Here is a 227,924-nt window from a genome sequence, read left to right on the forward strand (position 1 = left end):
ATGCCGAGATCGCCTTCACGCAGGAACTTTACCCCTGGGCGCGCGATTACACGGACGTTTATGAGCACTACGGTCTGCTGGGCGCGAAGAGCCTGTTCGGCCACTGCATCCATCTTGGCGAACGTGAGGCGGACGCGCTGTCGGACTCAGGTTCGGTGGCTGTGTTCTGCCCGACCTCGAACCTTTTCCTTGGCTCCGGCCTGTTCGACTACCAGCGCTTCCGGCGCCGGGACAAGCCGCTCAGGATCGCCGCTGCGACCGATGTCGGCGGCGGCACCAGTTACTCCATGCTGCGCACCATGGACGAAGGCTACAAGGTGATCGCGCTCAACGGCGAGAAGCTCAACCCGTTCCAGTCCTTCTGGCAGATCACGCGCGGCAACGCCGAGGCGCTGTCCGTGGTCGACAAGGTCGGTACGCTGGACGAGGGCACGGACGCCGACATCGTCGTGCTCGATGCCGGGGCGACGCCATCCATGCGGCTGAGGGCGGAAACGGTGCAGACGCTGGCTCAGGAGCTTTTCCTGCTGCAGACGCTCGGCGACGATCGTGCCGTGCGCGAGGTCTATGTGGCGGGGCGGGCGGCCAAGAGCGATATGGCGGCTTAGACCCCAATATACCTACGCGCCTGAGCCTACGAAGTCGCACAGACGCTTGACCCGGCGGCAGCCATCCGTCAAAGCGTGCGGCGAGTTGACAGGGGAACGACATGGCCGTTGCTGACGACATCGCCCGCATCAAGAGACAGGAAGAGCTTCTTGTCTTTGCCGCCTTCGACGAGGCCGTCGCCTTCAAGGTCGGCTCCGCCATCCGCGACCGTGCAATCGCCGAAAATCTGCCCGTCATCGTCGATATCAGGCTTTGGGACCGGCCGCTTTTCTACGCCGCCATGCCGGGGTCTAACGCGTCCAATCCCGATTGGGCCCGCCGCAAGATCAACGTGGTCAGGCGCTACCTCAGAAGCACCTACCGCCTGGTGCTGGAGCAGCAGCGCCCCGACCGCACCTTCAAGGTCGGCGAGGGGCTCGACATCGCCGACTATGTTCTTGCCGGCGGCGGCTTTCCCGTCACGGTGAAGGGCGCCGGCGTGATCGGCGTGATCGCGGTGTCCGGCTTGCCGGAACGCGAGGATCACGGCGTCGTCGTCGACGCGCTCTGCGACCACCTGGGCATCGACAAGCGCGGCCTGGCACTGGCTCCAGAAGAAAAATCGTGACGCAGGTGCCGCCCCTCATCCGCCTGCCGGCACCTTCTCCCCGTATAGTGACGGGGAGAAGGGATGCGCTCCAACGCCGGTGCCCCCCTCTACCCGTCTCTATACGGGGAGAGGGTAAGGGTGAGGGGCAGCGCCAACTTTTCAGAAGTTCGCAAACCGCACATGGCGGCCAGATATGATCGATCCCAAGCTCTTCCTTATATCGATCTTCAACGCCGCCGTTGCTGCGGCAGATCCGGAACGCACGATCCGTGATCATTTGCCGGCAAAGCCCAAGGGCCGCACCATCGTCATTGGCGCGGGCAAAGGCTCGGCGCAAATGGCGGCGGCTTTCGAGAAGGTCTGGGATGGTCCGATCGAGGGTCTGGTCGTAACGCGCTACGGCTACGGCGCCAAATGCGAGCGCGTCGAGATCATCGAGGCAGCGCATCCGGTGCCGGATGCGGCCGGCCTCGAAGCCTCGCGGCGCCTGCTGGCAAAGGTCCAGGGGCTGACTACGGACGACCTTGTCGTGGCGCTGATTTCCGGCGGCGGCTCGGCGCTGCTGCCGTCACCGGCCGGCGGTCTGACGCTCGCCGACGAGATCGCCGTCAACGAGGCGCTGCTTGCTTCCGGCGCGCCGATCGCGGCCATGAACACCATCCGCAAACATGTCTCCACCATCAAGGGCGGCCGGCTGGCCGCCGCCGCCTGGCCGGCCAAGGTCGTGTCGCTGGTGGTCTCCGACATTCCCGGCGACAATCCAGCCCTTGTCGCCTCCGGGCCGACCGTTCCCGACACCGGAAGCCGCGAGGATGCCCTGGCGTCTGTTGCGGCCTACGGCATGAAGCTGCCCGACGCGGTGATGGCGCATCTCAATTCGCCGGCGGCCGATGCGCCAAGTCCCGCTGACCAACGCTTTGCCCGCAACGAAGTGCATCTGATTGCCTCGGCCGGTGTGTCTCTGGAAGCAGCGGCAGCGGAAGCGAAACGGCAGGGCATCGACGCCGTCATCCTTTCGGACTCGATCGAGGGGGAAGCGCGTGAAGTCGGCGGCGTTCACGCGGCGATCGCGCGCGAAGTGGCGACGCGCAACCGGCCGTTTCCGAAACCTGTTCTGGTCCTGTCCGGCGGTGAAACAACCGTAACGCTGCGTGCCAAGGGCAAGGGCGGCCGCAACTCGGAATTCCTGCTCGCCTTCGCCGTCGGCATCAACGGCGTGGAGGGCATTCATGCGCTGGCCGCCGACACCGATGGCATCGACGGCTCGGAAAGCAATGCCGGCGCCTTCGCCGACGGCTCGACCGTGTCGCGCATGCGGGCAGTGGGCGTGGATGCCAAGGCGATGCTGGCCGGCAACAACGCCTGGACGGCTTTCAATGCGGTCGGCGATCTGTTTGTGCCGGGTCCTACGGGCACGAATGTGAATGATTTGAGGGCGATCCTGGTTCGATAGAGCGCGCCACACTGCCCTCTTCACAAGCGTAAGCGCTGCCCCTCATCCGCCTGCCGGCACCTTCTCTCCGTATAGTGACGGGGAGAAGGGAGATAGACGCGCCTTCGCAACCTTCTTGCGACGTGGACGATTGGCGAAAGCGCTGAAGACGGCGTCTTTCTCCCCGTCACTTATACGGGGAGAAATGTCCGGCAGGACAATGAGGGGCGGCGCTGACATATGCCGGATTAAGCTGCCATCAGCCGCCTCACCTCCCGCATGTCCCGCAAAAACCGCTCGCGTTCTGCTTCCTTCTCCACCGGCTCTTGGATGCGCAGGATGAAGGACGGGTGGATGGTGATGAACACGCGCAATCCATCCTCGCGCTCGATCACCTGTCCACGCATCTTCGTCACGGGGATCGCCTTGCCCAGCAGCGACAATGCCGCCGTCGCTCCAAGCGCTACAGCCAATTCCGGCTTGATCAGGGCAAACTCCTGGTCGATCCACCAGCGGCAGGCCTGAACCTCCCCTGCATTGGGCTTTGAATGGATGCGGCGCTTGCCGCGCGGCTCGAACTTGAAATGCTTGACCGCGTTGGTGACATAGACCTTCTGGCGATCGACACCCGCCTCGTCGAGAATGCCGTCGAAAACCTTGCCCGCGGGTCCCACGAAAGGTTTGCCGGCAATGTCTTCCTGATCGCCGGGCTGTTCGCCGACGAAGATCACCTTGGCACCAGCAGGCCCCTCGCCGAACACGGTCTGCGTCGCGTCGCGCCACAACGGGCAGCGCCGGCAACCTTTGGCCGCCTCGCGCAATTCCGGGATGGTGTTCGCCGCCTTGTCGTCACCAGCTTCGGGCAACTCACGTTTCAGCCAATGCTTTGCCTGGACCTTGGCGTGGTGCGGCGCTGGCGTTGTCGGCATCCGGGCAATCATGGCTATAGCGGCCTTGTCCGCTCCTGCGATCAAGTCAGGAATGAGCGAGGCCTCGGGAAGGTTCCGCCAGTATTTCTTCGGCATTTCCTTCTGCATGGCCTTCACCTTCAGCCGCGCCGGGTTGAAGATGTTTTCGAAATAGGTGCGCCACAGCGTCTCGGTGTCATCCTCTGCTGGTGCATCTTCCTTGTTGGCGCCCGGCCCGATGGCGAGCCTTTCGCCGTCCCAATCGGCCGAAGCGTGCGGTGTGAGAATCGTCCAGCGCATGCCGGTGAAGCGCCTGACGAAGAAATCGGCGTTGCGCTCGACGATGAAATGATCCGGCTCGAACCAGGCGACATAGCGCTCGTCCGCGCCATCGCCGATCTTTCGGAAGCGGACGAAGGCGTGCATCTTGTGGCTGTCGCGCCTCACCGCCTTTTCCATGGTTTCGAGCCGCCTTGTGTCGGCGTCCGATGCGATCGCCAGCAGCTTGGGCTCGGCGCGCAGCCGCCACAACATCCGGTAGAGGAAGGCGAAGCGTCCCGGGTCGCGATGGCAGAAGGCGGTTTCGGCCCGCCCGATAAATTCGCGCGGCACCACAAGTTGCGCCCCGTGCGGCCCATCAGGCAAAATATCGCGCGGCGGATCGGACCCGTCCGCGACGCGCCAGCCGATGTCCTCGGGGCGGATTTCGTTCAACGCCAGCCGCCGTGCGGCGTCGCGCCAGCCGGCGAAATCCGTCTCGCTTTCGAGCCACACAGTGTGGCGTGCCAGATCGAGTTCGGCCGGACGCATGATCAAAACAGCGCCAGTTGTTCGCAGGATTGCACGATCTTGCTGCGCAGGCCGGCCTTGTCGGTGAGCGTGCCGGGAGACCAGCCTTCGGCGACGATGAACGGCCGCAGCTTGGCGATCGAATGGCAGAGCCGGCCGACATCCTCGAGCCGCAGTCTCCGATGGCGGCGCGTTTCCAGGATCTTCGCCACCACCTTGGTTCCGAGCCCCGGCACGCGCAACAGCGCCTCCCTGTCGGCCCGGTTGATATCAACGGGAAAGCGTCCGCGGTTGCGCAGCGCCCAGGCGAGCTTCGGGTCGATGGCGAGATCGAGCATGCCATCGCTGCTGCCGGCCAGGATTTCCGGTTGCGAAAATCCATAGAAACGCATCAGCCAATCGGCTTGGTAAAGCCGGTGCTCACGCATCAGCGGCGGCTTCTGGAGTGGCAGTGACGACGACGAATCCGGAATGGGGCTGAAGGCCGAATAATAGACGCGCCGCAGATGGTAGCTGCCGTAAAGCCGGGCGCTGCTGTGCAGAATGCCGTCATCGGACGTCTTGTCGGCGCCGATGATCATCTGCGTCGACTGCCCGCCCGGAGCGAAACGTTCGCGCTTCTTCGTCCGCAATGTGGGCTCGGCCTTCTCCTCGATTTTTCGACGCAGGCCCGCCATCGAAAGCCGGATTGTTTCCGGTCGCTTTTCGGGGGCGAGCTTCTTCACGCCCTCGTCGGTGGGCAGTTCGACATTGATCGACAGTCGGTCGGCATAGAGCCCGGCCTTCTCGATCAGCTCGGCCGATGCCTCGGGGATGGTCTTGAGATGGATGTAGCCGCCGAACTTTTCCTCTAGGCGCAGCCGTCGCGCAACCTCGACCATCTCGCCCATGGTTTCGTCGGGTGAGCGTATGACGCCCGATGACAGGAACAACCCTTCGATGTAATTGCGCCGGTAGAAATCCATCGTCAGCTTCACCACCTCCTCGATGGTGAAGCGCGCGCGCCGCACATTCGAGGACGAGCGGTTGATGCAATAGCTGCAGTCGTAGATGCAGAAATTGGTGAGCAGGATTTTCAGCAGCGAAATGCAGCGGCCATCCGGAGCGTAGGAATGGCAGATGCCCATTCCCTCCGTCGAGCCGATGCCGCCGGATTTCAGCGAGTCGCGCTTGGCAGAGCCCGACGAGGCGCAGGACGCGTCGTATTTTGCGGCATCCGACAGGACCGCCAGTTTTTCGCGAACGGAGAGAGCAGACATATGTTCATGATATGTTCTTGATGCAGTCTGCGCTACCTTTTTTGATGGAGCCGGTCAAAAAGTGATGCGGGAGCGTTTTTCCGGCCCGCTCAAACCTCGTGCAGATAAAGGTGATAGTCCAGTTCGCTGACCGTGCGTGCGACGCGCAGGTATTCGGACTGCTTGATCGCCACGAAGGTGCGGTGCAGATCCTCGCCGAGCGCTCCCTTCAGGAAGCTTGACGCCCTGGCCGCTTCGATGGCGGCGCGCCAGTCGGCGGGCATGGCCGTTTTCGAGGGAGCCGACTCATAGCCATTGCCGGTTGTTTCCGCGCCCGGATCCAGCTTTTCATCAAGACCCTTGACGATCCCGGCGAGCACTGTCGCCGCGATCAGATAGGGGTTGGCATCGACGCCGGATGGACGGTGTTCGATGCGCCTGTTCCTGGCATCGCCAGCCGGCACGCGCAGCGCCACCGAGCGATTGTTGACGCCCCAGGTCGGCGCCACCGGCGCATAGGATTGCGAGACGAAGCGCCGCCAGGAATTGGCGTGCGGCGCAAACACCAGCATCGATTCGGCCATCGTTTGCAGCAGGCCGCCAAGGCCATGCAGGAGGGGGCCCGACCAGCCTTCGCCGTCGGTCTCCGAAAAGACGTTGCGGCCGTCCTTGTCCTGCAGCGAGACATGGAAATGCATGCCCGAGCCGGCATATCTCTCGATCGGCTTGGCCATGAAGCAGGCGGTGACGCCATGTCGGCGCGCCTGGGCCCGTACCAGCCGCTTCAGCATGACCAGATCGTCGGCCGCTCGCATCACGTCCTTGCGGTAGTTCAGCGTCAACTCGTACTGGCCGGGCGCGTATTCGGAGATGACCGTTTCAGCCGGGATGCCCTGTGCCTTCGCGGCGGCATAGATGTCGGAAAACAGCGGCTCCATGCCATGCAGATGATCGACGGAATAGACTTCCGTCTTGCCAGAGACACGGCCATCCAGCACCGCGCGCGCCGGCTGCACCTTGCCGTCGGCATCGCGCTCATTGGCCAGCAGGAAGAATTCCAGTTCGAAGGCGCCCGCGGGGTAGAGCCCCTTGGCCGCCAGGATCTCGACCTGCCGCGCCAGCGCCAACCGGGGATCCGACGACATTGGCTGTCCGTCGAGATGGTACATCGCCATCAGCACCTGGCCTCGTGCCGGGCTGGTGCCATGCAGCGGTACCAGCGTGCCGGGGATCGGCCAGGCCCTCAGGTCGCCGTCGCCGCTGTCCCAGATGAGGCCGGTTTCGTGCACGTCCTCGCCGGTGATGTCGAGGCCGAGGATCGAGATCGGCATGTGCCGGCCACCCTCGAAGATGCTCTTCAGCTCGTGCCGGCGCACGATCTTGCCGCGGCCCACGCCGTTGGCGTCGGTCAGCACGATATCGAACGCCTCGATCTCGGGATGGGCGTCGAGGAAGGCCTGCGCCTCGGTGGGCGTCGAGCCCGAAGGTGAAGTCATGATGGAACCCGGATTAGGCTTGCGCTGTCTGTCTGGCGGCTACCGGCGGCTTGTCTCATGCCGCAAGCTTTGCCGCAACCGCGCTGAAAGCGCTGACCAGCCGGTTGACCTGCGCGCCCGTGGTCGCGGGCGAGATCAGCATCATGTTGTGGAAGGGCGCGATCAGCACGCCGCGATTGACCAGCGCGACATGGATGGCGGCTTCCAGTTCCGGAGCATGCGCGCCCTCCGCTTCCGCGCCATTGCGCAACGGACCTGGCGCGCAGATGAATTCGACTCGGGCGCCGACACGCGCGACATGCCAGGGCAGGCCGCGCCGCTTGATCGCGCGGGTCAGCCCGGCGTCGAGGCGTCGCGCCAGCTCGTCCATGCGGTCATAATTTTCCTGCGTCATCACCTCTTCGAGCGTGGCGCGCATCGTCGCGAACTGCAGCGGATTGGCAGACAGCGTCGTGCCCATGCCCGAATAGCCCGGCTCCTTGGTCCTGTTGTAGTCGGCGTAGCGCGAGGCGACTTCCTCGCTCATGCCCCACACACTTGCCGGCACGCCGCCGGCGATCGGCTTGCCCAGCACGAAGAAATCCGGGTCCAGCCCGTATTTTCTGGTGTAGCCGCCTGGACCGGTCGAGATCGTGTGCGTCTCGTCGATCAGAAGCAGCGTGCCGGTTTCGCGCGTCAGCTTGCGCAGCGCGTCATGGAAGCCCGGATCGGCCAGCACCATGCAGGAGTTGGTCAGCACCGGTTCGGCGATGACACAGGCGACATCGCGGTCCTTCAGCGCTGCCTCGAGCGCCGCGACATCGTTGAATTCGATGACCTTGGTGGTGCGCGTCAGGTCGCGAAACTCGCCCGCCAGTCCAGGCCGGTTGACGGGCTTGCCATCGATCAGCCGCACCATCGTCTCGTCGACCGAGCCGTGATAGCAGCCGTTGAAGACGAGGATCTTCTCGCGTCCGGTGACGGCGCGCGCCACGCGCAGCGCGAAACGGTTGGCGTCGGTGGCCGTCGTCGCGATCTGCCAGAACGGCAGCCCGAAGCGCTGCTGAAGCAGCGGCCCGATCGCGAGCGCATCTTCCGAAGGCAGCATGTAGGTCAGGCCGCGCCCGGCCTGCCGGCGAATGGCGCGCGCCACCGGGGGCGGCGAGTGGCCGAACATCGAGCCGGTATCGCCGAGGCAGAAATCATCCAGCCTGTTTCCGTCAATGTCGGTGATGCTGGCGCCCTTGGCGCTGTCGACCAGGATCGGAAACGGCGTCGGCCAGTCCTTCATCCAGTGCATCGGCACGCCGCCGAAGAAGCCGGGCAAACCGTTGCCGGTCTTGGCCTGCGATTTCGGGCGTGCGGCACGGAAGTCCGCGCCTTCGCTCTCGCGCAATTGCGCGATGCGCTCACGGCTGATGCCACCGATGGTCGTTGAACTGTCGCTGCTGTGCATGGAAACCCCTCTGATGGTTCCTCTTAAACAATGAACCTGCGCGACCGCAATTGGCCGCGCGTCTGCCCTGCATTGGCTCAGCGTCTGGCAACGTCGCTTGACCGTGCCGCCGAAGTCGGCCCCAATATCCCGGGGATTGGGGTGGGAAGCAAAATGCGGACGATCATCTGCGGGACGATGCTGTTCCTGTCGGCCGGCCCGGCTCTTGCCACCGGTGGCATCTGGTGCTCCGTCGACGATGCGGCAGTGAAATTCCAGGTCGATGCGGGCGTCACCACCGGTCTTGGCAGTCCGACCTTCAACTTTCGCGGTGACATCGAAATCAAGGCGAGGCCGGTCGACGATCAGTTGCGAAAGACGACGTTCGAAAATTCCAACCTGACCCAGTACTGGCTCGACGCCAAGGAATTGCGGTTGAACATCTACCACGAGCAGCAGTCGGCCAAGAGGTTCGGTTCGGTGGAACTGACGATCCTGACCAGGGCCAGCGACGAGGGCATCTACGACGGAGACTACAAGCTTGCCGTGTATGACAGCGCGGCCGACATGGAGGGTGACGGCAAGACCGCCGATCTGAGCGGCAAAGTCTCGTGCGGCGCCGAGTGAAGAGGGTCGCAAGACAGAAAGATAGACAACTACGCCGTGATGTCGATGACGCCGCAGTCGCCGGCAGCGCTGCCGAAGGCGATCCGGCGCTCCTCCTTGTCCCACATCATCGAGGTGATGGCGCCCTTGCCTTGCCGCCGCAACAGAACTTCCTTGGCATCGGCGAAACGCACGGCGATCACCATACCGTCCTCATAGCCTATCGCGGCCACCTCCTGGCTCGGGTGGCAGGCAACGCAGGTCACCATCGTGTTGCCGCGCGTGCCGAGTTCCAGCGGCGCCTTGCCCATCGGGCCGTCCTTTGCCTGGAAAGGCCAGACGATCGCCGCCGGCGCGCCGGAACTTGCCAGCCATTTGCCTTTGACGCTCCAGGACAGGCTCTTGACCTTGCCCGGATAGCCGCTCATGCGCATGTGCTTGCCGTCGGCGAGCTTCCAGCCATGCAATGCGTTCTCCTGCATGGTGGTGACGAGGAAGGCACCGTCCGGCGAGAAGGTGATGCCGGTATGCGCGCCGGCCCATTCGAGTTCCACCGGCTTGCCCTCGGCGGCCGGGAAATGCAGCGTCGCGCCGTTGTAGCGTGCAACGCCGAAGCGCATGCCCTTGGGCGAGAATGCAAGCCCCTCGACCGAGCGCGGATGGGCAAATTCCTTGGTCTTGCCGTCGGCGAAGCGCACGAAGGCGCTCTTGCCGGAGGCGTAGGCGATGGCGCCTTGCGGTCCGGCGGCAACGGATGTGACCCACTTCTTGCCGGAACTTGCCACTTCGGCCACATCGCCGCCCGGCTTCACGGCAAACACCTTGCCATCTTCGCCGCCCGTGATCAGCCGGTCGTTGGCCGCATCGTGGAAGGCAGCCAGCAGCCCGTCATTGGCCTGCATCGTCTTGTGGCCGTTGTCGAGCCGATGGACGGCGCCATCTGCCAGCGCGAAATGCGGCACGTCGCCAAGGAAGACGGCGGCGACGCAATGGCCTTCGAGATCAAGCGGGGCGACGGTCGGCATGTCGGGTCTCAACGGTCATTCGTTCGTTCCAGCGCAGGATGACGGTTTCGGCGATCGGAACCGGGCCGCCTTGATAGGTGAAGACGAACCATTTGTCCCAGTTTTCGATCAGCCACGCCTTCGAAAGCCCAGCTTTTTTCTCGAACCGGCTTTCCAAGGGCAGCACGGCGAAGACGAGCCCGGATTTATAGCCCGACACCACGACAAGGCCCATCCCGGCGTTGTCGTCACGAGGATCGAATACCAGCAGGTCAACCGGCCCGGTACCTGGTCCAGTATCGTAATTGTCGGAAAGCCGAACAATGTCGCCGACGGCAATCAAGTCATCGGCGAGATCGAGCAGACGCGGCATCTTCCGGGTCAGGCGGCCTGGCAGGCCTCGAAACTCTTCTTCAGCCGCTCGGCATCGAGGTCGCGGCCGATGAAGACCAGCCGGCTCTCGTGCTTTTCGCCATCCTTCCAGGCGCGCTGGTGGTCCCCTTCGATGATCATGTGCACGCCCTGGATGACATAGCGCTCGTCGTCACCTTTGAGCGCGATGATGCCTTTCAGGCGCAGAATGTTCGGTCCTTCCGCCTGGGTGATCTTCTCGATCCAGGGGAAGAATTTTTTCGGGTCCATCTCGGCGCCGCGCAGCGAGACCGACTTGACTGTCACGTCATGGATATCGGAGGCGTGCGCGTGATCGTGGTGGTGATGATGGTCATGCCCGTCATGATGATGAAGGTCGTGATCGCAATCCGGGCCGCATTCGTGATCGTGGTCGTGATCATGCGCCTCGAGGAAATGCGGGTCGTTCTCCAGCGCGCGCGACAGGTCGAAGGCGCCGCGGTCCAGCACTTCGCTCAGCGCCACGCCGGAGCGCTGGGTGCGGTGAATTTTGGCCGCCGGGTTTATGGCGCGGATCGTCGCCTCGACCTTGGCGAGTTCTTCCGGCGTGACAAGGTCGGTCTTGTTGAGCACGACGACATCGGCGAAGGCGATCTGGTCCTCGGCTTCCTTGGAATCCTTCAGGCGCAGCGGCAGGTGCTTGGCGTCGACCAGCGCCACCACCGCGTCGAGCTTCGTCTTGGAGCGCACGTCGTCATCCATGAAGAAGGTCTGCGCCACCGGCACCGGATCGGCCAGGCCGGTGGTCTCGACGACGATGGCGTCGAAACGGCCGGGCCGGCGCATCAGGCCTTCGACAACGCGGATCAGGTCGCCGCGCACCGTGCAGCAGACGCAGCCATTGTTCATCTCGTAGATTTCCTCGTCGGATTCCACGATCAGGTCGTTGTCGATGCCGATTTCGCCGAATTCGTTGACGATGACGGCGTAGCGCCTGCCATGGTTCTCCGACAGGATACGGTTGAGCAGCGTCGTCTTGCCGGCACCGAGATAGCCGGTGAGAACGGTTACGGGAATTTGCGTCTGCGCTTCGCTCATGGCTTGCCTCGAAGTCCTGGGCCCGGAAAAGGCCCCGATGAAGGGGATTGTCGGTTCCATATAGGGTGTGCGCCGGGCTTTTGCACGAGGCAAACCTGTGGGCCAAGCTGGCGGGCGGGGATTGTCCCAGGGAGCGTTGAGGGCGCTGGGGTTCACCGGATCGGCGGTGAGGCTTTTGGTGATCACCAGGCAGGCTTGTCGTCGGCGTCCCCGACCGCCACATCGCGCCCCGCCTTGTGGCTGGTGTGAATCCCCTGCGCCGGAAACTCGTTTGTCATCTAACTGAAATAAACATCTGGCATCACCACGGCGGACACCGCAATGCTTGCCGGCAAAGCTGTTTCGAGCGCCGGAATCTTTTCGATCGTCGATTGCCAACCGGCCGGCTGCGTCTATGCTATGCGCACCGGTACGGCCGAAGAGGGATGACCATGGCCAAGGCGGACAAGACTGCAACGATGAGCCGGCTGCATTCGGCGGCACGGCTGGCAAGGACCGCGCTGGCGGCCCGGCTCCTGGCGCATGGCTTCTATGCCGGCCAGGACCAGATCATGCTGGCGCTCGACCGCGAGGACGGCCAGACGCCGGGTAATCTCGCCGGCCGCCTGGGCGTGCGACCGCCCACCATCACCAAGACCATCAACCGGCTGCAGGCCCAGGGGTTCCTGGAAAAGCGCGCGTCGGAAGCCGATGCCCGCCAGGCGCATATCTTCCTGACCGACAGCGGCCGCGAAACCATCCGCGCCATCGAAAAGTCGGTGAAGAAGACCGAAAAGCAGGCGCTGAAGGGCCTCGACAAGAAGGATCAGAAGGCCCTTTTCAAGCTGCTTGCCCGCATCGAGGCCAACCTCTCCAACGAGGAATTGGTGCTGGTCGACGACGACGCCGAGTCGGACGACTGACAGCAGCGGTCAGGCCGCGGCCTGCGCCTGATTGCGGATCAGCGAAGCCCAGCGTCCCGGCGTCATGCCGAACGCCTTCTTGAACTGCCTGTTGAAATGGCTCTGGTCGGTGAAGCCGGCGTCGACCGCGATCTGCGCCAGCGGCTCGCCAGCCGCGATCAGCCGCCGCGCCCGCTGAAGCCGGCGCATTACCAGGAAACGATGCGGGCTGGTCGAGAACGCCGCGCGGAAGTGCCGTGACAGCGCATAACGGTCGAGCCCCGTGATCGCTTCCAATTCGTCCGAGCGCACCGGGCGAACGGCATTTTCCGTGAGATAGTCCCGCGCCAGCATCGCCGCACGCCATGCCGTGCCGGCCATCCGCTTTGCCGGTTGGCCGGCATGCCGCGTCACGCTTTGCATCAACTCGGCCAGGAAATCGTCGACGAACAGCTCGTCCAGTTCCTGCTCCAGCGGCCCGAGCGCCGAAAGCAGCGTGGCGCAGAAGGCGTCGTCCGTCACGACACCCTCCTTCACGAAGGGCAGCGAGGCGCCGTCCAGGCATCTGAGCATCAATGATGGCTCGAGATAGAGCATCCTGTAGCGCAGGCCTTCCTCGGTGCCGGCGCCGCCATCATGCAATTCGTCCGGATGCAGGACGATGATCTGGCCCGGCAGGCTCACCCGCGTCGCGCCGCGATAGCGGAAGGTCTGCACGCCCTGAAGCGTCACGCCGATCGCGTAGGTGTCGTGGCGATGCGGATCGAAGGCGCTTCCGTGGAACCGCGCCTCGATGCGCTCCATGCCGGCGGGATCGGAAGCGGAGATGATGCAGTTCTCCGCCGCATCCGCGCACAAACGTCCAAGACCCTCGAAGGCCTGGCGGTCTAGTTCGAACGACATCGTCTCCTTCAGCCTCGAAATCGGGGCTTCATCTCGAATGGTCCATTTTCTCATGTTCGACACGAAATTTGCAATCGTCCTGCGTGAAGACCTGCCCATCTGGCAGAAACTCAACGTTACCGCCTTCCTGACCAGCGGCATCGTCGCGCAGTTTCCGGGCATCATCGGGGAACCCTACCGCGATCGCGCCGGCAATCTCTACAACCCCCTTTCGGTCCAACCCGTGATCGTGCTCTCGGCCGACCAGGATACGCTCGCCGCGATCCATCGGCGCACGCTGGAGCGCGGCGTGACAGTCTCTCTCTATGTCGAGGAGATGTTTTCCACGGGCCTCGACGCCGCCAACCGCGCCGTCTTCGCCCAGTTCGCGCCCGAGGACGCCAAGGTGGTCGGCATCGCGCTGCGCGCCGAGAAGAAGGTGGTCGACAAGATCACCAAGGGCGCCCGCATGCATGCATAGCAGCCTGGCTGGAGCTAAGCCTGACGGCGACTGTTGTTGTGCCAACTGGCCGCGGCGCGGCGGCGGTAGGACAATTGGCTTGCCCGAAGGCTTCAATTCCCGCAAAGGTGGGCTCCAGCCCAGCTTTTACCCCGGCCTGCACGTGAATCCTTCCCAAAGATATGTCGAAAGCGCAACGCCGCCGGTGGCGATCCTGTGCATGCTCACCACCTACGTCTTCTTCACCTTCCTCGACACATCGAGCAAATATCTCGTCCTTGCCGGCGTTTCCGTGCTGGTCGTCGCCTGGGTGCGCTTCGCCGTCCATGTGGTGCTGGTCGGGGCATTGCTGCGCGGCTGGCGCGAGCCGGCGCGGTTTCGCCCCGCCAACCTGCCGGCGCATGTGCTGCGCGGCGCGTTCCTGTTCGGCTCGACCATCTTCAACGTGCTCGCCCTGCGCTCGCTGCAACTGGCCGAGACCACGTCGATCTATTTCTTCGGACCGATGGTGATCACCGCTCTCGCCGGCCCGCTGCTTGGCGAATGGGCCGGCTGGCGGCGCTGGCTGGCCATCCTGACTGCCTTCGCCGGTGTTCTGATCATCACCAGGCCGGGCGTCGGCGTCTTCGGCGTAGGCCACCTCTTCGCACTGGGTTCGATGCTGTCGAACAGCTTCTATGTCATCATGACGCGGCGCATGTCGGCGACCGAGACGCCGGAAAGCCTGATCCTGTTCTCGGCGCTGGCGCCCGCCGTGCTGCTCTTGCCGATGCTGCCGTTCTCCTTCTCGCTGCCGCATGATGGCTGGCACTGGTTCGTGCTGCTGATGCTCGGCGTTTTCGGCGGTGTCGGGCATTGGTTGCTGGTGCAGGCCTACCGGCGGGCGACCACCACGGCGCTCGCTCCCTATCCCTATTCGCAGATGGTGTGGATGATCATTTCTGGCTGGATCGTCTTCAACCAGTTTCCTGATCGCTGGACGCTCCTCGGTGCCGCCATCATCGTCGCCAGCGGCCTCTACATCGTCCACCGCGAGCACCGGCTTCGGCTGCGCAGCCGGGCTGTCTCCGATGTCGAGGCCGAGGCGCTGGCAAAAAAACTTTGACTTGCCCCTGATCAATGGCATAACGCCGCGTTTAAAAAGTTTAAAAACCCGGGGAGCGAAGGCTGGCACAGAAGATCAAGCTGTCGACGATCGCGGATGCGCTCGGCGTGTCCACGGCCACGGTTTCGCTGGCGCTGCGCGACAGCCCGCTGGTTGCCGGCTCGACACGCGACCGCATCAAGGAACATGCGCGCGCCATCGGCTATATCTACAACCGCCGCGCCGCAAGCCTGCGTACCTCGCGCTCGGGCATTGTCGGCGTGGTCGTGCACGACATCATGAACCCGTTCTTCGCCGAGATATTGCGCTCGATCGAAAGCGAGCTCGACCGCAGCCGGCAGACCTTCATCCTCTCCAATCACTACGACCAGCTGGAAAAGCAGCGCACCTTCATCGACACGTTGCTGCAGCTCGGCGCCGATGGCGTCATCATGTCTCCGGCCATCGGCACGCCTGCCTCCGACATATTGATGGCACAGGAGAACGGCCTGCCGGCGGTGCTGATCGCGCGCACGGTCGAAGGCGCCGACGTGCCGGTTTTTCGTGGCGACGATGCCTATGGAACGGGGCTCGCCACCAATCACCTGATCTCGCTCGGCCACAAGCGCATCGCCATGATCGGCGGCACCGACCAGACCTCGACCGGCCGCGACCGCTACCAGGGCTATGTCAACGCCATGGAGGCGGCTGGGCTTGAGGTCAGGCCGTCCTGGCGCATATCAGGCCCGCGCACCAAGCAGGCCGGCTTCGAGGCAGCCGGGCAGTTCCTGGCGCTGAAGGACAGGCCGACGGCGGCATGCTGCTGGAACGACCTCGTCGCCATCGGCTTGATGAACGGCATAGCCCGGGCCGGGCTGGTGCCCGGGATCGACATTTCCGTCACCGGCTATGACGATCTCGAAGAGGCGGCGATCGCCACGCCGGCGCTGACCACAGTCTGGAACGGCCAGCGCGAGGTTGGCCGCCGCGCCGCCAGCGCGTTGCTCGACAAGCTCAACGGGCAGACGGTGCGGCCCTCGCAGGAACTGATCAAGCCGGAGCTGCATGTGCGCCAGTCGACCGGCAAACCGGTGGAGCGTGCATGACCGGGGCTGAAGAATTGAAAGCCGTCGCCATTCTGGTGCCGGCGGACTTCACCGGCCATGCTGCCGATCGCATCGAGGGGACGTTCAGGCGTATCGGCATCGAGCGTGCCGATGCGGCGCTGGTTACAGACGAGATGCGCCGCACGGTGCGCGGCATTGCCTCGTTTGCGGGCATCAACGCGGCGATGATGGATGCGCTGCCCAACCTCGAACTCGTCGCCTCCTTCGGCGTAGGCTATGATTCGGTCGATGTCGGCCATGCCCAGGCGAAGAACATCATGGTCACCAACACGCCCGACGTGCTGACCGAGGAAGTCGCCGACACCGCCGTCGGGCTGCTGATCAACACCGTCCGCGACCTGCCGCGAGCCGAGACGTGGCTGCGTGACGGCAGCTGGGCGTGCAAGGGCAACTATCCGCTGAGCCGGCTGACCTTGCGCACGCGCCGCGTCGGCATTTTCGGCATGGGCCGCATCGGGCAGGCCATCGCGCGGCGGCTGGAGGCGTTCGGACTGCCGGTCTCCTATCACAACCGCCGCTGTGTCGAAGGTCTTTCCTACCCCTACCACGCAACGCTCAAAGGTCTCGCCGAAGCGGTCGACACGCTGATTTCAGTGGCCCCTGGCGGCGCTTCGACCCAAAAGGCGGTCAATGCCGAAATCCTGTCGGCCCTTGGCGCGAAGGGCGTCTTCATCAACATCGGTCGCGGCAGCACGGTCGATGAGGCGGCGCTGGCGGCGGCCCTTGCCGAAGGCACGATCGCAGCCGCCGGGCTCGATGTCTTCGCCAGCGAACCGAACGTGCCGCAAGCGCTGCTCGATGCGCCCAATGCCAGCCTGTTGCCGCATGTCGGCTCCGCGTCGGAACATACGCGGCGCGCCATGGCGGATCTGTGCGTCGACAATCTCATATCGTGGTTCACCGAACGGCGGCCGCTGACGCCGGTGCCCGAGACGGCGCATGTAAAGGCACAAGGCTGAGACCTGGCCCCGCCACATTTATTAACGTCGGCTTAACCCTTTGAAATCATTCTTCATCCAGTGTTCGCGCTTGGGTGAAGGCCAGAATGAAAATCCTCTCCGCATTGATCGCCGCCACCGCCCTGTTTGGCGGCGTGCAGCTCTTTAACGGCGGCGGCGGGGAAAGCACCGCCGATGAGGTCGCGCCGGCCAATACCTACAGGCTCATTGCCAACGGCGACGAAGGGGTCTGCTCGGTCACGCGCGGCGCCTCGGTTTCGCAGGATTTGTCGCTGCTGACGGTTGCACAGAATTGCCGCCGGCTCCTGCCAGGAATCGAACGGGCGAAGTTCTGGCGCGAAGCGCAGGACGGAAGCGTTGCCTTCAGCGCCGACGGCATCGATCCGATCGTCACCTTCGCTGTTGCCGATGGCGATGGCTATGAATCCTACGCTCCGGCCATGCCGCTGCTGTCACTCGCGGCCGCCGGCAACTGACTACTCCGCCGCCGCCCGCGCGCCCGCTCTGGCGGCCGCATGCAGGCGCACCGCGTCACCGAAGGCCCGGAAGATCTTGACCGATATGCTGTCGGACTTGACCCAGTATTCCGGATGCCACTGAACGCCGACGGCGAAGGCGCGGGCGCCCTTGACCGACACCGCTTCGACCGTGCCATCGGTGGCGACGGCCTCGATCTCCAGCTTCGACCCAAGTCGGTCGATCGCCTGGCGGTGCAACGAATTGACCTTGATGTCGCCGGGGCCGAAAACGCCGGCAAGGCAGCTGCCCGGCTTGATCGAAACGGTCTGGTGGATGGCGAAGCGTTCGTCCTGGATATCGCTCACCGGCGCGCGATGGTCGAGCGAGCCCTCGCGTTCCTGGATTTCGGTGCCAAGCGTGCCGCCAAGCGCCACGTTCAACTCCTGGATGCCGCGGCAAATGGCAAGCAGCGGCACGCCGCGCTCGATCGCCTTGCGGATCAGCGGCAGCGTGGTGGAGTCGCGCGCGGGGTCATAGGGACCATTCGCCTCGCTGGCATCGCCGCCATAGAGCGAGGGATCGACATTGGATTTCGAGCCGGTGAGCATGACCCCGTCGACGGAAGCCAGAAGTTCGTCGAAGTCGAGCCGGCCGCCGAAGGAAGGCACGAGCAGGGGGAAGACACCGGCTCCCGTGATCGCCGCTTCCAGATATTGCTGCGGGGCGGCATGCCAGGTGTAGTTATCGAACTGACGGACGTCGGTCGATATGGCGACGAGCGGCTGATGCATTTTGGATCGGGTTTCCAGCTGGACACGGGTATATCGCCTGCAAAATAGGCGATCTCAAGGCATTTTTCCATGCCAAGTTACGGCGTGTCGAATGGGCCACGAAACCATCCGTTAGACTATAGTTGCAAGTTCGCACGGGCTGATCGCCAAATCCGGCCGCTGTGCTGGACTACATATCTCGCCTGTGTATTGTTTCGGCCGACCGATGCGGGAGCCGAGGAATTCTCGAACGTCGGTCTGTTGATCCAAAAGGGAGGAACTTCATGGATCGTCGTTCATTCATCCGCAAGGCAGGCGTCACAGGCGTCGGCGCCGCCGCGGCGGCGGCCACGCTCGCCGCGCCCGCCATCGCCCAATCCAATCCCAAGGTGACATGGCGGCTGGCGTCGTCCTTCCCGAAGTCGCTCGACACCATCTATGGCGGCGCGGAGGTCTTCTCCAAGATGCTGTCGGAAGCCACCGACGGCAATTTCCAGATCCAGGTCTTTGCCGCGGGCGAACTGGTGCCCGGCCTGCAAGCCGCCGACGCCACCACGGCCGGCACGGTCGAGGCCTGCCACACGGTGGCATATTACTATTGGGGCAAGGACCCCACCTGGGCGCTGGGCGCCGCGGTCCCCTTCTCGCTCAACGCGCGCGGCATGAACGCCTGGCACTACCATGGCGGCGGCATCGACCTGTTCAACGAATTCCTGGCCACGCAAGGCCTGTTCGGCCTGCCCGGCGGCAACACCGGCGTGCAGATGGGCGGCTGGTTCCGCAAGGAGATCAACACGGTCGCCGATCTCTCCGGCCTCAAGATGCGCATCGGCGGTTTCGCCGGCAAGGTGGTGCAGAAGCTCGGCGTCGTGCCGCAGCAGATCGCCGGCGGTGACATCTATCCGGCGCTGGAAAAGGGCACCATCGACGCCGCTGAATGGGTCGGCCCCTATGACGACGAGAAGCTCGGCTTCTACAAGGTCGCGCCCTATTACTACTATCCCGGCTGGTGGGAAGGCGGCCCGACCGTCCATCTGATGTTCAACAAGGCGAAATATGAAGAGCTTTCGCCGACTTACAAATCGCTGCTGCGCACGGCCGCGCAGGCCACCGACGCCGACATGCTGCAGAAATACGATTATGTAAATCCGCCGGCGGTGAAGCGGCTGGTGGCGGGCGGCGCCAAACTGCGTCCCTTCAGCCAGGACATCATGGCCGCCTGCTTCGAAAAGGCCAATGAGGTCTATACCGAAATGGAAGCGTCCAACGCGCCCTTCAAGAAGATCTGGGAATCGATCAAGGGCTTCCGCAAGGAGCATTATCTCTGGGCGCAGGTGGCCGAGTACAATTACGACACCTTCATGATGGTGCAGCAGCGCAACGGCAAGCTGTAGCGCGGGGGGGAAGCCCCGATCTCGTGCCTGTCTGTCGGGCATTGGCGCTGCCCCTCACCTGCCTGCCGGCATCCTCTCCCCGTATGGTGACGGGGAGAGGGGAGCCGTCATCGGCGGGTTCGCCAATCGCTAACGTTGCAATGCACCTCAGACCCGCGCCGGCACCACCAGCACCTTGACCTCGCCGGGCGCCGGCGGGTTGGCGATGACGGCCGGAGCTTCTTCCAGCGGCACCTGTCTGGAGATCAGCCGGTCGATCTCGATCGCGCCGGATGCGATCAGCTCCGCCGCGCGGCGGTGCGTGTGTGGATTGAGGAAGGAGCCCAGCACCTTCAGCTCGCGAAACAACAGGTCGAACGGCTCGAACTCAGCTTTCATGCCTTGCGGCGTCACGCCGACAATAACGACCGTGCCGCCGGCCCTGGACAGCCGCATCGACTGTTCGACGGTCTCCCGCACGCCGGCGCACTCGAACACGACATCGACCCCGCCCGGGATCAAGCCTGCCGGCCCGCAGATCATATCCACGACATCGCCGGCTGAAGGGTCGACCGTCGACGTCGCGCCGAGTTCTTCGGCAAGCGCGCGCCGTGAGGCCTGTCTGGTCGACAGGATGATGGTCGAGGCGCCGGCCAGCCGCGCCAGCTGCACGGTGAGCAGGCCGATGACGCCCCCGCCAAGCACCACCACCGAGCCGCCCGGCCTGATCCCGGCAAGATCGAGGCCATGCAGGCAGCAGCCGAGCGGCTCGCAGAACGCGCCATGGGTCGGCGGCAAGCCGGCGGGGAGCAGGAAGGCCTGTTTCTGCGGCAGCACGACATAATCGGCGAAGCCGCCGTCGCGGTGGATGCCGATGGCGTTGAGATTGCGGCACAGATTGATCCGGCCGGCATGGCAATGGTCGCAGCGCCCGCAGGCGATGTTGGGATCGCCGGTGACACGGTCGCCGATCGAAAATCCCGACACGCCGGCTCCGACGGCCTCGATGATGCCGGAGAATTCGTGTCCGGGCGTCACCGGAGGCCGGCAGGGAAACTCGCCATGGAACAGATGCCGGTCTGTGCCGCAGACGCCGCAGGCCTCGATCCGCACCAGGAGATCGTCCGGTCCGGGGACAGGCTTGGCGATGTCGCGCAGCGTGATGCTGCCAACCGCTTCGAGCCTTACGGCTTTCATGGCTGTGCCTCCATCAGTTGAAGTTCGGCGGTTGCGACAGGTCGGGCGCCGGCGTTGCCGGCTTGGCCGGCGGCGCGTCGCCGAAACTTGGAGGCTGCGACAGATCAGGGCTTCCTGGGGCTGCCGGTGCCGCGCCGCCATTGGCGGGTGGCGCGCCGAGCGGTGACAGGCCGGGCACCTCGGGCACCTTGTAGTCGATCGTGCCAGGGTCGACCGTGTCGCCCTTGTAGCGCATCACCATTTGCGGGAAGGCGATGGTCAGGCCGATCATCACCACCTGGATGCAGACGAACGGCACCGCGCCCCAATAGATCTGGCCCGTGGTGACCGGTGCGATCTGCTTGCCGGTGATCCTGTCGAGATAGGGCACCCGCGCCGCCACCGAACGCAAATAGAACAGCGCGAAGCCGAACGGCGGATGCATGAAGGAGGTCTGCATGTTGACGCCGAGCAGCACGCCGAACCAGATCAGGTCGATGCCGAGCTTGTCGGCGGCGGGCGCCAGCAGCGGCACGATGATGAAGGCCAGTTCGAAGAAATCGAGGAAGAAGGCCAGGAAGAAGACGAGAATGTTGACGCCGATAAGGAAGCCGACTTCGCCGCCCGGCAGCGAGGTCAAGAGATGTTCGACCCAGATCTGGCCATTGACCCCGTAGAAGGTGAGCGAGAACACGCGCGCGCCGATCAGGATGAACAGCACGAAGGATGACAGCCTCGTCGTCGAGGCCAGCGCCTGCTTGATCACCTCCAGCGACAGCCGGCCCTTGGCGGCGGCCATGGCCAGTGCGCCGACGGCGCCCATGGCGCCGCCTTCGGTCGGCGTGGCGATGCCGAGGAAGATGGTGCCCAGCACCAGGAAGATCAGCGCCAGCGGCGGGATCAGCACGATGACGACCTGCTGTGCCAGCCGCGACATCATGTTGATGTTGAGCCGCCTGTCGGCGATCGCGACGATATAGATCAGGATCACGCCGACGCAGGCGCCAAGGATGTCGGCATCGTCGCCATGGGTCGGCGCCAGGTAACGGTAGGCGGCGTAGGAGACGGCCACCGCCACCGCCAGCGCCACCAGCAGCGACGTCACGCCATGGCCGAGCGTGCGCGCCTCGAGTGGCAGCGCCGGTACCATTTTCGGCCGGAAGACCGACATGAACAGGATGTAGAGCGCGTAAAGCCCGGTCAGGACGAGGCCGGGGATCAGCGCGCCCGCATACATGTCGCCCACCGAACGGCCGAGCTGGTCGGCGAGCACGATCAGCACCAGCGAGGGCGGGATGATCTGGGCGAGCGTGCCCGACGCGGCGATCACGCCCGATGCCAGCCTGCGGTCGTAGCCGTAGCGCAGCATGATCGGCAGCGAGATCAGGCCCATGGCGATGACGGAGGCCGCCACCACGCCGGTGGTTGCCGCCAGCAGCGCGCCGACGAAGATCACGGCATAGGAGAGACCGCCGCGGATCGGCCCGAACAATTGGCCGATCGTGTCGAGCAGATCCTCGGCCATGCCCGATCGCTCGAGCACGATGCCCATGAAGGTGAAGAACGGAATGGCCAGCAGCGTGTCGTTCGACATCACGCGGCTGCCGTAGAAATTGTCCGGCAAGGCGTAGAGAAGCGGCCAGGCAAGGTTGATCGCGCCGCCCGAATAGGGCGTCAGAACCACGCCGATGACGAAGAACAGCAGCCCGTTGGCGGCGAGCGAGAAGGCCACGGGGTAGCCGATCAGCATGAACAGGATCAGCGAGGCGAACATGATGGGCGCCATGTTCAAGGCGATGAACTCCATCACGAGCGCACCTCCTCGGCCAGCGCCTTGGCTTCGAGTTCGGCCTGCTCATGCGCCGAGATGAATGGGTTGGGATCATCCATGATGCCGCGCATGATGGCGATCTTCTTGATGATCTCGGAAATGCCTTGCAGCGCCAGCAGGAAGAAGCCGACCAGCAGGATGGCCTTGGCCGGCCACACGATCAGCCCGCCGGCATTGGTCGACATCTCGCCGCTGTGGAAGGACAGCCTGACATAGGGCACGAAGTAGAACACCATCAGCGTCACGAACGGCATCAGGAACAGGAGGTGGCCGAGCAGGTCGATCCAGTGCTGCACGCGCCGCGGAAACAGCCCGTAGATGATATCGATGCGGATATGCTCGTTCTGCTTCAGCGTGTAGGCGGCGGCGAGCATGAAGGCCGCGCCGAACAGGTACCACTGCAGTTCCAGCCATGCGTTCGAGGATGTGTCGAAGACCTTGCGGATGACGGCGTTGCCGGCGCTGACCAGGATTGCCAGCAGGATCAGCCAGGATACCGATTTGCCGATGAATTCATTGAGGCGGTCGATGCCCCGCGACAGAGCGAGCGGCCCTTCCATGCAGTCCCTCCCTTTTGTCGCTGCGTGCCGGTTTCCCCTCTGTCGTCACGCCGCGTGGCCCAACGGTATGCCGTGCGTGGCCGGACGGGTCAACCAGCATGGAAGCGGCGAAACGGCATGGGACGGAAGGCGGTGCCGGGCGGCTGCGGTTTGCCCCGGCGTCATGCAACCAAAGTCTGATGCGGTCAGGCGATTTTGGCCTGGTCGCGGCCGGCGCCGATCAGGATCAGCATGGCGACCAGGAACAGGTACATCCAGGCGTCGCGCCATTCGATCGGGAAGTAACCGGCCCACAAGGATTCGGCCATGCCGAAGGCGGCCGCGCCCAACGCTGCCCTGGGCGGCGACAGATAACCGCCGACCGACGTCACGAACAGGATTTTCAACCCGTAGACGAGGCCGGAGCCGAAGCTGACATTGCCGTAGTAGAGGCTGGCCATGATGCCGGCCAGCGCGGCGCAGAAGCCGGCGAACAGCACGGCGTGCCGGAACACGCGCCGGACATCGACGCCGCATAGGGCGGCGGCCCTGGGGTCGTCGGAAACGGCGCGCCAGGCCCGGCCGAAATTCGAATGGGCGAACGCCCATGTGGCAAGGGCGACCGCTGCCAGGACGAATGCGCAGTCGAGCACCTGGATCAGCGTCAACGTCGCTTTGAAGCCGGCGCCTTGCGCGAAGACGATGGGCTGCGCCAGCATGGGCGGCAGCCACAGGTCATGCGTATCGGCAGCGATGCGGCTCGCCTCCGACAGGACGATCAGGATGCCGAGCGTCGTCACGACGATGGCATTGGGCGTGCGGTCGGCCAGCGGCTCGAAGACGCTGCGCGATAGGACATGGCTCAGCAGCGCGGCATAGAGGAATGCCGCCACGACGCCGAGCAGCACCGATGCCAGCACCGTCAGCCACAGCACCTGATAGCCGAAGGCGACGGTCAGGATCATCGTCTGGCCGCAAAAGGCGAACAGCGCGCCATAGGCAAGGTTGGTGCGGTGCAGGATGCCGTTGGTCAGCACGTAGCCGAAGGCGAGCAGCGCATAGAGCGCGCCCGAATGCAGCCCGTTCAGCACCTGCTGGAAGAAGTAGAGCATGCACAACCTCGAAGCATGTTGCCCGAAATGCCCGGCGCTGGGGATAACGGCACACCCAAGGCGCCGGCAAGCATATCACGCGTGAAGGTGAGGTTTGCATCGCCGAATCTAACTTGTCAAATGCGATTTATTGGTTAGATTTCAGGAATGACAGTTGCCTGGACCCCGCATCGCTTCACCGGCGGCCTGCTCGCGCTCGATACGGCGAACACCGTCGTGTTGCGCGGCGATCCGCAACGCACCTTCGATCGCTTCGACGATCGGGCCGAAATCGCCCGCTTCGCCGAGGCCGCCAGCGGTTTTCGCGCCGCCGAGCTCGGCGACCGGCGGCTGGCCGTACGCTCGCCTGAGGCCATCGCGCCTGTCGTGCTGTCGATCCGCGAGGCGACCGACCGGCTGTTTCGCGGCGCGGTGTCGAACGGCGCGGTTTCCACGACGGACTTGCCCGGATTTCTGCGCGCCTGTGCCGATGGTCTCGCCGGCAGCCAGACAGGGATCGGCGGGGCGGGAAGGCCGTTCGGCGATCCGGCGACGCCGATAGCCTTCGAGGCCGCGCTGGCGGTTTCGGCGCTTTCGCTGTTGCGCGACGACACGGTCGCGCGGCTCAGGATCTGCCCCAACTGCACATGGTTGTTCGTCGACAGAAGCCGCAATTCCAGCCGTCTCTGGTGCGACATGGCGGTGTGCGGCAACAGGCAGAAGGCGAGCCGTCACTATCGCCGCCGCAGGATGGCGGCCCATGAGGTCAAGGATGCCTAGAGGTCTTGCGCGTTCGCTCGCTGCCGCCATGCTGGTCGCGGCCATGGCACTCGGCGCCTGCCGCGACACCGGCGGGGAGGGCAAGCTGTTCGAGGTCTCGGGCAAGATATTCATCTTCAACTACCGCCTCGCAAGGGCGACCTATGTGGTGACGCTGCGGCCATTGCAGCCGATGGGCGAGGGCCAGGTGGTGGTAGCCAGCTTCCAGAACCCTGCCGGAGGCGACCCGATCGTGGTCGAGCAGAAGGTGTGGCCGAAGCTCGACAAGGTGAGCCTGGAGAGCCCGGCATTGACCTGCATCGTCAAGAACAAACCCTATGCGATCGCAATCAGCATCAAGGGCGCGGACGGCACGGTGCTGCAGAAGATCGACACCACGCTGATGTCGACGGAAGATCAGTCGATCCTGCCCGACCGGCCGCTGGTCATCGACCAGCTTTATACGGCCAATCCCGATCTCGCCGGCCACCCCGATGGCAAGCTGCCGGGCGAGCCGAAGCCGGATTGTTCGAAAGCCGGCTGACGCCGGCATGGCTCCTGTCGGAATTTTCGTGCGCGGCCGCCCTGTCGGAGTCCCCTTTCCTGCGTGATCAGCCACCCGCGTGAACCGTTTGTTGCGCGTTCACTGGTCTCTCCGATTTTGTTTGACCTGCCTTGCAAGGGGAGAAAGGATGCGTCATCCGATCCCGACGTTGGCTGCCGTCCGTGCAGCCTTCGCAGAGGAAATGCCTGATGACGCTGCATGATGTCGCCCTTGACGACAAGTTCGATCTTGGAAAGGAGCGCATCTTCCTGTCCGGCGCGCAGGCGGTCATCCGCATGCTCCTCATGCAGCGCGAGCGCGACCGCCGCGCCGGTCTGAACACCGCCGGCTTCGTCTCCGGCTATCGCGGCTCGCCGCTCGGTGGCCTCGACATGCAGCTGTGGAAGGCCAAGAAACAGCTTGCCCAGGCCGACATCGTCTTCCAGCCGGGCCTCAACGAGGAACTGGCCGCCACCGCCTGCTGGGGCTCGCAGCAGACGGAACTGCTGGGCGAAGGCACCCATGACGGCGTCTTCTCGGTCTGGTACGGCAAGGGTCCGGGCGTCGACCGCTCCGGCGACGTGTTCCGCCACGCCAATCTTGCCGGTTCGTCCAGACATGGCGGTGTGCTCGCCTTGATGGGCGACGACCATATGGCCGAATCCTCGACCAACGCGCACGCCACCGAGTTCCTCTTCGTCGACACCATGGTGCCGATCCTCAACCCGGCGGGGGTGCAGGAGATCATCGACTACGGGCTTTACGGCTTTGCCATGTCGCGTTTCGCCGGCACCTGGGCGGCGATCAAATGCGTCAAGGACAACATCGAATCGACGGCCTCGGTCGATGCTTCGCTCGAGCGGCTGAACATCGTCATTCCTGAATTCGACATGCCGCCCGGCGGCCTCAACATCCGCCATGAGATCAACATGCTCGGCCAGGAGGAGCGGCTGCACGAACATAAGCGTGCCGCGGCGTCCGCCTTCATCCATGCCAACGGTCTCAACCGCATCGTCTATGCGGGCGGTAGAAATCCGAAACTCGGTATCATCACGCTGGGCAAGAGCTATCTCGATGTCCGGCAGGCGCTGGAGGATATCGGCATCGACGAAGCGGCTGCCAACCGCATCGGCATCAGGCTGTTCAAGGTCGGCTGTCCCTGGCCGCTCGACCTGCAGCACATCGCCGACTTTGCCCGCGGCCTCGACACCATCGTCGTCGTCGAGGAAAAGCGCTCGCTGATCGAGGTGCAGTTGCGCGAAAGCCTTTATGGCACCGCCTCGCAGCCGGTCATCGTCGGCAAGAAGGACGAGCGCGGCGACTGGTTGTTCCCGGCCAAGGGCGCGCTCGATCCAAACGAGATCGCCATCGCGCTCGGCGAAAGGATCGTCAAGACGATCGGTCCCTCCGACGAGATATCGGCGCGTGTGGCGAAGCTGCGCCAGTTCCAGGCGATGCTGGCGGACGCCACTGACATCGGTTCGCGCACGCCTTTCTTCTGCTCCGGCTGCCCGCACAATTCCTCGACCAAGGTGCCCGACGGCTCGATCGCCGCCGCCGGCATAGGCTGCCATTTCATGGCGCTCTGGATGGACCGCAACACGCTCGGCTTCACCGCCATGGGCGGCGAGGGCGCGCAATGGGTCGGCCAGGCGCCGTTCTCGAAGCGCGACCATATCTTCCAGAATCTCGGCGACGGCACCTACAACCACTCCGGCACATTGGCGATCCGCTTCGCGCTGTCGAGCGAGGCCAACATCACCTACAAGATCCTCTACAACGATGCTGTCGCCATGACCGGCGGCCAGCCGCATGAAGGCGGCCTGACCGTGGATATGATCGCCAGGCAGGTGCGGGCCGAAGGTGTCGATCGCATCGCCATCGTGACCGACGAGCCTGACAAATATGCGGGCAAGGCCGCGTTTCCGGACGGCGCCACCATCCATCACCGCGACGATCTCGATCTGGTCCAGCGCGAACTTCGCGACGTCAAGGGCGTGTCGATCCTGATCTACGATCAGACCTGCGCGGCCGAAAAGCGCCGCCGCCGCAAGCGCGGCACCTTTCCCGATCCCGACAAGCGCGTCTTCATCAACGAACTGGTCTGCGAAGGCTGCGGCGATTGCGGCGTGCAGTCGAATTGCGTCTCGATCCAGCCGCTGGAGACCGAATTCGGGCGCAAGCGCAAAATTGACCAGTCGAGCTGCAACAAGGATTTCTCCTGCGTCAACGGCTTCTGCCCGTCCTTCGTCACAGTGCACGGCGCCAAGATCCGCAAGGCGGAGGGCCTGGCCGGCAGGACCGATCCGCTCGACGGCGTGCCGGTGCCGGCGCAGTTTCCGCTGGGCGAGCAGGGCTGGGCGGCGATCATCGACGGGGTCGGCGGCACCGGCGTGGTGACCGTCGGCGCCGTGCTCGGCATGGCGGCGCATCTCGAGGACAAGGGCTGCGGCATGATCGACATGGCCGGCCTTGCCCAGAAGGGCGGCTCGGTGTTCACCCATGTCCGCATCGCCCGCACGCCGGACGACATCCACGCCATCCGCGTCTCTGCTGGAAAGGCCGACCTCGTGCTTGGCTGCGATCTCGTCGTCTCCGGTGCCAAGAAGGTGCTGAGCGCGGTGCGCGAAGGCCATACGATCTTCCTTGCCAACACCGCCGAGATCATGCCCGGCGAGTTTGCCCGCTCGGCCGATTTCTCCTTGCCGGTCGAGCGTCTGAAGAAGGCGATCCGCACTGCGGCCGGCGACGACAAGGCGCATTTCTTCGACGCCACCCGCACGGCCACTGCCCTTTTCGGCAATTCGCTCGGCGCCAACATGTTCATGCTCGGCTTCGCCTTCCAGCATGGCGGCCTGCCACTGTCGGCCGAAGCCGTCGAAAAGGCGATCGAGCTCAACGGCGAAGCGGTGGCCATGAACATCGCCGCCTTCCGCTGGGGCCGTCGTGCCGCCCACCAGCCCGATTTCGTACGCGGCCTCGTCGCCCAGCCGGGCAAGGGCGGACAGGCCGCGCCGCTCGCGCAGACGCTGGACGAAATCATCGCCCGTCGGACCGCGTTTCTGACCGCCTACCAGAACGCCGCCTACGGCAAGCGCTATGCCGACAGCATCAACGCCTTGCGCGTGGCCGAGGCCAGGGCGGTGCCCGGTTCGACGGCGGTCACGGAAGCGGCGGCCAGAAACCTGTTCAAGCTGATGGCGATCAAGGACGAATACGAGGTGGCGCGGCTCTATACCGACGGCTCTTTCGCCGTCGAACTCGGCAAGCAGTTCCAGAGCTACGAGAAACTCGAATTCCATCTCGCCCCGCCGATCCTGGGACGCCGCGGCAATGACGGAAGCCCGCGGAAATCGAGCTTTGGCCCCTGGATGATGAAGGGTTTTCGCCTGTTGGCGGCCGCAAAAGGCCTGCGCGGCACCATTTTCGACCTGTTCGGCTACACCGCCGAGCGGCGCATGGAGCGGCAATTGCTCAAGCAATACGAGGCCGATCTGCAGCTTGTCGCCGGCGCGCTGGCGCCCGGCAGGACCGACGCAGCCGTCGCCCTGGTTTCGGTGCCGGCACTGATCCGCGGCTACGGGCATGTCCGGCAGGCCAGCGCCGAAAAGGCGGCCGGCGAACGCCAGCGGCTCATCGAGCGCCTGGCAACGGCACCGGCAACGTCGGAACTGCAGGCCGCCGAGTGATCGAAAAAGCGCCTGAAATCAGGCGTTTCAGCCCAAGCTAAAGGTTTTTTAATGGGACTATGCCAAGGCTGGGGCTCATTGGGCGCCAGTAATGGGCAGAACAAAAACCGATAACATCCCTGTGGATGTTTATATCCAGTTTGTGCGCTCGTTGTTCGACAACGCGCACATGCTGATCATCGGCGCGCTTTGCCACGCTACCATCAGCCTGATGGTCTACTGGCGTAACGGCCAGCCGATCTTCCTGGTTCTGGCCGCCGCCTTGCTCGGCATAGGCGTCTGGCGCTACTTCGGCCTGCGGCGTTTCCACCGCTCGGGCAGCGAGATGCGCGATGCCGCCGATGCGACCAAATGGGAGCGTGAATACATCCTGAAGGGCAGCTTGCAAGGCTTGCTGCTCGGATTCTTCTGCTTCATTTCCATCTATGTCTACTCGGACTCCTATGCCGAGATCGGCGCGCTGTCGGTAACGATGGCTTCGCTGGTGACCGTGGTTGGCCGAAATTACGGCTCGCCGCGCATGGTGATGATCTTCGCGGTCACCTTCGTGGGGCCGATCGCGGCGGCCCTCATACTGCGGTTCGACATCCCCCATGTCGTGCTCGGCCTGCTGATCATCCCCTTCATGTTCATCATCAAGGGCAGCGCCGACCACGTCCGCAACGTGCTGTTTTCGGCCGTTGTCGGACACAAGCAGGCACGCCAGATCGCACAGCGCTTCAACCGCGCCCTCAACACCATGTCGCATGGCCTGGTGATGCTTGGCCCCGACGGCAAGGTGGTCGTCGGCAATGCCGAGGCCGCCCGCCTGATGTCGCTGAGGTCGCCCGACCAACTGCTCGGGCGCTCGATCCATTCGCTGCTGCTGCGCGGCGTCGCCGGCGGCATGCTGGCGCCGAAGGACTGCCGCTATGTCGAGGCGCAATTGACGCGCGCCTTGCGCGAGGGCCGCGACCGCAAGGTGCTGGTCTCCTTTTCCAACGGCCAGCATTACGAATTCTCCGCCCGCGAGGGCAACCAGGAGCTGGGCGTCATCACCTTCGAGGATGTCACCGCGCGCGTCGAGGCGGAGGAAAAGATCCGCTTCATGGCACGCTACGACAATCTGACCGGGCTGCCGAACCGCGCCTATTTCCATGAGCTGGTCGGCGAACTGATGGCTTCCGGCGAGCGCGATCGCCTGTGCGGTCTGGCCGTGGTCGATCTCGATGATTTCAAGAGCGTCAACGACACGCTCGGCCACCCCGTTGGCGACGGCCTGATCTATGCCGTCGCCGAGCGGCTGGCGGCCATCGCCGGGCAAGGCATCACCGTCAGCCGCTTTGGCGGCGACGAATTCATGCTGTTCTTCGACCGCGTCGAGGATGAGAGCCATCTGGCCGGCCTGCTCGACCAGATCTTCGCCGATCTGCAGGGCGAGGTCGACGTCGCGGGCCACGGCTTGCGCATCCAGGCCAGCGCCGGCGCGGTGCTGTCCAAGGTCGGGGAAACCGATGTCGACGCCATGATCGTCAAGGCCGACCTTGCGCTCTACAAGGCCAAGGAGCTCGGCAAGAACGGCTGGCGCCTGTTCGAGGCGGCCATGGACGCCGCGTTCCGCAACCGTCAGCTGATGAAGGCGGATCTGCGCAGCGCCGTGGAGAGCAAGGGACTGCGTGTCGTCTATCAGCCGATCGTGGCGATGAACACCATGCGCATCGCCAGCTGCGAGGCGCTGTGCCGCTGGGATCATCCCGATCTCGGACCGATTTCGCCCGGCATCTTCATTCCGCTGGCCGAGGAGATGGGTATCATTTCCGAGATCAGCTCGTTTGTGCTCCATGCGGCCTGCGTCGAATGCGCCAAATGGCCGGACCAGACCAGCGTCTCGGTCAATCTGTCCGCCCGGGATTTCCGCAATGGCGATGTCATCCGCAAGGTCCGCGACGCGCTCGACGCATCAGGGCTTGCCGCCAGCCGCCTCGAGATCGAAGTCACCGAAACCGCGCTGCTCGACGACAAGTCACAGACGCGCCAATACATCGAGGAACTGAAGCAGCTCGGCGTGCGCATCGCCCTCGATGATTTCGGTACCGGCTATTCGAGCCTGAGCTATCTTCACAAGCTGCCTCTCGACAAGATCAAGATCGACCGCTCCTTCGTGATGGATGTCACCCAGAACCCGCGCTCGCTGGAATTGCTGAAGGGCGTCGTCGATCTTACCCGCATCCTCGGCCTCACCGTCACCATCGAGGGCGTCGAGACATTCGAGCAGCTCAAGATCCTGCTCCATTCGGTGAAGCCGGATCTGGTCCAGGGCTTCCTCTTCGGCGCGGCGCTCAGCGCCTCCGGCATCGAAACCATGTCCAACGTGACATGGCCCTTCGCCGCCGAATTGCAGCCGGTTGCAAAGCGCGTCGCCACCTGAAAACCAGCCGTCCTTCGCCCGAGGCGCTCAACGCCGGCAGTTTACCATTTGTTAACGTTAATTTAGGGTAAACGCAAAAGCTCGCAATTTTGCTTCTGGTTCCTCCGGCCCTTCGCTATTGTCGTCGTGTGGCCGTGCGAGGACCAAAATGGAAAACAAGTTGTTGGGTACGCCCCTGGCGGCTGCGGCCAGGGACAAGAGCCGTCCGTCCGTGTTTTCAGATCACATCATGGATGTTCTGGAGCATGTGGAGTATCGCCTGTGTGATGGCGCCGAGGATCTCGAGGCGATCTACAGGCTTCGCTACAACTCCTATCTTCACGCCGGCATGGTCAAGCCGATGGCGTCGCGCATGGTGAAGGACAGCTTCGACGATCTGCCGAATTCCTACCGCTTCGGCGTCTTCTTCGACGGCGTTCTCGTCAGCACCATCAGGATTCACTACGCCAGCGCGAGATATCCTGTTTCGCCCAGCACCGATGTCTTCGGCGACGTGCTGTCGCGGCGTCTGGCAGCCGGCGAGACGTTCGTCGATCCGAGCCGTTTCGCGGCCGACCTCGAATGGTCGAGCAGCCTGCGGGTGCTGCCATACATCACGCTCAGGCTGGCGGTGGTCGCTTGCAGCCATTTCAAGCCCACCTATTGCCTGACGGCGATCAAGGAAGAGCATTCCGCCTTCTATCACCGCATCTTCCGTTCGGAGCAGGCGGTTCCGCCACGCAATTATCCCGGGCTCACCGTGCCGGTGCACCTGTTCCAGTCGAAGTGCTCCGAGAACATGCAGGCGACGCTGGACCGTTTTCCCTTCTTCAATTCGACGACCTTCGAGCAGCGCATGCTCTTCCAGCGCCCCAAGCGGGGCGAACTGGCGCCATTGACCATCCTGCCCACCGCCAAATATTTCGAAGCGGCCTGATATTTCGAAGCGGCTTGAGCGCGCGGCCTGCGGGCCGCTTGCCTCAAGCCGTTGGTTGTCCTGCGATATCGGTTAGGCTCATCGCCTTCCAATGGAGCTTTCCGGGCCTGGCCGCGTTGTCGGTGGCGGCGTCGACGCAAGTCGATGGTCATCGCTCCCGGAAAGGACAACCACATGCATATTTCCCAGCTCACCCTCACGCCTCTCATCTCGCTGATAGCGGGCGTGCTGATCCTTATCATGCCACGGCTGCTGAACTACATCGTGGCGCTCTATCTGATAGTCGTCGGGCTGCTCGGTCTGTTCCCCCATCTCGCAGGCTGAAGCCCTCAGCCCTCGAAAAAGCGCAGCGCCGCTGCCACGATGGCTTCCGGCGCGTCTTCCTGCATGAGATGGCCGGAGCCGGGGATGAGCGTCAGGGCGCAACCCGGCAGCATGGCCGCCAGCCTGTGGCCGCTCCGCGGGGGGATCCAGCCGTCCTCTTCTCCCCACAACAAAGCTACCGGGCAGCGCAGGCCGGCGTAAAGCGGTTCGACCTCGTCGGTGAAACGCTGGTCCATCTGCGCGATCTGCCGATAGAAAGCTGGCTGGCCGACCGGCCCCATCCAGGGGGCGATGTAGGGCTCCAGTTCGTTGTCCGACAAGGGCTTGAACGCGGCACCCGAAACATAGGCCTTCAGGATCGCCGTCTGGATATAATCCGGCACCCCGGCGAAGGCCGCTTCGTGCTGCCGGACATGCTGGACGAAAGGTGAGCCCCAGGGCCGCACCGCCACCGGGTCGATGAGCAGCAGCCTTTCGTAGTCGCGGCCGTCGATGAGATGGGCACGCAAGGCGGTGGCGCCGCCGAAATCATGGGCGATGACTTTCGGCCGGTCGAGTTTCCAAAAAGCCAGAATTGCCGCCAGCGCGCCATTCTGGATGCCGAGCGAAACGTCCTGGCCTTCCCGCTTGTCGGATCGCCCGTAGCCGGGAAGATCGTAGAAATACAGCGTATGGTCGCGCGCCAGTTCAGGCGCGACGCGGTGCCAGACATGCGAGGAGAACGGCGTACCATGCACGAGCACGATCGGTGGGCCCGAGCCGGCGGTCCCCCACGCGATGGTCGTCCCTTCCCAGTCAAATGTCTGTGTGGGTGTCGTCATGATTTCACCAACCAGCGTTCCTTCCAGCGACGATAACTCCTGGCGGTACCTTCCTGAATCGCCAAATTCTCACAGCAGGGTTCAATGCTGTTTACCCATCCTGCCGACGGCCGATGAGGACAGGACCTCACGGGCAAGGGGTCGGCCATCAGTTTCAAGTTTCCCTTGAGGCAGTTGTCGGCTGCGATGCGGCAATAGCGCCATTGCTCTCGGCCCGGCTTTTCGCTATGTGCCTGAAAGATGTCTTCGAAGGGGTATTCCTATGGCTGATCACACGCCGACCGGTCCTGTAGAGCTGGGCGCGAAGATGGACTATGCCGAACACGACCGTACCTATGCCGGCTTTCTGGCCTTGGCCAAATACGGCTCGCTGTTCTGCGGCGCGCTGCTCTTGGCGATGGCTTTCGGCTTCTTCGCGGGCGGCTTCTTTTCGGCGACCATCCTGTTCATCCTGATACTGGCCGTCGGCGCCTTCATTCTGCGATAGACCTTCCAAAACCCTCTTGCGGTTGACGTTGCCGGGTATACCGGCCGACACTTCGCGCAAACAGGTTCCAGCCGAAAGGATCATGCGGTGGGACAGACGGTTTTCATCCCTCGTGAGCTTGACGCGAACGAGCCGCGTGTCGCGGCCTCCCCCGATACGGCAAAGCGTCTGGCAGCGCTTGGCTTCGATGTCGTCGTCGAGGCCGGCGCCGGCACGAGGTCACGCATCCCCGACGAGGAGTTCGCCAAGGCGGGGGCCGCCATCGGCAAGGCGGCGGATGCCGCCAAGGCCGATGTGGTGCTCAAGGTCCGCCGGCCGACGGACGCCGAACTGAAGAATTACAAACCCGGCGCGGCGGTCATCGCCATCATGGATCCTTACGGCAACGATGTGGCGGTCGCGGCGCTCGCCAAGGCCGGTGTCACGGCGTTCTCCATGGAGTTCATGCCGCGCATTACCCGCGCGCAGTCGATGGACGTGCTCTCCTCGCAGGCCAACCTCGCCGGCTACCAGGCGGTCATCGACGGTGCTTCGGAATATGACCGGGCACTGCCGATGATGATGACGGCGGCGGGCACGGTCCCCGCCGCGAAGGTCTTCATCATGGGTGTCGGCGTCGCCGGCCTGCAGGCGATCGCCACCGCGCGCCGCCTTGGCGCGGTCGTCACCGCCACCGACGTTCGCCCCGCCGCCAAGGAGCAGGTCGCATCGCTCGGTGCCAAATTCCTTGCGGTCGAGGACGACGAGTTCAAGGCAGCGGAGACCGCTGGCGGCTACGCCAAGGAAATGTCGAAGGAATACCAGGCCAAGCAGGCGGCGCTGACGGCTGAGCACATCGCCAAGCAGGACATCGTCATCACCACCGCGCTGATCCCCGGGCGCCCGGCGCCCAAGCTGGTCTCGGCTGCCATGGTCGCTTCGATGAAGCCGGGCTCTGTCCTTGTCGATCTTGCCGTCGAGCGCGGCGGCAATGTCGAGGGCGCGGAAGCCGGCAAGGTGGTGACCACGGCCAACGGCGTCAAGATCGTCGGCCATCTCAACGTGCCGGGCCGCGTGGCCGCGTCCGCGTCGCTGCTTTACGCCAAGAACCTGTTCGCCTTCCTCGAGACGCTGGTCGACAAGACCACCAAGACGCTCGCCATCAAGCGCGACGACGAGCTCGTCAAGGCGACCATGCTGACCGATGGCGGCAAGATCGTCCATCCGGCCTTCGCCAAGGCGGACCAGCAGCCGCCAAAGGGCGAACATGTCGAGCCTGCCGCGATACCGGCCACCACCATGGTTGCCGATGCCTCGGCCAAGCCCGCGCCCGCGAAGAAAGCCGCGCCCAGGAAACCTGCCGCATCCAAGTCGACCTCGTCCAAGCCCAAGGGGATTGCGTGATGGATCAGACCCTGCAGAAAGCCCTCGACCAACTCGATCAGGCAAGTGCTGCCGTCCGGCTCGCCGTGCAGAACCTGGCGAACGCTCCGGGCGGCGCCGATGCGGCCGGCAATGCCGCGCATGCGCTTTCGGGCGGGGCGATCGACCCCTTCGTCTTCCGTTTCGCCATCTTCGTGCTCGCGATCTTCGTCGGCTACTATGTCGTATGGTCGGTGACGCCCGCGCTGCACACGCCTCTGATGGCGGTCACCAACGCCATTTCCTCCGTCATCGTCGTCGGCGCGCTGCTCGCCGTCGGCATCGCGGCCTCTGGCGTTGCCGCGGGCTTCGGCTTCGTGGCGCTGATGCTGGTCTCGGTCAACATCTTCGGCGGCTTCCTGGTCACGCAGCGCATGCTGGCCATGTACAAGAAGAAGGACAAGTGACGTCCCGCTTCCAGTCGGGGGACGTTCGCAGCTTTTGAGAGGAGGGAGTGCATTGTTCAGGACGCTGCTTGCTCTCTTGCTTGCCGCCTTTCTCTCTGCCGGTCCCGGTTGGGCTCGGCCGCCCAGGGACGACGAAAAGCAATCGCTGCTTGCCAAGGTCGAGGAGTTCAAGTCCGCGTTCGGGGCAAACGACATGGGCCACGTCTTCGGCATGATGCCGCCGCGCGTGCTTGACTATGTCGCGACCGCCAGTGGTGCTTCCGTCGGAGAGCTCCAGAAACAGATGCAGGCTGCCTGGGCCGATGTCCTGAAGACGGTGACGGTGGAATCTTTCACGATGGACGCGGATGGCGCGCAGTATCGCGAATTGGAAGACGGCACGCCTTTCGCGCTGCTTCCCACAGAGACGACCATGAGCATTGACAAGGACGGCCACAAGCAACGGGTGGTCGCCCGCAGTCAGACGCTGGCCCTGCTGGACGGGAGCCAATGGTACCTGGTTCGCATCGATGAGCCCAAACAGTTGACGGTAATAAGAAAAGTCTATCCCGAGTTCGAAAATGTCGAACTCCCCAAGGGTACAATGGAGGCATTGAACTAAGCCATGACGGTCAATCTCGCTTCCTTCCTGTACCTGGTTTCCGGCATCCTGTTCATCCTGGCTCTGCGCGGCCTGTCGCACCCGACCACCAGCCGCCAGGGCAATCTCTACGGTATGATCGGCATGGGCATTGCCATCGCTACCACGCTGGCGCTGGCAACCCCTTCGGGCTGGCGCTTCGGCCTGATCGTGCTTGGTCTTGCCATCGGTGGCGGCGTCGGCGCCGTCACCGCGCGCCGCATCGCCATGACCTCGATGCCGCAGCTTGTCGCCGCGTTCCACTCTCTGGTCGGCCTTGCCGCCGTGATGGTGGCGGCAGCCGCCATCTACGCCCCGGAAAGCTTCGGCATCGGCACGGCCGGCGACATTCACGCCCAGGCCCTGGTCGAAATGAGCCTGGGTGTCGCCATCGGCGCCATCACCTTCACCGGCTCGGTCATCGCCTTCCTGAAGCTCGATGGCCGCATGTCGGGCAAGCCGATCATGATCGGCGGCCGCCATTTCATCAACGCGGCACTTGGCATCGCGCTGGTCGTGCTCATCGTGTTGCTCGTCACGACGGAATCCAAGTTTGTCTTCTGGCTGATCGTCGCCGCCTCGCTGGTGCTCGGCGTGCTGCTCATCATCCCGATCGGCGGCGCCGACATGCCGGTCGTCGTCTCGATGCTGAATTCCTATTCCGGCTGGGCCGCCGCCGCGCTCGGCTTCACGCTCGGCAATCTGGCGCTGATCATCACCGGCGCGCTGGTTGGTTCCTCCGGCGCGATCCTGTCCTACATCATGTGCAAGGGCATGAACCGCTCCTTCATCTCGGTCATCCTCGGCGGTTTCGGCGGCGAGACCGCGGCTCAAGCCGATGACGGCATAGAGCGCACCGTGAAGCAGGGTTCGGCCGACGACGCCGCCTATCTGATGATGAACGCCCAGAAGGTCATCATCGTGCCCGGCTACGGCATGGCGGTCGCGCAGGCGCAGCACGCTTTGCGCGAAATGGCCGACAAGCTGAAGGCCAATGGCGTCGACGTCAAATACGCCATCCACCCGGTCGCCGGCCGCATGCCCGGCCACATGAACGTGCTCTTGGCCGAAGCCAACGTGCCCTATGACGAAGTGTTCGAACTCGAGGATATCAACTCCGAATTCGCCCAGGCCGATGTCGCCTATGTCATCGGCGCCAATGACGTCACCAACCCGTCCGCGCGCGACGACAAGAGCTCGCCCATCTACGGCATGCCGATCCTGGACGTCGACAAGGCCCGCACCTGCCTGTTCGTCAAGCGCTCGCTCGGCTCCGGCTATGCCGGCATCGACAACACGCTGTTCTACAAGGACGGCACCATGATGCTGCTCGGCGACGCCAAGAAGATGACCGAGGAAATCGTCAAGGCGATGGATCACTGACCGGCGTACCTGCACCTCCGCACGTGCCGCCGGAATGCCGGCATGCGATCATTGCAGCCCATCCGCACCTGGCGGGCGCCAAATTCGCGGTTGCCGGCCGCGGGTGGCACAGCCTCGCCGTCGAGGTCGACGGCCGCCACATCTTCAAGTTCCCGGAAGGGGAGGAGGCCGAGGCCGCGCTGCTGCGGGAAGCGCGGCTGCTCGGAGCCGCGCGGCCGTTCGTGCGGACGCCAGTGCCGGATATGACGATCCATTCCGGTCCCCCGCTGTTTTCCATGCATGGCAAACTGCCCGGCCGGACGCTGGAGCCAGCCGACTACGCAAAGCTGAACGATACGGCGCGGGCACGGCTTGCGGACGATCTCGCCCTGTTCTTCGCCGAACTTCATGCCATCGCCCCTTCCGTCATGCGCGCGGCAGGCGCCGAGCCGGTCGGCTGGTGGGATACGCAGGAGGGCACGCTAGCATCGGTCTGGCAGCTCTTGCCGTCGGAGCTGCGCCGCGAGGCCGAAATGGCAATCCAGGCGTATCATGAACTGGGCCCCGACCCGCTCGGCGAGGTCTACGGCTTCTTCGACGCGCATGGCTGGAACATGGCCTTCGACCATGACCGGTCGCGGCTCGCCGGCATTTTCGACTTCGCCGATTCCGGTTTCGGGCCGCCGCATCGCGAATTCGTGCAGGTATCGCTCATCGATCCCGATCTCGCCCTGCGCGGCATACGTGCCTACGAGGCGCGCAGCGGCAATTTGCTCGATCCGCGACGGGTGTTCCTCCTCGCCGCCGCCATGCGGCTCTCCGAGTTGGCCGGCGCTGTCGAGACCGGCGAGAATGTGCCGATGATCCTGGATTTCGCGGTCGATTGGTTGCGGCAGCACGCGGTCCGCTAGTGCCGCTCCCCAGGCCGGCATGCGCAGTCGCCCGTCGTGTGAGCGGGAAGACATCAAATGGATTCGGGCTGTCCAGTCGGAAGCAAAAAAGCCCGGCCGCATGGCCGGGCTTTTGCATTTGACGGTACAGCGAAAGTCAGAGCCCGCTCAGGAAAAAGTCAGGGCCTGCTCAGGAAAACGGCTTCCTCGTCGTCCCGCTGCCTGCCGCCGAGTGCGGCCGCAGCGCTGGCGATGAAGGCGCCGACGATCAGCGACAGCGCGCCGAGCAGGGCGAAGGTGGCGCTTGCTTTCCTGGCCGTGTCGGCCGCCTGCTTGGCCTTGACCTTGGCGTCCTCGACCTTGGCGACCAGAGCATCGACCCGCGCCTTGGCGTCGGCCTCGGAGAGGCCGGTGCGGTTGGCAACCAATTGCGAGAGATAGGTCTTGTCGTCTGCCGAAATCTCGCCTGCCGCCGCACTCGCGATCAGGATGCGTGAGGCCTGCCCGACCGCAGCTGCATTCCCGTCCGGACCAGCCACCGTGAGCTTGCTTGGGTCGGCAGGGCGAAACAGCGAATCCAGGAGATAGGAAGTCGCATTGTCGGCCGATGCGTTGCCGGCATTGGCGGACGCACCAGCAGACACAGCCGTGGCAGCACCTGAGGCGACGCTCGACACGGCCTGCGCCCCGGAACCGAGAACGGTGGACAGCGCCGAACCGAGGACGCCGACAACCAGCAGGGTGGCCAACGCCCAGGCGAGGAAGCCATGGGCCGTGTCACGGAAATAAACCTCGTCGGTGTGGATGCCCACCCATTTGGTGCGAAGGCGTCCGGCGAGGTAGCCACCGACACCGGAAGACAACCATTGCACGATGATCAGCCAGATGGCGGTCGACACCGCAAAGGTTGTGACCGACGCGCCCGAACCCGACCATGGCGAAACCATGCTGAGCCCGAGCCCCGAGCCGAGCAGCATGAGGATAAAGGTCAAGGTCGAGGCCGCGAAAGCACCCGCGATGATCGGCCCCCAGCTGACGGCGGTGGAGGATGATTCCGTCGAAGCGGATACGTCGACAGCCGATAGGGTGGACTGCATCGACGCCCCCTATCGTACGAAAAGCATGATGAGAATGATGATCGGAATCGGAATGCCGAGCAACCAGAGCAGAATGCCACGTCCCATGGGTGTCTCCTTGTGAGAAATTGTGATCGGTGCTGTCACAATGTTCCGCGGCAGCTTCCGTTCCGGAGGACAGTGAAATGATTTTGTTTGCCGGTGGCGGAACAATTTCGCGCGCTGCCGCGCGCCGGTGCCGCAACGGTGATGCCGTTGTGATTTGACCCGCAAGCAGAGCCGGGCAAAAGCGGAAGGTGAGCTCTCGATTTCTACCCGGTAGGTCTTGCGCCGATCGACCCTGCCGATGGCGTCACGGCGCCGTTCTCCTTTGGTGTGGGAAGACAAATGACCCTGAAGAGAATCCTGGTCGCGCGAAGAGCAATAGCCCGGCGGGTGAAGGCGTCTGTGCGCAAGCCGCTTGCGGCATCATTCGTGGCGCTGCTCTCCGGTCTGCTCGCCTGGGGTGGGACCTCGGCCTTTGCAGCCGGTGTGCCGCTCGATGCGACCCCGGACGGTTTGGTCGCGGGAGACCCCACGCCTGCCTCATCGGTCGGCTTCGAAGTCGTTCGTGTCCCCAACGACGGCGAACCTGCGCTGGCCGCCGGTATCTGGTACCCGACGTCGGCCGAGCCGCGCGATTTGCCGCTGGACAGTTTCAGCCAGCACGTGGCGCCTTCCGGTCCGCTGAAAGGCACGGCGCTGCCGCTCGTCCTTATCTCGCATGGCGGCGGCGGATCCTATGCCGGCCATTATGACACGGCGATCGCCCTGGCGAGAGCCGGCTTCGTCGTGGCCGCTGTCAGCCACGCCGGCGACACCCATGACGACCAGAGCAAGGTGCTGATGCCGTGGCGCCGGCCCGCCCAGCTGAGCCGGCTGATCGATTTCATGCTGAAGGATTGGCGCGGGCACGCCGGCATCGATCCGCAACGCATCGGCGCCTTCGGATTCTCGAATGGCGGCTTCACCGTGCTCGTCGAAGCGGGAGGAATACCCGACCTCGACAGGATCGACCCATACTGCAAGGCAAATCCCGAGCACGACCTTTGCACTGCGCTGGCGAAGGCCGGCGTCCGTTCGGTCGCCGAAATCGTGCATCCGCCACGAGACGCCTGGAAGCCGGACCGCCGAATCCGCGCCATCGCCGCCGCCGCGCCGGCGTTCGGTTTCACCTTCGACCAGGCCGGTCTCGCCTCGGTTCAAATACCGGTGCTGCTATGGCGCGCCGCAGACGATCGGCATCAGCCCGACCCCTGGTACGAAGAGCATATCCGCACGAGGCTGCCACGGCCGCCGGAGTATCACGTCGAGCCTCTGGCCGGCCACTATGCGTTCTTGCCGCCTTGCGGCGCCAGACTGGCCGCCGCTGCCCGCGATATCTGCACGGACGCGCCCGGCTTTGACCGGGCCGCGTTCCACCAACGCCTGAATGCCGCGCTGGTGAGCTTCTTCAATGCCTCGCTGCGGCCTTAAAGCAATTCCAGGAAAAGTGCCTAGCGGTTTTCCGTCCGGAATTGCGTCAAAACAAGGGGCTAGATGTCGAGGTTGGCCACCGACAGCGCGTTGTCCTGGATGAATTCGCGTCTTGGCTCCACCTCGTCGCCCATCAGCCGCGAGAACAGGCTGTCGGCATCGGTCGCGTCGCTGATCTTGACCTGCAGCAGCGAGCGCACGTTCGGATCGAGCGTGGTTTCCCACAGCTGCTCGGCATTCATCTCGCCGAGACCCTTGTAGCGCTGCATGGTCAGGCCCTTGCGGCCGGTGGCGAAGACCGCGTTGAGCAGGGCAATCGGGCCCGAGATGGTCTCCGAGACATCCTTGCGGCGCAGCACCGGCGGCGTCGCGTAGACGTCTCTGAGCCGCTGCGCGTAACGGTCGAGCTGGCGCGCATCGGCGGAATTGATCAGGCCGAGGTCGAGCTGGGCGTATTCCTTCACGCTGCGCACCGTGCGCTCGAACACATAGCCGCCGCTGCCATCGTTCGAGGTCGACATGCGGCCGGTCCAGCCGCGCTCGGTATCCTCGGCGATCACGTCCAGCCGCGCGGCGATGCGCTCGGCCATGGCGTTGGCGCGGCCGAGGTCGGCGACGACATCGGCGTTGAGCCCGCCTGCAATGGCTGCCTGCTCGACGACGCCTCTGTTGTAGCGCGTGTGCAGCCCGTTGATCAGCTGGCGAACGGCAAGCGCGTCGTCGATGGCGCTGCGCAGATCCTGTCCCGCGCGCACTTCGCCGGAGCCGAGTGAGAGCGAGGCCTCCTCGAGCCCGGAGCCGATCAGGAACTCCTCGAACGCGCTTTCATTCTTGATGTATTGCGAGCTCTTGCCGCGCGTCACCTTGTAGAGCGGCGGCTGGGCTATGTAGAGATGGCCGCGCTCGATCAGTTCCGGCATCTGGCGGAAGAAGAAGGTCAGCAGCAAGGTCCTGATATGGGCGCCGTCGACGTCGGCGTCGGTCATCAAGATGATTTTGTGATAGCGCAGTTTGTCGGCATTGAATTCGTCCTTGCCGATTGAGGTGCCGAGCGCGGTGATCAGCGTGCCGATCATGTCGGACGAGAGCATGCGGTCGAAGCGGGCGCGCTCCACATTCAGGATTTTACCGCGCAGCGGCAGGATGGCCTGGTTCTGACGCGAGCGGCCACCCTTGGCCGAGCCGCCGGCGGAATCGCCCTCGACGATGAAGATTTCGGATTTCGCCGGATCGCGTTCCTGGCAGTCGGCGAGCTTTCCGGGGAGCGAGGTGACGCCGAGGGAGGTCTTGCGGGTGATGTCGCGCGCCTTGCGCGCGGCTTCGCGCGCGGCGGCGGCCTGGATCACCTTCTCGACCACCACCTTGCCTTCGGTGGGATGCTCTTCCAGCCACGTGCCGAGCGCCTCGTTGACCAGCCCTTCGACCACCGGGCGGACTTCCGAGGAAACCAGCTTGTCCTTGGTCTGCGAGGAGAATTTCGGATCGGGAACCTTGACCGACAGCACGGCAGTCAGCCCTTCACGGCAATCGTCGCCGGTCAGCGCGACCTTTTCCTTCTTGGTCAGGCCGGAGGAATCGCCATAACCCGTGATCTGGCGCGTCAGCGCGCCGCGGAAGCCGGCCAGATGGGTGCCGCCATCGCGCTGCGGAATGTTGTTGGTGAAGGCCAGCACATTCTCGTGGTAGCTGTCGTTCCACCACATTGCCACTTCGACGGTGATGCCGTCGCGCTCGGCGCGGATGGCGATCGGCTTCTCGATCAGCGGCTTCTTCACGCGGTCAAGGTATTTGACGAATTCTTCGAGGCCGCCGTCATAGTGAAGTTCATGCTTCACCACATCGGCGTGCCGGGCGTCGGTCAAAACGATGCGCACGCCGGAGTTGAGGAAAGCCAGCTCGCGCAGGCGGTGTTCCAGCGTGCCGAAGTCGAACTCGACCATGGTGAAGGTCTCGGCCGACGGGAAGAAGGTGATCTCGCTGCCGCTGCGGCCTTCATTGGTGCCCGGCTGCTTGTTCTGCTCGTAGCTGCCGGTCACCTTCAGCGGCGCGTCGGCATCGCCATGGGTGAAGCTCATTTCGAAGATCTGGCCGTTGCGGCGGATCTTCAGCTTCAGCCAGGCGGACAGCGCGTTGACGACCGAGACGCCGACGCCGTGCAGGCCGCCAGACACCTTGTAGGAATTCTGGTCGAATTTGCCGCCGGCATGCAGCTGCGTCATGATCACTTCGGCCGCCGAAATGCCTTCGCTGGGGTGAATGTCCGTCGGAATGCCGCGGCCATTGTCGATCACGGTAACCGAGCCGTCGGGATTGAGCGTCACCGAAACGAGGTCGGCATGGCCGGCCAGCGCCTCGTCGATGGCGTTATCCACCACCTCGTAGACCATGTGGTGCAGGCCCGAGCCGTCATCGGTGTCGCCGATATACATGCCGGGCCGCTTGCGGACAGCATCCAACCCCTTCAAAACCTTGATGGAATCGGCGCCGTACTCGGCTGGCCCGCCGTTGGTGTTCTCGGTCTGGTCGCTCATGAAAACCTGTTGTCTAGATGCCGCTTCTGCAACGCGAAAAATCGGCCCCGAATCGCGCTCGTGATATGGCGTAGATATAGGCGCTAAAGGCGGTTTTTCCAAGGTTTGCGGGCATTTCCGGGCCAAATCCCGAGCCGCAGCCGGCTATTTTTTTCGAGCGCTGAATTTGGCGATAAGGTCGCGCAGATATTTGATCGTGGATTTGTCCCTGGGCGCCAGCCGGCCCGTGCGGTCGAGCTCCAGCGTCAGGGTCAGCGCTTTGTTCAGCACGGCCTTCGGATCCTTCGCCACGTAGGCATAGTTGATGTAGGCCTGCACCAGATCGAATTGCCAGATCGCATTGTTCGGATCGGACTGGGCCAGCCGCTGGCGGATGGCGAGGCTGGCCTCGAAGGCCTGCTTGGAGCCCTCGAAGTGGCGCCGCCTGGTCTCCAGCATGCCGATTTCCGACAGCGTGATCGACAGGTCGCGTTGCCAATCGGAATTGGCGGGGTCGAGCCTGGCCAGCCGATCGGCGATGGCTAGACTGTCCTGATAGGTGCGCAGCGCGCCGCCTGCATCGCCCTGGACATCCAGCACGCCCGCGACCTTTTCCAGGCAGACCGACAGGTCGCGCTGCCACTCGGTGTTGCCGGGGTCGGTCGCGGCAAGGTCACGCGCCACCGTCAGCGCCTGCTGATAGGAAGCCAGCGCCGCCGGCCAGTCCTCTTGGTCGCCGAGCGCATTGCCGGTCTTGCTATAGGCGATCGACAGGTCGCGCTTCAAATCCGTGTTCTTCGGGTCGCGGCGCGCCATCTCTTCGGCGATCGCCACGCTCTTGGCGTAGGCCTCGAGCGCGCCGGCGGCGTCGCCGCGCTCGCGCTTGAGATCGCCGATCCTATCCTGGCTGACAGAGACGGCGCGCTGGCGCTCGGGATCGCCGGGTTTGTTCCCGGCCAGCGCCAGCCGGATTCTCAGGCTCTCCTCGAAGGCCGTCTGGGCGTCGTCCAGATGACCGGTGCTTCGGGCAAGATCGCCGATTTCATCGTAGGTGATGGTCAGGTCGCGCAGCAGAGAGGCGCTGTTCGGCTCGGCCTCCGCCAATTGCTGCTTGATCGACAGGCTTTGCTGATAGGCCTTGGCCGCGGCGCCCACGTCGCCTTGCGTCGCCAGCACGTTGCCGATTTTGTCATTGGCCATGGCGAGATCGCCGAGCCAGCCTTTCCTGTCCGGCTCGCTTGCCGTCAGGTCCTGCAGCATGTCCCTGGCCGCCTCATAGTGTTGCAAGGAGGTCGGCAGATCTCCCCGCGCCATCTCTATGTTGGCGAGCTTGATATGGCTGATGGCAAGATCGCGCTTGACGCTGGGGTCGGTTTCCTGACGCGACCGCTGCTCGAGATTGGCCAAAAGGGCGGTAAAGGCTCGGCCCGCGGCTTCGACATTGCCCACGGTCGTATAGAGAATGCCAAGTTCCTCCAGCGTCCGGCTCTGGCGGTCGGCCTGTTCGAGGGTGAGTGAGGTCTGCCCGGCCTCGCCATAAAGCGCCAGCACCGATTCATAGTCCTTGATGGCCGCGGCATAGTCGAGATCGGCGCGCGCCGCGCCGGCCGACAGGAACCGCGTCGCGGCCTCCGACATAGTGCGGCTGACGAAATTGGCCTTCAGCGTCTGGCGCGAAGAATTGTCGATATCGGCGGCCTTGGCGAGGATGGCACGCGCGCTGTCGAAGGCGCCGAGCGAGAGCTGTTCCTCGGCCTGCCGGCGCAGTTCCGTCACCTGCGGGTCGCCGGAGGCAAGCGTCTTCATCTCGCCACGCACCTTGACGAAAGCGTCGGCCGCCTCGCGCAGCCTGGCGTTGAGGCTTTCGGCCGACAGGTGGCTGGTGTCGCTGCTGATCAGCGCGCCATAGAGCGGCGCCAGCGGCATGTCGGCATCGCTGGCGATCTGTTCGACCTCGCCGCGCATTTGCGGCGTCACATCAGCCATGGCCAGCAGCAGCCTTTCGCGCTCCGGCAGTTCTTCCCTGGCGGTGGAAGCGAAGAACAGCTGCGGCAGGCCGCTCTCGACATAAGGCAATTGCTTGCCGCGGCTGAGGTCATAGACTTCCTGCTGCACCAGCGTCAGCACAGAGCGGATTTCGAGCCCATCCGTCCCAAGGTATTTGGTCAACGCCGCCGTAAAGGGCGAATTCTGGCCGCTTCCATCGGCGGCCGTTTCGCCCGGCGCGGCTGAAAAGGCGAACAGGATGTTTTCCGCCCGCCCGACGCGGCCAAGGCCCGGCTTGACCTTGTCGGCGACATCCCGGGCTATCGAGGTCGCGCCGCGTCCTCCGCCGGCATCACCCGAGAACGGGTCGCTGCGGCATGCATCGAGCACGATCAGCCCGACCTTGGCTGTGGCGGCGACGGCGTCGCGCACTTCTTCCAGCGGCAGGCTGGTCTTCTCCAGCGCGTCGAGCGAGGAGGCGTCGGCATCGACCGGCAGCAGCCGGTTGTCGCCCGAGATTTCCACGCCGTGGCCGGAGAAATAGACCAGCGCCACATCGGCGCCCCTGGCATCATCGCGAAAATCGTCGAGGGCGCGGCGCATGCGCCGGAGATCGCGGTTGGTTTCGAGAACCACCTCGAACCCGAGTTTCTTGAGCGCCGCCTCCATGGCCTCGCCGTCGTGCACCGGATTGGCGAGTGGCCGGATCAGCCGGTAGTCATCGTCGGCCATGACCAATGCCACGCGTCGCTCCGCCGTGGCGACAGCGGTGGTCGCCAGCATCAGCAGCAAGGCAAACAGCAAACGCAAGTCGAACCGCCCCCCCGGCTCAGTCGTTTGCCGACAATTCCACCTCTTTATCGCGTGAGCAAGCCGGCCTGTCGGCCGAAGCGGGCCTGTTCAGGCGGCCCGCATTGGTTTCAGCGCCTCGCTCCAACGCGCCAACTCGTCCAGCATGGCCGTTGCTCCACCGGTCACCTGTTCGCTGGCGTTGAACGCGCCTTTGTCGTCGAGCAGCTTCTGGTACATGGGCAGCGCCACGCCTTCCGGGATCGGCATGATGCCAACCGAAGTCAGCAGCGGCTTCAGCGCCTGGGCCGCGCGCAAACCGCCGGAAACGCCGCCATAGCTGAGGATGGCGGCGGGCTTGTACTTCCATTCGCGGGCGAGGTAGTCGATCGCGTTGACGATCGCCGGAGCGGCGAAATAATTGTACTCCGGCGCCACGAAGACAAAGGCGTCCGCGGCATCGATCGCCTTCGACCAGGCTTTGGTATGGTCGTTCTGGTAGTTGCCGAGCCTGGGATGATGCGGCTCGTCCAGCACCGGGAGGTTGAAAGCGTGGATGTCGGTCAGGACCGGCTCGAATTTCCCGTGCCCGCGCGCGAACGTCTCCAGCCATTCGGCAAAAACCGGGCCGGCGCGGCCAGGCCGCGTGCTGCCGATGATGATGTTCAACTGGTGCTTCAAGGCGGGCTCCTCGTATTGGCGGTATCTGTTGGTAACTGTCAGTAAGGCAGACTGGACCGCCGGACAAGCAGGCACTCCCGGCAGGCCCGTCACGATCCGATGAACAGACCGTCAGCCGCGGGATGCCGCGCAGCCGTCTTGCGGCCTGCCGTTCGGTCACATGGACGCCCGGATCGCCAGCCACTACATTGGAGCCATAGCGGAGCATTTCATGGACACTCAGCCCGCCCCCTTCGTTCCCCCGGCGCCGAAGCCGCGCACGTCGCCGCCTTCGACGCTGGAGATGATCCGCATCGTCTACCGCAACCCGCTCGAACTGTGGGGCGAGCCGACCTACAACGAGCCCTGGATTTCGGCCAAGGGCGCCGGCGGACCGCTGGTCATCGCCAACGATCCCGGCCTGATCCGCCATGTGCTGGTCGACAACGCCAAGAACTACAAGATGGCGACGGTGCGCCAGAAGATCCTGCGGCCGATCCTGCGAGACGGCCTGCTGACCGCCGAAGGCGAGGTCTGGAAGCGGTCGCGCAAGGCGATGGCGCCTGTGTTCACGCCGCGCCACATCTTCGGCTTCGCGCAGCCGATGCTCAAGCGCACCGAGGAGTTCGTAACCCGCTACGAGGCGGGCGGCACCTCCGACATCGCTCACGACATGACGCTGCTGACCTACGACATACTGGCGGAGACGCTGTTCTCGGGCGAGATCGCGGGTGAGCCTGGCAGTTTCGCCAACGAGATCGACCGCCTGTTCGAGACCATGGGCCGCGTCGATCCGCTCGACCTGCTGCGCGCCCCCGACTGGCTGCCGCGCCTGACCCGCATCCGCGGCCGCAAGACCATGGCCTATTTCCGCAAGATCGTCACCGACACGGTCAAGATGCGCGAAGAGAAATTCCGGCGCGATCCCGATGCCGTTCCGCAGGATTTCCTGACGCTGCTGCTCCGGGCCGAAGGTCCCGACGGGCTGACGCGAGCCGAAGTCGAGGACAACATCATCACCTTCATCGGCGCAGGCCACGAGACGACCGCGCGGGCCCTTGGCTGGACGCTTTACTGCTTGGCCGAATCGCCATGGGAGCGTGACCGGATCGAGCAGGAAATCGACGAGGTGCTGGCGCGCGAACCCGATCCGACCAAGTGGCTCGACGCCATGCCGCTGACGCGCGCCGCCTTCGACGAAGCGCTGCGGCTCTATCCGCCGGCGCCGTCGATCAACCGAGAGCCGATCGTGCCGGAAATGTGGAAGGACCTCTACATCCCGAAGCATGCGGCCGTGCTGGTCATGCCCTGGGTCGTGCATCGCCACAGGAAGCTGTGGGACAGGCCCGATGCCTTCATGCCCGAACGTTTCCATCCTGGAAATCGCGAAAAGATCGACCGTTTCCAGTATCTGCCGTTCGGCGCGGGGCCGCGCGTCTGCATCGGCGCCAGCTTCGCCATGCAGGAGGCGATCATCGCGCTCGCCATCCTCTTGTCGCGCTTCCGTTTCGACACCTCGGCCGAGACCAAACCCTGGCCGGTGCAGAAACTGACGACGCAGCCTCAAGGCGGTCTGCCGATGCAGGTGACCGCCCGCTAGGCATGCTGATATTCAGGTGATGCCGGCCTGCGAACGATGGCTTCCTACGCTTCCGCGTTCTACTGCGACGCAGTAGAACGGTGCTCACGTACTTGAGTACGTTCCGCTCCGGTTCTCGTAACCCACCGTTCTCGACTCGGCCTGACCTGAATCTAGGCACGCCTAGGGCTTATACCGCGGGCTTGCGCTGCTGGAACTGGCCGGCGGCGCGGAAGCGCCAGAGGTAGCTCGGCAGGATCGTCGCGATCGACTGCGGCTGGATGCCGAGCCCGGTCAGGGTCCGGTTGGCCTTGGCCGCTTCGTCCGAGACGATATTGTGCTCGCGCAACTGCATCACCTGGTCCTTGGTCAGCAGCGGATTGGGCAGCAGGCCGAGGATCGAGGCCTGGATGTTGGCAACCCACCACGGCACCGGCACCAGCAGCCGCTTGCGCTCGATCACGGTGAGCAGTTCCTCCATGCACTCCTTGAAGGTGAGCACGTTGGGGCCGCCGAGTTCATAGGTCTGGCCGCCCTGCACCTTGCCCTCGACCGAGCGCGCCACGGCTTCGGCGACATCGCCGACATAGACGGGCTGGAACTTGGTCTGGCCGCCGCCGATCAGCGGCAGCGCCGGCGAGTAGCGCGCCATGTTGGCGAAGCGGTTGAAGAAACTGTCTTCCGGGCCGAAATTGATCGACGGCCGCAGGATCACGGCATCCGGGATCGTCTCCAGCACGGCCTTTTCGCCAAGCGCCTTGGTGCGCGCGTAGTCCGATTCGGAGTTCGCGTCGGCGCCCAGCGCCGAAATATGGGTGAGCCCGGCGCCGACCGAGCGTGCCGCCTCGGCGACGGCGCGCGCGCCGAATTCATGCACCGCGGAGAATTTCTGCCGGCCGCTCTCATGCAGGATGGCGACGAGATTGACGACGTGGTCGGCGCCTTGCACGGCGCGGTCGATGGACCAGCGAACACGCACATTGGCCTGCACCGGCTGAATCTGGCCGACATTGCCGAGCGGTTGCAGGTGGCCGGCAAGGTCAGGGCGGCGGCAGGCGACGCGGATGCGATAGCCGCGCTTGGCAAGCGCTCGCACCACATGGCGGCCGACAAAGCCCGAGCCGCCAAAGACGACGATGAGCTTCGGGGTCTGCAGGATTTCGGTCATGACTGGCTCCGGCGCACTTTCCAGATGGCTTGGCTGAAGCCGTTTCATAGTCCGTTTTGCGCCAAAGGCAAAGGGCGACGCGTCGTCGCTGCCGCCCTTCTTTGCAGAGCAATTCCAGGAAAAGTTCTAAGCGGTTTTCCCAGGAAAAGCGCACAGCGCTTTCCCTTGGGAATTGCGGGTGAACAAGGCTTGTCAGAACGCCTTGCCGATGCGGGCGTCGACCGAGTGCCGGTTGCCGCCGCGAATGACGAAGAACAGCAGCATCGCGGCCCAAAGCAGCGACTTTTCCGCACCTGAAAAGCCCTGGCCCATCGTCACCCAGTGGAACCAGACGGTGACCAGCAGCACGAACAGGCCGGCAAAGGCGGCAGGACGGGTCAGGAATCCGATGGCGATCAGGATGCCGCCGAAAAACTCGGTGCAGGCCAAAAGCAGTGACCAGAAGGCGCCGGGATAGAAGCCGAGGCCTTCGACCATCTCGGCGGCGCCGAAAGGATTGGTGATCTTTTGCGAGCCGTGGATGGTGAGGAATGCACCGGCCACGACGCGCAGCACGGTTTCGCCGGCGTCATGCAGCGACGAATACAGGCGGCCAAGTGCGGGAATGATCAGTCTGCCGCGGGAAGCGTCGGTGGTTACGGACATCGTAGCTCCTGTTTTTTGGACATCGTCTCGCAAACGCCCGATGGCTTCCATCAAGTCAAGTTAACAAAAGTTAACTATCGTAATCATGTTTAACTCGTGCGCCGGATAAGACGCAGAAAACCCCGCCGAAGCGGGGTTTTCCGGGTGTAGCTCATGTCGAACCAGGGTCTGACGAGGCGGCCTGACCTGAGACGGTATCAGCATGGCGTGAAGCAAGTACGCCCGCCTCCGCCCTGGACGCATCCGACAGAAGACACCGACCGGGCAAACCCGACCCGGACGGCAGTAGGTCGCTTCACCACGCCGAAAGGTTCAGCAGGGCGTGGAGAATTCGCCGGGAACTCAGGCGGAATAGCGCTCGGCGAACTCTGAGATGCGCTGCACCACCGCCTTGGGCGCGGTAATGCCGCGCGCCTGCGCTTTCTCGGCCGCCTCGGCTCTTGCCCGGCCCGGCACGTGTACGCCATAGCGGCGGCGCAACCGGTCGAGCTGATCCTTCATGCGCTTTTCAAAGTCCGGATCGAGCAGCTTGGGTTCGACGGCAAGCACGAACAGCCCGGTTCCCGGACTGTCAGGGCCGCCGGTAAACCAGGGCGCGTCGAGCGACCAGTTGGCACCCGACAGGCCGGCCGCAAGCACTTCGACCATCAGCGCGATGTTGGCGCCGCGCTGTCCGCCGAAGGCGAGCATGGCGCCCTTCATCGCCGCCGCCGGATCGGTGGTCGGGTTGCCGCTGGCGTCCAGCGCCCAGCCCTCCGGGATTTGCTTGCCGTCCTCGGCTGCCTTGCGGATGTTGACGAAGGCGGTGGCGCTCGACGACTGGTCGATGACCAGCGGCGCGCCATCGGCGGCGGGGGCGGCAAAGGACATCGGATTGGTGCAATAGACCGGCTTGACCGAGCCCGAGCCGGCAAGCACCGCCGGACCATTGGTGGCCGCGAACGAGACCAGGCCCTGTGCGGCAAGCCTTCCCGTGAAATAGCCGAGCGCGCCGCATGTGTAGGCATTCTTCTGCGAGAAGATGGCGACGCCGAACAGTTTCGCCGCCTTGGCGAGGTCATCCACGGTGCGATCGAAACCGGTATGCGCCAGCCCGCCGCGCGCGTCGGAAAGATAGACGGCAAGCGCCGGTCTTGTGATCACCGGATCGGCATTGCCGTCGATGCGCCCGGCCTCCAGCGCTTCGAGGTAGTCGATGAAATGCGTCAGCCCCACGGTCGCCAGCCCTTCCGCCTCGGCCGCGATGATCGAGGCCGTCAACGACTGCGCCGCCTCTTCATTGGCGCCGGCGCCAAGTGCTGCCATCCGGCATAGTCCTCTTGCCTGGTCGAGACTGAGTTGCATCATGGCTGTCCTGGTGTCGCTGTGGGCTGATTGCATTGGTGGCTCATGTGCCCAGCAGCACATGAGCAGACATTCGTGTTGAAAATCGTCCGCCTCTGCAAGAAAAGCGGCTTACACCGCCGATCCTTGTACCCGACCTGTGCGCCTCTATCCGATCTTGACCGGGATGCGTCTCTCGATCCGGCTGAAGGCGAAGACGAGAATGCCGGTGATCACCATATAGATCAGCGCCAGCAGCAGCAGGGGCTCGTAGGTGAGGTAGGTATCCTGCCGCACTTTCGAGGAAACGGCGAAGATGTCGATGACGCTGATCGTGGCCACCAGGGGTGTGGATTTCAGCTGCAGAACGGTTTCGCCGGTCAGCGTCGGCAATGCCCTGTAAAACGCCTGCGGCAACCAGATGCGCCGGAAAATCTTCCAGCGGCTCATGCCGAAGGCGCGGGCGGCTTCCAGCTGCCCCTTGGGCACGCCGGCAAAGGCGCCGCGCATCACCTCGCCCTCATAGCCCGCGAAGGACAGTGTGAGCGCCAGAACGCCGTAGGGCCACGCCTGCCTGAGGTAGGGCCACATCCAGGATTCACGGATCCAGGGATATTGCGGGAAGAGCGAGCCCAGCCCGTAATAGAGCAGCCAAAGCTGGAGCAGCAGCGGCGTGCCGCGGATGATGGTGCAGAACACTTTCGCCGGCGCTGCGACCCAGATTGAACCGGCGGCCTGGGCCAGTCCGACCGGCACGGCGATCATGAAGCCGAGCACGCAGGTGACGACCAGGATCCACAGGGCACGCCAGATGCCCATGAGGCCCATTTCCCAGTATTGCGGCAGCCAGTCCCAGCGCATGAACAAGGCGGCCGATGTCACCAGCCCCAGCGCGATCAGGATCAGCACGATGCGATGCGGCTGCAGCCAGAGCGAGGCGCGCGCCGCGGTATTGATGATGGCTGCCTCGCCCGCCATCACTATGCGTCCTTGATCGAGGGCATGCCGCGCCGTGCCCATTTTTCGGCCCTGCCGAGCAGGAAGTTCGAAACCAGCGTCACGCACAGATAGAGCACGCCGGCGGCGAGGAAGAAAACCAGATAGGCCTTGGTGACGCCGGCGGCCTGACGCGTCGCAAGCGTCAACTCGGAGAAGCCGACGACGGCCAGCAGCGCGGTGTCCTTGGTTGCGATCAGCCACAGATTGGCGAGGCCTGGAATGGCGAAGGGCAGCATCGCCGGCAGCGTGATGCGCCGCAACAGCAGGCCCGGAGACATGCCATAGGCGCGGGCTGCTTCGATCTGGCCCTGCGGGATGGCCAGGATCGCGCCACGGATGACTTCGGTCGAATAGGCGCCCTGGACGAAGCCGAGCACGGCGATGCCGGCCACCAGCCCGCTAATGTCGACGCGCTGATAGCCCATGGCGGTCAGCACCTGGTTTATCAGGTCGGTGCCGGCATAATAGAGCAGCAGGATCAGCACCAGTTCCGGCACGGCGCGCACCACGGTGGTGTAGACCGCGAACAGGTCGCGCACCACGGGCCCGCCATAAAGCTTGCCATAGGCACCCCAGGTTCCGATCACGAGGCCGACGATCGTGGCGCCGACGGCGATCTCGAGCGAATGCAAGAGCCCGACCAAGAGCGTTTTGCCCCAGCCGCCGTCCGCGGGCGAGAGGAGTTCAATGATGCCGGCCGCCGAGGCCGGAAGAAGAGAAAAGATCAGCGTCGCCCCCGGATTGCTGGCTCACTCCGCCGGCAATTGCGGCCGGCGGCGAGCATGCCTGGACAGGTTTGCCGGAGACATGGCGCCAGCGCCACGTCCCCGGTCCATGCGAGGGATCAGTTCGACTGCGGTGCGCCGCCGTAGATGTCGAAATCGAAGTATTTCTTCGAGATCTCGTCATACTTGCCATTGGAGCGGATCGCCTTGATGCCGGCGTTGATCTTTTCCTTCAGGTCGGTGTCTTCCTTGCGCACGCCGGCGCCGACGCCCGGTCCGAGCACTTCGTCGTCCGGAGCCACCATGCCCTTCAGATCGCAGCACGCCTTGCCCTGGTCGGTCTTGAGGAATTCGCCAAGCGCGATGGAATCGGCCTGCACCGCGTCGAGGCGGCCGGCGGCGAGGTCGTTGTTGGCCTCGTCCTGCGTCTGGTATTCCTTGATCTCGGACGCCGTGGCGCCGAAATGCTTCTTGGCGTAAACGGCATGCACGGTCGAAACCTGGACGCCAACGACCTTGCCCTTGAGGTCGTCGGGCGTAGCGCCGAATTTCTGGTCCTTCGGTCCGATGATCGCGGTCGGCGTGTTGTAATACTTGTCGGAGAAGTCGATCGTCTTCTTGCGTTCGTCGGTGATCGACATCGACGACACGATGAGGTCGATCTTCTTGGTCGTCAGCGCCGGAATGATGCCGTCCCATGCGACCGGTGTGATGACGCAATCGAGCTTCTCCTCGGCGCACACGGCGTCGATGAAGTCGATCTCCCAGCCCACCCATTTGCCCGAGGCGTCGGGCGAGGTGAAGGGCGGGTAGGGCTCTGCGGCGACGCCGATCTTGACCGGATCGGCCTTGGCCACGCCCATGGCGGCGACGCCGAGCAGCAATGCCGCGGCGAATGTCTTCAGAACAGTCTTCATTTCAGAACTCCCAGTTTGTTGTTGGTTCCCGTTTTTCTTCCGTCCCGGCCTGTCCCTAGCCGATGTTGCGGATGAACTGCTTGAGCCTTTCGGATTTCGGCGCGCCGAAAATCTGTTCCGGCGGACCTTCTTCCTCGACCAGCCCGTTGTAGAGGTAGACGACGTGGGTCGCGACCTCGCGGGCGAACTTCATCTCGTGGGTGACCAGCACCATGGTGCGGCCCTCGCGCGCCAGGTCGCCGATCACCTTCAGCACTTCGCCGACCAGTTCCGGATCGAGTGCCGATGTCGGTTCGTCGAACAGCATGACGCGCGGATTGATGGCGAGCGCGCGGGCGATCGCCGCCCGCTGCTGCTGGCCGCCCGAGAGATAGGCGGGATAGACGTCGCGCTTTTCGGCAAGTCCGACGCGCGCGAGAAGCTTCTCGGCCTGGGCGACCGCCTCGTCGCGCCTGACGCCGAGCACATGCACGGGAACCTCGATGACGTTCTCGATCAGCGTCATGTGGCTCCACAGGTTGAAGTTCTGAAACACCATGCCGAGCTTGGAGCGGATGCGTTCGATCTGCCTGCGGTCGGCCGGAACGGTATGGCCGTGGCTGTCGGCCTTGAGCTTGATCTCTTCGCCATTGACCCGGATGATGCCGCTTGTCGGGTTCTCCAGGCAGTTGATGCAGCGCAGCAGCGTCGACTTCCCCGAACCCGAGCCGCCGATGATGGCGATGACCTCGCCGTCGCGCGCCGACAGCGACACGCCTTTCAGCACGTGCAGTTCGCCGAATTTCTTGTGCAGGTTCTCGACATGGATGGCTTCGGCGGCGCCATTCTGCGCCTCTCCGGATGGGATTGTGGCAGCTCCCGCCACGCTCACCGGGTGACCTCTGAAAGGTCGGCGGCAGTTCGTCGAACGGCTATCCGGCTAATCAACATACGCTGTACTGCCCTGCTCCAGACTTCAGCATGGACCCAACTGAGCGAGCCCGTCAATCCCGCCCATTACGGCACTTGCAGCCTTGTTGTGCAAGTGTATAAATAGCCTCCCATGAAATTTTTTCGATTTTTTTCAGCACAAAAAGGGCATCGATGAGCGCTTTCGGGTCACAGTCCATGGCGGCGCCTTTGCGGCGCGTGCTGATGCGGTCGGCGGCAAACGCGATGCGCGACGCCGAGCGCGCTGCCTGGCACTATGGTCCGGGGTTCAGCCCGGCGAAAGCCGCCTCCCAGCACGCGGTGTTTGCCGGATTGGTGGCGGCTTCCGGTGCTGAAATCGAATGGATCGAGGAAAAGGCCGACGGACTTTCGGATTCGGTGTTCACCCACGATCCGTCGCTGATGACCGACCGTGGCGCGCTGATCCTGTCCATGGGCAAGCCGTTGCGCGCCAGGGAGCCTTCGCTGCATGAGGAAACCTACAAAAGGCTCGGCATTCCGATCCTCGGCCGCGTCCAGCCTCCCGGCCAGGTCGAGGGCGGTGATTGCGTATGGCTGGATGCGCGCACGCTGGCCACCGGGCGCGGTGTCCGCTCCAACCAGGAAGGCATCCAGCAGGTGTCCAATCTGCTGACGCCGCTGGGCATTTCCGTCTATGGCTTTGATCTGCCGCTGTGGCAGGGCGAGGAGGCGTGCCTGCACCTGATGTCGGTCATCAGTCCGCTGGCCGACGACCTCGCACTGGTCTACTCGCCGCTTTTGCCGGCCCCGTTCTATCAGATGCTGAAGGCGCGCGGCATCCGGCTGGTCGAGGGCGATGCCGAAGAGTTTGCCACCTCCAACGGCCTCAGCCTCAACGTGCTGCCGACCAGTCCGCTCAAGGTCATCGCCGTTGCGGGCTTCCCCAAGACCAAGGCCGCGATGGAAGCCGCCGGCTGCTCGGTCGAGATCTTCGAGGCGGACGCGCTCTGCATCGCCTGTGAAGGCGGGCCGACATGCCTGACGCGGCCGATCCTGCGCCAATGAACGCGCCCTACCGCCGCAAGTTTCGTCGCGAGGGCGAGGAGCGGCGGCGGCAGGATTTGATCGATGCGACCCTGGACAGCGTGGCCGAGTATGGCCTGCAGGGCGCCAGCCTGCGCACCATCGCATTGCGCGCGGGCGTCACCGCCGGACTGGTCCGTCACTATTTTCCCGGTAAGGAAGAATTGCTGCAGGAAGCCTATGCATCGCTGATGGGCCGCATGACCGAACAGGCGAAAGCGGCCTTGGTCATGGAAAACACCTCGCCGCGCCAGCGCCTCGCGGCTTTCGTCAGCGCCAATCTCAACGTCCCGATCATCGATGCGCGCGTGTTCTCGCTCTGGGCGACCTTCATCGGCCGCGCCGGCGCGGATCCGTCCCTGGCCCGTGCCCACCGCGAAGGCTACCTTGGCTTTCGCAACGAAGTGGAAGCGGTGGTGGCCGAAGTGCTCGGCGCCGAGCAGCGCAAGCCGGATGCAGGCGAACTGCGCCACCATGCCATCGCCATCAACGCGATCATCGACGGGCTGTGGATCGAAGGCTGCCTCGCCGGCGAGATGTTCTCGCCCGGCGAATTGGCGGCGATCGGCATCAAGACTGTCGAGGCCGAACTCGGCCTCGCGCCGTCAACGAAATTCCAGGAAAAGTGAGCAGCGCTTCCCCTTGGGAATTGCTTAGGAAACAAACAGATGGATCGCAGGACTGTTTTCGTTAAACAGGGATCCGCTCGAGAGGGAGAGAACCGATGACCACCATTGGCGAAGCGTTGATTTCGCTGCTCGAGGCCCATGGCGTCGACACCGTCTTCGGCATTCCCGGCGTCCATACGGTCGAACTCTATCGCGGCCTGGCGCGCTCGAATATCCGCCATGTCACGCCGCGCCACGAACAGGGCGCCGGGTTCATGGCCGACGGCTACGCGCGCGCCAGCGGCAGGCCGGGCGTCGCCTTCGTCATCACTGGTCCCGGGCTCACCAACACCATCACGGCCATGGGCCAGGCGCGCGCCGATTCGGTGCCGATGCTGGTCATCTCCGGCGTCAACGCCACGGACACGCTGGGCAAGGGCCTGGGCTTCCTGCACGAGCTGCCGGATCAGCGCGGCATGATGGAGAAGGTAGCGCTGTCTTCGCAGCGTGTTACCGAAACCGATGAATTGCCGGGCGCGCTGGCGCAGGCCTTCGCGCTGTTCTCATCGTCGCGGCCGGGGCCGGTGCACATCGAGATTCCGACCAACGTCATGGTCAAGCCGGCGGACAGCATCGCCGCCTTGCTGAGCAATGCCGCGCCTCCGGCGCCGGAGGAGGCGGCAGTGGTCCGCGCAGCCAGCCTGATCGCTGCCGCCCGCCGCCCGCTCATCCTGGCCGGTGGCGGTGCAAGGAAGGCGGAAGCCCCGCTGAAGCGGCTGGCCGAAAGGCTTGGCGCTCCCGTCGTCGAGACCACCAACGCGCGTGGCCTGCTGCATGGCCATCCGCTCTGCGTGCCCGCCAGCCCCAGCCTGAAGGCGGTGCGGGCTCTGATGGCGGATGCCGATCTGGTGATCGCCGCCGGCACGGAATTCGGACCGACCGATTATGACGGCTATGGCGACGGCGGCTTCGTCCTGCCCACGAATCTGATCCGCATCGATATCGGTGCCGACCAGCTTGCCCGCCGCCCGGTTAGTGTCGGCATCCAGGCCGATTGCGCCGAGGCGATCGAGGCTCTGCTTGCCACGTTGGGCTCCGGGCAGGGCGCCGAAGACGGCGAGACCCGTGCGGCTGCGGCGCGAAGGGCCGCGTTCGCTGAACTGAGCCCTGCCTATGTCGCCCAGGTGCGCGCCGTGGAAATGATCCGCGACGCCCTGCCGGGCGCCATCATCGTCGGCGACTCGACCCAGCCGATCTACGCCGCCAACCTCTATTACGACCATGACCGCCCGGGTGGCTGGTTCAATGCCGCCACCGGCTTCGGCGCGCTGGGCTATGGTCCGCCCGCGGCGATCGGCGCCGCTATTGCCATGCCCGGAGTGCCGGTCGTCTGCATCACCGGCGACGGCGGGTTCCAGTTCACGCTGTCGGAACTGGGCGTGGCGCTCGACTCCGACGCACCGGTCATCTTCGTCGTCTGGAACAACAGGGGCTATCGCGAGATCGAAACCTCGATGCTCGATGTCGGCGTGGAACCGGTCGGCGTTTCACCGGCGCCGCCGGATTTCTGCAAGCTCGCCGAGGCCTACGGCATATCGGCAGAACGGCTTGCCGGTGCCGACGGTCTGCCTGACGCGCTGAGGCGGGCCAGGGCAACCGGATTGCCGCGTGTCATCGAAATCACGGTCGACTGATTGTCGTGGCGATGGATGAAGCCGATCGGTCGTCGACCACTCGTTTCAACGAGCCGGAGGCGTTTCGGGATCTGCTGAGGCTTCCACATCTGGCGCCATTGCGCTGGGCGGCGTCCGCGCCCGATCTGAACTGGCAGGTGAGGAAGGCCGCCGCGAAGATTTGCATGACGCTGGCCCGACGAAAGAGGGGCCGCGCCCGGCGCGTGGCGGTCGATCATTCGCTTTGGTGTTCCAGCGCCGTGCCGGCCGGCGGCGTTGGTCCGATCTGGCAATATTGGGCTCAAGGCGCCGATCAGGCTCCGCCGCTGGTCAAGGCATGCCTGCGCTCGGTCGCGCGCCACAAGGGCGAGCGCGAGCTCATCGTGCTTGACGACAAGACCGTGGGAGATCATGTCGACCTGCCTGGCCATGTCTGGGACAAGCGGCGGCTCGGCCTGATGACCAGCCAGCATTTCTCCAATTTCGTCCGTCTCAGCCTGCTTTTCCGTCATGGCGGGACATGGCTCGACGCCACCATCCTGCTAAGACAAGCCGTGCCGGCCGAAGTCGAGCGCGAGGATTTCTATATCCTGCGTGAGACGAACCGCCACCCGAGGCTGGTGGAGACATGGTTCATCCACGCCCGCAGGAACCATCCGCTGATCGAGACCGTGCTGCATGGCCTTGCGGATTACTGGCGCAAATACGACCAGCTGCACAACTACTTCATGTTTCCCTACCACTTCGAAGCGTCGCTGCTCCTGCACCGGCAGCTTCGATGCGATTTCCTGCGCATGCCGCAAGTCGGCGCCGACCGGCCGCATGAATTGCAACGGCGCCTTTTTGATCCGTTCGACGAGGCAGCCCACCGAGCGCTCTTCGACGATTTCTGGCTGCACAAGCTGACCCGCCATGTGGAGCGTCCGCCAGGCGGGCAGCATCTGTTGTGGGACGCCATTATGTCCGACAGGCTGGCCGGCGCCATGACGCATGCAAAGACGTGACGGCTGCCATGTCGAGATATCGGTTGAGTGATCGCGCGAAAGGCGCGACGCTTCGCGTCGGCGCGGCACAACAATGATAAGAATATGACAGGAGCGGTCCAGGATGACGGAAACACTTGAAGGCAGGCATATCGTCGTGACCGGCGGCACCGGGGCGCTCGGCGGCGCGGTGGTTGGCAGGCTGCTTGAACAGGGGGCGATCTGCCACGTGCCGAACGCGCATGCCGCGGCACCCCAGCACTTCCCCTTCACGGCCCACGAGAATGTCAAGCTGGCGCACAATGTCGACCTGTCGGATTCCGCCAAGGTCGAAGCCTTCTACGCCCAGGTTCCTGCACTGTGGGGATCGGTCCATCTTGCCGGCGGCTTTGCCATGGCGCCGGTCGAGAAGATCGAATCGGCCTCCTTTGCCGAGATGATGGAAACCAATGCCCGCACCACCTTCCTGTGCAGCCGCGCCGCGGTCCGCTCGATGCTGGCCTCCGGCACGTCAGGCCGCATCGTCAACGTGACGGCGCGTGCCGGGCTCGATCCGCGCCGCGGCGCCGGCATGGTTGCCTATGCGGCGAGCAAGGCGGCGGTCGCGGCGATGACGGTGGCGATGGCCGAAGAGTTGAAGGGCAAGGGCATCCTGGTCAATGCCGTGGCTCCATCGACGCTCGACACGCCGGCAAACCGCGCCGACATGCCGGATGCCGACTTCACCAAATGGGTCAGCCTGGAAGCGGCGGCCGAAGCCATCGCCTATCTTGCCTCGCCCGCCAACCAGGCGATGAGCGGAACGCTGGTGCCGCTTTACGCCCGGGCGTGAGCACGATCGAGCCATGTGCTGACCGGCTGCTCGTTTGAGCGGCGGTCGGCTGGCTCGACGGCTTTAGGATGCCGCATGCAGCGCAGGGCGTTCTGGCCTGCAACTGCTTCGGAACATGGCAGGGACGGCTCGCCTGACCGGACCGGCCGCGAGCGGCGCCATGCTACATGAGGTTGGATGTGCCTGCCTCGATGATCTCGACAGCGTCTCCGATCGAGATCGTGCCGTTATTGTTCGGGATCGCATTCTGGCCGAAGATGATGCCGCCTTTGGCGAAGCGGTGGAGACGCCCAAGCGTCCGGAGCGGCTCGCGCGGGTCCGGCTGCTCGCCGCTGAGCGGGTCGCGGGTGGTGATCACGCAACGCGCGCAGGGCTTTGCGATCCGCATGAAGACCGGGCCGACACGGATCGTCTTCCAGCTGTCTTCGGGCCATGCGTCCATGGCGTCGAGGACGATGTTTGGCCGAAACCGCGCCATTTCGACCGGGCTGGCGAGATGGCTGTTCAAATGGTCGAGTGAGCCCGTTGTGGTCACCAGCAACGGGAAGCCGTCGGCAAAGCTGACATAGTCACCGGGCTGACCGAACTCCGGGTCGACCGGCCGGTTCGTCGGATCGTCGAAATAGACGAGGTCGACCGGCCGGCCAAGAATCGCCGACAGGTAGGCGCCGGCTGCCGGATCGGCGGCACGTGCGGCAACAATGTCCTTCCAGATCTTGACATTGCGGAGCGCGGCGCCGCGGCCGGGCGCCTCGACGATATGCGAGCCATGCTTGGCATGTTTAAGCACAATGCCGGTGCCCAGATGTTCGACGTCGATCGTCGTCATGGCCGGTATCTGGCGGATGGTCAGGAACTGCCCATCCTTGTCGACGACCATCCAGCGGCGGTCTCCTTCCATGCCCATGGTCTCGATCTCCGCGCTCGGCACAGCATGGCCGCGCAGGCTCTTGACCGGATAGCGATAGATTTCAACCACCTTCATGCGCGTGACCCTGATCCCGAAACGTGGAGTTGAGGCGATTGCTTTGTCGTTGTCTTGTGCCAGCACCACCAAATGAAAAACCCGCGAGCCTTTCGGCTCGCGGGTTTCCTGGTTTGGGCCGCGCCAGAGGCGCGATGGCAGTCTAGGCTTAGTTGCCCTGCTTCTTGAGCGCCGCGCCCAGGATGTCGCCAAGCGAGGCGCCGGAGTCGGTCGAGCCGTACTGGGCGACCGCTTCCTTTTCCTCGGCGATTTCCAGCGCCTTGATCGAGACCTGCAGCTTGCGGGTCTTCTTGTCGAAGGCGATGACGCGGGCGTCGACCTTCTGGCCGACGGTGAAGCGCTCGGGGCGCTGCTCGTCGCGGTCGCGCGACAGGTCCGAACGCTTGATGAAGGTCTCGATGCCGCTTTCGACCAGCCGCACTTCCAGACCGCCATCCTTCACGCCGATGACTTCGCAGGTGACGACGGCGTTCTTGCGCAGTTCGCCGCTGTTGGCTGCTTCACCGACGGTGTCGCGGGCCAGCTGCTTGATGCCGAGCGAGATGCGCTCCTTCTCGATGTCGACGTCGAGCACCTGCGCCTTGACCATGTCGCCGCGATTGTACTCTTCGATGACCTGCTCGCCCGGACGGGTCCAGTCGAGGTCGGAGAGGTGCACCATGCCGTCCACGTCGCCTTCCAGGCCGATGAACAGGCCGAACTCGGTCTTGTTCTTGACCTCGCCCTCGACCTGGCTGCCGACCGGATGGTTGCGCGCGAAGGCTTCCCACGGGTTTTCCAGCGTCTGCTTGAGGCCGAGCGAGATGCGGCGCTTGGCCGGATCGACTTCGAGCACCACCACATCGACTTCCTGGGTCGTCGACAGGATCTTGCCGGGGTGCACGTTCTTCTTCGTCCACGACATTTCCGAAACGTGGATGAGGCCTTCGATGCCCGGCTCCAGCTCGACGAACGCGCCGTAGTCGGTGATGTTGGTGACGGTACCCTTGATCTTCTTGCCGATCGGGAACTTGGTGCCGATCTCCGACCACGGATCCGACTCGAGCTGCTTCATGCCGAGCGAGATGCGGTGGGTTTCCTGGTTGATGCGGATGATCTGCACCTTGACCGTCTGGCCGATGTTGAGGATTTCGGTCGGATGGTTGACGCGGCGCCAGGCCATGTCGGTGACGTGCAGCAGGCCGTCGATGCCGCCGAGGTCGACGAACGCACCGTAATCGGTGATGTTCTTGACGACGCCTTCGACCACCTGGCCTTCCTCGAGGTTCTGCACGATTTCCGAACGCTGTTCGGCGCGGCTTTCCTCGAGCACGGTGCGGCGCGACACCACGATGTTGCCGCGGCGGCGATCCATCTTGAGGATCTCGAAGGGCTGCGGGTTGTGCATCAGCGGCGAGACGTCGCGGATCGGGCGGATATCGACCTGGCTGCGCGGCAGGAAGGCCACGGCGCCGTCGAGGTCGACGGTGAAGCCGCCCTTGACCTGGTTGAAGATGACGCCTTCGACGCGCTCACCCTTGGTGAACTTCTCCTCGAGGCGCACCCAGCTCTCTTCGCGGCGAGCCTTCTCGCGCGACAGCATGGCTTCGCCCAGCGCGTTCTCGATGCGCTCGACATAGACTTCGACGGTGTCGCCGACCTTGAGGGAGGATTCCTTGCCCTTGGCGCCGAATTCCTTCAGCGGGACGCGGCCTTCGACCTTGAGGCCGACGTCGATGATGGCCATGTCCTTTTCGATCGCGGTGATCGTGCCCCGGACAACCTGGCCTTCGCCGGAATGGCCAGTGGTAAATGATTCTTCGAGCATGCTCGCGAAATCATCGCGAGAGGGATTTGCAGCTGACATTGTTTCTCCTGGAATGCCCCGCATATCTGGCGAGGCGGGCGCCGTGGGTTAGCGTTGCGTTGGCCTGCCGGCGTTCCGGGCTGAAAGCCCTTGGCCGCTCTATCAGCGGCAAGTCCGGCGCATGAGAATGCTGGCAGGCTGGTTCGTGCCCGATATGGGTATTTTTCTCGCGTTCGGCAATCGCAGGCGCGGGAGAAAAGCCGTAATCAGGCCTTATTTCTCTTGGCGAGAGCGTCGTCGATGATCGCCATCGCCGCCAGAAACGCGGCTTCTATAGCCATTTCGCTCGTATCAAGCAAGTGCGCGTCGGCGGCGGGCTTGAGCGGCGAGTCGGCCCGGCCCGTGTCGCGCTCGTCGCGGCGCTCGATATCGGCGAGGATTTCGGCGAAGCTGGCCGTGCCGCCGATGCTCTCGATCTCGGCAAGCCTGCGCCTGGCCCGCACCTGCGCGCTCGCCGTGACGTAGAGCTTGATGTCGGCATCGGGGCAGACGACCGTGCCGATGTCGCGGCCGTCCAGCACGGCCCCCGGCGGCGCCTTGGCGAATTCACGCTGCTTTTCGACCAGGATGCGCCGCACCGTGGGAATGACCGCGACCTTGGACGCAGCTTCGCCGACGGCATGTGCGGACAAGACCGTACGGTCGAGCCTTGCCAAATCGACTTGTCGGGCCGCGGTCTCGGCAGCCGAGACATTGTCGAGCGGCAGCGCGTGCTGGATGAGGGCGTAGGCGACCGCACGATAAGTGAGGCCGGTGTCGAGCAGGTTCAGCCGGTAGTGGTCGGCGAGCCGCCGGGCGAGTGTGCCTTTGCCGGCACCTGCGGGGCCGTCGATGGCGATGGTGAAGACGTGGGTCATCGACGGGCCGATGCGGTTGAAAGGAGCGACGAACGAGGCGCGCGCCGCGATCCTTCGCGCCCCCCTCTGTCCTGCCGGACATCTCCCCCACAAGGGGGGAGATTGGCAGCCCGGGCGCCCCGTTCGTGACTTTGGGGATTGGCGAAAGCCGATATGACAGCCGATCTCCCCCCAAGTGGGGGAGATGTCCGGCAGGACAGAGGGGGGCGCTGTCCCGCCAGCGTCTCAGGTCGGCTCAAGCTCATGCTCAGTCACCGATCTCCGCGCCCAGCCCCTTCATCAAGCCCATGAATTCCGGAAAGCTCGTCGCGATCATATTGGCGTCGTCGATCGTCACCGGCTTCTCCGTCGCCAGCCCCATGACGAGAAAACTCATGGCGATGCGGTGGTCGAGATGGGTCTTCACGGCCGTATCCAGACCGTTCGGATGACCACCCAGACCCTTGCCGCCGGGCTTGCCGCGCACGGCCAGGTTGGCTTCGCCCTCGGTGCAGTCGACGCCGTTGAGCTTCAGCCCGTTGGCCACCGCCGACAGCCGGTCGGATTCCTTCACGCGCAGCTCTTCCAGCCCCTGCATCAGCGTCTCGCCCTCGGCGAAGCTCGCGGCAACGGCCAGCACCGGATACTCGTCGATCATTGACGGCGCCCGCTCGGGCGGCACGGTGACGCCCTTGAGTTCAGAGGAGCGTACGCGCAGGTCGGCGACATCCTCGCCGCCGGCATTGCGCGGGTTGAGAATATCGATCTGGCCGCCCATCTCCTGCAGCGTCAGCAGCAGGCCGGTGCGGGTCGGGTTCATCAACACGTTCTCGATGATGATGTCCGAACCCGGCACGATCAGCGCCGCCACCAGCGGGAAGCCGGCCGAGGAAGGGTCGCCGGGCACAGCGATGGTCTGGCCGGTGAGTTTGCCCTGGCCTTCGATGAAGATGTGGCGCACGCCGCGCTCGTCGGTCTCGACGCTCAGGTTCGCGCCGAAGCCCTTCAGCATCTTTTCGGTGTGGTCGCGCGTCATCACCGGTTCGATCACGGTGGTAATGCCGGGCGTGTTCAATCCGGCCAGCAGCACCGCCGACTTCACCTGTGCCGATGCCATAGGCACCCGGTAGGTGATCGGTGCGGCATGCTTGGGACCATGCAGGGTGATCGGCATGCGGTCGCCCGGTGTCGCCTTCAACACCTGCACGCCCATCTGGCGCAAAGGCTCCAGCACGCGGCCCATTGGCCGGCCCGACAGCGAGGCGTCGCCGATGAAGGTCGTTTCCATGTCGTAGGTGCCGACCAGGCCCATGGTGAGCCGGGAGCCTGTGCCGGCATTGCCGAAGTCGAGCGGGCCTTCCGGTTGCAGCAGCGCGCCGTTGCCGGTGCCGCGGATCACCCATTCGTCGCCGTGCTTCTCGATATGCGCGCCCATCGCCTTCATGGCGGCGCCTGTGCGCATCACGTCCTCGCCCTCGAGCAGACCGGTGATGCGGGTCTCGCCTGAGGCGAGGCCGCCGAACATGAAGGAGCGGTGCGAGATCGACTTGTCGCCCGGTACACGCGCGGTGCCGGAAAGGGCGGATGATTTACGGGCAGTGGCCGGCTTGGCAGCGGCGGCGTGAGACATGGAATTTCCCTGGACGGATTGCCGGATGGCCGGCGCTTTTCAATTGGTGCGGCGGTCTCGTATCACGGCGGGGCGAAATGGTCATCCCCATCGTCATCACTTGCCGCAGGGCCTTTGAACACATGGTTTTGTGACGCCGGCTTTTGGCTTTGACAGCGCTGCAAACTGCGGTTAAGGGGACCACTCTTTTATTCACGAGGCTTGCCGTGGCAAAAACCGAACTTGGCACAAAGCGTGTCGACCCCGAAACGGGCCGAAAATTCTACGACCTGAACAAGGACCCGATCGTCTCCCCCTATACGGGCAAGAGCTATCCGCGTTCCTATTTCGAGGATGGCAAGGTCGCCGCCCTCGAGGAAGACGAGGAAGTGGCCGATAAGGAAGTGGACGCCGAGGACGAAGAGGGCGCCGAGATCGTTTCGCTCGAAGAGGCCGACGACGAGGCCAAGGGCGGCGACGATCTTCCGGATCTCGGCGACGACGATGAGGATGTCGACCTGGGCGACGACGAGGATGACACTTTCCTTGCCGACGAAGAGGAAGAAGACGACGACGTCTCCGACATGATCGGCGTCGGCGACGACGACGACGAGGTCTGATCGGCCCGTGACCCAAGCGTTTCCAGGCTTTCTCGGCCTGTGAACAAAAAGCCGCATTCAAGGCTTGATATCTGAGAAGGGCGGGGTTAGAAGCCGCCTGCACTAACGGCGCGGTCTTCCAACCCGCGCTGATCTCTTCGCCGGAAACGGCGCCGGCAGACTGCCGGGAGTGGGGCCATAGCTCAGTTGGGAGAGCGCTTGAATGGCATTCAAGAGGTCGTCGGTTCGATTCCGATTGGCTCCACCAAACAGTCTCTCCAAACTCCCCCCGGAATGGTGTCAGCGGCGCTGTCGCGCCATGAACCCGGAGACAAAGCTGGTCAGCAGCGCGCCCAGCGTCGGTGACGGATAGCCGCCCTCCTGAACGATCAGGGTCGGGCGTGACAGGGCGCCCAGAATTTCACCCATCCCGCGAAAGCCGGCTTCGTCGACATCCATGCAGGCGAATGGATCGTCTCTCGACGCATCCAGGCCGAGCGCCACGACCAGCACGTCGGGCGAAAAATGCCGCACGGCCTCACAGCCCTTCGCCACGGCCGCCAGATAGGCCTCGCTGCCGCTTTTCAGGGCGACGGGCAGATTCAGGTTGAACCCTTCGCCAGGCCCTTCGCCGGTCTCGTCGGCATAACCGGCATAATAGGGGTAGAGCCAGGCGGGATCACCGTGCACCGACACGGTGAGCACGTCCGGCCGGGCGTAGAACAGCGCCTGCGTGCCGTTGCCGTGATGCACGTCGACATCGATGACAGCCACGCGCCGCCCTTGCGAGGCGGCCCAGTTGGCGGCGATCGCCGTGTTGTTCAGATAACAGAAGCCGCCCGCCTGGTCGCGGTAGGCGTGGTGCCCGGGCGGCCGGCACAGCGCATAGGCCGCATGGTCCCCGACGACCACCCGCATCATGGCATCGAGCGCCGTGTTGGCGCTCGCCCGTGCCGCCTCCCAGGTCCCCTCGACGAGCACGCAACTGGCGTCGGCCTGATAGAAGCCGGCGCGGCCGAGCAGGTCGTTCGGCAGGCGGCCCATGTGGCGGCTGGGATGGACGCTCGACCTCAGTTCCGGGCCGGTTCCCGGCAGGGCCCGCCATGCCTCGAAGCCGGTTCGCAGGAAGTCTAGATAGCCGGCATCATGCATGGCTGCGATGGCGTCGAGCGAATGGTCGCGCGGCGGCTGGACGGCGATGGCGGCCGCTTCCAGGCCGGCAAGCAGCGAGGCGATTCGCTCCGGCTGCTCGGGGCTCGGCCTCAGCACGCCGCCGGCGAGGCGGGTGAGCGGCCGGTGCAGATATTGCCGCTCGTCGAAGATGGCAAGCATGGGCTCTCCAACTGGGTTTGCCGGTCAGCGGTCCCCGGCGGCGCTGCCGTCCCGGCGGACGAACTGGGCGGCGATGAGGACGACGATCGACAGCACCACCAGCATCGAGGAGATCGCCGCCACCGTCGGATCGACCTGGTCGCGTATGTTGGCGAACATGCGCTTGGTCAGCGTCGACGTCGCGCCGCTGGAGATGAAGAGCGAGACCACCACCTCGTCGAAGGAGGTGATGAAGGCAAACAGCATGCCCGAGATCACCGAAATGCGGATCTGCGGCAAGGTCACGGTCAGGAAGGCGCGCACCGGCGATGCGCCGAGGCTACGCGCCGCGCGCTCTAGATTGACGTCGAAGCTCGCCAGGCCGTTGCTGACGGCAATGATCACGAAGGGGATGGCGAGCGTTGTGTGGGCCAGCACCAGGCCGGTCAGCGTGTTGTTGAGGCCGAGCCGCGAATAGACGAAGAAGGCGCCGATGGCGACGAAGATCAGCGGCACCATCATCGGCAGCATCAGCGCGCCGCGCACGACCGGACCGAGACCGCCGGTCTTCTTGTGCAGGCCATAGCTGGCAAGTGTGCCGAGCACCGTAGCCAGGACCGTCGTGCTGGACGCGACCTTGAGCGAGACGATAGCCGAGCGCAGCCATTCATCCGAGGTGAAGAAGGCCTCGTACCATCTCAGGCTCCAGCCGCGCGGCGGGAATTCCAGATACTGGGAATCGGAGAAGGACAGCGGAATGATGATCAGGCAGGGGATGACCAGGAAGGCCATCACCAGCGCCACCAGCACGTAGAGCCACAGGCGCTGGCCGTGGGTGATCTGGGTGGAGGAGGCGACGCGGCCCGCCATCATCCTTCTCCCAGTGAGGAGCCGAGTCTTCGGACAGCCAATTTCATCGCCCACAGGATAATGCCCGTCACGACAAGCAGCGCCACGCTCAGCGCGCTGGCCGCGCCCCAATTGGCGAATTTTGAAACGGCGTCGGCGATCTGCGTCGACCACATGGCGACGCGGCCGCCGCCGAGCAGGGCGGGCGTCAGGTAGAAGCCGAGGCACAGCACGAAGGTCAGCGCCGCGCCCGCGCCGAGCCCCCGCGCCGATAGCGGCAGGAAAACCTGCCGGAACGACTGCGCCGGGGAGGCGCCGCAATTGGCCGCCGCGCGCAGATAGACGGGATCGATGGCGCGCATGGAGGCATAGAGCGGCAGGATCAGGAAAGGCAGCATGACATGCACCATGCCGATGATCGTACCGGTGAGGTTGTTGACCAGCGGCAGTGATTCGCTGATCAGGCCGAGCTGCTTGAGCCAGGTGTTGATGACGCCCTCGCGCTGCAACAGGACGAGCCAGGCATAGGTCCTGACCAGCACCGAGGTCCAGAACGGCAGGATGATGAACACGAGCAGCACCTGCGCGACGCGCTGCGGCAGCTGCGAGAGCAGATAGGCGACGGGATAGCCGAGCAGGATGCATATGGCGGTGACCGCCGCCGATACCTGGAGCGTGCTGAGGAAGCTGTTGACATAGGCCGGCCGCAGCAAGCGGGCATAGTTCTCGCTCGACAGGGCCCCGGAGGCGTCGAACAGCGACAGCCAGGCAAGCCAGGAGAACGGCACCAGCAGCACCAGCGCAACCAGCAGCATGGCAGGCAGGGAAAGGCCGAACATCGCCGCCCGCTGGCGGCGTTCGTCGCCGGCAAGCAGGCCGGCATTCAGCGGCTGCTGGTCGATATCGGCGGCCGTCATGAGCCGGCTTCTTCCACCAGCACGCTCGCCTGTGGGGTCAGCCACAGGGTCAGGGTCTGGCCGGCCTCGGGCAGCGGGTGATCCTGCACCGGCGTATGGCGGATCGATATTTCGTGATCGCCCGGCAGCTTCAGCGAGATCGAATGGCTGTCGCCGCGATAGACGACGTCGACGACCAGGCCCTCGATGCGGTTGTCGCGCTCGTCATGGCCGTGCCAGCCGAGGCGCTCGGGCCTGACGACCAGCCATTGCTCCGCGCCGGCGGAGGGCGGCTGGGCCAGTTTCAACTGGCGTCCGGCGAATTCGTATCCGCTGCCGGATTTCTTGACCGGCAGCATCCGCGTCTCGCCCATGAAGCTCGCCACGAAGCGGCAATTGGGCCGGTCGTAGATGGTCTTCGGCGTGTCCAGCTGCACGATCCTGCCGCTCTTCAGCACCGCGACACGATCCGACATGGTCAGCGCTTCCTGCTGGTCATGCGTGACGTAGACGGTGGTCATGCCGAGCCGGTCGTGCAGCCGCTTCAGTTCGATCTGCATGTGCTCGCGCAGGTTCTTGTCCAGCGCCGAAAGCGGCTCGTCCATCAGCAGCAGTTTCGGTTCGAAAACGATGGCGCGGGCAAGCGCGACGCGCTGCTTCTGCCCGCCTGACAGTTCGGTCACGCGCCGCGCCGACAGGTGGGCCATCTGCACGACATCGAGGGCCTGCTTGACGCGCTCACGGATGGCGGAATTTCCGACGCGGCGCAGTTTCAGTGGGTAGGCGACGTTGTTGAAGACGTCCATATGCGGAAACAGTGCGTAGTTCTGGAACACCATGCCCAGATCGCGCTTATGCGGGGGCCGGGTGATGAATTCGACGCCGTCGACGAGCAGGCTGCCGGCATCGGGACGCTCGAAGCCGGCAATGACGTTGAGCAGCGTGGTCTTGCCGGAGCCGGATGGCCCCAGCAGCGTCAGGAACTCACCCGGCTCGATGTCGAGCGACACGTCGTCGAGCGCCTTGAACGCACCGAATGCCTTGGCGACATTGCGTATCGATACGGCGCCCGAAATCATGCTTCCTCCTCCCGTCCGCGAAACGATCAGTTGGAGATCAGCAGACTGTAGTCCTCGCGGACCAGTTCATTGTTATCGCGCCACCAGTTCGCGTCGATGAAAGTTTGCTTGGCGACATTCTCAGGCGACATGTTGGACTTCGCAAGCACCTCCGGCGAGAATTTGCCGACCTTGAAGGCGAGGCTGTTGGTCGGGCCGTAGTAAGGCATCATTTCGGGGATTCGCGCCTGGACTTCGGGAGAAACCACGCCGGCGATGAATTTCTGAGCCGCCGCGGCATGGGCCGAGCCCTTGAGGATGGCCAGGCAGCCATAGCCGAGGATGCCGTTGTCATAAGTGAATTCGACCGGCGCGCCATCCTTGATCACCGAGGCGACGCGGCTGCCCCAGATCGCCATCATGTCGACCTCCTTGTCCTTCAGGAGCTGCGCCGACTGGGCGCCCGACGACCACCAGACCGAAATGTCCGGCTTGATCTCCTTCAGCTTTTCCAGCGAGAGCTTGGTGTCGAGCGGATAGAGCTTGTCCTTGGAGACGCCCGCGCCGAGCAGCGCGATCTCCATCATCTCCTGCGGATAGGTGCTGAGCGCGCGGCGGCCCGGGAAAGCCTTGACGTCCCAGAAATCCTTCCAGCTCGTGGGGTGCTTGTCCTTGTAGACATCGGTGCGCCAGGCAAGCACGACCGAGTAGGTGTTGGTGGCGATCCAGTGGTCGCCATAGGCCTTCTTGTCGAAGCCGGCGGTCTTGATGACGTTGTAGTCCAGCGGTTCGAAGAGGCCTTCCTTGCCACCGACAGCGCATTCGTCGGCGCCAAGATGCACGATGTCCCAGGTCGGGCTGCCCGACTGCACCTGGACCCGCACAGAGGCCAGGCCGTCCTGCGTTTCTTCCGACAGCGTCACGCCGGCGGCATCCGCGGCCGGCTGCCACAACGTTGCGCGCAGGTCTTTCTGCAGGTTGCCGCCGAAGCCGGAAATGGTCAGTGTTTCGCCGGCCGCCATGGCATTCGAGGCCACGAGCAACGCGGTCGCCGCACCCAGCAGGTTGGCGATTGCGAGACGCTTCAAGAACATGATCTTCTCCCCTTGATTGAACGGTGCCGTCCGTCCGGCCGTTCTCCCTGGCCTTGACGCGTGGCAAGATCGACAAGACACACAGGTCGTGACAATCTGGTTGATGAGATGAACTATCTAGTTTACGTTGTCAACTAAATTCGCAGCCAGCGCGACGCAGTCAGTTTTTAAGGGCCGATCATGAACAAACCAAAACAGGGCTGGACCAGATCGTCCCCCGCATTCGAGCGAGATGCAAGCGGAGGGCACGAGCGGCCAGGCGTTGCGCGCGACCATGCATTGCGTGGGGGGCGGAGCGGGCACGACGACTGGCCCGCCCCTGACATCAGGGATCTCTTCTCGTTCGAACTGCAGCGGCTGGCCGGCCTGTCGACGCGCATCGCCACCCTGTCGATCCGGCCGAAATATGGTCTGACCGCGCGGGAATGGCGCGCGCTTGCCGTTTTGAAGTACCTTGGCACCGTGCCGTTGCAGGAGCTTGCCAAGCATAGCGGCCTGCTCAAGAGCCAGATGAGCCGCACCGTGTCGGGGCTGATCGACAGGGGTTATATCCAGAAAGCCGCCAATCCGGAGGACGGCCGCAGCATTCTGCTGCGCCTCAGTCCGGAGGGGCTGGATCTGTCCGAGCAGGTCCTCGACGACTCTTTCGAGCGCAACGAGCAGATGCTGGCATCGCTGAGCAATGCCGAACGGCAGATGCTGGTCGAATTGATGCGGCGCGTGATCCGGACCAGCTCGACCTACTTCCACGATCTCAAGCAGTTGGCCACTCCATCCGAGCTCGACCAACTCGACGAAGAGTAGCCGCCTCCAGTTTGTGGTTGACACTGTGAACCATATAGTTCACAAGGACAACTAAATTGAATGAGGTGTCCGGTGGAGTCGGAGGTCGTGATCTGTGAGTGCTTCGCCCGGGACGGGCTGCAGCATGAGCCTGCGTTCGTCCCCACGCGCGCCAAGATCGAAATCATCGACGCCATCACCGCGGCGGGCTTCTCCCGCATAGAGGCCACCAGCTACGGCCATCCGGTGCAACTGCCGGCATTTGCGGATGCCTCGGACGTACTGAGTGGCATCGAGCGGCGCGAAGGCGTGTATTACAAGGCCACCTGTCCAAACCGGAAGGCGATCGAGCGGGCGGTTGTGGACCTCGCTGCGGGCCATGGCGCCGGCGAACTCAGCTTGCTGGTTTCGGCGACCGAAGCGCATACCGAGCGCAACCTGCGTACCACGCGGGAACTGCAATGGGGCAATGTCGCCGAGATGGCCACGCTTGCAGACGGGCGCTTCCGCCTGATCGGCGTCGTGTCGATGGCGTTCGGTTGTCCCTTCGAGGGCCGGGTCGACCCATCCCGCGTGCTCGACGACATCGCGCATTTCGCCTCCATCGGCGTGCGTCATGTCGCGGTTGGCGATACATCGGGGCATGGCACGCCGTCGGCTGTGCGCCGGATGTTCGAGAGGATCGCGGCCGATCTGCCGGAAGTGACGGCGATCGCGCATTTCCACGACACGCGCGGAACCGGTCTTGCCAACTGCCTGGCGGCCTACGAGGCAGGCTGCCGCTGGTTCGACAGTGCGCTGGGCGGCGTCGGCGGTCATCCCGTTCAGATACAGTATGGCGAAGGCCAGACGGGCAATGTCGCGACCGAGGACCTGGTCAATCTGTTCGAGGCCGAAGGCATCGATACCGGCCTCGATCTGGAAAGGCTGCGCGAGGCCTCCATGCTTTGCGAAAAGACGCTTGGCCGCGACCTGCACAGCAAGATCGCCCGCGCCGGCTACGGCTTTCTCAACTAGGGGATGGACATGGAGCAGGCCAGGCAAGCCCCGGTGCTGGTTGTCGAGGATCGCGGCCCGGTTCGCGTCATCGCTCTCAACCGTCCCGACAAGCTCAACGCGCTCGACACCGAACTGACGCAGGCGCTTTACGACGCGCTGCAGGCGGCGGATCGCGACATCGCGGTGCGCGCCATCGTGTTGACTGGCAACGGACGCGCCTTCTGTGCCGGCGCCGACCTGTCGGAATTCAGGCACCTGACGCCAGCCAACCAGGACCTTGTCGAAAAGCGCGCCGATCTGACCTGCCGGACCCAGGCGATGATGCAGAAACTGTCGAAGCCCGTCATCTCGGCGGTGCGCGGCGCTGCGGTCGGTGGCGGCGCCGGCCTGGCCATCGGCTGCGACATGATGGTGGCGGGAACCGATCTCAAATTCGGGTATCCCGAACTGAAACATCACATCGTCCCGGCTCTCGTGATGACCGGCCTGCAACGCTCGCTCGGGCGCAAGGCCGCCTTCGAGATGGTCAGCCTCGGCCGCCTTGTCGGAGCCGACGAAGCGCTGAAGCTGGGGCTCGCCAATCGCGTGGTCGAGCCTGAACTGGTGGTCGAGACGGCCGTCGCGATCGCGCAGCAATGGGCGGCGGCCAATCCGCGTGCCATGGCGGCGGTCAAGGCGCTTTTCTATGAGGTGGCGGACCTTCCCTATGATGAGGCGATGGCGGCCGGCCGCGACGTCAACGCCGCCATGCGCGCCTTCAGGGATGATCCGGCATGAGGCCGCTGGAAGGGATACGTATCCTGGATTTCTCCCGGGTGCTGGCAGGCCCCATGGCCACGCAGATCCTGGCCGAGCTGGGCGCCGAGGTGACAAAGATCGAGCGGCCGGGCACGGGCGATGAATCGCGCGTCTTCGAACCGCGCTTTGCCGGCGGCGAGAGCGCGTACTTCCTTGCCTTCAACCGCGGCAAGCGATCGCTGACCCTCAACCTGAAGTCGGCGAGGGGGCAGGAGCTGGCGCGGCGGCTTGTCGCCGGTACCGACGTCGTGGTCGAGAACTTTCTCCCCGGCGAGATGGAGCGTTTCGAACTCGGTTATGACAGGCTTGCCGAAATCAATCCGGGCCTGGTCTACATATCGAGCACCGGCTTCGGCCAAACCGGTCCTTATCGCGATCGGCCCGGTTACGACACGGTCTTCCAGGCCCTGTCGGGGGTCATGCACCTGACCGGCCATGCCGGCGGCCCTCCGGCCAAGGCCGGCGTGCCGATCGCCGATATGAGCTCCGGTCTCTGGATTGCCATTGCCATACTGAGCGGGCTGGTCGGCCGGGCAAGGAGCGGCAAGGGATGCCGCGTCGACCTGTCGATGATGGACGTGCAGGCGAGCCTGCTGGCGCTCGCAGCCGCGCGGCTGTTCGCGCTCGACGAGGATGTCGGCCGCGCCGGAACCGAACATCCAGGCCGCGTTCCCTCCGCCGCCTTCGAGTGCCGGGACGGCGGTTGGCTGCACATTAGCGGCAGCGACCAGCATTGGCCCGCTCTATGCGCCGCGCTCGGGCTTGCCGAACTCGCGGCCGACCGCAGGTTAGACAAGAACGCCGGGCGCGTCGCCGATCGCGACCGCGTCATGGCCGCCATGCGCATCGCCATGCTCGCGCACGATCGCGCGCCGCTGGCGCAAAGGCTGCGGGCGGCCGGCATTCCCGCCGGTGAGGTCAACACGGTTCGGGAAATCCTTGATGACCCGCACATGACGGCGCGCGGCATGGTCGGCGCCTTCGACCATCCAAGCGCCGGCCGCGTGCCGGCATTGCGCACACCGGTGAAATACGAGGGCTTCGATGACCCCGTGATCGGCGTTCCACCCCAGCTTGGCGCCGACACCGACCGGATCCTGTCCGGGGAACTGGGGCTCGATGCCGCCGAAATCGGCGTACTGAGAACGGAAGGGGTCGTCTGAATGAACACATCCGCTATGGTCGTCTGCCGGCGCGAGGGTCCGGTTGCCCGGGTTGTTCTCAACCGGCCGGAAGCGCGCAATGCGCTGAACCTGCAGATGTGCGTCGAGTTGCGCCGCCTGTTCGAGGAACTCGACGGCGACAGCGGCATCAGGGTCGTTCTGCTGTCGTCGGCCGGGCCGGTCTTCTGCGCCGGCGCCGATCTCAAGGAGCGGGTCGACAAGGACGGGCGCTGGGTGCTGGAGCGGCGCAAGGCCTCCTTCGCGGCCTATGACGCCATTGCCCGCTGTGGCAAGCCGGTCGTGGCGCTGGTTCAAGGGCCGGTCGTCGGCTCGGGCGGCGAAATCCTGATGAGCTGCGACTTCGCCATCGCGTCGCAGAACACGACATTCCGCTTTCCGGAGCCGCAATGGGGCACTGTCGGCGCGACCCAGCGCCTGCAACGGGTCATCGGCAAGATGCGGGCCAAGGAACTGCTTTTCACCGGCCGCGTCATGCCGGTCGCGGAGGCCTATGGGCTTGGTCTCGTCGCCCGTGTCGTGCCGCATGACGAGCTCGCCGGCGCCGGTGAGGAGGTTGCCGCGGCGATCGCGGCCGCTCCGCCGCTGGCGATCGCGCTGACCAAGCAGGCCGTCGACCTCGGCCATGAAACCGATCTCGCCAATGGCATTCGCATCGAGCTTGCCGCCATCGAGCGTTGCCTCGCCGATGGCGGCTGGCGCGAGGGCATCGGCAAGTTCATTCAGCAGACGGAGGCCGGGTCCGCCGATGACGAAGGCTGATCTCGATCTCGAAGGGTTTTTCCCGCTCACCGTCGCCGCCGCCCTGCGCCGCACGGCAGCCGTCGCATCCGATATCGAAGCGATCGTCGCCCCGGACGGGCGTCTCACCTGGGGTGCGCTGGCCGGGGAGGTCGGACGCGTCAGCGCGGGCCTCGCCGCCCAGGGCATCCGCAGGGGCGACCATGTCGGCCTGTGCCTCGGCAATTCCGTGCGCTGGATGACGATCTTCCTTGCGCTCGGCTCGCTTGGCGCCGTCACCGTGCCGATCAACACGCGTTTTGTCGCCGCCGAGATGGCCTATGCGCTGCGCCAGTCGCGCGTGCGCACGCTCATCACCTGCGACCGCCTGTTCAAGATCGATTTTATCGCCATGCTGCGCGAGATCTGTCCCGCGCTCGACCGCCGTCTGCCGGACGAGACGATGCCAGATCTGGCGCGGGTGATCGTCATCGGTGCCGACGTGCCGCGAGGGGCTGTCGGCTGGGCTGCGGTCGCGGCCACGGCAGGCGGCGCGGACATCGAGGACGCGGACGCCGGCGATCCCCTGCTCATCCAGTACACATCAGGCACGACATCGTTTCCCAAGGGCGTGGTGCTGAGCCACCGCAGCATGCTGGCCAATGCCTACTTCTCCGGCCTTCGAATGGGACTGCGGCCGGCGGATCGCTTCCACAGCGCCCGGCCCTTCTTCCATGTCGCGGGCACGACGCTCTCGATCCTGTCGGTGCTGCAGCACGCCGCCACGCTAATCAGCATGGACCGTTTCGAAGCGGGCGAGGCGCTGCGGCTGATGGAGGCCGAGCACTGCACGCATTTTTCCGGCAATGACACGATGGCGCTGATGCTGCTCAACCATCCGGATCGCGCCCAGCGCAAGCTAGGCCTGCGCGGGGCCTGGCTGGCGGCCTCGCCCACCATCGTGCGGCGAGTGATCGACGAACTGGGCGCGCGCGAATGCGTGGTCGGCTACGGCCTCTCGGAAGCTTCTCCGAATGTCGCGCAATCCTGCTTCTGGGAGCCGGAGGCCATCAGGGCAAGTGCCACCATGCGGCCGCAACCGGGCGTGAGCGTGCGCATCCGCCGTGCCGATGGCAGCGATGCCGCGGCCGGCGAGAGCGGCGAAGTCCTGGTGCGCGGCTGGAATGTCATGCGCGGCTATTTCGACAAGCCGAAGGAGACGGCCGAAGCGCTCGATGCCGACGGCTGGCTGGCGACCGGCGATCTCGGTTCGCTCGACGGCGCCGGCCGCCTGACATTTCTTGGCCGCGCCAAGGAGATCATCCGCGTCGGCGGCGAGAACGTCTCGCCCGCCGATGTCGAGAACGTGCTGCACCGTCATCCGGCCATCAAGCAGGCCGCTGTCGTCGGCGTGCCTGAGCAGCGGCTGGTCGAGGTGCCCGCCGCCTTCGTCATCCTCAATGACGGCCATTCGGCCGATACCGAAACCATCTTGGCCTGGGCGAAGGGCGAGATGGCCGGCTTCAAAGTGCCCCGCCATGTCTGGATCGTCGACAGTTTCGAAACGATCGGCATGACGGCCAGCTCCAAGATCCAGAAGAAGCAGCTTGCCGCGCATGCGCGCGGGCTGCTTGGACTTTGAGGGCGGGCCGGTGCGCATCGAGACGCAGGTGACGCGGTTGCTCGGCATCGACCTCCCGATCATCCAGGCAGGCATGTCCTGGGCGTCGTCCAATGCCGCGCTACCGCTCGCCGTGTCGCGTGCCGGCGGCCTCGGCGTCATCGCCGCCGGGCCGATGTATCGCGACGACCTCGCGCAAACCATCGATGAGGTGCGGGCCGGGACCGACAGGCCCTTCGCCGTCAACCTGCCGCTCTACCGCAAGGGCGCGGACGAGATCATCGACCTGCTGGTCGAGAAGCGCGTTCCGGTGCTCATCGCCTCCCAGGGTGGGCCAAGAAAGTACATCGATCGCTTCAAGGCGATCGGCACCGTCTGCCTGCATGTGGTGGCGGGAGCCGAGCACGCGCTGAAGGCGGCTGAAGCCGGCGTCGACGGGCTGATCGCGGTCGGCGGCGAAGCGGGTGGCCATCCGCCGCCGGAGCTGGTGTCGACGCTGGTACTCGGCCGCGCCATCGCCAAGGCGGTTCCCGGTGTGCCGCTCACCCTCAGCGGCGGCTTTGCCGACGGGCGCGGGCTAGCGGCGGCGCTGGCGCTTGGCGCGGGGGCGGCGCAGTTCGGCACCCGCTTCATGCTTTCGCGCGAGGCGCGGCTGCACGACGCCTACCGGCAACGCCTGCTTGGCGCCTCGATCGCCGACACGCTCGTCGTCGGCCGTGGCCTAGGCATGATCCGTGTGTTGCGCAACCGCTTCGCCGAGACGATGAGCGAGGCCGAACAGGGCGGTGCGGCGGATGAAGCACGCCGCGCCATCTTCACCGCCGCGACGCTCAAGGCGGCCGCCTTCGACGGCGATGTCGACCACGGCAAGCTGGAAGCGGGCCAGAGCGCCGGCCTCGTCGGCGACATCCTGCCTGCCGGCGACATCGTGATCTCCATCGCTCGCGACTACGCCGCCGCCATCGCCGCGATGCCGCGGCCAACCGAAAGCTAGAAGGAAATACGCCATGCTGGACACGCCGTTGCTGATCGACGGACACTGGAGAGCGCCCTCGGGCGAGCGCTCGGGCGAAGTCAGGAACCCGGCCACCGGGCAGACAATCGCTCGCCTGCCCTTCGCGGAACAAGCGGATCTCGATGCCGCCCTTGCCGCCGCCGCCAAGGGCTTCGCGGCATGGCGCCGGACCACCGCGTTGGAGCGCGGCAAAATCATGCACCGCGCCGCCGCGATCGTGCGTGAGCGCGCCGAGGTGATCGCGGCCCACATGGTGCGCGAGCAGGGCAAGCCTCTTGCCGAGGCAAGAGGCGAAGCCAATGCGGCGCCCGAACATATAGAATGGCACGCCGAAGAGGGGCGCCGCGCCTATGGCCGCGTCATTCCCTCGCGCCATCCGGGCGCGCGGCAGATGGTGCTCAAGGAGCCGGTCGGGCCGGTGGCGGCTTTCTCGCCATGGAATTTTCCGGTCAACCAGCTGGTGCGCAAGATTTCGGCGGCCCTTGCCGCCGGGTGTTCCGTCATCGCCAAGCCGCCGGAGGAGACGCCCTCGGCCTGCATCGAACTGGTGCGCGCCTTCCAGGATGCAGGCGTGCCGGACGGCGTCATCAATGTGGTGTTCGGCGTGCCCGCCGAGATATCGCAATACCTGATCGCCTCGCCGGTCATCGGCAAGATCTCGTTCACCGGCTCGATTCCGGTTGGCAAGATGCTGGGTTCGATGGCCGCTGCCGGCGTAAAGCGCGCGACGATGGAGCTTGGCGGACATGCGCCCTTCATCGTCGCCGCCGACGCGGACCTCAACGCCGCCGTCAAGCTCGGCCTGATGCTGAAATATCGCAATGCCGGCCAGGTCTGCGCTGCGCCGACGCGTTTCTATGTCGAGGACGCGGTCTATGACCAGTTTCGCACTGCCTTCGTTCAGGGCTCGCGGCAGGTCAAGGTCGGAGACGGAATGGACGCGCACACACAGATGGGGCCGCTCGCCAATCAGCGCCGCCTCGATGCCATGGACGGTTTCGTCGAGGATGCCGTTGCCAGAGGCGCGGTGCTGGAGTGCGGCGGGCGCCGCATCGGCAACACCGGCTTCTTCTTCGAGCCCACCGTTCTGTCCGATGTGCCCGAGGACGCGCGCCTGATGAATGACGAGCCGTTCGGGCCGGTGGCCGCATTGGTGCGTGTCGGCTCGGTCGACGAGGCGATCGCGCGCGGCAACCGGTTGCCCTTCGGCCTGGCGGCCTTCGCCTTCACCAATTCGCTGGCGACGGCGGACCGGCTGACCGACGGCCTGGAGGCCGGCATGGTGTCCATCAACCATTTCGGACTTGCGGCAGCGGAAACACCTTTCGGCGGCATCAAGGAAAGCGGCTACGGCAGCGAAGGCGGCGCGGAAACGCTGGATGCCTTCCTGACCACCAAATTCGTCAGCCATCTCGGGCTCGGCGCGAACTAGAGCGCGATCCCGAAACCCAGTTTCGGGAAATATCACGCTCAAGAAACAGGCTGGGAAGGTCGCTTTGGAGAGCTACGACTACATCATCGTCGGCGGTGGATCCTCCGGCTGCGTGTTGGCCAACCGGCTGGTCGGCGCCGGCAAGAGCGTGCTCTTGCTGGAGGCCGGCCCGCGCGACAACACGCCCTTCATCCACATCCCGGCGACCTTCGTGCGTGTGCTCGGCACAAAGCGGACCTGGATGTACCGGACGGAGCCGGAGCCGGGGGCGAACGGCCGCGTTCTGACCGTCCCGCAGGGACGCACGCTTGGCGGTGGTTCGTCGGTCAACGCCATGATCTACATCAGGGGCCAGGCGCAGGATTACGACACCTGGCGCGATCTCGGCTGCGCCGGCTGGGGCTATGACGACGTGCTGCCGGTCTTCCGCCGCAGCGAGGACAACGAGACCTTTTCCGACGCATTCCATGGCACGGGCGGGCCGCTCAAAGTGTCTGAGCCGCGATACCGCCATCCGATAAGTTCGGCCTTCGTGCGGGCCGCGCAGGAGGTCGGTCTGGCGCACAATGCCGACTTCAACGGCGCCGTGCAGGCTGGCGTCGGCTTCTACCAGACGACCACTTTCGGCGCCCGCCGCGGATCGACAGCCGCCACCTACCTCAAGCCGGTACGCCAGTCGAAATTGCTGACGGTGCATGTCGAAGCCGCCGCGCAAGGGGTCGTGCTCGAAAATGGCGCCGCCATCGGCATACGCTATCGCCGCGCCGGCCGGATCGTCGAGGCGCGCGCCAGGGAAGAAGTCGTGCTCTGCGCCGGCGCGCTGGCGACGCCGAAGCTTCTCATGCTCTCCGGCATTGGCCCTGGCGAGGAATTGGCCAGGCTCGGAATCCCGGTGATCCGGCACCTGCCCGGCGTCGGCGAAAACTTTCAGGATCACATCACCGCTTCGGTCTACGGCATCACTGATCGGCCGATCTCGCTCAAGGGCCAGGACAAGGGGCTGCGCGCGGTTGCGAACGGCCTGCAATATCTCTTCACGCGCTCCGGGTTGTTGACGTCCAACGTGGTCGAGACCGGTGGCTTCGTCGACACCAGCGGGCAGGGCCGGCCTGACATCCAATTCCATGTAACGCCGGCGCTGGTTGGAGACGCCACTCGCGAAGCGATGGGCGGGCACGGCGTCTCGATCAATCCATGCATCCTGCGGCCCGCATCGCGCGGCAAGGTCTCGTTGCGCAGCCGCGCGGCGGACGATCCGATCGTCTTTGTCGGCAACAATCTGACCGAGCGCGAGGACGTGGATACGCTTCTGCGCGGTCTCAAGCTCGCGCGAAAAATCCTCGCGGCCCCCTCGATGCGGGCGCTGGGATTTCGCGGTTTGACGCCGGGCGATGGCGACAGGAGCGACGCCGAACTGGAACAGCATGCCCGCTCTTTCGCCAAGACGGTCTACCATCCGGCCGGCACCTGCAAGATGGGCACCGACGACATGGCCGTCGTCGACAACAGGCTGCGGGTTATCGGCGTGCCGCGCCTTCGCATTGCCGACGCCTCGATCATGCCGACCCTGGTCAGCGGAAACACCAACGCGCCCTGCATCATGATCGCCGAGCGCTGCGCCGATTTCCTGCTGGCGCGCAATTCCGCCTGACCTCAGCCTGGCAGGGTGGCCTGCGGCACCACGTCCGGCACCGTTGGGTCCATGGCATCTGAAATACCGGACTGCCGCCCTTCGATGGGCGTAGGCGCACGTTGCCCCGCCTCGACGAGGCATTTGGCGCGCAACGCGTCGGCATAGAGGCGGGCAATCCCCCGATGCTTTCGCTGCAGAAACTTCGCCTGGTCGAGCCGCCAGTTTCGTTCGATGTCGGCCATGATGGCCGGATTGCTCCACACGGAATAGCCGCCACCCGTGTAGAGCGTGATCTCGCCGGCGTAGAGCTCCTTGTCGGTGACCAGGAAGTCTATGCGGGCATAGTCGAGATCGCCGGCGATGCGAGGCGCAAGGGCTGCGGCCTGGCGAATGTAATCCAGCAGGCGCGGCGTGATCTCGAGAGCCTGGTCCTCGCGCGGGTAGTCGACATCGCGCCCGGGCAACGGATTGCCCTCCGGGTCGAACAGGCGCGACCGCAACGCCTTCTTGTCTTCGGCCCGGACATGGCAGACGACGCCGCTGCAGACCTGGACCTTGATTTCGGTCGCGATCTCGCCGCCGGCGAGCGGCAGCAATTCTTCCACAAAGACTTTTGGCACGATCGACCAGTAGGCCCATTCATGCTGGCTGATCCCGTAGCGGCTCTTCAGCCAGCCCTTTGTCGCGCGCACGATCGTTGCGCGGTCCGGCTTCCCGCCGGAGACGAAGATGTTCATCTCGCAGCCATGGTTGGTCTTGACGACCACGTCCCCGGCCAGGAGTTCGGGTGGGATGTCTTCGGGGTCGGTGCCGGCCCACAGCGTTCTCGGCGACTTCACTTCGGGGCAGACCGCGCTGATGTAGTCCTTTGCCGCGAGCTTGTCGGACAGCGTCACGAACAGTGGATCGTGGTCGACGATTTTCCGCCACAGCATGCGCTCGTGATAGCGCACCGGAGCGGCCGGGTTGGGCAGATAGCCCGTCTTGCGCATGAAACGTCGGATGAGCAGTGGGTGGCGAAGCGTAAGCACGAGACGCGCTGCGGCCAGAATGGCGCGCTGCCCTGGCGAGACGCGGATGCCTGTCTTCATGCGATACCCCCGGCAGATCAACCTCTCCGGCGAGCGGATCGGATACCACCTTATTGCATCGCATGTGTTGGCGTCATCGGCCTTTCTCGGGGGCATTCCGGTGCCATCGCGCGGCCGGCGCCACGACGCGGTCCGCGTGAACGCATGGTCCAACCCCGATGTTGACGCCGCAGTCGGTGCGTTGTATCAAGAGAAACATCGTTTTGTATTATGAAACGCAACGAGAGCCGTTCCAGCCCTTGCCACAAGGATTGGGAACGCAAGGCCCAGAGGAACTGATGAGCAGGCTGCGGTGCAGTGTCGGTCGCGTCGAGTTGAAGAACCCGCTGATTGCGGCGGCGGCCGAACACATGATCGACGCATCGGGTGTCGACGCCGCGATCCGTGCGGGCGCCGGTGCGGTCGTCGTCAAGTCGACCAATGAATCGGAGGCCGCCAGGGATCAGCTTCAGCGGGCCGAATATGTCGCCCTCGGCTCGGACTGGCGACCCGTCTCCTGGGGCGCTGCCGCGCCCGATGATGTCACCATCGCCAGCCGGTCCGGCCTGACCCCGCAATCGTTCCCGCAATGGCTCGACCAGACCTCGGCGGCGGACCGCAAGGCGCGCGCGCATGACTGCGTCCTGGTAGCCAGCCTCATCCTGGCCGATCTCGACCATGCGGTGACCATGGCCCGGCAGGTCGAGCAGGCCGGCCTGCGCGTCCTCGAATTCAACATCGGCACGCCCTATGCCAGCCAGGCCGCGAAAGGCGCCGTCACCACCGAATTGTCGCCGGAGCGCGTCGGCGCGATCGTCGCGCGCATGCGCCAGGCTGTTTCGATCCCGCTCTGGATCAAGCTCACCGGTCAGAGCGAACGCGTGCCAGATCTCGCGGAAGCGGCCTTTGCCGGTGGCGCGGATTCGGTCGTCATGGCCGGACGCCTGCTGGGCTTTGTTCCCGATATAGAAACGCTGGAGCCGATGCTCGGCACCAGCCTCGCCGTCGGCGGTTTCTGGAACCTGCCCCTGACCTGCCAGTGGCTGGCCTTGAGCCGCGCCCGGCTTGGTCCGCGATGCCCGTTGATCGGCATTAATGGCGCACGCAACGGCCACGACATCGCCCGCATGCTGCTCTCCGGCGCCTCGGCCGCGGGTCTTGCCTCCGCGATCATGCTGCGCGGCTTCGGCGTCATCGGCGACAGCCTCGCCGAGCTGGACCGCTGGCTCGGAGACAAGGGCCTGACGGTGCCGGAAGCGGTCGGCATCGCCGCCGACCGGCGCAAGAGCTTTTCGCAGATGCCGCTGCGCACCGACCATTGGCGGCGGTTCATACCGGCCGCGAGCATGCTGGAAACTGGGAGTGAGACACGATGAGCGACACGATCGATCCGCAAAGGGAAGCCACCATCACGCGCCTGATGCAGGGCGCCGTCGACCTCCACGTCCACAGTGGCCCATCGCTGATGCCAAGGGCGGTCGATCATATCGAGGTCGTCCGCCAGGCGGTCGAGGCCGGCATGGCCGCGGTCCTGCTCAAGGACCACTACTACCCGACCATGCCGATCGCCCATCTCATCAACAAGCACTATCCGAGCGATGTCACCACGCTTGGCGCGGTGGTGCTCAACAACCCGCTCGGCGGCATCAATCCAAGCGCGGTCGACTATGCGCTGAAGCAGGGCGCGCGCATCGTCTGGATGGCGACCGCGCATGCGCAGAACCACCTCGACCACGAGAAGAAGGACGCCGATTTCAAGAACAAGTTTCCGGTAAACAGCAAGAAGACCGTCGCTCCGGTCGGCTCCAGGCTGATCGATGGGTCCGGCGAGGTCACCGACGAGGTCAAGCTCATCCTCGATCTCGTCGCCCAGTCCGATGCGGCGGTGTCGGGCGGCCATCACCACATCAGCGAGTTGTGGCCGTTCTACGAGGAGGCGAAGGCGCGCGGCGTCAAGCGCCTGTTCCTCAATCATCCGACCTATGTCAACGAAGGCTCCTTCCAGGATGTCGCGCAACTGGCGCGTATGGGCGTCATGATCGAGCACTCGATCTGCATGTTCGTGCCGTCGACCTTCTACCTCTTCGATCGCGACCATCTGCGCCAGGTCATCGACGCCGCCGGCGTGGAGAACACCTTCTTTGGTTCCGACCTTGGCCAGAAGAACAATCCGACGCCCGTCGAAGGTTTCCGCCTGATCATCGGCCTGCTGCTCGATCTCGGTTACGCCGAGGCCGACGTCAGGCGCATGGTCGCCACCAATGCTTCCCGATTCATCGGCCTTTCCTGAGCGCCGCCTGTTTCCCCAAGGAGGACTTCATGAGCATTCATTCCATCGACTGGGAAGCGATCGACTGGACGCCTGTCAGGCACGGCATCGAGCGCAAGGCATTCTCCGGCGACGGCGCCACGCTTGCCTTGCATCGGCTTCATCCCGGTCACGAACTGAAGCCGCATTCGCACCCGCACGAGCAGATCGTCTACATCCTCGAAGGTCTGGTCGACTTCCACATCGGTGACGAGGTGGTGCGCCTCGGAGCCGGCGGGCTGGCGCATATACCGGGCAATGTCGTGCACTATGTCGAGGTCGTCGGCGATAGCCCGGCGCTCAACCTCGACGTCTTCACGCCCGCCCGCCCCGAATACGGCTGATCTTTCTCGAGGAACGCAATTCCCATGACCAAATCCCTCTTCATCGGCGGCGCATGGACCGACGGTTCGGGTTCACGGCGCGGCAAGGTCGTCAATCCGGCGACCGGCCAGGAAATCGGCACCGTCGCATTTGCCGAGACCGCCGATCTCGACGCGGCGCTGGCTGCGGCCGAGACCGGCTTTCGCATCTGGCGCAAGGCGACCGCCTACGAGCGGTACCGCATCCTCTCGAAGGCCGCCGATCTGGCGCGCGAGCGCGCTGAAACGATCGCCCGGGCCATCACGCGCGAGCAGGGCAAGCCGCTTGCCGAGGCCCGCATGGAGGCGGGCGCCGTGGCCGATATCATCGACTGGTTCGCGGAGGAGGGCAGGCGAGCCTATGGCCGCGTCATCCCATCGCGCCTGCCGGGCGCGAGGCAGACCGTGCTTGCCGAGCCGGTAGGGCCGGTCGCGGCCTTCAGTCCCTGGAATTTCCCCTGCGCGCAACTCGTGCGCAAGATTGCGGCCGCGCTCGCCGCAGGTTGCTCAATCATCGCCAAGGCGCCGGAGGAGACGCCGAGTTCGGCCATCGAACTGGTCCGCTGCTTCGAGGAGGCCGGGGTGCCCGCAGGCGCGGTCAACCTCGTCTTCGGCGTGCCCTCCGAAATATCGTCGCATCTCATTGCGTCGCCTGTGATCCGCAAGATCTCCTTCACCGGCTCGGTCGCAGTCGGGCGCTCGCTGTCGGCGCTGGCCGGCCAGCACCTGAAGCGCACCACGATGGAGTTGGGCGGCCATGCCCCCTTCATCGTCTGCGACGATGTGGACGCCGATGCCGTCGCCCGCCTCGGCGCCGGCATCAAGTTCCGCAATGCCGGACAGATCTGCACCTCGCCCACCCGTTTCCTTGTCGATGAGACGCTGAAAACCCGGTTCACCGAGACATTCGCGGCCCAGGCCGAAAAGATCGTCGTCGGCGACGGCGCGGCCGAAGGCACGCAGATGGGACCGCTTGCGCATGCGCGTCGGATCGATGCGCTCGACGGCCTGATCCGCGACGCCGCCGAACAGGGCGCGCGCATCGTCACCGGCGGCCGGCGCATCGGCAATGAGGGCTATTTCTACGCACCGACGGTGCTGGCCGACGTTCCGCGCACGGCTCGTATCATGAACGAGGAACCTTTCGGCCCGGTTGCCATCATCAATGGTTTCGACACGCTGGACGAGGCCGTGACGGAAGCGAACCGGCTGCCTTACGGGCTCGGCGCCTATGCCTTCGCCGCGTCCACGGCCAAGGTCGCCCGCCTCGGCGACGAGGTCGAATCCGGCATGATCTCGATCAACCATTTCGGCTTTGCCGCGCCCGAAACGCCGTTCGGCGGCATCAAGGACAGCGGCCACGGCGCCGAAGGCGGCAGCGAGGGGCTTCAGGCCTATCTCGCGATGAAATTCGTCAGCCAGGTCGGGGCATGAGAAGCAGAGTTGGCGGTTGGGGAATCGGCGCCGCGATGGAACTGGACTTTCAGCACCTGCTGACCGAAACCCCTGCGCCGATCCGCTTCCGGCCGGGCGAGGCGGCTCGTGTCGAAGCGCTTCTGGCGAGGGCGACGGGTTGTGTCGTCGGACGTCACCGGGGGCGCTTCTATATCGACATCGTCATCGGTTCGATCCCGCATCGCGTGGAGTTCGAGCGGCATGCGGATTTCGACCACGCCTTTGCCGGCATCAAGGCCCGCGGCCTTCCGGTTCATCGCGAGCGCGACGTCATGATGGCCCTGATCGGCGCAGGCGCCGTACTCGTCCTGGCGATCGCCGTCGCCATTTGGCTGAGGCCCTGAATGTTCCCGGCCGATCCTCCGATGAAGCAGCGCAGGTCCATCCATATCCCAGGCTTCCGGCACAGGAATCCTATTCCGAACGCGGCCATGATCGGCAATGTGCTGATGTCGGGCGTCATCAATGGCGTCGATCCGGCAACAGGCGCGGTGGCAGCGGGGCTCGAAGAGCAATGCCGCTTCATGTTCTCCCATGTGCGGGCCATCGTCGAGGCTGCCGGCGGGTCGACCGGCGACATCCTCAAGATGACAGTCTGGATGCGCGACAGGTCCGATCGCGATGCGCTCAACCGCGAATGGCTGCTCATGTTTCCCGACGAGACCAGTCGTCCCGCCCGCCATACCTTCCAGGGCGAAATGGACGGCCTCATCGAGATCCAGTGCGACATCACCGCCATCATCGGTGCGCGAGTATCCGGATGACAGACTATTTCCCCTTCGATTCCCATCCGAAACCGGCTTCCAGCCCGGTGCCGCCGGGCGCCACCGACTGCCAGTTCCATGTCTTTGGTCCTCCCGACATCTATCCGGTGCGTCCGGGCGCTGCCTATGAGATGCCGCGGGCGACGATTGCCCGGGCGCTCGCCATGCACAAGGTGCTCGGCATCAGCCGCGGCGTCATCGTGCAGCCGACCACCTACGGCACCGATCACTCGGCGCTTCTCGACGCGCTGGCGCAGGCCGGTCCGGACTATCGCGGCTGTGTCATCGCGGCTGCGCTGACCGAATGCTCGGAGGCCGAACTGGAGCGTTTGAATGCGGCCGGGGTCAGGGGCGCACGCTTCAATTTCCTGGGCGCCGTCAACCTGGCACCCGATGAAAAGTCATTGCAACGGGCCTTTGGCCGAGCGCGCGAAATGGGATGGCACATCAAGGTCCAGCCCGGCCAGAGCGGCATTCTCGACAGCGTCGCGCTTTATGAGGAGGCGGACCTGCCGGTCGTGATCGACCATATGGGGCGGCCGGACATGCGCGATGCCGGCGGCAAGGCCACCGTGGACAAGGTCGTCGAACTGCTCGGCAAGGGCAATTTCTGGGTCCTGCTGTCCAACGGGCACAAGATCTCGCGGTCGGGTCCGCCATGGGCTGATGTGCTCCCCGTGGCGCGAGCCTATATCGCCGCCGCGCCCGACAAGGTGCTGTGGGCGAGCGACTGGCCGCATCCGCTGTCCACGAGCCAGCCGCCCAATGATGGCGATCTGCTGGATCTCTTGTTCCGCTATGCGGATGACGGCCGGACGGCGCGCAAAATTCTCGTCGACAATCCGGCGCGGCTTTTCGGCTTCGGCGCCGGCTGATCGCCTTGAGGCGGACGTCTCAGGACGCGGCCGAGTCCAGGCGCCTGCGCGCGTCCACGGCGCCGCGGTCATATCCAAGGTTCCACGAGATGCGCAGGCTGGCCTTGAGCAGCGCCTCGATCTGCGCTGGAACCGGATCCGGCCTGATGTTCTGGACCGAGCCGACAATGGCCACGGTTCCGGCGACATCGCCGCTGCGGTCGAAGATCGGAGCGGCCACGGCATTGATGCCGAACGTCTCTTCGTTGGCCGCGGTGATGAAGCCTTGCGCCCGCGCCTGTTCGAGCTCCGCTTCAAGCCGTGCCGGCTCGACGATCGTGTGGTCCGTCAGCCGCGTCAGTCCCTGGCGCAGCACGTGCTGCAGCAGGGAGCGGTTGCTGAAGGCGAGCGCCACCTTGCCCTGGGCGGTTCCGTGCAGGACGAGTTCGCTGCCCTGCCGCACGCCGATCTCCAGGTTGGATTTGCCGAACACCGTGCGCAGCACGATCAGCGTGCGGTTGCGCAGCGCCGAGACCACGACGGTTTCGCCGATCTCGTCGCGCAGCGACGCGATCGCATCCGATGAGGCGGTCAGCAATTCGATGCGGCCGGCCGCCACTTGCCCGATCAGATAGGAGCGGGTGCCGAGCTTGTAGCGGGTGGACACGGTGTTCTGCTCGACATAGCCGCGTTCCACCAGCGTCTGCAGATGGCGAAAGACGGTGCCCTTGGTCGTGCCGAGGAGGGCCGCAAGTTCGCTGACCCCGACTTCACCGGGTGCCGCCGCCACGGCTTCCAGCACGTCGAAAGCCAACTGGACCGATTTCACGCCGCCGTCGGGTCGAGCCGTGGTCATGCTGCATTATCCCTTGCGTCTTGCGCCCATCCGCGCCGGCGGATTGAAACGCTCTTCCACGTGCTACCCCGGCCTATTCTCCAAGACAAGATTTCAAGGGCGGACCCCGGGGCTCGATCCCTCGCCGGCCTATATGACCGTCTTCCGGAATCGCAAAAAAGTGTCTTGTAATACGAAACATCATTTTGTATCACAAAACAAGATCGACAGGGGAAGAGCGATGGATCAGGCCATATTGAATTCGCCGCACGGCCGAGATGTGCGCTTCCACGCCCATCCACAGACCAACTTCCGGCTCCACGAAAAGGTCGGCCCCATGGTGGTCGGACAGGGCGACGGCATCCGCGTCGTCGATCTCGACGGGCGCCGTTACATCGATGGCATGGCCGGGCTCTGGTGCGCCTCGCTCGGCTTCAGCGATCGCCGGCTTGCCGACGCCGCCTATGCCCAGATGCTTAAACTGCCCTACCAGCAGACCTTCGCCCATCGCAGCAGCGAGCCGGTCATCGATCTTGCCGAGACCTTGCTGGCGAAAGCGCCGGTGCCGATGTCCAAGGCGATGTTCCAGGCGTCGGGCTCCGAGGCCGTCGACACCGCCATCAAGCTGGTCTGGTATTATCACGCCGCCATCGGCAAGCCCGAAAAGCGCAAGATCATCGGCCGGCTGCGCGCCTATCACGGCACCACGATCGCGGCCGCCAGCCTCACCGGCCTGCCCAACATGCACAATGGCTACGGCCTGCCGCTGCCGGGCTTCTTGCACGTCGCCTGTCCCGACACCTACAGGGGTAGGCAGGAGGGAGAGACCGAGCAGGCCTATTCCGAACGGCTGGCCGCCGAACTGGAAGCGCTCATTCTCTCCGAGGGGCCGGAGACGGTCGGCGGCTTCTTCGCCGAACCGGTCATGGGCACGGGCGGCGTCGTGGTTCCGCCCCAGGGGTATTTCGCCGCCATCCAGCGCGTCCTGCAGAAGTACGACATTCTCCTTATCGCCGACGAGGTCATTTGCGGCTTCGGCCGCACCGGCGAATATTGGGGTTCGCAAAGCTTCGGCCTGCAGTCCGACATGCTCACCTGCGCCAAGGGCCTTTCGTCGGCCTATTTTCCGATCTCGGCGCTGCTCATCAACGATCGCGTCTATCAGCCGGTCGCCGACTTCACCGCCAGCCTCGGCGGCTTCGGCCATGGCTACACCTATGGCGGCCATCCGGTCGGCGCGGCGGTGGCGCTGGAAACCTTGCGCATCTATGACGAGATGGATGTCTGTGGCCATGTCCGCGCCACCGCGCCTGTGCTGCAGGAAGGCCTGCACGCGCTGGCCGGTCATCCGCTGGTCGGCAATGTGCGCGGCGTCGGCTTCATGGCGGCGGTGGAGTTTGTCGCCGACAAGGCCAGCCGCACGCCGTTCGCGCCCGAGCTTGCCGTTGCCCAGCGTATTTCTGAAGCCGTCAAGGAACGAGGTGTCCTGTTGCGCGCGCTCGGGCCGACATTGGTGTTTTCACCGCCGCTGATTGCGCGCCCGGAAGATATGAGCGAAATCGTCGCGGCAGTGGGCGAAAGCCTCGACCAGATCCACGCGCAACTGAGCTGACCCTTCATGACGGACCGGCCCATCGTCGACCCCGCAGTGCCATCGATCGTGTCGTTCCGCGCGGTCACCAAGCGCTACGACGCGAAATCCATCGTGGTGGACGATCTCTCGCTCGACATCGTCAAGGGCGAGTTCCTGACGCTGCTGGGGCCGAGCGGTTCGGGCAAGACCACGACGCTGATGATGCTGGCCGGGTTCGAATGGCCGAATTCGGGCCGCATCTTCATGGACGGGCAGGACATCACCGACCTGCCGCCGCACAAGCGCGACATGGGCGTGGTGTTCCAGAGCTATGCCCTGTTCCCGCATATGTCGGTCGCCGACAATGTCGCCTTCCCGCTTGCCGTGCGCGGCATCGCGGCCGCTGAAGCCAGACGCCGCGTCGGCGAGGCGCTCGAACTCGTTCATCTCACGGGTTTCGGCGACCGCAGGCCCGGGCAGTTGTCCGGCGGCCAGCAGCAGCGTGTCGCTCTCGCCCGCTCGCTCGTCTATCGCCCGCGCATTGTTTTGATGGACGAGCCGCTCGGCGCGCTCGACAAGGCGCTGCGCGAGCAGATGCAGATCGAGATCAAGCAGATCCACCGGCAGCTTGGCGTCACCTTCGTCTACGTCACGCATGATCAGGACGAGGCGCTGACCATGTCGGACCGGGTCGCCGTCTTTCACGAAGGCCGCATCCAGCAGATCTCCCCGCCGGTCGAGATCTACAACCGGCCGCGCACGCGCTTCGTCGCCAATTTCCTGGGTGAGACGAACATGCTGCCCGGGACTGTGGTGAGCGCAGGCGATGGTTTCGCCCGGATCAGGCTCGGCAACGATGCCGTGCTGCGCGGCCGCGCCGGCGACGGCATCGCCGCAGGCCAGGAGGCCGTGCTGGTGGTGCGCCCGGAAGCGATTTCGGAAATTCATGCCGAGGCCAACACCATCGAAGGCACGCTGCTCGACCAGCTCTTCCATGGCGATCATGTGCGCGTGCGCATCGCGATATCAGGTGGCCAGACCGTGCAGCTGAAGCTCAGGCCACAGGCTTGCGCGGGCCTGCCTCCGGCGGGCCAGACGCTGCGCCTCTCCATTCCGGCAGAGGAGGCTCTGATCCTCGCCTGAAGCTTCGACCCAACCAAAATCAAACAAAGGGGAACTCAATGCTCAAACGGACAAAACTTCTCGCCGCATCGCTTCTCGCCTGCACCGTGTGCCTTGCAAGCGCATCCGCGCGCGACCTCGTCATCGTGTCCAACGGCGGCACGTTCCAGGAGGCGCAGAGCAACGCCATCTTCAAGCCCTTCACCGCCAAGACCGGCATCAAGGTCGTCGAGGATACCTGGGACAACGGCATCGGCGTCATCAGGACCAAGGTCGAGGGCGGCGACAGCGGCTGGGACATCGTCAATGCTGAAAGCGAGGAGCTCGAGATCGCCTGCCAGGAAGGCCTGATCCTGCCGCTCGACATCGACAAGCTCGGCGGCAAGGACAATTATGTCCCCGGTGCTGTCCACAAATGCGGCATCGGCGCGGCGATCTACAATCACGTGCTCGCCTACGACAAGACCCGCGTCAGCGCCGTGCCGACCTGGGCCGATTTCTTCGATCTGAAGAAATATCCGGGCAAGCGCGCCTTGCGCGCCTCGCCGAAGACCAATCTGGAATTTGCGCTGATCGCCGACGGCGTTCCGCTCGCCGACGTCTACAAGGTGCTCTCGACGCCGGAAGGCGTCGACCGCGCCTTCGCCAAGCTCGACACCATCAAGTCGTCGCTGGTGTTCTGGACCGCCGGCGGCCAGCCGATGCAGCTTCTTGCGTCTGGCGAGGTTGTCATGACCTCCTCCTTCAACGGCCGCGTCACCAATGCCATCAACAAGGAGCACAAGCCGTTCGGCATCGTCTGGGACAAGTCGCTGCAAACGGCCGACAGCTGGGTCATCCTCAAGACCTCCCCCAATGTCGACAAGGCCTACGAACTGCTGAAGTTCGCCGGCGAGGCAGAGCCGCAGAGCCATCTGCCTGATGTCCAGCCGATCGGCATTACCTCCGCCAAGGCCGTCGGCATGATCAAGCCGGAACTGCTGGCCGACCTGCCGACCGCGCCCGACAACAACAAGGACGTGCTGCAGATCAACGATGCCTTCTGGATCGACAACATCGACACCTTGACCGCCCGCTGGGCGGAATGGTCGGCACAGTAGCCGCGGACCACACTTTGGTTCGGGCCGCCCGCCGAGGGATGGCCCGGGCCATGGATGTCGCGAGGAGGGGAAGCCGATGCTGAAGGGACAACGCGGAGGAATGCTGCGCAGCTACGCGCTGATCGCGCCTATGTTCGTGTTCCTCCTTGCCACCTTCCTCTGGCCGGTAAGCATGATCCTGTGGCGCAGCGTGTCGGATCCGGAATTGCGCGCGGCGCTCCCCGCCACGGCGGTGGAACTCTCGTCCTGGAGCGGCCAGGGCCTGCCGCCTGCAAGCGCCTACGCCGCCCTGGCCAGCGATCTCGTGAAGGTCGACGGCGCCAGTCTTGCCTCGCTCAGCCGCCGGCTGTCCTATGAAAATCCGGGCTTCCGTGCCCTGCTGCAATCGACCAAGCGCAAGCTCGAGGCGGCGCCGGCCGGCACCACGCCCGACCTTGTCGCGCTCGATCCGCAATGGGGCGCGAACCAGACCTGGCAGGCGATGAAGCGCGCCGCCGGCCCTGTCGGCGTTTTCCATATCCTGTCGGCGCTCGACCTCAGGCAGAATTACGAGACGGGCATCGGGCCGTCGCGGCCGGGCGCCGCGCTTTACCGATCGATCATCCTGCGCACCTTCGCCATCGCTTCCACCACGGCGATCCTGGCCCTGGTGCTCGCCTTTCCGTTGTGCGCGTTCTTGGCCCGCCAGAGCGACCGCGTGCGCAACCTCCTGCTCCTCATGGTGCTGCTGCCGTTCTGGACCTCGATCCTGGTCAGGACCACGGCGTGGCTGGCGCTGTTGCAGGACCGCGGCGTCATCAACACCCTGTTGATGGACATGGGCCTCATCGATCAGCCGATGAAGCTGCTCTACAACCGCATCGGCGTCATCACCGCGCTGGTGCATGTCATGCTGCCCTTCATGATCTTCCCGCTGCTGGCCGCGATGCGGTCGATCGATCCCCGGCTGTTCAGGGCGGCACTCTCGCTTGGCGCGACGCCCTTCTATGCCTTCCGGCGCGTCTACCTGCCGCAAGTCATGCCCGGCGTCATGGCCGGTGCGTTGATGGTCTTCGTCGTCACCCTCGGCTTCTACGTCACGCCGATGCTGGTCGGCGGCCCCGGCGACCAGATGATCAGCTACTACATCGCGCTCTACACGACCGGCACGCTGAACTGGGGCCTTGCCTCCTCGCTCGGCCTGATCCTGCTCGTCATCACGCTCTCGCTCTACGCCATCCAGAATGCCCTGCTGCGCCGCAGCGGCGTCGGCTTGCGCTAGGAGGCGCCCTTGTCTGGTCCCCGTCAGTCGCTCCCCAACCGGTTCGGCCGCTTCGGACTCGGCCTGGCCGCCGTCACCGTGCTGGCCTTCCTGATGGCGCCGCTTATCATCATCGTGCTGTTCTCGTTCAAGAGCAGCGGCGACTTCACCTTTCCGATCACCGGCTGGTCGCTGAAATGGTACCGCGAGTTCTTCACCACGCCGACCTGGATGGATGCCTTGCGCAACAGCCTGGTGCTGGCGGTGTCCACGACCCTGCTCGCCACCCCGCTCGGCACCATGGCCGCACTCGGCCTCGCCGCGCCGCAACTGCCGGGGCGGCGGCTGATCTCGGCCCTGCTGCTGATTCCGATGATCGCGCCGGTCGTCATCGTCGGCGTCGGCATGTATTTCGTCTTCTCCATGACCGGTTTGACCGCGACCTATCCCGGCCTGATCCTCGGCCATACCTCGCTTGCGGTGCCGTTCGTCGTGGTGACCGTCTCGGCGGTGCTGACCGGCCTCGACCGGCGGCTGCTGTGGGCCGCCGCCAGCATGGGCGCCTCGCCCTTCCTGACCTTCCGGAAAGTCACGCTTCCGGTCATCCTGCCGGGCATCGCATCGGGTGCGCTTTTCGCCTTCGCCACCTCGCTCGACGAGGTGGTCGTGACGATGTTCCTCGCCGGTCCCGGCCAGCGCACCTTGCCGCGCGAGATGTTCACCATAGCGCGCGACACGCTGACGCCCACCATCGCGGCGGCGGCGACAGTTCTGATCGCCGCGTCGATCGTGCTCCTGACGGCCTCGATGGTGCTCAGCCGCCCGGGCGCGAACGCAACGCGATAGGTCCGGCCAGCCATTCGATCAAAGCCGGCGTGCCCCTGCCGGTAGCGGGCGCGAGCCTCCAACATCCATGAAGATCGCCAGCATCGCTCGATCAGGGAGGCGTGTTTCTCGCGTGGCGCAATTTGCACGAAAACTGGCGTAACATATCAGGAAATTGCGCTCGAACATTGCGACGCTGGAGACAGCAAGCAAGCCGGAGGACGCCATGACCGTTTCGATTCCCAATTCGACAGCCGCGCGCGACAAGGCGTTCGCCCTGCACCCCTTCGTCGATCCGCTCGCCGGCATCGAGCCCATGGTCGTCACCCATGGCAAGGGCGTGCGCGTCTTCGATGAGCAGGGTAAATCCTATATCGATGCTGTCGCTGGTCTCTGGTGCGCTTCGCTTGGCTTCGACAATGAGCGGCTGGCGCGCACGGCCTATGAGCAGATGCGCAAGCTGCCCTTCTACCATGCCTTCACCGGCAAGACGAATGTGCCGCTGGTCGACCTGTCGGAGCGCCTGATACAGCTCGCACCATCGCCGATGAGCAAGGTCTTCCTCGCCAATTCCGGCTCGGAAGCCAACGACACCGCCATCAAGATGATCTGGTACTACAACAACGCGCTGAAGCGGCCGCGCAAGAAGAAGATCATCGGCCGTGTGCGCGGCTATCACGGCATCACCCTGGCGACTGCTTCAGTCACCGGCCAGGTGATCAACCATACTTCGTTCGACGTGCCGCTGTCGGGCTTTCATCATGTGCAGACACCGCTTTTCTACCACAACGGCCTGCCCGGCGAGAGCGAGGAAGACTATGCCAGCCGCTGCGCAAGGGAGCTGGAAGAGCTGATCCTCGCCGAAGGGCCGGATACCGTCGCCGCCATGTTCATGGAGCCGATCATGGGCGGTGGTGGCGTCATCGTGCCGCCGCGCACCTACTATGAGAAGATTCAGGCCGTGCTGCGCCGCCACGACGTGCTGGTGGTGGCCGACGAGGTGATCTGCGGCTTTGGCCGCACCGGCTCCTACTGGGGCTCCCAGACCATGGGGATCGAGCCGGATATCCTGACCTGTGCCAAGGCGCTGTCGGCGGCCTTCCTGCCGATCAGCGCGGTGCTGGTCAGCGAGAAGGTGGTTGATGCGATCGCGCAGGAAACCCACGCGATCGGCACGTTCGGCCATGGCTTCACCTATTCCGGCCACCCCGTGCCGGCCGCCGTCGCGCTCGAGACGCTCAGGATCTACGACGAGGAAAACATCATGTCCCGGGCCGCCGAGACAGGCGGGTTCCTGCAGGCCGAACTCAAGCGCCGTCTGGCCGGCCATCCGCTGGTCGGTGATATCAGGGGTGCCGGCCTCATTGCCGGGGTCGAGATCGTCGCCGACAAGGCGGAGCGTCGCAATTTCGCCGTCGCTGAAAAGATCGGCCCGACATTGGTGCGGCTGTGCGAGGCCAACGGGGTAATCCTGCGCTCCTGCCCCAACGACACGATCGCGCTCAGCCCGCCGCTGATCATCAGCCGCGCCGAAATCACCGAGATCATCGACAGGATCGAAGCCGGTCTCGACCTGATCCACTCGACGTTGCGCAGCGGCAGGCCCGCCACGGCCGCGGCATAGCCTATCCGCGCGTCCTGCGGAGCGGGCTGCGGCTCGGCGCGCCTCCGGTCCAAGTCCGGAAGGCTCGGGAGAACACCGAGCCATCGGCGTAACCCGCGCTGATGGCGATGTCGGTGATGGAATTGATGCGCCCCTGCGCAAGCAGGTTTTCGGCCACGCGCCGGCGCTCCTGCCGCACAATGTCGCTAAAGCTGGTCTGCCGCTGCGCCAGCGCTCGTTGCAGGCTGCGTACCGGTATGCCGAGCTTTGCCGCGACATCGCCGATCTGGGCCGGTCGGTGTCCCATCGATTGCGCGACGATGAGGCTGACCTGGCGCAGCAGATCGCCATCCGTCGCCGCCTTGTCGGCGGCGAGGTGCAGATGCGCCTCCACGATCGGCAGCAGGGCGTAGCTGACCCGCTCCGAGCGAAGCAGCAGGTCGCTGCGGGCAATGACGAGTTTGTTGACGGGCTGGTCGAAGAAGACCGGGGCGTTGAAGATGCCCTGGTAGATGCGCGCCCGCGAGGGATTGGAGTGCGCCAGATGAACCTCGACCGGTGCCCAGTTGCGCCCCATGCGAGTGCGGGTCAGGCTGCACAGATTGGCCAGTGAATATTCGACATCCTGCCGGATCGAAACGCCGGTTTCATCCACGCGATAGACGTAGTCGGCGCCCTCCGGCGTATCGATGAGCTCGAGTGCCCAGCCCTCGCCGATGGCGTTGCCCCAGCGCGAGAAATGGGTGAGCGCCTCATGCAGGGTGCGCGATGTCGCCATCAATAACCCCAGCGAGCCAACCTGCTCGGAGCGGATTTCGGCGCCGATCTTCAACCCGAGGCAGGGATCGCCGACAAGATCGGCGGCCCGCTGCTGGATTGCCAGGAAGGCGGTGAAGGGCAGCCGGAAATGCGGTTCGACCAGATCCTGCCTCTTCAGGCCATGCGCCGAGAGCATCGCCGTCGCGTCGAGCCCTCTGGCCTCGACCGCCTCGACGAAAGGCAGCAGCAGATAGCTCCTGATCAGATGCACGCGCTCATCCATCTCCTTGCAACAAGGCGATTGGATCAAACTTCGCGGGCTTCGCCAAGGCATGCGCGTGATATTGCGGACGAGGCCGCAAGCGTCACCACTCGGCGAAGGAGCCGTCCTTGTGGCGCCAGATCGGGTTGCGCCAGCGGTGGCCCTCCTTGGCGCGTTCCTTCACGTACTCTTCGTCGATCTCGACACCCAGGCCCGGACCATCGGGAATGGCGACATAACCGTCCTCATAGCGGAAGACGTCCTTGTTGGCGGCGTAGTCGAGCAGGTCGTTGCCGGCATTGTAGTGGATGCCCAGGCTCTGCTCCTGGATGAAGCAGTTATAGCTGACCGCATCGAGTTGCAGGCAGGCGGCGAGCGCGATCGGACCGAGCGGGCAGTGCGGCGCCACCGCCACGTCATAGGCCTCCGCCATCGCCGCGATCTTGCGGCATTCGGTGATGCCGCCGGCATGCGAAAGATCCGGCTGGATGATGTCGACGACGCCTTCCTCGAATACCGATTTGAAGTCCCAGCGGCTGTAGAGCCGTTCGCCGAGCGCAATCGGCGTCGAGCCGAGTGCGGCGATCTCCTTCAGCGCCTCGCGGTTTTCGCTGAGCACGGGCTCCTCGATGAACATCAGCCGGTAGGGCTCCAGTTCCTTGACCAGTATGCGCGCCATGGGCCGGTGCACGCGGCCATGGAAATCGACGGCGATGCCGATATTGGGGCCGACGGCCTCGCGCACCATGGCGACGCGCTCCACCGAGGCATCTATCCTGTCGTGGCTGTCGACGATCTGCAGTTCCTCGGTGCCGTTCATCTTCAGGGCCTGGAAGCCGCGTGCGACCACCTCCTTGGCGCCAGCGGCGACTTCCGCCGGCCGGTCGCCGCCGATCCAGGAATAGACCTTGATCGACTGACGCAGCTTGCCGCCGAGCAGTTCATGCACCGGCACGCCCAGCGCCTTGCCCTTGATGTCCCACAGCGCCTGGTCGATGCCGGCGATGGCGCTCATCAGGATCGGCCCGCCGCGATAGAAACCGCCGCGATGCATTACCGTCCAGTGGTCCTCGATCAGGCGCGGGTCCTTGCCGATGAGATAGTCGGCCAGTTCCCTGACCGCCGCCTCGACCGTCAGCGCCCGGCCTTCCACGACGGGCTCGCCCCAGCCGGTGACGCCGGCATCGGTCTCGATCTTCAGGAACAGCCAGCGCGGGGGAACGATGTAGGTGGTGAGCGCGGTGATTTTCATGCGTGGTCTCAGTTGTTCTTGAGTTTCTTGGCGCTGACGAGGTCGCGCGCCGCCAGGTCGAGGATTCTGTGCGCCGCGTCGCGCGCCGCCCCGGCCTCGCGCATGCGCAGCGCTTCCACGACCTCGCGGTGCGCCGCCACCGCTTCCATGCGTCGGTCGAGCGAGATGGTGGCGGTGGCTTCCAGCGAGAATTTCAGCCCGGTGTCGATCAGGTTGCCGATCTGGCGAAAGATCGGGTTGTGGCTCGCGGCGTAAAGGATCTGATGGAAGACGATGTCGGAACGCGAGAAGGCGGCAAGATCCTCACCCGCATTCGCCATCCCCCGCCACGCCGCTTCCAGATCGGCGATCTCCTGCAGCGTCGCGCGGGAGGCGGCGAGTTCGGCGACCAGCGGTTCGATGGCGCGTCGGGTTTCCAGGATTGCGTCGAACAGCTTGTCGTCGAGCGCATGCGGCGCGTGCCAGGCCAGCACCTGCGGGTCGATGATGTTCCAGTCGTCCTCGCTGCACACGATGGTGCCGATCCGTGGCCGCGACAGCACCAGGCCCTTTGCAGCCAGCACTTTCAGCGCTTCGCGGATGACCGTGCGGCTGACGCCATATTCGACGCCCAGTTCATTCTCGGTGGGCAGCGAGGATCCGGCCGGATAGCGGCCTGAGAAAATGTCGGAGGCGATCGCCTTCGTCACGTCGGGCATGACACGCGGGCGGCGCGCGGCCGCTTCACCTGAAGTCTTTTTCAAAATCTCGGTCACCTCAGCCCTCCTCCAAGGCGGCGGATCCGCTGGTTCCGCATGGCCGGCACGGCCTTACCGGATGCCGATGATTTGCGCCAGCGACCCCTGGTCAGAGCATGTAGCTTAATTATCATACCAGATCAATTGACTGATATGATAAAAAGAATTAGAGACTCCGGTGCCCGGGCCATGTGCCCGGCCTATCGCTGGGAGGTAATCATGCGACTTTTGAAGACCGCGCTCGTCGCGGGCGCGCTTGCCGTGCTGTCCGTCACGACCATCGCTGCATATGCTCAGGACACCAAGATCGGCTTCATCGTCAAACAGCCCGAGGAGCCGTGGTTCCAGGACGAATGGAAGTTCGCCGACCAGGCCGCCAAGGAAAAGGGTTTTACCCTGGTCAAGATCGGCGCCGAGGACGGTGAGAAGCTGATGTCGGCCATCGACAATCTTGGCGCTCAGGGAGCGCAGGGCTTCATCGTCTGCACGCCCGATGTGAAACTCGGCCCCGGCATCGTCGCCAAGGCCGCCGCCAACAATCTCAAGCTGATGACCGTCGACGACCGGCTGGTGGGCGCAGACGGCAAGGCCCTGGAAGACGTGCCGCATATGGGCATTTCCGCCACCAAGATCGGTGAGGCCGTCGGCCAGGCGATCGTCGATGAAATGAAGGCGCGCGGCTGGAAGGCCGACGAGGTCGGCGCCATCCGCGTCTCCTACGACCAGTTGCCGACCGCCGTCGACCGCGTCGAAGGCGCCATCTCGGTGCTCAAGGCGAACGGCTTCAAGGCCGAGAACATTTTCGACGCTCCGCAGGCCAAGACCGATACCGAAGCCGCGCTCAACGCCGCGACGGTCGTGCTCAACGCTCATGCCGGCATCAAGAAATGGGTGGCCTTCGGTCTCAATGACGAGGCGGTGCTGGGCGCCGTGCGCGCCTCCGAAAGCGTGGGCATTCCGGCGGATGGCATGATCGGCGTCGGCATCGGCGGCGCGGATTCGGCGATCAACGAGTTCAAGAAGCCGACCGCAACCGGCTTTGTCGGCACCGTGATCATCTCGCCGAAGCGGCATGGCTACGAGACGGCGCTCAACATGTATGACTGGGTCGCCAACAACAAGGAACCGGAGAAGCTGATCCTGACCTCCGGTGCGCTCGCCAAGCGAGACGACTACCAGAAGGTCCGCCAGGGTCTCGGCATCGAATAATCCTCCCTGTACAAACAGGCGGCGGCTTCAGCCCGCCGCCTGTTTGGCATTGCGCACGAAGGATCGAAATCCGTGTCCTTTCTCGATTTCTCGCACATCACCAGGACCTATCCGGGCGTCAAGGCGCTGTCGGACGTTTCCTTCGGCGTCGAAAAGGGTGCCGTGCATGGGCTGATGGGCGAGAACGGCGCCGGCAAATCCACCCTGATCAAGATCCTGTCGGGCGACCAGCATGCCGACGCCGGCGAAATCCGCATCGACGGCAAGGTCCAGGCCTATGCCTCGACGCGAGACGCCTTCGACAACGGCGTCATCGTCATTCACCAGGAACTGCAGCTCATTCCCGAACTGACCGTTGCGGAGAATCTCAGCCTCGGCCGCTTTCCCGCCAATGCAGGGATTATCGCGCGAGCCAGGATGCTGGACGACGTCGGCGCCAAGCTCAAGGCGGCAGGCATCGACATTGATATCAGCCGCAAGGTCAAGACGCTCTCCATCGGCGAGCGTCAGATGGTCGAGATCGCCAAGGCGGTGATGCTCGACGCGCGCGTCATCGCGCTGGACGAGCCGACGTCCTCGCTGTCCTCGCGTGAAAGCGAAATCCTGTTCGCCTTGATCGACCGCCTGCGCGGCGAGGGCAAGGTCATCATCTATGTCTCGCATCGGCTGGACGAAGTGTTCCGGCTCTGCGACAGCCTGACCGTGCTGCGCGACGGCAAGCTCGCGGCGCACCACGCCTCGCTCAAAGGCGTCACCCGCGACCAGGTCGTCGCCGAAATGGTCGGCCGCGAAATCTCCGACATCTGGGGTTTTCGCCCGCGCAAAGCAGGCGATGTTAGACTCAAGGTCGACGCCATCTCCGGCGCAAGACTGAAGACCCCTGCCAGCTTCGAGGCGAGGGCGGGCGAAATCGTCGGCTTCTTCGGACTGATCGGCGCCGGGCGTTCGGAACTGATGCGCCTTGTCTTTGGCGCCGACCCGCGCTCGGGTGGCTCCATCAGCGTCGACGGCAAGCTCGTCCATGCCACCGACCCGCATGACGCGATCCGCGCCGGCATCGTGCTCTGCTCGGAAGACCGTAAGCATGACGGCATCATCCAGGGCCGCTCGATCGAGGAGAACATCAACATCTCGTCGCGGCGCCATCACACGCGCTTCGGTATCTTGAACCGCGCCAGCGAGATTGCCACCGCCGAGACCTTCATCAAGAAGCTCAAGGTGCGCACGCCCTCGCGCAAGCAGGACATCATCAATCTCTCCGGCGGCAACCAGCAGAAGGTCATCCTCGGCCGCTGGCTGTCCGAACAGGGAGTGCGGGTGCTCGTCATCGACGAACCGACGCGCGGCATCGATATCGGGGCCAAAGCGGAAATCTACGAACTTCTCTACCAGCTTGCCGAGGACGGCATGGCAATCGTCGTCGTCTCCTCCGAACTGCCGGAGGTCATGGGCATCTGCGACCGCATCCTGGTCATGTGCGGTGGCCGCATCAACGCCGAACTTGCGCGGGACCAGTTCGCCGAGAAGGCGATCCTGGCCGCTGCCCTTCCCGATACCAAAACACCCGACGCGATCGCTTCCTGAGGATTTGCCATGACCGACCAGTTGAAGAAAATCCTGCTTGGCGAACAGGGCCTCGTCGTCATCTTCATCGTCGCCTTCGCGCTGGTGTCGGCTCTGGTGCCGAACTTCCTCACCGACCGCAACATGCTGGGCCTGCTGCAGTCGGTGGTGACCGTCGGCATCGTCGCCTGCACCATGATGTTCTGCCTCGCCGCGCGCGATTTCGACCTGTCGGTCGGCTCCATCGTCGCCTTTGCCGGCATGGTCGCGGTGATGGCGTCGAACTACACCGGCTCGATCCTGCTCGGTTTGCTGGCGGCTATCGCCTGCGGCGCCTTCGTCGGCTTCGTCAACGGCGTCGTCATCGCCAAATTCCGCATCAACGCGCTGATCACCACGCTCGCCACCATGCAGATCGTGCGCGGCCTGGCGCTGATCTCCTCGGATGGCCGCGCGGTCGGCATCAACAGCCCCGATTTCTACCAGCTTGCCCTGTCGAAACTACTGGGCATCCCGACACCGATCTGGGTGCTGGCCATTCTCTTCGCCATTTTCGGCTTCGTTTTGAACCGCACCGTCTTCGGCAAGAACACGCTGGCCATCGGCGGCAATCCGGAGGCCTCGCGGCTTGCCGGCGTCAATGTCGACCGGACACGCATCTGGATCTTCGCGCTGCAGGGCGTCGTCTGCGGCATCGCCGGCATCCTGCTCGCCTCGCGCATCACCTCTGGCCAGCCCAATGCGGCGGTCGGGCTGGAGCTTTCCGTCATCTCGGCCTGCGTGCTCGGCGGTGTTTCGCTTGCCGGCGGGCGCGCCACCATGTCGGGCGTCATCGTCGGCGTGCTGATCATGGGCATCGCCGAAAACGCGATGAACCTGCTCAACATCCCGGCCTTCTACCAGTACATCGTGCGCGGCGTTATTCTGCTCCTGGCGGTGTTGCTCGACAATCTGCGTTCCTCCGCTTTGGGCCGCCGTTGACCGTCTTCGACTGGAGTGACCGATATGGCTGAACGCCTGTCCGGCAAACGCATCTTCCTGACCGGTGCCGCGCAAGGCATCGGGCTGGCCATCGCCGAAGCCTGCCTGGCCGAAGGGGCAAAGCTGTTCCTGGTCGATCGTGATGACGGGCTTCTGGGCAGGGCCGTTGCCGGCCTCTCCGCGCCGCGCGGTCATGTCAGGCACGGCACCGCCGATATCGCCGATGCATCGGCCATTGCCGAGGCTGTCGCCCGTGCGACCACTGAGATCGGCCCGATCAATGCGCTGATCAACAATGCCGGGATGAATGTGTTCTCGACGCCGCTCGAGGCGACCGAGGAGGAGTGGACCCGCAATTTCGACGTCAACGTCAAGGGCGCCTGGAATTGCAGCAAGGCGGTGCTGCCGGGCATGATCGCAAGCGGCGGCGGCGCCATCCTCAACATCGCCTCCACGCACGCCTTCACCATCATTCCGCATACCTTTCCCTACCCGGTCGCCAAGCACGCTTTGCTTGGACTGACCAAATCGCTGGCACTCGAATATGCCGGGCAGGGCGTGCGCGTGAACGCGCTGGCGCCCGGCTATGTCGAGACGCAGAAGGCGGTCGACTACTGGAACAGCTTTCCCGATCCGGTCGCGGCGCGCGCCAACACGATGGCCCTGCATCCTGGTGGTCGCATCGCCACGGCGCGCGAGATCGCACTGGCGGCCGTGTTCATGATCTCCGATGAGTGTCCGTTCATGAACGCGGCGACCCTCGTCGTCGATGGCGGGCTCAGCCAGTTGCAGCACCCCGCCTGAATTTCCGGAAAGACCATGACCAAGAGACGATCGCAGCACTGGTTCGGCGGCCAAGGCAAGGACGCCTTCATCCACCGCAGCTGGATGAAGAACAACGGTTTGCCGGACGACGCCTTCGACGGCCGGCCGGTGATCGGCATCTGCAACACCTTCTCGGAATTCACGCCTTGCCATGTGCACTTTCGCGGCCTGATCGAGCACATCAAGGCCGGTGTGCTGGAGGCCGGCGGCCTGCCGCTTGAATTCCCGGTGTTCTCCTGCGGCGAATCCAACCTGCGGCCGACGGCGATGCTGTTCCGCAACCTCGCCTCCATGGATGTCGAGGAGGCGATCCGCGGCAATCCGATGGACGGCGTCGTGCTGATGGCCGGCTGCGACAAGACCACGCCGTCGCTGGTCATGGGCGCGGCTTCTTGCGACCTGCCGTCGATCGTGATCTCCGGCGGGCCGATGCTCAACGGCCGTTTCCAGGGCCGCGCCATCGGCTCGGGCACCGATGTTTGGAAATTCTCCGAGGACGTCCGCGCCGGCGTCATGAGCGAACAGGATTTCGCCAATGCCGAGAGCGCCATGTCGCGTTCGCCGGGCCATTGCATGACCATGGGCACGGCCTCGACGATGGCCTCGATGGTCGAAGCGCTCGGTCTGGCGCTGCCCGGCAATGCCGCCTATCCCGCCGTCGACGCGCGCCGCAGCCGCATCGCCCGCATGACCGGACGGCGCATCGTCGAGATGATCAATGAGGATCTCCGCCCGTCGGCGATCCTGACGAAACCGGCCTTCGCCAACGCCATCCGCGTCAATGGCGCCATTGGCGGCTCGACCAATGCGGTCGTGCATCTGCTCGCGATTGCCGGCCGCGTCGGTACGAATTTGACGCTGGACGATTGGGATGCCCTTGGCCGAGACGTACCGACAATCCTCGACCTGATGCCCTCGGGCCGCTTCCTGATGGAGGACTTCTGCTACGCCGGCGGCATACCGGCGGTCATGAAGGAGATCGCCGGTATGCTCGATCTCGACGCGCTGACGGTGACCGGCAAGAGCGTGCGTGACAACATTGCGGACGCCCGGAACTACAATCCCGAAGTGATCCGCCCGCGCGGCAAGGCGCTGACGGCGCAGGGCGGCATTGCCGTGCTGCGTGGTAACCTGGCGCCGGATGGCGCCATCATCAAGCCGTCGGCGGCGACGCCTGCCCTGATGAAGCATCGCGGCCGCGCCGTCGTTTTCGAGGACATCGACGACTACAAGGCGCGCATTGACGATCCCGCGCTCGACATCGACGAGACCTCGATCATGGTGCTGAAAAATTGCGGCCCGAAAGGCTATCCCGGCATGGCCGAGGTCGGCAACATGGCGCTGCCGCAAAAGCTGCTGAAGCAGGGCGTGCGCGACATGATCCGCATTTCCGATGCCCGCATGTCCGGCACGGCTTTCGGCACGGTAATTCTGCACGCCGCGCCCGAGGCCGCCATCGGCGGACCGCTGGCATTGGTTCGGAGCGGAGACATCATCGAACTCGATGTCGAGGCGCGCAAGCTGCATCTGGACGTCCCGGAGCAGGAATTGGCGCGGCGGCGTCAAAGCTGGAAGCCGCCGGCACCGGCGATGCGCGGCGGTTATCAGGGGCTCTATGTCGAACACGTTTTGCAGGCGGATCGCGGCGCCGACCTCGACTTTCTGGTCGGCAACCGTGGCCACGCCATTCCCCGCGAAAGCCATTGAGGCCGATGCCGAAATTCCAACCCGATGATTTCCGCGGCATACACGCCATCCTCTACGCGCTGTTCGACGAGAATGAGCGGTTGGACCGTGCCGCGATGCGCCGGCAGGTCGAGATCTGCCTGGCCAGCGGCGTGCACGGCATGGCAGCACTTGGGCTGGCAACCGAAGTCGCCAAGCTCACCGAGGCCGAACGCCGCACTGTCATGGACTGGACGGCGCAGGATACCGCCGGAAAAGTGCCGCTCGCCTTCACCATCTTTGGCGCCTCGGTGGCCGAACAGATCGCGCAGGTGCGCCACGCCGAAAGCGTTGGCGCCGATTGGGTTATCCTGCAGCCCCCGCCTGGCGGGTCCTATGGCGCGCCGGAATACATCCGTTTCTTCGGCCGCGTTGCGGAGGCGACCGACCTGCCGGTGGCGATCCAGAATGCGCCGGCGTTTTTCGGGCGTGGCCTGTCATCGGACGAAATCCGCGATCTCGTCACGCTGCATCCCAACATCAGGCTGATCAAGGGCGAAGGCCCGGTCACCGACATTGCGGGCCTGATCGAGCGTACCGAGGGCCGGCTTCCCGTTTTCAACGGGCGCGGCGGGCTCGAACTGATCGACAATGCCCGCATCGGCTGCCGGGGCATGATCCTGGCGCCGGACTGCATCGATCATGCCGTGCGGGCCTGGGAAGCGTTCCGCGCCGGAGACGAAAAAACGGCCGAGGCCGCGTATGAAAAGATGCTGCCGGCCGCCGTCTTCGTCATGCAAGGCATCGAAAACCTGATCTGCTACGGCAAGCGCCTGTTCGGCGCCCGCGCAGGCCTTCCGATCCATGACCGCGCTCCGGCGATGCGGCCGAACGAGGCCGGGCTTGCGATGGTGGAGCGCTTCGCCGCCAGCCTCGGCCCGCTGTCCGCGCCTTTCCGTCAGTAGGTCGTTCGCCCTCCCGACAGGTCGAAGGTGGAAGCGGTGGTAAAACTGTTCTCCTTGGAGACCAGCCAGGCCACCATGGCGGCCGCCTCGTCGACTTCAAGCAGGCGGCCGCGCGGGATGCGTGAGCGCATGTATTCGATGTGTTCGGCCGTCAGTTGTTCGAGAATGCGGGTCTGCGCCGTCGCCGGCGAGATGCAGTTGACCGCGATGTCGTATTGCGCCAGTTCCTTGCCGAGCGACTTGGTCATGCCGATCACCGCGGCCTTCGAGGCCGAATAGGCGGCGGCGTTTGGATTACCTTCCTTGCCGGCGACCGAGGCGATGTTGACGATGCGCCCGTAATTGCGCTCCTTCATGCCGGGAACCACGGCCCGGTTCACGTAGAAGGTGCCATTGACGTTGATGTCGATGATCTTCTTCCAGACATCGACATCATAGCTGTCGAGCGGCGCGGCCGGGCCGGCAATGCCCGCCGAATTGACGAGAATGGAAATCTTGTTCGCGATCGCCTCCGTCCTGGCGCGCGCGGCATCGACCGCGTCCCAATCGGCGATGTCGACGACCAGCGTGGTTGCCGCCTTGCCGAGTTCCTGCCTGGCCTGGTCGAGACGTGCCTCGTCGAGGTCCCAAAGCGTCACCGTTGCTCCCGAGGCGACAAACCGCTTCGCCATCGCCAAGCCGAGGCCCTGTGCGCCGCCGGTGACCACGGCGTGCTGGCCGTCCAGATCGATCCTGTTCATGTCTTGCCGTTCTTTCCGTTTGAGAGGTCGTGGCTGCCGCGAAGGAGGCGCATGTCACATCGTCGCGCCGAGGCTCCAGGGCACGAACTCGTTGTCGCCATAGCCGAGCGCTTCCGATCTGGTGCGCCCACCAGACGCCACGCGCAGGATCTCGGCGAAGATCTCCTCGCCCTTATCGGCCAGCGTCACGCCGTCGAGGATGTCGCCGCAATTGATGTCCATGTCGTCGCGCATCTGCTCGAAGATGAAGGAGTTGGAGGCGAGCTTGATCGAGGGCGTCGGCTTGCAGCCGAAGGCCGAGCCGCGCCCGGTGGTGAAGCACAATATGTTGGCGCCGCCGGCGACCTGTCCGGTCGCCGAAACCGGGTCGTAGCCGGGCGTGTCCATGAAGACGAGGCCGCGCTCGTTGATCGGTTCGGCGTATTCCAGCACAGCGCGCAGATTGGTCGTGCCACCCTTGGCGGAGGCGCCGAGCGATTTCTCCAGGATGGTGGTCAGCCCGCCCAGCTTGTTGCCGGGAGACGGATTGTTGTTCATCTCCATGTCGTGCCGGGCGGTATAGTCCTCCCACCAGCGGATGCGCTCGATCAGCTTCTCGCCGACCTCGCGGTTCTCGGCACGCAGGGTCAGCAGATGCTCCGCGCCATAGATCTCGGGCGTTTCCGAAAGCACTGCCGTGCCGCCTTGCGCGACCAGCAGGTCCACCGCCGCGCCGAGCGCCGGATTGGCGCTGATGCCGGAATAGCCGTCCGATCCGCCGCATTGCAGCGCCAGCACCAGTTCGGAAGCCGGCTGCGGCGTCCGCTCCGCGGCATTGACGACCGGCAGCATGTCGAGCACCGCCTTGACGCCCGCCTCGACGGTCTTTCGTGTGCCGCCGGTCTCCTGGATCGTCATGGTGCGGAAAGTGGTGCTTTCCTCGATGTTGTAGGACTGCATCCAGCGCGGGATCTGGAACGCCTCGCAGCCGAGCCCGACCATCAGCACGCCGCCGACATTGGGGTTGGTGGCAAACCCCCATTGCGTGCGCTTCAAGAGATCGTAGGCTGGCCCCTTGGTGTCGATGCCGCATCCGGTGCCGTGGACGAGCGCGATGGCGCCGTCGACATTGGGGTAGTCGCGCAGGATGCCGGACCGGTTGACCTCTTCGACGATGAAGCGGGCGACGCTGGCCGAGCAATTCACCGAGGTCAGCACGGCGATGAAGTTGCGGGTGCCGATCTTGCCGCTTGGCCTCTTGTAACCCATGAACGTCGCGCGCTCGGCCTCGGGCAGAACAGGCGTGTTCCTGGCGTTGGTGCCGAACACATAATCGCGCTCGAAATTGCGCAGATATACATTGTGCTCGTGCACCCAGTCGCCGGCCACGATCGGTTCGCGCGCGAAACCGATCGTCTGGCCGTATTTCACGATCGGCTCGTCCGAAGCGATGTCGCGCAGGGCCATCTTGTGGCCGCGCGGGATGCGCACCCTCGCTTCGACGTCACCGGCCTTGTCGCCGGCTTTCAGCGGATCGACCGCGAGAAGAATGTTGTCGGCCTGCGAAAGCTGGATGAAGCGCGTCATACCCAAACTCTGAAAAGCCTTGACGTCGTCGAGGCAAAAGATGATTTAGAATACTAATATAATAGAATGTCAGTGGTCAAGCGGAGCGGGATTGCGCCAGGCCGTTGGCGGGTTGGAAGGTTGGCAGGCGAATCTCGTGCCTGCCGCTGTCGACGCGGCATCCGGGTCAATCGCGGCGGAAACCGCACGTCCGCCGCGGCAGACGACCCTGCATGACCAGGTCGCGGTCAGTCGAGATGGAAGATTTCTTCCATGGCGGCCCACCATTCGCCATCGGCGCGCGTTGTCAGCGGCAGTTGCATGGGGTCGCACAAATCCCACCATTTGCGCATGGCGGCGGATTCGCCCATCCGTGCCGCGTCGGCGGCAAAATCGTCGCCGTGATATTCCCAATAGGCGAAGAGCAGGTTTTCAGGCTCGCGCAGGAAAATCGAATAGTTGCGGATGTTGGCGCGGCTGATGACATCAAGCACCTCCGGCCAGACCTCGGCATGGACGCGCTTGTATTGCGCGATCGATTCCGTCTTCAGGCCGATGCAAAGTCCCATTCTGCGCATGTGCTGATCGTTCCGGTTGTCGCCCAGCCTCAGCCGAGAAGATCGGCGGCGACTTCGAGCGTGTTGCGGAAGGATGTTTCGAGGTGCTGCTCCATCGCTTGCGCGGCGCCCTCGGCGTCATGGCGCTTGAGCGCGTCGAGAATGGCCTCATGCTGCTCGATCGTCTGTTCGCCATAGCCGGGCTTGGGGATGGCAAGGTAACGGCCGCGATCCATCTGCGCCTTGGAGATGTCGACGGCGCGCCAGATCATCGGCAGCCCGCAGATTTCGGCGATGGTCCGATGAAAGACATCGTCGAGCTGGATCGCCGTCGCATACCGGCCGCGCGATATGGCAAGCTTGTGCGCCCCCATATTGTCCTCCAGCAGTTCGGCAGCCGGCGGCGTCAGCTTGACCGCCGCGCGCCGCGCGCTTTCCATCTCCAATGCCCGCCTGATGACATAGGCTTCTTCTAGGTCGGCGCGGCTGATCGGCGCGACATAGGTGCCGGTCTGTGCCAGGATCTTGACCAGGCCCTCGTCGCTGATGCGCTTGACCGCTTCGCGCACCGGCGTGCGCGAGACGCCGAGGGCTTCGGCGATCGCCACCTCGTTGATCACTTCTCCCGGCTTCATCTGCCCGACGACGATCAGGTTGCGGATCTTCTGATAGATCTGATCGCGCAGCGGCAGAGCCCGATTGAGGGTCGAAGGGTCCAGGTCCATGGCAAATCCGTAGCTTCGTTCACCAGAAATGATCAGATTATATTAGAATGTAAATCGCAATGCACCCAAGGCGAGCGGCGGTGTCCGTCGGCGATGGAGCGGGTTCCCCAGGTCGCTGAATCCAGCTTGCCAGAACTGTTATATTAGTGCAATAGTCCGAAATCTGCAGTGGGAATTCGGTCAGTCCGTCAAGGCTTCAACCGAACCGCATGCCGAGAGGCATGCATTCGGACCGAAGACGGATCGCGCTCCGATTGGTTGTTATACTAAAATAATACAGAATTCCGATGCCAAGGACAGCGGAATAGCCTGCCAGGGAGGAACCTAGCCAGACATGACTGCCGTCGCCGACTGCGCCTTGGACATGCGAGGCATCAGCAAGATTTTTCCGGGCGTGAAGGCTCTGTCCAACGTCAACTTCGCCGTGAAATTCGGCACCGTCCACGCGGTCGTTGGCGAGAATGGCGCCGGCAAGTCGACGCTGATGAAAGTGCTCAACGGCTCCTACGCGCCGACCAGCGGCACGATCAAGGTCGGCGGCACCGACGTGCGCATGCGCCGGCCCGCCGACGCCCAGGCGCTCGGCATCCGCATGGTGCATCAGGAAATCAATCTGGTTCCGGACCTGACCGTGGCGGAGAACGTCTATCTCGGCCGCATGCCCGGCAAATGGACCTTTTTGCGCAAGGGCGAGATGGTCAGGAAGGCCGCCGCCGTCCTTGACGAACTCGGCGCAGGGATCAACCCGCGCGAACGGCTGGGCAATTTGTCGATCAGCCAGCAGCAACTCGTCGAGATCGCCAAGGCCTATGCCGCGCAGCCTCGCATCATCGTCCTCGATGAGCCCACATCGAGCCTGAGCGAGCATGAGACGGCGGCGCTGTTCCGGATCCTGCGCAAGATGCGCGATGACGGCATCGCCATCATCTACATCAGCCACCGGCTGAAGGAAGTGCTCGAGATCGCCGACGAAGTGACCGTGCTGCGCGACGGCTCGATGATCGAGACGCGTCCGATCGAAGGCATAACCGCCGCGCAAATGATCCGGCTGATGGTCGGCCGCGAGGTCTCGAACGTCTTTCCGAAGAGTCCGGCCGAGATCGGCAAGTCCGTGCTGCGCGTCGAGCGCATCAGCGACGGCACGCGTTTCCACAATGTCAGCTTCGATGTGCGCGCGGGCGAGATCCTGGGCCTGACGGGCCTCGTCGGCGCGGGCCGCACCGAAGTCGCGCGCGCCATCTTCGGCCTGTCGCGGCTGGTCGAAGGCACTGTCAGCGTCAATGGCCGCCAGGTTTCGATCAAGTCGCCGTCCGAAGCGGTGAAGGCCGGCATCGCCTATGTGCCGGAGGACCGCAAGGGCGACGGCATCGTGCCCGGCATGTCGATCCGGGAAAACATCAGCCTGCCCATTCTGCGTCGCCTCAGCCGTTTCGGGCGCATCCGGCGCGGCGCCGACCGCGTGCTGGCAGCGGACTACGTGAAGCAGTTTTCCATTTCTCCGCCCGATGGCGAACGGCGCATCAGTCTCCTTTCCGGCGGCAACCAGCAGAAGGCCGTCATTGCCAAATGGCTCGCCGCCAGGCCCTCGGCGCTGATCCTCGACGAGCCGACGCGCGGCGTCGACGTCGGCGCCAAGGCCGAGATCCACAACATCATCGGCCAGCTCGTTGCCGGCGGCATGGCGGTGGTGATGATCTCCTCTGAACTTCCCGAGATCCTAGGCGTCTGCGACCGCGTCGTGGTGATGCGCGATGGGCGGGCCTCCGAACCGCTCACGCGCGGCGAACTCAGCGAAGAGCGCATCATGGCCCTGGCGACCGGGGAGGAAGCGGCGTGAGCGACGCGGCCATGGAGATCAGCGTCAACCCCGACCGTTTTACGCGCGGCAGCAAGCTTGTCGACGCCTTGTCGAAGGCCGGATTGGCGTTCGCCATCCTTGCCGTGGTGCTCTACGGTTCTGTCGTCAGTCCCGCCTTCTTCACGTCGGGCAATCTGCTCAACGTGCTGACCTCCATGTCCATCGTCGGCATCGTCGTGGTCGGCATGACCTTCGTGTTGGTCGTCGGCGGCCTGGCCGATCTGTCGGTGCCGGCGACGATTGCCTGCGGGGCCATCCTGTCGCTCGGGCTGCAGCCGATGATCGGGCCGCTGCCCGCCTTCGTGCTGGCGGTCGGCCTTGCCGGATTGATCGGCCTGCTGAACGGCGTGCTGGTCGGCTATGTCGGCATCAATCCCATCATCGCCACGCTCGGCATCGGCACGATCGGCCTGGGCATCGTCCAGGCGGCGGTCGGCGGCGTCATCGTCTATGGCAGCAATCCGGCCTCGGCCGAGTTCGCCAAGGGACGCCTGTTCGGCATTCCGGTCGTGGTGTTGATCTTCCTGGTTATCGCCCTCATCGGCCATTTCGTCCTCTCGCGCTCCTTCTGGGGCAGATGGACGCTCGCCACCGGCGGCAACTACAGCGCCGCCGAGGCCAGCGCGGTTCCGGTGCAGGCCGTCAAGGCCGGAGCCTTTGTCATCACGGCGCTCACCGCCGGCATCAGCGGCGGCCTGCTCGGGCTGACGCTGCAGAGCGCGCGGCCGCTGATCGGCGCCGGCTACGAATTCAGCGCCATCACCGCCGTGGTTGTCGGCGGCGTCTCCATCATCGGCGGCTTCGGCTCGGTGCCAAGGGCGATCGCGGGACTGATCTTCGTGCAGCTGCTCACCAACGTCATGGTGCTCGACGGCGTGCGCACGCCGATCCAGGGCTTTGTCCTGGGCATACTGATCGTCGGCGCGGTCGGCATGGATGCGGCGTTGCGCAAGCGGGGAGTGGCATGATGCGGTTCCTCTCGCTTGCCTCGCAGCACCGGGTCGTCATCATCCTCGGCCTGACGCTGATCATTTCCGCGCTCGTGGTCCCGGGCTACTTCTCCGCCTCGACCCTCGGTCTCGGTCTCGACCGCGCGGCGACGATCGGCCTGATCGCCATCGGCCTGACGGTGTTGCTGATCGCGGGCCAGATCGACCTCTCCGGCGGCGCCGTGTTCGCGCTGGCCGGGATCATCTCGGTCATCCTGCAGCGCGAGATCGGCATCCTGCCCGCCGCCATCGTCGGCATCCTCGTCGGTACCGTCGCCGGCGCCATCAACGGAGCGCTGGTCGTCGGGCTGAAGGTGAATTCGCTCGTGCTGACGCTGGCGACGATGCTGATCTTCCGTTCGCTCGCGCACTGGATCACCAACAGCCAGCCGGTGTCGGGCACCGACATCATGCTCTCGCTGGCGCTGGCCAAGACGTATCTCGACATCTTCACCATCCGCAGCGCGCTGTTCATCGTGCTCATCGTGCTGCTGCATGTCTGGCTGACACGCACCATTCCGGGCCGCAACGTCTTTGCCGTCGGCTCCAATCCAGCGGCCGCCAAGGAAAGCGGCATCGCGTCCGACCGCATCGTCTTTTTCGGCTTTGTCTTTGCCGGCACGCTCGCCGGCCTGGCGGGGGTTCTTCAGAGCCTCGTCACCAACACCGGTTCGCCCGTCTTCGGCTCGGAACTGACGGTCGCCGTCATTGCCGCGGTCGTCGTCGGCGGAACCCGCCTCGAAGGCGGCAGGGGATCCGCGCTCGGCACGCTGGGTGGCGTGCTGACCATCGGCTCGCTGACCATCGCAATGGAGTTCCAGTCCGTTCCCGCATACGTCCAGCAGGTCGTATCGGGGCTCATCCTGATCCTGCTCGTCGTGCTCGATCGGGCCGTTACCACCAAGGGAAGAGCATCGGGCACGCGCCCCGCGCTCATCAGCGACAATCCAATCACTCAAGGAGGAACCACATGATTGGGAGGAAAGATATGATTGGCAGGAAAACCATGCTCCAGATCGCCGCCGTGGCGCTGCTGGCATCGACAGGCTGGGCCAGCGCCAAGACGGTCTGCTACGTGACGGCGGCGGATTCGCATGCCTATGCGACGCCGGCCAACAAGGCACTCGAGGCCCGCGCCAAGGAACTCGGTATCGAGATACTCAGCCTCAGCCAGGACTTCGACGTGCAGAAGGGCACCGAGCAGTTGAACACCTGCGTGGCGCGCAAGGTAGACGGAATCATCCTGTGGCCGCTGGACCCACAGGCCTACATACCGGGCCTCGCCCGCGCGCAGCAGGCCAACATCCCGGCGATCCTCATCAACTCGCCGATGAGCGATGACGCCAAGCCGTTCATCAAGTCCTTCACCGGACCCGATGTCTACGAGGAAGGCAAGCTGGCGGCGGATTCGCTCAGCAAGGCGCTGGGCGGCAAGGGCTCCGTCGTCATCATCGCCGGCCAGGCCGGCAATGGCACGACGATCGGCCGCGTCACCGGCTTCACCGATCGCCTGAAGGAAACCAACGCCGACATCAAGGTGCTGGACACCGTCAACGCCGATTTCGACCAGCAGAAGGCGCTGGTGGTCAGCCGCGACCTGATCACCCGCTTCGGCGACCAGATCAGCGGCGTCTATGCCAATGACGACACCATGGCGCGCGGCTTCATCGATGCCTGGAAGGAAGCCAACCCCTCCAAGGCGGCACCGCCGATCGTCGGTATCAATGGCCAGAAGGATGCGTTCGAATCGATCCGCACCAACGAGATGTATTCGACCATCGTCCAGTCGCCGGTCGAGGACGGCCGCCTGGCCATCAACACCATGGCCGAGATCATCGACGGCAAGGAGGTCAAGGACCGGTTGCCGATCCCGCTGACCGTCGTCACCAAGGACAATGTCAACTCGGTCGAGCCGGCGTTCTGATCAATCGAGGCCGGCCCGGCACAGCGCCGGGCCGGCCATTGCCTGGACCTGGCCGCCTGCATCTCGCATGCGCCCGGAAACCGACGTTGGCCCGAGGAGAGATTTTCCAATTTCGGCGCCGGATTTGGAATAAACTAACTCTACAGAATTTGTAGAATAAGCAAAGTGCGCTGGCGATCTGGTTTTCCAGGACAGGACTCCGCCATGCCCGCCACTCTGCGCCCGCTCTCAACTCCGTCAGGCACGGCCCCTTGCTGCACCATGGGAGGCCGCGCATGAGCCGCGACGTTCCCGATCGCATCAAGGTTCTCTGGTTCCTGCCGACGCATGGCGACAGCCGCTATCTCGGCACGACCGAAGGCGGCAGGGCCGTCGACCTGCCCTATCTGACGCAGGTGGCGAAGGCGGCCGACACGCTGGGCTACTATGGCGTGCTTTTGCCGACCGGCCGCGCCTGTGAGGATTCCTGGGTGATCGCCTCGGCGCTGGCGCCGCTGACCGAGCGCTTGCGCTTCCTCGTCGCCGTGCGGCCCGGTTTGCAATCGCCGACGCTTGCCGCCCGCATGACCGCCACGCTCGACCGCATCTCCAACGGACGCCTGCTGATCAACGTCGTCACCGGCGGCGACCCACTGGAGAACAAGGGCGACGGCATCTTCCTGTCGCATGCCGAGCGCTACGAGGTGACGCAGGAATTCCTGCAAATCTACAAGCGCGTGCTGAGCGGCGAGACGGTCGAGCACCATGGCAAGCATTTCCAGATCGAGGATGGCCGGCTGCTGTTTCCGCCGGTGCAGACGCCCTATCCTCCGCTCTACTTCGGCGGCTCGTCGGAAGCCGGATCGGTGGTAGCGGCGCAGGAAATCGACAAGTACCTGACCTGGGGCGAACCGCCGGCCGATGTCGGACGCAAGCTCGACGCCGTGCGCGAACTGGCCGATAAGGCCGGTCGCAAACTCTCCTTCGGCATCCGCCTGCATGTCATCGCCCGCGAGACCACAGAGCAGGCCTGGGCCGCCGCCGACAGTCTGATCAGCCGGCTGGACGACGCGACCATCGCTTCGGCGCAGAAAGTCTTTGCGCGCATGGATTCGGTCGGCCAGGCGCGGATGAGCGCGCTGCATGGCGGCAGCCGCGACAAGCTCGAGATCGCGCCCAACCTGTGGGCCGGCGTCGGCCTCGTGCGCGGCGGCGCCGGAACCGCGCTCGTCGGCGACCCCGACACGATTGCCGAGCGTATCGACGAATATCGCCGTCTCGGCATCGATACCTTCATCCTGTCCGGCTACCCGCATCTGGAGGAAGCCTACCGCTTCGGCGAACTGGTGCTGCCGAGACTGCCGACCGACCATCCGGTCAAATCGGCGGGATCGTCCGTCAACACCGGGCCGTTCGGCGAGACCATCGCCGGCGACCATCGGCCCAAATCACTGGGGCCAAAGTCGCTCGCCAGCGCCTCGTGAACGCGCTTCTTCCGGGCCGCCGGCTCAGCGTCGCCATTATTGGCGGCGGCTTTTCCGGTGCTGCCGTGGCCTGGCATCTGGCGCGGGCGCATAAGCCGGAGCGGCTCGAGATTTCGGTGATCGAACCGCGCCCCGCGCTTGGCGGCGGCCTTGCCTATTCCAGCCAGGAGCCATCGCATCGCGTCAACGTGCCGGCCGTCAGGATGAGCATGGTTCCGGATGATGCGCAGCATTTCGCGCGCTGGCTGGACGGCAGCGGCGAGCTCGAAGGCGACCCGGATGCGCTGTGGAAGAACGGTGATGTGTTTCCACGTCGGCGCGTCTTCGGCCGCTACGTCGGCGAGCATCTGGCGCCCCATATCGAAGCCGGCGCTGTGCGCCACATCAAGGGGCAGGCCACAGGGATTGTCCGGGAAGCAAAGGGCACGGGCTGGACTGTGCAGACCTCTGCCGGGCCCGTCGCAGCCGACATCGTCGTCCTCGCCGCGACGCATCCCGCGCCAGCGATCCCTTCGGCGCTTGCCTCACTGGCGGAAGCGCCGGGCTTCATCGCCGACCCCTATGCGCCGTCTGCGCTCACCCGCATCGGGCCCGAGGCATCGGTGCTGATCGTCGGCTCCGGCCTGACTTCGGCCGACATGGTGGCCGAACTCGACCGCCGTGGCCATCGCGGCCGCATCCTCGCGCTGTCGCGCCGGGGACTGCGCTCGCGTGGCCATCCTGATGTCAGGGGCGAGCCTTTCGGCGATTTCGCCTCGGCGCCCGCGACGACGGCGCTCGGCTTGCTCAGGGATATTCGCACCACGCTGGCCGCGGCGCGCGATGCCCGTGTCAACTGGCAGTCCGTCTTCGACCAGCTGCGCCTGCAAGGGCCGGTGCTTTGGGGCGCGCTTCCCGCAGGCGAGCGAGCGAGGCTGGTGCGGCAGCTGCGGGTCTTCTGGGATGTGCGTCGCTTCAGAATCGCGCCGCAGGTCGCTGCCGTGCTCGACCGGCGCCAGGCGGCCGGGACATTCGACACCATCGCCGCCAGGCTTGTCGCGTCGAACGACGAGGGTGACAGCCTTGCGGTCGGCTTCCAGCGGCGCGGCCAGACACGGATCGAGACCGCGCGTTTCGATGCTGTCATCAACACCACCGGCCCGGCCCATGGCCAGGCGCTCCAGTCCAATCCGGCGCTGCGCTCGCTGGCCGAGGCTGGCCTGATCAGGCTCGACGCATACGGGCTTGGCATCGCGACCAGTCTCGACAGCCGGGCCATTGGCCGGGATGACGCCATTGTTGCCGGGCTTTTCGTCGCCGGTCCGCTGGCGCGGGGTACCTTTGGCGAGCTCATGGGCCTGCCGGAGGTCGCGCGCCATGCCCAGGCGGTTGCATCCGGGATCGCAAAGCTGCTCGGCACCTTTCCGTCAATAAGCTCCGTGAGCGCGGAAGCCCCGGCCGCACGCTGACACGTGGACGCCGGTTTGGCCGGGTAAAATTGGTATTTCTGTCCCGCGCATGCCTCAAAAACGGAAAATCCTACTTTGTATATATAATCAGTAGACATAATAAATAGTGGCGAAATCCGGCCCTGCCGGAGCGATCAACGACAGGCCTGAATGGGAGACAGTTCATGGCACACGCAGGAACCGACGCAGTCAAGTTCGCCTACTGGGTGCCCAATGTTTCGGGTGGCCTCGTGATTTCCAACATCGAACAGCGCACCAATCATTCGGCCGAGTACAATCGCAAGCTGGCGCAGATCGCCGAGAAGGCCGGCTTCGACTATGCGCTGAGCCAGATCCGTTTCACCGCCGGCTACGGCGCCGACGAACAGCATGAATCGGTGGCGTTCAGCCACGACCTGCTGGCGGCTACCACAACGCTCAAGGTGATCGCGGCCATCCTGCCCGGCCCCTGGAATCCGGCGCTGGCAGCCAAGCAGCTCGCCACGATCAGCTACCTGACCAATGGCCGCGTCGCCATCAACCTCGTCTCCGGCTGGTTCCGTGGCGAGTTCCACGCCATCGGCGAGCATTGGCTAGACCATGACGAGCGCTACCGCCGCTCGGAGGAATTCATCCGCGCACTGCGCGGAATCTGGACCGAAGACAGCTTCACCTTCCGCGGCGATTTCTACCGCTTCAACCAATATTCGCTGAAGCCGAAGCCGCCGCAGGTGCCCGAGATCTTCCAGGGCGGCTCGTCGCGCGCCGCGCGCGACATGGCATCGCGCGTTTCGGACTGGTACTTCACCAACGGCAATACACCGGCCGAGATCGCCAAGCAGGTCGACGATATCAGGGCGAAAGCCAAGGCCAACAACCATTCGGTCAAGGTCGGCGTCAACGCCTTTGCCATCGTTCGCGAGACCGAGGAAGAGGCGAAGGCGGTGCTGGCCGAAATCATCGTCAAGGCCAATCCCGAAGCGGTCAACGCTTTTGGCCACGAGGTCAAGAACGCCGGCAAGGCTTCACCGGAGGGTGAGGGCAACTGGGCGAAATCCTCCTTCGACGATCTCGTCCAGTACAATGACGGTTTCCGTTCGAACCTGATCGGCACGCCGAGGCAGGTCGCCGAACGCATCGTCGACCTGAAGCGCGCCGGCGCCGATCTCATCCTGCTCGGCTTCCTGCACTTCCAGGAAGAGGTGGAGTATTTCGGCAAGCACGTCATTCCGCTCGTCCGCGAACTGGAAGGCGCCGATCAGGCGGCATCGCTGGCCGCGGAATAGCTCACTTGGACCAACCGGCCGGACAGAGGTCCGGCCGGCATCAGCACGTGACCGACGCTCGGTTCCTCGGGCGGCGATGAGGCTTTGCGCGCCTGGCGGCGCGGTCGAGGATAGTCGAAATGGCGTTGTCCGGTTCTGCTTTGGGATTGATGGAAGCTTCGGTCTATGCGCCGGAGGTCTTCGCGCGGGGCCTGCCGGCAAGCCTGCTGTCCGGTGAACAGGCGGAAGGCCGCGCCGTGTCCGTGGAACCGGTGGCCGGTCCGGCTCCGCTGCTGTCGCTTCAGGGCATCGGCCTGTCCTTCGGCGGTGTCGTTGCGCTCGCCGACATCGACCTCTCGGTCAATCCGGGCGAAATCCGTGCCATCATCGGGCCGAACGGCGCTGGCAAGAGCTCGCTGATCAATGTCATCAGCGGCGTCTACCGCCCCGACCGTGGCCATATCGGGCTCCACGGCATCGGCTACGCCCAGGTGCCGACACAACGCCTGGCGCGTCTCGGCGTCGCCAGGACCTTCCAGAACCTCGCGCTGTTCAAGGGTCTCAGCGTTCTCGACAATGTCGCTGCCGGCCTCGCCTACAAGGTTCGTTCCAACTTCGCGGGCCAGGTGCTCGGCATCGGCCGTTCGCGGGAGGAACGGCGCGACTCCTTGAATCGCGCCGATCAGATACTCGACTTCCTCGATCTCGCCGCCGTCCGCGACCGTCTTGCCGGCACCTTGCCTTACGGGCTGCAGAAGCGCGTCGAACTCGCCCGCGCTTTGGTCGCGGAGCCACGCCTGCTTCTCCTTGACGAACCGATGGCCGGCATGACGGCGAATGAAAAGAGCGAGATGGCAGCTTTCGTGCGCGCCGCGCGAGACCGCTTCGCAACGACCGTCGTGCTGATCGAGCACGATGTCGGCGTCGTCATGGGCCTTTCCGATCGCATCGCCGTACTCGACTACGGCCGCAAGATCGCCGACGCCACGCCGGACGAGGTCCGCAACGACCCGCGCGTCATCGATGCTTATCTCGGCGTCGCCTCCGACAATGAGGCCCTCTCTCGCAATGAAGGAAGGGCAGGCATATGATCGCCGATTTCGACTACCAGTTCTTCATCGAGGTGCTCGTCGGCGGCCTGCTCTCCGGCGTCATGTATTCGCTTGTCGCGATCGGCTTCGTGCTGATCTACAAGACCTCGGGCGTGCTCAATTTCGCGCAGGGCGCGCTGCTGCTGTTCGCAGCGCTCACCTTCGTCAGCCTGGTCGAGCGCGGCGTGCCGTTCGCACTGGCGCTGGTCGTCACTTTCGCCATCATGGTAGCGATCGGCGTCGCCATCGAGCGCACCGTGCTGCGGCCGCTCACCAACAAGCCGCCCATCACCCTGTTCATGGCGACGCTCGGTCTGTCCTACATCATCGAAGGCGCCGCCCAGCTCATATGGGGCACGCAGGTGCATGGCCTCGACCTCGGCATCGAGGACGTGCCGCTCGAAGTCGGCGGCGTGCTGATCAGCCAGTTCGATATTTTCGCGGCGGTGGTCGCGGCCGGCATGGTTGTGCTTCTGTCGCGGTTCTTCCGCTACACCCGCATCGGCCTTGCTTTCCGCGCCGTTGCCGACGACCAGTTCGCCGCTCTCGCGGTGGGGCTGAGGCTGCCGCTGATCTGGGCAACGGTCTGGGCCGCCGCCGGTCTTGTCGCCCTGGTCGCGGGACTGCTTTGGGGCGCGCGCCTCGGCGTGCAGTTCTCGCTCTCCCTCGTGGTGCTCAAGGCGCTGCCGGTGCTGGTGCTGGGCGGCTTCGATTCCATCCTTGGCGCCATTGTCGGCGGGCTCCTGATCGGCGCCAGCGAGAAGCTCGCGGAGGTCTATATAGGCGACTATTTCGGCGGCGGCATCGAGAGCTGGTTCGCCTATGTCGTCGCGCTGGTCTTCCTGCTCATCCGCCCCTCCGGCCTGTTCGGCCAGAAGCTCGTGGAAAGGGTCTGAGCCGTGGCCGCAATACCAGCCGAGTTTTCATCCGCGCCCGTGCTGCCGAAATGGGTCGTGCCCGTGCTGCTGCTCGCCTTCGCCTATGGCGTCGTGCCGCTCATCGGCTCGAGCTACCTGTTCGAGGCCATCCTGCTGCCGTTCCTGGCGCTCAGCCTGGCAGGCGTCGGCCTGAACATCCTCACCGGCTATGCCGGCCAGGTCTCGCTGGGCAGCGCCGCCTTCATGGCGGCGGGTGCGTTTGCCGCCTATAATTTCAACCTGAGGGTCGAGGGCCTGCCGCTGATCGGCAGCATTTTTCTCGCCGGCATTGTCGCCGCCGCGATCGGCATTGTCTTCGGCCTGCCCAGCCTGCGGCTGAGAGGTTTCTATCTCGCCGTCTCGACGCTCGCCGCGCAGTTCTTCGTGCAGTGGGCGCTGACCAAGTTCAGCTGGTTCTCCAACGACTCGGCCTCCGGCGTCATCGACGCACCGAGATTGTCGATTTCAGGCTTTGCGCTCGACGGCGCCGTCGGCCGCTATTTCTTCGCACTCACCATCGTCGCGGTCCTGACCTTCCTCGCTCATCGGCTGGTCTCCTCGCAGACCGGGCGCAATCTCATCGCCGTCCGCGACAACGAGACAGCCGCCCGCATCATCGGCATACCGGTGCTGAAGACCAAGCTGCTCGCCTTCGCCATCTCGTCCTTCATCATCGGCGTCGCCGGCGTCATCTGGGCCTTCGCCTATCTAAGGACCGTCGAACCGGCGGGCTTCAATCTCGACCGGTCGTTCCAGATCCTGTTCATCATCATCATTGGCGGTCTGGCCTCGATCCGCGGCGCTTTCTTCGGCGCGGCCCTCATCGTCGTTTTCCCGCTCGCTCTGTCCCGCCTCGGCGGCTTCCTGCTCGGCGATGTCTTTGACTCGGGCGTGCTCGACATGAGCCAGCGCATCGTGCTGGGCGCGCTCATCATCCTGTTTCTGATCCTCGAACCGGATGGGCTCGTGGCCCTTTGGGACAGGATCCGAAGACGGCTCCTGCTCGCTTGGCAAACGACCTGAGCCCGCATCTGAAATCAAGCGCATCTGAAAATAAACCAGAGGCCGAACCAAGACGGCCCAACAGGAGTAATCGGACCATGACGTTCCTGAGCACAATCAAGGCGGCGGCGCTGTCCGCGGCGATGATCGTGTCGGTGGCCCTGCCGGCCGCCCACGCCGACGAACAGTATTTCCCGCTGCAGAGCTATCGCGTCGGGCCCTATGCGGCCGGCGGCACCGGCTTCTTCGGCGGGTTCATCGACTATCTCAACCTGATCAACATCCGCGACGGCGGCGTCAACGGCGTCAAGCTGACCTGGGACGAATGCGAGACCCAGTACGAGGTCGAGCGCGGCGTCGAATGCTATGAGCGCCAGAAGAGCCATGCCGGTGCCGCCGCCTGGAACCCGCTTTCGGTCGGCATCGCCTATGCCATGATCGATCGCATCACCGCCGACAAGGTGCCGCTGATCACGGTCAACCACGGCCGCACCGATTCCACCGACGGACGCGTCTTCCCCTATGTCTTCCCGCTGCTGCTCAATCCCTACAGCGAGACGTCAGGCATCGTGAACTACATCGCCTCCAAGGAAGGCGGCATTGACAAACTGAAGGGCAAGAAGATCGTCGTGCTCTATCACGGCTCGCCCTACGGCAAGGAGACCATCCCGATCTATGAATTGCTGGCGCAGAAATACGGCTTCACGGTCCAGCAGATCGAGGTGCCGCACCCCGGCAACGAGCAGCAGTCGCAATGGCTGACCATTCGCCGCGCCAAGCCTGATTTCGTCGTCCTGCGCGGCTGGGGCGTGATGAACCCGGTGGCGCTGAAGACCGCGGTCAAGGTCGGCTATCCCGTCGACCACATCGTCGGCAATGTCTGGTCGAACTCGGAAGAGGACGTCATCCCCGCAGGCGACGCCGCCAAGGGCTACACCGCCATCACCACCCAGGCCTCGGGCAATGCCTATCCGGTGGTGCAGGAGATCGTGAAGACCGTCTACGGCGCCGGCAAGGGCAATCTGGAGGACAAGGCGCGCATCGGCTCGGTCTACCACAATCTCGGCATCGTCAACGGCATCCTCAATGTCGAGGCGATCCGCGTCGCGCAGGAGAAGTTCGGCCATCGCACGCTGACCGGCGACGAAGTGCGCTGGGGTTTCGAACATCTCAAGCTCGACCCGGCCAAGGTCGAGGCGCTCGGTGCCAAGGACCTGTTCCACTCGATCAATGTCAGCTGGGACAACCATGAAGGCGAGGGCTACGTGACCTTCCAGCAGTGGGACGGCAAGAAGTGGAATGTGGTCTCCGACTGGATCGCGCCGGACTGGGCGCTGCTCAGGCCCATCATCGAAAAGTCCGCCGAAGCCTACGCCGCCGAAAAGGGCATCAAGCTGCGCACCGCCGCGGATGCCGATGCGGTGGCCACCAACTGATCAGCGCGGGGCGCCGCTGATGTCTCTTCGGCGCCCGTCTCACATGAAGCACGGAAACAGCCATGCACAATGACGACATCATCCTTGCGGTGGATGCGGTGCACGCCACCTACAACCACGCCATCACGGCGCTGCATGGCGTCGGCTTCCAGATCAGGCGTGGTGAAATCCTGGCATTGCTCGGCGCCAATGGCGCCGGCAAGACCACTACGCTGAAGGCTGTCTCCAACCTGCTGCCGGCCGAGCGTGGCCAGGTCAATGCCGGCTCGATCCGCTATGACGGCTCGGACGTCTCGCGCCGCGCGCCGGGCGATCTCGTGCGCGCCGGCCTGGTGCCGGTTCTGGAGGGCCGGCACTGCTTCAAGAGCCTTTCAGTCGAGGACAATCTGGTCGCCGGCGGCATAGGCCGCAGCGGCCGCCGCGCCGAGATCAACGCCGATCTCGAGCGGATTTACGCCTATTTCCCCCGGCTCAAGGAAAAGCGCCGGACCTTGTCCGGACTGACCTCCGGCGGCGAACAGCAGATGACGGCCATCGGCCGGGCGCTGATGTCGCGACCGCGCCTGCTGGTTCTCGACGAACCGTCGATGGGGCTCGCGCCGCTCATCGTCCAGGACATTTTCCAGACGCTGAAGAAACTCAATCGCGACACCGGCCTGTCCATCCTTGTCGCCGAGCAGAACTCCGCCGTCGCGCTCAAATACGCGGACCAGGCCACGGTGCTCGAAAACGGCGTCTCGGTCCTATCCGGCGCCGCCGCTGATCTGCGCCAGCGCGAGGACATCAGGGCCTTCTATCTCGGACAAGAGGCTTCGCCGGCCCCCCGATCAACCCATCTCCATGCCGTCGCGTGAACCGAAATCTCAAGGAGCAGTGAAATGACCGTCTCGACCGTGAAGACAGACCAGGCCTCCGCCGCCGTGCCCCCCGTTGCAAGGCCATCGGCGCCGGCGCACATCATCAAGGACGATGCCGAAGCGATTGCGGTTGCCCATGCGCTCGCGGCCGAATTCGTCAAGGACTCCTCCAGGCGCGACCGCGAGCGGATCTGGCCGGTTGCCGAACTCGACGCCTTTTCGCAGAGCGGCCTGTGGTCGATCAACGTGCCGAAGGCCTTCGGCGGTCCCGAAGTGTCCTATGCGACGCTTGCCAAGGTGGTCGAGATCATCTCGGCGGCCGACTCCTCCATCGGCCAGATCTCCCAGAACCATCTCGGCGTGGTCGCCGCCATCCGCACCGTCGCGGACCTCGACCAGCAGAAGCTGCTGTTTGCCGAGGTGCTGAAAGGCACGCGGTTCGGCAACGCCTTCTCCGAATTCGGGTCCAAGCGGGCCGCCGATTTCGAGACCCGCTTCACCGATGCCGGCGACCATGTCGTGGTCAACGGCCGCAAGTTCTATTCGTCGGGCGCGCTGCTCGCCCATCTCGTGCCGATCGTCGCCGTCGATGACCAGGGCCGCGCCTGGTACGCCATCGCGGACCGGGGCGCGCCGGGCCTCACCGTCATCGACGACTGGTCGAGCTTCGGCCAGCGCACGACCCTGTCGGGCACCGTCATCATCGACAACGTCAAGGTGCCGAAGACGCACCTGGTTCCCGGCTACAAGGGCTTCGACAGGCCGACCGCCGACGGCGCCATCTTCCAGATCATCCAGGTGGCCGTGGACACCGGCATCGCCCAGGCCGCGATCGACGAGACCGTCAATTTCGTCAGGACGAGGAGCCGCGCCTGGATCGACAGCGGCGTCGACAATGCGTGGGACGATCCCTACACCATCCAGGCCGTTGGCGACCTGACGCTGCGTCTGCACGCGGCACAGGCTCTGCTGGAAAAGGCGGGCCACGCCATCGACAAGGCCGTGGCGGAGCCGACGGCCGAAACGGTGGCGCACGCCCAGATCGTCACCGCCGAGGCCAAGATCCTGTCGACCGAGGTCGCCATCGCCGCCACCAACAAGCTGTTCGAACTGGCCGGCACGCGATCGACGCTCGCCGAGCACAATCTCGACCGGCACTGGCGCAACGCCCGCACGCACACGCTGCACGATCCGGTTCGCTGGAAGTATTCGATCCTCGGCAAGTATTTCCTCAACGGCGAAAAGCCGCCGCTGCACGCCTGGAGCTGATTCCCCGATGGCGGGCGAGGCCCGCCTCGACACCATTTCGCCTGTTCATTCAAAGAGGCCCATCGCCATGTCAAATCCAACAGTCGTCGGCTTTTCCGGCAACATCACCCGGCCGTCCAAGACGCGCGCCTTCGTCGAGCTCGTCACCAGGGACATAGCCGTCCGCCATGGTTTGTCGGCAAGCACCTATGATGTCGAGGATGTCGGACCCTCGCTGGGCACGGCAAGATGGGCGAGGGACCTCGACGAACCGGCCCAGGCGATCCTGGCGCAGGTTCTGGCGGCGGATGTGCTGGTGGTCGGCTCGCCGACCTACAAGGGCAGTTACACCGGTCTGTTCAAGCACTTCTTCGACCTGATCGATCCGGCCGCCTTGCGCGGAAAGCCGATCCTGCTGACGGCCACCGGCGGCGGCGAGCGCCACGCCCTGATCGTCGAACATCAACTGCGGCCGCTGTTCGGCTTCTTCGAGGCCTTTGCCTTGCCGACCGCCGTCTATGCCACCGACAAGGACTTCACCGATGGCGTATTGCGCTCCGAGGCGATCCTGAAGCGCGCGTCGCAGGCGGTGGACGAAGTCGGCTTAGTGCTGGCCAACCGCTCGGCCGGCAGGATTGCCGCCGAGTAGGCATATTGCGGTGATCGATAACGCGCCCGGGCGGGTCGCGCTTACGTGCAATTTACGAGCGCTCGATAAAACGGTTCCTGTCTGATTCGCAGTGGACAGGAACATCATGAGCAAAGCTCTCACGACTTTCGCGCTCGTCACCGTGCTGACGGCCTTGCTCATGGCGCTCAGCCTGGCGGTCGCACGGCACGGCTATCCCTATGGCGCGTTCGGCGTGAAGCGCCTCGACGGCATCGCCGATGCCGCCACCTTCATCCCGCTGGCCGCCGTCTATTTCTTCAGCGCGCTGCTGATGATGATCTTGCCGATCCGGGCGGCGAGCATCGTGCTCACCCATGCCGCCGATGCGATCTTCTGGACGGTCATCGTGCTCTTCGCCACCATCGTCGGCGGGCTTCTCGCCAGATGGGCCTTTGGCCAGAGCGGGGTTCTGGCAGCATTGTTGAACTGGCGGTTCCTGTTCGCCGTGGCGGTCGTCGGCTGTCATTTCGTCATGAACGAACTGCGCCGCAATATACTGTTGCGCAGCCTGTTCTTCGTGGTCTTCGCCGCGGCGACGCTGGCCTGCCTGTTCTGGTCGTTCACGCTCTGAGCAGGCTGGCGAAACTTTAACGCAATTCCGGACGGAAAGCCGCTCAAACTTTTCCTGGAATTGCTCTAGCTAGCATCCGGTAGAACACCCGCAAGACCAAAGCTATCTGGTTGCTCGTACGGCAGGGTCACATCACGCTGCGGGAAATCGCCAACCTGGGCGATAACTCACCCAGCAAGACGGTGCTGTGGATGCGTCAGGATGGCGTGCTGTTCGCCGACGCCTTCGACCTCAAAGGCTTCCGCATGGCGCCCAATGCTAGCGGGTGCGGTGAGCACAAAGTCTATCTGTGGACCGGCAAGGTTCCGGCATCGCGGGAGCGCCGCAAAGAGCCTCGTGGCGGTGCAAGATAACCACCCAGCGCGAGCCACTCTTGGGCAAGGCTTCCTCGTCGGAATGGGCTATTCGCCGTAGCAGTTCTGCTGACCTATGTGGATTTCATTGGCCGCAGGGTTAGACACATCAGGAGTTGATGGCGGCCATAGGCCTCGATTCTAGAACAGGACGGAATGACTGTGCATTCCCACGCCGCTTAACAACGTTCGCCGACGAATATTGGTCGGTAAATTTCACCGTGTTGAAACCGTCATACATCACAACGCGGGCCGATGGCATGCCTGGAGAATTCCATCTATCTTCAAGTCAGACAAAGGAACCTAATCGTATCAAATCTGTCGAGGCCAGTGGCGGCGGAGCCAGTTGCCATCCCCGGAGCAAATGCACAGCCTCCCAAGCCTTTCGCCGTTACGCCACCCAGCACCGGAGCCGCTGTCTAGCCACCCCAGCTCTTTGCCTCATCCTCAGTCTTGAATAGACGCGTCCGGCCAGCATCGCGGATCTGGACACTTCCGTCCTCATACACGATCTTCAAGCCGCCATGCCAGCCTGAGGCCTTTTCGCCAAAGAACTCCGTCACACTCGTCACCTTAATTCCGGTGCGTGGATCCAACCCGCCATTCTCGGACAGCTCCGCCATTAACGCCTTATAGGCTTTCGCTGACTTCTCCGAACTCAAGGCCCGGCTGGACTGTTCGATCTGCTTTAACTCCTCGGCCTTCCGGGCTGCGCCCTCTTCGACGCGGGCTACTAGTGCATGTAGATAGCTCTTATCACTCAAGACGAGATATTTCTCGGCAAGCTCAGCCTCGTAGCCGACCCCTAGAGCGGAAAGCTTGACTGACGCAGCCTTTATATCGGAATCGACCTCTTTCAAGGTCTCCCACTTTTTCAAATCGTATGAAAACTCGGGTCTTGTAGGAATTGTCGTAATAGCAGACTGGGTTTCGTGACTATGATCTTGTCCGGACGCCGATGGCCGATAGGAACTGGAGGTCAGTGACGATGCTCCGTCCAAGAGATAGACCTTAACCATCCACGATATACCAGCCAGAAGGATAGCTATAAACATAGCCCAAAGCGTAAAATATATCGCTGGAGCCATGCATGTCGAATTTACACTCACTTCTCCCATGTAATAGCAGGTCTTTCCCCACACTGTAACCGAATTTATCGCGGACAACATAAAAACGACGCCGACGGCGCCCGCAAAAATTACAAGAAACGGCATTCGTCACCTCCGATGCAAGTGTCTACAAAAAATCTCTATCCTAAGCCGTTTGCATCTAGTTCGGGCACCAGACATAAATGCTCGGCATGCTATAGTTTTTCTGGATAACAAGCGTGTCCTCGTCCGCTCTCGATATGGTTGCCAATCCGTTGTTTGAGAACCCTGCTTGGCGCTTCGTTGCATCTGGCGTCTGGGTCGCATTCATTCCCATCATGGTTAGGTACTCATTTATAGGCGTAGTGAAGACGTACACGTTGCCAGTCATTAAGGAAAACTGCGTGTGTAACTGGCGAGAGCTTGCTTGTCCACGAACAATTGAGAAACCGTTCTGATTGACGTCTGTAATGGCTAAGTATTTACGCACACAGGCATTATCGTAGACGCTGCTCATTTCAGTCGACGAAAAGGTGTCTGTATCTATCCAATGTATCTATCCAATGGCCTGCGAGGTTGGCCAGAACTCTGTCCGCGTTGTGCGCAATGTAACCCTCGGCCGTTGTTCCACTACGGAAAACACCGATTGCTTGGTCGAGTTTCTGGGAATCGAAGGCGTAGGCGTGCGTGGACATTACTAACGCCAGAACAAGTGCAGCAACTCGCATTTGCAGGTTCCCCTTTTTTAACACGCCTTTCTTGGCAGATTGGCGGAATCGCGTCTATGGCTGTGTAACGAAAATCAGCTTGCAGGCTGCTCATTCGATTTTGGCAACTAGGGGTGGCTCTCTGACTTTGAATCGAGGCTGCCGACGCCAGGCTTTAGTACCTGCCGCCTTACTCTCCGGACCTCAATCTGATCGAGCAGGCCTTCGCCAAGATCAAACACTGGATGCGTCAATCCCGGAACGAACCGTCGAGGAAACTTGGCGCTACATCGGCCACCTCGTCGAAACCATCGAGGCAGCCGAATGCAAGAACTACTTCGAAAACGCCGGTTACGCTTCCGTCAAAACATGAAGCACTCTAGCGTCCGGCCGCGATGTGGCCGGCGGCTTCTTCCATCCACGTCCACAGATAGGGCGCAAGGCCACGGTCGACATGGATGCGCAATCTGCCCTCGTGGCGGTAGACGAAAGCGCTGGTGCCCGCGAAGGAAAGCGCCGCACTGGCGCTCTCCTGACCTGGATCGAGCGTCGTGCCGCGCGCGATGAAGGCATCGAGCGCGTCGCCTTCGACATCGAACACCTGCAGTCCGGCACTGATCTCCGTCACGGCGAAGCCTTGGACGAACCAGCCCGTGGCCATGCCGACGGGCGTTGAGGATACCGCGAGCAGCCGGTCGCGCGCCACACGAATGGAGTAGCGTATGCCCTCGGCCGCGCCGAATGCGCCGACGGCTGTGCCATCGAAGCCGGACGCCTGCGCCCACGCGCCGAGATCGCCGCTGACCAGGCGCTGGTGCAATCCCGCCACTGGCCTGATCTTCAGACTAGGCACTTCGATCGCGGCGCTTCGCCAATCAGGCGCGACGGGCCATTTTTCCGCGAGGTCACGCATGGAGCCGGTCTCCTGCCGGGTCGAAGGCACAAGGCGCGGCGATCGTCGCGCTGCTGATCTTGCCGAGGTGCTGGATTTCGATCGTCTCGCCATGGCGGGCCGCACCGCGCTCGATCAGGCCGAGCGCGATGGGCCGGCCAAGCGCCGGGCTGAGGTAGCTCGAGGTGACGAAGCCCTGGCTGTGCAGTCTGCCGTTGCCTCGCTTGATGCCGTGCGCGCCGGTTGGCAGCGGCGCCTCGCCGGAAGGTACGGTCAGGCCGACAAGCTGCAGGCGGTTGTTTCGCGACGCCTCATCGGTGAAGAGCGAGCGGCGGCCGACATATTCGGTCTGGCGTTTGGTGCGGGGGCCTTCGCTGCCGAGGTCGTGCGGCAGCGTGGTGCCGTCCGTGTCCTTGCCGATGACGATGAAGCCCTTTTCGGCGCGCAAGATCATCAGCGCTTCAAGCCCGATGAGAACCGCATCGAACGCCTTGCCCGCCTCGCGCAGATGCGCCCACAACGGCTCGGCGCGATCCGCCCGGATGGAGATTTCATAGCTCCGGTCGCCGGTGAAGCTGACGCGGGCGATGCGGACCTCGTCACCTCCGTAGCTGCCGTGGCCGACCGCCATATGTGGCAGGTCGGCCTCGTCCAGCGACAGTCTGAGGTCGAGCGTTTCGATCAATTTCCGCGCATTGGGCCCGGACACTGTCAGCGTCGCCATCTCCGAAGTGGCGTTGTGGATATAGACCGCGTCGCGGCCGAAACGGTCCTGGCGCCATTCCTCCAGTCGAGCGTGCACGGCGCTGACATGAGAGGACGAGCACGACACCACGAAGCGATGCTCGTCCAGCCGCACCAGCACGCCGTCGTCGAAGACCACGCCGTTCTCCGACAGCATGAAGCCGTAGCGGCAGCGGCCGGGCTTCAGCGTCGACATGGTGTTGTAGTAGAGGAAGTCGACGAACGCGTCCGCCTGAGGCCCGATCACCTCGATCTTGCCCAGCGTCGAGCCGTCGAACAGCGCGACCGACTGGCGCGCGCGCAGCGCCTCGTCCTGGATGGCGCGGTCCGCGTCGGCGTCGCGGCCACCATAATGGGCGGGCCGCAGCCAGCCGCCATACTCCTGGAACACCGCGCCGCTTTCGCGGTGCGCGCCCTCAAGCGGCAGGCGCCGTACCGGTGCCATCAGCGCGCCGGCGCGCGCGCCGGCGAAGCTTGCCAGCGGCACCGGCGTGAAGGGCGGGCGGTAGGTGGTGGTGCCGACCTCCGGCACGGTGCGGCCGGTGATGCCGGCCATCAGCGCCAGCCCGGGCAGGTTGGAGGTCTTGCCCTGGTCGGTCGCCATGCCCAGCGTGGTGTAGCGCTTCAGATGCTCGACCGAGATGAAGTTTTCGCGTGCGGCCAGTTCGACGTCCTTCACCGTCACGTCGTTCTGGTAGTCGATCCAGATACGCCCCTTTGAGCCGGGCTTGGGCCATGCGGCGCTGATACCGCCTGTTGCCTCCGCCCCGGTGCTGCGCGGCATGGCGACTTTCGCCTGCCCAGGCGCGGCAACGGCATTTTCGCAGCCGGCGAAGACTTCCGACAAGGAAACCGCGCCGGCGGCGGCACCGGCAACCGCGATGCCATCGACAGGATCGCCCGGCAGGAAGGCGGCGCGCGCCTCGCTCCAGGCAAGCTTGCCCTTGGCCTGGCAGAAGAGATGGATGGTCGGCGTCCAGCCGCCCGAGACCAGCACGCAGTCGGCATCGAACCTGCTGCCGTCATCCAGCGTCACGGCTTCGACGCGCAGCTTGCCGGAGGCGGAGGCGAGCGCGCGCCCTTTGATCACCCGCACCTTGGCGGGCGCGGTCGGCGTACCCTCTCGCCTGATGTCGACAAGCGTGACGTCAGCGCCGGCCTCGGCAACCGCCTGCGCCACTTCGTAGGCGCTATCATTGTTGGTGGCGACGACGATGCGCCGCCCGGCCAGCACCGCGTGCCGCCTGAGATAGCTGAGCCCCGCATCCGCCGACAGGATGCCGGGCAGGTCGTTGTTGGCGAAGGGCAGCGGCCGCTCGATGGCGCCTGTCGCCAGCACGATCCGGCGTGGCCTGACCCGCCACAGAGTGTCGGGCCGGCCATCGAAATGGCGCTGGTTGAGCCCGACCAGATTGTGGTCGTAGATGCCGAAAGCGGTGGTCGAAGGCAGGATCAGATGACCACTGGCGGCAAGTGCCGCGACCGTCTCTTCGGCCCAGACGGACGCCGGCTTGCCGTCGATCTCGCCGGTCCGGTGACCGAGTGATCCGCCCGCCCGCTGCTGGTCGTCGATGAGGGTCACCGACAGGCCCGCGCCGGCCGCCAGTCTCGCCGCCGCCAACCCGGCCGGGCCGGCGCCTACCACCAGCACGTCGCAATGGTGGTTGATCTGGTCCGCCGTGCCCGGTGACGTCCAGCCGGCATCGACCTTGCCGAGGCCGGCCATGGCGCGGATGCGCGGCTCGAACATGTGCCAGTCCGGCCACATGAAGGTCTTGTAGTAGAACGCCGCCGGAATAAAGCGGGCAAAGCGATCGAGGAATGCGTTGCGGTCGGTCAGCGCGCTGGGCGTGGCATTGACGCTTCTGGCTTCCAGCCCCTCGCGTGCCGGCTCGGTCGTGGCGCGCGTGTTGGGTGTCGCCCGCTCGCCGCCGATGTCGACAAGCGCGTTCGGTTCCTCGACGCCGGCGCCCCAGATGCCGCGCGGCCGGTGATATTTGAAGGAGCGGCCGACGACAGCGACGTCATTGGCAAGCAGCGCCGAGGCGATGGTGTCCCCGGCAAATCCCTCGACGGTTGAGCCGTCGAAGCTGAAACGGATCGGCTGCGACCGGTCGATGGCTGTGCCGCCCTGGGCGATACGCGAAGCGGTCATATCGTGTGCTCCCCACCCAGTTCGGCCGAGGAAAGGACTTTGTGTGAGAGCGTGTCGCGCTCCATGACAAAGAACTCGCCGCAGGTCATGTGCACCCAGATTTCCCGCGCCGCACCTTTCGGATTGCCTCTGAGGTAGAGATAGTTTGCCCAGCGATCGATCGGCACATCAGCGCCATCGGGCCTGACATTGCCGGCATCGCCGCCATAGTGGAATTCGGTCTCGTCGCGCGGGCCGCAGAACGGGCAAGGGAAGAGCTGCATAGGGACCTCTAATGCGCGATGCCGGAGCCGGCCGCTTCGTCGATCAATCGCCCGCTGGCGAAGCGGTTGAGGTCGAAGGGACGGCTGATGTCATTGTGCTTGCCGGTGGCCAGCAGGTTCGCCAGCAGCGTGCCGCCGGCAGGGATCGCCTTGAAGCCGCCCGTGCCCCAGCCGCAGTTGAGGAACAGGTTGGGCAGCGGTGACTCCCCGATGATCGGTGAGGAATCCGGCACGACGTCGACGATGCCGGCCCACTGCCGCATCAGCTTCAGCTGGCCGAAGATCGGGAACATTTCCAGCAGACCGGCAATGACAGTCTCCAGCGTCGGCAGATTGCCGCGCTGCGCATAGGACGGGATGCGGTCGAGCCCGCCGCCGATGACGATCTCGCCCTTGTCCGACTGGCTGACATAGACGCCGGTGCCGGGCGACAGCACCACCGTGTCGAGGACCGGCTTCACCGGTTCGGACACGCAGGCTTGCAGCGCGTAGGAGTTGATCGGCAGCCGGAAGCCGGCCTTGGCGGCGAGCACCGACGAATGGCCGGCCACCGCCATGCCGATACGGTCTGCGCGAATCGCGCCGCGCGTCGTCTGGATGCCACGGCAGCGGCCGCCCTCGACGATGAAATCGGTGATCTCGCAATTCTGGATGATGTCGACGCCGAGCCGGCTTGCCGCGCGCGCATAGCCCCAGGCAACCGCGTCGTGGCGGGCCGTGCCGGCGCGCCCCTGCCAGATGCCGCCAAAGACGGGAAAGCGCGCATCCGGGGAGAAATTGTAGATCGGCGCCACGCGGCGTACGTCCTCGGGCGAAAACAGCTCGGCATCGATACCGTTGATCTGCATGGCGTTGACGGTGCGCGCGCCGATCTCCATCTCGGCCGTCGAGTGGCACAGATTGACCATGCCGCGCTGCGACAGCATGACGTTGTAGTTCAGATCCTTCGACAGGCCCTCATAGAGTCGGTGCGCCAGCCCGTAGAGCTCGACACTTTCGGGATAGTAGTAGTTGGAACGCACGACCGTCGTGTTGCGGCCGGTGTTGCCGCCGCCGATCCAACCCTTTTCCAGAACCGCGACCCTGGTGATGTTGTGATTCTTGGCCAGGTAATAGGCCGTCGCCAGCCCGTGGCCGCCGCCGCCGATGACGATTGCATCGTAGGACGATTTCGGTTCAGGCGAACGCCAGGCCTGCTTCCAGCCGGTCTGGCCGGCCAGGCCCTCCTTGAACAGCGACAGGGCGGAATAGCGTCTGGTCATGGCGTGACGGACAAGCCTGGTTTCGGGAAAGGAGCGTTGATCATGGTCTTCCGCAGGGATGGCACCGGTTTGCCGGTCACGCCCGCATCGCCTTGCCCAATGGATCATATGGCGACGAAGCGATGACGCGCGCCCCTCTTTCGACGCCGACGATATGCGTTGTCAACTCAGTATCGGTGCCGGCCGCATCGCGATCGACCAGCGCCATGGCAAGGCTCTTGCCCACCGTGTGGCCATAGCCGCCGGAGGTGACGAAACCGGCGAGCCTGCCCTTGTTCCACACGGGTTCATAGCCGCTCGCGTCGGCGTCCCCGGCATCGACCTCGAGTGTCACCAGCGTGCGCCGCGATCCGGCCTTCTGTTCTTTCAGAGCGGCCTCGCGGCCGATGAAGTCATCCTTCCCGAAGGCGATCCAGCGGTCCATGCCGGTCTCTGCAGGCGTGTAATCCTGCGTGAACTCGCGCGACCAGATGCCGAAGCTCTTCTCGAGCCGCAACGAATTGACCGCGCCGAAGCCGTATTCGGCAATGCCGAGGTCGCTGCCTGCCGTCAGCAGCGCGCGGCGCAGGCCCGCATGTTCGTTGGCCTGGCAATGGATCTCGTAGCCGAGTTCGCCGATGACCGAGAGCCGCCCGACCTTTGCCCTCACCAGGCCGACATCCAGCGTCTTGCAAGCGAGGAAGCCGAAGGCCTGGTGCGAAACATCCTGGTGGGTCAGCCGTTCAAGCAGGCGGCGCGCATTGGGGCCGGCAAGCGAGAAGCCGCCCACCGCATCCGAAATGTCGCGCACGGCGACGCCGTCCGCGAGGTGCTTTTCGAACCAGCGCATATGCCATTGCCGCAGGTAGTAGGAACCCATGATCCACCACGTGCCGTCGCCCCAGTTGAAGACGGTGAGGTCGCCCTTGAGCTTGCCGTTGTCGCCCAGCATCGGCGCGAGTTTCGCGCGGCCAGGTTTTGGCAGCGCGCAGGCAAGCAACCGGTCGAGCCAGGCTTGCGCGTCCGGTCCAGTGATCTCGTAGCGCGAGAAGGCTGATATATCGAGCAGGCCGACGCCGTCACGCACTTTCCGGCATTCGTCGCCGACGATGTCGAAGGCGTTGGAGCGCTTCAGCGTAGGTGTTTCGACGAAGCCCTGCGGCGCGAAGTAGAGCGGCACTTCCATGCCCCAGGAACTGCCCCAGCGCGCGCCCGCGGCGTCCATCGCATCATGCGCGCCGGCCATCTTCAAAGGACGCCCCGCCGGCAATTGCTCGTTGGGATAGCTCATGACGAAGCGGCGCGAATAGAACTGGCCCGTGGTCTGCCTGATGTATTCGCGGTTCGCGGCGAAATCGCCATAGCGGGCGATGTCCATGCCGTAGACGTCCGCTTCCGGCTCGCCATGGATCATCCATTCGGCAAGGGACTTGCCGACGCCGCCGCCCTGCAGGAAGCCGGCCATGACGCCGCAGGCCACCCAGTAGTTGGGAACGCCGCGCACCGGGCCGACCAGCGGGTTGCCGTCGGGCGAGAAGGTGAAGGCGCCGTTGACCCAGCGCTTGATGCCGGCGGTCTCAAGGCACGGATAGCGGCTGAAGCCGAGCGCCAGCTCGTTGGCGATGCGGTCGGTGTCTTCCTGGATCAGCTCGATGCCGTAATCCCACGGCGCGCCATCCATGTTCCAGTGCTTGTGATTGATCTCGTAGATGCCGAGCAGCAGGCCCTTCTGCTCCTGACGCATATAGGTGAAGCCCTCGAGGTCGACGATCAGCGGCAATTCCCGGTCGAGCGCCTGGATTTCGGGCAGGGCCTCGGTGACCAGGTAATGATGCTCCATCGGCGATACCGGCAGGTCGATGCCGGCCATCCGGCCGACCTGCTTGGCCCACAGGCCGCCGGCGTTGACGACATGCTCGGCAATGACCGTGCCCTTCTCGGTCACCACGTCCCAATTGCCGTCGGCGCGGCGGTTGAGCTCCAGCACGCGATTGTGCTCGATGATGTCGGCGCCGCGCTTCCTGGCCGCCTTGGCATAGGCGTGAACGACGCCGGAGGGGTCGATATGGCCTTCGCGTTCGGCGTAGAGGCCGCCAAGCATGCCCTCGGTGTTGAGGATCGGGCAGCGCTGCCTGATCTCGTCGACACCGACCAGATGGACGTCGTCTATGCCCATGGTCTGGAAGACGCGGTAAGAGGCCTTCAGCCACTCCCAGCGCTCCGGCGCCGACGCGACCGAGATGCCGCCGGTCATGTGCATGCCGATGTTCTGGCCCGATTCCTTCTCCACCTCGGACAAGAGGTCGATCGTATAGGCCTGCAGCGCCGCGATGTTGGGATCGGCGTTGAGCGCATGGAAGCCACCCGCCGCGTGCCAGCTCGATCCTGCGGTCAGCACCTCGCGTTCGATCAGCGCGACATCGCTCCAGCCGAACTTGGCCAGATGATAGAGCACCGAGGCTCCAACCACGCCGCCGCCGATAACGATCGCCCTGTATTGCGATTTCATGCTGTCCCACTCCGCCCTGTCATGGCGTGCAACCTACCGGTATTGTACATATGTGTCTAGTCGATCGCGAACATGAATAGCCCCGTCGATCGCCGAGGTGGTCTGCGGGTCGGAAGTGTTGGCGTCGAGAGACGACGATTGGCAGGAGCGCCCCATCGCTTCGTCATTCCAGGGCGAAGCAAGGAGCGCAGCGACGCAGCGCAGGCCCCAGAATCCATGCCGGGACTCGGAAGCGCCGCTGCGATGCAGAATTCTGCTGCGCTGCACTTGTCGGCTGATGTCACGGAATGGACCCAGGGTCTCCGCGACGGCGCTTCGCCCAGGGATGACGACGTTGGAGAGGCTTCAGCCGATAGCTGCGTTCAGCGCTTGCCGGAGAGCGTCTTCTCGACATAGTTGGAGAAGTCCGCGACGTCCTCGGGGGAGGGGTCCACGCCGGTGAAGCTGCGCAGATAGGCGGCGACATGCGTGAGGCGGCTGCTCATCGGCTCGTTGAGTTCGAGCGAGTAATAGCCGATCTGCATGAAGTAGAGCACGCGGGCCCGCACGAACGCGTCTTCCTCGTCATAGCCGTGCCGGATGAACATGTCGCGGATGGCGTTGACGCGCTCCTCGTCGGCCTCATCGAGCGCGCGCCTTGTGGCGGGCGAGCGGCGGGCCCAGGCCCTGATTGCGAAATCCAGCCGGGGGTCGAACAGCCTTTCGTCGACCCAGCATTCGAAAATGCTCATCACGCCGCGGACGACCGTCGCGGATGGCCGCCCGGCGCGCTCGACGATGAACCGCGTATTGGTCTGCCGCCAATGATCCAGCAACTGGTCGAGCAGGTCCTGGCGGCTCTTGAAATACCAGTAGAAGCTCGAGCGCGAGACGTCGAGTTGCTGGCCAAGCGTCAGCACCCGGACACGTTCGACCCCGTCCGAGATCAATGTTTCGAGCGCCAGGTTCAGCCAGTCTTCGCGAGTGGCCTTGATGTTGCCGGTGGCGCCGGCGCGCGGGATCGTCGTTTCGATTGCTGCCATCGGCATGAGGCATGACACGCCGCATCGGGCAAAGCAAGGCACTGTACATTTTCTGTACAGAGCAATTCGCCTTGCTTCGGACCAGCTTTCGCGATGTCAGCCGGGAGGTGGTCGTTGGGGTGGGGCGGGCAGCCGCCTCCGATCGGATTGGTCGGAGCCTCGGACTTTTGTCGCGGCGGCTTGGCCAGTGCGCGCTTTCCTGCGAGCCAATTGTCTGTCAAATACCAAACCCGACAGATGCCGCCAGGGCGGCCAACCAGCACGAAAGACGAGGACATGGCTCCGTTTCGAAAGAATCTGATCGACGGCGAATGGGTCGGCGATGCCGGCTCCCGCAACATCAACCCTTCGGACACTGGCGACGTGGTCGGCGAATATGCCTCGGCTGGTGTCGAACAGGCCACGCAGGCGATCGCGGCTGCCAAAGCCGCCTTTCCGGCATGGTCCCGCTCGGGTCCGCTGGCCCGTCACGCCGTGCTGAAGAAGGCTGCCGATGAGATCACGGCGCGCAAGGACGAGATCGGCCGCAACCTGGCGCGCGAGGAAGGCAAGACGCTTGCCGAGGGCATCGGGGAGACCATTCGCGCCGCCCAGATATTCGACTTTTTCGCAGGTGAAACATTGCGCCTGTCGGGGGAAATCGTGCCCAGCGTGCGGCCGGGCGTCGGCGTCGAGATCACTCGTGAGGCGGTTGGCGTGGTCGGCATTATCACGCCGTGGAATTTCCCCATCGCCATTCCGGCCTGGAAGATTGCCCCGGCTCTCGCGCATGGCAACACCATCGTCTTCAAGCCGGCGGAACTCGTCCCTGAGAGCGCCTGGACCATCGTCGACATCCTGCACCGCGCCGGTCTGCCCAAGGGCGTGCTCAATCTCGTCATGGGCAAGGGCTCGGTGGTCGGTCAGGCCATGCTCGACAGTCCAGACGTCAATGCCATCACCTTCACCGGCTCGGTCGGCACGGGAAAACGCGTCGCCGCGGCAAGCGTCGAACACATGCGCAAGTTCCAGCTCGAAATGGGCGGCAAGAACCCGCTGGTCGTGCTCGATGATGCCGATCTCGCGGTCGCCGTCGACTGCGCGCTCAACGGCGCCTTCTTCTCGACCGGTCAGCGCTGCACGGCTTCCTCCAGGCTGATCGTGACCGACGGCATTCATGACCGCTTCGTTGACGCCCTCAAGGAGCGCATGAGCAAGCTGGTCGTCGGCGATGCGCTCGACGCGCAGACCCAGATCGGCCCGGTCGTCGACGCGACCCAGTTGCAGCAGGACGAGGATTACATCGCCATCGGCGTCAGGGAAGGCGCGACGCTCGCCTTCGGCGGCGAGCGGCTCGACCGCAAGACGCCGGGCTTCTATCTCAGCCCGGCGCTGCTGACCGAGGCCACCAATGCCATGCGCAGTTCGCGCGAGGAGATTTTCGGGCCGGTTGCCAGCGTTATCCGCGTCAGGGATTACGACGAGGCGCTTGCCGTCGCCAACGACACGCCTTTCGGCCTGACCTCGGGCATCTGCACCACGAGCCTCAAGCATGCGACCCACTTCAAGCGCAACTCGGAGGCCGGCATGGTCATGGTCAATCTGCCGACGGCGGGCGTGGACTTTCATGTCCCCTTCGGCGGCCGCAAGGGTTCCAGCTACGGTCCGCGCGAACAGGGCCGCTATGCCATGGAGTTCTACACCACCGTCAAGACCGCTTACACTTTCGCAGGCTGAACCCAACGCCGGCCGAACAGGCCGGCGTTCCACCAACGGACCGGTGCAAGCGATGACATTGCAGAACCTGACCTGGCTCAACCCGCCGCCGCACCACGCCATCGATGGCGATGCCGTGCGCGTGCGCACCGGCAAGGAAACGGATTTCTGGCGCGAGACCTTCTATGGCTTCTGGCGCGACAACGGCCATTTCCTGCATCGCCCGGTCGAGGGCGATTTCACCGCAGAGGTCACCGTCAAAGGCGACTACCGAGTGCTCTACGACCAGGCCGGGCTGATGGTCCGGCTGAGCGAAACGCACTGGATCAAGGCCGGCATCGAATACACCGACGGTCTCGCCTATTTCTCCGTCGTCGTCACCAATGACACGTCCGACTGGTCGCTGGTCGCCATTCATGCCGGCCCGGACGGCGTCAGGATCAGGCTGACCCGCCACGGCGAGGCGATCCGCGTCCAGTATCTCGACGCCGCGGACGGCCGCTGGAAGCCGGTGCGGCTCGCTTACTTTCCGGTTTCGAAGGCGGTCGATGTCGGCATGATGTGCTGTTCGCCGCAGCGCGAGGGTTTCGAGGTCACCTTCTCCGCATTCTCGGTCGGCCCGCCGATCGCGCGGGAATTGCACGACTGAGACAAGGCCTCGGCTGTCAGGGCCAGCCGCAAAAGGCCGCCCTTCCGCAGCCATGACGATTGGCATAAAACAGCTGAGCCCTGTGCGCCTGGAGTTGTCGATCGTCATGCCGTCGACCGATCCGCTCATCCTCTTCTACACCTCCTTCTTCGGCAAGCCTGTCGACATAGCGGCCATACCGGGCTGCGCGTCGCCCGTGGAATGGACCAACGACCGGCGCCGCATCGCCGAAGCCACGGCGGTTGTCTTTCATCTTCCCGATTTCCGCGAAATACGCGACGCCCGCAAATATCCTGGCCAGGACTGGGTCGCCTGGTCGATGGAAAGCCGGCAGAACTATCCGTTGATGGCCGATCCTGGTTTCATGAGGCACTTCGACATCACCATGACCTATGAAGCCGGATCGGACGTCTGGGTCCCTTACCTTCCGGGCATGCGCCTGTGGGAGGCGGCACGGGCAAGTCCGGTGCCGCTGAAGACGGAAGCCATGCCCGCCGTCCTTTTTCAATCCTCCGGCATAGACCGAAGCGGCCGCGATGCGTTTCTTACCGAGCTCTCCCGGCATATCGGCGTCGATTGCTACGGGCGGCATCGGCCGAACCGATGGCTCGATGGCCCCGATCTCGGCCGGAAGACCAAGATCGAGACCATCGGCCGCTACCGCTTCTGCCTGGCCCTGGAGAATTCGATCGCGCCTGACTACGTCACCGAGAAGATTTTCGATCCGCTGCTCGCCGGTGCGGTTCCGGTCTATCTTGGCGCGCCCAATGTCGCGGAATTCGTGCCTGAACATTCCTTCATCGACGCCGCGTCCTTCGCCACGCCGGCCGACCTGGCAGCCTATCTTCGCCATCTCATCCAGACGCCAGCGGCCTATGAAGCCTATTTCACCTGGCGCTCAAAGCCCTTGCCGGCGCCACTTGCCGGCTGGTTGGGCCGGTTCGAGACACCGCCCATGTGCCGCCTGGCGCAACTGGCACATCAGCGCCTGCAAAAAGGGGGCGACCGCCGGCCGCGCCGATCGTCACTGCCGTTTGGTCTCAGGGCCTTCTTGCGCACGCGGCTGTATCGCTGGCGGAAGCGGTTCCGATAAAGCGCTATGCCGCTGGAAGGCCGGCCGAAGATCATGCTAGAGCATGGTGTCGGGAAGTGTGAAGCGGTTTCCGGACGCAGTCATGCTCTAGCCATTTGACTTGGAAGCGTGTTCGGCCTGAAGCGCCCGGCTCCAGGGAAGCAGCCATGGTTCTCGTCGCCATCCCGGTCCATGAACGCGCTGAGCTCGTCCGCCACTGTTTCGCCACCGCGGCTGAACTGATCCTGCCCCAGGGGTCGCGGATCGTGGTCCATGACGACGCCAGTCCGACGCTGGACGTGGCAAGGCTTATCGCCGATACCGGGCTGACGGCCCAGCTTGAGCGCGCGGCCACCCGCAGGGGCGCCTCGGGCACCATCACCCACATCTGGCGGTCCTTCCTCGGCTCCGATCAGCAGTATCTTCTGTTTCTCGATAGCGACATGATCATCAATCGCGATGCCCTCGGTGCCGGACTTGACCGGATGGCTGGATTCGACGGACTTCTGACGCTCTACAATTCGATCATCCATCCGGGCGAACCGCTCGGCCCCGACCTGGTGAAGAAAGGTCGCATCGGCAATGCCGGGACGCTCTGGCGACGGCCGCTGGTCGAAGCGGCCCTGGCGGCCGTGGGTGGCCAGGCCTACATAGACGATCGCTATTGTGAGTTCTTTGGCGCCCGCAACATCCCGCTGGCGGCGATGGCGCGCAGCCGGGTCCAGCATCTCGGCATTGCCGGCGAGAACTATCATCCTTTCGGCGCCTTGGACCATGGCATCGGGTTTGTCCCTGACTCCCCACGCCAGTCCGCCGCCATTGTCCACGCCCACGACCAGTTGTTGAGCCGCCAGGACGCGCTTCTGCCCAGCGTCTCGTGGCTGCGGGCGCGGCGCGGCCGCTCATTCTGGCGGAGACTTATCGGCCGCTGAGGTTTCATCGGCATTTCCGCCCGGCCTGGATCGCGGCGATGCCCTGCTTCCCTGCATTGGGGGGCTGGCGCAATGCACGTCCCGTGCCTTCGAAATTGCTCCGGCAGGATGTTGCGCGGGTGCCGGTGTCCGGGCTAACCGTTGCCCATGGGTATGTCGCGCTGGCGGACAAAAATCAAAAAGGCCGTTTATTCCAAGACGCTGAGGTTTCTCGACGTCCCCCCCGTGCTGTGGTCGCAAGGGATCGGTCATTTCTGCGATTTCGCCGGGCCCGACTGGTATCGCTGCGCGCCGACCGAATCGACCCGGAGTGACGCCTTCTTCCGGAAACACTATGGTGCCGCTCACGGCATTGTCTGGGTGCGGCTCAGCACGCTGGCGCGGAACCCGCAATCTTGTGATCTCGACACCTTCGCCAGGATTGCCCTTCCGACGATCAACGCTCCGTTCATCCTGCTGACGACCGACGGTGATGCCTCCGTGCCCTCGGATCTGTCGAAGGACACTGTCGAGCGGCTTCTGGCCAGTCCTTATCTGGTGGCCTGGTACAGCCAGAATTGCGACGGAAGCCATCCCAGGATCAAGCCGTTCCCGATCGGGCTGGATCTGCATACGCCACGCTCCCTGACGACGCCCGCCGCACTGGTCGCACAATTGGAAATCCTGCGCGAGCGGCAGGGTAATGCGGATCGTCGTCCACCCAGGATCTTCTGCGATTTCAGCGTCAGCAAAGGCTCGCGCCAGCGTCGGGAGCTGCTTGACGCGCTGGATGCATGCCCCCATGTCGATTTCCTGCAAAAACGAGTGTCTCAGCGCGAGATCTGGGAGTTGTATTCGCAGTATCCGCTCGTGCTTTCCACCGTGGGGAACGGCCTCGACTGCCATCGGACGTGGGAGCTGCTTTATCTCGGCTGTATCGTGGTGACCAGGACCTCGCCGCTTGATCCTCTGTACGAAGGCCTGCCTGTCATCATCGTCGACGACTGGCACGAGGCGCGCGACCCCGAGGCGCCGGCGCGCTGGATCAGGCAGGTCGCGCACCTGACGGATCGGAACTACATCTGGGAGCGTCTGCGCCCGCAAACCTATCTTGAGCCCCTCAGGCAGGAACTCCGGCAGGCCGCGCTTTCACCACGGGACGTGCAGGATCTCCAGCTTCGGTAATCCGACCGGCCTGATGCCGAGGTCATTGGCCAGCAAGCCGAAGGCTTCGGTCTCGATCAGGTCGCGGTAGGGGATCTCGGGGAAACGAAGGCCGCCGCGATGCAGGGCGGCATCGACCAGCAGCATGGTTCCGCCGACCGCGTCGAGCCCGACAATGTCGAGATGCCGGACATCGCTGAGGTGATACCGGTTCGGCGTCTGCGCGGGAGGCTGGTGGAGGCCGCCGCGTATGTCACGGTAATAGCGATAATCCCGCGCCTGCCCTCTGATGATGAAGCTGTTGAGGTCGAAACTGCCGCCATTGGCAATCTTCACGCAATTGGGCACCACGATGCGGTGTCCCGCGGCGATCAGCCGGTTCAGCACGTCGTGCGGAAAGCGCCAGACGTCGATGTCGATCCACAGCGCCCAATCGTCATCCTCTTTGAGGCCGTGGTCGATCAGGTAATTTCGAACCTTGGCGATCGCGCCGCGCCTGACGCGCTGCATCCTCGGCTTCGCCCGTTTTGCCCTGTCGAGAGTCGTGCCGACCTCTCTGCGGAGCAAGACGATGTCACGATATTTGCCGGCTAATTTCTCGGTTGCCGCCTGCAGCCTCTCCCAGCTCCCGTCCAGGCTGTCGCCTTCACAGAAGACCAGCTTGATCCTGTCCTTGGGGTAGTCGAGCCCGTCGAGCGCGTCGAGGAAGGGCTGGATGAGATCGGCGGCATCCCGAAGCGGCACCAGGACGGCAATGTTGCGGCCTTGAGGATGCGGTGCCGACAGAACGGTCTTGTCGATACCGGCCTTGGCCTCGCTCTCGTCCAGATATGTGCCGCGTGTCAGGCGATAGCGGAGCCGGTAGGCCCGGTTACGCAGCTTGGTCCACAATGTCGGCGGTGGCTGCGGGGTCCACCAGGTGCCGGCCCAGTGATGGACCGAAAGCGGCGTTGTTTCGTCGCCGGTCGCGCGCTCCGTGCCGCCGGCCGACGTGACCGGCGCGAACAGGCCGGAAGGATGGATGGCAAAAGCGGCCTGATCGGCATAGCCGCGCTGGGCGGAGGTCAGAAGGCAAGGGCCGGTCGCGTCGAGGACGTCCTTGGCGGCGGCGAGCCCAGGCATCATCGACAGCAGATGAAGCCAGAACGGATGGCCGGGCGGGCTTGCCATGGTGCCGTTGAACAAGAGGTAGGGCAGGCCCCGGAAATCCGCCTGGACCGCCGCGTGCGAAGCCGGCTCCTTGCACAGCACGACGCGGCTTTCGCCCATGATCGGTTCGAAAGGCGCGACGCATTCGCAGTCGATGTCGGCATAGACGCCGCCAAAATGGTGCAGCAGCATGTAGCGCGCCGCGTCCGACCGCTGCACGCCGTTCGTGTAGCTGCAGAACATCGGCAGGAAATCGGGGTAGTGCTCGGCCACGAATTCGAGCAGCATCCGGTCGCTCCAGAACATCGTCGTCCAGTGCGGATTGTGTCGCTTCCAGCTGTCGGCATAGGCCTGGAAACGGGCCGGGACGCTGTCGGTCTTCCATGTCTGGTGCAGGATCGGCGGGATCATTGGCGGCTCGCTGCGGAAGGAGATGACGGGGTGTTGCCTGTGTCTTTGTCCAATCCAAGCCCGGCGCGAACGGCATCGCGGACAGCCTGCGGACCAAACCTTGCCCATGCGGCTTGATGCGCATGCATGCGCTGCCTTGCCCTGCTTTCGGCATCGAGACACAATCCGATCGCCATGTCGGCCAGGCCTTCGTCGTTTGGCGACAGGAGCACCTCGTCGCCCTCGACCAGGCCCAGCCCCTCGGCGGCAAGCGGTGTAGCGACCACTGGAACGCCCCAGGCCATCGCCTCCAGGATCTTGATGCGCGTGCCGCCGCCCGCGCTGAGCGGAACGATGCTCAGATGCGCACCGGACAGAAGCGGCGCCACGCTGTCGGGGCTTTCGACAAGCTCGACATAGGGCAATTCGGCCAGGGCGCGCACGCCAGCCTTCGGATCGCGCCCGGCCAGGACAAGCCGCGCGCCGGGCAACGCGCGCCGTATGCGGGGCACTATGGCATGGGCCAATCGCTGGGCGGCATCGACATTCGGCGGATAGCCGAGGTGGCCGATGAACAGGATCACCGGGAATCCATCATCGGCTGCGGCTTCGGCGGGCAGCAGCCTTGGAATGTCCGCGGCGTTGGGAATTCCGTTGGGAATGACATCGATCGGCACCTGGTGCCGGGAACCCTTCGGCAGTTTCTCGCGATCCTCACCCGAGCAGACCCAAACCCTGTCGACAAGCGCGAGCGCCTTTCTCTCCAGGCGCCAGATGCCAATCGACGCGCGGAACGCCGCCAGCCGTGATTTCTTCGGTTGGCCGTGGCCCATCTGATGAGCCAGGTCAGACTCGACATTGTGCATGTCCAGGATGAGTTGCCTGACCAGCGGCCGCAAAGGCCGCAGCAGCTTGAACAGGCCGATCCCCTCGATCACGACGGTATCAGGCTTGAAGTCCCCAACGATGGCCTTCAGCCGTGCCAGGGCGGAGCGTGAAATGCGATGTTCGGCTCTTATGCGCCACCACCCGATTGATGCCGTCCGGGCCTCGCCCTCGATCGACAGCGCCTCGGTGCGGATCATCGGGTCGGGCAGATCAGCGGGGCCGGCCCGCGGCAGCACGGAGACCAGGCGGACTGGTCCGAAGCCTGCCGCCGCCACGGCATTGCGGTGGTTTCTCAGGTCCGCGCCGGAGATCGGCGGAAACGCCGGGTCATGCGATACGACAAGCACGCGCCGTTCGCCGTCGAAAGCCGGCATGGCGACATCAGGTTGCACCCCAGTGCTGTTCAAAGCGCGTGTCCGAGCCGCGGCGCAGGCTCAATCCCAGACGGCATTCACGAGGCCCCCCGAAAGCCACAGAAATCAGCTTCGACTTGTTTAGCTGAACGGCGCTTTCGTCAAGCGCTTGATTGTCTGTGGATATCAGGAGTGCCGTTTTGCGGGCCGGCCAGAACCTTGGCCGCCAGGGTCTCACCGCTACGCCTATCGCCTGGACCAGGCCAGCCAGCGCGCCGCCAGGCGCCGGCGCAGCGACGTGAGCCGCGTTCGCCTGTAGGCATCGCCCGCCATCTTGATGCCCTGCGCCTGCGTCGGGAAAGGATGAATGACATCGGCCAGAGCGTGCAGTCCCATGCCCGACCTGATGGCGAGTGTCACCGCGTTGATCATCTCGCCGGCATGGCTGGCGACGACCGTCGCACCTAGGATGCGGTCGGATCCTTCCCTGACATGGATCTTGACGAAACCCTCCTCCTCGCCGTCCATCACGGCACGGGCGACATCATGCATCAGCACCGTGTAGGTCTTGACCGGAATGCCGTTGCGGCGTGCCTCGATCGGGTAAAGGCCGACATGGGCAATCTCCGGATCGGTGTAGGTGCACCAGGGGATAACGAGGTCGCTCAGCCTTTCGCGACCGCGAAACAGGGCGTTGCGCACGACAATGCGGGCTGTCGCTTCCGCGGTGTGGGTGAACTTGTATTCCAGGCATACATCGCCCGCCGCGTAGATGTGCGGATTCGTGGTTCTGAGGTGGTCGTCGACCTGGATGCCCGAGGCGTCATAGGCCACCCCGGCCTCTTCCAGGCCGAGACCCCCGACATTGGGCGAGCGGCCGACGCCGGTGATGATCTCGTCGACGGAAATCGTCGTCGTGTCGCCGTCCCGCAGCAGGTCGGCGAGCTTCTTGCCGTTCTCTGCCCGCACCGCCACCACTTCGGTGTTCAGCCGCACCTCGACCCCTTCGCGCGCCAGCGCGTCCGAAAGGATCTGCGCGGCGTCACGTTCCTCGCCGGGCAGGAACATCGGATCGCTCTGCGCCAGGATGACTTTCGCGCCGAGCAGGCAGAAGGCCTGGGCCGTCTCGCAGCCAAGCGGACCGCCGCCGATGACGAGGAGCCGTGGCGGGCATTTTATCAGGTTGAACATGCTCTCATTGTCGAGATAGCCGGCCTCGGCCAGGCCGGGGATCGCCGGCCCGCTCGCATGCGCCCCAGTCGCAATCAGTGCCTTCCTGAAAAGCAGCGTCTTGCCGCCGACCACGACCGTGTCCGGTCCGCCGAAGCGCGCCTCGCCGAAATAGAGGTCGATGCCCTCGGCCGCTATTCTCTCGGCCGAATCGGCGCGGCTGATTCGTTGGCGGATCTGCCGCATCCGCATCATGGCCCGCTCGAAGTCGACGCGCAGATGCTGCGGCGTGTCGCCGCCGAAATTCTCGGCATCGCGCATGTCGGCATAGAGCCTGGCGGTTCGGATGATCGACTTGGACGGGATGCCGCCGACATTGACGCACGCGCCGCCGATCAGCCCGCGTTCGATAAGAGCAACCCTTGCGCCGAGGCTTGCCGCGTCACGCGCAGCGGTCAGCCCGGCCGGCCCGGCGCCGATGACGATCAGATTGTAGGGACCGTCCGGTTCCGGGTTCTTCCAGTGTGGCGGATGTGCGCTCCGGATCAGTCCGGCGTCGCTGCGGTCGACAGGGAAGACGGCGGCCTTTGTCCGTTCACGCGACATCGCGCTCCCCTTCCGCGGAGCTTGCCGGCTGTGACAGCCATCCGCCGCTGAAACCCGCTTTGGTCAGACCGCGACGAATATGCGGATTGGATCGCATCAGATCCCAGATCAGCCGCGAGCGATGGTTCTCGATCATCATCACGGTGATGCCCTGGTCCAGCCCGTAATAGCCTTCCGACACCCAGCCGTTGCGGCCGAATTTCCGCCGGTTGGCCAAGGTCGGATTGAAGCCGCTCGGCAGCCGGAAATTGTCGATCACTTCGGGATAGCGCTCGCCGATATGGCGCAGCGCCGCCAGGCAGATATCAGGCGCGAACGGCAGGGATGCGGGATAGGACCACGGCGCGATCGTCCCGTCATCAGGCCCGAATGGCGCGCCGCGCGCCGCATAACCTGAAAACCGGTGCCGCCGCTGCTGCACGCTGGCCCGGAAGCCACCCGGTCCATCCCCCGCCGAAAGGCCCCACAGGTTCTCGCCATAGCCGTCAAAGCCATAAGGGTTATGGCGGGCATAGTCGCGGTGCAGGTAGGTCGAACGCCGGCTGTTTTCGAAATAGTCCGAATTCTTCTCGCGCATGAAGGCGTCGCGGATGCCGGCGAAATCGATCCACGCATGCGAGAACTGGTGCATGAACAGCGGCCCGCCATAGAGCACGTCATGGCCGTAGATGTTTTCCCATTGGTAGGTTGCCGTCCAGGCCTCGTAGCTGTCGTCCGAAGTCGGGCTGTCGGGCGAGGCCATCGACAGCACGTAGAGGATGGTCGCCTCGTTGTAGCCTTCCCAACCATAGTGCAGGAAGCCGCTTCTGGGCTTCCAGCCCTGCCGCAGCGTGGGCGTGCTGCCCTGCGCCCACCGCCAGTCGACACGCCGGTAGAGCGCGTCGGCCAGCTGTCTGATTTCTGCCTCCTGCGGGTCGTCATTCGAGAAAAATGAGCCTGCCAGGAGCACGCCCGCCATCAGCAGCGCCGTGTCCACCATCGACAGTTCGCAGCGCCAGACCCGCAGGCCCGTGCGCATGTCGAGGAAATGATAGTAGAAACCCTTGTGGCCGGTAACGTCGTCGCCGCGGCCCTGCGGGCTGGCGGTGAAGAAGCGCAACGCCGCGAGCGTCAGCCCGGCCGCGGCTTCACGCGTCATCCAGCCGCGCTCGACGCCGATCGGGTAGCAGGACAATGCGAAACCGACGACGGCGATGCTGGCCGGCGAATTCGGCCGCGACGTATCGGCGACAAGTCCGTTGTCGGGGTTCACCGTCTCCAGGAAATAACCGAAGGCGGCGCGCTGATAGCGGTCCAGAAGCTCGTCGTCGGACAGCGCGGCAGGTTGTGCTTCAGGCAAGCGATGCAAACTCCAGCGTCACGGAAGCGACCCCCAATGGCGGCACGCTCACATCGAATACGAGGGCGCCATCACGCCAGGCGACCGGTTGTTCCCGCGTCGGCATTTCAGAAGCCGCATGCAATTGTTCGACCATTGCCGGACTGAGATAGTCGGGCTTTCCCATCGTCGCCCACAGCGCCTTGGCGTTGGCGCTTCCCGCATCGATCCGCCGGATGATGGCGGCGGCGGGCCTTAGAGCGTTCGCGAGTTCGATATGGACGGTTTCGTCCACGACCGGATGACGCGGCAAGGCGAAGTTGGAAATCAGCACGGTCAGCGAATTCCCGTCGCGGACGCACCAGCTGTCGACGGTCGGATGGTTGCCGTCCATGCGCAGGATTTCCCCTCCAAGTCGATGCAGCATTTCAAAGGCACGGTAGGCCGGTTTGGCGATGCCGTGAAGGTTCATCAGACCGAAGCCGCCGTGGAAGGGCACTGAAGGAAAATAGTTCTCCTCGAAAATATCCGAGAAGGTCCAGTAGCTGTAGCCATCGACCAGTCCTCTCGCCTCCATCACCGTCTTGACGATGAAGGCGGCGGCATAGGGCTCGTCATGCAGGGGATCGCGCGGGTTCGAGGACGTGCACCATTCGGTGTAGTAGAGCGGACGGTCGCCGGCCTGCCGGCGTGCGGTGCGCGCCTCCTCCCGCAACACGCTTCGCGTGCTTTCAGAAAGCTGGGTCTCGGTGTCGTCGCCTGGTTTGCCGAAGGCATCGGTCGGATAATGATGCGTGCTGATGAAATCGGCTGGCAGGCTGTTCTGCCCGCAATGGGCAATAAAATCATCGATCCAGGCATTGGCGGCGGTGGCCGGCCCGCCGACCTGCAACCGCGTGTCGACGGATTTGATCGCCTTCGCCGTAGCGGCATAGAGCCTGAAATAGTCCTCCTGCTTGCCGCTGCCGAACGCCTCGAGGTTGGGCTCGTTCCACACCTCGAAGAACCATTGGCGCACTTCCTCCAGGCCGTAGCGGTCGACCCAATGGCCAACAAGCTTGGCAATGAGGGTGGACCACTGGCCATAGTCCTTCGGCGCGCTGACATTGGCACGGTAGTGGAAGATGATCTGCCCCGAAGATGACAGCATCGTCGGCATGAAACTCAGTTCGACAAAGGGCCGCATGCCGATCGACAGCAGGAAATCGAAGATCTGGTCGGCATTGAAGAACGAGTAGAGCGGCTGGTCGTCCTGATCGATGAGCGTGCCCATGTCGTCATCGAGCAGGCCGTGGAAACGGACGTGGCGAAAGCCGAGTTCGTCATGGGCGCGCCGCATCTGCGCCTGCCAGTCGGCACGCAAAGCCAGCGTCGCATGGCCGCTGCCGACTGTATGTTCCCAGAAATGCGGGAAGTCTTCGCCCCGGATGCCGAGATCGCAGTAAAATACCGCGCTCGTGGGATCGCATGGTGGCTTCGTCGCAGGCTGTACGCTTTGCATGGCCACTTATACGCAGTACGGCCTTGTTCGTTGCCTTCTCACGCGGATTTGTAGTTGCCGTCAATAGGTGGCGCGGCCGCCCGAAACGTCGAAGACGGCGGCGGTCGTGAAGGAGCATTCCTCAGAGGCGATCCAGCAGATCAGCGCGGCGACCTCGTCGACTTCGCCGAAGCGCGCCATCGGGATCTTTGAGAGCATGAAGTCGATATGCTCCTGGCTCATCTGCTTGAAGATGGCGGTGCGTACGGCCGCCGGGGTCACGCAATTCACCGTCACCTTCGTCTTGGCCAGTTCCTTGCCGAGGGACTTGGTCAGGCCGATCACGGCGGCCTTGGACGTGCTGTAGGCCGACGCGTTGGGATTGCCTTCCTTGCCGGCGATCGACGCGATGTTGACGATGCGCCCGTAGTTGCGCTCGAGCATGTGCGGCACCAGCGCCTTGTTGCAGTGGAAGACGCCGTTGATGTTGATGTCGATGACCCTTTGCCAATCCTCGGCCGGATAGGCCCATGTGGTCATGTTCGGCCCGGTGATGGCGGCGCTGGTGACAAGGATGTCGACACCGCCAAGAGCGTCGATGGTGGATCGTGCGGCACCATCCACACTTGCTGCATCGGCGACATCCACCGTCACGCCGTGCAGCTCTGGCAAGAGGGCCTTTGCCTGCTCGATCTGGGCGGGGTCGCGATCCCAGACGCTGACACGTCCGCCTTCTTCGGAGATTCTCTGGGCGACCGCGAGGCCGATGCCCGAGGCGCCGCCGGTGATGACGGCCGATCGGCCGGCGAAGCGTCCCGCGAAGTTCATCGGCATCCGTTCTCTCCGTCCATTACCGGCTGTGGCGCCCTGTGCGGCGGCCGAACATTCCCTGGGATTTTGCGGGTGGCGCCGGCCGAGTTCAAGCCGGCATGGTGCCGGATCGTCTGGGCCAATGCCGGCAAGCCCTATGCCGGTTCGCCTTCGAGTTGACGTCGCAGCGCTTCCACCATTGCCACCAGCGCCGGCCCGATTTCGGTATGAGCGCGTTGCTCGGTGATGATCTCGCCGATGCCGCCGCAGGTGATGGCGACCAGCGGCGAACCGTCGCGCGGGCGGAAGGGCACGCCGACCGCGTGGATATAGCTGTGCCACGCCCCGAACGACGTCACATAGCCGAGCCTCGCGTGCTGGGCGATCGCGTCCTCGATCGCCGCGGAGATCGCTTCAGCCTTGTCCGGTTCCGCCTCCTGCAACGCCCGCACGAGGCTCGCCCGTTCCTCGGGCGCAAGCCCCGCCGCATAGGCAAGCCCCATCGAGGTCTTCCAGATAGGCAGATGGGAGCCGGGGTTGAGGCGCAGCGTGACAAGGCTCTCCGACCGGCAGTTGGCGAGATAAACCATGTTGAGGCTGTCGCGCGTGCCGATCGCCACCGCCGCGCCGGTGAGGTCCGCGAGCGGCTGCATCAGTGGACGGGCGATGTGGACGACGGCGCTGGAGCTCAGGGCCGAATAGCCGAGCGCCACCGTTGCAGGGCCGAGGCTGTAGCGCCCGAGCTCCTTGTCGTAGAGGAGGTAGCCGAGCGCGCTCAGCGTATAGGTGATGCGTGAAACCGTCGCTTTCGGCAGGCCGGTGCGGGCGATGATGTCCTGATTGCCGAGCGAGGCATCACCCGGCCGGAAGGCGCGCAATATACCAAGCCCGCGCACCAGCGAGGACGAAAGTTGCCCGCCTTCGCCGTCGAGGTCCGTCTCGTCCCTTGTCGCTCTCTTGCGCACGCTGGCGGTCTTTCTGGCGGACGGATCCGCCGCTCGGGCCGGTGTCACCGGCGCCGTTCATTCAAAAATGAAATTAAATTCCATTTATATTGACAGCGGCTTTCCCAGCCTGTCAATATGTTTGCCTTGATGGTATGTCGCTGCGCCCTGTGCCATCATACGAAGCCCGTCCTTGTGAAGGTAGCCACGTGTCCCGCTATATTTTGCGCCGGCTTATCGCAATGCCGTTCCTGGTGCTCGGCATCGTCACCATCGCCTTCCTGATCACCACGGTGACGAAGGGCGATCCGCTGACCGCCATCGTAGCTGAACAGCAGATGAGCAACCCCGAAGTGGTCGCCGCCGCCAAGGCCCGCTGGGGTTTGGATCGTCCCTTGCCGGAACGCTATATGATATATCTTGGCAATCTCATGAGCGGTGATCTCGGCACATCCTTCATCACCAAGCGCAATGTCGGCACCGACATTCTGTACCGCCTGCCGGCAACGCTCGAACTGGTCTTCGCCGCCATGATCTTCGGCACCACGCTTGGCATCGTGCTCGGCGTGCTCGCCGCCTATTTCCGCAACAGCCTGATCGACCATGGCGCACGGCTGTTCGCCCTGTTCGGGTCATCGCTGCCGGTATTCTGGTCGGGGCTCGGCCTGCTTTTCATTTTCTCGGTGGTCTTGAACTGGCTTCCAGGCCCGGGCCGCCTGGATGCGCGTCTACCGCTGCCGCCCGGCGTCACCGGCTTCCTCACCATCGATTCACTGCTGGCTGGCAATCTCGCCGTCTTCAAGGACGCGCTGTGGCATCTGCTGTTGCCGGCCTTCGTGCTCGGCTGGACGGTCTCGGGCACGATCTCGCGCCTGGTGCGCGCCAATATGCTCGACGTGATGAGCCGCGAATTCGTGCTCACGGCGCGCGCCAAAGGGGCCAGCGAATTCCGCGTCGTCATCGTCCATGCGCTACGCAACACGATGGTGCCGACGCTCACCGTCATCGGCTATTCCTTCGCCTATCTCATCACCGGCGCGGTGCTGACCGAGACCATCTTCTCCTGGCCGGGCATGGGCTCCTATGCGGTCGAGGCGGCACGCGCGCTCGACTTCCCCGCCATCATCGGCGTCACCATCGTCGGCGGCCTGGCCTTCCTGGTCACCAATCTCATCACCGACATCCTCTATGTCGTGGCCAACCCGCGCGTGAGGCTGAGTTGATGTCGGCCGTCGTCACCAAGTCCCGTTCCGCTGCTATCCCCGAATGGCTCACCGCACCGCTCGTCATCGGCACGGTCGTCATCCTGTTCTGGCTGTTCATGACGCTGTTCGCCAATCTGGTGGTGCAGTTCGATCCGCTCGAAATGGTCGGCCGCCGTCTGCAGCCGCCGAGCTGGACGCATTGGCTGGGCACCGACGCGCTCGGCCGCGATGTGCTGGCCCGCACCTTGCACGGCGCGGCCCATTCGCTGCCGATCGCCGTTCTGGTCGTCGTGTCGGCCGTTGTCATCGGCTCGCTGCTCGGCGCCATCTCCGGCTTCGTCGGCGGCTTCACCGGTGCGGCGATCATGCGGCTTGTCGACGTCACCCTGTCCTTTCCGCCAATGCTGCTCGCCATGGCCGTCGCGGCCTCGCTTGGGCCGGGCCTCGGCAATGCGGCCATCGCCATGGTGCTGGTCTGGTGGCCGGTCTACGCCCGGCTGATGCGGGCCCAGGTGCTGGAGGTGAAGGAGCGCGAGCATGTCGAGGCGGCGATCGCGGCCGGCGCCCGCCCGAGCCGTGTTCTGTTCAAGCACATATTGCCGCTTTGCTGGACGCCGGTTCTGATCAGCGCCACCATGGACCTCGGCCAGGTCGTGCTGCTCGCCGCCTCGCTCTCCTTCATCGGCCTTGGCGCAACGCCGCCGACTCCCGAATGGGGCTCGATGATCTCCGATGGCGCGGTGCATTTCTATCAATGGTGGATCGCCTTCGGCCCGGGCGTCGCCATTCTCACCATCGTGCTCGGCTTCAACTTCATCGGCGACGGCCTGCGCGACATTCTCGATCCAAGGTCGGACTAGACCATGAGCGCACAGCTATCTTCAGCGCGCACGGGCGCGATCGATGCCGCAGGCGAACCGCTGCTGTCCATACGCGGCCTGCGGGTCGGGTTCCGCAAGGCCGGCAGCCAGTTCGAGGCGGTGCGCGGCATCGACCTCGATGTCGCCAAGGGTGAGGTGGTCGGCATTGTCGGCGAGTCCGGCTCGGGCAAATCGGTCGGCATGCTCGCCGCCCTTGGCCTGACCTCCAAGAACGCCGTCGTCACGGGCTCGGTCCGCTTCAAGGGCGAAGAACTCGTCGGCAAGCCGGCGCGCGCGATGCGCAAGATCAGGGGCTCGCGCATCGCCATGATCTTCCAGGACCCGTTGTCCTCGCTCAATCCGGTGATGACGGTCGGCGCCCAGATCGCCGAAGCGATCCGCCTGCATCAGCGCCTGACCCACAGGCAGGCCATGGCGCGCGCGGTGGAACTGCTCGCCCTGGTCGCGATCCCGCAGCCGGAACGCCGCGTCAGCCAGTATCCGCATGAATTCTCGGGCGGCATGCGCCAGCGCGCGGTGATCGCCATGGCGGTCGCCAACGATCCCGATCTCCTGATCGCCGACGAGCCGACCACGGCGCTCGACGTGACGGTCCAGGCGCAGATCCTGAGCGTGCTGCGCTCGTTGCAGGAACGTCTCGGCCTCGGCCTGGTGCTGATCACCCATGATCTCGGCGTCGTCGCCGGCCATGCCGACCGCGTCGCCGTCGTCTATTCCGGCCGCGTCGTCGAGCAGGCAACCGTCTCGCAACTGTTCGCCGATCCGCGCCATCCCTACACGCGCGGCCTCATCGCCTCGATCCCTAATCTGGAAGAAAGCCGCGAGCGGCTGTTCTCGATCGAAGGGGCGCCGCCCGCCCTTGGCCGCTTGCCTGGCGGCTGCGCCTTTCATCCGCGCTGCATATACGCCGAAGCGCGCTGCCGCGAGCAGGACCCGCCGCTGCTCGATGTGGGAGACCGGTTCTCCGCCTGTCATTTCGCGACAACCCTGCCGCCGTTCCACGGCGCCTCGCTGGCGCCGGCGAGCCTTGAGACTGGAAGCCTAACCTCATGAGCCCGGCCGCCGAACACAAGACAGAACCGGCATCAACCCAGGCGCCAGCGCTCTCGGTTCGTCACCTCGTCAAGGACTTCCCGGTCCGCGGTGGCCTGGTCTTCGACCGTGCGGTTGCCCATGTGCGAGCGGTCGCCGATGTCTCCTTCGATGTCGCGCTGGGCGAGACGCTCGGCCTTGTCGGTGAATCCGGTTGCGGAAAGTCGACCCTCGGCCGCTGCCTGATGCGGCTGATCGAGCCGACCAGCGGCGAAAGCTGGTTCCGCGGCCAGAACCTTCTGGCGCTGAACCATGAGGACATGCGCCAGATGCGGCGCTACATCCAGCTCGTCTTCCAGGACCCCTATGGCTCGCTGCATCCGCGCATGCGCATTGCCGACAACATCGCCGAGCCGCTGCGCATCGGCGACATGTCCAGGGCAGACCGCCGCGCCCGTGTCGCCGAACTGCTCGAACTCGTGCGCCTCAATCCCGAGCACGGCCGCCGCTATCCGCACGAACTCTCCGGCGGCCAGCGCCAGCGTGTCGTCATTGCGCGCGCGCTCGCGCTCAACCCGCAGGTGGTGATCCTCGATGAGCCGGTTTCCGCGCTCGACGTGTCGGTACAGGCCGGAGTGCTCAATCTGCTGAAGGACATCCAGCAGTCCTTCGGCACGTCCTACCTGTTCATCGCTCACGACTTATCGGTGGTGCGCCACATCTCGCATCAGGTCGCGGTGATGTATCTCGGCAAGATCGTCGAGATCGCGCCGGCGGCCGAACTCTATTCCCGCTCGCTGCATCCCTACACGCAGGCGCTCTTGTCGGCGGTGCCGCTGGCCGACCCCGAGAAGGAACGCAAGCGTGAGCGCATCGTGCTGTCGGGCGATGTGCCGAGCCCGCTCAACCCGCCGTCGGGCTGCCGCTTCCGCACCCGTTGCTTCAAGGCGCAGGCAATCTGCGCCTCGGTCGAACCGCCGCTCGGACCGTCAGGCGAAAAGCATCGCGTCGCCTGCCATTTCCCGGAACCCGTCAACGCGTTCAAGGCCGCCTGACATCCGCAAGCCGACGCCGAACCGCGCATGAAGGATTTGATCGTGACCGAAGACCGCTCCAACGATGCCGGCATCGCAGGCCGCAACCGACTGCCGCTCGCGGGCATCAAGGTGCTCGATCTCTCGCGCGTGCTGGCCGGCCCCTGGGCGACGATGAGCCTCGCCGATCTCGGCGCCGAGGTTTGGAAGATCGAGAACATCGATGGCGGCGACGATACCAGGGCCTGGTCGGTGCCGAGCTACAAGGGCGTCTCGACCTATTACCTCTCAGCCAATCGCGGCAAGCAGAGCATCGCGCTCGACATGAAGAGCCCGCAAGGCCTGGCCATCGTGCGCGAACTCGCCGCGAAGGCCGATGTCGTCGTCGAGAATTTTCGCGGCGGCACCGCCGACCGGCTGGGCGTCGGCTACAACGAGCTCAGCGCCACCAATCCCGGTCTCGTCTACTGTTCCATCTCCGGTTACGGCCAGACTGGCCCCGACGCCAGCCGACCGGGCTACGACTTCGTCATGCAGGCCGAAAGCGGCCTGATGGCCATCACCGGCGAGAGCGATGGCGAGCCGATGCGCGTCGGCGTCGCCATCACCGACGTCGTCTGCGGCATGGTGGCGACGCAATCGATCCTGGCGGCGCTGTTCGAACGCACGACGACCGGCAAGGGCCAGTTCCTCGACCTGTCGCTCATCGATTGCGCGCTCAGTCTCCTGATCAATGTCGGCAGTGGTTATCTCAACACCGGCCGCGAAGTCGCACGGTATGGCAACGCTCATCCGACGGTCGTGCCCTACCAGATATTCGAGACCTCGGATGGCCGGTTCGCCCTGGCCGTCGGCAACGACAGGCAGTTCGCCGCACTCTGTGAAAAGGTCGTCGGCCTGCCGCATCTGGCCAAGGACCCACGCTTCATCAAGGCGGGCGCGCGCGCCACGAACCGGGGCGATTTGATCCCCCAGCTTGCCGATGTCTTCAGGACGCGGACCCGCGACCACTGGATGGCGGCCTGCGCCGCGGCCAGCGTGCCGGCGGGCACGGTGAAGTCGATCCCGGAAGTCTTCGACAGCCCCAATGTGCGCGAGCGTGGCCTCGTCCAGACCCTGCCGCACCCGCATCTCGGGACCGTCGCCATGGTGCGCCCCGCTCAAGGGTTGGCCGCGCAATTGACGGCGGATTTCACGGCGCCGCCAATGCTGGGCCAGGACACGGAAGCGGTGCTGACGGAGGTCCTCGGCTACAGCGCCGACAGCATTCGCGACCTGGTAGGGTCTGGCGCCGTCGGCGTCTACACGCCTGCCGCCGGACCTGTTTCCGCCTGACCTTCACGGAGCCTGCCATGTATCCCGACGTTCTCCTCCACATCGACGGCGCGTGGCGCCCGGCACGCGGCGGGCGGACCATGCCCGTCATCAATCCGGCAACGGAAGCCGAGCTAGGGGCGCTCGCCCATGCCGGCACGGACGATCTCGACGAGGCGCTCGCCGCCGCTGCAAAGGGTTTTGAAACCTGGCGGCGCGTGTCGCCCTTCGATCGCTCCAAGCTGATGCGCAAGGCCGCCAATATCCTGCGCGAGCGCAACGAACACATCGCCACGCTGATGACGCTGGAACAGGGAAAGCCGATCGCCGAATCGCGTATGGAGGCTTTTGCCGCCGCCGACATCATCGACTGGTTCGCCGAGGAGGCGCGCCGTGCCTATGGCCGTATCGTGCCGGCGCGACTGGAGGGCGTCAGCCAGTCGGTGATCAAGGAGCCGGTCGGCCCGGTCGCTGCTTTCACACCCTGGAATTTCCCGCTCAACCAGGCGGTCCGCAAACTGTCGGCGGCGCTCGCCGCCGGCTGTTCCATCATCGTCAAGGGGCCGGAGGAGACGGCGGCTTCGCCGGCCGAGCTGGTGCGCGCCTTCGTCGATGCCGGCTTGCCCGATGGCGTCGTCAATCTTGTCTACGGCACCCCGTCGGAAATCTCCGCCTATCTCATTCCGCATCCGGTGATCCGCAAGATTTCCTTCACCGGCTCGACACCCGTCGGCAAGCAGTTGGCGTCACTGGCGGGCCTGCACATGAAGCGGGCGACGATGGAGCTTGGCGGCCACGCCCCCGTCATCGTCCTGCCTGATGCCGACCTCGATCGCGCGGCACGCTCGATGGTAGCGTCGAAATTCCGCAATGCCGGCCAGATCTGCGTCGCGCCGACGCGCTTTCTTGTCGACCATGCCGTCTATGACGAGTTTGTCGGCCGTTTCACCGACGCGGCCCGCCAGATCAAGGTGGGCGATGGCCTCGCCGAGGGAACCACGATGGGGCCGCTCGCCAATCCGCGCCGGGTGCAGGCGATGGAAGACCTTGTCCATGACGCCGTGCAGAAGGGCGCCGAGCTCGTCACCGGCGGCAAGCGCATCGGCAATTCCGGCTATTTCTTCGAACCGACGGTGCTGTCCAACGTCGGTACGGATGCGCGTGCCATGAACGAGGAGCCGTTCGGTCCGCTGGCGCTGATGACCCCGGTGAGCGGGCTGGACGAGGCGCTGGCCGAGGCCAACCGGCTGAACTACGGGCTGGCCGCCTACGGCTTCACCCGATCGGCTGCCAACGCGGCAAAGATGTCGTCGGGTATCGCCAGCGGCATGGTGTCGATCAACCATTATGGCCTGGCTTTGCCGGAGGTGCCGTTCGGCGGCATCAACGATTCCGGCAACGGCACCGAGGGCGGCGCCGATGCGCTTGAGAGCTACCTAAACGCCAAGTTTGTATCGCACCTGCAGGTGGAGTGAACTGAAGTAAGTCGGCTTATTTTTGCTGGCCGCCAATCATTTCTGCTGCCCATAGGTCTTGTAGCGTCCGCGAATAGCGGCGAGTTCACTTTCGCCGATCAGCACCGGCGTGCCGGCGCCGCGTGCCAGCAGATATTGCCGCGCCAGCGTCTCCAGCTTGACGGTGCGGACGAGCGCCGTGTCGAGATCGCCGGCGAAGGCGATCATGCCGTGATTGGCAAGCAGGCAGGCCGTGCGGTCCTTGAGCGCCGCGACCGCCGCCTTGGCCAGGTCGCTCGACGCGAACAGCGCGTAGTCCGAACAGCGCACGTCGTCGCCACCGAAGCCAGCGACCATGTAGTGGAACAGCGGCAGCGGCTCGCGCAGGCATGACAGCGCCACGCAATGGTCGGGATGAGCATGCACCACCGCGCCGGCGTCCGGAAAAGCCTTGTAGATTTCGGCGTGCATCTCCCACTCGCTCGACGGCTTGAACGGCGCGTCCCAGGAGCCGTCGAGCGGCATCGGCACCATCTGCTCCGGCCGCAGGGCGCGTGTGGCGATTCCCGTCGGCGTGATCAGCATGCCGTCCCTCGTGCGCACGCTGATATTGCCGGTCGTGCCGACATTCATGCCGCTGGCGTCCAGTGTCTCGGTCGCCGCTATCAGTGCCGCGCGGGCGATTTCCATGTCCATCACGATGCTGTCCCTCTGGAGGCCTTCCCTGGCGGCCATGTGGCGATTGCCGGAGCGGTGCTGGCTGGCCGCGTCATGTCTTGAAGAACGTCGGCGAAAATGCCGGCACCGCCGAGCTTTCCGGATTTGAGCATGAGCGCCAGCGGATCACCGGGTCGGCCGGGCAGGACGGCGACGGCGCGCGACAGGCCGGGGCCCTCATAGGCGCCCATGGCGATGCGGTCGATGCCGAGCGCCTTGACCACCGAGCCCGCCGTCTCGCCGCCCGCGACCACCAGGCGCCGTACGCCGAATTCGCGCACCAGCATGCCCGCAATTTCGGCCAGGATTTCTTCCGCTTTGGCGGCCACCGTATCACGCCCATACGCTTGTTGAAGCGCCTCGACCGTCGATTGCGGGGCGGTGGTGGCGATAGCGATCATCGCATCGGGCAGATGGCGCTCGGCGAATGCGCGTGCCTGCGTCACCACATCTTGGCCGGCAAAGGCGCCGGTGAGATCGATGGTCAGCAGGGGATGGTCCTGTGCGAACCGGTCGAGCTGTTCGATGGTGCGGTCGGCGACGCTGCCCGCCAGCACCGCCGCGGGTCCCTCGACAGCAGGCAGGCCGGCCGGAACGAGGTCGTCGCCGCTCAGCATGCCGTGCGCCAGCCACGCTGGCGGCAGGTGCGCCACCACGGACGAGTTGCCCGTCATCAGTGGCAGGTCGAAGGCGGCTTGCGCGATCGTCGCCAGGTCGCGCTCGCGGAGCGTGTCGGTGACCAGCAGGGTCTCGCCGCGCGCGCTTTTCTCCCGCACGGCGTCACGGATCGCTTGGGGGCCGGCATCGACGGTGAGCCATGGCACCAGCCCTGCCTTGCCTTTGCTCTGCGCCTGCAGCACGCGCACCAGGTTGGAATCGGTCATCGGTGTCAGCGGATCGAAGCGCTTCGGCGATTCGCCCAGCAACTGCGCGCCGCCGAACATGTGGCCCTGGTAGACGGTGCGGCCGGTCTCGCACAGCGCCGGTGTGAACAGCGTCACGCCACCGCCGAGCCGCTCCAGCAAAGCCTCCGCGCAAGGACCGATATTGCCGGCGGGGGTGGAATCGAATGTCGCGCAGTATTTGAAGAAGATCTGCCGCGCACCGGCTTCGACCAGCCGGTCCGCGGCTGTAAGAACCTGCCGCACCGCATCGGCGGCGGCGATGACACGTGTCTTGAGCAGGATAACATGAGCCCTTTTGCCAGGCGGGATCGGCGCCTCCAGGCCGACCGTGCAACCCGTGGCAATGCCGCGTGCCACGAGCATGGAAGCCAGCTCGGTGCCGCCGGTCAGGTCGTCGGCGATGGCGCCGAACAGAAGCGAAGGCTTCGACATCGTCATGCGGCCCGTTTCATGCCTGCGCATCGTCCGATGCCGGTGGTCAGACTGTTTGTGATATCATATACACGGCCCGCGCGCCGTGGACGACGCTGGCGCGGCCGCAAGGACGGAGACTGACAGTGACTGCTTCCATCGCGCCGATCGCGCGCGACAATCTCACCACCCGCGTTTACGAGGAACTTCGCCGCGCCATGATGGAAGGCCGCTTCTGGCCCGGCCATCGCTTCAAGATCCGCGATCTCGCCGCCAGCCTCGAAGTCTCCGAAACGCCGGTGCGCGAGGCGCTGATGCAGCTGGTGCGTGAGAAGGGCCTCGAGATGGAGGCCGGGCGCTCGATCACCGTCGCCCAGTTGTCTCTGGCCCAGTATCTGGAGCTGCGCAGCATCCGCCTGCATCTCGAGGGCATGGCCGGCGCGGCCGCCACCACGCGCATCGAGCCGCGCGAGATCGATCGTCTGGCAAACGTGCACGAAAAGCTGATCGCCAACGAGGACAATGGCCGCTGGTTCGAGGCCGTTCGCGACAATTGGGAATTCCACCATTCGATATACCAGGCCGCCGGCATGCCGGAGTTGCTCGCCATCATCGAGGGCATCTGGCTGCGCAACGGGCCGCTGGTCAATTATCAGTATCCGCACGCACGGCCGACCTATGACGGACGCCACCGCCATCTCGACATTCTCGACGCACTGCGCGCCCGAGACGAGAATGGTGTGCGCAAGGGCATCCAGCAGGACATGCTCGAAGGCGGCCGCCTGCTGGTCAAGGTTCTGGAGCGGCTGAACGATGGTTCGGTGACGCCGGAGGAATTGCGCGCGGCGGCGCAGAACGGCCGCCTCGTCTCGGCGGCCGGCTGATCCATTCCTCGCAGCACGTCGCACAGTCGCGGCCTCACGCCACTTGCGCGGCGGCGGCCATGCCGGCATCGGCCGCCTGGAGCACGAGGTCGATATCCCTCGCCGTGTGCGCGGCGCTGAGGAACATGTTGTGCTTGGGGTGGAAATAGGCGCCCTCGCGCAAGGCGGCCGAACAGAACGCATCGGCTTTCCGGAACTCCGCATCGCCATCGAAAAGCACCATCGGCATCGATGCCGGACCGGTCTGGCGAAGCGAAAGTCCATGCTTTTTCGCGGCCGCATCGAGTCCCGAGCGCAACCGCTCGCCAACCGCATTCATGATGGCGATCGCCTTGGTGTCGCGCAGCGTCCTGATGGTGGCGACCGCCGCCGCCATGGAAACCGCACCATACCAGAACGAGCCCGTCACATAGACCTTGGTCGCTGCCTCGCGGAAGCGGTCGTTGCCGGTGATGGCGGCCAACGGATAGCCATTGGCGATTGCCTTGGAGAAGGCCGACAGGTCCGGCTTCACGCCGAGCGGCTGCCAGCTGCCCGCGAGATCGATGCGGAATCCGGCTCTGACATCGTCGACGATCAGAGCCGCGTCGGCTGCGGTGGCGAGTTCACGCGCCCGCTTGGCGAAGGCTGATGTCGGCAGTTCCTGATCGCGGGCGATGTCGTGGCGAAAGGCGGTGACGACGATCGCCGCAAGGTCGCTACCGGCCTGCTCCACGGCGGCTTCCAGGCTGGCCACGTCATTATAGTCGAAATGGATGAGGTGCGCGCGATCCTCCGCCGTGACGCCGGCGAGCGAAGGCGAGCACCAGGGCACCGCACCGTGATAGGAGCCGCGCGCGACCAGCACCTTGCGTCGCCCGGTTCCGGCGCGGGCGATGGTCACGCAGGCGGTGGTGGCGTCGGTTCCGTTCTTCTGAAGCATCGCCCAGTCGGCATGGGCGACGGTCTCGACCAGCAGTTCGGCCAGTTCGACCAGAACTTCGCCGGGCCCGTTCATCGCGTCGCCGAGGCCGCGCTGCCGCGCCGCTGCATCCTCGACCGCCTGATGATGATGGCCGAGAATATTGGGCCCCCAGCTGCACATCAGATCGATGTATTCGCGTCCGTCGACATCCCAGACCCGGCAGCCGTTGGCGCGCTCGAAGAACTGCGGATAGGCCGAGCCGAGATAGCGCGTGGACATGTGCCCCCACATGCCGCCCGGAATGACCGACGCGGCGCGTTCGCGCAGCAGCTGGTCCTTGGAGTTGATCAGGGAAGGCATGGCGAGGTCTCCGCGCTTTGATATATCATATATTGAGATTTTGATTTTTCTGCCATCGGAATCCCGCTCCCGAGAGGCAGGAAACGATGGAGAGGCATCCACGCCTCCCCATCGTCGTTGCGCTTTAGTGGCTGAGTTCGGCCAGCGGCAGGTTGCAGCAGGCGCTGTAGCGCACGCCCTTGACGTCGGACTTGTAGGCCAGGATCAGGTTCGGGCTGACCAGCGGCAGGATGATCCTGTCCTTGATCATCTCTTCGCCGGCCTGATGCCACAGCTTTGCGGCTTCGTCGCCGCTCGCCGCAAGCGCCGCCTTGTAAAGCTCGGACTCCTTCGGGTTGAGCACCGACGGCTCGCGTTCCGCGCCGGCGCGGCGCGACCACGGGCTGCCCTTGGTCATGGCGAAATACTCTATGTACTGCGAGGTGCCGTAGTAGTCCGGGGCGTAGAACACCGCCGTCATCGGGATACCGTCGCCGTTGACGCGCTCGCGCCAGTTGGCGAAGGGGATCGGCTGCAGGTCGAGCTTGATGTTGACCTTGGCCAGATCCTGCTGGACCTTCTGCATCAACAGAGAAAGGTCGACGCCGTAGACGTTCATGCCGGGGAAGGCGGCTTCCATCTCGAAACCGTCCGCATGGCCGGCCTTGGCCAGAAGCTCCTTGGCCTTGGCGAGATCATAGGGTTGCGCCTCGAAGCCGGAGCCGCCGGGGAAGCCGAGCGGAATCGGCGCGCTGATCAGCTGGCCCTCGGAGCCGATGGTGAAGTCGAGGATACCAGGGCGATCGAGCGCGAGCGAGATTGCCTCGCGCACCTCGGGCGTGAGCGGAACCTTGTTGGCCTTTGCGCCGGGCGACAGCGCGACATAGATGAAGTTGTAGGACGGCACCGTCTCGATCTTGACGTCGTTGCCGGTGATGGTCTTGGCCGTGTCCGGGTCGATCTGCATGGCGATATCGGCCGTGCCGCTCTGCAGCATCTGCGCCTGCGCCACCGCGTCCTTGGTCTGGCGGATGACGACTTCGCTCAGCGCCGGCGCCTTGCGCCAGTACTTGTCGTTGCGTGCCAGGCGCACTTCCGAATTCGGCTCATAGGATTTCAGAACGAAGGGCGCGCTGCCGGCCGAATGCGCCAGGAACCAGGCTTCGGCATTGTCCGTGGTCGAGGCATCCGCACCGGCCTTGGCGCCGGCTTCCGAAGCGACCTTGCTGTTGACGACCGCCGTGTAGGGCGCCGCCGCGATATTGAGGAATTCCGACGATGGCGCAACCATCTTGACGACGACCGTATGCGCGTCCGGCGTCTCGATCGAGGCGACATTGTCCATCAGGAACGAGGCGCTGCCCTTGAGGTTCTTCAGCCGCTCCCAGGACCATTTCACGTCCTTGGCTTCGACCGGCGAGCCGTCCGAGAACTTGGCCGCCGGATCGAGCGTGAAGGTGAAGCTGGTCTGGTCGGCATTGCCTTCCCACTTCGTGGCCAGCAGCGGGATCAGCTTGTTGTCCTTGTCGAGCGTCAGCAGCGATTCATAGACGCTGGAATTGTAGATCTGGCAGGTGTCGCAGAACGCGCGGTGCGGGTCGAGCGAGTTGAGGTCGATGTTGCGCGCGATGACCAGCGGCTTCTCGTCCTGGGCGAAGGCTGCCGGTGCCCAGAAGGTGCTGGTCGCCAGCATCGCCGCCGCGAGCATCGCCGCTTTGGTTCTGTTTCTGTGTAGGATCGTCATGTTTTTCATTCTCCCATTTTCTTGTCGGATCGTTGTGGCAATACGTCAGCTCTATCCGTCCGCGCCGGTGAGGGATCGAAGCGCGGCCTTGAGCTTGTCGGCACCGCCCAGTGCGGCCCGGTTGAGTGGGGCCGAGACGACGGGCGCCGAAAGGCTTCCCGTCACATGCAGGATCTCGTGGTCGAGATAGTCGAACACGCGGTCCTGAATCTCCTGCGTCAGCCGTGCGCCGAGCGACAGGCCGTGCTGGACCTGCTCGACGACGGCAACCCGATTGGTCCTGCGGATCGAGGTTTCGACCAGCGGCCAGTCGAGCCCGGTCGGGTCGAGGCTGCGCAAATCGATGATCTCGGCATCTATGCCGGCCTCCTCCACCACCTGTCTGGCCACGGAAACCATGCTGGCGCTGGTGAGCAGCGTACAGGCGCTGCCCGGCCGGACGATCTTCGCCTTGCCGAGCCGTACGCAATAGTCGCGGTCGTCGGCGGGAACGGGCCCTTCGGTCGGAAACAATTCGACATGCTCGATGACGACGACCGGATCGTCGCATTTCAGCGCCGAATTCATCAGGCCGACATAGTCGAACGGCGTCGTCGGCGCCACGATGCGCCAACCCGGGTAAAGCGCGAACAGGCCGGACGGATCGCCCGAATGCTGCGAACCGTAGCCCGTGTGCGGCGAGACGCGGACCCGCACCACGATCGGCACCGGGAAGCCGCCGCCGAACATGTGGCGGACCTTGCTCACCGCATTGAACAGCTGGTCGGCGGCGACCAGGCAGAAATCGCCGAACATGATTTCGACGACCGGCCGCAGGCCGCAAAGGGCTGCTCCCAGTGCCACGCCGACAAAGCCGTTTTCGGCGATCGGCATCGCCAACACGCGCTCGGGCCAGCGTTCAAGAGCGCCCTTGGTGGCGCCCGAAACGCCGCCGCGTAGCCGGTGTACGTCCTCGCCCATGATGATGATGCGCGGATCCTGCTCCATCGCGCGCGCGATGACTTCAGACGCGGCAGCCATGAACTTGAGCGGCTTTGTCTCGGCCGGCGGCACGTCCTCGATCTCGAGGAAGCGCTCGTCCTTCAGTTCGGACAGGTCGCCGCGGATCTGGTTGTCGACTTCGCTGGCATCCGGCCATAGATGGTCGGGAATGTGCAGCGCATTGCCGCTCATCTCGGTCAGCGAGTCCGCGGCGGTGTTGACCACGTCCATGACGCACTGGTCGAGCGTGGTGAGATCGGCGGCATCGAGAATGCCCATCGTCTTCAGTCGTGCCGCCATCGTGGCGAGCGGATCGCGTGCCTTCCAGGCGTCTTCCTCGGCGCGCGTGCGATAGCCGAACTCGCTGCCCGGCCGCGCGCCGCTCTGGTGCAGGAAGCGGTAACAGAGCGCCTCGACCAGCACCGGACCACCGTCTTCCTCGATGACCCGGCGCGCTTCGCGCATGGCGTGGTGAACCGCGACCACATCCATGCCGTCGCACTCGATGCCGCGAAAACCCAGCATCGGACCGCGCGAGGCAAGCCGCGTCTCGCGCGTCTGCTCGTTGACGTGCGTGGACACGGCATAAAAATTGTTCTCGGCAAAGAAGATCACCGGCAGCCGGTAGAGCGCCGCGATGTTCATCGCCTCGTAGGCAGGTCCCGCCATCATCGTGCCGTCGCCGAAGAAGGCGACCGAGATGTTGCCGGTGCCGAGCAGCTTGTCGGCCAGCGCGTAGCCCGCCGCGTGCGGCAGGTTGCCGCCGATGATGGCGCTAGTGCCCGGAATGCCGGAGGCGTCGTCGCGCATGTGCATCGAGCCGCCGCGTCCGCCGCAGTAGCCGGCGTTCAGCCCCATGATCTCGGCCATCAGGCCGCGCACCGAATCCTGCATGCCCGTGTTGAAATCGTCACGCCGGGGATCGAAGCCCGCGGGCGTCTGCGCGTTGACAAGCTTGGCGAGCACCTGATGGTGGGCGCGGTGTGTGCCATTGATGCGGTCGCCGATGCCAAGCATCGACATCGCGCCGACCGCCGTCGCCTCCTGTCCGATGCTGGCATGCGCAGGCCCGTGCACGAGCCCGGCATTGGCGAACTCCAGCACTCTCTCCTCGAAACGGCGGATCAGCAGCATCTGGTGGTACCAGCGCACCAGGTTCGACACCTCGGCGGCGTTCCAATCGGAATCGTCGACGTCGAGCCGCAACCAGGGCGCCGAGGGTTGGATCGCTGTCTGCTGGACCATTCAGGCTAGTTCCATTCCGGTAGATGATATATCAAATATTCTCTCTGGCGGGTGTCGAGGCTTATTCCAGGGTCATGTCACCGGTTCGCGGAGGTCGGCAGACAAATGGAATTAAATTTCATTTTCTGCCCGAAGCCGAGACTAAGCTGGGACGGCGCCGTTCCGCAAGTGGAATTTTTGGGGTGACCAAGCCTTCCCAGGCAGTCGCTGAGCCTGGGCATGACGACGCACAAAGCGCCGGATCGCGGGACCGACATTCCAGGCCATCTCTCGGCAATCGCCCCGTTGTAAGACAAGGTGACCGGATTTGCCATTGAGCGTGGTGTGCGATAGGTTATATTGCACTGCACAATGGAGACGCCGTTTCTTGTACGCCCCTGTTTGCGGATATGCCGCCGGGCTCGCGGCCTGCCGGTCGCGGGCCGTGTCGGCGGGACGCTGAGATGAAAATTCCGAAGTCCCTGCTGGTCGATCCGGAGAAGAACTCGGTCTATGGCAGCTTTGCCGTGGCCGTCTCGATCTGGGCGTTTTCCTATTCCGTGATTTTCGGCCAGGTGCTCATCCTGGCCTATTACGCGGTCTGGCTGCCGCTTATCCTGGTCGACTACCGGCGCTTCCTGCGGCAATTGTCCAGCGCCTGGCTGCCGCTGCTCTTCGTGACCTATGTCTGTTTCTCGGTCTTCTGGTCGCAGGCCCCCGGCATCACAGCCAGAACCGCAGTCCAGTACCTTTCCCACGTTGCCTGTGCCTATGTCGCGGCGCGCACCGTCAGCGTGCGGACCCTGACGCTGGGCGCCCTGGTCGGGATATTCTTCGTGATGCTCTATTCGCTCAAGGTCGGCGCCTATTCCGAGGACGTCCTTGACGGCACCTACAATTTCGTCGGGGCCTTTGCCTCCAAGAACCAGATCGGCTTCGTCGCCTCGCTCGGCATCTATTTCTCGGTGGTGTTCCTTGCTTTCTTCCGGCGCGGCCGGCTGAGCTTCATCCTCACCGTTCCTGTCGTGCTGCTATCGGCCTATCTGCTGGCCATCGCCCATTCGGCGACATCCACGGCCTCCATCCCGGCGGTGCTGGCGTTGATCGTGCTGCTCGCCATGAGCAAGCTCTTGCCGCGGCGCTATCGCCGCGTGATCTTCCTGGTTGGTGCGGGTCTGATCGCCGTCGCGGCTTTCGTTGCCCTCAACCTCGGGCTGATGGACTTCGTGCTCGGGCTCTTCGGCAAGGACTCGACGCTCACCGGACGGACCTATCTGTGGGAGCAGGGCTGGAACGCCGCCATGCGGTCGCCCATCATCGGCGTCGGTTACGCCGCCTATTGGGTGCAGGGTTTCGCAGAAGCGGAGCGGTTGTGGAACGAATTCTACATCTCCACCCGCACCGGCTTCCACTTCCACAACACCTATGTCGAGGCGCTGGTCGAACTCGGCTTCACCGGGGCGGTGCTGATATCGCTGATCATGCTGCGTTCGCTTCTCGGCCACCTTACGGCGGTGATGTTCAAGTCGTGGCAGGCCGATTCGGTTGTTCTCATCGGCGTGATGGTGCTGTTGCTCATCCGCTCCTTCGTCGAGGTCGAGATCCTCAACCCCTACATCATGGGGTCGTTCCTGATGTATTTCAGCTTCTTCAAGCTGGCGCGCCTGCCCGTGACCCGCACGCGATGGTCGCCGGTGAATTTCGAGGATGCAAATGCCGAGAAGAACTGGAAGAGGACCGAGGTCGGCGCCGTCAGATGATCCTTGAGCGACGCGCTACCGGAAGACCGCTATCGCGTCGAGTTTGCCGCGGCGAGGTTCTAGGTTGAAACTCGCCACCTCCTGACCCGTCTCGGCTGCGATATGCAGGCATATTTTCTTCAGGGCCTCGGTTGCCTGGATCATCTTCACCGGCAGGTCCGGCCCTTCCATTCCCAGTGGGAACATGTCGCGAAAGATGACCTTGTCGAGAGGGCGTCGCAGTGTTCTCAAGGCCAGGGCAACGCCCGCGGCCAACTCCTGGTCAGGACGTGAACCCGCATTGTAGTCGGTCACGACAATGCTGTCGCCGGTTTCCCGCTCGACTCTCACCCAGAAACGCGGATCGTCGGAGCGCTCGACCCTGACCGAGAAATCATCTTCCCTTACCAGAAGATCGAGTTCAGGATCCGGCGCTGCCTTGGCGGCCGCCTGCGAAATGGTTTTGGCATTGATCTTGGGTACCATGCCGCTATCCCGTAACCTTTCCATTAACCATAGAGTACTGCTCGACGGTTATCAAGCTTCAGTATAACGTGGCTGATTACTGCGCTGCGGGACGCGATTGCCGGACTAAAGCAACTCCAGGAAAAAGTCTGTAACGGTTTTCCGTCCGAAACTGCGCAAAAACAGGTAGTTGGAGTGCTTCGTCGATTTCGCGAGACGATGAACACTCTGGTTGTGCGAGGCGTTCGAAATGCGCTTGTGTTTGTGGGATTTGCAGTCGCCGATCAACATCGGGATGATCCTGCGAACGGCGGAGATCTACCGCGTTCCGGTGGTCATCTATGACCGGCGCGGCGTCTTTGGCGGATCCTCCGCGCTGACCACCATCTCCGATTTCGCCTGTGGAGCGCTTCAGCGGCAGCCGCCGTCCATCTATGGCGACGAAGACCTTGTGCGCGAGGCCGTCGCCGGTCGTTTGTTCGCTACGGTGATCACTCCGGACGCGCAGCCGCTGCAGCAGACGATGATCGGCGCTAATGACTGCGTGTTGGTCGGCAACGAGTATGACGGGCTGCCTGACAGGCTGCTTGCCTCGGTCGATACGCATCTGATGATACCGATGCCGCCGGGGTATTATCCCAAGCCGTCGTCGGCCAGTCCGATCGATCCTGCCAGAAGCCACAAGAACGCTCAGGATGGCATGCCCAGCCTCAACGTCGCCGTCGCTTCGGCCATCATCATGTTCGAGGTTTTCGCCCGCACGCCGGGCGCCGGGATCACTGCCGTTCGATCTGCCGAGCCGCGTGCCCGCAGCCATTGAATTCGTCCAGCAGGGCGTGGCGGTCAAGGGCGCGAAGGACGCGCACCGTTTCGACGACGGCGTCCAGGTCTATGTGCTGCATGGCGACGACATGGCCCGCTTTGCCCTCGGATAAGACCGCGGGTTTTCGATCCGCTGCCGGCCTGCTGAAACTGAGAATCCGTGCCATCTCGTCCTTCGCCTTTTCGGTCGAGACTGGCAGGACAGGGTTAACGAAGCCTTAGCATGCGGCTCAATTCAATAAAGAACCGCCATCTTCTTGACCTCACCATGAACATCATGGTTAACATATTGTTGATGTGGGTCGGGTGTGGTGTGCGGGCATGTATAAATGTTTCGTAATCTGCCCATTCGGGGAAGAGGATGGCGCGGGAGAGAAGCTCAGGCTCTTTAACGAGCGCTCGGGCCTGCGCAAGCATGTATTCCCGCGTGTAGAGGCGATTTGCCGGGAGCGTGGCTTCCCCATCGAGATCGCCGACGGAGAGAGAACCGCCACTCCCGATCCTGCCGTGCGGGCGGCCACGCAGCGCGGCATTGACGAGGCCGACGCCGTCATTGTTCTGCTCACCGAAGACAATCCCAACGTCTACGTCGAATTCGGCTGGGCCGTGGGAATGTGGCACCACCCCATCATTCTCTACCGCAAGGGCTACAAGCTGCCGATCGACATCGTCGACCTGCTTCACCTCGAATATGGCGACAGCCATGTCTCGGGCGCCAACAAGGATGCCATCCTTGTACTGGCCGACAAGCTTGCAAAAGCGCTCGTCGAGAAGATCGTCAAGAGCAAGACGGACGTCCCGTTCGGCCATTGGCCGCAGACCACCCTGGCCCGCGGCCGGGTCAAGGTCTACAACCGGTTCTCGAAGGCGTTCACGCGGCTTGAGTGGTCGGAGGTTTTCAGGTCGGCCACCTCCGAGATCATCGTTGCCAGCACGGGAATGTCCAAGGTCAACGCCCAGGGTTTCATCTGGGCCGAGCCCGGTCGGCCGCCGGTGGAAATGGGCCTCGCCCAAATGCTGCTGCTCAAGGCGCATGAGGGGGTGAAGGTAACGGTCGTCTTCTACCACGAATCCAATGTTACGGACGGACATCTCAAGCAATGGGATGGCGGCGTGGAGGAGCGCCAGAACAGGATCCGGTCTTCATTCAGGTTCTGGTCCACGTTTCGCCTGGCCTACGAAAGCGAACGCCAGGCCGCCGAGAGCAAAGGCGATTTTTCCAAGTCCAAACCGGGTGGAGGATTCGAGGTCATCCAGCTGTATGGGCGCCACCTTCCGTTCCGTGTGACGCTGACGGAGCAACAGGCCATCGTCACGGTGCGCTTCTACACCGAAGTGTACAATTCCGGCCTGTGCATAGTGGCCAAGGCCGCCGACGGGCTGCCCGACCCCGACAACATGCCGGTCTACAATCAGGTCCGCAGGGAACTCGATTTTCTGATCAACGAAAGCAAGGAACGGTCGGAGGAGAACTATCGGAACTGGTTGGCGGCCGGGAGGCCGCGGTGAACGCGGCCGGGTGGCAAGTCTCAAAACCGGGTGGAGAAAACGGCGAGGCAACCGGCCGGCCCGCCTCGCCGCTGCAGGTGCGGGTTGGCTTTGCCGGCCATCGATCGGTTGACGGCCCGGAACTCCGGGCGGCACTCGGGCGGGCGTTCGAACTGGTGCAGGAGTGCGCCGCCGGAATGGCCCGGACGACGGTCGAAGCATCCGACCATGCGCATGCGGACATTCATGAAACCATTCTTGACGCGCATCGCGCGATCTGGGGCATGGCCGGCGCCGGGGCAAACCTGACCTTGCTCACCGGCTACGCACCGGGTGCCGACAGGAGCGCGGCTTCCGTCTGGCGCGGCCTCGGTCTCGGTCCGATCCACGCGCTGTTTCCGTTCGCAGCGCCCGGCCATGCCGACCGTGGTCTTTATGCCTGGACCGATCAGCCCGGCCTCGGCGATACGGGCACACGGGTGGACCTCACGGCTCCGGAAGGGTTGGAAAAGGCGTTCGAGCATCTGACGATCCTCGACGGCGCTTCGGCTCTTGCCGAGGCGCCTCGACGCGATCCTCATCTTGAGCTCGCCCGCTGGCTGGTGCGATGGTCCGACGTCGTGGTGACCGCGTGGGACGGCAAACGGGCCGCCGGCCCGGGCGGCACCGCCGATGTCGTCGAGGAGGCGATCAAGGCCAACCGGCCCCTGCTTTGGATCGATGTTGCCCATCCGGAGATGCCGGTGCGCTTCATCGCCCCCCAAAGCCTGCAACGCGATGGCCTGTTCGGCGAGATCATCCAATCGATCGAGGCCGGCACGGTGGATGCGCTGGCGCCTGCGGCCACCGAGCACGACCTGCGCCGCTCGTTGGTGGCGTTGTTCATGCCGCCATCCACTCAGGCCGGCGAGCACGGCGATGATCTCGAAACCCTGATCCGGCGGCGCTTCGCGGCGTCCGATCCGTTAATGCCCGCATTCGGCTTGCGGAACGCGCGTGCATGGGCGGCAGTTGGCGTTTCGAGGATGATTGGCTGGGGCTGGCTGAAATTCTGGCGGTGCTGGGGGCGCGCAAAGATAGCCGCCGAACTGAGCCCACGTTCCCCTGACGAAGCGGCCGACGTGATCAATGAGACCGGCGCTGGTCAGGCCGGCGGCCACGCGACGAAGGAGGCGATCCAGGCCCGTGCGTTCTGGCATCCCACGTCGCTGGGCCACCCCGTCATCGAGCATGCCTTGCGGGATGTCGATGCGCGGGCCAACGTTCTGGGCAGCGCGCACCGGGGCGCGCAGCTGCTTCTGCTTCTGCTTGCGGTCACGGCGGTTGTCTGCGCCACCATTCCACTCGTCTTCGAGAGCTGGAAGTTGCCCGCGGTCGGAACGGAACTGGTCATCGTCGGTCTGGCGGCCTGGATCTCGAGGGGGATGCGACGCAGCAATGGTCATCAGATGTGGAGTGACTGCCGCCGCCTCGCGGAACGCCTTCGCGTCTTGAGAGCGACCTGGCCGCTTGGTTTCGACGTCGCCGACAAGAGGGGGCTGTCGCCATCGTCGTGGACGGAGTGGCGAGCGAATGCCATACGTCGTGCCGCCGGACCGCCAACGGGTTTCATGGAGCAGGCGCGCCGCTGGGTCGCCGCGGAATTCGCCCGCGAGGATGCTGATGGCATCGTCGAAGGGCAGCGAGCCTATCACATCCGTAACCACCACCGTGCGCACAGCCTTCATGCCGGTCTCGCAGCCACCGAGAAGTGGTCCTTGCGAATCCTGATCTCGCTTCTGGGTTGCTATCTCCTGGCGTATCTCGGCCACCATTACGACCTTTGGCCGAAACCGCCGAAGGAGGCCGCCGGCATTCTGGTTTTCGCCAGTGCGGTTATTCCCATCATCGCCGCGGTTTGTCTGGCTATCGAGGCCAAACTCGACTTGCGCGAAAACGAAAGGCGCTCGGCGGACCTTGGACTGTCGTTCGCCAGGATCAGCGCGGCGATGAGCGACCGGTCCGTTCCCTCTCGCGACGAGGAACTGCTGGCCAGTGCCGCCACCCTGGTGCTTCAGGATGTCGACACCTGGCGCGATGCCGCCCAGCGGCGGATCATCGCGACGCTTTAGAGAGAACAGGCTCGTCGACCGCTCGAGCCGTCCTACTGGCTGGCCAGCGGCGCCAACTTCACCTTGATCACGTCGCCGGGCAGTACCGGCGTGTCTTCCTTGGCCGCGATCTCGCTGGTCTTGCCGTCGACGACGCGCACCAGCGCGTAGAGCAGGCTGGGTTCATCGCTGCTTGCGGTGGCGGCCCTGGTCGCCGGATCGCTGGCCTGCGCGATGAGGCCCCGCTGCATGTTGGCCTTCAGCGCCGCCTCGTTCAGGTCGGCCTCGGCCTGCTGCCGGTCGGAGGCGAGGCTCGAGCTCAAGGTGTTCTGAGCATCGATGGCATCCTGCGTCGCCTTGCTGATCGCCTGCTTGGCGGTGAGGATGGCGGTTTCGTAGTCCAGGATCTTGCCCTGCAGATCGGTGACCGACTGCTGCGAATCCAGAAGTCTCGCATTGGCGACCAGACCCTTCTGGGCCAGCGGGCCGATGCTGGCCAGTTGCTGTTGCGCCAGATCGACCTGCTTCTGCTGGTTGACGATCTTCTTCTGCAGCGATTCGATCTCGGCCTGCAAAACCCCCTTGAGATCGTCGAGCGCCTCCAGCTTCAACTTCAGCGCCTTCTGGTCGGACGTCAGGATGGTCATTTCATCATTGACGATGGTTGGCAGCCTGGGATCGCCCTCGACTTCCTTCGGCACCTCGAAACTCGACTTGCCGGCCATGTCGGCGTCGATACGGGCTCGCTTGACGATCAGCCGGATGCGCAGATCGTCCGAGATATCGAAATTGCCCTTGGCGGTGACCAGATCCTTGCCCAGTTGCGGGCCGTAATCGGAGTTGCGCCGGATGCCGCCGGCGACGCTGATCGCCTTCAGCACGGTGAGATCAGGCACATAGGGGAACTGCCCCGGATTCTGTACTTCGCCCGAGATGTAGAATGGACGGAACTGCGCCATCTCGACGGAGGCTTCCGGCTTGTCCGACAAAGCGAGCTTATGCTGCAAGGCTTCACCGATCGCCGCCGCCACCTCGGCCGTGGTCTTGCCGGCGGCCGGCAATTCGCCGACGAACGGCACCGACAGCGTACCCGCCGGGCCGACGGTGTATTGGCCATTGACCGACGACCAGTCGCGGAACGTGCTTTCGACGGTCTGCCATTCGGCGATGCGGACGGTGAGCTTGTCCTGCGAGCCGAGGCGGTAGTCGTCGGCGGCGGCCAGCTGGGGAAAGGCGAGCGATGCCGCGAGGCATGCGGCCACGAGCCGCGAACGGCCGAAAAGCGGGCCGCCGCCAAAGACTTCCAACATGTCTGTTTTCAACGCAACGTTCCGATCCGTTTTGGCCCCATCGCCCGATGAGCTTGCCGCCGGCTGCCCGGCATCGGTCGGCCGGGTCAGTAAGAGCCGCGCGACATCCAGACCGCCGGGACGGTCTTGATGATGATGCGCACGTCGCCGAACAGCGACCAGTTCTCCACATAGTGGCGGTCGAACGCGACGCGGCTGTCATAGGAGACATCGTTGCGGCCGCTGACCTGCCACAGGCCGGTCAGGCCAGGGCGGGACTTGAGATAGTAGACGGCCGCGCTGCCGTAGATTTCCAATTCGTCGCGAACCACCGGGCGAGGTCCGACAAGGCTCATGTCGCCCTGCAGTATGTTGATGATCTGCGGCAGCTCATCGAGGCTGAGCTTCCTCAACACCGCGCCGACGCGGGTGACGCGCGGGTCATTCTTGAGCTTGCGGGTCGCGATCCACTCGGCATTCGCTTCCGGGTTGGTGGCAAGATAGGCGGCCAGAACCTTGTCGCCGTCGGGAACCATGGTGCGGAACTTCAGGCACGGAAAGATCCGTCCGCCGCGACCGATTCGCCGATGGCCGTAGAAAATCGATCCGCCGTCGGAAAACTTGACCAGAAGCGCGATCATGACGAACAGCGGGCTGAGAGCGATCAAGCCGGCCAGCGACCCGAAAATGTCAAAGCTGCGCTTGATGAGGCCGCCGATCGGCGGCGGAAAATCGGTGCCAGCCTGCGAAAAGTCCGCCGTGGCCGACTTGGCAATATCCCTCATGCCGAAACTCCATGCGTTGAACGAATGGTTTACGGCACGATATCAAAAAAATGCTGCAGCGCAACACACAATTTCCCAACTCGTTGAAATAGTCACGTCATGAATTGACTAAATAGTAAGCTCGTGATGCACATTTTTCAGGATGCTTAGCACATTTGTGACAATAAATGGGCAGGAGGAAAAAATCCGGACCTTTTTGGGGCGATTTTTGGGCGGGTCGTTCTCAGAGGGCTACCTGTGGGCATATTAGTGCTTTAGGAAGATACGAAGCTCGCGACTATTAACATAAAATACTACTCAATATTGTGCATATTACTGAAAAGGACTGATGGTTGCAGATTGTGCGAAATGCGCTTGTGTGCGTTGCAGCATGGCAGAGTCGATCGCGCAAGCTCAATCAAAAATATGTGCGGTTGCCCTTGCCGCCCTCTGCCCGTCTTAATAGAATTGCAAATTATACCTGTCAGAGTGGCGACAGGTTGAAAGGCCGGAAGCAACCGGTCGAAAGCGGGTGGTTTTACAAGCCCGCGTCACAAGGGACGGCGCTCGGGTAGGGCAATCGTTGGATATAACCCGAGCCGGTTTATGGGCTGTTGGGTATGTCGCTTCCAAAATTCATCGTTGGGATGCTTTTCGCCCTTGCGATCGTCGTTGCCTGGTCTTGGCTGGGCGGAGCGTCGCTGGGCACGACCTTGTTGCGCGTCATCATATGCGCCGTGGTTATCCAGGCCGGCTATTTTGTCCTTGTCTATGCCATGATCGCCCGAAGCGCGCCGACGCCGGCCGACAGGTTGCGCGAAGCCGAAAGAAAGCTGAGCTCGCCCGAAGTGACCGAAGGCGAGAAGCTGGGCAATGCCCGGCGCAGCCTGCATTAGTTTTTACGCAGTTCCGGAGCGGAAAACCGCTCACACTTTTCCTGGAATTGCCTTGGCTCTTACCAAGCCAGATGTTTCGGCCCTCAGGCCACGTCGGCTGGTTCGGTTTCCGATTGCTCTCCCGCAAGCATTCTGGACAGCCGGCTCGCAGGCTTTGCCTTCAGCCGTTGATACTGCCCGACCTCCACCACGCTGCCGTCCTCCATCGCCACCACCCAGTCGGCGAAGGCGATCATCGATGGCCTGTGTGCGATGGTCAGGATCGTCATCGTGCCACGCAAGCCGTCGATCGACCTGGCGATCAGTGACTGATTCTGCCAGTCGAGCGCGCTGGTGGCCTCGTCAAGGATGAGCAGCGACGGTTTGCGCAGCAGCGCGCGCGCCAATGCGATACGCTGGCGCTCGCCCCCTGAAAGCAGCACACCGCGATCGCCGACCACCGTTTCGAGGCGCTGGTCGAGCCGTTCGACGAATTCGCCGGCATTCGCGGCCCGCAGCGCAGCCCACAATTGTTCGGGGTTGGCCTGCGGCGCGGCAAGTCGCAGGTTCGCCGCGATCGTGTCGTGCAACAGGAACACGTCCTGCGGCACATAGGCCACCTGGTCACGCCAGCGGCGCCGATTGGCGGCATCGATCTCGACGCCGTCAACGAGGATCTTGCCGGTGGTCGGCTCGAGCAGGCCGAGCAGCATGTCTGCGATCGTACTCTTGCCCGATCCGGAAGGACCGATCAGGGCGGTGACCTTGCCTGCCGGAAGGCCGAAGGTGATGTCGTTCACCACCGGTCTGGCGGACCCGTCATAGGCGAAGGAGACGTCGCGGATATTCAGCCCGATGTCCATTGACAGCCTGCCGGCATTCTCGAATTCGGCATGGCCGGGCTCCCGTTCGGCGTCGAAACGCGCCTGCAGGCCGCGCATGGCCGTGTAGGCGGGAAGGTTGATCAGAACCTGCTGGGCCTGTGTCTGCATGTCGACGAAACGCGGCGCGATGCGCATGAAGACCAGCAGCATGACGACGATCTCGGCCAGCGACAGGTTGAAGCGGACCAGCGCCACATAGATGAACAGGCTGAGCCCCACGACGCTTGCCACCTGGAACACGGCGGTGCCGATCGAGGAGTTGCGGACATAGTCGATGTTGTCGGCTTTCATCCTTTCCAGCGTGGCTTGCAGCTGCGCGAAATAGCTGGCCTCGACATTGAGGCTTTTCGCCACTTTGATGCCGCCGAGGAATTCCGAGACCGTCCGGTACTGGTCCTGACGGTTGGCCGTCAGAACCCGGCCGAAGGCGGTGGCCCGCGCCCGAAACGGCTGCAAGGCCATGAACATCAGGATGCCGACGACCACGGCGAACCCGGTCATGACGGGCGAGATGAACATTGAGATGACGAGATAGCCGGCCAGCAGCACGGCGATCTGCACCAGCATCAGCAAGGCGAAGGCCGCTCCCTGGACCCGGTCGATGTCGCCGGTCAGCGCATGGTCGAGATCGGAGCTGCGCATGCGCGTGAACACGCCCCAGCGCGCCTTGCCGATGCTCTCGAACAGGTTGATGCGCAAGCGGTTGATGAAGTCGAACAGCAGCCTGGCCATATAGACCGACTTGAAGCGGTTGAACGCCGCCTGCAGGGCGACAAGCCCGACCAGCAGGCACAAGACCGTGCTCAGCCGCAGCGTTCCGCCGGGCACCAGCCAATGCACGAGATCCGTGTTCGGCAAGCGGACAGCGAAATCCTGGTCGGGGCCCCCGACCAGATGCAGCAACGGCACAAGCAGCAGGATCGAGATGCCTTCCGTCAGGCTGCCCAGGATCAGGAACAGCAGCGCCGTCCAGGTTCGCCGCCCGCCGATCTCGGCAACGACGGCGCCGAAGGCGGCGACGTCGCGAAACAGCGACAGGCCGAAGACCGATGATCTAGACGCCATCAGCCACGTCCCTCTCGATCAGCGCCACGGCCTCGCCGATCCTGTCGAGACCGGTTGGAACTTCCAGCCGGTACACGCCGACATGGTTAGCGATTCCTGAACATTGGCGAAGATGCGCTGCCGCGAAATCACCGGACAGCGCTTCACGGCCAAAACGCGTCACGTAGGAGAACCGGATGATCGTGGGCAGGGCGGCGATGCCGGGCAACCGCGTGGTCCGGGCCTTCTCGCCGCGCTCGAGGACATAGATCCTCGCGACGGGCACCTTGCTCTGGGAAAAGGCGCATTGCAGGCGATGCTGCAGCTTTTCGATCGCGGGGTGCACCTGTGGCCTCACCCGCGCCTGTCCAAGCGGGATAGCGGCCGCGGCGTCGGCGGCGAGCTTGATCTGCGGAAATCCCGGAACGATCACAGGCTCGTGCGGATTGGCGAGATCGATGGCCACGACATCGTCGGTAAGCAGATCATGCCCGGCGCGGATCAGCGCGCTCGCCGTCGTCGACTTGCCCGCCCCCTTGTCGCCCAGGAAGATGGCGCCCTGGCCGGCTATCGCGACGGCGCTGGCGTGCAGCACGAGCAGGCCGCGCCGGTGCAGCAAGAGCGCCATGACCGGCCCCAGCAGCGGAAAGGCGAGCAGGGCGTCGTCGACACCGGGCGCCGGCGCCACATCGATACGGCAGCCGCCGCTGATCAGGAACGCGCCGACAGCGTGCCATGCCAGATACTGCCGGTCGGGCTCGAAGCGGAAGACCGTCGCCGTCTCTGGCGAAGGCTTCGGCATATCGATCGGACCGAGCGCGATAACGATATCGGCGACCGCCGGCGCGGCCGGCTCCAGTTCCGGCAGCGTGACGTCGGATGCGATGGTCAGGCCGTAGGCGCGGTAGAAGCGGCGTTCCCTTTCCAGGCTGCCCGTTGCCTGACGGCTATGCAGGGCGAGCAGATCATTGGCGGGCATCATGCGGCGCTCCCGCCGGGCTGGACCTGCCGCAGCCACAGGGACAGCGAGGCCGAGCGCCAGACATACTGGACGTCGAGGGGGGCGGGCTGATCGGGCTGGCGCAGCAGTCGCGCATAGGCGGCCTTCACCTGTGGCAGGTTGACATAGGGCGCGATGCGGCCGGCGTCAGAGACCAGCAATTGCTCGAGGAGGTCGCGGTGGTTGCGCACCATGCCGTTGACCAGATTGGCGGTGAAGTCGATCTTGGTACGCCGCCATTGCACCGCTGGCGGCAGCACACCCTCCATGGCGCGGCGCAGCACATAGCGGCCAAAGCCGTGTCTCAGCTTTTCCTCGCCCGGCAGCGCCAGGCAGAACTCGACCAGCGGCTTGTCCCAGAAGGGGTAACGCGGTTCGACGCCGAAATTGGCGGCGGCCTTGTCGAGCACTTCGAAAGAATGCGGCACATAGCCGTTCAACAGGATCCAGCGATGGCTGAGCGCATCGCTGGCCTGGACGCCGGGTGGCATATAACCGGCGCGGTGAAAGCGGTCGATGAGTTCGGTGCGCCTGGCCAGGTCGGGATTGATCAGGTCACGCCAGCTGCGCGCGCGTTGCGCTTCGGCGGGCCGGCGTATCCTGTTGACGGCACGGTTCGCCAGATGCCTCAGCCGGGCGATGCGCCAGGCCGGCCCGTAAAGCGTGAGAAACTGGAAATAGAGGCCGAGCGTGGAGTCGCCATAGGTGTTCGAGGCGCTGCGAACCTCCCGCCAGAGATCCAGCCATTTGCCGCCATTGGCAAGCTCGTGCAAATGGCCGTGGCCTTGTGAAACGACCTCGTCGCCGCCATGGCCGTCGAGCAGCACTTTGATGCCCTTGGCGCCCGCCGTGCGATAGATGCCGCGGGTGAGTGTGAGGCCGGGCGCCAGGAATGTCCCCTCTTGTTCCTCCAGCACCCGCTCGAATTCCGCGAAGGGCGCATAGTTGCCGACCGGGATCAGGGTGGGGTTCATCGTCTGCTGGTCGAGCACGGCATCGATGAAGGATCGCTCGTCCATTGGCGAACCGCGCTCGAAAACCAGCGAGAAGGTCGGCAGTTTCGGTTTGCGGTCGGCGGCGTTCTGCAGGCCGGCCACGCAGGCGATCGATGAGGAATCGAGGCCACCGCTGAGCATGGCGCCGACAGCCCGGCTTCCGCGGGTCCGGTTGCGCACCGACTGTGCGAACAGGTGGGCGAATTCCGCCGCCGTATCGGACCGCGCCGGCCGTGGCGACGGCTCTATCTGCCAGTATCGCCGCAACGCGACCTGTTGCGCAGTGACGGTCAGGCTGTGGCGCGCCGGCAGGCTGAAGACATCGCTGTAGGGCGTGGATTGCGGGTCGTCGGGAAGCCCGGCGAGGAAGCCGGAGATGCGGTACTCGCTGACCTCAGCGCCGACGCCGTCCAGGCCGAGCATCGGCCCGATTTCGGAGGCGAAGGCAAACCGGCGTTCCGTGGCGTGGTAGTAGAACGGCTTGACCCCGAAATGATCGCGCGCGCAGAACAGCAGCTGCCGTTCCGCGTCCCAGATGGCAAAGGCGAAGTCGCCCTGCAAATGCACGGGACAGGCTTCGCCCCAGCGCAGGTAGGCCCGCATCAGCAACTGGGCGTCGGCGACCGAGCTGTCGCGCAGGCCGAGCCTTGCCATCAGTTCATCGCGGTTGTCGAGCCTGCAATCGGCTGTAACGGCAAGCTTGCCGCCGGCCATGGTCAGCGGACCCGGGCCGGCCTCGTCCGTGGTGTTGAGCCAGGCATGGCCGAGCGCGATGCCTGTGTCCAGCCACCAGGAACTGCCATCAGGACCACGGTGGCGCATGCGTGCCAGCATGCGCTGGATGTCGGCCGCGGCGTCCGCCGGCGCGGGGCCTTGTCGCTGCAGAAATCCGGCGACGCCGCTCATCGGCTGCCGTGGTCGACCAGATGGGCGAAGCCGTCGAGCGATCCGCCAAGCACGATATGGTTGTCGCTGACCAGCCAGGCATGCGCTTTCAACTGTGCGCCGGTGCCCCGCTCGATACCGATGCGGATGTTGGAAGCATTGCCCTGGCGCGCCAGAATATACTGGCCGGAAAGCGCCTGGGTAAGGCAGGTGGCACGTGGCACGAAGCGCGCGGCGGCGGCAACTCCCCAGGCAACGCGCCGCAGCTCGCCCATGCTGGCGCACTGCCGCGCATCGAGCCGGGTCACCAGGCCGCGAACGCGATTGTACGAGAAAACCGTCAGGCCGAGCCGGACGGCCGCGACCACCAGCAGGCAGCGGCACAGGAAAACGATCTCCGGCCCGCTCAGCGAGAAAATCCTGGCCAGGCCGCGTCGGCCGCTCCAGCGTTTGGCCGGGCTCGATCTTTGTTCTGTCACAGGTCTTTGCCGCGAGGTCATGGCCTTTGTCGGAACCTGCCTAGACAAGTGCCTCATTGTGCAGTCTCGCAAGCCCGTTTTCGGCAAGGCCCTTCAGCAACGCATCGACATCGGCCTTGCAGCGCTCGGCATCGACATTGTAGCGCGCAAGCACGGCGCTGCGGATATCCGCGATTGGCCTGGGCTCCTGGATCAGCTCCCAGATGAAAGCACCGACACCGTTCAGGCTGTAATAGATATTCGATTTCAGGTTGAGCAGCGCGAGGCCGTCGCCGAATTCGCAAGCCACGGCATCACCGGCCGCGCTTACGCAGTCGCGCTCGGATGGGTTCCAGTTCATCGAAAACCTCGCTTGCAACACGCCGTCTACGACAAAAACCGACAGTGCCAACCGGGGAAGTCGGGGACTTTCATCCCCGGCTCCCTCTCATGGTTATTGAATCCTGGAGGCCCAACGTCATCCCCCAGGCCAGCATTGACTCAGGAGAACGTCAGGTCGCCGATCGGGGTGTGCGCCGGAAAGGACGCGTCGATCGCCGTGCTGCCGCCGCCGCCCTGGGTGATGGTTTCGATCGAACCATGCACCGTCAGGCTTGGCGTTTCGTACTCATGCTTTTCAACATTCTGTTCCATTTTACTCTCCTAATGAGGACTGGAAACGGCCTGTCGAGTACCGTCAGCACTTTCATGCTGCGCTGCAATAGCTGCATGGCAACATTTATGAGTCAAGCCTGATTTACCCCGTGTTAATCAATTATGGGTTGCGGACGTCACCATGTGTGTGAGGGTTGCCCAAAATTCAGCCTCTTTTGGATGGAAACCGGCAGCGATCGGCCGATGTTTCCGATGATTCTTTAAGCATTTGATTTTGCTTGCATAAAAATACCTCTTCGTAGATCATTTTTTAGGCAACGCTAAAGGAGGGAATATCTCCTTAGCCGAACTGTGCCAAACGCCGGCTCAAGCGCCTCGGTCAGGCCGCAAAAATAGCTCCTTCATCCAGCCGCTTCAAGGACGGGTTGCAAACGTTATGGTTGTAAAATTTCGCAGTGCGAAAGGAAAGGCTTTACGGCGCCCAGCTTTTTGGCGATGCTTTGCTTCGCACTTGCAGCATACGCGTGGCGAAAGTCGGTTTTGGAGACTGTGCGCTTAATGGCCCTGCCGGAAAGCTCCTATGAAAGACTGCGCGCCGCCGACTGCGTCGACGAGATTGCCTATGTGCGGGCTTGCTTACGATTGTATTTCGCAGCCCCTGCGGCCGTTGCAAGTGAAATATCGGCACGTGGTCTTTCCACGGCCGCTATTGCCGATATCACCAGGCTGAACAAGATCGCCGCCTTCGTCTGGAAGACGCTGTCGCGCGCGCCGTCGGGCGACCGGCCGGTTGAGCTTTTTCAGTGGCTCGACATCTATCGCAAGAAGACGGTTTCGATGAATGCAGCCTGCCTCATGGATTCGATGGCGATCCATCAGGCGCTGCGCGACAGGCAGATCGATTTCGTGTTCCTGAAGGGGCCGTTCCAGCAGCATCTGCTTTACGGCGACCATTTCATGAAGCCGTCGGGCGATGTCGACATCCTGGTTTCGCCCGCGGGATTTGCAAACGCCCGCGATGCGCTGCGTTCCATCGGCTACGAGGTATCGGGCAAGTCCCGTTCCGTCTGGTGGATCCGATTCCTCGGCGAACAGCACATGACCCGCGGCGACGGGCCAAGATCGTCGACGGTCGACCTGCATTACCGCCTCCAGCAGCCGGGTTCTCCAAGCCCGCGCGATGCCGACGGGTTCCTGCGGCGAAAACGGCTGATCAGGATCGCCGGCGCGGAAGTGCCGTTCACTTCCGTGGCCGACACGCTGATGCTGTCCTGCATCAGCGTTGCCAAGGCGCTGTTCAACCGGGAGCCTTGCGCCGGTTATGTCTGCGATATCAGGGCCAGCGCCAACCGCCTTGACGAGGCCGATCAGCAGCGCGTGCTCGATGCGGCGGTGAGCCAGGGGCTGGACGACACGCTGCTGCTCGGCCTGCGCGCCGCCGATGTGCTGCTGGGCGCCACCGGCACGCTTTTGTCGGAACGGGCCAAGCCGATCCTGTCGCGCATCGGCGATGAAGACCTGCTCAGCATGGTCATCGCGCCATGGCTGCCGTCGTTGCGCTGGCCGCAGCGGCGAACGGTGTTGTGGGAACTGTGTGGCCGGGCACCCGTCCGCTATCTGGCGGAGGCGGGCTGGGCGGCGTCGGCGGATCTCAGCCGCCGCATCTTCGAACGCCCGGCCAACCAGTGATGGCGGCGGCGTCGAACATCGAAAGCGTACAGGGCGAGGGCAGATCGGAACCTGTGCAAGAGGCAAATCCATGTCGATGATGAAATCGGAGGTCTGCGTGATCATCGCGGCCAAAAACGCGGCGCGCACGATCACGGTTGCCATCGCTTCCGCTTTGCGCGAGCCGGAAGTGATGGAGGTCGTTGTCGTCGACGACGGCTCAACGGACAATACAGCCGAAGTTGCCCTTTCCGCCGACGATGGCAGCGGCCGGCTGACGGTGATGCGCCTTGACGTCAACAGGGGGCCGTCCTTTGCCCGCAATGCCGCGATCGCGGGCTCGAAAGCGCCGTTCCTCAGCATTCTGGACGCCGACGATTTCTTTCTCGAGGGGCGCTTCCGCAACCTGTTTGCCGGCGCCGATTGGGACTTCGCCGCGGACAACATCATGCTCATCAGGGACGACGCCACCAGCGACGTCACGAAGATAGTCGCGCCGGATTTCGCCGCCGATCCGGAGTTCCTCGATTTCGACCGTTTCGTCGAAGGCAATATCTCCAGGCGCCGCGTGCAAAGGGGTGAGCTCGGCTTCTTGAAGCCCGTGATCAGCCGTGCCTTCCTCGACCGCCATGGCTTGCGCTATGACGAAGGCCTGCGCCTGGGTGAGGATTACGAACTCTATGCACGCGCTGTTGCGCACGGCGCGCGTTTCAAGGTCATCCGTTCCTGCGGCTACGGCGCGATCGTACGCGCCGATTCGCTCAGCGGCCGTCATCGCACACAGGATCTGCAGCGGCTGGCCGATGCCGATCTGGCCCTCCTGAGGATCGACAGCCTGCCCGAGGGTTCAAAGGCGGTGCTGCGGCGGCACGAGCGGCATGTGCGCGACAAGTACAGGCTGCGCAATTTCCTCGACGTGAAGGCCGAGCGGGGTTTGGCCTCGGCCGCCGCCTATGCCTTCGCAAGCCAATCAAACCTGGTTCCCATCGTCCAGGGCGTGGCGTTCGACAAGCTCGAGGCGCTGTTTCGCCGCGTTGGGCTTGTTTCCAGGCAAAAGCCTGTGCCGGCGCTGCGCTTCCTGATGGCCGGAACGAGCACGGGCAAGGGAGGATAGCATCCCGCGCATGCCGGTTCGCAGTGCAGCGCAACGCCACCCGCGCAAACCATTTCCATCGGAATTATGAGTTTACGAATTGGGTGGTTGCCTCATGGCTCCGGTGATGGCAGTCTATGTTGCGGTGCAGCAATTGAACGACCAACCGGACTGGCCCCCGACCGGATTGGTGTTGAAGTCTCTCCCGTCAGGGAGTTGGACGATGCGACTTTCGAGCCCCGGAGGCGGGGATTGGCCAGCAGCCGGGCGCGTGAGCCCGGCAAGGACAGGACTCTAACCCATGGCCTCGATATTCGGCTTCAGATCAAGGGATCCGGCCCGCGACCGGCAGACCGACATCGCGCGGCTCGACCGGCTGGCGAAGCTGTTTGAGCAGATCGCCGCGGAGATCGAGGCCGAGAAAGCTGGCCTGGAGAGCCGTTACCGCAAGACGGCGACGAACGCGGCCTTCCTGGTCGAAGCCATGGAAAACGGTTCGGCCTCCGAGCGACGGTCATCTGAAGTCAGCGCGCTGACCGATTCGATCCTGAATTGCGAACGCCGCATTGCCGAACTGTCGCGCCAGGGTGGCATGATGAGCGGCCTGCGCCATTCGCTGGATATGGTGTTCGACGAAAATAGCACGTCCGATTCGGTCGCCCCGGCTGAAATTGCCAGGCCCGCCGGCGCCGGCCGAGGGTAATGAGGAACGTGCGGGCAGTCGCAAAGGATGTGAAGCACAACGGGAATGGAAACCGGAGAGGGTCAGGGCAGAGGTCAGGGTTGGCCCGTTTGGAAATGGTTCAAACGTCGACTTTGGGTTGGGGACGCACAGCACAAAGGTGAGTTTGGTATGAATTCGGATCCGAAGACTAAATCCATGACTGGAATTGATGCGCTGCCCTTCCGCACCGGGAAAGCCGGCTGGCGCAGGCTGGCTTGGCCGGCTGCTTTGATGCTGGCTGCCATGGGCAGCCTGTGGCCGGCGCCTTCGCGTGCGCAGGACATCCAGTCCGCCCCCTCCTTCGTCGACGATTTCAAGAGTTTCGACCGTTCGCGCTGGTATGTCTCCGATGGCTGGAACAATGGCAGCCATCAGAATTGCACGTGGTCGAAGGGACTGGTCGCGCTTTCCGACGGGGTGCTGTCGCTGGGTTTCGAAAAGCAGAAACTGAAAGATCGCGATTTCGCCTGCGGCGAAATCCAGACCAAGCAGCGCTTCGGCTACGGCACCTATGAGGCGCGGATGAAGACCGACAGCGGCTCGGGCCTCAACGCGGCGTTCTTCACCTATATCGGCCCTTCCGACAAACAGCCCTGGGATGAGATCGACTTCGAGATCCTGACCAAGGACACCTCCAAGGTTCAGGTCAACGCCTATATCGACGGCAAGGGCAAGAACGAGAAGCTGGTGGATGTGCCCGGCGGCACCGACAGCGCTTTCAACAACTATGCCTTCGTCTGGCAGAAGGACTCCCTGCGCTGGTATGTCAACGGCCAGCTGGTCAACACCATCACCGATCCGGCGAAGCTGCCCAGCCATGCGCAGAAGATCTTCTTCAGCCTTTGGGGCAGCGACACGATGAAGGGCTGGATGGGCGCATTCGCGGATCCGGGCCGCAAGCTTTCGCTGCAGGTCGAACGTGTCGCCTTCACTGCGCTCGGCGAGCCCTGCCAGTTTCCGGAATCGCTCGTATGCAGCGTAAAAGAGTTGGGAAAGACGAATTGAACCGGCCGGACCGAACGCGGTCCGCTGCCCTGGACAGGAACGAAACCGAATGAACTTGACGGTGTTTGGAATTGGCTATGTCGGCCTCGTGCAGGCGGCGGTGCTTGCCGAGGTCGGCCACCAGGTTGTCTGCGTCGACATCGACGCGAACAAGGTGGAGCGGCTCAACCAGGGCTTTGTCCCGATCTTCGAGCCCGGCCTCGAAAGCATCGTCAGGGAGAATCATGCCGCTGGCCGCATCAAGTTCACCACGGATGCGGCCGCGGCCGTCCGGCACGGCGAGATCCAGATGATCGCGGTCGGCACGCCGCCCGGCGAGGACGGTTCGGCGGATTTGAAATACGTGCTGGCGGTCGCCGAGACCATCGGCCGTGAAATGGAAAGCGCCAAGATCGTCGTCGGCAAGTCGACCGTTCCGGTCGGCACCTGCGAGAAGGTGAAGGCCAGGATCGCCGAGACGCTGAAGAAGAGGGGCCGCGAGGACCTGACCTTCGATGTCGCCTCCAATCCCGAATTCCTCAAGGAAGGCTCGGCCGTCGCCGACTGCATGAAGCCCGACCGCATCATCGTCGGCACAGCGAGCGAGGAGACCGAGGCGGTGATGCGCGAGCTCTATGCGCCGTTCAACCGCAACCATGAGAAGATGATCGTGATGGACGTGCGCAGCGCCGAATTCACGAAATACGCCGCCAACTGCATGCTGGCCACCAAGATCAGTTTCATGAACGAGATGGCCAACCTTGCCGAGCAGCTTGGCGCCGACATCGAGGAGGTGCGCAAGGGCATCGGCAGCGATCCGCGCATCGGCTACCACTTCATTTATCCTGGTCTCGGCTATGGTGGCTCGTGCTTCCCCAAGGATGTGCGGGCGCTGATCAAGACCGCCGAGGGCATCAAGTTCGACGCCAAGCTGCTGCGCGCCGTTGAGGAGCGCAACAACGACCAGAAATCCGTGCTGTTCGACAAGGTGAACCGCTATTTCAAGGGCAGTCTCAAGGGCAAGACCTTTGCACTGTGGGGCCTGGCCTTCAAGCCCAACACCGACGACATGCGCGAGGCCCCGGCGCGCACGCTGATGGAAGCGCTCTGGAAGGCCGGCGCCACCGTGCAGGCTTATGATCCCGAGGCGATGCAGGAATGCCAGGCCATCTACGGCCAGCGCGACGACCTGCTTTTGTGCGGCACCAAGGAGGCCGCCTTGCGTGGCGCCGACGCCCTGCTGATCGCGACGGAGTGGAAGAGTTTTCGCGCGCCTTCCTTCGATGCATTGAAGGATGCGCTGACCACGCCGGTCATCTTCGACGGCCGCAACCTCTACGACCCCAAGGTCGTGGCGCGCCACGGCATCGAATATCATTCGATCGGCAGAATAGCGGCGTGAGGGCACGCGCGGAGACGTTCGACAACGGAGCGGATGGGGCAACCACGACGAGCGCGCGCGGCGCGCAAAGGAGTTGCAGCTGATGGTGCTGGACGTAAAGCCAGAGCAAATAACCAGGGATCATTTCGATGTCGTTGCAATCGGATCCGGCTTCGGTTCGGCTTTCTTCCTGCATGAGTTCGCCAAGCGTCGCAAAGCGCGCGTTCTGGTCCTGGAATGGGGCCGGCACAACACGCATGAATGGCAGCTCGGCCAGAACGCCAACACCGACATAGACGACGAGACGACTTACAGGACCAATTCCGACAAGCCATGGAACTACACGATCGGGCTGGGTGGCGGCACCAATTGCTGGTTCGCCCAGACGCCGCGGTTCCATCCCAATGATTTCAGGCTGAAAAGCACCTATGGCATCGGCAATGACTGGCCGATCAGCTACGACGACGTCGAGCCGTTCTACTGCGATGCCGAGGAGATCATGTCGATCTCCGGTGATCCCGACATGGCGGCGATGCTGCCGCGCTCGAAGCCGTTTCCGCAGCCCCCGCACCGTATGTCGACGCCGGACCGGATGATGAAGGCGGCCCAGCCCGATCAGCATTTCGTCATGCCGACCGCGCGCGCCCGCGTTCCGACCGCGCAGCGCAGCTCATGCTGCGCCAATCTGCGCTGCTGGCTGTGTCCGGTCGATGCCAAGTTCACCGTCAACAATGGCCTGATGCATGTCTTCGAGCATCCCGATGTTTCCGTCTGCCTCGGCGCGGAAGTGCGGCGGCTCGATCATGCCGGCGGCGCGGTGCGTTCGGTCACCTTCGTTCATGACGGCAAGGAATATCAGGCCAGCGGCGACCTCTTCATTCTCGGCGCCAATGCCATCCAGAGCGCGGCGATCATGCTGCGGTCCGGCCTGGGCGATGAATTTGTCGGGCGCGGCCTGCATGAATCCTACGGCTGGAATTTCGAGGTCTATCTCGACGGCGTCGACAATTTCGACGGCAGCACCATCACCACTGGATTGAATTTCGGCCTCTATGATGGCCCGCACCGGTCCGAGCACGCGGCGGCGCTGGTCTATTTCGAGAACCGCTGGCAGCACGGGATGCGAGCCGAAAAAGATCGCCTGCGCCAGACGTTGCCGCTGGTCGTGGTCACCGAAAATCTGCTCGACCACGAGAATTTCGTCACGCTCGATGAGGACGACAATGCCTTCGTGTCGTTCAAGGCGCCGTCGGACTACGCGGTCAAGGGCATGGCCCGGGCGCTCGACAAATTGCCTGGACTGCTGGCGCCGCTGCCTGTCGAAAGGCTCTTCGACCGTGGCATCCGGCCGACCGAGTCGCATGTCCAGGGCACACTGAGGATGGGCACCGGCCCGGCGGATTCGGTGATCGACAGCGACATGATCCACCATCGGCTGAGAAACCTGGTTGTCGTCGGCACCAGCACCTATCCGAGCTGCTCCTGCGCCAACCCGAGCTTGACGGCGGCGGCGCTGTCCTTGCGGGCGGCGAGCCGTATCGCGTGAAGGGAGACATCGAATGATCGAAGTCACACGGCGTTCGGCTCTGGCCATCATGGCGGGTGGCGTCGCGTCGACAGGCGTTGCCTACGCGGCCGTCTCCTCGTTTTCGGACGAGGACCTGATAAGCGTGACGCTCGAAAAATACCTCGGCAGGCTGAACATCCGCAAAGAGCACCTGGAACAGTTCGTACTGGAGTTCCGCAACCGCAATCCCTGGATATTTCCCAGCGAAAAACTGAGCAACGCCATCACCTTGCTCGAGACCGCGAAGCTTGGGCGCGCGCGCGAATTGCTGCCGAGGCAGAAGCGGCGCGATCTCCGGCATTTCGACCGCTGGGTCGTCGCCGAATTCCACATGCTGACGGATTATGCCTGGCGCAGCTCGCCCAACGATCCGATCCGGTTCACCGGATGGCAGTCATGCACCAATCCGTTCGCGACGCTTGATCCGCCCCAGAGCGCCTGAGGTGCAGGGGCAGCACACCAGAATCCGACAAGGAGCCGGTACGATGAAAGTCCTTTTCGCCAGCGGCAACGGTTATCCGCCCGAGTTCGGCGGCGGCGTCCAGTCGAGCACCCATCATCTGGCCGAGCAACTGATCGAGCACGGCCATGAGGCGGGCGTGCTTGCCGCCCTTTTTGGTGACGGCATGTTCGGGCTCAAGGCGCGGGCCAAGATGAAGCTGCTGCGCCAGCCGGCCGTCGTGGACAGCCACCCCGGCTATCCCGTCGTGCGCAGCTGGTTTCCCTGGGACGCGGCCGGCTTTGCCGTCAAGAAGCTGAAGCCCGACGTGGCGGTGGTGCAGTGCCACAAGTCGGTTCCGCTCGGCAAGGCGCTGCAGGCTCTGGGCGTGCCGCTGGTCGTCTATCTCAGGAATGTCGAGTTCCACGAACTGGGTGGCGATCTGCGCGAACTGGATTCGGCGCTCTACATCGCCAATTCGGAATTCACCGCCCGGACCTATGGCAGGGAATTCGGCATCGAGGCGGTGGTGATCCCGCCGACCATCAACCCGATGCAATACAGCACGCCGACGACCGGCCAGTTCGTCACCTTCATCAATCCCTACGAGGAAAAAGGTTTCGAGCTGGTGGTTCGCATTGCCGGGGCATGCCCTGAAATCCCGTTCCTGTTCGTCGAAAGCTGGAAGCTGGAGGACGATCATCGGGCGCGCATCGAGAAGATCATCGCGCCGCTTGGCAACGTCACGCTGGAGAACCGCACCAACGACATGAAGACGGTCTATGGCCGCACCCGTATCCTGCTCGCGCCTTCCAAATGGGAAGAGGCCTGGGGCCGGGTCGCGTCGGAGGCTCATTGCAGCGGTATCCCGGTCGTCGGTTCCCGGCGCGGTGGCCTGCCCGAGGCGATCGGCCCCGGCGGCGCGGTGCTCGACTACGACGCTCCGCTCGCCGACTGGGTCGCCGCGGTCAGGCTGCTGTGGAACGACAACAAGGAATACGAACGGGTCTCGAACCTCGCGCGCTTCTTCGCGGCGCGTCCGGAACTCGATCCGGATCGCCAGTTCGTGACCTTCTTTTCGATACTGGACAGGGCGGTGCGGCAACGCGCCCGTGAGGCCGCGTAGCAACCCCGGTCGGGATTGATCAGGCCGGGCGCTTGACCCGGCTTTTCAGCGTTTCGTAGCCACGGGCGCCGAGCAGGGCGCGGGCCAGCGCCTTGGCGGTGCTCTTGCGGCCTTCCCGCGAGTTGATCTGCCTCAGCCTGGCCGGCAGGTTGCGTGCCGCCTGGCCGAGCGCGGGCAACGACAGCGCATCGGGAAAACTCACAATATGCGTTTCGACGCACAGCACCGGCTTGCCGGACAGCTCGGTGATTCTCAACGCCTGCGCGTGCTCGCTTTCGATGAACAGGATGGCATCCGATTTGCGGTAGAAGTCGGCCTTGAAAGAGCCGTGCGCGCCCAGCCGCTGCCGTTCTGCCTTGCTTGGCAGGTCGAGCATGATCAATTGGTCGTACTGGATGCCGTTCCTGGCCAGCCAGGCCTCGGTCAGCGCGCGGTATTTCTCCAGCCGGCTGGTGACCAGCCAGCCGATCCTGTGGGTCGGGGCATGAAGCGGCCGCGCCTCGGCGAGGAATTTCTCATAGGCCGGGCCGTCGTCGTTTTCGGCCTCCGTCGGATCGAGGCACAGCACTCCGTCGATGTCGACGCAGCATTGCCCCAGGAATTTGTGATGCATGAAATTCCACTGGAACATGCGCGGGTGCAGGACGACCTCGAAGACGATGTCGGTTTCCGGATGCTCAGGCTCCAGGCCGAACACGGCGGCATAGGAGAAGTCGCCTTCGATGCCGGCCGCCTCGATGCGGGCGCGGGCGTCGCGCATGGCGTTGCCGCCGGCGATGCTGTCGTCGATCACCAGCACCTTGCGCATCTCGCAGACCTTACGGTCGAGCGCGGCGCGGCGCTTGGTGATGCCCGACGTGTAGATCCTGCCTTCGAGGAAGGAATCTAGGTCGGTCATCGGAATGTTGGCCGCGAGACTGACCAGCGTCGCCGCCAGAACGCCGCTTCTCGGCACCCCGACCACGAGGTCGATGTCGCGTGGCAACCGATGAAGATTGCTGACGATCGCGTCGTTCATGTCGGAGATCGATCGGTAGTTCATGGATCAGACCTGCTCCTTGTGTGGGCGTCCTTAACGGAGAAAGGCGCCGGAATTATTGCGCCTCGCGCGGTGTTGCCGCCGGCTGCCTTGCCGGCAGCATTTTCAGGGCTTCGCGCAAGGCCTCCCTGCCGGACGCGAAGGCCAGCGCGATGAGGACGGTGATGGCGTAGGCGAGCACGGCGCCGCAAGCGAGCGCGACGACATGCTGCTGCGGCAGCAGCGGTTTGACCAGCCAGACCGCCGCCAGCGCCAGATGCGCGCCGAGCACGAAAGGCGTCGCGGCATGAAGTATATGGCTGGCCCGCAGCGGTCCGCTCTTGCCGACATAGAGCCACAGGAAGGGCGTGCGCAGATATTCGCTCACCGCATAGGCAATCGCCACGCCGAGCGCGCCATAGGGCAGGCCGAGCGCGAAGGCCAGAACCGAGGTCACGGCCGTGATGATGCCCCAGCGCATGAAGTCGCCGGAGCGGCCCTGGCTGACGAAAAGCCATCCGGCCGGATTGTTGAGCGGCTGCAGCAGGCCGGCAAAGCCGAGCGCCAGGAAGATCGAGGCGCTTTCGCGCCACTGCTCGCCGAGCACGAACGGAATAAGCACATCCGACATCGCGGTGGCGAACGCCACGCCTGGCAGCGACACCAGAAGGATCAGCGGCATGACGCGCAGATACGCGCTGCGGTAGCGATCCGGCTCGTCCTTGAGCCGCGACAGCGCCGGCACCATCACCTTCGACAGCGGATTGGTGATCTGGCTGAGCGGGAACAGAAGCAGCTTGTAGGCACGGTCATAGAGGCCGAGCTGAGCCTCGCCCCAGTATTTGCCGATCAGCACGTTATCGAGGTTGCGGGCGAAGAAATTGGCGAAATTGAAGCCGGTGATGCCGGCGCCGAAATTGATCAGCTCGCTGATGCCCGCGACCTTGCGCGGCATGCCGGGCCGCCAGCGCGAACTGGCCCAGTAGCACACGGTTGGCAGCACAGCGCCGGTCAGCGTGCCGGCGAAGAGCGCCCAGTAGGAGCGGTCGATGAAGGTCCAGCCAATCGATACCGCCAGTCCCGCGACCGCGCCCACGACATCGATCGCCGCCAGCCGGGTGAACTGCATGCGCCGCGTCAGCAGTGCCAGATGCTGGGCACCGAGCCCGTAGGCCATGATCTGCAGGCCGAGCGCCGCGACCAGGCCGGCCACGCGCGGCTCGCCGTAGAAGGCGGCGACCAGGGGGGCCGCGCCCGCGAGCACGCAGGCCAGCACGGCGCTTACGGCGACATTGATCCAGAAGAGATAGTTCACCTCCTCGTGCCGGATGCCCGTTTTCTGGATCGTCGCCTGGGTCAGGCCGAAATCCTGGAACAGCGCGATGAAGGCAAGCACCGGCGCACACATCGCCACGACGCCGAAATCCTGCGGCGACAGGAGCCGTGACAGGACGATGACCGATATGATCTGTGTGGCGACCCGCACCGATTGCGACAACGCCGTCACCACGGCGCCGCGGCCCACGGACTTGCGCAGCGAGCCTTCTGGCGGATCGAATGGGTTGGCTTCCAAATTCAGGATTCCTGATTTTCGCGCGGAGTTCGGCACCCCGAAATCCACAACCACCGCCGACCCCAAACTACGGCAATAATTTTGCAGTGCAACAGAAAACGTGGAGCGTCGCGCCAAAAATGTTGCGATGCAGCAAGAGCTGTACTAGCATCCCCTTGGGTGGGTCAAACAGCGGTCGAGTTTTCATGCTGCATGTCTTGTACCTCGTGCACGATGTCTCCGATCCGGCGGTTCGCCGGCGGATCATCATGCTGAGGGCAGGTGGCGCCCGGGTCACCCTGGCCGGCTTCCGCCGCACCGCGACTCCCATCGCCGATATCGAGGGATTGCGGCCGATCGATCTTGGCGCGACGCGCGACGGACGATTCGCCCAGCGCCTGACGGCGGTCGCGAAAGCATCGCTCTCGCTTCGGGCAAAGCTCGCGGGCACGCCAAGGCCCGATCTCATCATCGCGCGCAATCTGGAAATGCTGGCGCTTGCCCGCCGGGCGAGGTCTGCTTTCGGTGCCACCGTGCCGACCGTCTACGAATGCCTTGATATCCACCGCCTGGTGCTGCGCGACGATGTCCTGGGCAAGGTGCTGCGCGCCGCCGAGCGCCATCTGGCGCGGGACGTGAAGCTGCTGGTCACCAGTTCGCCCGCCTTCATCGCCAATTACTTCAAGCCGTTTCGCCAGGTCGCGGCGCCCTTCGAACTGGTCGAGAACAAATATTTCGAAGCCGCCGCGATTCTGCCCAGCGAACCCGAAGCCCTGGAAAATCCCGCGGCCCCGCCATGGCGCATCGGCTGGTTCGGAGCGCTGCGCTGCCGCCGCTCGCTCGAACTGCTGGCCGATTTCACGCGCCGCATGGAGGGCCGGTTCGAGATCGTGCTGCGCGGCCGTCCGGCGCTGTCGGAATTCCCCGATTTCCATGCCTTCGTCAATGCCGAGCCCTATTTGTCGTTTCGCGGTCCGTACCGCAATCCCGAGGACATGGCGGCGATCTACCAGGACGTCCATTTTTCCTGGGCGATCGATTTCTTCGAGGCGGGGCAGAATTCGGAGTGGCTATTGCCCAACCGCCTTTATGAAGGGTGCCGATTCGGCGCGGTGCCGATCTCGATGGGCAACACCGAGACCGGGCGGTTCCTGAAGCAGCAGGATATCGGCATCCTGTTGCCTAGCGCCACATCCGAAGCGCTCGAAGCCGCGCTCGGCAGGATGGAGCAGCACCGCTTCGGCAGGCTGAAGGCACGCGTGCTCGCGCACAATCCCAGAATGTGGAGCTACGATCGCGGCGACTGCACGGCGCTGGTCGAAAAGCTGCGCCGCCTGAGCGCCGTGCGCGAACCGCTCGCCGCCGAAGCCCTGGCATAGGATGGACAACGCCCGATGACGCAAGCGCTTGCTTCCTGCCTGATCGTGATACCCTGCCTGAACGAGGCGGCCCATATCGGGGCGCTGCTCGACCAGTTGCGGCCATCGGCCGAAAGGCTTGGCGCCAGGATCATCGTTGCCGATGGCGGCAGCACCGATGGCACGCTGGCCATCGTGGAAGAGGTCGCCGCCAGGGATCCGCGCGTCATCCTGTTGCACAACAGGCGGCGCATCCAAAGTGCTGCGATCAATCTCGCCGTCGGCACTTTCGGCGACGGTGCCGAATATCTGATCCGCATTGACGCCCATGGCGGCTATCCCGACGACTATTGCGACCGGCTGGTCGAGGAGGCGCTGGCCACGGGTGCGGATTCCGTTGTGGTTTCGATGCTGACCAGCGGCAGCGGTGCCGTGCAGAAGGCTGCCGCCGCGGCGCAGAATTCCAAACTGGGCACCGGCGGTTCCAGGCATCGCCACCTCTCCGCCGGCGAGTGGATCGATCACGGCCATCACGCGCTGATGCGGATATCGGCCTTCGGCGCGGTCGGCGGCTACGACGAGACCTTCAGCCACAACGAGGATGCCGAACTCGACTACCGGCTGCGGCAGGCCGGCTACAGGATCTGGATGAGCGGCAGGACGCAGATGGTCTACTATCCCCGCGCCTCGCTCAAAGGCCTCTATTTCCAGTATCTCGGCTATGGCCGCGGCCGCGCCAAGAATGTGCTGAAGCACCGCGTCATCCCAAAGGTCAGGCAGATGGTGCCGCTGGCGGTCTTCCCGGTGGTTCTCCTGGCTGCCTTCTCCTTCGTTCACTGGATCGCGGCGGTGCCGTTGCTGCTGTGGGCGTCGGTGTGCCTGGGTTACGGGCTGGTGGCGGCCATTCGCCAGCGCAAGGCCGATGTCGCGCTGGCTGGCGTCTCGGCGATGGTCATGCATTTCGCCTGGTCCGTCGGCTTCTGGCTGCAGCTTCTCGGCCTCGGCGCACGGCGCGGGGTTGCGTGATGGCGGTTCAGGTCGGAAACCGCGTCATCGACATCGGCGTCTGCACGTTCCGGCGGCCTGAACTGGCCGACACGCTGCGCTCGCTTGCCGCCCTGAGGATGCCGGAAGGCTTCGATGTCGGCGTCATCGTCGCCGACAATGACGATAAGCCGAGCGCGCAGGCGCTGGTGGCGGCGCTGTCACAGGAGTTGGGGTTGCCGATCCGCTACCGGCATGCGCCCGCGCGCAACATATCGGTCGCCCGCAATGCCTGCCTCGATGCCAGCGAGGCGGATTTCCTTGCCTTCATCGACGATGACGAGACGGCAACCGCCGGCTGGCTCGCCGAACTCGTGGCGACGGCCGAGGCGAGCGGCGCCACCGCCGTGCTTGGTCCGGTGCGGGCCCTTTATCGTCCCGATGCGCCCGACTGGATGCGGCGGGGCGATTTCCATTCCACCTTGCCTGTCTGGGTGCATGGCGAGATCCGGACCGGCTACACCTGCAATGTGTTGCTGCGCCTGGGAGCGGAGAGCCTGCGCGGCCGCCGCTTCAGCCTGGCGCGCGGCCAGACCGGCGGCGAGGACACCGAGTTCTTCGACCAGGTGCACAGGATGGGTGGCCGCATTGTCTTTTCGCCGGACGCATGGGTCGACGAAGTGGTCCCGCGCGCCAGGGCCGCGTTCGACTGGCTGGGCCGCCGCCGCTTCCGGGTCGGCCAGACGCACGGCCGTCTTCTCAGCCAGAATGCCGGTGGCATCGGCCTGGCCAAGCAGCTCGGCCTGGCCTCGGCAAAGGCGATCTTTTGCTTTGCCGCCGCACTTCCCGTCGTCGCCAGTCCGGTGCGCCGGAACCGCAGCGTGCTGCGCGGCATCATGCATGTCGGCGTCGTGAGCGGGCTTGTCGGCATCCGCGAGCTGCGCCTTTACGGCCAGCCTTCGCCGGGGGAAGGGGGCAAGCGTGCGGCCTGACGCGTCCCCTGTTCCCGACGTCTCCTTCGTCATCGCCGCCTACAATGCGCAGGCGACCCTTGATCGCGCGATCGCCAGCGCCATCGCCCAGAAGGATGTCGCCCTCGAAATCATTGTCGTCGACGACAAGTCACGTGATGCGACGCTCGACGTGGCGCGGGCCTATCCGGACGATATCGTGCGCGTCGTTGCGCTCGAGAAGAACAGAGGCCCCGGCGGGGCTCGCAATGCCGGCCTCGAAGCGGCCCGGGGCAGGTGGATTGCGGTTCTCGATTCCGACGATGCCGTCTTCCCCGGCCGCCTCGCCGCCATGATAGCCCGCGCCGAGAAGGCGGATGCCCAGATCGCCGTCGACAACCTCCAGGTCATCCGCGAGGACGGCATCGTCGAGGATGCCATGTTCCCCCGCCGGTACCTGGAAGGATTGCGCGAGATTTCGCTGGCCACCTACATCGGCGGCAATGTGGTTTTCGAATCCAAGTTCAACCTCGGTTATCTCAAGCCGATCTTCCTGCGTCGCTTCCTGGACGAGAACCGGCTTCGCTACGATGAGAAGCTGAGGATCGGCGAGGATTACATCCTGTTTGCCGAAGCCCTGGCCAAAGGCGGCAGATGCGTGGTCGAGCCTGAAATCGGCTATGCCTATCATATACGCAGCGGTTCCATCTCGCGCGTGCTCGAGCCGCATCATGTCGAGGCGATGCGCAAGGCGGATGCCGCATTCGCTCAAACCCATCGCATGGACGAGGCGGCCCGGGCGGCATTCGCCCGGCGCAGCCGCAGCCTGCGCAAGGCGGCCTCGTTCCTGGCGATGGTCCAACACATCAAGGCGCGGTCCCCGCTCAAAGCGATCCGGACGGCGCTCAGCGACCCGGCGGCGGTCAGGCATATGGGCATGCCGATCGCCGCGCGGTTGCGAAGAATGGCGGCACAGTTTGCCGTCGGGGTGGGGAGGTGAAGATGCAGGCACATGGAGGGATTTTTCGTGGCCTGTGAATGGACTGCAGTCGATCTCCTCAGAAGGAATTTGCGATGAAGAAAATCAGGAAGGCCGTGATACCGGTGGCGGGGCTTGGAACACGGTTCCTGCCGGCGACCAAGTCGATGCCGAAGGAAATGCTCCCCGTCGTCGACAGGCCCGTGGTGCAATATGCGGTCGATGAGGCTTTCGAGGCCGGCATCGAACACATCGTGTTCGTCACCGGCCGCAACAAGGCGGTCATCGAGGACTATTTCGACCTGCATCCCGAATTGATCGGGACCCTGGAGCAGACCGGCAAGAAGGCGCAGCTGGAATCGCTGGAAAGCCTGCTGCCGGTGGCGGGCGCCACCTCCTTCATCCGCCAGCAGTCGCCGCAAGGCCTCGGCCATGCCGTCTGGTGCGCGCGCGAGGTCATCGGCAACGAACCCTTCGCCCTGCTTTTGCCCGACATGGTCTCCTTTGGCGGGCGCGGCTGCCTGGCCGAGATCACCGACCTCCATGCCCAGACCGGCGGCAATGTCATCGCCGTCGAGCGTTGCGATCCGAGCGAGACCAACAAATACGGCATCGTCGGCCGTGGCGCCGATGTCGGCGGCGGTTTCGAGATCACGGCCATGGTCGAAAAGCCGGCGCCGGCCAACGCGCCGTCGAACTTCTACATCAACGGTCGCTACATCCTGCAGCCGGAGATTTTCGCGCTCCTGGGCAATCAGCAGCGTGGCGCCGGCAATGAAATCCAGCTGACGGACGCGATGGTCCGGCTGGCCAAGGACCAGCCCTTCTTTGCCCAGCCCTTCAACGGCCGCATGTTCGATTGCGGATCGAAGGAAGGCTTCATCCAGGCCAATGTCGCCTTCGCTCTGTCGCGCGCCGACATGAAGGGCCCGGTCTTCGAAATGCTGCGGGAGTTCGTGCGGTCGCATGAGCGCCAGGAAGAAGCCGCATAATGCCCATCTTTCGGGAGCATTGTCCGGTGGCTTACGGCGTGGGGGCCGGCAGGCTTCCCGCCATCTGGCATGGCGCTTGCGTTGCATCTGGCAATGCTCCCGATCTTCAAGGCACCTGGGAGCCAAGGCACGATCCCGAGACGCGCACCGCGATCTTCGGGAAACATCGTGCTCAAACAAACGGATAGAGCGCCGCCCCGGCCTGCCGGGGTGGTCCAGGCTCTGGAATGGGACCGAAGATGAACTATGCCAACTTTCCTCTCGACAAGAGGATGCCATTGCCGAATTCCGATGCAGGAAACGGCGAAGACTTCATCGATATCGAGCGGCTGCTTGGCATGGCCGCGCGGCAGGCCAAGGTGGTCGCCGTGTGCGCCGTCATCGGCCTTTTCCTGGGTATGCTCTACCTGCAGACCACGCCACCCAAATACCAGTCGGTCGCCAGCGTTCTGATCGACGAGGGCCTGAACAAGATCGTCGACGACATTTCGGCGGCATCGACCACGATGCAGACCGATTCGGCCATTCTGAGCCAGATCGAGATCCTGACCTCGACCAGGCTCGCCTCCGTGGTCGTCGACAAGCTCAAGCTCGACCAGAACGACACCTTCATGAACCCGCCCCAGTCGGCACTCGCCCAGGGGGTCGGTCTCATTCGCGGCGTCATCCAGTATTTTCGTCCAAGCCCCGTCATGCCGGGCGTCGGCGACATCAGCAAGCTCGACCCCGCCGCGCGCGATGCGTTGATCGCGACATCACGCCGCGACTATGCGATCCTCAAGCTGCAGAACGAAATCCGGGCGGAGCGCGTGGGACGCAGCTACGTCATCGCGCTTGGTTACCAGGCTACGGATCCGGGTCTGGCGAACGCCATCACCAAGGCCTATGCCGACGCCTATCTCGCCGACCAGCTCGATGCCAGCTTCGACGCCACCGAGCGCGCGGCGGTCTGGCTGCAGGGCCGACTGACGGAACTGCGCGAGAGCTCGCAGCAGGCATCGCTGGCGGTTGAGAAGTTCAGGGCCGAGCACGGCCTGTCCGCCAACAGCGATGGCCAGCTGATGAGCGACAAGCAGCTCGCCGACCTCAACGCCCAGCTCATCGTGGCGCAGGCCGACACGGCGCGCGCCAGCGCCCGCTACCAGCAGTACAAGCAGATCGTCGACAGCGGCTCGGACAACGCCTTCAAGGACGCCGCCATCTCGGCAGACCAGCCGAGCAGCGCACTGATCTCGACGCTGAAGACGCGTTACCTGGCGGTCGCCAAGCGGCAGCAGGATGTCGAGGCCAATTTCGGTCCCGAGCACCCCCAGGCCGTGGCGCTGGCCAAGGAGAAGGCCGACATATCGGCTCAGATATTCGGTGAGCTTAAACAGCTGACCCAAAGCTATCGCAACGAGTTTGAAGTGGCGCAGGCACGCGAGACGGCTCTGCGGGCCAACGTCGCGGCCGCGCAGGGCAAGAGCTCGATCGACAACCAGTCGCAGGTCAAGCTGCGCGACCTCGATCAGAAGGCGACCGCGCTCACCACACTCTACCAGACCTTCCTGGGCCGCTACGAGGAAGCGGCGCAGCAGCAGTCCTTCCCCGTCGGCAAGATACGCATCATTTCGGACGCCTCTACGCCGCTCTCGGCTTCCAGCCCGCGCACCGTCGTCGTGCTCGGCCTCTCGCTGGTGCTTGGCCTGCTTATGGGCGCCGGCTTCGGCGGCCTCAACGAATTCAACGAACGGTTCTTCCGCACCGGCGACGAGGTGCGCGATCGTGTCGGCCTCAAATTCCTGGGCTACCTGCCAACAATCGGCGGCAAGGCGGCGAAGGAAAGCAAGCCGGCTGACGAAGCCGACCAGAAGGCCGCCAGGTCACCGGCGGCGCTCGAAAGACGGGCGCGTATGCGGGTGAGTATCGACGCTCCGGCATCGATGTTCTCGGAAACGCTGCGCAGCGCCAAGATTGCCTTCGACGTCGTGCTTGAAGGACAGGGCAGCCGCGTCATAGGCGTCATTTCGGTGCTGCCCGGCGAAGGCAAGTCGACGGTCGCGGCCAATCTGGCCGGGTTGCTGGCCGCCAACGGCGCCAGGACGCTGCTCATCGACGGCGACTTGCGCAATCCGGGCCTCAGCCGCAGCCTGGGGATGGAAGCAGAACAGGGACTGATGGAGGCGGTGGTCAACGGCCAGACCTGGCAGTCCGTGGGGAAGATCGACAGGCAGACCAAGCTGGCGATCATCCCGGCCGTGCTGCGCGGCAACTTCTCGCACACCAGCGAGCTACTCTCCTCGGCCGGCATGCGGCGCTTCATCGAGAACGCCAAGGAAACGTTCGAGTACATCGTCGTCGACCTGCCGCCGCTCGGCCCGGTCGTGGACGCAAAGGCCTTCGCGCCGCTCGTCGACGGCTTCGTGCTGGTCACCGAATGGGGCCGCACCCCGCGCGCCATGGTGCGCTCGATGCTGGAATCCGAACCCTATGTCGCCAACAAGATCGTCGGCGCGGTGTTGAACAAGGTCGATCTGAAGAAGCTGGCCAAATACGGGTCGCTCGGCGCGTCGGAAAAATTCTTCGACAAGTACTCGACCTACTATCTCGACAAGTCGGAAGTGCGGGCAAAGGCGACGGTCTGATTGATCCGTCGTTCTTGCCGGGCCGGCCGCGTTGATCGCGGCTGGCGATGAAGCTGCTTACGCCGCCTTCAGCCGGTATCGGAAGACCGTGTGGTCGAGCAGCTGGCGGATGCGCGGTTCGGCTTGCGACGCCACCAGCCAGCTTGCGGCGATCATGGCAGCGCCGGCGATTGCCATCGACAGGAGATAAGGCAGTCCGGCACGCACCATGGCGCCCAGCATCGCTGCGCCGACGACGTCGTGGATCAGGTAAAGCGGATAGGTCATCAGGCCGATCCGGCGCCAGCCGCCCCAGCTGAGATCGAGACGCAGCGACCATGCCATCAGCGCGATTGCCACGAGGAAAATCAGGATCGGCGGCGCATAAGGCATGACCGCCCCGACCTTGATGCTGTGGACGTCGACGGAACTCGCGATCTGCAGCACGCCGCCACCGAGGAACAGCAGACAGAAGCCGAGGCGGGCCGCCGTCGCCGCCTTGAGGCGCATCAGCCACATCAGCACGCCGACGGCGAAGAAGCAGCCGTGATGCACCAGAGTGAGCTGCAGCATGCGTGTCTCGGCCAAGTCCGACCAGCCGAGCGGATAATAGAGGCACCAGAAAAGCGTGCTGACCATGCCAATGACGATGGCCACCGTTTCCATCAGGTCGAAGCGGCCGAGCCGCAGCAGCGCCCAGACGATTGCGTAGAACGCGATCTCGATGCCGAGCGTCCAGTAGACGCTGTCCACCCATGGCCCATAGGGCGCAAACAGGCCGGTCCGGACCAGCCTGACCAGCGCATCGGTCGGCCAGCTCAGGTCGATGGCGAGCAACAAGGCCGCGGTGACCGGCGCGCAGATCCAGACCGCCGGTGCCAGTCTCTTGATCCTGGCTTCGAAGAAGCGCAGCGGCGTCGATTTCTCGGCGCTGAAGGCAATGACGAAGCCGCTGATGACGAAGAAAATCTCGACGCCGACCCAACCGGATCCGACCCAGGCGCCAATGTCGGGCCGCGCCGGGATGCCGCCCGTCGCTTGGGCGGAAATACCATTGGGGTAGGCCCACACCCAGAAGCCGTAGTGGTAGACCATGACCAGAACGGCAGCGGCAAACCGCAGGAGATCGACGCCGCCAAATGTGATTTTCTGCTGAGCCATACCGCACCGCCGGATGGCCCCCCAGGGAAAGTCTAGGGTGGAATGCTGCGACGCACAATCAACGATTGCGCCTTGCGGCGATCACAAAAGTCGCCGCCCCGCAACATCCGGGAAATGGCGATGGCTGGCCGTCAAACCCCGATCCCGCGCGCCTTCATGGCGGCGGTGATTTCATCGAGTATGGCGGGATCGTCGATGGTGGCCGGCATCGTCCATTCCTCCTTGTCGGCGATCTTCTGCATGGTGCCGCGCAGGATCTTTCCCGACCGCGTCTTGGGCAGGCGCTTGATCGTCACCACCGTCTTGAAGGCGGCGACCGGGCCGATGCGCTCGCGCACCAGCGCGACGACCTCCTGCTCGATCGCGCCGCCGTCACGCGCGATGCCGGCATTGAGCACCACGAAGCCGAGGGGAATCTGGCCCTTCATCGCATCGGCGATGCCTACCACCGCGCATTCGGCGACATCGGGATGGGCGGCCAGCACCTCTTCCATGGCGCCCGTCGACAGCCGGTGTCCGGCGACATTGATGATGTCGTCGGTGCGGGCCATCACATAGAGATAGCCGTCCTCGTCGACCATGCCGGCATCCGCGGTCTTGTAGAAGCCGGGAAACTCCTCGAGATAAGCCTGCCGGAAGCGGGCGTCGGCGTTCCACAGCGTCGGCAGGCAGCCGGCCGGCAGCGGCAGCTTGACCACGACATTGCCGAGCGTGCCGCGCGCCACTTCATGGCCAGCATCGTCGAGCACGCGGATGTCGTATCCGGGCATCGGCACGCCTGGAGAGCCATATTTCACGGGCAGCAGGCCGAGCCCGGCCGGGTTGATCGTCATCGGCGAACCGGTTTCCGTCTGCCACCAATGGTCGACCACCGGGACGCTGAGTTTCTGCTCGGCCCATTTGATGGTCTCCGGGTCGGCGCGTTCGCCCGCCAGGAACAATGTGCGAAATGTCGACAGATCGTATTTGGGAACGAACTCGCCCTTGGGATCCTGCCCCTTGATGGCGCGGAACGCCGTCGGTGCGGTAAACAGCGCGACCACGCCATGCTCCGAAATCACCCGCCAGTAGGTGCCGGCGTCCGGGGTGCCGATCGGCTTGCCTTCGAACAGGATGCTGGTGCAGCCATGCAGCAGCGGCCCGTAGACGATGTAGGAATGGCCGACCACCCAGCCGACGTCGGAAGCAGCCCAGAACACTTCGCCCGGCTTGACGCCGAACTCGTTGTCCATCGTCCATTTCAGCGCGACCATGTGGCCGCCATTGTCGCGCACGATGCCCTTGGGCTGGCCAGTCGTGCCCGAGGTGTAGATGATGTAGAGCGGGTCGGTGGCCAGCACCGGCACGCAGTCGACATTGGCGCCCGCCGCCCGCTCGCGCGCCACCGCGTCGGCATAGTCGATGTCGTAGTGATCCTTCATCTCGCAGCGCAACTGGTCGCGCTGCAGGATCAGGCATCCGTCCGGTCTGTGCCGGGACATTTCGATCGCCTTGTCGAGCAGCGGCTTGTAGGCGACGACCCGCCCCGGCTCCAGGCCGCAGGAGGCCGAGATGATGAGCTTCGGTTTGGCGTCATCGATGCGGGTGGCCAGTTCATGCGAGGCAAAGCCGCCGAACACCACCGAATGGACGGCGCCGATCCGGGCGCAGGCGAGCATGGCGATCGCCGCTTCCGCCACCATGGGCATGTAGATGATGACGCGGTCGCCCTTGCCGATACCCCGGTTTTTCAGCACCGAGGTCAGCGCCACCACTTCGCGCTTGAGCTCGGCATAGGTGAATTTCTTCACCGTGCCGGTGATGGCGCTGTCGTGGATCAGCGCGATCTGGTCGGCCCGTCCGCCGGCGACATGTCGGTCGAGTGCATTGTAGCAGGTGTTGCAGGTCGCGCCGGTGAACCAGCGGCCATAGACGCCGGCAGTGGGGTCGAACACCTTGTCCCAGGGCGAATACCAGTCGATGGCCTCGGCCGCGTCGGCCCAGAATTTTTCCGGGTCGCGTTTCCAGCCGTCATAGACCTCGCGATAGCGTGAAGCCATCCATATCCTCCCCAGGAGCGATTTGCCGTCTTTGCAAACAGCCTATGCTGTTTCTTCCGGCGCTGTCTTCCCTGATTTTCGTCTATGCCGGCCTCGCTAGACCTGACATGCGTGGTGTCGTGCAGTGCGGTGCATAAGGAAGGGGAGGGCCTGCGCAATCAGGAGGCGGTCACGGCAATGCCGGCGCTGGCGCTGGCAACTGGAGTGGCGCTGGCTGTATCGACCGCAGCCGCTTGCGCCGGCGATGCCGCCGCGCGCCGCATTGTCGGTGTTTTGCCCGATGGTGCCTATTTCGCCTTCGAACAATATGGCGAACTCGACGCCGGCGCCTCGGTGCCCGGCTATTCGCAGAGCGACATCATCGACACGCGCGCGGATGAGTTTGTCGGCGGCAAACCGATCCTGATCGTCCAACCGGCCGTCATTGTCATACTGGCGCAGCGTTTCAGCCAAGGCTTCGAAGCCTCGACAGTCGCTTCATCGCCGTGACCGCGCAGGCGCGCTGAAATTCGGATTAGAGATGGCTAATATACGGAATTCGTTGGATAAATTCGAATTTCTAGATAGGCAGAGCCACAAGCATGAGGCCGACACCACCGAAGATCAAAATGGCCGCCGCAAGTGCTTTTCGATGACGCTCGAAAGTCGTCGGCGCCCGCTCCCAGTTGTAACGCATATGTTATCTCCCCAAAGCCCCGTGGAGTCCTTACCTTACCATGGGGAAGAAAAGCAACTGATATGCCGGTCGACTTGCCCGCCGATCGCGCGTAGTCGACGACTATTTCTGGGACGATTTGGCGGCCGTTATTGCTGATCCTGTTCTGGCGGTCCGACGGTGATTTGGCGGAGATACGACACTTCGCGGAGCGTCTCCCGGCCGGCAGATAGACAGTGCCCCCTCATCGCGCTATCTCGTTTCGGGGTTCTTGCATGGCTTGTTGGGGTTTGTGATGGAAATTGCCTCCGGGACTGTTTTGCGGCTGGCCGACGACGCCTCGGTCCAGCATGTCGGCGATGGCGCGGTCGTGCTTCTGGCGCGCAGCGGCCAGCTTTACACATGCAACGGCACGACCGAAGCCTTTCTGGACAAGGTGGATGGCGAACGCAGTCTCGACCAGATCGTCGGCCTGCTTTGCGCCGAGTTCGAGGTCGACAAGGACACGCTCGACGAGGACATGGCGGCGCTGGCCGCCGACCTCGTTTCGGAAGGCATCCTCGCCGCTCCGGGGGCCTGAGGTGGGCGCCTGATGGCCGATAGCCCGTTCCTGCGCGCCTTGTTTCGCTGCCATCTCTGGGCAAGCGCGCGGCTGCTGCCGATTCTTGTTGCGAACCGCAGCTTCGAGGATGTCCTGAAATGGGCGCCGCTTGCGTCGTCCACGCCTTATCGCGGCCTGCCCGCCGCCTACATCGTCGCGCGCGTCAACCGTGCCGTGCGCCGCCCCTGGCTGATGCGCGACCGCAGATGCCTGCGCGAAGGCCTGCTCGGCCACCGTTTCCTGCGCTTTGCCGGGTTCGATCCGGAACTGCGCTTCGGCGTCGATCCGAAGTCGCTGCAGTCGCCGCGCCTGTCGGCGCATTGCTGGGTCTGCCTCGATGGCAAGCCCGTGGTCAGCGACAGCCTTCCCGGCATGGTCGAGATCTATCGCCACTCCGCGAGCTCCACAAAGGTGCGCCCCGCTTGACCAGACCTTCCGCGTGCTATGACCTCAACGGCCAGCTCTTCGGCATTTCGGCGGAACGCCCGGATCTGTGGCAGGATTTGGACAGGATGCTTGCCAGCTTGCGCATCGACGGTTCGGCCGCGCCGGATTTTCATCTCGAAATAGACGAGGTGGAGATCTTGGACGAGTCGCCGCAGGGATCGCTGATCTTCGATGGTGAGATCCCGGAGGACGGCTACTGCCGGATGATCGCGGACGGCCCCAGCGTGCACCTCGTCTTTCCGGGGCGCCAGACGGTGGAGATCAACGGGACGGGTTGGGCCAGGCTCCGGATCGTGCCGGACAGCGAGGCTGCCTGGACGCCGTCCATGCTGGTGCTGGACGCAGCGCTCGACGCCGGCGGCCAGCATATGCTGCACACGGCAGGCCTGACGCCGCCGGGCCACGATGAGGTCGTGCTCATCCACGCGCCGAGCGGCACCGGCAAGACCACCACGTCGCTGGCCCTGGCAACGCAAGGTTTCGGCCTGTGCTCCGACGATGCGATGATCCTGGACGTCACGTCTGTCCCGCCTGTTGCCTGGGGCCTGCCACGCCACGTCAAGATCCACCAGAAGACCGCCGGGATGATCCCCGAGGTGGCGCCGTGCCTTGGCCCTTCCTGGGACCGCAATGGCGAACAGGCCGTCTCGTTGGAAAAGCTGGGTGGCATCGTCCGGATCGAAACCCCGACGGCCCGCCCGGTGGCGGCACTCCTGCACCTTGCACGTTCCGCCGATGCTGGGACCCGGCTCCTGCCCATGGCGCGCACCGATGCAATGGTGGCGCTGGCGATGGACAATGTCCGCACCGGCGCGACCGGGCTGCTGCCCCTGCAGAAGCGCCGGCTGGCAACGATCGGGAAGCTGGTCTCAGCCGTGCCGACCTTCACACTGGAAGTAGGGGCGCGGCCGGCCGATGCCGCCGAACTGATCCGGGCCGCCCTGGCAGCGAGAGGCTCCGCTCAGGCGACGTAAGGCCTCGCCTTTGCCAGCCGCTGGATCCAGCGGAACGCGTCGCGGCGCAGGCGCGAGCCGATCTTCTCCCTCGAATTGACCCTGAGCAGCGTATTCGTCGTGATCAGCTGCCTGGCCAGCCGTATCGACAAATCGGGCTTGATGCGCCCGGCGAGTTCGAGCGCGTGCGGCTCATCGAACAACCGGCCGGTGACGTTGAGCACGATCGCCAGTTCCAGTTCGATGCCGGTCATGCGCGCGGCGTCGAGCAGGCGCGTTTCGGATTCCGGCGAATGCAACGCCCGCACGCCTTGCAGCACGTCCACGCACAGCTGCAGCCGGTGGAACTTGTGTCCGCCGGCGGCATGCACGATGGCGATCGTCAACAGGGCGGCCGGCGTGTCCGCCGCATCGCCGTCGATGATGGCGAGTTCGCGGAAGCCCAGCGACAGGCGCCGCCGCATGCCGGTGTCATGCACTAGGTCTCCATGCAGTTCGACCAGCAGGCTGGAATTTTCCTTCTCCAGCCATTTGAATTCCTGCAACTGGTAGGATTCGGCTTCATTGCTGCCCAGCTCGAAGCCGTTTGCCGCGATCACCTTGTTTGCCCGTGCGAGGTCCGCGGGATCGACGAGGATGTCGATGTCGGTGAACGGCCTGTCGGAGACATTGCGATAGAGCTTTCGCGCGAAGACCGGTCCCTTGACGATTCGGGCCGGAATGTTCTGCGCCGCCATCCCCTTCATGATGCGGTCGCCGTGGTATTGCAGCAGCATCGACTGGCCGGTGGCGATCGTGGCCTTCTGGCGCAGATCCTCCAGCCTGGCCTCAAGGCCGGCATCCCTGGGCAGATGCGCATCGCCGCGCTCCCGGAGCTTGCGCAGCATGATCGGCAGGATGCCGTGGAACTCGGCATTGTCGAGCAGCGCCGACAGTGACTTTGCCGACGAGATGTCCTCGACCGCGCGAGCCCCGGGGTCGGCGTAGCGCAGCAGCAGTTTTTCTTCGGCGGTGGTGAGAGACGGCAGCATCGACCAGGCAGCGTTACGAAAATGGCGTTGGCCCGGGATGGTTGCAGAAAAGCCCTGTGGAAGCCAGCGCTACATGCCCCAGCGCAATGAGGACGTGTGGACAGGCGCATCCCACCAGCCCCTCATCTCGTCGTCGAGCATGGTCAGCGTGATCGAACAGCCGGCCATGTCGAGCGAGGTGACATAGGTGCCGACCAGGGAGCGGCTTATGGTGACACCGTGCTGTTCGCAGATACGGCGCGCGCTGTTGTACATCAGGTAGAGCTCCATCAGCGGCGTGCCGCCGAAGCCGTTGACGAACAGCAGGGCTGGACCTCGCGCCCTGTCGCCGAGATCGCCCAGGATCGCCGTGCAGATTTCCTCGGCGATCGCATCGGCGCCCTTCAACCTGTCGCGCCGGCGGCCGGGCTCGCCATGGATGCCGACGCCGAACTCCATCTCGCCGTCGCCGATGTCGAAGGTCGGCCGGCCGGCCGCGGGCACGGTGCCGCTGGTCAGCGCCACGCCCATCGAGCGTGTCGCGGCGTTGACGCGCTCGCCGAGCGCCTTCAGCGGCCTCAGCGCCATGCCATGCTCGGCCGCCGCCCCGACGATCTTCTCCACCACCAGCGTGCCGGCGACGCCGCGCCGGCCGGTCGTATAGGAAGAGTTTTCGACGGCGACATCGTCATTGGTCACCACTTGAAGGACGCCGTCGGACATTTCGGCCGCCATGTCGAAGTTCATGACGTCGCCCTCATAGTTCTTGACGATGAACAGGCAGCCCGCCCCCGTGTCGACGGCTTGCGCCGCCGCCAGCATCTGGTCCGGCGTCGGCGAGGTGAACACCTGGCCCGGGCATGCGGCATCCAGCATGCCGTGCCCGACAAAGCCGCCATGCAGCGGTTCGTGGCCGGAGCCGCCGCCCGAGATAAGCGCCACCTTGCCCGGCCGCAGGGTCTTGCGGCGGATGAACTTGCGGTTCTCGCCAAGCATCAGGATGTCGGCATGGGCGGCAGCGAAACCATCGAGGCTTTCGGTCAGCACCGTGTCCACCGAATTCATGAATTTCTTCACGGCCGTCTCCTCCCGAAATAGCCTGGCATCAAGGGATCAATCAGCCACTCTTGCCGGTGATGCTGGTGACCTTCTGGATGAATTCGTTGATCGCGCGGTCGAACGCCGCATTCTGCTTGTCGTCGCCGAAATCAGGCACGACAAGTGATACATGCCTTGTCTTGCGCATGCCTGCCGCGAGCGAGATCTTGCCCGGATGCGCCTGATGGTAGGCGGCAAGGAACTGGTCGCGCTCCGCCTGGCTGAAATGGCAGACGGAAAAGATAGCCGGCAAATGCTTTGACGGGATGGGGATCGAATAGGCCGGGCTCGATATCTGCGTGACGAAGCTGCGATGCTTTCCGAGCGCGTCGGCAAGACGCTGGCGCATGCCGGACGGCCGCTGGTCGATGACCTGCGACAGGATCGTCTTGTAAGCGCGGATCGCCTCCTCGGAACCGGGTTCGGGTGTGCTGTCGACCATGTAAGCCGCCTAGACCGGGACTTCTGATATGGCCGCCTTGGCCATTGCGAGCTGGGCTGGCGCGACGGACAGATCGCGCAGGCCGGCTTCGATCAGCGCCGGTATGGAGGCAGGGTCGCCGCCGGCATCGCCGCAGAGGCTGACCGCAATCCCATGCTCGCGGCCAAAGACTGCCACCGAACCGATCAGCCGCAGGACGGCGGGATGAAGGACACTGTTGAGATGCGTCACGGCCGCATTGTCCCGTGCCGCGGCCATCACATACTGCGTGAGGTCGTTGGAGCCGATCGACAGGAAGGCGACGCCGGCGAACGCCTCAGGCGCGATCGCCACCGATGGCACCTCGACCATGATGCCGAGCGGCGGCATCAGTTGCGCGACGCCGCGCGCGACAAGGCCGGCCTGCTCTTCCGCGAACAAGGCGGCCGCGCGCGCATATTCCTCGGCCATGGCGATCATCGGAAACATCACTTTCAGATTGCCGTGTACGGCCGCGCGCAGCAATGCCCTTATCTGGACGCGGAATATGTCGAGCCGCGTCAGCGACAACCTGATGCCGCGCAGGCCGAGGAACGGATTGCCCTCTTCGACCGTGAAGCCCGGCACCGGCTTGTCGCCGCCGGCATCGACGGTGCGGATCGTCACTGGTTTCGCGCCCGCCCACTCCAGGACCTTGCGATAGGCGCGATACTGCGTCTCCTCATCCGGCAGCGTCTTGCCGAACAGGAATTCCGTGCGCATCAGGCCGACGCCATCGCAGGTCGCGATATCGATGCCGTCGACATCGTCGGGGTAGGCGATGTTGACCTGGACACGCACGGCGGTACCAGCCCTGGTCTTCGCCGGCTGGGCCAGGAAGGTCCGTGCGTTGACCTGACGCCCGGCAAAGGCCGACAGCGCTTCCCGGAACGAACCGGTCTCCGTGGCTGAGGGGGCAAGGACGATACTGCCGTGTTCGGCGTCGAGCAGCGCGATGCCGGCGGGTGCTGCGGGCGGATCGACGAGCCCCACGACCATGGGAACACCGCGCGAGCGCGCCAGCATGGCGACATGGCTCGCCGCGCTGCCTGCCTTCAGTGCGATGCCGCCGCCGGCACTCCAGTCGGTCTCGAGGAACCGGGTCGGGGCGATGTCCTCGCCATACAGGATGGCGCCGATCGGCGCCGCGCCGCCACCGTCATCCGTCAGCGCGCGCAGCACCTGGTCCCTGATATCGAGCAGATCCGTGGCGCGCGCGCGAAAATAGTCCTGCTCCGAGGCCGTGTAGCCGGCGATCTCGGCATCGAGTGCCTGCCGCCAGGCGAGGTCGGCCGGCAGGCCCGAGTTGATCGCGGCGAAGGCCGGTCCGCTCAGCGCGTCGTCTTCCAGCATGGCGATGTGGAATTCCAGGATGCCGGCGGCGTCGCTGTCGGAGGCTTCAACCATGGCGACCAGCCGGCTCACCGCCTTGCCGATCGCGGCTTGCAGCGATGTCCGCTCCTCCTCGGAACTGGCCTTGCCGGCGTAGGCGGCCGGCGGCCGGTCGATGTCGAACAGCGGCCCCTCGGCGTAGCCGGCCGAGGCAGGAATGCCCTGAAGCCTAAGCGGAGCGGGCATGGTCCGCGCCTTCGTCGAAGTCGCGCCGCACCAGATCGACCAGCGCCTCGACGGCATCCCCGGCGTCGTCTCCGCTGGCCCTGATATGCAGCAGCGTGCCTTTCGGCGCTTTGGCCGCCATCACCTTGACGATGCTCTTGGCATCGAACCACGGCCCGTTGGCGGCCAGCGCAATTTCGATATCGGCGGCAAAGCTCTTGGCAAGCTTGGTGAATTTCACCGAGGGGCGCGCATGCAGACCCACCGCATGGGTGATCAGGATGGTCGCTTCGGCGCTTGCGGACATAGATCTAATGTTCCCGTTCACTCACGACGGCGACAATTCATGCGCCGTCGCCACAACTTCCCTGAGCGAGGCGCCGCCGGACGCCTCCGTCGCGGCCATGACGGCGCCCTCGACGATCGGCGCGTTGCAGACGATGATCTTCTGGGCACGTGGCTCGCCGATCATCTCCACCGCCATTTCCGAATTGGTCTCCGCGCCGCCGAGATCGACCAGTATGGCGACACCGGCTTCCGACCAGGCCTTGTCGATGGCGGCCATGATCGCCTCGACACTGGTGCCGAGTCCGCCATGGCCGTTTCCGCCGCACCATGCAAGCGGCACTTCGTCGCCGACCATCTGGCGTACCATGTCGGCGGTGCCCTCCGCGACCAGGGGCGAGTGAGACACGATCACGATCCCGACATTGCTCATGCGTCTGCCTCGATGGCTTCGCCGACGCTGCGCACCAAGAGCGCGGTCGAGCGCGCGCCGGCATCCATGTGGCCGATCGAACGCTCGCCCAGGAACGAGGCGCGGCCGCGCAGCGCCTTCATCGGCACGGTCGCTTCGGCGGCCGCATCGGCTATTTCTGCGGTTTCGGCCGCCGTCTTCCCGCCGGCCAGGGCGTCATGCACCGGCTGCAGCACATCGAGCATGGTCTTCTGGCCGACCTGCGACTTGCCGCGCGCCGCCACCGCTTCGATCGCCTTGCCGAAAGCCGCCGTCAAGCTGGCGCGATCGGGTTCAGCTGAAATCTCCTTGCCCAGCGCCAGGAACAATGTGCCGAACAGTGGGCCGGAGGCGCCGCCCACGGTCATGACCAGCTTGGTGCCGATCGCTTTCAGGGCCTCGGGCAACGGTTTTGCGCTGAAGGCGCCAGCCTCGGCTCGCACAGCCTCGAAGCCGCGCTTCATGTTCAGCCCATGGTCGCCGTCCCCGATCGCCTGGTCCAGCGCCGTCAATTCCTCGGCATGCACGGCGATGGTGTCCGCCGCAGCGTTGATCAGCCTGGCGAGATCCAATGCCGCCATGTCTCCCGAATTCCCGGTTTCAGCCTTGAGGGCAGTAACGAAAGAACGCTCATTCGACAACTCAAGCATGCGTCAGGCCGAAACAGGCTGCGCGGCTGCGGCCGCGAACACTTCGGCCACGGCGTGCGCGCCGGGGTCGACCACGCCTTGCAACTTGGTGCCGACATAGGCGGACCGTCCGGCCTTTGCCTTCTCCATCGCCGCCGTTGCCTCGGCGCCGCGCCGGGCTGACGCGGCGGCTTCCTGCAGTCCCTCGGCATCGAGCGCCTTGAGTGCCGGCTCCAACGCGTCGACCATGGTGCGATCGCCTGGTTTGGCGCCGCCGTAAAAGGTCATCCGCTCAAGCCCGGCAAGTAGCGCCTTGGCCATGCCCGCGCCACCGTCCCGTGCCTGCCCGGCGGCAGTGAAGAAGATCGACAGCAGCACGCCGCTGGAGCCGCCCATCGAAGCGCTCAATATGTCGCCTATCGCGCCAAGGGTCGCGGCGGGGTTGGCCAAGGGCAATGTATCGAGCCTCTCCAGAACGCTGCGCGCGCCCGCCGCCACCGTCGAGCCGGTATCGCCGTCGCCCGCCTTGGCGTCCAGCCCGTTCAATGCGTTTTCGAGTGAAATCAGCTTTTCGCAGACCGTGACGATCAGGTGCCTGGCTCCGGCATCCTGGCTCGGCTTGCGGGCAGCGCCTTGTCCGGCGGCCTTCGCCATGGCTACGAGCGTCGGCGCTGCAACGGGTTTTGCCGGCATCCAGGCATGCGGGCCGACCGGCGCCAGCAAGGCAGCCTCGCGCGCAGCGTCGAGCTTGATCAGCGACAGCGAGAAGCCGTTCATGTTGAGCGCCGTCATCAGCGGGCCGGGACCTATCGTCAGCTTGACGGCACCGGCCAGCGGCGAGGCGAGCACCGCGTTGGCTATGAGCGACATCTCGAGCGGCGGCACCGAGCCGAGATTGTTGATCAGCAGGGCATGGGCGGCGTTTGGGTCGAGCCGCGCCGCCAGCCGCTCCGCCATGATCGCCACCAGTCGGTCGGCACTTTGCACCGCGATGCGCTCGACGCCTGGCTCGCCATGGATGCCAAGGCCGAGCTCGCCATCATTTTCGCCGAACCGGTCTTCGTGTGGCTGGCCGGGGATGGAGCAGGACGACAGCGACATGCCGAGCGAGACGATATCTTTCGCCGCCGACCGCGCCGCCGCGGCGATCTCGGTCAGGTCACGACCTGCTTCCGACAGATGGCCGGCGATCTTGTGCACGAACAGCGTGCCGGCGACGCCGCGCGGCTGGGCAATGTCCGGCAGCGCGATATCGTCGGCGACGATCACCATTTCGACACGGAAACCTTCGGCGCGCGCTTTTTCTGCGGCGAGGCCGAAATTCAGCCGGTCGCCGGTGTAATTCTTGACGATCAGCAGGCAGCCGGCCGGACCGGTGACCGCGCGGATCGCGGCCAGCACGGCCTCGACGCTCGGCGAGGCGAAAATCTCGCCCGAGACCGCCGCCGTCAGCATGCCCTTGCCGACAAAGCCGGCATGGGAGGGTTCATGCCCGGCGCCGCCGCCGGAGACGACGCTGACCTTCGTCTTTTCCCAGCCGGCGCGCAGCACGACCTTGATCTCGGGATAGCCGTCAAGGCGCGCAAGCTCGCCTGAGCCGATCGTGCGCAACAGGCCGTCCAGCGCCTCGGTGACGATCGTTTCCCTGCGGTTGAAAAAGTGCTTCATCGAATTCGTCCCGTATCCACAATCGTCATCGAACCGGCGTCCTCAGTTGGTGGGAACCGCAGGCAACCAGTCACATCAATCTCTGCCCATCGGCGCCGAAATAGAGCGGCGAACGGTAACGGATCATCACTCTGTCGCCTTGCGCCAGATCGGTATCGGGATCGGTCAGGGTTACCAGCTTCTTCGGCCCCACCGTTACATGCAGATGGTTCTGGTCGCCGAGATGCTCGACCCAGTCGACGACGCCGTCGGCATGGCCGTTGACAGCCTTCTCGATCGCCAGATGTTCGGTGCGCGCACCGATCGTCCTGGTTCCGGCCGGCGCATCGGCGTCGGGCAACAGGCCGGCGGGGAGGAGATTGATTGCAGGCTGGCCGAGCCGGGCCGCGACGTGCAGGTTCGCCGGTTCGGAATAGATCGCCCTCGGCGTGCCGATCTGCACCAGCACGCCGTCGGCGAGGATGCCGATACGGTCGGCCATGGTCATCGCCTCGATCTGGTCGTGCGTGACATAGAGCATTGTCGCGCCGAGCTCGGCCTGGATGCGTTTCAACTCGAGCCGCAGATCGGCGCGCAGCTTGGCGTCGAGCGAAGACAACGGCTCGTCCATCAGATAGATCGCCGGTTTGCGCACCAGCGCGCGGCCGATGGCGACGCGCTGCATCTCGCCACCCGAAAGTTTGGTGGAGCGGTTGGCGAGTTTGTGGTCGATGCGCACCATCCTGGCCACTTCTTCGACCCGGCGGCGGATCTGGTCTTCTCCGGTTTTCCGCGCCGGCGAGCGCAGCGGGAAGGCGAGATTGTCGAAAACCGACAGATGCGGATAGAGCGAATATTGCTGGAATACGAAGGCCGTATCACGCTCGGCCGGCGACAGCGCGGTTGCGTCATGGCCGCCGATCTCGATGGTGCCGGCGTCCGGCCGCTCCAGCCCGGCGATCAGCCGCAGCGTCGTCGTCTTGCCGGCTCCGGTCGGCCCTAGCAGTACGACGAATTCGCCGTCCGCTATGTGCAGATCGAGACCGTCGACGGCGACAGTGTCGCCATAGCTCTTGGTCACGTTCTTGATGTGGACGTCAGCCATGCCGAACTCTCCGCTCCGAGGCCGTATCGTGGATCGAGGTCCTCACCGCGCGGCCGGAGCCCCTTTCGAACAGGGACAGCCGCGCGCTGTTCAGCGTCAGCCCGACATGGTCACCGGCATTGAGCCGTATCTCGGCCGGCACCCGCGCCTTGATGATGCCGTCCGCCGTCTCCACGGCAACGATCTGCGTCGTGCCGAGATATTCGGTGCCATAGATGGCGCCGCGCAGCTTCGAGGCATCGTCGAAGCGGATGTGTTCCGGGCGGATGCCGAGCGCCATGTCGGCCGGCGCGATGTCCTCGCGCACTTCCGGCACGGCGACCTTTGCGCCCTGGACGACGATCTCCCTGGCGCCCTTTGCCAGCCCGCCACCGAATTTGAGGAAATTCATCGGCGGCGAGCCGATGAAGTCGGCGACGAACATGGTGGCGGGGCGGTCATAGATCTCGCGCGGCGTGCCGAACTGTTCGATGACGCCGTGTTTCATGACCGCGATCTTGTCGGCCATCGACATCGCTTCCATCTGGTCGTGCGTGACATAGACCGTGGTGGCATGGATGCGGTTATGCAGCTCGCGCAGCTCATGCACCATGAGGTCGCGGAATTCGGTGTCGAGCGTGCCGAGCGGTTCGTCCATCAGGAAGCATTTTGGCCGCCGCACGATGGCGCGGCCGAGCGCCACGCGCTGGCGATCGCCGCCGGCAAGGCCGGACACCGATCTGTCGAGCAGATGGTCGATGCGCAGAAGCTTCGCCGTTTCCTCGACGCGGGCGCGGATCTCGGCCGACGGCATGCCTTGTGCGAGCAGCGGGAAGCCGATGTTCTTGCGCACATTCATGTGCGGATAGAGCGCGAACAGCTGGAAGACGAAGGCGATGTCGCGCTCGCGCGCCCTGAGCATGGTCACGTCCTCGCCGCCGAGCAGGATCTGGCCGCCGGTCGGCAATTCCAAACCTGCGATCATGCGCAGGGTCGTGGTCTTGCCGCAGCCCGAGGGTCCCAGCATGACGAAGAACTCGCCATCCTCGACGACGAAGTTGGAATCCTGCACGGCGACGAAATCGCCGAAGGCCTTCCTCAGATTCTGAACACGGATCTCGGCCATGGCTATTCCGGGAATTTCGAGACGATGATGAACATCACCGTGCCGGCAAGCATGGTGATGAAGGAATAGGTGTAGAGCGACAGCGCGAAAGGCTGGAACAGCATCAGGAAGCCGATGGCGATCAGCGCCGTGGCGATGTTTTCCATCAGGCCACGCCTTGCCCAGCGCGGCCAGCGCGACTTGCGTTTGATCGTTTTGGTCATGCTCATTTGCGCACCGCGCCGAAGGTGATGCCACGCAGCAATTGCTTGCGCAGCAGGATGGTGAAGACGAGGATCGGCACCAGGAAGATGGTGGTGCCGGCGGCCACCGCCGGCCAATCCTGTCCGCCTTCGCCGATTATGGTCGGAATGAAGGGCGGTGCGGTCTGCGCCGTACCGGAGGTGAGGAGCGCGGCGAAGGCATACTCGTTCCAGGCGAAGATCAGGCAGAAGATGGCGGTCGCGGCGATGCCGGTCGTGGCCTGCGGCAGCACGGTTCGCCAGAAGGCCTGCAGCCTGGTATAGCCGTCGATCATGGCGGCTTCCTCATACTCGCGCGGAATCTCGTCGATGAAACCCTTCAGCAGCCACACCGCCAGCGAGACATTGACCGCGGTGTAGAGCAGGATCATGCCGAGCGCAGTGTCGGACAGGCCGAGTTCCCGGTACATCAGGTAGATCGGAATGGCGACCGCGATCGGCGGCATGAAGCGTGTCGACAGGATGAAGAACAGGAGGTCGTCGGCCAGCGGCACCTTGAAGCGGGAGAAGCCGTAGGCCGAGAGCGTGCCGAGAAACACCGCGCAGAAGGTCGAGCCGAAGGCGATGATCAGCGAGTTGACGAAGCGCGGCAGGAAATTGGACGGCCCGGCGATCACCATGTTGCGCTTGCGCACCGTCTCGTCGCAGAAGCCGGTCGCCGGTCCGAGCGAGTTGATGTATTCCGACGTCTGCCTTGTGCGCGTCGTGAACAGGTTGCAGTAGCCCTCGATGCTCGGCTGGAAGACGATCTTGGGCGGATAGGCGATCGAATCGGGTGGCGTCTTGAAGCTGGTGGCGAAGATCCACAACAGCGGCACGATCGAGATCAGCGCATAGGCGATGATGATCGCGCCGGCGAAGCGCTTCGAATTCGCCGACGGGGCGACGACGGAATGGGCAGTGGTCAGGCTCATCTCTGCTTCACCTTGTTGAGCGCCTTGACGTAGATGTTGGCGAGACCGAACACCGCGACGAACAGGATGATGGCGAAGGCCGAGGAATAGCCGGTGCGCCAGCTTTCGAACGCCTGCCGCTTCAGCGTGATCGAGGCGACCTCGGTGGTCGAGCCCGGCCCGCCGCCGGTCAAGAGATTGACCATGTCGAACATCTTGAAGTTCTCGATGCCCCTGAACAGCACCGCCAGCATGATGAAGGGCAGCGCCATGGGCAGGGTGATCGACCAGAACTGCCGCCAGTTGGAAGCACGGTCCACCTCGGCCGCCTCATAGATGTATTCGGGGATCGAACGCAGGCCCGCGAGGCAGATCAGCATCACGTAGGGCGTCCACATCCAGGTATCGACGATGATGATCGACCACGGCGCCAGGGAGACGTTGGAGAGCATCTGGATGTCCGTCGGCGGAATGCCTGACACGAACGAGATGACATAGGAGAACAGGCCGATCTGCGGCTCGTAGAGGAAGCGCCAGAAATTGCCGACCACCGCCGGCGACAGCATCATCGGCACCAGGATGAGCGTCGTCCAGAAGGCGTGGCCGCGGAATTTGCGGTCGATCAGCCAGGCCAGCGTGAAGCCGATCAGCGTCTGCAGCAAGATGGTCCAGAACACGAAATGCGCCGTCGTCTGCATGGCGATCCAGACATCCTTGTCGCCGAGGATACGCTGGTAGTTGGCAAGGCCAAGGTTCTTCACCACCTCGTTCGGCCGGTTGGCGCGGTAATTTGTGAAGGAGAGATAGATCGCCCAGAATAGCGGGAAGATGTTGATGGCGAGCAGCAACAGGATCGTCGGCGAGATGAACAGCCAGGCGAGGCCCTTGTCGCTGATGCCGCGAACCTTGCGGGCCAACGGTTCCGGTGTCGCCCGGGCAACGTTCTCCGCGGTCCGATTGAGCATGGTCATTCCTGCTTCGGTCACTTGAGGCGTCTCTGTCATGGAATTTATCGGAACCGCGTCCCATGCCAAGTCAGGCACGGGACGGCTGTTTCTTCGATTTTCGAGGCGGGGATTTCAGGTTGGATCGACCTGAAATCCCCGCCTCGGGACCGCTCGGGAGGAGCGTTCAGATCTTGCCGTCGTCCTGGAAGATCTGCGTCCAGTCCTTGACCAGGCCGTCGAGCGCTTCCTTGGCCGTGCCCTGGCCGGCCACGACATAGTCATGGAAGCGCTTCTGCGAGGCCTGCAGCAGCGGCGCGTAGCTCGGCTCGGCCCAGAAGTCCTTCACGATGGCCATCGAGTCGAGGAAGGCCTGGGCGTAGGGCTGGCTGGCGGGGAAGTTCGGATCCTTCACCACGGCGTTCAGGCAGGAATAGCCTCCGAGCGACCACCATTTGGCCTGCACGTCCTTGTTGGCGAACCACTTGATGTATTTCAGCGCCGCTTCCTGCTTGTCCGAATAGGACACCACCGAGATGCCCTGGCCGCCGAGCTGGGCGAACTGGTCGCCGTCCGGACCCTTCGGATTGACGAAGTAGCCGATCTTGTCGCCGCCGACATTTTCGTCCTTCTGCAGGCCGGGCCAGGTGAAGGTGAAGTTCATGTGCATGGCCACCTGGCCGGATTTGAAGGCGTCTACGCCTTCGCCCATGTAGCTGTTGGAGGCGCCGGGCGGCGTGCAGCAGTCGTAAAGCGCCTTGTAGAACTCCAGCCCCTTCACCGCCTTGTCGGAATTGACGAAGCCTTCCATCTCGTAGGGCTTCTTCGGGTTCTCATACTGGAAGCCGTAGCTGTAGAGCACGTCCATGGCGCCCATGGTGATGCCTTCCGAGCCGCGCTCGGTATAGATCGAGGCACCGTAGACGGTCTTGCCGTCGATCTGCCGCTTCTGGAAGAACTCGGCGATCTGTTTCAGTTGGTCGAACGTGGTCGGCGGGCCGAGATCCCAGCCATACTTTTCCTTGAATTCCTTCTGCAACTCCGGCTTGGAGAACCAGTCCTTGCGGTAGGTCCAGCCGACGACGTCGCCCATTGCTGGCAGCGCCCAGTAATTCGGCGTGTTCTTCGGCCATTCCGAATAGCCGACGACGGTGGCGGGCACGAAATCGTCCATGCTGATCTTCTCCTTGTCGAAGAAGTCGTTCAGCTTGACATAGTGGCCATTCTCGGCGGCGCCGCCGATCCACTGGCTGTCGCCGATGATCAGGTCGCACAGCTTGCCGTGCGAGTTGAGCTCGTTGAGGAAGCGGTCGGCGTAATTGGTCCACGGCACGAACTCGAATTTCATGCCGATGCCGGTTTGCTTGGTGAAGTCCTTGGACAGTTCGACGAGAGCGTTCGCCGGGTCCCAGGCGGCCCAGCACAGCGTCAGGTCTTCAGCGTGCGCGACGTTCGAGACGGCTGCCGACGCCGATATCGCCGAAGCCAGTCCCAACGCCAGTTTCAAGCTCGATTTCATGCCTTCCTCCCATTTGCGAAACACGCCCGGATGACGGGTTTCAAATGCCGACAACCCCTCTCCTCAGGGGCCCAAACATGGCGGCGCGTTGCGCCGCAGATGTTTAGTAATTTGTTTAGTGATGCAATTTTTACTAAACAAGGCAAGCGAATTCGTCGCTGCGCCGCAACATGACGAAACGGGTCATTGAAATCGTTGGGAAATGAATGCCGGAAGATCCGCCGGCGTCGCTCAGCGGGCTGGACCGGCATCGGCCGTGTTCGGTGTCACCGGCCGCACGGGCGGGGCGGGCGGCAACAGGGCGCGTATGTCGGCGAACGGAAATGTCGGCTCGAAGCGGAACGCTTCGGCGAGCGAGCCGGGCAGGGCGTTGCACTGGCCGGCGCGGAATTCATTCTGGATACGCGCCCGCTCGACATATTGCTCCGGCATCTGCGAGCGATGCGCGCGGATCGCCTGCGTCTTGACATCCCGATACGCGGAGATGTCGACATAATGCGTCGGCGAAAAGCCGGTGCCGCCCATCGTGTCGGCGTGCAGGACCGGGACGGCGAACGAGGCCGCGATGCGCACGCCGTCCGACAGCACCCGATGGTCCGCGTGATAGTCGTTCGGGGCGTGCGTGATCACCAGATGCGGTTCGACCTGGCGGATCAGCGTTTTCAACATGTCGATCAGTGCGCCATCGGCCAGGAGCCCTCCGTCGGGAAAATTGAGGAAGCGCGGCGTCGCGCCAAGCAGCGCGGCCGCCGCCGTCGCTTCCTCGCGGCGTGTGGCGGCCAGCACGGCCGGATCGGCCTTGCCGCCCCTGGCACCATCGGTGGCCACGGCAAAAATGAGTTCTGCGCCTTGCGCCGCGTACGCGGCCATCGTACCGAACATGAAGATCTCGATGTCGTCGGGATGCGCACCGAGCGCCAGTATTTTCAACGCTTCTCTCCCGGAAATGCAAAAACGTGCCGAACGGAATCCTGCTCGCCCTGATCGCCTATGCAAGCTATTCGGGCAGCGATGCCGTTATCAAGAGCCTGGGTGGACAGTTCACCGTCTTCGAGATCGGCTTCTTCTCGACCCTGTTCGCCGGCTGTTTCCTGTTCTTCACCCGGCCCGCCGATGAACGCTGGCGCGACTTCTGGCGCATGAAGCGGCCATGGGCCGTGCAGGCCCGCGCCTTTGCCGGCATCGCGTCGGGCGTTCTCAGCGTTTACGCCTTCACCCATATTCCGCTGGCCGAGGTCTACGCGCTCATCTTCCTGGCGCCCTTGCTGGTGACAATCCTGTCGACCGTCATCCTGAAGGAGAAGGTCGGCCCGTGGCGCTGGCTTGCCGTGGTCGCCGGCTTCGCCGGCGTGATGCTGGTGGTGCGGCCGGGTTTTCGCGAGCTCAATCTCGGCCATCTCGCCGCCTTCGTGAATGCCTTTCTGGCCGCGACCAGCGTCATTCTGCTGCGGTCGCTCGCCCAGCAGGAAAAGCGCACGTCGATGCTCGGCGTGCTGGTGGGTTACGGCCTGCTGTTCAACGGCGTCGGCGCCGCCTCGACTGCGTTCACCTTGCCGAGCGCCATGCAGTTCGTCTGGCTCGCGATGGCCGGCGCCTTTACGGCCGGCGGCCAATTCATGCAATTGCTCGCCGCCAAATACGCGCCGGCCAACCGGATCGCGCCGACGCACTATTCGCAGATCGTCTGGGCGGTCATCCTTGGAGCGCTGTTCTTCCAGGAATATCCGGACTGGCTGTCGCTGGTCGGCCTCGCGGTGGTCGGCGGCTCCGGCCTGTTGACCATGGTGCGCGAGGAAGTCAGGCTCGGCACCGTGCGCTGGAACCCGTTTTCGCGCACCAGGCTTTGAACAGGCGGCCGTCGCGCGCATTGCATGGCCACCGTGACCGCTGATATGCGGACGCCATGACGACGAAATCCTTGCCGGAGCTTCCGGTCACAGCCGTGCTGCCCGCGCTTTGCGACGCGCTTGGCGACCGCAGCAGCGCCGTGCTGGTGGCGCCGCCTGGCGCTGGCAAGACCACACTGGTGCCGCTGGCGCTGCTTGACGCACCCTGGCTGGGCACCGGCAAGATCGCGTTGCTCGAACCGCGCCGGCTCGCCGCCCGCGCCGCGGCCCGCCGCATGGCGGAACTGATCGGCGAGGAGCCCGGCGGCACCGTCGGCTACGCCATGCGCATGGAGAACCGCACCTCGGCCCGTACGAGGATCCTGGTCGTGACCGAAGGCGTGCTGTCGCGCATGATCCTCGATGACCCGGAACTGCCCGGAATCTCTGCGGTGATCTTCGACGAATTCCACGAGCGCTCGCTCGACGGCGATTTCGGTCTTGCCCTGGCGCTCGACGTGCAAGGCGCGCTGCGACCGGATTTGCGCCTTCTCGTGATGTCGGCGACGCTCGACGGCGCGCGGGTCGCGAAACTTTTGTCGGGCGCGCCGGTGATCGAAAGCGAAGGCCGCGCCTTTCCGGTCGACATACGCTACGACGAACGGCCCGCCGGCGTGCCGGTCGAAGACGCCATGGCCAGGGCGATCCGCTCCGCCCTCGTCGATGAGAGCGGCAGCGTCCTGGCTTTCCTGCCAGGACAGCGCGAGATCGAGCGCACCGCCGAGCGGCTGCAGGGCAGGTTCGGCCCCGACACCGACATCGTGCCGCTCTATGGCCAGCTCGACGGCAAGGCACAGGACGCGGCGATCAGGCCATCCCCGGCCGGGCGCCGCAAGGTCGTGCTGGCGACCTCGATTGCCGAGACTTCGATTACCATCGACGGCGTGCGGGTCGTCATCGATTCCGGCCTGTCGCGGCTGCCGCGCTACGAACCGGCCAGCGGCCTGACCCGGTTGCAAACCGTGCGCGTCAGCAAGGCTTCCGCCGACCAGCGCGCCGGCCGCGCCGGCCGCACGCAGGCCGGCGTCGCCATCCGGCTTTGGCGTACCGAACAGACGGCGGCGCTGCCGGCCTTCACGCCACCGGAAATCCTCGAGGCCGACCTTTCCGGCCTGCTGCTTGATTGCGCCGCCTTCGGCGTCGCCGATCCCGCGACGCTTGCCTTCCTCGACCCGCCGCCGGCGCCGGCGCTCAAGGAGGCAAGGGTGCTGTTGCGCTCGCTCCATGCCATCGACGAGGCCGGGCGTCTCACGCAAGCAGGCGCTTCCATGCGCAAGCTCGCTTTGCCCGTGCGGCTGGCGCATATGGTCGCCGAGGCGGCTGGCAACGGTTTTGCCGGCGAAGCGGCGATGCTCGCGGTGCTGCTGACCGAACGCGGATTGGGCGGCGACGGGGCCGACCTCGAACGGCGGCTGATGCGCTTTCGCGGTGAAAGATCACCCCGCGCCAACGCCGCGCGGCAACTGGCCGAGAGGCTGGCCAGGCAGATGGGTGGCTCCTCACCCTCCCCCTTGTGGGGAGGGTCGATCCGCGAAGCGGAGCGGGGTGGGGGCAGGCCGGGCGCCACACCCCCACCCCGTCTCCCGCGCCTTGCTGCGCAAGGCGCACTCGCCGACCCTCCCCACAAGGGGGAGGGTGGAGCTGGTCCTTTGCTCATCCATGCCTGGCCGGATCGTGTCGCCAAGGCACGCGGCGAGCGTGGCCGTTTTGTCCTGGCCAACGGCTCCGGCGCCATGCTCGATGCCGCCGACCCCCTGGCCGGCGAGCCGTATCTGGTCGTCGCCGACCTGCAGGGCAAGGCACAGAACGCGCGCATCGCCGCAGCCGCCGCGATCGGTGAGGATGATGTCCGCATCGCGCTAGGCGACCGGATTGAAACGCGCCGCCAGACCAGCTTCGACCGTGAACGCCGCGCCGTGCGCGTGCGCGAGACCGTCCGGCTTGGCGCCATCACGCTCGCCGAGCGCATGTTGCCGCCGCCGTCCGGGGCCGATGCCGATCAGGCGATCCTCGACGCGGTCCGCGAACACGGCCTGTCGCTGCTGACCTGGAGCAAGGACGCCGAAACGCTGCGCCAGCGTCTGTCCTGGCTGCATCGCGGCCTCGGCGCACCGTGGCCCGAAATGTCCGACGAAGCGCTCATCGAGCGCCTCGACGACTGGCTGCTGCCGTTCCTGTCGGGGGCGGCGTCCTTTGGCGCCATCGATCCCGGTGCCGTCACGGCCGGCCTGATGTCGCTCGTGCCGCACGACCTGCAGCGCCGCATCGAGACGCTGGCGCCGACGCATTTCGATGCGCCGTCGGGTAGCCATCTGCCGATACGCTATGACGGCGAATGGCCGGTGTTGGCGGTCCGGGTCCAGGAACTGTTCGGGCTCGATCGCCATCCATCGGTCGCTAATGGCACGGTGCCGCTGACGCTCGAACTCCTGTCGCCCGCGCACCGGCCGATCCAGACGACTCGCGACCTGCCGGGCTTCTGGCGCGGCTCCTGGGCCGACGTGCGCACCGACATGCGCGGCCGCTACCCCCGTCATGTCTGGCCGGAAAACCCTCTGCTTGCCGCCGCCACCAACCGCGCAAAACCGCGCGGGACCTAGCGTTCATGCTCCCGCGGTTGTAATCCATTCGTCATGATCAACGTCTTGCGTTCCCCCGATTTCCAGCAGAGCCAGCGGCTGCGTCTCAACACGCTGATCCGGCTGCGCTGGCTTGCCATCGTCGGGCAGAGCGTGACGGTGCTCGTCGTGGCCTATGGCCTGAAATTCCCCCTGCCGGTCAGCCTGTGTTTCGCGCTGATCGCTTGTTCGGCCTGGATGAACCTCTTCCTTGCCTTCCGGTTTCCGGCCGCGCACCGGCTCACGCCCTTCGCCGCTTTCGGCATCCTGATCTTCGACAGCCTGCAACTCGCCGGGCTGCTCTACATGACCGGCGGCCTGACCAACCCGTTCTCGCTGTTGATGACGGTGCCCGTCGTCATTTCCGCGACGTCGCTGCCCTTGCGCCTGACCGCCATACTGGGCGGGCTGGTGATGATAGCGGCGACCTTTCTCGTGTTCATCCACCTGCCCCTGCCATGGAACGAAGGCGCGCCGCTGGTGATGCCCTTCATCTATGTCGCCGGCATGTGGATGGCTGTGCTGTCCTCGATCGCCTTCACGGCGATGTACGCCTTCCGCGTGGCCGCCGAGGCCCGGCTTCTGGCCAATGCGCTCGCCGCCACCGAACTGGTGCTGCAGCGCGAGCAGCATTTGTCCGCGCTCGATGGGCTGGCAGCGGCCGCCGCGCATGAACTCGGCACGCCGCTTGCCACCATCACCCTGGTCGCCAAGGAGATGGAAAAGGCGCTCGGCAAGGATCCGAAATACGGCGACGATGTCACGCTGCTGCGTTCGCAGAGCGAGCGTTGCCGCGAAATCCTCAAGCGCCTGACCAGCCTGTCGTCCGAAGGCGAGGCGCATCTTTCCCGCCTGCCGCTCACCTCCCTGGTCGAGGAGATTACCGCGCCGCATCGCGACTTCGGCATCTCGATCAAGCTCCGCCCGGACGACCGCGCCGGCCCGGAGCCGGTCGGTCGCCGCAACCCGGGCGTCATCTACGGCCTCGGCAACCTGGTCGAGAACGCCGTCGATTTCGCCCGCAAGAGCGTCACCGTGCGCTGGAGCTGGGACGAGGCCACTGTCTCTTTCTCGATCATCGATGACGGGCCGGGTTTTCCACCCGAGATCATCGACCGCATCGGCGAACCCTACATGTCGACGCGGCAGGGCACGGAGGCCGGCGGCGGCCTCGGGCTTGGCCTGTTCATCGCCAAGACACTGCTCGAGCGTTCGGGCGCAACGCTGGATTTTCGCAATTCAAGTGGCCTGGGCGAGGGGGCGGTGGTGCAGATTTCGTGGCCGAGAAGCGTCTTCCTGAACCCGGAATCGGCTCCGGCCACCATGTTTGACACTGCGTAAATTGGACAATAGCGGCGCAAAACTATATCTGCGTAAAATTAAGGCAGCAGGAATTTCCAGACGATGACAGGTGATGAAAATATTGGCGCAATGGTCGAGGGCGAGGACACCTCGCTTCTGATCGTCGATGACGACAAACCATTCCTCACCCGTCTCGCCCGCGCCATGGAAACCAGGGGCTTCGTGGTCGAGACCGCCGAGAGCGTCGAGGA

Annotated in this window: 205 protein-coding genes, 1 tRNA gene and 1 pseudogene (2 of these 207 only partly in view); 117 read left to right on the forward strand and 90 right to left on the reverse strand. The window is 64.4% G+C overall.

Features of this window, described 5'->3' with window-relative positions; translation table 11 throughout:
* The 3 genes from guaD to FFS37_RS00845 form a co-directional block, all read left to right on the forward strand.
* Positions 1-608, forward strand: partial view of a guanine deaminase gene (gene guaD / locus FFS37_RS00835; protein WP_137929037.1) — the 3' portion only. 706 nt of this gene lie to the left of the window's left edge; only the last 608 of its 1,314 coding nucleotides appear in the window; its start codon lies beyond the left edge, outside the window; its stop codon occupies positions 606-608.
* 101 nt (positions 609-709) lie between these two features.
* Entirely contained in the window at positions 710-1,216 is a 507-nt protein-coding gene (locus tag FFS37_RS00840) for a heme-degrading domain-containing protein (protein WP_137929038.1), read from the forward strand.
* Positions 1,217-1,391: 175 nt separating this feature from the next.
* Positions 1,392-2,651 (forward strand): glycerate kinase type-2 family protein, encoded by a 1,260-nt coding sequence (locus FFS37_RS00845; protein WP_137929039.1) that lies wholly within the window; start codon positions 1,392-1,394, stop codon positions 2,649-2,651.
* A 227-nt stretch (positions 2,652-2,878) separates the two neighbouring features.
* On the opposite strand, the gene FFS37_RS00850 is transcribed toward FFS37_RS00845, so the two are convergent.
* The 4 genes from FFS37_RS00850 to FFS37_RS00865 all read right to left on the reverse strand — a co-directional run bounded on the left by FFS37_RS00850 (position 2,879) and on the right by FFS37_RS00865 (position 8,496).
* Entirely contained in the window at positions 2,879-4,348 is a 1,470-nt protein-coding gene (locus FFS37_RS00850; RefSeq protein ID WP_137929040.1) for a UdgX family uracil-DNA binding protein, read from the reverse strand.
* Between the two features lie 2 nt (positions 4,349-4,350).
* Positions 4,351-5,586, reverse strand: a complete 1,236-nt coding sequence (locus tag FFS37_RS00855) for a putative DNA modification/repair radical SAM protein (protein WP_137929041.1) — start codon at positions 5,584-5,586, stop codon at positions 4,351-4,353.
* Between the two features lie 89 nt (positions 5,587-5,675).
* Positions 5,676-7,061 (reverse strand): glutamine synthetase family protein, encoded by a 1,386-nt coding sequence (locus tag FFS37_RS00860; protein WP_137929042.1) that lies wholly within the window; start codon positions 7,059-7,061, stop codon positions 5,676-5,678.
* 55 nt (positions 7,062-7,116) lie between these two features.
* Positions 7,117-8,496 carry an aspartate aminotransferase family protein gene (locus FFS37_RS00865; RefSeq protein WP_137929043.1) on the reverse strand — a complete coding sequence of 460 codons (1,380 nt, stop codon included), beginning with the start codon at positions 8,494-8,496 and terminating at the stop codon, positions 7,117-7,119.
* A gap of 153 nt (positions 8,497-8,649) precedes the next feature.
* Between FFS37_RS00865 and FFS37_RS00870 the strand changes: the two genes are divergently transcribed.
* Positions 8,650-9,102 (forward strand): hypothetical protein, encoded by a 453-nt coding sequence (locus FFS37_RS00870; protein WP_137929044.1) that lies wholly within the window; start codon positions 8,650-8,652, stop codon positions 9,100-9,102.
* A 29-nt stretch (positions 9,103-9,131) separates the two neighbouring features.
* On the opposite strand, the gene FFS37_RS00875 is transcribed toward FFS37_RS00870, so the two are convergent.
* The 3 genes from FFS37_RS00875 to FFS37_RS00885 are packed head-to-tail and all read right to left on the reverse strand — an operon-like array spanning position 9,132 to position 11,534.
* Positions 9,132-10,106, reverse strand: a complete 975-nt coding sequence (locus FFS37_RS00875; RefSeq protein WP_137929045.1) for a WD40 repeat domain-containing protein — start codon at positions 10,104-10,106, stop codon at positions 9,132-9,134.
* Positions 10,084-10,458, reverse strand: coding sequence for an Imm45 family immunity protein (gene imm45, locus FFS37_RS00880; protein ID WP_137929046.1), 375 nt, complete (start codon positions 10,456-10,458; stop codon positions 10,084-10,086). Before imm45 ends, FFS37_RS00875 begins: the two co-directional genes overlap by 23 nt.
* An 8-nt stretch (positions 10,459-10,466) precedes the next feature.
* Positions 10,467-11,534, reverse strand: coding sequence for a CobW family GTP-binding protein (locus FFS37_RS00885; protein ID WP_137929047.1), 1,068 nt, complete (start codon positions 11,532-11,534; stop codon positions 10,467-10,469).
* 431 nt (positions 11,535-11,965) lie between these two features.
* On the opposite strand from FFS37_RS00885, the gene FFS37_RS00890 reads away from it, so the two are divergent.
* Positions 11,966-12,436, forward strand: coding sequence for a MarR family winged helix-turn-helix transcriptional regulator (locus tag FFS37_RS00890; protein ID WP_137929048.1), 471 nt, complete (start codon positions 11,966-11,968; stop codon positions 12,434-12,436).
* Positions 12,437-12,445: 9 nt separating this feature from the next.
* On the opposite strand, the gene FFS37_RS00895 is transcribed toward FFS37_RS00890, so the two are convergent.
* The gene (locus FFS37_RS00895; RefSeq protein WP_137929049.1) at positions 12,446-13,318 is read right to left on the reverse strand and encodes an AraC family transcriptional regulator; all 873 of its coding nucleotides are present in this window, start codon (positions 13,316-13,318) and stop codon (positions 12,446-12,448) included.
* Between the two features lie 52 nt (positions 13,319-13,370).
* Here FFS37_RS00895 and FFS37_RS00900 point away from each other — a divergent pair, with 52 nt between their 5' ends.
* The 5 genes from FFS37_RS00900 (at position 13,371) to FFS37_RS00920 (ending at position 17,403) form a co-directional block, all read left to right on the forward strand.
* On the forward strand, positions 13,371-13,778 hold the full coding sequence (locus tag FFS37_RS00900) for a DUF2000 family protein (protein ID WP_137929693.1): 408 nt from the start codon (positions 13,371-13,373) through the stop codon (positions 13,776-13,778).
* A gap of 199 nt (positions 13,779-13,977) precedes the next feature.
* The gene (locus tag FFS37_RS00905; RefSeq protein ID WP_171026129.1) at positions 13,978-14,862 is read left to right on the forward strand and encodes a DMT family transporter; all 885 of its coding nucleotides are present in this window, start codon (positions 13,978-13,980) and stop codon (positions 14,860-14,862) included.
* A 62-nt stretch (positions 14,863-14,924) separates the two neighbouring features.
* The gene (locus tag FFS37_RS00910; protein ID WP_137929051.1) at positions 14,925-15,947 is read left to right on the forward strand and encodes a LacI family DNA-binding transcriptional regulator; all 1,023 of its coding nucleotides are present in this window, start codon (positions 14,925-14,927) and stop codon (positions 15,945-15,947) included.
* Positions 15,944-16,927: a 2-hydroxyacid dehydrogenase gene (locus FFS37_RS00915; RefSeq protein WP_137929052.1), complete on the forward strand. Its 984-nt coding sequence runs from the start codon at positions 15,944-15,946 to the stop codon at positions 16,925-16,927. The genes FFS37_RS00910 and FFS37_RS00915 overlap by 4 nt, the downstream gene beginning before the upstream one ends.
* Before the next feature lie 86 nt (positions 16,928-17,013).
* On the forward strand, positions 17,014-17,403 hold the full coding sequence (locus FFS37_RS00920; protein WP_137929053.1) for a hypothetical protein: 390 nt from the start codon (positions 17,014-17,016) through the stop codon (positions 17,401-17,403).
* Here the strand turns inward: FFS37_RS00920 and FFS37_RS00925 are convergent, their stop codons facing one another.
* Complete coding sequence (locus FFS37_RS00925; protein WP_137929054.1) at positions 17,404-18,177, reverse strand: gamma-glutamyl-gamma-aminobutyrate hydrolase family protein; 774 nt, start codon at positions 18,175-18,177, stop codon at positions 17,404-17,406.
* A 263-nt stretch (positions 18,178-18,440) separates the two neighbouring features.
* On the opposite strand from FFS37_RS00925, the gene FFS37_RS00930 reads away from it, so the two are divergent.
* Positions 18,441-19,550 (forward strand): TRAP transporter substrate-binding protein, encoded by a 1,110-nt coding sequence (locus tag FFS37_RS00930; RefSeq protein WP_137929055.1) that lies wholly within the window; start codon positions 18,441-18,443, stop codon positions 19,548-19,550.
* A 147-nt stretch (positions 19,551-19,697) separates the two neighbouring features.
* Here the strand turns inward: FFS37_RS00930 and FFS37_RS00935 are convergent, their stop codons facing one another.
* The 4 genes from FFS37_RS00935 to FFS37_RS00950 form a co-directional block, all read right to left on the reverse strand.
* On the reverse strand, positions 19,698-20,726 hold the full coding sequence (locus FFS37_RS00935) for a zinc-dependent alcohol dehydrogenase family protein (protein WP_137929056.1): 1,029 nt from the start codon (positions 20,724-20,726) through the stop codon (positions 19,698-19,700).
* 13 nt (positions 20,727-20,739) lie between these two features.
* Complete coding sequence (locus FFS37_RS00940; RefSeq protein WP_137929694.1) at positions 20,740-22,512, reverse strand: TRAP transporter large permease; 1,773 nt, start codon at positions 22,510-22,512, stop codon at positions 20,740-20,742.
* Positions 22,512-23,096 (reverse strand): TRAP transporter small permease subunit, encoded by a 585-nt coding sequence (locus FFS37_RS00945; RefSeq protein ID WP_137929057.1) that lies wholly within the window; start codon positions 23,094-23,096, stop codon positions 22,512-22,514. Before FFS37_RS00945 ends, FFS37_RS00940 begins: the two co-directional genes overlap by 1 nt.
* A 185-nt stretch (positions 23,097-23,281) precedes the next feature.
* Positions 23,282-24,187: a branched-chain amino acid ABC transporter permease gene (locus FFS37_RS00950; protein WP_137929058.1), complete on the reverse strand. Its 906-nt coding sequence runs from the start codon at positions 24,185-24,187 to the stop codon at positions 23,282-23,284.
* A 147-nt stretch (positions 24,188-24,334) separates the two neighbouring features.
* Here FFS37_RS00950 and FFS37_RS00955 point away from each other — a divergent pair, with 147 nt between their 5' ends.
* The 6 genes from FFS37_RS00955 (at position 24,335) to FFS37_RS00980 (ending at position 32,805) form a co-directional block, all read left to right on the forward strand.
* A complete protein-coding gene (locus FFS37_RS00955) occupies positions 24,335-24,946 on the forward strand; it encodes a CGNR zinc finger domain-containing protein (protein ID WP_137929059.1) in 612 nt (203 codons plus the stop codon).
* Entirely contained in the window at positions 24,939-25,469 is a 531-nt protein-coding gene (locus FFS37_RS00960) for a hypothetical protein (protein WP_137929060.1), read from the forward strand. Before FFS37_RS00955 ends, FFS37_RS00960 begins: the two co-directional genes overlap by 8 nt.
* A gap of 209 nt (positions 25,470-25,678) precedes the next feature.
* Entirely contained in the window at positions 25,679-29,158 is a 3,480-nt protein-coding gene (locus FFS37_RS00965) for an indolepyruvate ferredoxin oxidoreductase family protein (RefSeq protein ID WP_137929061.1), read from the forward strand.
* A 91-nt stretch (positions 29,159-29,249) separates the two neighbouring features.
* Positions 29,250-31,565 carry a putative bifunctional diguanylate cyclase/phosphodiesterase gene (locus tag FFS37_RS00970; protein ID WP_137929062.1) on the forward strand — a complete coding sequence of 772 codons (2,316 nt, stop codon included), beginning with the start codon at positions 29,250-29,252 and terminating at the stop codon, positions 31,563-31,565.
* 148 nt (positions 31,566-31,713) lie between these two features.
* The gene (locus tag FFS37_RS00975) at positions 31,714-32,481 is read left to right on the forward strand and encodes an N-acyl amino acid synthase FeeM domain-containing protein (protein WP_137929063.1); all 768 of its coding nucleotides are present in this window, start codon (positions 31,714-31,716) and stop codon (positions 32,479-32,481) included.
* A 174-nt stretch (positions 32,482-32,655) separates the two neighbouring features.
* The gene (locus FFS37_RS00980) at positions 32,656-32,805 is read left to right on the forward strand and encodes a DUF3096 domain-containing protein (RefSeq protein ID WP_137929064.1); all 150 of its coding nucleotides are present in this window, start codon (positions 32,656-32,658) and stop codon (positions 32,803-32,805) included.
* 5 nt (positions 32,806-32,810) lie between these two features.
* Here the strand turns inward: FFS37_RS00980 and FFS37_RS00985 are convergent, their stop codons facing one another.
* Complete coding sequence (locus FFS37_RS00985; RefSeq protein WP_137929065.1) at positions 32,811-33,626, reverse strand: alpha/beta fold hydrolase; 816 nt, start codon at positions 33,624-33,626, stop codon at positions 32,811-32,813.
* 262 nt (positions 33,627-33,888) lie between these two features.
* Here FFS37_RS00985 and FFS37_RS00990 point away from each other — a divergent pair, with 262 nt between their 5' ends.
* The 6 genes from FFS37_RS00990 to FFS37_RS01015 all read left to right on the forward strand — a co-directional run bounded on the left by FFS37_RS00990 (position 33,889) and on the right by FFS37_RS01015 (position 38,813).
* Positions 33,889-34,113 carry an aa3-type cytochrome c oxidase subunit IV gene (locus tag FFS37_RS00990; protein ID WP_137929066.1) on the forward strand — a complete coding sequence of 75 codons (225 nt, stop codon included), beginning with the start codon at positions 33,889-33,891 and terminating at the stop codon, positions 34,111-34,113.
* 87 nt (positions 34,114-34,200) lie between these two features.
* Positions 34,201-35,496 carry a Re/Si-specific NAD(P)(+) transhydrogenase subunit alpha gene (locus FFS37_RS00995; RefSeq protein WP_137929067.1) on the forward strand — a complete coding sequence of 432 codons (1,296 nt, stop codon included), beginning with the start codon at positions 34,201-34,203 and terminating at the stop codon, positions 35,494-35,496.
* The gene (locus FFS37_RS01000) at positions 35,496-35,921 is read left to right on the forward strand and encodes a proton-translocating transhydrogenase family protein (protein ID WP_137929068.1); all 426 of its coding nucleotides are present in this window, start codon (positions 35,496-35,498) and stop codon (positions 35,919-35,921) included. The genes FFS37_RS00995 and FFS37_RS01000 overlap by 1 nt, the downstream gene beginning before the upstream one ends.
* A 52-nt stretch (positions 35,922-35,973) precedes the next feature.
* A complete protein-coding gene (locus FFS37_RS01005) occupies positions 35,974-36,522 on the forward strand; it encodes a hypothetical protein (protein ID WP_137929069.1) in 549 nt (182 codons plus the stop codon).
* Positions 36,523-36,525: 3 nt separating this feature from the next.
* On the forward strand, positions 36,526-37,923 hold the full coding sequence (locus FFS37_RS01010; protein WP_137929070.1) for an NAD(P)(+) transhydrogenase (Re/Si-specific) subunit beta: 1,398 nt from the start codon (positions 36,526-36,528) through the stop codon (positions 37,921-37,923).
* Between the two features lie 23 nt (positions 37,924-37,946).
* Positions 37,947-38,813, forward strand: a complete 867-nt coding sequence (locus tag FFS37_RS01015; RefSeq protein WP_210240424.1) for a phosphotransferase family protein — start codon at positions 37,947-37,949, stop codon at positions 38,811-38,813.
* Between the two features lie 158 nt (positions 38,814-38,971).
* On the opposite strand, the gene FFS37_RS01020 is transcribed toward FFS37_RS01015, so the two are convergent.
* Complete coding sequence (locus tag FFS37_RS01020) at positions 38,972-39,889, reverse strand: hypothetical protein (RefSeq protein ID WP_137929071.1); 918 nt, start codon at positions 39,887-39,889, stop codon at positions 38,972-38,974.
* 366 nt (positions 39,890-40,255) lie between these two features.
* Between FFS37_RS01020 and FFS37_RS01030 the strand changes: the two genes are divergently transcribed.
* On the forward strand, positions 40,256-41,383 hold the full coding sequence (locus FFS37_RS01030) for an alpha/beta hydrolase family protein (protein WP_137929073.1): 1,128 nt from the start codon (positions 40,256-40,258) through the stop codon (positions 41,381-41,383).
* A 59-nt stretch (positions 41,384-41,442) separates the two neighbouring features.
* Here FFS37_RS01030 and gyrB read toward each other — a convergent pair whose 3' ends face one another.
* The 3 genes from gyrB to FFS37_RS01045 all read right to left on the reverse strand — a co-directional run bounded on the left by gyrB (position 41,443) and on the right by FFS37_RS01045 (position 47,349).
* Positions 41,443-43,914, reverse strand: coding sequence for a DNA topoisomerase (ATP-hydrolyzing) subunit B (gene gyrB / locus FFS37_RS01035; RefSeq protein WP_137929074.1), 2,472 nt, complete (start codon positions 43,912-43,914; stop codon positions 41,443-41,445).
* 144 nt (positions 43,915-44,058) lie between these two features.
* The gene (locus FFS37_RS01040; protein WP_232375546.1) at positions 44,059-46,689 is read right to left on the reverse strand and encodes a caspase family protein; all 2,631 of its coding nucleotides are present in this window, start codon (positions 46,687-46,689) and stop codon (positions 44,059-44,061) included.
* A gap of 90 nt (positions 46,690-46,779) precedes the next feature.
* The gene (locus tag FFS37_RS01045; protein WP_137929075.1) at positions 46,780-47,349 is read right to left on the reverse strand and encodes an NADPH-dependent FMN reductase; all 570 of its coding nucleotides are present in this window, start codon (positions 47,347-47,349) and stop codon (positions 46,780-46,782) included.
* 211 nt (positions 47,350-47,560) lie between these two features.
* Between FFS37_RS01045 and FFS37_RS01050 the strand changes: the two genes are divergently transcribed.
* Positions 47,561-48,928 (forward strand): cytochrome P450, encoded by a 1,368-nt coding sequence (locus FFS37_RS01050; protein ID WP_137929076.1) that lies wholly within the window; start codon positions 47,561-47,563, stop codon positions 48,926-48,928.
* A 169-nt stretch (positions 48,929-49,097) separates the two neighbouring features.
* On the opposite strand, the gene FFS37_RS01055 is transcribed toward FFS37_RS01050, so the two are convergent.
* The 7 genes from FFS37_RS01055 to FFS37_RS01090 all read right to left on the reverse strand — a co-directional run bounded on the left by FFS37_RS01055 (position 49,098) and on the right by FFS37_RS01090 (position 55,555).
* On the reverse strand, positions 49,098-50,075 hold the full coding sequence (locus tag FFS37_RS01055) for a complex I NDUFA9 subunit family protein (protein ID WP_137929077.1): 978 nt from the start codon (positions 50,073-50,075) through the stop codon (positions 49,098-49,100).
* A gap of 192 nt (positions 50,076-50,267) precedes the next feature.
* Entirely contained in the window at positions 50,268-50,720 is a 453-nt protein-coding gene (locus FFS37_RS01065; protein ID WP_137929079.1) for a DoxX family protein, read from the reverse strand.
* Positions 50,721-51,062: 342 nt separating this feature from the next.
* On the reverse strand, positions 51,063-52,064 hold the full coding sequence (locus FFS37_RS01070) for an Ldh family oxidoreductase (protein WP_171026162.1): 1,002 nt from the start codon (positions 52,062-52,064) through the stop codon (positions 51,063-51,065).
* A gap of 147 nt (positions 52,065-52,211) precedes the next feature.
* Complete coding sequence (locus FFS37_RS01075) at positions 52,212-53,021, reverse strand: ABC transporter permease (protein WP_137929080.1); 810 nt, start codon at positions 53,019-53,021, stop codon at positions 52,212-52,214.
* Positions 53,022-53,023: 2 nt separating this feature from the next.
* Positions 53,024-53,686 (reverse strand): ABC transporter permease, encoded by a 663-nt coding sequence (locus tag FFS37_RS01080; RefSeq protein ID WP_137929081.1) that lies wholly within the window; start codon positions 53,684-53,686, stop codon positions 53,024-53,026.
* Between the two features lie 200 nt (positions 53,687-53,886).
* Positions 53,887-54,684: a transporter substrate-binding domain-containing protein gene (locus FFS37_RS01085; RefSeq protein ID WP_137929082.1), complete on the reverse strand. Its 798-nt coding sequence runs from the start codon at positions 54,682-54,684 to the stop codon at positions 53,887-53,889.
* 55 nt (positions 54,685-54,739) lie between these two features.
* Positions 54,740-55,555 carry an ABC transporter ATP-binding protein gene (locus tag FFS37_RS01090; RefSeq protein ID WP_137929083.1) on the reverse strand — a complete coding sequence of 272 codons (816 nt, stop codon included), beginning with the start codon at positions 55,553-55,555 and terminating at the stop codon, positions 54,740-54,742.
* Positions 55,556-55,767: 212 nt separating this feature from the next.
* Between FFS37_RS01090 and FFS37_RS01095 the strand changes: the two genes are divergently transcribed.
* The 5 genes from FFS37_RS01095 (at position 55,768) to FFS37_RS01115 (ending at position 60,754) form a co-directional block, all read left to right on the forward strand.
* Positions 55,768-56,640, forward strand: a complete 873-nt coding sequence (locus FFS37_RS01095) for a dimethylarginine dimethylaminohydrolase family protein (protein ID WP_137929084.1) — start codon at positions 55,768-55,770, stop codon at positions 56,638-56,640.
* Positions 56,610-57,287 carry a TetR family transcriptional regulator C-terminal domain-containing protein gene (locus FFS37_RS01100; RefSeq protein ID WP_137929085.1) on the forward strand — a complete coding sequence of 226 codons (678 nt, stop codon included), beginning with the start codon at positions 56,610-56,612 and terminating at the stop codon, positions 57,285-57,287. Before FFS37_RS01095 ends, FFS37_RS01100 begins: the two co-directional genes overlap by 31 nt.
* A 95-nt stretch (positions 57,288-57,382) precedes the next feature.
* Entirely contained in the window at positions 57,383-58,960 is a 1,578-nt protein-coding gene (locus tag FFS37_RS01105) for a 5-guanidino-2-oxopentanoate decarboxylase (RefSeq protein ID WP_137929086.1), read from the forward strand.
* An 11-nt stretch (positions 58,961-58,971) separates the two neighbouring features.
* Positions 58,972-59,943 carry a capsular polysaccharide synthesis protein gene (locus tag FFS37_RS01110; protein ID WP_137929087.1) on the forward strand — a complete coding sequence of 324 codons (972 nt, stop codon included), beginning with the start codon at positions 58,972-58,974 and terminating at the stop codon, positions 59,941-59,943.
* A gap of 103 nt (positions 59,944-60,046) precedes the next feature.
* Positions 60,047-60,754: an SDR family NAD(P)-dependent oxidoreductase gene (locus FFS37_RS01115; RefSeq protein ID WP_137929088.1), complete on the forward strand. Its 708-nt coding sequence runs from the start codon at positions 60,047-60,049 to the stop codon at positions 60,752-60,754.
* A gap of 163 nt (positions 60,755-60,917) precedes the next feature.
* On the opposite strand, the gene FFS37_RS01120 is transcribed toward FFS37_RS01115, so the two are convergent.
* The 4 genes from FFS37_RS01120 to aroA all read right to left on the reverse strand — a co-directional run bounded on the left by FFS37_RS01120 (position 60,918) and on the right by aroA (position 66,051).
* Entirely contained in the window at positions 60,918-61,739 is an 822-nt protein-coding gene (locus tag FFS37_RS01120) for an MOSC domain-containing protein (RefSeq protein WP_137929089.1), read from the reverse strand.
* 148 nt (positions 61,740-61,887) lie between these two features.
* Positions 61,888-63,585, reverse strand: coding sequence for a 30S ribosomal protein S1 (gene rpsA, locus FFS37_RS01125; RefSeq protein WP_137929090.1), 1,698 nt, complete (start codon positions 63,583-63,585; stop codon positions 61,888-61,890).
* A 206-nt stretch (positions 63,586-63,791) separates the two neighbouring features.
* A complete protein-coding gene (gene cmk, locus FFS37_RS01130; protein WP_137929091.1) occupies positions 63,792-64,442 on the reverse strand; it encodes a (d)CMP kinase in 651 nt (216 codons plus the stop codon).
* Between the two features lie 247 nt (positions 64,443-64,689).
* Positions 64,690-66,051 (reverse strand): 3-phosphoshikimate 1-carboxyvinyltransferase, encoded by a 1,362-nt coding sequence (gene aroA, locus FFS37_RS01140; RefSeq protein ID WP_137929092.1) that lies wholly within the window; start codon positions 66,049-66,051, stop codon positions 64,690-64,692.
* Between the two features lie 206 nt (positions 66,052-66,257).
* On the opposite strand from aroA, the gene FFS37_RS01145 reads away from it, so the two are divergent.
* Together FFS37_RS01145 and FFS37_RS01150 are read left to right on the forward strand one after the other, a co-directional pair.
* A complete protein-coding gene (locus FFS37_RS01145) occupies positions 66,258-66,650 on the forward strand; it encodes a TIGR02300 family protein (RefSeq protein WP_137929093.1) in 393 nt (130 codons plus the stop codon).
* A 171-nt stretch (positions 66,651-66,821) separates the two neighbouring features.
* Positions 66,822-66,897: transfer RNA gene (locus FFS37_RS01150), tRNA-Ala, on the forward strand.
* A gap of 32 nt (positions 66,898-66,929) precedes the next feature.
* Here FFS37_RS01150 and FFS37_RS01155 read toward each other — a convergent pair.
* Genes FFS37_RS01155 through FFS37_RS01175 form a run of 5 tightly spaced genes read right to left on the reverse strand, consistent with a single transcriptional unit; the run spans position 66,930 to position 71,837 of the window.
* On the reverse strand, positions 66,930-67,961 hold the full coding sequence (locus FFS37_RS01155; RefSeq protein ID WP_137929094.1) for a histone deacetylase family protein: 1,032 nt from the start codon (positions 67,959-67,961) through the stop codon (positions 66,930-66,932).
* A gap of 24 nt (positions 67,962-67,985) precedes the next feature.
* Complete coding sequence (locus tag FFS37_RS01160) at positions 67,986-68,810, reverse strand: ABC transporter permease (RefSeq protein ID WP_137929095.1); 825 nt, start codon at positions 68,808-68,810, stop codon at positions 67,986-67,988.
* Positions 68,810-69,706 (reverse strand): ABC transporter permease, encoded by an 897-nt coding sequence (locus FFS37_RS01165; RefSeq protein WP_137929096.1) that lies wholly within the window; start codon positions 69,704-69,706, stop codon positions 68,810-68,812. The genes FFS37_RS01160 and FFS37_RS01165 overlap by 1 nt, the downstream gene beginning before the upstream one ends.
* On the reverse strand, positions 69,703-70,764 hold the full coding sequence (locus FFS37_RS01170; RefSeq protein WP_137929097.1) for an ABC transporter ATP-binding protein: 1,062 nt from the start codon (positions 70,762-70,764) through the stop codon (positions 69,703-69,705). The genes FFS37_RS01165 and FFS37_RS01170 overlap by 4 nt, the downstream gene beginning before the upstream one ends.
* 26 nt (positions 70,765-70,790) lie before the next feature.
* Positions 70,791-71,837: an ABC transporter substrate-binding protein gene (locus FFS37_RS01175; protein ID WP_137929098.1), complete on the reverse strand. Its 1,047-nt coding sequence runs from the start codon at positions 71,835-71,837 to the stop codon at positions 70,791-70,793.
* 180 nt (positions 71,838-72,017) lie between these two features.
* On the opposite strand from FFS37_RS01175, the gene FFS37_RS01180 reads away from it, so the two are divergent.
* The 9 genes from FFS37_RS01180 (at position 72,018) to FFS37_RS01220 (ending at position 82,037) form a co-directional block, all read left to right on the forward strand.
* Positions 72,018-72,641, forward strand: coding sequence for a MarR family winged helix-turn-helix transcriptional regulator (locus FFS37_RS01180; protein ID WP_137929099.1), 624 nt, complete (start codon positions 72,018-72,020; stop codon positions 72,639-72,641).
* A gap of 72 nt (positions 72,642-72,713) precedes the next feature.
* Complete coding sequence (locus tag FFS37_RS01185; RefSeq protein WP_137929100.1) at positions 72,714-73,637, forward strand: hydroxymethylglutaryl-CoA lyase; 924 nt, start codon at positions 72,714-72,716, stop codon at positions 73,635-73,637.
* Between the two features lie 9 nt (positions 73,638-73,646).
* On the forward strand, positions 73,647-74,396 hold the full coding sequence (locus tag FFS37_RS01190; RefSeq protein ID WP_137929101.1) for an enoyl-CoA hydratase/isomerase family protein: 750 nt from the start codon (positions 73,647-73,649) through the stop codon (positions 74,394-74,396).
* Positions 74,393-75,580 carry a CaiB/BaiF CoA transferase family protein gene (locus FFS37_RS01195; protein ID WP_137929102.1) on the forward strand — a complete coding sequence of 396 codons (1,188 nt, stop codon included), beginning with the start codon at positions 74,393-74,395 and terminating at the stop codon, positions 75,578-75,580. The genes FFS37_RS01190 and FFS37_RS01195 overlap by 4 nt, the downstream gene beginning before the upstream one ends.
* Positions 75,581-76,360: an enoyl-CoA hydratase/isomerase family protein gene (locus tag FFS37_RS01200; protein ID WP_137929103.1), complete on the forward strand. Its 780-nt coding sequence runs from the start codon at positions 75,581-75,583 to the stop codon at positions 76,358-76,360. It begins immediately after the preceding gene.
* Positions 76,347-77,960, forward strand: a complete 1,614-nt coding sequence (locus tag FFS37_RS01205; RefSeq protein ID WP_137929104.1) for a class I adenylate-forming enzyme family protein — start codon at positions 76,347-76,349, stop codon at positions 77,958-77,960. The genes FFS37_RS01200 and FFS37_RS01205 overlap by 14 nt, the downstream gene beginning before the upstream one ends.
* Complete coding sequence (locus FFS37_RS01210; protein ID WP_210240426.1) at positions 77,950-78,933, forward strand: NAD(P)H-dependent flavin oxidoreductase; 984 nt, start codon at positions 77,950-77,952, stop codon at positions 78,931-78,933. The genes FFS37_RS01205 and FFS37_RS01210 overlap by 11 nt, the downstream gene beginning before the upstream one ends.
* 13 nt (positions 78,934-78,946) lie before the next feature.
* Positions 78,947-80,386, forward strand: a complete 1,440-nt coding sequence (locus FFS37_RS01215) for an NAD-dependent succinate-semialdehyde dehydrogenase (protein ID WP_137929105.1) — start codon at positions 78,947-78,949, stop codon at positions 80,384-80,386.
* A 64-nt stretch (positions 80,387-80,450) separates the two neighbouring features.
* Positions 80,451-82,037: a GMC family oxidoreductase gene (locus FFS37_RS01220; RefSeq protein ID WP_137929106.1), complete on the forward strand. Its 1,587-nt coding sequence runs from the start codon at positions 80,451-80,453 to the stop codon at positions 82,035-82,037.
* Between the two features lie 2 nt (positions 82,038-82,039).
* On the opposite strand, the gene FFS37_RS01225 is transcribed toward FFS37_RS01220, so the two are convergent.
* The gene (locus tag FFS37_RS01225; protein ID WP_171026133.1) at positions 82,040-83,110 is read right to left on the reverse strand and encodes an ATP-grasp fold amidoligase family protein; all 1,071 of its coding nucleotides are present in this window, start codon (positions 83,108-83,110) and stop codon (positions 82,040-82,042) included.
* 278 nt (positions 83,111-83,388) lie between these two features.
* Here FFS37_RS01225 and FFS37_RS01230 point away from each other — a divergent pair, with 278 nt between their 5' ends.
* From FFS37_RS01230 to FFS37_RS01260, 7 genes are read left to right on the forward strand one after another with little or no spacing between them, the layout of a single operon-like run.
* The gene (locus FFS37_RS01230) at positions 83,389-84,465 is read left to right on the forward strand and encodes a beta/alpha barrel domain-containing protein (RefSeq protein WP_137929108.1); all 1,077 of its coding nucleotides are present in this window, start codon (positions 83,389-83,391) and stop codon (positions 84,463-84,465) included.
* On the forward strand, positions 84,462-85,379 hold the full coding sequence (locus tag FFS37_RS01235; protein ID WP_137929109.1) for a DUF6282 family protein: 918 nt from the start codon (positions 84,462-84,464) through the stop codon (positions 85,377-85,379). Before FFS37_RS01230 ends, FFS37_RS01235 begins: the two co-directional genes overlap by 4 nt.
* A gap of 29 nt (positions 85,380-85,408) precedes the next feature.
* Entirely contained in the window at positions 85,409-85,741 is a 333-nt protein-coding gene (locus FFS37_RS01240; protein WP_137929110.1) for a cupin domain-containing protein, read from the forward strand.
* Between the two features lie 24 nt (positions 85,742-85,765).
* Positions 85,766-87,193 (forward strand): NAD-dependent succinate-semialdehyde dehydrogenase, encoded by a 1,428-nt coding sequence (locus tag FFS37_RS01245; protein WP_137929111.1) that lies wholly within the window; start codon positions 85,766-85,768, stop codon positions 87,191-87,193.
* Between the two features lie 35 nt (positions 87,194-87,228).
* Positions 87,229-87,558, forward strand: a complete 330-nt coding sequence (locus tag FFS37_RS01250) for a hypothetical protein (RefSeq protein WP_137929112.1) — start codon at positions 87,229-87,231, stop codon at positions 87,556-87,558.
* Positions 87,559-87,579: 21 nt separating this feature from the next.
* Positions 87,580-87,978, forward strand: a complete 399-nt coding sequence (locus FFS37_RS01255; protein WP_137929113.1) for a RidA family protein — start codon at positions 87,580-87,582, stop codon at positions 87,976-87,978.
* A complete protein-coding gene (locus tag FFS37_RS01260) occupies positions 87,975-88,853 on the forward strand; it encodes an amidohydrolase family protein (RefSeq protein WP_137929114.1) in 879 nt (292 codons plus the stop codon). Before FFS37_RS01255 ends, FFS37_RS01260 begins: the two co-directional genes overlap by 4 nt.
* Before the next feature lie 19 nt (positions 88,854-88,872).
* Here the strand turns inward: FFS37_RS01260 and FFS37_RS01265 are convergent, their stop codons facing one another.
* Positions 88,873-89,688 (reverse strand): IclR family transcriptional regulator, encoded by an 816-nt coding sequence (locus FFS37_RS01265; RefSeq protein WP_137929115.1) that lies wholly within the window; start codon positions 89,686-89,688, stop codon positions 88,873-88,875.
* 220 nt (positions 89,689-89,908) lie between these two features.
* Between FFS37_RS01265 and FFS37_RS01270 the strand changes: the two genes are divergently transcribed.
* The 6 genes from FFS37_RS01270 (at position 89,909) to FFS37_RS01295 (ending at position 97,151) form a co-directional block, all read left to right on the forward strand.
* Positions 89,909-91,279: an aminotransferase gene (locus FFS37_RS01270; RefSeq protein ID WP_137929116.1), complete on the forward strand. Its 1,371-nt coding sequence runs from the start codon at positions 89,909-89,911 to the stop codon at positions 91,277-91,279.
* Between the two features lie 6 nt (positions 91,280-91,285).
* Positions 91,286-92,383: an ABC transporter ATP-binding protein gene (locus FFS37_RS01275; protein WP_137929117.1), complete on the forward strand. Its 1,098-nt coding sequence runs from the start codon at positions 91,286-91,288 to the stop codon at positions 92,381-92,383.
* A gap of 38 nt (positions 92,384-92,421) precedes the next feature.
* A complete protein-coding gene (locus FFS37_RS01280) occupies positions 92,422-93,462 on the forward strand; it encodes an ABC transporter substrate-binding protein (protein WP_137929118.1) in 1,041 nt (346 codons plus the stop codon).
* A 76-nt stretch (positions 93,463-93,538) separates the two neighbouring features.
* The gene (locus FFS37_RS01285) at positions 93,539-94,723 is read left to right on the forward strand and encodes an ABC transporter permease (RefSeq protein WP_137929119.1); all 1,185 of its coding nucleotides are present in this window, start codon (positions 93,539-93,541) and stop codon (positions 94,721-94,723) included.
* Between the two features lie 9 nt (positions 94,724-94,732).
* Entirely contained in the window at positions 94,733-95,548 is an 816-nt protein-coding gene (locus tag FFS37_RS01290) for an ABC transporter permease (protein WP_232375547.1), read from the forward strand.
* A 205-nt stretch (positions 95,549-95,753) separates the two neighbouring features.
* Positions 95,754-97,151, forward strand: coding sequence for an aminotransferase (locus FFS37_RS01295; protein WP_137929120.1), 1,398 nt, complete (start codon positions 95,754-95,756; stop codon positions 97,149-97,151).
* A gap of 1 nt (position 97,152) precedes the next feature.
* Here the strand turns inward: FFS37_RS01295 and FFS37_RS01300 are convergent, their stop codons facing one another.
* The 3 genes from FFS37_RS01300 to FFS37_RS01310 form a co-directional block, all read right to left on the reverse strand.
* Complete coding sequence (locus tag FFS37_RS01300; RefSeq protein ID WP_171026134.1) at positions 97,153-98,160, reverse strand: AraC family transcriptional regulator; 1,008 nt, start codon at positions 98,158-98,160, stop codon at positions 97,153-97,155.
* Between the two features lie 94 nt (positions 98,161-98,254).
* Positions 98,255-99,403, reverse strand: a complete 1,149-nt coding sequence (dgoD, locus tag FFS37_RS01305) for a galactonate dehydratase (RefSeq protein WP_137929122.1) — start codon at positions 99,401-99,403, stop codon at positions 98,255-98,257.
* An 8-nt stretch (positions 99,404-99,411) separates the two neighbouring features.
* Positions 99,412-100,158 (reverse strand): FadR/GntR family transcriptional regulator, encoded by a 747-nt coding sequence (locus FFS37_RS01310; RefSeq protein ID WP_171026135.1) that lies wholly within the window; start codon positions 100,156-100,158, stop codon positions 99,412-99,414.
* 201 nt (positions 100,159-100,359) lie between these two features.
* Here FFS37_RS01310 and FFS37_RS01315 point away from each other — a divergent pair, with 201 nt between their 5' ends.
* From FFS37_RS01315 to FFS37_RS01340, 6 genes are all read left to right on the forward strand, one after another.
* Positions 100,360-101,349, forward strand: coding sequence for an arabinose ABC transporter substrate-binding protein (locus tag FFS37_RS01315; RefSeq protein WP_137929123.1), 990 nt, complete (start codon positions 100,360-100,362; stop codon positions 101,347-101,349).
* A 72-nt stretch (positions 101,350-101,421) separates the two neighbouring features.
* On the forward strand, positions 101,422-102,933 hold the full coding sequence (gene araG, locus FFS37_RS01320; protein WP_137929124.1) for an L-arabinose ABC transporter ATP-binding protein AraG: 1,512 nt from the start codon (positions 101,422-101,424) through the stop codon (positions 102,931-102,933).
* 9 nt (positions 102,934-102,942) lie between these two features.
* The gene (gene araH / locus FFS37_RS01325; protein WP_137929125.1) at positions 102,943-103,893 is read left to right on the forward strand and encodes an L-arabinose ABC transporter permease AraH; all 951 of its coding nucleotides are present in this window, start codon (positions 102,943-102,945) and stop codon (positions 103,891-103,893) included.
* Positions 103,894-103,917: 24 nt separating this feature from the next.
* Positions 103,918-104,697: an SDR family oxidoreductase gene (locus FFS37_RS01330; protein WP_137929126.1), complete on the forward strand. Its 780-nt coding sequence runs from the start codon at positions 103,918-103,920 to the stop codon at positions 104,695-104,697.
* Between the two features lie 15 nt (positions 104,698-104,712).
* Positions 104,713-106,425: an L-arabinonate dehydratase gene (gene araD, locus FFS37_RS01335; RefSeq protein ID WP_137929127.1), complete on the forward strand. Its 1,713-nt coding sequence runs from the start codon at positions 104,713-104,715 to the stop codon at positions 106,423-106,425.
* Between the two features lie 5 nt (positions 106,426-106,430).
* Positions 106,431-107,348: a dihydrodipicolinate synthase family protein gene (locus FFS37_RS01340; RefSeq protein WP_137929128.1), complete on the forward strand. Its 918-nt coding sequence runs from the start codon at positions 106,431-106,433 to the stop codon at positions 107,346-107,348.
* Here the strand turns inward: FFS37_RS01340 and FFS37_RS01345 are convergent.
* From FFS37_RS01345 to FFS37_RS01360, 4 genes are all read right to left on the reverse strand, one after another.
* A complete protein-coding gene (locus FFS37_RS01345; RefSeq protein ID WP_137929129.1) occupies positions 107,342-108,088 on the reverse strand; it encodes an SDR family NAD(P)-dependent oxidoreductase in 747 nt (248 codons plus the stop codon). The genes FFS37_RS01340 and FFS37_RS01345 overlap by 7 nt on opposite strands.
* Positions 108,089-108,142: 54 nt before the next feature.
* Positions 108,143-109,654, reverse strand: coding sequence for a UxaA family hydrolase (locus FFS37_RS01350; RefSeq protein ID WP_137929130.1), 1,512 nt, complete (start codon positions 109,652-109,654; stop codon positions 108,143-108,145).
* A gap of 227 nt (positions 109,655-109,881) precedes the next feature.
* A complete protein-coding gene (locus FFS37_RS01355) occupies positions 109,882-110,211 on the reverse strand; it encodes an L-rhamnose mutarotase (RefSeq protein WP_137929131.1) in 330 nt (109 codons plus the stop codon).
* Between the two features lie 29 nt (positions 110,212-110,240).
* Positions 110,241-110,915 carry a GntR family transcriptional regulator gene (locus tag FFS37_RS01360; RefSeq protein WP_137929132.1) on the reverse strand — a complete coding sequence of 225 codons (675 nt, stop codon included), beginning with the start codon at positions 110,913-110,915 and terminating at the stop codon, positions 110,241-110,243.
* A gap of 334 nt (positions 110,916-111,249) precedes the next feature.
* On the opposite strand from FFS37_RS01360, the gene FFS37_RS01365 reads away from it, so the two are divergent.
* The 16 genes from FFS37_RS01365 to FFS37_RS01440 all read left to right on the forward strand — a co-directional run bounded on the left by FFS37_RS01365 (position 111,250) and on the right by FFS37_RS01440 (position 127,986).
* Positions 111,250-112,752, forward strand: a complete 1,503-nt coding sequence (locus FFS37_RS01365; protein ID WP_137929133.1) for a sugar ABC transporter ATP-binding protein — start codon at positions 111,250-111,252, stop codon at positions 112,750-112,752.
* Positions 112,749-113,741: an ABC transporter permease gene (locus FFS37_RS01370; RefSeq protein ID WP_232375548.1), complete on the forward strand. Its 993-nt coding sequence runs from the start codon at positions 112,749-112,751 to the stop codon at positions 113,739-113,741. Before FFS37_RS01365 ends, FFS37_RS01370 begins: the two co-directional genes overlap by 4 nt.
* Positions 113,738-114,736, forward strand: a complete 999-nt coding sequence (locus tag FFS37_RS01375; protein WP_232375549.1) for an ABC transporter permease — start codon at positions 113,738-113,740, stop codon at positions 114,734-114,736. Before FFS37_RS01370 ends, FFS37_RS01375 begins: the two co-directional genes overlap by 4 nt.
* A 14-nt stretch (positions 114,737-114,750) precedes the next feature.
* Entirely contained in the window at positions 114,751-115,686 is a 936-nt protein-coding gene (locus FFS37_RS01380; protein ID WP_137929134.1) for a sugar ABC transporter substrate-binding protein, read from the forward strand.
* Between the two features lie 275 nt (positions 115,687-115,961).
* A complete protein-coding gene (gene ssuD, locus FFS37_RS01385) occupies positions 115,962-117,149 on the forward strand; it encodes an FMNH2-dependent alkanesulfonate monooxygenase (protein WP_137929135.1) in 1,188 nt (395 codons plus the stop codon).
* A complete protein-coding gene (locus FFS37_RS01390) occupies positions 117,146-118,597 on the forward strand; it encodes an FAD/NAD(P)-binding protein (protein ID WP_137929136.1) in 1,452 nt (483 codons plus the stop codon). The genes ssuD and FFS37_RS01390 overlap by 4 nt, the downstream gene beginning before the upstream one ends.
* A gap of 164 nt (positions 118,598-118,761) precedes the next feature.
* Complete coding sequence (gene sfnG / locus FFS37_RS01395) at positions 118,762-119,862, forward strand: dimethylsulfone monooxygenase SfnG (protein WP_137929137.1); 1,101 nt, start codon at positions 118,762-118,764, stop codon at positions 119,860-119,862.
* A 119-nt stretch (positions 119,863-119,981) separates the two neighbouring features.
* Positions 119,982-120,932, forward strand: a complete 951-nt coding sequence (locus FFS37_RS01400; protein ID WP_137929138.1) for an ABC transporter ATP-binding protein — start codon at positions 119,982-119,984, stop codon at positions 120,930-120,932.
* A complete protein-coding gene (locus FFS37_RS01405) occupies positions 120,929-121,828 on the forward strand; it encodes a branched-chain amino acid ABC transporter permease (RefSeq protein ID WP_137929139.1) in 900 nt (299 codons plus the stop codon). The genes FFS37_RS01400 and FFS37_RS01405 overlap by 4 nt, the downstream gene beginning before the upstream one ends.
* A 12-nt stretch (positions 121,829-121,840) precedes the next feature.
* Positions 121,841-122,872, forward strand: a complete 1,032-nt coding sequence (locus FFS37_RS01410; RefSeq protein WP_408631426.1) for a branched-chain amino acid ABC transporter permease — start codon at positions 121,841-121,843, stop codon at positions 122,870-122,872.
* A 77-nt stretch (positions 122,873-122,949) separates the two neighbouring features.
* Positions 122,950-124,287 (forward strand): ABC transporter substrate-binding protein, encoded by a 1,338-nt coding sequence (locus FFS37_RS01415; RefSeq protein ID WP_137929141.1) that lies wholly within the window; start codon positions 122,950-122,952, stop codon positions 124,285-124,287.
* A gap of 62 nt (positions 124,288-124,349) precedes the next feature.
* Positions 124,350-125,141 (forward strand): ABC transporter ATP-binding protein, encoded by a 792-nt coding sequence (locus FFS37_RS01420; protein ID WP_137929142.1) that lies wholly within the window; start codon positions 124,350-124,352, stop codon positions 125,139-125,141.
* A gap of 24 nt (positions 125,142-125,165) precedes the next feature.
* The gene (locus FFS37_RS01425) at positions 125,166-126,413 is read left to right on the forward strand and encodes an SfnB family sulfur acquisition oxidoreductase (protein ID WP_137929143.1); all 1,248 of its coding nucleotides are present in this window, start codon (positions 125,166-125,168) and stop codon (positions 126,411-126,413) included.
* A gap of 67 nt (positions 126,414-126,480) precedes the next feature.
* Positions 126,481-127,041: an FMN reductase gene (msuE, locus tag FFS37_RS01430; protein ID WP_137929144.1), complete on the forward strand. Its 561-nt coding sequence runs from the start codon at positions 126,481-126,483 to the stop codon at positions 127,039-127,041.
* Between the two features lie 106 nt (positions 127,042-127,147).
* A complete protein-coding gene (locus tag FFS37_RS01435; protein WP_137929145.1) occupies positions 127,148-127,633 on the forward strand; it encodes a hypothetical protein in 486 nt (161 codons plus the stop codon).
* Positions 127,634-127,743: 110 nt separating this feature from the next.
* The gene (locus FFS37_RS01440) at positions 127,744-127,986 is read left to right on the forward strand and encodes a hypothetical protein (protein ID WP_137929146.1); all 243 of its coding nucleotides are present in this window, start codon (positions 127,744-127,746) and stop codon (positions 127,984-127,986) included.
* Positions 127,987-128,405: 419 nt separating this feature from the next.
* On the opposite strand, the gene FFS37_RS01445 is transcribed toward FFS37_RS01440, so the two are convergent.
* Positions 128,406-129,200 (reverse strand): hypothetical protein, encoded by a 795-nt coding sequence (locus tag FFS37_RS01445; protein ID WP_137929147.1) that lies wholly within the window; start codon positions 129,198-129,200, stop codon positions 128,406-128,408.
* 760 nt (positions 129,201-129,960) lie between these two features.
* Between FFS37_RS01445 and FFS37_RS01450 the strand changes: the two are divergent.
* Positions 129,961-130,154, forward strand: a pseudogene (locus FFS37_RS01450) (transposase); the annotation flags it as partial.
* Positions 130,155-130,160: 6 nt separating this feature from the next.
* On the opposite strand, the gene FFS37_RS01455 reads toward FFS37_RS01450, so the two are convergent.
* The 6 genes from FFS37_RS01455 to FFS37_RS01480 all read right to left on the reverse strand — a co-directional run bounded on the left by FFS37_RS01455 (position 130,161) and on the right by FFS37_RS01480 (position 138,607).
* Complete coding sequence (locus FFS37_RS01455; protein ID WP_137929148.1) at positions 130,161-130,694, reverse strand: aminomethyltransferase family protein; 534 nt, start codon at positions 130,692-130,694, stop codon at positions 130,161-130,163.
* Complete coding sequence (locus tag FFS37_RS01460; protein WP_137929149.1) at positions 130,687-133,572, reverse strand: sarcosine oxidase subunit alpha family protein; 2,886 nt, start codon at positions 133,570-133,572, stop codon at positions 130,687-130,689. The genes FFS37_RS01455 and FFS37_RS01460 overlap by 8 nt, the downstream gene beginning before the upstream one ends.
* Positions 133,569-133,835, reverse strand: a complete 267-nt coding sequence (locus tag FFS37_RS01465; protein ID WP_137929150.1) for a sarcosine oxidase subunit delta — start codon at positions 133,833-133,835, stop codon at positions 133,569-133,571. Before FFS37_RS01465 ends, FFS37_RS01460 begins: the two co-directional genes overlap by 4 nt.
* An 8-nt stretch (positions 133,836-133,843) precedes the next feature.
* Positions 133,844-135,097 carry a sarcosine oxidase subunit beta gene (locus FFS37_RS01470; protein WP_137929151.1) on the reverse strand — a complete coding sequence of 418 codons (1,254 nt, stop codon included), beginning with the start codon at positions 135,095-135,097 and terminating at the stop codon, positions 133,844-133,846.
* A 76-nt stretch (positions 135,098-135,173) separates the two neighbouring features.
* Positions 135,174-137,585, reverse strand: a complete 2,412-nt coding sequence (locus tag FFS37_RS01475; protein ID WP_137929152.1) for a GcvT family protein — start codon at positions 137,583-137,585, stop codon at positions 135,174-135,176.
* A gap of 362 nt (positions 137,586-137,947) precedes the next feature.
* Positions 137,948-138,607 carry a TetR/AcrR family transcriptional regulator gene (locus FFS37_RS01480; protein WP_171026136.1) on the reverse strand — a complete coding sequence of 220 codons (660 nt, stop codon included), beginning with the start codon at positions 138,605-138,607 and terminating at the stop codon, positions 137,948-137,950.
* 276 nt (positions 138,608-138,883) lie between these two features.
* Between FFS37_RS01480 and FFS37_RS01485 the strand changes: the two genes are divergently transcribed.
* The 5 genes from FFS37_RS01485 (at position 138,884) to FFS37_RS01505 (ending at position 144,119) form a co-directional block, all read left to right on the forward strand.
* The gene (locus FFS37_RS01485) at positions 138,884-140,323 is read left to right on the forward strand and encodes an aldehyde dehydrogenase family protein (protein WP_137929154.1); all 1,440 of its coding nucleotides are present in this window, start codon (positions 138,884-138,886) and stop codon (positions 140,321-140,323) included.
* 52 nt (positions 140,324-140,375) lie between these two features.
* Positions 140,376-140,951 (forward strand): DUF1349 domain-containing protein, encoded by a 576-nt coding sequence (locus tag FFS37_RS01490; protein ID WP_137929155.1) that lies wholly within the window; start codon positions 140,376-140,378, stop codon positions 140,949-140,951.
* A gap of 106 nt (positions 140,952-141,057) precedes the next feature.
* Positions 141,058-142,044, forward strand: coding sequence for a glycosyltransferase family 10 fucosyltransferase (locus FFS37_RS01495; RefSeq protein ID WP_137929156.1), 987 nt, complete (start codon positions 141,058-141,060; stop codon positions 142,042-142,044).
* Positions 142,045-142,190: 146 nt separating this feature from the next.
* Entirely contained in the window at positions 142,191-142,955 is a 765-nt protein-coding gene (locus FFS37_RS01500) for a glycosyltransferase family 2 protein (protein WP_137929157.1), read from the forward strand.
* A 147-nt stretch (positions 142,956-143,102) separates the two neighbouring features.
* Complete coding sequence (locus tag FFS37_RS01505) at positions 143,103-144,119, forward strand: hypothetical protein (RefSeq protein ID WP_171026137.1); 1,017 nt, start codon at positions 143,103-143,105, stop codon at positions 144,117-144,119.
* Here FFS37_RS01505 and FFS37_RS01510 read toward each other — a convergent pair.
* The 7 genes from FFS37_RS01510 to FFS37_RS01540 form a co-directional block, all read right to left on the reverse strand.
* Positions 144,084-145,658 carry a glycosyltransferase gene (locus FFS37_RS01510; protein ID WP_137929158.1) on the reverse strand — a complete coding sequence of 525 codons (1,575 nt, stop codon included), beginning with the start codon at positions 145,656-145,658 and terminating at the stop codon, positions 144,084-144,086. The two genes, FFS37_RS01505 and FFS37_RS01510, sit on opposite strands and share 36 nt — an antisense overlap.
* A complete protein-coding gene (locus FFS37_RS01515; RefSeq protein ID WP_232375550.1) occupies positions 145,655-146,932 on the reverse strand; it encodes a glycosyltransferase family 4 protein in 1,278 nt (425 codons plus the stop codon). The genes FFS37_RS01510 and FFS37_RS01515 overlap by 4 nt, the downstream gene beginning before the upstream one ends.
* Positions 146,933-147,124: 192 nt before the next feature.
* On the reverse strand, positions 147,125-148,654 hold the full coding sequence (locus tag FFS37_RS01520) for a mercuric reductase (RefSeq protein WP_137929159.1): 1,530 nt from the start codon (positions 148,652-148,654) through the stop codon (positions 147,125-147,127).
* Complete coding sequence (locus FFS37_RS01525; protein ID WP_137929160.1) at positions 148,644-149,993, reverse strand: glucoamylase family protein; 1,350 nt, start codon at positions 149,991-149,993, stop codon at positions 148,644-148,646. Before FFS37_RS01525 ends, FFS37_RS01520 begins: the two co-directional genes overlap by 11 nt.
* Positions 149,986-151,473, reverse strand: a complete 1,488-nt coding sequence (locus FFS37_RS01530) for a GH39 family glycosyl hydrolase (protein WP_137929161.1) — start codon at positions 151,471-151,473, stop codon at positions 149,986-149,988. Before FFS37_RS01530 ends, FFS37_RS01525 begins: the two co-directional genes overlap by 8 nt.
* Positions 151,474-151,533: 60 nt before the next feature.
* Positions 151,534-152,286 carry an SDR family NAD(P)-dependent oxidoreductase gene (locus FFS37_RS01535; protein ID WP_137929162.1) on the reverse strand — a complete coding sequence of 251 codons (753 nt, stop codon included), beginning with the start codon at positions 152,284-152,286 and terminating at the stop codon, positions 151,534-151,536.
* Between the two features lie 131 nt (positions 152,287-152,417).
* Positions 152,418-153,227, reverse strand: a complete 810-nt coding sequence (locus FFS37_RS01540; protein ID WP_137929163.1) for an IclR family transcriptional regulator — start codon at positions 153,225-153,227, stop codon at positions 152,418-152,420.
* A 188-nt stretch (positions 153,228-153,415) separates the two neighbouring features.
* Between FFS37_RS01540 and FFS37_RS01545 the strand changes: the two genes are divergently transcribed.
* The 6 genes from FFS37_RS01545 to FFS37_RS01570 are packed head-to-tail and all read left to right on the forward strand — an operon-like array spanning position 153,416 to position 160,147.
* Positions 153,416-154,429: an ABC transporter permease gene (locus tag FFS37_RS01545; protein WP_137929164.1), complete on the forward strand. Its 1,014-nt coding sequence runs from the start codon at positions 153,416-153,418 to the stop codon at positions 154,427-154,429.
* A complete protein-coding gene (locus tag FFS37_RS01550; protein ID WP_137929165.1) occupies positions 154,429-155,271 on the forward strand; it encodes an ABC transporter permease in 843 nt (280 codons plus the stop codon). Before FFS37_RS01545 ends, FFS37_RS01550 begins: the two co-directional genes overlap by 1 nt.
* Positions 155,272-155,274: 3 nt before the next feature.
* Positions 155,275-156,345, forward strand: a complete 1,071-nt coding sequence (locus FFS37_RS01555) for an ABC transporter ATP-binding protein (protein WP_137929166.1) — start codon at positions 155,275-155,277, stop codon at positions 156,343-156,345.
* Complete coding sequence (locus tag FFS37_RS01560; protein WP_137929167.1) at positions 156,342-157,379, forward strand: ABC transporter ATP-binding protein; 1,038 nt, start codon at positions 156,342-156,344, stop codon at positions 157,377-157,379. Before FFS37_RS01555 ends, FFS37_RS01560 begins: the two co-directional genes overlap by 4 nt.
* Positions 157,380-157,406: 27 nt before the next feature.
* Entirely contained in the window at positions 157,407-158,693 is a 1,287-nt protein-coding gene (locus FFS37_RS01565; RefSeq protein WP_171026138.1) for a CaiB/BaiF CoA transferase family protein, read from the forward strand.
* A gap of 17 nt (positions 158,694-158,710) precedes the next feature.
* Positions 158,711-160,147 carry an NAD-dependent succinate-semialdehyde dehydrogenase gene (locus FFS37_RS01570; RefSeq protein ID WP_137929168.1) on the forward strand — a complete coding sequence of 479 codons (1,437 nt, stop codon included), beginning with the start codon at positions 158,711-158,713 and terminating at the stop codon, positions 160,145-160,147.
* 36 nt (positions 160,148-160,183) lie between these two features.
* Here the strand turns inward: FFS37_RS01570 and FFS37_RS01575 are convergent, their stop codons facing one another.
* Both FFS37_RS01575 and otnK read right to left on the reverse strand, forming a co-directional pair.
* A complete protein-coding gene (locus tag FFS37_RS01575; protein ID WP_137929706.1) occupies positions 160,184-160,822 on the reverse strand; it encodes a class II aldolase/adducin family protein in 639 nt (212 codons plus the stop codon).
* Positions 160,822-162,186 carry a 3-oxo-tetronate kinase gene (gene otnK, locus FFS37_RS01580; protein WP_137929169.1) on the reverse strand — a complete coding sequence of 455 codons (1,365 nt, stop codon included), beginning with the start codon at positions 162,184-162,186 and terminating at the stop codon, positions 160,822-160,824. Before otnK ends, FFS37_RS01575 begins: the two co-directional genes overlap by 1 nt.
* A gap of 119 nt (positions 162,187-162,305) precedes the next feature.
* Between otnK and FFS37_RS01585 the strand changes: the two genes are divergently transcribed.
* The gene (locus FFS37_RS01585; RefSeq protein WP_137929170.1) at positions 162,306-163,043 is read left to right on the forward strand and encodes a GntR family transcriptional regulator; all 738 of its coding nucleotides are present in this window, start codon (positions 162,306-162,308) and stop codon (positions 163,041-163,043) included.
* A gap of 34 nt (positions 163,044-163,077) precedes the next feature.
* Here FFS37_RS01585 and FFS37_RS01590 read toward each other — a convergent pair whose 3' ends face one another.
* The 3 genes from FFS37_RS01590 to FFS37_RS01600 all read right to left on the reverse strand — a co-directional run bounded on the left by FFS37_RS01590 (position 163,078) and on the right by FFS37_RS01600 (position 168,256).
* Positions 163,078-164,307, reverse strand: a complete 1,230-nt coding sequence (locus tag FFS37_RS01590) for an aminotransferase class III-fold pyridoxal phosphate-dependent enzyme (RefSeq protein ID WP_137929171.1) — start codon at positions 164,305-164,307, stop codon at positions 163,078-163,080.
* A gap of 124 nt (positions 164,308-164,431) precedes the next feature.
* On the reverse strand, positions 164,432-165,994 hold the full coding sequence (locus FFS37_RS01595; RefSeq protein WP_171026164.1) for an ABC transporter substrate-binding protein: 1,563 nt from the start codon (positions 165,992-165,994) through the stop codon (positions 164,432-164,434).
* Between the two features lie 87 nt (positions 165,995-166,081).
* Complete coding sequence (locus tag FFS37_RS01600) at positions 166,082-168,256, reverse strand: alpha-ketoacid dehydrogenase subunit alpha/beta (RefSeq protein WP_137929173.1); 2,175 nt, start codon at positions 168,254-168,256, stop codon at positions 166,082-166,084.
* Between the two features lie 443 nt (positions 168,257-168,699).
* Between FFS37_RS01600 and FFS37_RS01605 the strand changes: the two genes are divergently transcribed.
* Positions 168,700-169,995, forward strand: a complete 1,296-nt coding sequence (locus FFS37_RS01605) for an O-antigen ligase family protein (RefSeq protein ID WP_137929174.1) — start codon at positions 168,700-168,702, stop codon at positions 169,993-169,995.
* Between the two features lie 15 nt (positions 169,996-170,010).
* On the opposite strand, the gene FFS37_RS01610 is transcribed toward FFS37_RS01605, so the two are convergent.
* Positions 170,011-170,460, reverse strand: a complete 450-nt coding sequence (locus FFS37_RS01610; RefSeq protein ID WP_137929175.1) for a hypothetical protein — start codon at positions 170,458-170,460, stop codon at positions 170,011-170,013.
* Positions 170,461-170,689: 229 nt separating this feature from the next.
* On the opposite strand from FFS37_RS01610, the gene FFS37_RS01615 reads away from it, so the two are divergent.
* From FFS37_RS01615 to FFS37_RS01625, 4 genes are all read left to right on the forward strand, one after another.
* A complete protein-coding gene (locus FFS37_RS01615; RefSeq protein WP_137929176.1) occupies positions 170,690-171,259 on the forward strand; it encodes a TrmH family RNA methyltransferase in 570 nt (189 codons plus the stop codon).
* The gene (locus tag FFS37_RS36430; protein ID WP_269750766.1) at positions 171,243-171,374 is read left to right on the forward strand and encodes a hypothetical protein; all 132 of its coding nucleotides are present in this window, start codon (positions 171,243-171,245) and stop codon (positions 171,372-171,374) included. Before FFS37_RS01615 ends, FFS37_RS36430 begins: the two co-directional genes overlap by 17 nt.
* 184 nt (positions 171,375-171,558) lie before the next feature.
* On the forward strand, positions 171,559-172,770 hold the full coding sequence (locus FFS37_RS01620; protein WP_137929177.1) for a TIR domain-containing protein: 1,212 nt from the start codon (positions 171,559-171,561) through the stop codon (positions 172,768-172,770).
* Complete coding sequence (locus tag FFS37_RS01625) at positions 172,767-174,860, forward strand: hypothetical protein (RefSeq protein ID WP_137929178.1); 2,094 nt, start codon at positions 172,767-172,769, stop codon at positions 174,858-174,860. The genes FFS37_RS01620 and FFS37_RS01625 overlap by 4 nt, the downstream gene beginning before the upstream one ends.
* A gap of 32 nt (positions 174,861-174,892) precedes the next feature.
* Here the strand turns inward: FFS37_RS01625 and FFS37_RS01630 are convergent, their stop codons facing one another.
* Complete coding sequence (locus FFS37_RS01630) at positions 174,893-176,149, reverse strand: polysaccharide biosynthesis/export family protein (protein ID WP_171026139.1); 1,257 nt, start codon at positions 176,147-176,149, stop codon at positions 174,893-174,895.
* A gap of 86 nt (positions 176,150-176,235) precedes the next feature.
* Positions 176,236-176,913 (reverse strand): sugar transferase, encoded by a 678-nt coding sequence (locus tag FFS37_RS01635; RefSeq protein WP_137929180.1) that lies wholly within the window; start codon positions 176,911-176,913, stop codon positions 176,236-176,238.
* Positions 176,914-177,512: 599 nt separating this feature from the next.
* On the opposite strand from FFS37_RS01635, the gene FFS37_RS01640 reads away from it, so the two are divergent.
* Entirely contained in the window at positions 177,513-177,788 is a 276-nt protein-coding gene (locus FFS37_RS01640) for an exopolysaccharide production repressor exox (protein ID WP_137929181.1), read from the forward strand.
* Positions 177,789-177,871: 83 nt separating this feature from the next.
* On the opposite strand, the gene FFS37_RS01645 is transcribed toward FFS37_RS01640, so the two are convergent.
* The 6 genes from FFS37_RS01645 to FFS37_RS01670 form a co-directional block, all read right to left on the reverse strand.
* Complete coding sequence (locus FFS37_RS01645; RefSeq protein WP_137929182.1) at positions 177,872-179,716, reverse strand: ABC transporter ATP-binding protein; 1,845 nt, start codon at positions 179,714-179,716, stop codon at positions 177,872-177,874.
* Positions 179,706-180,677, reverse strand: a complete 972-nt coding sequence (locus FFS37_RS01650; protein WP_137929183.1) for a phosphoenolpyruvate carboxykinase (ATP) — start codon at positions 180,675-180,677, stop codon at positions 179,706-179,708. Before FFS37_RS01650 ends, FFS37_RS01645 begins: the two co-directional genes overlap by 11 nt.
* The gene (locus tag FFS37_RS01655) at positions 180,674-182,596 is read right to left on the reverse strand and encodes a lasso peptide isopeptide bond-forming cyclase (protein ID WP_137929184.1); all 1,923 of its coding nucleotides are present in this window, start codon (positions 182,594-182,596) and stop codon (positions 180,674-180,676) included. Before FFS37_RS01655 ends, FFS37_RS01650 begins: the two co-directional genes overlap by 4 nt.
* Positions 182,593-183,054 carry a lasso peptide biosynthesis B2 protein gene (locus FFS37_RS01660; RefSeq protein ID WP_232375551.1) on the reverse strand — a complete coding sequence of 154 codons (462 nt, stop codon included), beginning with the start codon at positions 183,052-183,054 and terminating at the stop codon, positions 182,593-182,595. Before FFS37_RS01660 ends, FFS37_RS01655 begins: the two co-directional genes overlap by 4 nt.
* Positions 183,055-183,094: 40 nt before the next feature.
* Positions 183,095-183,394, reverse strand: a complete 300-nt coding sequence (locus tag FFS37_RS01665) for a PqqD family protein (RefSeq protein WP_137929186.1) — start codon at positions 183,392-183,394, stop codon at positions 183,095-183,097.
* A gap of 140 nt (positions 183,395-183,534) precedes the next feature.
* On the reverse strand, positions 183,535-183,687 hold the full coding sequence (locus FFS37_RS01670) for a lasso peptide (protein ID WP_010913078.1): 153 nt from the start codon (positions 183,685-183,687) through the stop codon (positions 183,535-183,537).
* Between the two features lie 519 nt (positions 183,688-184,206).
* On the opposite strand from FFS37_RS01670, the gene FFS37_RS01675 reads away from it, so the two are divergent.
* From FFS37_RS01675 to FFS37_RS01710, 8 genes are all read left to right on the forward strand, one after another.
* Positions 184,207-185,337, forward strand: a complete 1,131-nt coding sequence (locus FFS37_RS01675; protein ID WP_137929187.1) for a nucleotidyltransferase family protein — start codon at positions 184,207-184,209, stop codon at positions 185,335-185,337.
* Between the two features lie 70 nt (positions 185,338-185,407).
* Positions 185,408-186,430, forward strand: a complete 1,023-nt coding sequence (locus FFS37_RS01680) for a glycosyltransferase family 2 protein (RefSeq protein WP_137929188.1) — start codon at positions 185,408-185,410, stop codon at positions 186,428-186,430.
* 280 nt (positions 186,431-186,710) lie between these two features.
* Complete coding sequence (locus FFS37_RS01685; protein ID WP_137929189.1) at positions 186,711-187,112, forward strand: hypothetical protein; 402 nt, start codon at positions 186,711-186,713, stop codon at positions 187,110-187,112.
* A 150-nt stretch (positions 187,113-187,262) separates the two neighbouring features.
* Positions 187,263-188,138 carry an endo-1,3-1,4-beta-glycanase ExoK gene (gene exoK / locus FFS37_RS01690; RefSeq protein ID WP_137929190.1) on the forward strand — a complete coding sequence of 292 codons (876 nt, stop codon included), beginning with the start codon at positions 187,263-187,265 and terminating at the stop codon, positions 188,136-188,138.
* Between the two features lie 49 nt (positions 188,139-188,187).
* The gene (locus tag FFS37_RS01695) at positions 188,188-189,519 is read left to right on the forward strand and encodes a UDP-glucose dehydrogenase family protein (RefSeq protein ID WP_137929191.1); all 1,332 of its coding nucleotides are present in this window, start codon (positions 188,188-188,190) and stop codon (positions 189,517-189,519) included.
* 82 nt (positions 189,520-189,601) lie between these two features.
* Positions 189,602-191,044, forward strand: a complete 1,443-nt coding sequence (locus tag FFS37_RS01700; protein ID WP_137929192.1) for a GMC oxidoreductase — start codon at positions 189,602-189,604, stop codon at positions 191,042-191,044.
* Positions 191,045-191,057: 13 nt separating this feature from the next.
* Positions 191,058-191,507: a hypothetical protein gene (locus FFS37_RS01705; protein ID WP_137929193.1), complete on the forward strand. Its 450-nt coding sequence runs from the start codon at positions 191,058-191,060 to the stop codon at positions 191,505-191,507.
* A gap of 43 nt (positions 191,508-191,550) precedes the next feature.
* Entirely contained in the window at positions 191,551-192,630 is a 1,080-nt protein-coding gene (locus FFS37_RS01710; protein ID WP_137929194.1) for a glycosyltransferase, read from the forward strand.
* Between the two features lie 19 nt (positions 192,631-192,649).
* Here the strand turns inward: FFS37_RS01710 and FFS37_RS01715 are convergent, their stop codons facing one another.
* Together FFS37_RS01715 and FFS37_RS01720 are read right to left on the reverse strand one after the other, a co-directional pair.
* Positions 192,650-193,672 carry a phosphoribosyltransferase family protein gene (locus FFS37_RS01715; RefSeq protein ID WP_137929195.1) on the reverse strand — a complete coding sequence of 341 codons (1,023 nt, stop codon included), beginning with the start codon at positions 193,670-193,672 and terminating at the stop codon, positions 192,650-192,652.
* Positions 193,673-193,724: 52 nt separating this feature from the next.
* Positions 193,725-195,221 carry a lipopolysaccharide biosynthesis protein gene (locus tag FFS37_RS01720; protein WP_137929196.1) on the reverse strand — a complete coding sequence of 499 codons (1,497 nt, stop codon included), beginning with the start codon at positions 195,219-195,221 and terminating at the stop codon, positions 193,725-193,727.
* Positions 195,222-195,406: 185 nt separating this feature from the next.
* On the opposite strand from FFS37_RS01720, the gene FFS37_RS01725 reads away from it, so the two are divergent.
* The 6 genes from FFS37_RS01725 to FFS37_RS01750 all read left to right on the forward strand — a co-directional run bounded on the left by FFS37_RS01725 (position 195,407) and on the right by FFS37_RS01750 (position 203,087).
* Positions 195,407-196,579 (forward strand): glycosyltransferase family protein, encoded by a 1,173-nt coding sequence (locus tag FFS37_RS01725; RefSeq protein ID WP_137929197.1) that lies wholly within the window; start codon positions 195,407-195,409, stop codon positions 196,577-196,579.
* A 15-nt stretch (positions 196,580-196,594) separates the two neighbouring features.
* Complete coding sequence (locus FFS37_RS01730) at positions 196,595-197,584, forward strand: glycosyltransferase family 2 protein (protein ID WP_137929198.1); 990 nt, start codon at positions 196,595-196,597, stop codon at positions 197,582-197,584.
* Positions 197,584-198,534 carry a glycosyltransferase gene (locus tag FFS37_RS01735; RefSeq protein WP_137929199.1) on the forward strand — a complete coding sequence of 317 codons (951 nt, stop codon included), beginning with the start codon at positions 197,584-197,586 and terminating at the stop codon, positions 198,532-198,534. Before FFS37_RS01730 ends, FFS37_RS01735 begins: the two co-directional genes overlap by 1 nt.
* Entirely contained in the window at positions 198,524-199,492 is a 969-nt protein-coding gene (locus FFS37_RS01740) for a glycosyltransferase family 2 protein (RefSeq protein ID WP_137929200.1), read from the forward strand. The genes FFS37_RS01735 and FFS37_RS01740 overlap by 11 nt, the downstream gene beginning before the upstream one ends.
* Before the next feature lie 74 nt (positions 199,493-199,566).
* Positions 199,567-200,463, forward strand: a complete 897-nt coding sequence (locus FFS37_RS01745) for a UTP--glucose-1-phosphate uridylyltransferase (RefSeq protein WP_137929201.1) — start codon at positions 199,567-199,569, stop codon at positions 200,461-200,463.
* Positions 200,464-200,702: 239 nt separating this feature from the next.
* Positions 200,703-203,087, forward strand: coding sequence for a polysaccharide biosynthesis tyrosine autokinase (locus FFS37_RS01750; RefSeq protein WP_137929202.1), 2,385 nt, complete (start codon positions 200,703-200,705; stop codon positions 203,085-203,087).
* Between the two features lie 57 nt (positions 203,088-203,144).
* On the opposite strand, the gene FFS37_RS01755 is transcribed toward FFS37_RS01750, so the two are convergent.
* Together FFS37_RS01755 and FFS37_RS01760 are read right to left on the reverse strand one after the other, a co-directional pair.
* Positions 203,145-204,227, reverse strand: coding sequence for an acyltransferase family protein (locus FFS37_RS01755; RefSeq protein WP_137929203.1), 1,083 nt, complete (start codon positions 204,225-204,227; stop codon positions 203,145-203,147).
* A gap of 131 nt (positions 204,228-204,358) precedes the next feature.
* Positions 204,359-206,266, reverse strand: coding sequence for a propionyl-CoA synthetase (locus tag FFS37_RS01760; protein ID WP_137929204.1), 1,908 nt, complete (start codon positions 206,264-206,266; stop codon positions 204,359-204,361).
* An 84-nt stretch (positions 206,267-206,350) separates the two neighbouring features.
* Here FFS37_RS01760 and FFS37_RS35990 point away from each other — a divergent pair, with 84 nt between their 5' ends.
* The 4 genes from FFS37_RS35990 (at position 206,351) to FFS37_RS01780 (ending at position 208,943) form a co-directional block, all read left to right on the forward strand.
* The gene (locus FFS37_RS35990) at positions 206,351-206,755 is read left to right on the forward strand and encodes a hypothetical protein (protein WP_210240427.1); all 405 of its coding nucleotides are present in this window, start codon (positions 206,351-206,353) and stop codon (positions 206,753-206,755) included.
* A 461-nt stretch (positions 206,756-207,216) separates the two neighbouring features.
* On the forward strand, positions 207,217-207,501 hold the full coding sequence (locus tag FFS37_RS01770; RefSeq protein WP_137929205.1) for a PqqD family protein: 285 nt from the start codon (positions 207,217-207,219) through the stop codon (positions 207,499-207,501).
* A gap of 12 nt (positions 207,502-207,513) precedes the next feature.
* Positions 207,514-207,948, forward strand: a complete 435-nt coding sequence (locus tag FFS37_RS01775; RefSeq protein WP_137929206.1) for a lasso peptide biosynthesis B2 protein — start codon at positions 207,514-207,516, stop codon at positions 207,946-207,948.
* Positions 207,945-208,943, forward strand: a complete 999-nt coding sequence (locus FFS37_RS01780) for a phosphoenolpyruvate carboxykinase (ATP) (protein WP_137929207.1) — start codon at positions 207,945-207,947, stop codon at positions 208,941-208,943. The genes FFS37_RS01775 and FFS37_RS01780 overlap by 4 nt, the downstream gene beginning before the upstream one ends.
* Here the strand turns inward: FFS37_RS01780 and FFS37_RS01785 are convergent.
* The 15 genes from FFS37_RS01785 to FFS37_RS01855 form a co-directional block, all read right to left on the reverse strand.
* Positions 208,931-209,953, reverse strand: coding sequence for a nucleotidyltransferase family protein (locus FFS37_RS01785; RefSeq protein ID WP_137929208.1), 1,023 nt, complete (start codon positions 209,951-209,953; stop codon positions 208,931-208,933). The two genes, FFS37_RS01780 and FFS37_RS01785, sit on opposite strands and share 13 nt — an antisense overlap.
* 69 nt (positions 209,954-210,022) lie before the next feature.
* On the reverse strand, positions 210,023-211,009 hold the full coding sequence (gene dhaK / locus FFS37_RS01790; RefSeq protein WP_137929209.1) for a dihydroxyacetone kinase subunit DhaK: 987 nt from the start codon (positions 211,007-211,009) through the stop codon (positions 210,023-210,025).
* A gap of 40 nt (positions 211,010-211,049) precedes the next feature.
* On the reverse strand, positions 211,050-211,472 hold the full coding sequence (locus FFS37_RS01795) for a hypothetical protein (protein WP_137929210.1): 423 nt from the start codon (positions 211,470-211,472) through the stop codon (positions 211,050-211,052).
* Between the two features lie 9 nt (positions 211,473-211,481).
* Entirely contained in the window at positions 211,482-213,068 is a 1,587-nt protein-coding gene (locus FFS37_RS01800) for a phosphoenolpyruvate--protein phosphotransferase (protein WP_137929211.1), read from the reverse strand.
* Entirely contained in the window at positions 213,052-213,354 is a 303-nt protein-coding gene (locus FFS37_RS01805) for an HPr family phosphocarrier protein (RefSeq protein ID WP_137929212.1), read from the reverse strand. Before FFS37_RS01805 ends, FFS37_RS01800 begins: the two co-directional genes overlap by 17 nt.
* Positions 213,355-213,375: 21 nt before the next feature.
* Positions 213,376-213,765 (reverse strand): dihydroxyacetone kinase phosphoryl donor subunit DhaM, encoded by a 390-nt coding sequence (gene dhaM, locus FFS37_RS01810; RefSeq protein WP_137929213.1) that lies wholly within the window; start codon positions 213,763-213,765, stop codon positions 213,376-213,378.
* Complete coding sequence (gene dhaL / locus FFS37_RS01815) at positions 213,762-214,364, reverse strand: dihydroxyacetone kinase subunit DhaL (protein ID WP_137929214.1); 603 nt, start codon at positions 214,362-214,364, stop codon at positions 213,762-213,764. The genes dhaM and dhaL overlap by 4 nt, the downstream gene beginning before the upstream one ends.
* A gap of 72 nt (positions 214,365-214,436) precedes the next feature.
* Positions 214,437-216,080 (reverse strand): dihydroxyacetone kinase subunit DhaK, encoded by a 1,644-nt coding sequence (locus tag FFS37_RS01820; RefSeq protein WP_137929215.1) that lies wholly within the window; start codon positions 216,078-216,080, stop codon positions 214,437-214,439.
* Positions 216,081-216,150: 70 nt separating this feature from the next.
* Complete coding sequence (locus FFS37_RS01825) at positions 216,151-217,164, reverse strand: ABC transporter ATP-binding protein (RefSeq protein WP_137929216.1); 1,014 nt, start codon at positions 217,162-217,164, stop codon at positions 216,151-216,153.
* Positions 217,157-218,269: an ABC transporter ATP-binding protein gene (locus FFS37_RS01830; RefSeq protein ID WP_137929217.1), complete on the reverse strand. Its 1,113-nt coding sequence runs from the start codon at positions 218,267-218,269 to the stop codon at positions 217,157-217,159. Before FFS37_RS01830 ends, FFS37_RS01825 begins: the two co-directional genes overlap by 8 nt.
* A 2-nt stretch (positions 218,270-218,271) precedes the next feature.
* Complete coding sequence (locus FFS37_RS01835) at positions 218,272-218,478, reverse strand: hypothetical protein (protein WP_137929218.1); 207 nt, start codon at positions 218,476-218,478, stop codon at positions 218,272-218,274.
* On the reverse strand, positions 218,475-219,425 hold the full coding sequence (locus FFS37_RS01840) for a carbohydrate ABC transporter permease (protein ID WP_137929219.1): 951 nt from the start codon (positions 219,423-219,425) through the stop codon (positions 218,475-218,477). Before FFS37_RS01840 ends, FFS37_RS01835 begins: the two co-directional genes overlap by 4 nt.
* The gene (locus tag FFS37_RS01845; protein WP_137929220.1) at positions 219,422-220,369 is read right to left on the reverse strand and encodes a carbohydrate ABC transporter permease; all 948 of its coding nucleotides are present in this window, start codon (positions 220,367-220,369) and stop codon (positions 219,422-219,424) included. Before FFS37_RS01845 ends, FFS37_RS01840 begins: the two co-directional genes overlap by 4 nt.
* Positions 220,370-220,535: 166 nt before the next feature.
* Entirely contained in the window at positions 220,536-221,867 is a 1,332-nt protein-coding gene (locus tag FFS37_RS01850; RefSeq protein ID WP_137929221.1) for an ABC transporter substrate-binding protein, read from the reverse strand.
* Between the two features lie 231 nt (positions 221,868-222,098).
* Positions 222,099-222,797 (reverse strand): PIG-L deacetylase family protein, encoded by a 699-nt coding sequence (locus tag FFS37_RS01855; RefSeq protein WP_137929222.1) that lies wholly within the window; start codon positions 222,795-222,797, stop codon positions 222,099-222,101.
* A gap of 26 nt (positions 222,798-222,823) precedes the next feature.
* Here FFS37_RS01855 and FFS37_RS01860 point away from each other — a divergent pair, with 26 nt between their 5' ends.
* From FFS37_RS01860 to FFS37_RS01875, 4 genes are all read left to right on the forward strand, one after another.
* Positions 222,824-223,714, forward strand: coding sequence for a DMT family transporter (locus FFS37_RS01860; RefSeq protein ID WP_137929223.1), 891 nt, complete (start codon positions 222,824-222,826; stop codon positions 223,712-223,714).
* 56 nt (positions 223,715-223,770) lie between these two features.
* The gene (gene hrpB, locus FFS37_RS01865; RefSeq protein ID WP_137929224.1) at positions 223,771-226,353 is read left to right on the forward strand and encodes an ATP-dependent helicase HrpB; all 2,583 of its coding nucleotides are present in this window, start codon (positions 223,771-223,773) and stop codon (positions 226,351-226,353) included.
* Between the two features lie 33 nt (positions 226,354-226,386).
* Complete coding sequence (locus tag FFS37_RS01870; RefSeq protein WP_137929225.1) at positions 226,387-227,712, forward strand: ActS/PrrB/RegB family redox-sensitive histidine kinase; 1,326 nt, start codon at positions 226,387-226,389, stop codon at positions 227,710-227,712.
* Positions 227,713-227,775: 63 nt separating this feature from the next.
* Positions 227,776-227,924, forward strand: partial view of an ActR/PrrA/RegA family redox response regulator transcription factor gene (locus FFS37_RS01875; protein ID WP_137929226.1) — the start only. 415 nt of this gene lie beyond the right edge of the window; 149 of the gene's 564 nt are visible here — the first part of the coding sequence; it begins with the start codon at positions 227,776-227,778; its stop codon lies beyond the right edge, outside the window.

It is taken from the genome of Mesorhizobium comanense (genome assembly GCF_005503535.1).
GTDB classification, from domain to species: Bacteria; Pseudomonadota; Alphaproteobacteria; order Rhizobiales; family Rhizobiaceae; genus Mesorhizobium; species Mesorhizobium comanense.

What these genes read in the sequence shown, in the direction of transcription:
- FFS37_RS00840 (WP_137929038.1), top strand. Translation starts at nt 710, where the DNA reads ATGGCCGTTGCTGACGACATCGCCCGCATCAAGAGACAGGAAGAGCTT.
- FFS37_RS00845 (WP_137929039.1), top strand. Translation starts at nt 1,392, where the DNA reads ATGATCGATCCCAAGCTCTTCCTTATATCGATCTTCAACGCCGCCGTT.
- FFS37_RS00850 (WP_137929040.1), bottom strand. Translation starts at nt 4,348, where the DNA reads ATGCGTCCGGCCGAACTCGATCTGGCACGCCACACTGTGTGGCTCGAA.
- FFS37_RS00855 (WP_137929041.1), bottom strand. Translation starts at nt 5,586, where the DNA reads ATGTCTGCTCTCTCCGTTCGCGAAAAACTGGCGGTCCTGTCGGATGCC.
- FFS37_RS00860 (WP_137929042.1), bottom strand. Translation starts at nt 7,061, where the DNA reads ATGACTTCACCTTCGGGCTCGACGCCCACCGAGGCGCAGGCCTTCCTC.
- FFS37_RS00865 (WP_137929043.1), bottom strand. Translation starts at nt 8,496, where the DNA reads ATGCACAGCAGCGACAGTTCAACGACCATCGGTGGCATCAGCCGTGAG.
- FFS37_RS00870 (WP_137929044.1), top strand. Translation starts at nt 8,650, where the DNA reads ATGCGGACGATCATCTGCGGGACGATGCTGTTCCTGTCGGCCGGCCCG.
- FFS37_RS00875 (WP_137929045.1), bottom strand. Translation starts at nt 10,106, where the DNA reads ATGCCGACCGTCGCCCCGCTTGATCTCGAAGGCCATTGCGTCGCCGCC.
- imm45 (WP_137929046.1), bottom strand. Translation starts at nt 10,458, where the DNA reads ATGCCGCGTCTGCTCGATCTCGCCGATGACTTGATTGCCGTCGGCGAC.
- FFS37_RS00885 (WP_137929047.1), bottom strand. Translation starts at nt 11,534, where the DNA reads ATGAGCGAAGCGCAGACGCAAATTCCCGTAACCGTTCTCACCGGCTAT.
- FFS37_RS00890 (WP_137929048.1), top strand. Translation starts at nt 11,966, where the DNA reads ATGGCCAAGGCGGACAAGACTGCAACGATGAGCCGGCTGCATTCGGCG.
- FFS37_RS00895 (WP_137929049.1), bottom strand. Translation starts at nt 13,318, where the DNA reads ATGTCGTTCGAACTAGACCGCCAGGCCTTCGAGGGTCTTGGACGTTTG.
- FFS37_RS00900 (WP_137929693.1), top strand. Translation starts at nt 13,371, where the DNA reads ATGTTCGACACGAAATTTGCAATCGTCCTGCGTGAAGACCTGCCCATC.
- FFS37_RS00905 (WP_171026129.1), top strand. Translation starts at nt 13,978, where the DNA reads ATGCTCACCACCTACGTCTTCTTCACCTTCCTCGACACATCGAGCAAA.
- FFS37_RS00915 (WP_137929052.1), top strand. Translation starts at nt 15,944, where the DNA reads ATGACCGGGGCTGAAGAATTGAAAGCCGTCGCCATTCTGGTGCCGGCG.
- FFS37_RS00920 (WP_137929053.1), top strand. Translation starts at nt 17,014, where the DNA reads ATGAAAATCCTCTCCGCATTGATCGCCGCCACCGCCCTGTTTGGCGGC.
- FFS37_RS00925 (WP_137929054.1), bottom strand. Translation starts at nt 18,177, where the DNA reads ATGCATCAGCCGCTCGTCGCCATATCGACCGACGTCCGTCAGTTCGAT.
- FFS37_RS00930 (WP_137929055.1), top strand. Translation starts at nt 18,441, where the DNA reads ATGGATCGTCGTTCATTCATCCGCAAGGCAGGCGTCACAGGCGTCGGC.
- FFS37_RS00935 (WP_137929056.1), bottom strand. Translation starts at nt 20,726, where the DNA reads ATGAAAGCCGTAAGGCTCGAAGCGGTTGGCAGCATCACGCTGCGCGAC.
- FFS37_RS00940 (WP_137929694.1), bottom strand. Translation starts at nt 22,512, where the DNA reads ATGGAGTTCATCGCCTTGAACATGGCGCCCATCATGTTCGCCTCGCTG.
- FFS37_RS00945 (WP_137929057.1), bottom strand. Translation starts at nt 23,096, where the DNA reads ATGGAAGGGCCGCTCGCTCTGTCGCGGGGCATCGACCGCCTCAATGAA.
- FFS37_RS00950 (WP_137929058.1), bottom strand. Translation starts at nt 24,187, where the DNA reads ATGCTCTACTTCTTCCAGCAGGTGCTGAACGGGCTGCATTCGGGCGCG.
- FFS37_RS00955 (WP_137929059.1), top strand. Translation starts at nt 24,335, where the DNA reads ATGACAGTTGCCTGGACCCCGCATCGCTTCACCGGCGGCCTGCTCGCG.
- FFS37_RS00960 (WP_137929060.1), top strand. Translation starts at nt 24,939, where the DNA reads ATGCCTAGAGGTCTTGCGCGTTCGCTCGCTGCCGCCATGCTGGTCGCG.
- FFS37_RS00965 (WP_137929061.1), top strand. Translation starts at nt 25,679, where the DNA reads ATGACGCTGCATGATGTCGCCCTTGACGACAAGTTCGATCTTGGAAAG.
- FFS37_RS00970 (WP_137929062.1), top strand. Translation starts at nt 29,250, where the DNA reads ATGGGCAGAACAAAAACCGATAACATCCCTGTGGATGTTTATATCCAG.
- FFS37_RS00975 (WP_137929063.1), top strand. Translation starts at nt 31,714, where the DNA reads ATGGAAAACAAGTTGTTGGGTACGCCCCTGGCGGCTGCGGCCAGGGAC.
- FFS37_RS00980 (WP_137929064.1), top strand. Translation starts at nt 32,656, where the DNA reads ATGCATATTTCCCAGCTCACCCTCACGCCTCTCATCTCGCTGATAGCG.
- FFS37_RS00985 (WP_137929065.1), bottom strand. Translation starts at nt 33,626, where the DNA reads ATGACGACACCCACACAGACATTTGACTGGGAAGGGACGACCATCGCG.
- FFS37_RS00990 (WP_137929066.1), top strand. Translation starts at nt 33,889, where the DNA reads ATGGCTGATCACACGCCGACCGGTCCTGTAGAGCTGGGCGCGAAGATG.
- FFS37_RS01000 (WP_137929068.1), top strand. Translation starts at nt 35,496, where the DNA reads ATGGATCAGACCCTGCAGAAAGCCCTCGACCAACTCGATCAGGCAAGT.
- FFS37_RS01010 (WP_137929070.1), top strand. Translation starts at nt 36,526, where the DNA reads ATGACGGTCAATCTCGCTTCCTTCCTGTACCTGGTTTCCGGCATCCTG.
- FFS37_RS01020 (WP_137929071.1), bottom strand. Translation starts at nt 39,889, where the DNA reads ATGCAGTCCACCCTATCGGCTGTCGACGTATCCGCTTCGACGGAATCA.
- FFS37_RS01030 (WP_137929073.1), top strand. Translation starts at nt 40,256, where the DNA reads ATGACCCTGAAGAGAATCCTGGTCGCGCGAAGAGCAATAGCCCGGCGG.
- gyrB (WP_137929074.1), bottom strand. Translation starts at nt 43,914, where the DNA reads ATGAGCGACCAGACCGAGAACACCAACGGCGGGCCAGCCGAGTACGGC.
- FFS37_RS01050 (WP_137929076.1), top strand. Translation starts at nt 47,561, where the DNA reads ATGGACACTCAGCCCGCCCCCTTCGTTCCCCCGGCGCCGAAGCCGCGC.
- FFS37_RS01055 (WP_137929077.1), bottom strand. Translation starts at nt 50,075, where the DNA reads ATGACCGAAATCCTGCAGACCCCGAAGCTCATCGTCGTCTTTGGCGGC.
- FFS37_RS01065 (WP_137929079.1), bottom strand. Translation starts at nt 50,720, where the DNA reads ATGTCCGTAACCACCGACGCTTCCCGCGGCAGACTGATCATTCCCGCA.
- FFS37_RS01070 (WP_171026162.1), bottom strand. Translation starts at nt 52,064, where the DNA reads ATGCAACTCAGTCTCGACCAGGCAAGAGGACTATGCCGGATGGCAGCA.
- FFS37_RS01075 (WP_137929080.1), bottom strand. Translation starts at nt 53,021, where the DNA reads ATGGCGGGCGAGGCAGCCATCATCAATACCGCGGCGCGCGCCTCGCTC.
- FFS37_RS01085 (WP_137929082.1), bottom strand. Translation starts at nt 54,684, where the DNA reads ATGAAGACTGTTCTGAAGACATTCGCCGCGGCATTGCTGCTCGGCGTC.
- FFS37_RS01095 (WP_137929084.1), top strand. Translation starts at nt 55,768, where the DNA reads ATGAGCGCTTTCGGGTCACAGTCCATGGCGGCGCCTTTGCGGCGCGTG.
- FFS37_RS01100 (WP_137929085.1), top strand. Translation starts at nt 56,610, where the DNA reads ATGCCTGACGCGGCCGATCCTGCGCCAATGAACGCGCCCTACCGCCGC.
- FFS37_RS01105 (WP_137929086.1), top strand. Translation starts at nt 57,383, where the DNA reads ATGACCACCATTGGCGAAGCGTTGATTTCGCTGCTCGAGGCCCATGGC.
- FFS37_RS01110 (WP_137929087.1), top strand. Translation starts at nt 58,972, where the DNA reads ATGGATGAAGCCGATCGGTCGTCGACCACTCGTTTCAACGAGCCGGAG.
- FFS37_RS01115 (WP_137929088.1), top strand. Translation starts at nt 60,047, where the DNA reads ATGACGGAAACACTTGAAGGCAGGCATATCGTCGTGACCGGCGGCACC.
- FFS37_RS01120 (WP_137929089.1), bottom strand. Translation starts at nt 61,739, where the DNA reads ATGAAGGTGGTTGAAATCTATCGCTATCCGGTCAAGAGCCTGCGCGGC.
- rpsA (WP_137929090.1), bottom strand. Translation starts at nt 63,585, where the DNA reads ATGTCAGCTGCAAATCCCTCTCGCGATGATTTCGCGAGCATGCTCGAA.
- cmk (WP_137929091.1), bottom strand. Translation starts at nt 64,442, where the DNA reads ATGACCCACGTCTTCACCATCGCCATCGACGGCCCCGCAGGTGCCGGC.
- aroA (WP_137929092.1), bottom strand. Translation starts at nt 66,051, where the DNA reads ATGTCTCACGCCGCCGCTGCCAAGCCGGCCACTGCCCGTAAATCATCC.
- FFS37_RS01155 (WP_137929094.1), bottom strand. Translation starts at nt 67,961, where the DNA reads ATGCTTGCCATCTTCGACGAGCGGCAATATCTGCACCGGCCGCTCACC.
- FFS37_RS01160 (WP_137929095.1), bottom strand. Translation starts at nt 68,810, where the DNA reads ATGGCGGGCCGCGTCGCCTCCTCCACCCAGATCACCCACGGCCAGCGC.
- FFS37_RS01165 (WP_137929096.1), bottom strand. Translation starts at nt 69,706, where the DNA reads ATGACGGCCGCCGATATCGACCAGCAGCCGCTGAATGCCGGCCTGCTT.
- FFS37_RS01170 (WP_137929097.1), bottom strand. Translation starts at nt 70,764, where the DNA reads ATGATTTCGGGCGCCGTATCGATACGCAATGTCGCCAAGGCATTCGGT.
- FFS37_RS01175 (WP_137929098.1), bottom strand. Translation starts at nt 71,837, where the DNA reads ATGTTCTTGAAGCGTCTCGCAATCGCCAACCTGCTGGGTGCGGCGACC.
- FFS37_RS01180 (WP_137929099.1), top strand. Translation starts at nt 72,018, where the DNA reads ATGAACAAACCAAAACAGGGCTGGACCAGATCGTCCCCCGCATTCGAG.
- FFS37_RS01190 (WP_137929101.1), top strand. Translation starts at nt 73,647, where the DNA reads ATGGAGCAGGCCAGGCAAGCCCCGGTGCTGGTTGTCGAGGATCGCGGC.
- FFS37_RS01195 (WP_137929102.1), top strand. Translation starts at nt 74,393, where the DNA reads ATGAGGCCGCTGGAAGGGATACGTATCCTGGATTTCTCCCGGGTGCTG.
- FFS37_RS01200 (WP_137929103.1), top strand. Translation starts at nt 75,581, where the DNA reads ATGAACACATCCGCTATGGTCGTCTGCCGGCGCGAGGGTCCGGTTGCC.
- FFS37_RS01205 (WP_137929104.1), top strand. Translation starts at nt 76,347, where the DNA reads ATGACGAAGGCTGATCTCGATCTCGAAGGGTTTTTCCCGCTCACCGTC.
- FFS37_RS01215 (WP_137929105.1), top strand. Translation starts at nt 78,947, where the DNA reads ATGCTGGACACGCCGTTGCTGATCGACGGACACTGGAGAGCGCCCTCG.
- FFS37_RS01225 (WP_171026133.1), bottom strand. Translation starts at nt 83,110, where the DNA reads ATGAAGACAGGCATCCGCGTCTCGCCAGGGCAGCGCGCCATTCTGGCC.
- FFS37_RS01230 (WP_137929108.1), top strand. Translation starts at nt 83,389, where the DNA reads ATGAGCAGGCTGCGGTGCAGTGTCGGTCGCGTCGAGTTGAAGAACCCG.
- FFS37_RS01235 (WP_137929109.1), top strand. Translation starts at nt 84,462, where the DNA reads ATGAGCGACACGATCGATCCGCAAAGGGAAGCCACCATCACGCGCCTG.
- FFS37_RS01240 (WP_137929110.1), top strand. Translation starts at nt 85,409, where the DNA reads ATGAGCATTCATTCCATCGACTGGGAAGCGATCGACTGGACGCCTGTC.
- FFS37_RS01245 (WP_137929111.1), top strand. Translation starts at nt 85,766, where the DNA reads ATGACCAAATCCCTCTTCATCGGCGGCGCATGGACCGACGGTTCGGGT.
- FFS37_RS01250 (WP_137929112.1), top strand. Translation starts at nt 87,229, where the DNA reads ATGGAACTGGACTTTCAGCACCTGCTGACCGAAACCCCTGCGCCGATC.
- FFS37_RS01255 (WP_137929113.1), top strand. Translation starts at nt 87,580, where the DNA reads ATGAAGCAGCGCAGGTCCATCCATATCCCAGGCTTCCGGCACAGGAAT.
- FFS37_RS01260 (WP_137929114.1), top strand. Translation starts at nt 87,975, where the DNA reads ATGACAGACTATTTCCCCTTCGATTCCCATCCGAAACCGGCTTCCAGC.
- FFS37_RS01265 (WP_137929115.1), bottom strand. Translation starts at nt 89,688, where the DNA reads ATGACCACGGCTCGACCCGACGGCGGCGTGAAATCGGTCCAGTTGGCT.
- FFS37_RS01270 (WP_137929116.1), top strand. Translation starts at nt 89,909, where the DNA reads ATGGATCAGGCCATATTGAATTCGCCGCACGGCCGAGATGTGCGCTTC.
- FFS37_RS01275 (WP_137929117.1), top strand. Translation starts at nt 91,286, where the DNA reads ATGACGGACCGGCCCATCGTCGACCCCGCAGTGCCATCGATCGTGTCG.
- FFS37_RS01280 (WP_137929118.1), top strand. Translation starts at nt 92,422, where the DNA reads ATGCTCAAACGGACAAAACTTCTCGCCGCATCGCTTCTCGCCTGCACC.
- FFS37_RS01285 (WP_137929119.1), top strand. Translation starts at nt 93,539, where the DNA reads ATGCTGAAGGGACAACGCGGAGGAATGCTGCGCAGCTACGCGCTGATC.
- FFS37_RS01295 (WP_137929120.1), top strand. Translation starts at nt 95,754, where the DNA reads ATGACCGTTTCGATTCCCAATTCGACAGCCGCGCGCGACAAGGCGTTC.
- dgoD (WP_137929122.1), bottom strand. Translation starts at nt 99,403, where the DNA reads ATGAAAATCACCGCGCTCACCACCTACATCGTTCCCCCGCGCTGGCTG.
- FFS37_RS01315 (WP_137929123.1), top strand. Translation starts at nt 100,360, where the DNA reads ATGCGACTTTTGAAGACCGCGCTCGTCGCGGGCGCGCTTGCCGTGCTG.
- araH (WP_137929125.1), top strand. Translation starts at nt 102,943, where the DNA reads ATGACCGACCAGTTGAAGAAAATCCTGCTTGGCGAACAGGGCCTCGTC.
- FFS37_RS01330 (WP_137929126.1), top strand. Translation starts at nt 103,918, where the DNA reads ATGGCTGAACGCCTGTCCGGCAAACGCATCTTCCTGACCGGTGCCGCG.
- araD (WP_137929127.1), top strand. Translation starts at nt 104,713, where the DNA reads ATGACCAAGAGACGATCGCAGCACTGGTTCGGCGGCCAAGGCAAGGAC.
- FFS37_RS01340 (WP_137929128.1), top strand. Translation starts at nt 106,431, where the DNA reads ATGCCGAAATTCCAACCCGATGATTTCCGCGGCATACACGCCATCCTC.
- FFS37_RS01345 (WP_137929129.1), bottom strand. Translation starts at nt 108,088, where the DNA reads ATGAACAGGATCGATCTGGACGGCCAGCACGCCGTGGTCACCGGCGGC.
- FFS37_RS01350 (WP_137929130.1), bottom strand. Translation starts at nt 109,654, where the DNA reads ATGACGCGCTTCATCCAGCTTTCGCAGGCCGACAACATTCTTCTCGCG.
- FFS37_RS01355 (WP_137929131.1), bottom strand. Translation starts at nt 110,211, where the DNA reads ATGCGCAGAATGGGACTTTGCATCGGCCTGAAGACGGAATCGATCGCG.
- FFS37_RS01360 (WP_137929132.1), bottom strand. Translation starts at nt 110,915, where the DNA reads ATGGACCTGGACCCTTCGACCCTCAATCGGGCTCTGCCGCTGCGCGAT.
- FFS37_RS01365 (WP_137929133.1), top strand. Translation starts at nt 111,250, where the DNA reads ATGACTGCCGTCGCCGACTGCGCCTTGGACATGCGAGGCATCAGCAAG.
- FFS37_RS01375 (WP_232375549.1), top strand. Translation starts at nt 113,738, where the DNA reads ATGATGCGGTTCCTCTCGCTTGCCTCGCAGCACCGGGTCGTCATCATC.
- FFS37_RS01380 (WP_137929134.1), top strand. Translation starts at nt 114,751, where the DNA reads ATGATTGGCAGGAAAACCATGCTCCAGATCGCCGCCGTGGCGCTGCTG.
- ssuD (WP_137929135.1), top strand. Translation starts at nt 115,962, where the DNA reads ATGAGCCGCGACGTTCCCGATCGCATCAAGGTTCTCTGGTTCCTGCCG.
- sfnG (WP_137929137.1), top strand. Translation starts at nt 118,762, where the DNA reads ATGGCACACGCAGGAACCGACGCAGTCAAGTTCGCCTACTGGGTGCCC.
- FFS37_RS01400 (WP_137929138.1), top strand. Translation starts at nt 119,982, where the DNA reads ATGGCGTTGTCCGGTTCTGCTTTGGGATTGATGGAAGCTTCGGTCTAT.
- FFS37_RS01405 (WP_137929139.1), top strand. Translation starts at nt 120,929, where the DNA reads ATGATCGCCGATTTCGACTACCAGTTCTTCATCGAGGTGCTCGTCGGC.
- FFS37_RS01415 (WP_137929141.1), top strand. Translation starts at nt 122,950, where the DNA reads ATGACGTTCCTGAGCACAATCAAGGCGGCGGCGCTGTCCGCGGCGATG.
- FFS37_RS01420 (WP_137929142.1), top strand. Translation starts at nt 124,350, where the DNA reads ATGCACAATGACGACATCATCCTTGCGGTGGATGCGGTGCACGCCACC.
- FFS37_RS01425 (WP_137929143.1), top strand. Translation starts at nt 125,166, where the DNA reads ATGACCGTCTCGACCGTGAAGACAGACCAGGCCTCCGCCGCCGTGCCC.
- msuE (WP_137929144.1), top strand. Translation starts at nt 126,481, where the DNA reads ATGTCAAATCCAACAGTCGTCGGCTTTTCCGGCAACATCACCCGGCCG.
- FFS37_RS01435 (WP_137929145.1), top strand. Translation starts at nt 127,148, where the DNA reads ATGAGCAAAGCTCTCACGACTTTCGCGCTCGTCACCGTGCTGACGGCC.
- FFS37_RS01445 (WP_137929147.1), bottom strand. Translation starts at nt 129,200, where the DNA reads ATGCCGTTTCTTGTAATTTTTGCGGGCGCCGTCGGCGTCGTTTTTATG.
- FFS37_RS01455 (WP_137929148.1), bottom strand. Translation starts at nt 130,694, where the DNA reads ATGCGTGACCTCGCGGAAAAATGGCCCGTCGCGCCTGATTGGCGAAGC.
- FFS37_RS01460 (WP_137929149.1), bottom strand. Translation starts at nt 133,572, where the DNA reads ATGACCGCTTCGCGTATCGCCCAGGGCGGCACAGCCATCGACCGGTCG.
- FFS37_RS01465 (WP_137929150.1), bottom strand. Translation starts at nt 133,835, where the DNA reads ATGCAGCTCTTCCCTTGCCCGTTCTGCGGCCCGCGCGACGAGACCGAA.
- FFS37_RS01470 (WP_137929151.1), bottom strand. Translation starts at nt 135,097, where the DNA reads ATGACCAGACGCTATTCCGCCCTGTCGCTGTTCAAGGAGGGCCTGGCC.
- FFS37_RS01475 (WP_137929152.1), bottom strand. Translation starts at nt 137,585, where the DNA reads ATGAAATCGCAATACAGGGCGATCGTTATCGGCGGCGGCGTGGTTGGA.
- FFS37_RS01480 (WP_171026136.1), bottom strand. Translation starts at nt 138,607, where the DNA reads ATGGCAGCAATCGAAACGACGATCCCGCGCGCCGGCGCCACCGGCAAC.
- FFS37_RS01485 (WP_137929154.1), top strand. Translation starts at nt 138,884, where the DNA reads ATGGCTCCGTTTCGAAAGAATCTGATCGACGGCGAATGGGTCGGCGAT.
- FFS37_RS01490 (WP_137929155.1), top strand. Translation starts at nt 140,376, where the DNA reads ATGACATTGCAGAACCTGACCTGGCTCAACCCGCCGCCGCACCACGCC.
- FFS37_RS01495 (WP_137929156.1), top strand. Translation starts at nt 141,058, where the DNA reads ATGCCGTCGACCGATCCGCTCATCCTCTTCTACACCTCCTTCTTCGGC.
- FFS37_RS01500 (WP_137929157.1), top strand. Translation starts at nt 142,191, where the DNA reads ATGGTTCTCGTCGCCATCCCGGTCCATGAACGCGCTGAGCTCGTCCGC.
- FFS37_RS01505 (WP_171026137.1), top strand. Translation starts at nt 143,103, where the DNA reads ATGGGTATGTCGCGCTGGCGGACAAAAATCAAAAAGGCCGTTTATTCC.
- FFS37_RS01510 (WP_137929158.1), bottom strand. Translation starts at nt 145,658, where the DNA reads ATGATCCCGCCGATCCTGCACCAGACATGGAAGACCGACAGCGTCCCG.
- FFS37_RS01520 (WP_137929159.1), bottom strand. Translation starts at nt 148,654, where the DNA reads ATGTCGCGTGAACGGACAAAGGCCGCCGTCTTCCCTGTCGACCGCAGC.
- FFS37_RS01530 (WP_137929161.1), bottom strand. Translation starts at nt 151,473, where the DNA reads ATGCAAAGCGTACAGCCTGCGACGAAGCCACCATGCGATCCCACGAGC.
- FFS37_RS01535 (WP_137929162.1), bottom strand. Translation starts at nt 152,286, where the DNA reads ATGCCGATGAACTTCGCGGGACGCTTCGCCGGCCGATCGGCCGTCATC.
- FFS37_RS01550 (WP_137929165.1), top strand. Translation starts at nt 154,429, where the DNA reads ATGTCGGCCGTCGTCACCAAGTCCCGTTCCGCTGCTATCCCCGAATGG.
- FFS37_RS01555 (WP_137929166.1), top strand. Translation starts at nt 155,275, where the DNA reads ATGAGCGCACAGCTATCTTCAGCGCGCACGGGCGCGATCGATGCCGCA.
- FFS37_RS01560 (WP_137929167.1), top strand. Translation starts at nt 156,342, where the DNA reads ATGAGCCCGGCCGCCGAACACAAGACAGAACCGGCATCAACCCAGGCG.
- FFS37_RS01565 (WP_171026138.1), top strand. Translation starts at nt 157,407, where the DNA reads ATGAAGGATTTGATCGTGACCGAAGACCGCTCCAACGATGCCGGCATC.
- FFS37_RS01570 (WP_137929168.1), top strand. Translation starts at nt 158,711, where the DNA reads ATGTATCCCGACGTTCTCCTCCACATCGACGGCGCGTGGCGCCCGGCA.
- FFS37_RS01575 (WP_137929706.1), bottom strand. Translation starts at nt 160,822, where the DNA reads ATGGACATGGAAATCGCCCGCGCGGCACTGATAGCGGCGACCGAGACA.
- otnK (WP_137929169.1), bottom strand. Translation starts at nt 162,186, where the DNA reads ATGACGATGTCGAAGCCTTCGCTTCTGTTCGGCGCCATCGCCGACGAC.
- FFS37_RS01590 (WP_137929171.1), bottom strand. Translation starts at nt 164,307, where the DNA reads ATGCCTTCCCTGATCAACTCCAAGGACCAGCTGCTGCGCGAACGCGCC.
- FFS37_RS01595 (WP_171026164.1), bottom strand. Translation starts at nt 165,994, where the DNA reads ATGCTCGCGGCGGCGATGCTGGCGACCAGCACCTTCTGGGCACCGGCA.
- FFS37_RS01600 (WP_137929173.1), bottom strand. Translation starts at nt 168,256, where the DNA reads ATGGTCCAGCAGACAGCGATCCAACCCTCGGCGCCCTGGTTGCGGCTC.
- FFS37_RS01605 (WP_137929174.1), top strand. Translation starts at nt 168,700, where the DNA reads ATGAAAATTCCGAAGTCCCTGCTGGTCGATCCGGAGAAGAACTCGGTC.
- FFS37_RS01610 (WP_137929175.1), bottom strand. Translation starts at nt 170,460, where the DNA reads ATGGTACCCAAGATCAATGCCAAAACCATTTCGCAGGCGGCCGCCAAG.
- FFS37_RS01615 (WP_137929176.1), top strand. Translation starts at nt 170,690, where the DNA reads ATGCGCTTGTGTTTGTGGGATTTGCAGTCGCCGATCAACATCGGGATG.
- FFS37_RS01630 (WP_171026139.1), bottom strand. Translation starts at nt 176,149, where the DNA reads ATGTTGGAAGTCTTTGGCGGCGGCCCGCTTTTCGGCCGTTCGCGGCTC.
- FFS37_RS01635 (WP_137929180.1), bottom strand. Translation starts at nt 176,913, where the DNA reads ATGAGGGATATTGCCAAGTCGGCCACGGCGGACTTTTCGCAGGCTGGC.
- FFS37_RS01640 (WP_137929181.1), top strand. Translation starts at nt 177,513, where the DNA reads ATGTCGCTTCCAAAATTCATCGTTGGGATGCTTTTCGCCCTTGCGATC.
- FFS37_RS01645 (WP_137929182.1), bottom strand. Translation starts at nt 179,716, where the DNA reads ATGGCGTCTAGATCATCGGTCTTCGGCCTGTCGCTGTTTCGCGACGTC.
- FFS37_RS01650 (WP_137929183.1), bottom strand. Translation starts at nt 180,677, where the DNA reads ATGATGCCCGCCAATGATCTGCTCGCCCTGCATAGCCGTCAGGCAACG.
- FFS37_RS01655 (WP_137929184.1), bottom strand. Translation starts at nt 182,596, where the DNA reads ATGAGCGGCGTCGCCGGATTTCTGCAGCGACAAGGCCCCGCGCCGGCG.
- FFS37_RS01665 (WP_137929186.1), bottom strand. Translation starts at nt 183,394, where the DNA reads ATGAACTGGAACCCATCCGAGCGCGACTGCGTAAGCGCGGCCGGTGAT.
- FFS37_RS01670 (WP_010913078.1), bottom strand. Translation starts at nt 183,687, where the DNA reads ATGGAACAGAATGTTGAAAAGCATGAGTACGAAACGCCAAGCCTGACG.
- FFS37_RS01675 (WP_137929187.1), top strand. Translation starts at nt 184,207, where the DNA reads ATGGCCCTGCCGGAAAGCTCCTATGAAAGACTGCGCGCCGCCGACTGC.
- FFS37_RS01680 (WP_137929188.1), top strand. Translation starts at nt 185,408, where the DNA reads ATGTCGATGATGAAATCGGAGGTCTGCGTGATCATCGCGGCCAAAAAC.
- FFS37_RS01685 (WP_137929189.1), top strand. Translation starts at nt 186,711, where the DNA reads ATGGCCTCGATATTCGGCTTCAGATCAAGGGATCCGGCCCGCGACCGG.
- exoK (WP_137929190.1), top strand. Translation starts at nt 187,263, where the DNA reads ATGAATTCGGATCCGAAGACTAAATCCATGACTGGAATTGATGCGCTG.
- FFS37_RS01695 (WP_137929191.1), top strand. Translation starts at nt 188,188, where the DNA reads ATGAACTTGACGGTGTTTGGAATTGGCTATGTCGGCCTCGTGCAGGCG.
- FFS37_RS01700 (WP_137929192.1), top strand. Translation starts at nt 189,602, where the DNA reads ATGGTGCTGGACGTAAAGCCAGAGCAAATAACCAGGGATCATTTCGAT.
- FFS37_RS01705 (WP_137929193.1), top strand. Translation starts at nt 191,058, where the DNA reads ATGATCGAAGTCACACGGCGTTCGGCTCTGGCCATCATGGCGGGTGGC.
- FFS37_RS01710 (WP_137929194.1), top strand. Translation starts at nt 191,551, where the DNA reads ATGAAAGTCCTTTTCGCCAGCGGCAACGGTTATCCGCCCGAGTTCGGC.
- FFS37_RS01715 (WP_137929195.1), bottom strand. Translation starts at nt 193,672, where the DNA reads ATGAACTACCGATCGATCTCCGACATGAACGACGCGATCGTCAGCAAT.
- FFS37_RS01725 (WP_137929197.1), top strand. Translation starts at nt 195,407, where the DNA reads ATGCTGCATGTCTTGTACCTCGTGCACGATGTCTCCGATCCGGCGGTT.
- FFS37_RS01730 (WP_137929198.1), top strand. Translation starts at nt 196,595, where the DNA reads ATGACGCAAGCGCTTGCTTCCTGCCTGATCGTGATACCCTGCCTGAAC.
- FFS37_RS01735 (WP_137929199.1), top strand. Translation starts at nt 197,584, where the DNA reads ATGGCGGTTCAGGTCGGAAACCGCGTCATCGACATCGGCGTCTGCACG.
- FFS37_RS01745 (WP_137929201.1), top strand. Translation starts at nt 199,567, where the DNA reads ATGAAGAAAATCAGGAAGGCCGTGATACCGGTGGCGGGGCTTGGAACA.
- FFS37_RS01750 (WP_137929202.1), top strand. Translation starts at nt 200,703, where the DNA reads ATGAACTATGCCAACTTTCCTCTCGACAAGAGGATGCCATTGCCGAAT.
- FFS37_RS01755 (WP_137929203.1), bottom strand. Translation starts at nt 204,227, where the DNA reads ATGGCTCAGCAGAAAATCACATTTGGCGGCGTCGATCTCCTGCGGTTT.
- FFS37_RS01760 (WP_137929204.1), bottom strand. Translation starts at nt 206,266, where the DNA reads ATGGCTTCACGCTATCGCGAGGTCTATGACGGCTGGAAACGCGACCCG.
- FFS37_RS35990 (WP_210240427.1), top strand. Translation starts at nt 206,351, where the DNA reads ATGCCGGCCTCGCTAGACCTGACATGCGTGGTGTCGTGCAGTGCGGTG.
- FFS37_RS01770 (WP_137929205.1), top strand. Translation starts at nt 207,217, where the DNA reads ATGGAAATTGCCTCCGGGACTGTTTTGCGGCTGGCCGACGACGCCTCG.
- FFS37_RS01775 (WP_137929206.1), top strand. Translation starts at nt 207,514, where the DNA reads ATGGCCGATAGCCCGTTCCTGCGCGCCTTGTTTCGCTGCCATCTCTGG.
- FFS37_RS01785 (WP_137929208.1), bottom strand. Translation starts at nt 209,953, where the DNA reads ATGCTGCCGTCTCTCACCACCGCCGAAGAAAAACTGCTGCTGCGCTAC.
- FFS37_RS01795 (WP_137929210.1), bottom strand. Translation starts at nt 211,472, where the DNA reads ATGGTCGACAGCACACCCGAACCCGGTTCCGAGGAGGCGATCCGCGCT.
- FFS37_RS01800 (WP_137929211.1), bottom strand. Translation starts at nt 213,068, where the DNA reads ATGCCCGCTCCGCTTAGGCTTCAGGGCATTCCTGCCTCGGCCGGCTAC.
- FFS37_RS01805 (WP_137929212.1), bottom strand. Translation starts at nt 213,354, where the DNA reads ATGTCCGCAAGCGCCGAAGCGACCATCCTGATCACCCATGCGGTGGGT.
- dhaM (WP_137929213.1), bottom strand. Translation starts at nt 213,765, where the DNA reads ATGAGCAATGTCGGGATCGTGATCGTGTCTCACTCGCCCCTGGTCGCG.
- dhaL (WP_137929214.1), bottom strand. Translation starts at nt 214,364, where the DNA reads ATGGCGGCATTGGATCTCGCCAGGCTGATCAACGCTGCGGCGGACACC.
- FFS37_RS01820 (WP_137929215.1), bottom strand. Translation starts at nt 216,080, where the DNA reads ATGAAGCACTTTTTCAACCGCAGGGAAACGATCGTCACCGAGGCGCTG.
- FFS37_RS01825 (WP_137929216.1), bottom strand. Translation starts at nt 217,164, where the DNA reads ATGGCTGACGTCCACATCAAGAACGTGACCAAGAGCTATGGCGACACT.
- FFS37_RS01830 (WP_137929217.1), bottom strand. Translation starts at nt 218,269, where the DNA reads ATGGCCGAGATCCGTGTTCAGAATCTGAGGAAGGCCTTCGGCGATTTC.
- FFS37_RS01835 (WP_137929218.1), bottom strand. Translation starts at nt 218,478, where the DNA reads ATGAGCATGACCAAAACGATCAAACGCAAGTCGCGCTGGCCGCGCTGG.
- FFS37_RS01840 (WP_137929219.1), bottom strand. Translation starts at nt 219,425, where the DNA reads ATGAGCCTGACCACTGCCCATTCCGTCGTCGCCCCGTCGGCGAATTCG.
- FFS37_RS01845 (WP_137929220.1), bottom strand. Translation starts at nt 220,369, where the DNA reads ATGCTCAATCGGACCGCGGAGAACGTTGCCCGGGCGACACCGGAACCG.
- FFS37_RS01850 (WP_137929221.1), bottom strand. Translation starts at nt 221,867, where the DNA reads ATGAAATCGAGCTTGAAACTGGCGTTGGGACTGGCTTCGGCGATATCG.
- hrpB (WP_137929224.1), top strand. Translation starts at nt 223,771, where the DNA reads ATGACGACGAAATCCTTGCCGGAGCTTCCGGTCACAGCCGTGCTGCCC.
- FFS37_RS01870 (WP_137929225.1), top strand. Translation starts at nt 226,387, where the DNA reads ATGATCAACGTCTTGCGTTCCCCCGATTTCCAGCAGAGCCAGCGGCTG.